This is a genomic window from Mesorhizobium sp. P2_F5 (assembly GCF_056403715.1).
In genome coordinates this window covers 56,481-280,127 of sequence record NZ_JBFUEY010000004.1, presented here as the reverse complement: position 1 = coordinate 280,127, position 223,647 = coordinate 56,481, and the positions used below count along the sequence as shown (strand labels likewise).

At 63.2% G+C, this 223,647-nt stretch carries 206 protein-coding genes, 2 other RNA genes and 5 pseudogenes (2 of these 213 running past the window's edge); 139 read left to right on the top strand and 74 right to left on the bottom strand.

Features of this window, described 5'->3' with window-relative positions; all coding sequences use genetic code 11:
- From AC1DYO_RS07890 to AC1DYO_RS07860, 7 genes are all read right to left on the bottom strand, one after another.
- Positions 1-1,003 carry the 5' portion of a sulfate/molybdate ABC transporter ATP-binding protein gene (locus AC1DYO_RS07890; RefSeq protein WP_477261942.1) on the bottom strand. 41 nt of this gene lie to the left of the window's left edge, so 1,003 of the gene's 1,044 nt are visible here — the first part of the coding sequence; it begins with the start codon at positions 1,001-1,003; its stop codon lies off the left edge, out of view.
- Positions 1,004-1,015: 12 nt separating this feature from the next.
- Positions 1,016-1,900, bottom strand: a complete 885-nt coding sequence (gene cysW / locus AC1DYO_RS07885; protein WP_477261940.1) for a sulfate ABC transporter permease subunit CysW — start codon at positions 1,898-1,900, stop codon at positions 1,016-1,018.
- The gene (cysT, locus tag AC1DYO_RS07880; protein WP_477261939.1) at positions 1,893-2,744 is read right to left on the bottom strand and encodes a sulfate ABC transporter permease subunit CysT; all 852 of its coding nucleotides are present in this window, start codon (positions 2,742-2,744) and stop codon (positions 1,893-1,895) included. The genes cysW and cysT overlap by 8 nt, the downstream gene beginning before the upstream one ends.
- Positions 2,745-2,767: 23 nt before the next feature.
- Positions 2,768-3,796 (bottom strand): sulfate ABC transporter substrate-binding protein, encoded by a 1,029-nt coding sequence (locus tag AC1DYO_RS07875; protein WP_477231602.1) that lies wholly within the window; start codon positions 3,794-3,796, stop codon positions 2,768-2,770.
- Positions 3,797-4,025: 229 nt separating this feature from the next.
- The gene (locus AC1DYO_RS07870) at positions 4,026-4,772 is read right to left on the bottom strand and encodes a M15 family metallopeptidase (protein WP_477261937.1); all 747 of its coding nucleotides are present in this window, start codon (positions 4,770-4,772) and stop codon (positions 4,026-4,028) included.
- Positions 4,773-4,953: 181 nt separating this feature from the next.
- Positions 4,954-7,044 carry a penicillin-binding protein 1C gene (gene pbpC / locus AC1DYO_RS07865; RefSeq protein WP_477261935.1) on the bottom strand — a complete coding sequence of 697 codons (2,091 nt, stop codon included), beginning with the start codon at positions 7,042-7,044 and terminating at the stop codon, positions 4,954-4,956.
- Between the two features lie 206 nt (positions 7,045-7,250).
- Positions 7,251-12,734 carry an alpha-2-macroglobulin family protein gene (locus AC1DYO_RS07860; protein WP_477261933.1) on the bottom strand — a complete coding sequence of 1,828 codons (5,484 nt, stop codon included), beginning with the start codon at positions 12,732-12,734 and terminating at the stop codon, positions 7,251-7,253.
- A gap of 279 nt (positions 12,735-13,013) precedes the next feature.
- Here AC1DYO_RS07860 and AC1DYO_RS07855 point away from each other — a divergent pair, with 279 nt between their 5' ends.
- The 6 genes from AC1DYO_RS07855 to AC1DYO_RS07830 all read left to right on the top strand — a co-directional run bounded on the left by AC1DYO_RS07855 (position 13,014) and on the right by AC1DYO_RS07830 (position 27,831).
- Positions 13,014-14,942 (top strand): autotransporter assembly complex protein TamA, encoded by a 1,929-nt coding sequence (locus tag AC1DYO_RS07855; RefSeq protein WP_477261931.1) that lies wholly within the window; start codon positions 13,014-13,016, stop codon positions 14,940-14,942.
- Between the two features lie 2 nt (positions 14,943-14,944).
- On the top strand, positions 14,945-20,989 hold the full coding sequence (locus AC1DYO_RS07850) for a translocation/assembly module TamB domain-containing protein (RefSeq protein ID WP_477261929.1): 6,045 nt from the start codon (positions 14,945-14,947) through the stop codon (positions 20,987-20,989).
- A gap of 379 nt (positions 20,990-21,368) precedes the next feature.
- On the top strand, positions 21,369-23,021 hold the full coding sequence (locus tag AC1DYO_RS07845) for an ABC transporter substrate-binding protein (protein WP_477261927.1): 1,653 nt from the start codon (positions 21,369-21,371) through the stop codon (positions 23,019-23,021).
- A gap of 225 nt (positions 23,022-23,246) precedes the next feature.
- Positions 23,247-24,281: an ABC transporter permease gene (locus tag AC1DYO_RS07840; protein ID WP_477261925.1), complete on the top strand. Its 1,035-nt coding sequence runs from the start codon at positions 23,247-23,249 to the stop codon at positions 24,279-24,281.
- Between the two features lie 12 nt (positions 24,282-24,293).
- Positions 24,294-25,451, top strand: coding sequence for an ABC transporter permease (locus AC1DYO_RS07835; RefSeq protein ID WP_477261923.1), 1,158 nt, complete (start codon positions 24,294-24,296; stop codon positions 25,449-25,451).
- A 46-nt stretch (positions 25,452-25,497) separates the two neighbouring features.
- Positions 25,498-27,831: a dipeptide ABC transporter ATP-binding protein gene (locus tag AC1DYO_RS07830; RefSeq protein WP_477261921.1), complete on the top strand. Its 2,334-nt coding sequence runs from the start codon at positions 25,498-25,500 to the stop codon at positions 27,829-27,831.
- Between the two features lie 13 nt (positions 27,832-27,844).
- On the opposite strand, the gene AC1DYO_RS07825 is transcribed toward AC1DYO_RS07830, so the two are convergent.
- On the bottom strand, positions 27,845-28,435 hold the full coding sequence (locus AC1DYO_RS07825; protein WP_477261919.1) for a transglycosylase SLT domain-containing protein: 591 nt from the start codon (positions 28,433-28,435) through the stop codon (positions 27,845-27,847).
- Positions 28,436-28,651: 216 nt separating this feature from the next.
- Between AC1DYO_RS07825 and AC1DYO_RS07820 the strand changes: the two genes are divergently transcribed.
- On the top strand, positions 28,652-30,190 hold the full coding sequence (locus AC1DYO_RS07820; RefSeq protein ID WP_477261917.1) for a trimethylamine methyltransferase family protein: 1,539 nt from the start codon (positions 28,652-28,654) through the stop codon (positions 30,188-30,190).
- A gap of 240 nt (positions 30,191-30,430) precedes the next feature.
- The gene (locus AC1DYO_RS07815) at positions 30,431-32,857 is read left to right on the top strand and encodes a GcvT family protein (RefSeq protein WP_477261915.1); all 2,427 of its coding nucleotides are present in this window, start codon (positions 30,431-30,433) and stop codon (positions 32,855-32,857) included.
- Between the two features lie 30 nt (positions 32,858-32,887).
- Here AC1DYO_RS07815 and AC1DYO_RS07810 read toward each other — a convergent pair whose 3' ends face one another.
- Positions 32,888-33,280 carry a DoxX family protein gene (locus AC1DYO_RS07810; RefSeq protein WP_477261913.1) on the bottom strand — a complete coding sequence of 131 codons (393 nt, stop codon included), beginning with the start codon at positions 33,278-33,280 and terminating at the stop codon, positions 32,888-32,890.
- Between the two features lie 263 nt (positions 33,281-33,543).
- Here AC1DYO_RS07810 and AC1DYO_RS07805 point away from each other — a divergent pair, with 263 nt between their 5' ends.
- A complete protein-coding gene (locus tag AC1DYO_RS07805; RefSeq protein ID WP_477261911.1) occupies positions 33,544-33,978 on the top strand; it encodes a hypothetical protein in 435 nt (144 codons plus the stop codon).
- A 73-nt stretch (positions 33,979-34,051) separates the two neighbouring features.
- Here AC1DYO_RS07805 and AC1DYO_RS07800 read toward each other — a convergent pair whose 3' ends face one another.
- Positions 34,052-34,828, bottom strand: coding sequence for a VOC family protein (locus tag AC1DYO_RS07800; RefSeq protein ID WP_477261909.1), 777 nt, complete (start codon positions 34,826-34,828; stop codon positions 34,052-34,054).
- A gap of 196 nt (positions 34,829-35,024) precedes the next feature.
- On the opposite strand from AC1DYO_RS07800, the gene AC1DYO_RS07795 reads away from it, so the two are divergent.
- The 7 genes from AC1DYO_RS07795 to AC1DYO_RS07765 all read left to right on the top strand — a co-directional run bounded on the left by AC1DYO_RS07795 (position 35,025) and on the right by AC1DYO_RS07765 (position 40,969).
- Positions 35,025-35,741 (top strand): gamma-glutamylcyclotransferase, encoded by a 717-nt coding sequence (locus AC1DYO_RS07795; RefSeq protein WP_477261907.1) that lies wholly within the window; start codon positions 35,025-35,027, stop codon positions 35,739-35,741.
- 129 nt (positions 35,742-35,870) lie between these two features.
- Positions 35,871-37,226, top strand: coding sequence for an NAD(P)-dependent oxidoreductase (locus tag AC1DYO_RS07790; RefSeq protein WP_477261905.1), 1,356 nt, complete (start codon positions 35,871-35,873; stop codon positions 37,224-37,226).
- A 5-nt stretch (positions 37,227-37,231) separates the two neighbouring features.
- The gene (locus AC1DYO_RS07785; RefSeq protein ID WP_477261903.1) at positions 37,232-38,074 is read left to right on the top strand and encodes a class I SAM-dependent methyltransferase; all 843 of its coding nucleotides are present in this window, start codon (positions 37,232-37,234) and stop codon (positions 38,072-38,074) included.
- Positions 38,075-38,086: 12 nt separating this feature from the next.
- On the top strand, positions 38,087-39,400 hold the full coding sequence (preA, locus tag AC1DYO_RS07780; RefSeq protein ID WP_477261901.1) for an NAD-dependent dihydropyrimidine dehydrogenase subunit PreA: 1,314 nt from the start codon (positions 38,087-38,089) through the stop codon (positions 39,398-39,400).
- A gap of 109 nt (positions 39,401-39,509) precedes the next feature.
- Entirely contained in the window at positions 39,510-40,028 is a 519-nt protein-coding gene (locus AC1DYO_RS07775) for an RrF2 family transcriptional regulator (RefSeq protein WP_477261899.1), read from the top strand.
- 32 nt (positions 40,029-40,060) lie between these two features.
- A complete protein-coding gene (locus AC1DYO_RS07770) occupies positions 40,061-40,519 on the top strand; it encodes a carboxymuconolactone decarboxylase family protein (protein ID WP_477261897.1) in 459 nt (152 codons plus the stop codon).
- Between the two features lie 72 nt (positions 40,520-40,591).
- Entirely contained in the window at positions 40,592-40,969 is a 378-nt protein-coding gene (locus tag AC1DYO_RS07765; RefSeq protein WP_477261895.1) for a DoxX family protein, read from the top strand.
- Between the two features lie 3 nt (positions 40,970-40,972).
- Here the strand turns inward: AC1DYO_RS07765 and AC1DYO_RS07760 are convergent, their stop codons facing one another.
- Complete coding sequence (locus AC1DYO_RS07760) at positions 40,973-41,692, bottom strand: SDR family oxidoreductase (protein WP_477261893.1); 720 nt, start codon at positions 41,690-41,692, stop codon at positions 40,973-40,975.
- A pseudogene (locus AC1DYO_RS07755) lies at positions 41,689-42,527 on the bottom strand (SDR family oxidoreductase). Before AC1DYO_RS07755 ends, AC1DYO_RS07760 begins: the two are co-directional and overlap by 4 nt.
- 103 nt (positions 42,528-42,630) lie before the next feature.
- On the opposite strand from AC1DYO_RS07755, the gene AC1DYO_RS07750 reads away from it, so the two are divergent.
- Positions 42,631-43,503, top strand: a complete 873-nt coding sequence (locus AC1DYO_RS07750; RefSeq protein WP_477262443.1) for a helix-turn-helix transcriptional regulator — start codon at positions 42,631-42,633, stop codon at positions 43,501-43,503.
- A 9-nt stretch (positions 43,504-43,512) separates the two neighbouring features.
- On the opposite strand, the gene AC1DYO_RS07745 is transcribed toward AC1DYO_RS07750, so the two are convergent.
- On the bottom strand, positions 43,513-44,142 hold the full coding sequence (locus AC1DYO_RS07745; protein WP_454574943.1) for a TetR family transcriptional regulator C-terminal domain-containing protein: 630 nt from the start codon (positions 44,140-44,142) through the stop codon (positions 43,513-43,515).
- A 254-nt stretch (positions 44,143-44,396) separates the two neighbouring features.
- Here AC1DYO_RS07745 and aptA point away from each other — a divergent pair, with 254 nt between their 5' ends.
- From aptA to AC1DYO_RS07710, 7 genes are all read left to right on the top strand, one after another.
- Positions 44,397-45,725 (top strand): omega-aminotransferase AptA, encoded by a 1,329-nt coding sequence (gene aptA, locus AC1DYO_RS07740; protein WP_352583821.1) that lies wholly within the window; start codon positions 44,397-44,399, stop codon positions 45,723-45,725.
- Between the two features lie 139 nt (positions 45,726-45,864).
- A complete protein-coding gene (locus AC1DYO_RS07735; protein ID WP_477261891.1) occupies positions 45,865-46,284 on the top strand; it encodes an endonuclease domain-containing protein in 420 nt (139 codons plus the stop codon).
- 3 nt (positions 46,285-46,287) lie between these two features.
- Complete coding sequence (locus AC1DYO_RS07730; protein ID WP_477261889.1) at positions 46,288-47,538, top strand: Zn-dependent hydrolase; 1,251 nt, start codon at positions 46,288-46,290, stop codon at positions 47,536-47,538.
- On the top strand, positions 47,535-47,975 hold the full coding sequence (locus AC1DYO_RS07725; protein ID WP_477261887.1) for a contact-dependent growth inhibition system immunity protein: 441 nt from the start codon (positions 47,535-47,537) through the stop codon (positions 47,973-47,975). The genes AC1DYO_RS07730 and AC1DYO_RS07725 overlap by 4 nt, the downstream gene beginning before the upstream one ends.
- A gap of 34 nt (positions 47,976-48,009) precedes the next feature.
- Complete coding sequence (gene hydA, locus AC1DYO_RS07720) at positions 48,010-49,461, top strand: dihydropyrimidinase (RefSeq protein WP_477261885.1); 1,452 nt, start codon at positions 48,010-48,012, stop codon at positions 49,459-49,461.
- A gap of 2 nt (positions 49,462-49,463) precedes the next feature.
- Complete coding sequence (locus AC1DYO_RS07715; protein WP_477261883.1) at positions 49,464-49,835, top strand: hypothetical protein; 372 nt, start codon at positions 49,464-49,466, stop codon at positions 49,833-49,835.
- Entirely contained in the window at positions 49,832-50,227 is a 396-nt protein-coding gene (locus AC1DYO_RS07710) for a hypothetical protein (RefSeq protein WP_477262441.1), read from the top strand. The genes AC1DYO_RS07715 and AC1DYO_RS07710 overlap by 4 nt, the downstream gene beginning before the upstream one ends.
- Positions 50,228-50,244: 17 nt before the next feature.
- Here AC1DYO_RS07710 and AC1DYO_RS07705 read toward each other — a convergent pair whose 3' ends face one another.
- On the bottom strand, positions 50,245-50,649 hold the full coding sequence (locus AC1DYO_RS07705) for a cupin domain-containing protein (RefSeq protein WP_477261881.1): 405 nt from the start codon (positions 50,647-50,649) through the stop codon (positions 50,245-50,247).
- A 116-nt stretch (positions 50,650-50,765) separates the two neighbouring features.
- Here AC1DYO_RS07705 and AC1DYO_RS07700 point away from each other — a divergent pair, with 116 nt between their 5' ends.
- From AC1DYO_RS07700 to AC1DYO_RS07680, 5 genes are read left to right on the top strand one after another with little or no spacing between them, the layout of a single operon-like run.
- Entirely contained in the window at positions 50,766-51,557 is a 792-nt protein-coding gene (locus AC1DYO_RS07700; protein WP_477262439.1) for an ABC transporter ATP-binding protein, read from the top strand.
- A complete protein-coding gene (locus tag AC1DYO_RS07695; protein WP_477261879.1) occupies positions 51,547-52,071 on the top strand; it encodes an endonuclease domain-containing protein in 525 nt (174 codons plus the stop codon). The genes AC1DYO_RS07700 and AC1DYO_RS07695 overlap by 11 nt, the downstream gene beginning before the upstream one ends.
- Entirely contained in the window at positions 52,072-52,950 is an 879-nt protein-coding gene (locus tag AC1DYO_RS07690) for an ABC transporter permease (RefSeq protein WP_477261877.1), read from the top strand.
- On the top strand, positions 52,947-54,101 hold the full coding sequence (locus AC1DYO_RS07685; RefSeq protein ID WP_477261876.1) for an ABC transporter permease: 1,155 nt from the start codon (positions 52,947-52,949) through the stop codon (positions 54,099-54,101). Before AC1DYO_RS07690 ends, AC1DYO_RS07685 begins: the two co-directional genes overlap by 4 nt.
- 39 nt (positions 54,102-54,140) lie before the next feature.
- Positions 54,141-55,112 (top strand): ABC transporter substrate-binding protein, encoded by a 972-nt coding sequence (locus AC1DYO_RS07680; protein WP_477261874.1) that lies wholly within the window; start codon positions 54,141-54,143, stop codon positions 55,110-55,112.
- A gap of 47 nt (positions 55,113-55,159) precedes the next feature.
- Here AC1DYO_RS07680 and AC1DYO_RS07675 read toward each other — a convergent pair whose 3' ends face one another.
- Positions 55,160-55,618 (bottom strand): Lrp/AsnC family transcriptional regulator, encoded by a 459-nt coding sequence (locus AC1DYO_RS07675; protein WP_181055704.1) that lies wholly within the window; start codon positions 55,616-55,618, stop codon positions 55,160-55,162.
- 123 nt (positions 55,619-55,741) lie between these two features.
- Here AC1DYO_RS07675 and AC1DYO_RS07670 point away from each other — a divergent pair, with 123 nt between their 5' ends.
- Positions 55,742-57,025: a cystathionine gamma-synthase family protein gene (locus tag AC1DYO_RS07670; protein ID WP_477261871.1), complete on the top strand. Its 1,284-nt coding sequence runs from the start codon at positions 55,742-55,744 to the stop codon at positions 57,023-57,025.
- A 166-nt stretch (positions 57,026-57,191) separates the two neighbouring features.
- Positions 57,192-57,635, top strand: coding sequence for a CHRD domain-containing protein (locus tag AC1DYO_RS07665; RefSeq protein ID WP_477261869.1), 444 nt, complete (start codon positions 57,192-57,194; stop codon positions 57,633-57,635).
- 224 nt (positions 57,636-57,859) lie between these two features.
- Here AC1DYO_RS07665 and AC1DYO_RS07660 read toward each other — a convergent pair whose 3' ends face one another.
- The 3 genes from AC1DYO_RS07660 to AC1DYO_RS07650 form a co-directional block, all read right to left on the bottom strand.
- Complete coding sequence (locus AC1DYO_RS07660) at positions 57,860-59,509, bottom strand: thiamine pyrophosphate-binding protein (RefSeq protein ID WP_477261867.1); 1,650 nt, start codon at positions 59,507-59,509, stop codon at positions 57,860-57,862.
- Entirely contained in the window at positions 59,506-60,681 is a 1,176-nt protein-coding gene (locus AC1DYO_RS07655; protein WP_477261865.1) for a CaiB/BaiF CoA transferase family protein, read from the bottom strand. The genes AC1DYO_RS07660 and AC1DYO_RS07655 overlap by 4 nt, the downstream gene beginning before the upstream one ends.
- Positions 60,682-60,761: 80 nt before the next feature.
- Entirely contained in the window at positions 60,762-61,694 is a 933-nt protein-coding gene (locus AC1DYO_RS07650; RefSeq protein WP_477261863.1) for an alpha/beta fold hydrolase, read from the bottom strand.
- A gap of 170 nt (positions 61,695-61,864) precedes the next feature.
- On the opposite strand from AC1DYO_RS07650, the gene AC1DYO_RS07645 reads away from it, so the two are divergent.
- The gene (locus tag AC1DYO_RS07645) at positions 61,865-62,872 is read left to right on the top strand and encodes a ribonuclease T2 family protein (protein ID WP_477261861.1); all 1,008 of its coding nucleotides are present in this window, start codon (positions 61,865-61,867) and stop codon (positions 62,870-62,872) included.
- A gap of 69 nt (positions 62,873-62,941) precedes the next feature.
- Positions 62,942-63,556: a hypothetical protein gene (locus tag AC1DYO_RS07640; RefSeq protein ID WP_477261859.1), complete on the top strand. Its 615-nt coding sequence runs from the start codon at positions 62,942-62,944 to the stop codon at positions 63,554-63,556.
- Positions 63,557-63,568: 12 nt separating this feature from the next.
- On the opposite strand, the gene AC1DYO_RS07635 is transcribed toward AC1DYO_RS07640, so the two are convergent.
- On the bottom strand, positions 63,569-64,852 hold the full coding sequence (locus AC1DYO_RS07635) for a GGDEF domain-containing protein (RefSeq protein ID WP_477261857.1): 1,284 nt from the start codon (positions 64,850-64,852) through the stop codon (positions 63,569-63,571).
- Positions 64,853-65,094: 242 nt separating this feature from the next.
- Between AC1DYO_RS07635 and ettA the strand changes: the two genes are divergently transcribed.
- The 5 genes from ettA (at position 65,095) to AC1DYO_RS07610 (ending at position 69,355) form a co-directional block, all read left to right on the top strand.
- The gene (gene ettA / locus AC1DYO_RS07630) at positions 65,095-66,744 is read left to right on the top strand and encodes an energy-dependent translational throttle protein EttA (protein WP_477261855.1); all 1,650 of its coding nucleotides are present in this window, start codon (positions 65,095-65,097) and stop codon (positions 66,742-66,744) included.
- Between the two features lie 63 nt (positions 66,745-66,807).
- A complete protein-coding gene (locus AC1DYO_RS07625; protein WP_477261853.1) occupies positions 66,808-67,056 on the top strand; it encodes a DUF6290 family protein in 249 nt (82 codons plus the stop codon).
- Positions 67,053-67,319, top strand: a complete 267-nt coding sequence (locus AC1DYO_RS07620) for a type II toxin-antitoxin system RelE family toxin (RefSeq protein ID WP_477261851.1) — start codon at positions 67,053-67,055, stop codon at positions 67,317-67,319. Before AC1DYO_RS07625 ends, AC1DYO_RS07620 begins: the two co-directional genes overlap by 4 nt.
- Positions 67,316-68,104, top strand: coding sequence for a trans-aconitate 2-methyltransferase (gene tam, locus AC1DYO_RS07615; RefSeq protein WP_477261849.1), 789 nt, complete (start codon positions 67,316-67,318; stop codon positions 68,102-68,104). Before AC1DYO_RS07620 ends, tam begins: the two co-directional genes overlap by 4 nt.
- Before the next feature lie 129 nt (positions 68,105-68,233).
- A complete protein-coding gene (locus AC1DYO_RS07610; RefSeq protein ID WP_352803789.1) occupies positions 68,234-69,355 on the top strand; it encodes a beta-ketoacyl-ACP synthase III in 1,122 nt (373 codons plus the stop codon).
- A gap of 10 nt (positions 69,356-69,365) precedes the next feature.
- Here AC1DYO_RS07610 and AC1DYO_RS07605 read toward each other — a convergent pair whose 3' ends face one another.
- The 3 genes from AC1DYO_RS07605 to AC1DYO_RS07595 all read right to left on the bottom strand — a co-directional run bounded on the left by AC1DYO_RS07605 (position 69,366) and on the right by AC1DYO_RS07595 (position 70,875).
- Positions 69,366-69,932: a methyltransferase family protein gene (locus tag AC1DYO_RS07605; RefSeq protein WP_477261847.1), complete on the bottom strand. Its 567-nt coding sequence runs from the start codon at positions 69,930-69,932 to the stop codon at positions 69,366-69,368.
- Positions 69,933-70,040: 108 nt separating this feature from the next.
- Positions 70,041-70,433 carry a VOC family protein gene (locus AC1DYO_RS07600; protein ID WP_477261845.1) on the bottom strand — a complete coding sequence of 131 codons (393 nt, stop codon included), beginning with the start codon at positions 70,431-70,433 and terminating at the stop codon, positions 70,041-70,043.
- A gap of 19 nt (positions 70,434-70,452) precedes the next feature.
- On the bottom strand, positions 70,453-70,875 hold the full coding sequence (locus AC1DYO_RS07595; RefSeq protein WP_477261843.1) for a hypothetical protein: 423 nt from the start codon (positions 70,873-70,875) through the stop codon (positions 70,453-70,455).
- Positions 70,876-71,054: 179 nt separating this feature from the next.
- Here AC1DYO_RS07595 and AC1DYO_RS07590 point away from each other — a divergent pair, with 179 nt between their 5' ends.
- Both AC1DYO_RS07590 and AC1DYO_RS07585 read left to right on the top strand, forming a co-directional pair.
- Complete coding sequence (locus tag AC1DYO_RS07590) at positions 71,055-71,654, top strand: TetR/AcrR family transcriptional regulator (protein ID WP_477261841.1); 600 nt, start codon at positions 71,055-71,057, stop codon at positions 71,652-71,654.
- Positions 71,608-72,246: an MOSC domain-containing protein gene (locus AC1DYO_RS07585; protein ID WP_477261839.1), complete on the top strand. Its 639-nt coding sequence runs from the start codon at positions 71,608-71,610 to the stop codon at positions 72,244-72,246. The genes AC1DYO_RS07590 and AC1DYO_RS07585 overlap by 47 nt, the downstream gene beginning before the upstream one ends.
- Before the next feature lie 58 nt (positions 72,247-72,304).
- Here AC1DYO_RS07585 and AC1DYO_RS07580 read toward each other — a convergent pair whose 3' ends face one another.
- Both AC1DYO_RS07580 and AC1DYO_RS07575 read right to left on the bottom strand, forming a co-directional pair.
- Complete coding sequence (locus AC1DYO_RS07580) at positions 72,305-73,147, bottom strand: SDR family oxidoreductase (RefSeq protein WP_477261837.1); 843 nt, start codon at positions 73,145-73,147, stop codon at positions 72,305-72,307.
- 144 nt (positions 73,148-73,291) lie between these two features.
- Positions 73,292-74,254 carry an aminotransferase class IV gene (locus AC1DYO_RS07575; RefSeq protein ID WP_477261835.1) on the bottom strand — a complete coding sequence of 321 codons (963 nt, stop codon included), beginning with the start codon at positions 74,252-74,254 and terminating at the stop codon, positions 73,292-73,294.
- 152 nt (positions 74,255-74,406) lie between these two features.
- On the opposite strand from AC1DYO_RS07575, the gene AC1DYO_RS07570 reads away from it, so the two are divergent.
- Positions 74,407-74,709, top strand: a complete 303-nt coding sequence (locus AC1DYO_RS07570; protein ID WP_477261833.1) for a hypothetical protein — start codon at positions 74,407-74,409, stop codon at positions 74,707-74,709.
- A gap of 210 nt (positions 74,710-74,919) precedes the next feature.
- Here the strand turns inward: AC1DYO_RS07570 and AC1DYO_RS07565 are convergent, their stop codons facing one another.
- Positions 74,920-75,234: a DUF2293 domain-containing protein gene (locus AC1DYO_RS07565; RefSeq protein WP_477261831.1), complete on the bottom strand. Its 315-nt coding sequence runs from the start codon at positions 75,232-75,234 to the stop codon at positions 74,920-74,922.
- The gene (tsaA, locus tag AC1DYO_RS07560; RefSeq protein ID WP_477261829.1) at positions 75,231-75,737 is read right to left on the bottom strand and encodes a tRNA (N6-threonylcarbamoyladenosine(37)-N6)-methyltransferase TrmO; all 507 of its coding nucleotides are present in this window, start codon (positions 75,735-75,737) and stop codon (positions 75,231-75,233) included. The genes AC1DYO_RS07565 and tsaA overlap by 4 nt, the downstream gene beginning before the upstream one ends.
- Before the next feature lie 164 nt (positions 75,738-75,901).
- Here tsaA and AC1DYO_RS07555 point away from each other — a divergent pair, with 164 nt between their 5' ends.
- Positions 75,902-76,924 carry an ArsR/SmtB family transcription factor gene (locus tag AC1DYO_RS07555; RefSeq protein ID WP_477261827.1) on the top strand — a complete coding sequence of 341 codons (1,023 nt, stop codon included), beginning with the start codon at positions 75,902-75,904 and terminating at the stop codon, positions 76,922-76,924.
- Entirely contained in the window at positions 76,924-77,841 is a 918-nt protein-coding gene (gene metF, locus AC1DYO_RS07550) for a methylenetetrahydrofolate reductase [NAD(P)H] (RefSeq protein WP_477261825.1), read from the top strand. The genes AC1DYO_RS07555 and metF overlap by 1 nt, the downstream gene beginning before the upstream one ends.
- Positions 77,842-78,487: 646 nt before the next feature.
- Here metF and AC1DYO_RS07545 read toward each other — a convergent pair.
- Positions 78,488-79,405 carry a DMT family transporter gene (locus tag AC1DYO_RS07545; RefSeq protein ID WP_477261823.1) on the bottom strand — a complete coding sequence of 306 codons (918 nt, stop codon included), beginning with the start codon at positions 79,403-79,405 and terminating at the stop codon, positions 78,488-78,490.
- A 210-nt stretch (positions 79,406-79,615) separates the two neighbouring features.
- Here AC1DYO_RS07545 and AC1DYO_RS07540 point away from each other — a divergent pair, with 210 nt between their 5' ends.
- On the top strand, positions 79,616-80,836 hold the full coding sequence (locus AC1DYO_RS07540) for an alanine racemase (protein ID WP_477261821.1): 1,221 nt from the start codon (positions 79,616-79,618) through the stop codon (positions 80,834-80,836).
- On the opposite strand, the gene AC1DYO_RS07535 is transcribed toward AC1DYO_RS07540, so the two are convergent.
- Positions 80,833-81,564, bottom strand: coding sequence for an SDR family oxidoreductase (locus tag AC1DYO_RS07535; RefSeq protein WP_477261819.1), 732 nt, complete (start codon positions 81,562-81,564; stop codon positions 80,833-80,835). The genes AC1DYO_RS07540 and AC1DYO_RS07535 overlap by 4 nt on opposite strands.
- A 131-nt stretch (positions 81,565-81,695) precedes the next feature.
- Here AC1DYO_RS07535 and AC1DYO_RS07530 point away from each other — a divergent pair, with 131 nt between their 5' ends.
- On the top strand, positions 81,696-82,595 hold the full coding sequence (locus AC1DYO_RS07530) for a LysR family transcriptional regulator (protein WP_477261817.1): 900 nt from the start codon (positions 81,696-81,698) through the stop codon (positions 82,593-82,595).
- 55 nt (positions 82,596-82,650) lie between these two features.
- On the opposite strand, the gene AC1DYO_RS07525 is transcribed toward AC1DYO_RS07530, so the two are convergent.
- Both AC1DYO_RS07525 and AC1DYO_RS07520 read right to left on the bottom strand, forming a co-directional pair.
- On the bottom strand, positions 82,651-83,880 hold the full coding sequence (locus tag AC1DYO_RS07525; RefSeq protein ID WP_477261815.1) for a lytic murein transglycosylase: 1,230 nt from the start codon (positions 83,878-83,880) through the stop codon (positions 82,651-82,653).
- A gap of 152 nt (positions 83,881-84,032) precedes the next feature.
- Positions 84,033-84,830, bottom strand: a complete 798-nt coding sequence (locus AC1DYO_RS07520; RefSeq protein ID WP_477261813.1) for a glycoside hydrolase family 25 protein — start codon at positions 84,828-84,830, stop codon at positions 84,033-84,035.
- Between the two features lie 294 nt (positions 84,831-85,124).
- On the opposite strand from AC1DYO_RS07520, the gene AC1DYO_RS07515 reads away from it, so the two are divergent.
- On the top strand, positions 85,125-86,504 hold the full coding sequence (locus AC1DYO_RS07515; protein WP_477261811.1) for a serine hydrolase domain-containing protein: 1,380 nt from the start codon (positions 85,125-85,127) through the stop codon (positions 86,502-86,504).
- A gap of 56 nt (positions 86,505-86,560) precedes the next feature.
- Here AC1DYO_RS07515 and AC1DYO_RS07510 read toward each other — a convergent pair whose 3' ends face one another.
- The 3 genes from AC1DYO_RS07510 to AC1DYO_RS07500 form a co-directional block, all read right to left on the bottom strand.
- On the bottom strand, positions 86,561-87,283 hold the full coding sequence (locus AC1DYO_RS07510; RefSeq protein WP_477261809.1) for a class I SAM-dependent methyltransferase: 723 nt from the start codon (positions 87,281-87,283) through the stop codon (positions 86,561-86,563).
- On the bottom strand, positions 87,280-88,527 hold the full coding sequence (locus tag AC1DYO_RS07505; protein ID WP_477261807.1) for a BtaA family protein: 1,248 nt from the start codon (positions 88,525-88,527) through the stop codon (positions 87,280-87,282). The genes AC1DYO_RS07510 and AC1DYO_RS07505 overlap by 4 nt, the downstream gene beginning before the upstream one ends.
- A gap of 143 nt (positions 88,528-88,670) precedes the next feature.
- Positions 88,671-92,498, bottom strand: coding sequence for a hydantoinase B/oxoprolinase family protein (locus AC1DYO_RS07500; protein ID WP_477261805.1), 3,828 nt, complete (start codon positions 92,496-92,498; stop codon positions 88,671-88,673).
- Between the two features lie 176 nt (positions 92,499-92,674).
- Here AC1DYO_RS07500 and AC1DYO_RS07495 point away from each other — a divergent pair, with 176 nt between their 5' ends.
- The 7 genes from AC1DYO_RS07495 to AC1DYO_RS07465 all read left to right on the top strand — a co-directional run bounded on the left by AC1DYO_RS07495 (position 92,675) and on the right by AC1DYO_RS07465 (position 96,699).
- The gene (locus AC1DYO_RS07495) at positions 92,675-92,878 is read left to right on the top strand and encodes a hypothetical protein (RefSeq protein WP_181055739.1); all 204 of its coding nucleotides are present in this window, start codon (positions 92,675-92,677) and stop codon (positions 92,876-92,878) included.
- Positions 92,879-93,089: 211 nt separating this feature from the next.
- On the top strand, positions 93,090-93,809 hold the full coding sequence (locus tag AC1DYO_RS07490; protein WP_477261803.1) for a TerB family tellurite resistance protein: 720 nt from the start codon (positions 93,090-93,092) through the stop codon (positions 93,807-93,809).
- Positions 93,806-94,573: a peptidoglycan recognition protein family protein gene (locus AC1DYO_RS07485; protein WP_477261801.1), complete on the top strand. Its 768-nt coding sequence runs from the start codon at positions 93,806-93,808 to the stop codon at positions 94,571-94,573. Before AC1DYO_RS07490 ends, AC1DYO_RS07485 begins: the two co-directional genes overlap by 4 nt.
- 186 nt (positions 94,574-94,759) lie before the next feature.
- The gene (locus tag AC1DYO_RS07480; protein ID WP_477261799.1) at positions 94,760-95,494 is read left to right on the top strand and encodes a lytic transglycosylase domain-containing protein; all 735 of its coding nucleotides are present in this window, start codon (positions 94,760-94,762) and stop codon (positions 95,492-95,494) included.
- A 50-nt stretch (positions 95,495-95,544) separates the two neighbouring features.
- An RNA gene (gene rnpB / locus AC1DYO_RS07475) (RNase P RNA component class A) lies at positions 95,545-95,942 on the top strand.
- A 182-nt stretch (positions 95,943-96,124) separates the two neighbouring features.
- Entirely contained in the window at positions 96,125-96,400 is a 276-nt protein-coding gene (locus AC1DYO_RS07470) for a type II toxin-antitoxin system ParD family antitoxin (protein ID WP_477231952.1), read from the top strand.
- Positions 96,397-96,699, top strand: coding sequence for a type II toxin-antitoxin system RelE/ParE family toxin (locus AC1DYO_RS07465; protein ID WP_477261797.1), 303 nt, complete (start codon positions 96,397-96,399; stop codon positions 96,697-96,699). The genes AC1DYO_RS07470 and AC1DYO_RS07465 overlap by 4 nt, the downstream gene beginning before the upstream one ends.
- Positions 96,700-96,708: 9 nt before the next feature.
- On the opposite strand, the gene AC1DYO_RS07460 is transcribed toward AC1DYO_RS07465, so the two are convergent.
- Entirely contained in the window at positions 96,709-97,824 is a 1,116-nt protein-coding gene (locus AC1DYO_RS07460) for a cystathionine gamma-lyase (protein ID WP_477261795.1), read from the bottom strand.
- A 408-nt stretch (positions 97,825-98,232) separates the two neighbouring features.
- Here AC1DYO_RS07460 and mraZ point away from each other — a divergent pair, with 408 nt between their 5' ends.
- From mraZ to AC1DYO_RS07355, 21 genes are all read left to right on the top strand, one after another.
- Entirely contained in the window at positions 98,233-98,691 is a 459-nt protein-coding gene (gene mraZ, locus AC1DYO_RS07455) for a division/cell wall cluster transcriptional repressor MraZ (RefSeq protein ID WP_477261793.1), read from the top strand.
- The gene (gene rsmH, locus AC1DYO_RS07450) at positions 98,688-99,704 is read left to right on the top strand and encodes a 16S rRNA (cytosine(1402)-N(4))-methyltransferase RsmH (protein WP_477261792.1); all 1,017 of its coding nucleotides are present in this window, start codon (positions 98,688-98,690) and stop codon (positions 99,702-99,704) included. The genes mraZ and rsmH overlap by 4 nt, the downstream gene beginning before the upstream one ends.
- A 4-nt stretch (positions 99,705-99,708) precedes the next feature.
- Positions 99,709-100,104 carry a cell division protein FtsL gene (ftsL, locus tag AC1DYO_RS07445; RefSeq protein WP_477261790.1) on the top strand — a complete coding sequence of 132 codons (396 nt, stop codon included), beginning with the start codon at positions 99,709-99,711 and terminating at the stop codon, positions 100,102-100,104.
- Positions 100,101-101,825, top strand: coding sequence for a peptidoglycan D,D-transpeptidase FtsI family protein (locus AC1DYO_RS07440; RefSeq protein WP_477261788.1), 1,725 nt, complete (start codon positions 100,101-100,103; stop codon positions 101,823-101,825). Before ftsL ends, AC1DYO_RS07440 begins: the two co-directional genes overlap by 4 nt.
- Before the next feature lie 54 nt (positions 101,826-101,879).
- Positions 101,880-103,334 (top strand): UDP-N-acetylmuramoyl-L-alanyl-D-glutamate--2,6-diaminopimelate ligase, encoded by a 1,455-nt coding sequence (locus AC1DYO_RS07435; RefSeq protein ID WP_477261786.1) that lies wholly within the window; start codon positions 101,880-101,882, stop codon positions 103,332-103,334.
- On the top strand, positions 103,331-104,764 hold the full coding sequence (locus AC1DYO_RS07430) for a UDP-N-acetylmuramoylalanyl-D-glutamyl-2,6-diaminopimelate--D-alanyl-D-alanine ligase (RefSeq protein ID WP_477261784.1): 1,434 nt from the start codon (positions 103,331-103,333) through the stop codon (positions 104,762-104,764). The genes AC1DYO_RS07435 and AC1DYO_RS07430 overlap by 4 nt, the downstream gene beginning before the upstream one ends.
- A 19-nt stretch (positions 104,765-104,783) precedes the next feature.
- The gene (gene mraY, locus AC1DYO_RS07425) at positions 104,784-105,866 is read left to right on the top strand and encodes a phospho-N-acetylmuramoyl-pentapeptide-transferase (protein ID WP_477261782.1); all 1,083 of its coding nucleotides are present in this window, start codon (positions 104,784-104,786) and stop codon (positions 105,864-105,866) included.
- 8 nt (positions 105,867-105,874) lie between these two features.
- Positions 105,875-107,275 carry a UDP-N-acetylmuramoyl-L-alanine--D-glutamate ligase gene (gene murD, locus AC1DYO_RS07420; RefSeq protein WP_477261780.1) on the top strand — a complete coding sequence of 467 codons (1,401 nt, stop codon included), beginning with the start codon at positions 105,875-105,877 and terminating at the stop codon, positions 107,273-107,275.
- Entirely contained in the window at positions 107,275-108,426 is a 1,152-nt protein-coding gene (gene ftsW / locus AC1DYO_RS07415) for a putative lipid II flippase FtsW (protein WP_181055754.1), read from the top strand. Before murD ends, ftsW begins: the two co-directional genes overlap by 1 nt.
- Before the next feature lies 1 nt (position 108,427).
- Positions 108,428-109,552 (top strand): undecaprenyldiphospho-muramoylpentapeptide beta-N-acetylglucosaminyltransferase, encoded by a 1,125-nt coding sequence (gene murG / locus AC1DYO_RS07410; RefSeq protein ID WP_477261778.1) that lies wholly within the window; start codon positions 108,428-108,430, stop codon positions 109,550-109,552.
- Positions 109,552-110,958: a UDP-N-acetylmuramate--L-alanine ligase gene (murC, locus tag AC1DYO_RS07405; protein WP_477261776.1), complete on the top strand. Its 1,407-nt coding sequence runs from the start codon at positions 109,552-109,554 to the stop codon at positions 110,956-110,958. The genes murG and murC overlap by 1 nt, the downstream gene beginning before the upstream one ends.
- Positions 110,955-111,920, top strand: a complete 966-nt coding sequence (gene murB, locus AC1DYO_RS07400) for a UDP-N-acetylmuramate dehydrogenase (protein WP_477261774.1) — start codon at positions 110,955-110,957, stop codon at positions 111,918-111,920. The genes murC and murB overlap by 4 nt, the downstream gene beginning before the upstream one ends.
- A 312-nt stretch (positions 111,921-112,232) precedes the next feature.
- On the top strand, positions 112,233-113,159 hold the full coding sequence (locus AC1DYO_RS07395) for a D-alanine--D-alanine ligase (RefSeq protein ID WP_181055758.1): 927 nt from the start codon (positions 112,233-112,235) through the stop codon (positions 113,157-113,159).
- The gene (locus AC1DYO_RS07390) at positions 113,147-114,088 is read left to right on the top strand and encodes a cell division protein FtsQ/DivIB (RefSeq protein WP_477261772.1); all 942 of its coding nucleotides are present in this window, start codon (positions 113,147-113,149) and stop codon (positions 114,086-114,088) included. The genes AC1DYO_RS07395 and AC1DYO_RS07390 overlap by 13 nt, the downstream gene beginning before the upstream one ends.
- Positions 114,085-115,392, top strand: a complete 1,308-nt coding sequence (gene ftsA, locus AC1DYO_RS07385; protein WP_477261770.1) for a cell division protein FtsA — start codon at positions 114,085-114,087, stop codon at positions 115,390-115,392. The genes AC1DYO_RS07390 and ftsA overlap by 4 nt, the downstream gene beginning before the upstream one ends.
- Positions 115,393-115,458: 66 nt before the next feature.
- The gene (gene ftsZ / locus AC1DYO_RS07380) at positions 115,459-117,117 is read left to right on the top strand and encodes a cell division protein FtsZ (RefSeq protein WP_477261768.1); all 1,659 of its coding nucleotides are present in this window, start codon (positions 115,459-115,461) and stop codon (positions 117,115-117,117) included.
- Between the two features lie 274 nt (positions 117,118-117,391).
- Positions 117,392-118,339 carry a UDP-3-O-acyl-N-acetylglucosamine deacetylase gene (lpxC, locus tag AC1DYO_RS07375; RefSeq protein WP_477261767.1) on the top strand — a complete coding sequence of 316 codons (948 nt, stop codon included), beginning with the start codon at positions 117,392-117,394 and terminating at the stop codon, positions 118,337-118,339.
- A 263-nt stretch (positions 118,340-118,602) separates the two neighbouring features.
- A complete protein-coding gene (locus AC1DYO_RS07370; protein ID WP_181055762.1) occupies positions 118,603-119,472 on the top strand; it encodes an outer membrane protein assembly factor BamD in 870 nt (289 codons plus the stop codon).
- 189 nt (positions 119,473-119,661) lie between these two features.
- Entirely contained in the window at positions 119,662-121,335 is a 1,674-nt protein-coding gene (gene recN / locus AC1DYO_RS07365; RefSeq protein WP_477261765.1) for a DNA repair protein RecN, read from the top strand.
- Between the two features lie 111 nt (positions 121,336-121,446).
- Positions 121,447-123,651, top strand: a complete 2,205-nt coding sequence (gene ligA, locus AC1DYO_RS07360) for an NAD-dependent DNA ligase LigA (protein WP_477261763.1) — start codon at positions 121,447-121,449, stop codon at positions 123,649-123,651.
- A complete protein-coding gene (locus AC1DYO_RS07355) occupies positions 123,624-124,343 on the top strand; it encodes a DUF2461 domain-containing protein (RefSeq protein WP_477261761.1) in 720 nt (239 codons plus the stop codon). Before ligA ends, AC1DYO_RS07355 begins: the two co-directional genes overlap by 28 nt.
- A gap of 12 nt (positions 124,344-124,355) precedes the next feature.
- Here AC1DYO_RS07355 and AC1DYO_RS07350 read toward each other — a convergent pair whose 3' ends face one another.
- Positions 124,356-125,114, bottom strand: coding sequence for an SDR family NAD(P)-dependent oxidoreductase (locus AC1DYO_RS07350; protein ID WP_477261759.1), 759 nt, complete (start codon positions 125,112-125,114; stop codon positions 124,356-124,358).
- Positions 125,115-125,236: 122 nt separating this feature from the next.
- Between AC1DYO_RS07350 and AC1DYO_RS07345 the strand changes: the two genes are divergently transcribed.
- The 3 genes from AC1DYO_RS07345 to AC1DYO_RS07335 all read left to right on the top strand — a co-directional run bounded on the left by AC1DYO_RS07345 (position 125,237) and on the right by AC1DYO_RS07335 (position 127,511).
- A complete protein-coding gene (locus tag AC1DYO_RS07345; protein WP_477261757.1) occupies positions 125,237-125,965 on the top strand; it encodes an AzlC family ABC transporter permease in 729 nt (242 codons plus the stop codon).
- Positions 125,962-126,258: an AzlD family protein gene (locus AC1DYO_RS07340; protein ID WP_477261755.1), complete on the top strand. Its 297-nt coding sequence runs from the start codon at positions 125,962-125,964 to the stop codon at positions 126,256-126,258. The genes AC1DYO_RS07345 and AC1DYO_RS07340 overlap by 4 nt, the downstream gene beginning before the upstream one ends.
- Before the next feature lie 356 nt (positions 126,259-126,614).
- Positions 126,615-127,511, top strand: a complete 897-nt coding sequence (locus AC1DYO_RS07335; RefSeq protein WP_181055770.1) for a LysR family transcriptional regulator — start codon at positions 126,615-126,617, stop codon at positions 127,509-127,511.
- On the opposite strand, the gene AC1DYO_RS07330 is transcribed toward AC1DYO_RS07335, so the two are convergent.
- The 3 genes from AC1DYO_RS07330 to AC1DYO_RS07320 form a co-directional block, all read right to left on the bottom strand.
- Positions 127,501-129,345: an aminopeptidase P family protein gene (locus AC1DYO_RS07330; RefSeq protein ID WP_477261753.1), complete on the bottom strand. Its 1,845-nt coding sequence runs from the start codon at positions 129,343-129,345 to the stop codon at positions 127,501-127,503. The two genes, AC1DYO_RS07335 and AC1DYO_RS07330, sit on opposite strands and share 11 nt — an antisense overlap.
- An 83-nt stretch (positions 129,346-129,428) precedes the next feature.
- Positions 129,429-130,301 carry a 50S ribosomal protein L11 methyltransferase gene (locus tag AC1DYO_RS07325; protein WP_477261751.1) on the bottom strand — a complete coding sequence of 291 codons (873 nt, stop codon included), beginning with the start codon at positions 130,299-130,301 and terminating at the stop codon, positions 129,429-129,431.
- A 64-nt stretch (positions 130,302-130,365) separates the two neighbouring features.
- The gene (locus tag AC1DYO_RS07320; protein ID WP_477261749.1) at positions 130,366-130,944 is read right to left on the bottom strand and encodes an SCO family protein; all 579 of its coding nucleotides are present in this window, start codon (positions 130,942-130,944) and stop codon (positions 130,366-130,368) included.
- Between the two features lie 212 nt (positions 130,945-131,156).
- Here AC1DYO_RS07320 and AC1DYO_RS07315 point away from each other — a divergent pair, with 212 nt between their 5' ends.
- The 4 genes from AC1DYO_RS07315 (at position 131,157) to AC1DYO_RS07300 (ending at position 133,772) form a co-directional block, all read left to right on the top strand.
- Complete coding sequence (locus tag AC1DYO_RS07315) at positions 131,157-131,663, top strand: cytochrome b (protein ID WP_477261747.1); 507 nt, start codon at positions 131,157-131,159, stop codon at positions 131,661-131,663.
- 63 nt (positions 131,664-131,726) lie between these two features.
- Positions 131,727-132,230: a CreA family protein gene (locus tag AC1DYO_RS07310; protein WP_477261746.1), complete on the top strand. Its 504-nt coding sequence runs from the start codon at positions 131,727-131,729 to the stop codon at positions 132,228-132,230.
- Between the two features lie 69 nt (positions 132,231-132,299).
- Positions 132,300-132,941, top strand: a complete 642-nt coding sequence (locus tag AC1DYO_RS07305; protein WP_477261744.1) for a DapH/DapD/GlmU-related protein — start codon at positions 132,300-132,302, stop codon at positions 132,939-132,941.
- A gap of 405 nt (positions 132,942-133,346) precedes the next feature.
- Positions 133,347-133,772, top strand: coding sequence for a low affinity iron permease family protein (locus AC1DYO_RS07300; protein WP_477262437.1), 426 nt, complete (start codon positions 133,347-133,349; stop codon positions 133,770-133,772).
- An 8-nt stretch (positions 133,773-133,780) separates the two neighbouring features.
- On the opposite strand, the gene AC1DYO_RS07295 is transcribed toward AC1DYO_RS07300, so the two are convergent.
- Positions 133,781-134,647: an SDR family NAD(P)-dependent oxidoreductase gene (locus tag AC1DYO_RS07295; protein ID WP_477261742.1), complete on the bottom strand. Its 867-nt coding sequence runs from the start codon at positions 134,645-134,647 to the stop codon at positions 133,781-133,783.
- A gap of 131 nt (positions 134,648-134,778) precedes the next feature.
- On the opposite strand from AC1DYO_RS07295, the gene AC1DYO_RS07290 reads away from it, so the two are divergent.
- On the top strand, positions 134,779-135,060 hold the full coding sequence (locus AC1DYO_RS07290; RefSeq protein WP_095773965.1) for a hypothetical protein: 282 nt from the start codon (positions 134,779-134,781) through the stop codon (positions 135,058-135,060).
- Between the two features lie 9 nt (positions 135,061-135,069).
- Here the strand turns inward: AC1DYO_RS07290 and AC1DYO_RS07285 are convergent, their stop codons facing one another.
- The gene (locus tag AC1DYO_RS07285; protein ID WP_477261740.1) at positions 135,070-135,645 is read right to left on the bottom strand and encodes a TMEM175 family protein; all 576 of its coding nucleotides are present in this window, start codon (positions 135,643-135,645) and stop codon (positions 135,070-135,072) included.
- A gap of 154 nt (positions 135,646-135,799) precedes the next feature.
- Between AC1DYO_RS07285 and AC1DYO_RS07280 the strand changes: the two are divergent.
- A pseudogene (locus AC1DYO_RS07280) lies at positions 135,800-137,000 on the top strand (MFS transporter).
- Positions 137,001-137,003: 3 nt separating this feature from the next.
- On the opposite strand, the gene AC1DYO_RS07275 reads toward AC1DYO_RS07280, so the two are convergent.
- The 3 genes from AC1DYO_RS07275 to AC1DYO_RS07265 are packed head-to-tail and all read right to left on the bottom strand — an operon-like array spanning position 137,004 to position 138,521.
- Entirely contained in the window at positions 137,004-137,330 is a 327-nt protein-coding gene (locus tag AC1DYO_RS07275; protein ID WP_477261738.1) for a nuclear transport factor 2 family protein, read from the bottom strand.
- Positions 137,331-137,362: 32 nt separating this feature from the next.
- Entirely contained in the window at positions 137,363-137,761 is a 399-nt protein-coding gene (locus AC1DYO_RS07270; protein ID WP_477261736.1) for a VOC family protein, read from the bottom strand.
- A gap of 16 nt (positions 137,762-137,777) precedes the next feature.
- Positions 137,778-138,521 (bottom strand): SDR family NAD(P)-dependent oxidoreductase, encoded by a 744-nt coding sequence (locus AC1DYO_RS07265; protein WP_477261734.1) that lies wholly within the window; start codon positions 138,519-138,521, stop codon positions 137,778-137,780.
- A 136-nt stretch (positions 138,522-138,657) separates the two neighbouring features.
- Between AC1DYO_RS07265 and AC1DYO_RS07260 the strand changes: the two genes are divergently transcribed.
- Entirely contained in the window at positions 138,658-139,575 is a 918-nt protein-coding gene (locus tag AC1DYO_RS07260) for an AraC family transcriptional regulator (RefSeq protein WP_477261732.1), read from the top strand.
- Between the two features lie 5 nt (positions 139,576-139,580).
- Here AC1DYO_RS07260 and AC1DYO_RS07255 read toward each other — a convergent pair whose 3' ends face one another.
- Entirely contained in the window at positions 139,581-141,053 is a 1,473-nt protein-coding gene (locus AC1DYO_RS07255; RefSeq protein ID WP_477261730.1) for an MATE family efflux transporter, read from the bottom strand.
- A 171-nt stretch (positions 141,054-141,224) separates the two neighbouring features.
- On the opposite strand from AC1DYO_RS07255, the gene AC1DYO_RS07250 reads away from it, so the two are divergent.
- Positions 141,225-142,019: a L,D-transpeptidase gene (locus AC1DYO_RS07250; RefSeq protein ID WP_477261728.1), complete on the top strand. Its 795-nt coding sequence runs from the start codon at positions 141,225-141,227 to the stop codon at positions 142,017-142,019.
- 79 nt (positions 142,020-142,098) lie between these two features.
- Here AC1DYO_RS07250 and AC1DYO_RS07245 read toward each other — a convergent pair.
- Both AC1DYO_RS07245 and AC1DYO_RS07240 read right to left on the bottom strand, forming a co-directional pair.
- Positions 142,099-143,579, bottom strand: a pseudogene (locus AC1DYO_RS07245) (esterase-like activity of phytase family protein).
- A 289-nt stretch (positions 143,580-143,868) separates the two neighbouring features.
- Positions 143,869-144,894, bottom strand: a complete 1,026-nt coding sequence (locus tag AC1DYO_RS07240; protein ID WP_477261726.1) for a LacI family DNA-binding transcriptional regulator — start codon at positions 144,892-144,894, stop codon at positions 143,869-143,871.
- 295 nt (positions 144,895-145,189) lie between these two features.
- Here AC1DYO_RS07240 and AC1DYO_RS07235 point away from each other — a divergent pair, with 295 nt between their 5' ends.
- The 6 genes from AC1DYO_RS07235 to AC1DYO_RS07210 all read left to right on the top strand — a co-directional run bounded on the left by AC1DYO_RS07235 (position 145,190) and on the right by AC1DYO_RS07210 (position 151,239).
- Positions 145,190-146,221 (top strand): Gfo/Idh/MocA family protein, encoded by a 1,032-nt coding sequence (locus tag AC1DYO_RS07235; protein WP_477261724.1) that lies wholly within the window; start codon positions 145,190-145,192, stop codon positions 146,219-146,221.
- On the top strand, positions 146,218-147,126 hold the full coding sequence (locus AC1DYO_RS07230) for a sugar phosphate isomerase/epimerase family protein (RefSeq protein WP_477261722.1): 909 nt from the start codon (positions 146,218-146,220) through the stop codon (positions 147,124-147,126). The genes AC1DYO_RS07235 and AC1DYO_RS07230 overlap by 4 nt, the downstream gene beginning before the upstream one ends.
- A gap of 103 nt (positions 147,127-147,229) precedes the next feature.
- Positions 147,230-148,243: a substrate-binding domain-containing protein gene (locus tag AC1DYO_RS07225; RefSeq protein ID WP_477261720.1), complete on the top strand. Its 1,014-nt coding sequence runs from the start codon at positions 147,230-147,232 to the stop codon at positions 148,241-148,243.
- Positions 148,244-148,328: 85 nt separating this feature from the next.
- Entirely contained in the window at positions 148,329-149,120 is a 792-nt protein-coding gene (locus AC1DYO_RS07220) for an ATP-binding cassette domain-containing protein (RefSeq protein ID WP_477261718.1), read from the top strand.
- Positions 149,117-150,160 (top strand): ABC transporter permease, encoded by a 1,044-nt coding sequence (locus AC1DYO_RS07215; protein WP_477261716.1) that lies wholly within the window; start codon positions 149,117-149,119, stop codon positions 150,158-150,160. Before AC1DYO_RS07220 ends, AC1DYO_RS07215 begins: the two co-directional genes overlap by 4 nt.
- Positions 150,161-150,537: 377 nt before the next feature.
- Positions 150,538-151,239 (top strand): hypothetical protein, encoded by a 702-nt coding sequence (locus tag AC1DYO_RS07210; protein WP_477261714.1) that lies wholly within the window; start codon positions 150,538-150,540, stop codon positions 151,237-151,239.
- Positions 151,240-151,525: 286 nt separating this feature from the next.
- Here AC1DYO_RS07210 and AC1DYO_RS07205 read toward each other — a convergent pair whose 3' ends face one another.
- On the bottom strand, positions 151,526-154,267 hold the full coding sequence (locus AC1DYO_RS07205) for an ATP-dependent helicase (RefSeq protein ID WP_477261712.1): 2,742 nt from the start codon (positions 154,265-154,267) through the stop codon (positions 151,526-151,528).
- Positions 154,268-154,310: 43 nt separating this feature from the next.
- A complete protein-coding gene (locus AC1DYO_RS07200) occupies positions 154,311-154,598 on the bottom strand; it encodes a hypothetical protein (RefSeq protein WP_477261710.1) in 288 nt (95 codons plus the stop codon).
- A 183-nt stretch (positions 154,599-154,781) separates the two neighbouring features.
- On the opposite strand from AC1DYO_RS07200, the gene AC1DYO_RS07195 reads away from it, so the two are divergent.
- Positions 154,782-157,094 carry a glucose/quinate/shikimate family membrane-bound PQQ-dependent dehydrogenase gene (locus AC1DYO_RS07195; protein ID WP_477261708.1) on the top strand — a complete coding sequence of 771 codons (2,313 nt, stop codon included), beginning with the start codon at positions 154,782-154,784 and terminating at the stop codon, positions 157,092-157,094.
- 19 nt (positions 157,095-157,113) lie between these two features.
- Here the strand turns inward: AC1DYO_RS07195 and AC1DYO_RS07190 are convergent, their stop codons facing one another.
- From AC1DYO_RS07190 to AC1DYO_RS07180, 3 genes are all read right to left on the bottom strand, one after another.
- Positions 157,114-159,186: a putative bifunctional diguanylate cyclase/phosphodiesterase gene (locus AC1DYO_RS07190; protein ID WP_477261706.1), complete on the bottom strand. Its 2,073-nt coding sequence runs from the start codon at positions 159,184-159,186 to the stop codon at positions 157,114-157,116.
- 389 nt (positions 159,187-159,575) lie between these two features.
- On the bottom strand, positions 159,576-160,007 hold the full coding sequence (locus AC1DYO_RS07185; protein WP_477261704.1) for a hypothetical protein: 432 nt from the start codon (positions 160,005-160,007) through the stop codon (positions 159,576-159,578).
- Positions 160,008-160,034: 27 nt separating this feature from the next.
- Positions 160,035-160,175 carry a hypothetical protein gene (locus tag AC1DYO_RS07180; RefSeq protein WP_477261702.1) on the bottom strand — a complete coding sequence of 47 codons (141 nt, stop codon included), beginning with the start codon at positions 160,173-160,175 and terminating at the stop codon, positions 160,035-160,037.
- 312 nt (positions 160,176-160,487) lie between these two features.
- On the opposite strand from AC1DYO_RS07180, the gene AC1DYO_RS07175 reads away from it, so the two are divergent.
- On the top strand, positions 160,488-161,393 hold the full coding sequence (locus AC1DYO_RS07175; protein ID WP_477261700.1) for a dienelactone hydrolase family protein: 906 nt from the start codon (positions 160,488-160,490) through the stop codon (positions 161,391-161,393).
- 70 nt (positions 161,394-161,463) lie between these two features.
- On the opposite strand, the gene AC1DYO_RS07170 is transcribed toward AC1DYO_RS07175, so the two are convergent.
- Both AC1DYO_RS07170 and AC1DYO_RS07165 read right to left on the bottom strand, forming a co-directional pair.
- Positions 161,464-161,661 (bottom strand): hypothetical protein, encoded by a 198-nt coding sequence (locus tag AC1DYO_RS07170; protein WP_013531006.1) that lies wholly within the window; start codon positions 161,659-161,661, stop codon positions 161,464-161,466.
- Between the two features lie 145 nt (positions 161,662-161,806).
- Positions 161,807-162,292, bottom strand: coding sequence for a thioesterase family protein (locus AC1DYO_RS07165; RefSeq protein WP_181055797.1), 486 nt, complete (start codon positions 162,290-162,292; stop codon positions 161,807-161,809).
- A 118-nt stretch (positions 162,293-162,410) separates the two neighbouring features.
- Here AC1DYO_RS07165 and AC1DYO_RS07160 point away from each other — a divergent pair, with 118 nt between their 5' ends.
- The 5 genes from AC1DYO_RS07160 (at position 162,411) to AC1DYO_RS07140 (ending at position 169,586) form a co-directional block, all read left to right on the top strand.
- The gene (locus AC1DYO_RS07160) at positions 162,411-163,820 is read left to right on the top strand and encodes an FAD-binding oxidoreductase (RefSeq protein WP_477261696.1); all 1,410 of its coding nucleotides are present in this window, start codon (positions 162,411-162,413) and stop codon (positions 163,818-163,820) included.
- Between the two features lie 41 nt (positions 163,821-163,861).
- Positions 163,862-164,341 carry a hypothetical protein gene (locus AC1DYO_RS07155; RefSeq protein ID WP_477261694.1) on the top strand — a complete coding sequence of 160 codons (480 nt, stop codon included), beginning with the start codon at positions 163,862-163,864 and terminating at the stop codon, positions 164,339-164,341.
- Between the two features lie 47 nt (positions 164,342-164,388).
- Positions 164,389-164,895 (top strand): hypothetical protein, encoded by a 507-nt coding sequence (locus tag AC1DYO_RS07150; RefSeq protein ID WP_477261692.1) that lies wholly within the window; start codon positions 164,389-164,391, stop codon positions 164,893-164,895.
- 79 nt (positions 164,896-164,974) lie between these two features.
- Positions 164,975-165,496: a hypothetical protein gene (locus AC1DYO_RS07145; protein ID WP_477261690.1), complete on the top strand. Its 522-nt coding sequence runs from the start codon at positions 164,975-164,977 to the stop codon at positions 165,494-165,496.
- A gap of 127 nt (positions 165,497-165,623) precedes the next feature.
- Entirely contained in the window at positions 165,624-169,586 is a 3,963-nt protein-coding gene (locus AC1DYO_RS07140) for an AsmA family protein (protein WP_477261688.1), read from the top strand.
- Here AC1DYO_RS07140 and AC1DYO_RS07135 read toward each other — a convergent pair.
- The 4 genes from AC1DYO_RS07135 to AC1DYO_RS07120 form a co-directional block, all read right to left on the bottom strand.
- Positions 169,583-169,810, bottom strand: a complete 228-nt coding sequence (locus AC1DYO_RS07135) for a ribbon-helix-helix domain-containing protein (protein ID WP_477261686.1) — start codon at positions 169,808-169,810, stop codon at positions 169,583-169,585. The two genes, AC1DYO_RS07140 and AC1DYO_RS07135, sit on opposite strands and share 4 nt — an antisense overlap.
- A 13-nt stretch (positions 169,811-169,823) precedes the next feature.
- Positions 169,824-170,018 (bottom strand): DUF4169 family protein, encoded by a 195-nt coding sequence (locus AC1DYO_RS07130; protein ID WP_477261684.1) that lies wholly within the window; start codon positions 170,016-170,018, stop codon positions 169,824-169,826.
- Between the two features lie 16 nt (positions 170,019-170,034).
- Entirely contained in the window at positions 170,035-170,580 is a 546-nt protein-coding gene (locus AC1DYO_RS07125) for an SspB family protein (protein ID WP_477261682.1), read from the bottom strand.
- 127 nt (positions 170,581-170,707) lie between these two features.
- Positions 170,708-171,397 (bottom strand): TetR/AcrR family transcriptional regulator, encoded by a 690-nt coding sequence (locus AC1DYO_RS07120; protein WP_477261680.1) that lies wholly within the window; start codon positions 171,395-171,397, stop codon positions 170,708-170,710.
- A 185-nt stretch (positions 171,398-171,582) separates the two neighbouring features.
- On the opposite strand from AC1DYO_RS07120, the gene AC1DYO_RS07115 reads away from it, so the two are divergent.
- A complete protein-coding gene (locus AC1DYO_RS07115) occupies positions 171,583-172,788 on the top strand; it encodes a multidrug effflux MFS transporter (protein WP_477261678.1) in 1,206 nt (401 codons plus the stop codon).
- Between the two features lie 44 nt (positions 172,789-172,832).
- Here AC1DYO_RS07115 and AC1DYO_RS07110 read toward each other — a convergent pair.
- Together AC1DYO_RS07110 and ssrA are read right to left on the bottom strand one after the other, a co-directional pair.
- A pseudogene (locus AC1DYO_RS07110) lies at positions 172,833-173,379 on the bottom strand (AAA family ATPase).
- Positions 173,380-173,493: 114 nt separating this feature from the next.
- Positions 173,494-173,852, bottom strand: a transfer-messenger RNA (tmRNA) gene (gene ssrA, locus AC1DYO_RS07105).
- A gap of 165 nt (positions 173,853-174,017) precedes the next feature.
- Here ssrA and AC1DYO_RS07100 point away from each other — a divergent pair.
- The 4 genes from AC1DYO_RS07100 to AC1DYO_RS07085 all read left to right on the top strand — a co-directional run bounded on the left by AC1DYO_RS07100 (position 174,018) and on the right by AC1DYO_RS07085 (position 176,255).
- A complete protein-coding gene (locus AC1DYO_RS07100) occupies positions 174,018-174,329 on the top strand; it encodes a DUF2853 family protein (protein WP_181055808.1) in 312 nt (103 codons plus the stop codon).
- 341 nt (positions 174,330-174,670) lie between these two features.
- Entirely contained in the window at positions 174,671-175,465 is a 795-nt protein-coding gene (locus AC1DYO_RS07095; RefSeq protein WP_477261676.1) for a thymidylate synthase, read from the top strand.
- The gene (locus tag AC1DYO_RS07090; RefSeq protein ID WP_477261674.1) at positions 175,462-175,881 is read left to right on the top strand and encodes a hypothetical protein; all 420 of its coding nucleotides are present in this window, start codon (positions 175,462-175,464) and stop codon (positions 175,879-175,881) included. The genes AC1DYO_RS07095 and AC1DYO_RS07090 overlap by 4 nt, the downstream gene beginning before the upstream one ends.
- Positions 175,878-176,255: a hypothetical protein gene (locus AC1DYO_RS07085; RefSeq protein ID WP_477261672.1), complete on the top strand. Its 378-nt coding sequence runs from the start codon at positions 175,878-175,880 to the stop codon at positions 176,253-176,255. Before AC1DYO_RS07090 ends, AC1DYO_RS07085 begins: the two co-directional genes overlap by 4 nt.
- A gap of 22 nt (positions 176,256-176,277) precedes the next feature.
- Here the strand turns inward: AC1DYO_RS07085 and AC1DYO_RS07080 are convergent, their stop codons facing one another.
- Positions 176,278-176,484 carry a TOBE domain-containing protein gene (locus tag AC1DYO_RS07080; RefSeq protein ID WP_477261670.1) on the bottom strand — a complete coding sequence of 69 codons (207 nt, stop codon included), beginning with the start codon at positions 176,482-176,484 and terminating at the stop codon, positions 176,278-176,280.
- A gap of 160 nt (positions 176,485-176,644) precedes the next feature.
- Here AC1DYO_RS07080 and modA point away from each other — a divergent pair, with 160 nt between their 5' ends.
- From modA to AC1DYO_RS07060, 4 genes are all read left to right on the top strand, one after another.
- A complete protein-coding gene (gene modA, locus AC1DYO_RS07075) occupies positions 176,645-177,442 on the top strand; it encodes a molybdate ABC transporter substrate-binding protein (RefSeq protein ID WP_477261668.1) in 798 nt (265 codons plus the stop codon).
- 15 nt (positions 177,443-177,457) lie between these two features.
- On the top strand, positions 177,458-178,162 hold the full coding sequence (modB, locus tag AC1DYO_RS07070; protein ID WP_477261666.1) for a molybdate ABC transporter permease subunit: 705 nt from the start codon (positions 177,458-177,460) through the stop codon (positions 178,160-178,162).
- Positions 178,159-179,271: a molybdenum ABC transporter ATP-binding protein gene (gene modC / locus AC1DYO_RS07065; RefSeq protein WP_477261664.1), complete on the top strand. Its 1,113-nt coding sequence runs from the start codon at positions 178,159-178,161 to the stop codon at positions 179,269-179,271. Before modB ends, modC begins: the two co-directional genes overlap by 4 nt.
- Before the next feature lie 69 nt (positions 179,272-179,340).
- A complete protein-coding gene (locus AC1DYO_RS07060) occupies positions 179,341-179,682 on the top strand; it encodes a winged helix-turn-helix domain-containing protein (RefSeq protein WP_112560439.1) in 342 nt (113 codons plus the stop codon).
- A 10-nt stretch (positions 179,683-179,692) separates the two neighbouring features.
- Here AC1DYO_RS07060 and cobF read toward each other — a convergent pair whose 3' ends face one another.
- Positions 179,693-180,463 carry a precorrin-6A synthase (deacetylating) gene (gene cobF / locus AC1DYO_RS07055; RefSeq protein WP_477261662.1) on the bottom strand — a complete coding sequence of 257 codons (771 nt, stop codon included), beginning with the start codon at positions 180,461-180,463 and terminating at the stop codon, positions 179,693-179,695.
- Between the two features lie 148 nt (positions 180,464-180,611).
- Between cobF and AC1DYO_RS07050 the strand changes: the two genes are divergently transcribed.
- The 7 genes from AC1DYO_RS07050 (at position 180,612) to AC1DYO_RS07020 (ending at position 186,848) form a co-directional block, all read left to right on the top strand.
- Positions 180,612-181,628: a DUF4424 domain-containing protein gene (locus AC1DYO_RS07050; protein ID WP_477261660.1), complete on the top strand. Its 1,017-nt coding sequence runs from the start codon at positions 180,612-180,614 to the stop codon at positions 181,626-181,628.
- The gene (locus AC1DYO_RS07045) at positions 181,628-182,158 is read left to right on the top strand and encodes a dihydrofolate reductase (protein ID WP_477261658.1); all 531 of its coding nucleotides are present in this window, start codon (positions 181,628-181,630) and stop codon (positions 182,156-182,158) included. Before AC1DYO_RS07050 ends, AC1DYO_RS07045 begins: the two co-directional genes overlap by 1 nt.
- A complete protein-coding gene (locus AC1DYO_RS07040; protein ID WP_477261656.1) occupies positions 182,155-182,769 on the top strand; it encodes a dimethylsulfonioproprionate lyase family protein in 615 nt (204 codons plus the stop codon). Before AC1DYO_RS07045 ends, AC1DYO_RS07040 begins: the two co-directional genes overlap by 4 nt.
- A 154-nt stretch (positions 182,770-182,923) precedes the next feature.
- The gene (hflK, locus tag AC1DYO_RS07035) at positions 182,924-184,042 is read left to right on the top strand and encodes an FtsH protease activity modulator HflK (protein WP_477261654.1); all 1,119 of its coding nucleotides are present in this window, start codon (positions 182,924-182,926) and stop codon (positions 184,040-184,042) included.
- Positions 184,042-184,998 carry a protease modulator HflC gene (gene hflC, locus AC1DYO_RS07030; RefSeq protein WP_477261652.1) on the top strand — a complete coding sequence of 319 codons (957 nt, stop codon included), beginning with the start codon at positions 184,042-184,044 and terminating at the stop codon, positions 184,996-184,998. The genes hflK and hflC overlap by 1 nt, the downstream gene beginning before the upstream one ends.
- Positions 184,999-185,002: 4 nt before the next feature.
- Positions 185,003-185,188 (top strand): DUF2065 domain-containing protein, encoded by a 186-nt coding sequence (locus AC1DYO_RS07025; RefSeq protein WP_477261650.1) that lies wholly within the window; start codon positions 185,003-185,005, stop codon positions 185,186-185,188.
- 142 nt (positions 185,189-185,330) lie between these two features.
- Positions 185,331-186,848, top strand: a complete 1,518-nt coding sequence (locus tag AC1DYO_RS07020; protein ID WP_477261648.1) for a DegQ family serine endoprotease — start codon at positions 185,331-185,333, stop codon at positions 186,846-186,848.
- 46 nt (positions 186,849-186,894) lie between these two features.
- Here AC1DYO_RS07020 and AC1DYO_RS07015 read toward each other — a convergent pair whose 3' ends face one another.
- Positions 186,895-187,467 carry a GNAT family N-acetyltransferase gene (locus tag AC1DYO_RS07015; RefSeq protein ID WP_477261646.1) on the bottom strand — a complete coding sequence of 191 codons (573 nt, stop codon included), beginning with the start codon at positions 187,465-187,467 and terminating at the stop codon, positions 186,895-186,897.
- Positions 187,464-188,351: a phosphoserine phosphatase SerB gene (gene serB / locus AC1DYO_RS07010; RefSeq protein WP_477261644.1), complete on the bottom strand. Its 888-nt coding sequence runs from the start codon at positions 188,349-188,351 to the stop codon at positions 187,464-187,466. Before serB ends, AC1DYO_RS07015 begins: the two co-directional genes overlap by 4 nt.
- On the opposite strand from serB, the gene miaA reads away from it, so the two are divergent.
- Together miaA and AC1DYO_RS07000 are read left to right on the top strand one after the other, a co-directional pair.
- Entirely contained in the window at positions 188,341-189,309 is a 969-nt protein-coding gene (gene miaA / locus AC1DYO_RS07005; protein ID WP_477261643.1) for a tRNA (adenosine(37)-N6)-dimethylallyltransferase MiaA, read from the top strand. The two genes, serB and miaA, sit on opposite strands and share 11 nt — an antisense overlap.
- A 131-nt stretch (positions 189,310-189,440) precedes the next feature.
- Complete coding sequence (locus AC1DYO_RS07000) at positions 189,441-190,232, top strand: GGDEF domain-containing protein (RefSeq protein WP_454589648.1); 792 nt, start codon at positions 189,441-189,443, stop codon at positions 190,230-190,232.
- 221 nt (positions 190,233-190,453) lie between these two features.
- On the opposite strand, the gene AC1DYO_RS06995 is transcribed toward AC1DYO_RS07000, so the two are convergent.
- On the bottom strand, positions 190,454-192,286 hold the full coding sequence (locus tag AC1DYO_RS06995) for an ATP-binding protein (protein ID WP_477261640.1): 1,833 nt from the start codon (positions 192,284-192,286) through the stop codon (positions 190,454-190,456).
- Between the two features lie 151 nt (positions 192,287-192,437).
- On the opposite strand from AC1DYO_RS06995, the gene AC1DYO_RS06990 reads away from it, so the two are divergent.
- The 3 genes from AC1DYO_RS06990 to AC1DYO_RS06980 are packed head-to-tail and all read left to right on the top strand — an operon-like array spanning position 192,438 to position 193,873.
- The gene (locus AC1DYO_RS06990; protein WP_477261638.1) at positions 192,438-193,004 is read left to right on the top strand and encodes a helix-turn-helix domain-containing protein; all 567 of its coding nucleotides are present in this window, start codon (positions 192,438-192,440) and stop codon (positions 193,002-193,004) included.
- A gap of 4 nt (positions 193,005-193,008) precedes the next feature.
- Positions 193,009-193,317 carry a hypothetical protein gene (locus AC1DYO_RS06985; RefSeq protein ID WP_477261636.1) on the top strand — a complete coding sequence of 103 codons (309 nt, stop codon included), beginning with the start codon at positions 193,009-193,011 and terminating at the stop codon, positions 193,315-193,317.
- Between the two features lie 22 nt (positions 193,318-193,339).
- The gene (locus AC1DYO_RS06980; protein ID WP_477261634.1) at positions 193,340-193,873 is read left to right on the top strand and encodes an N-acetyltransferase family protein; all 534 of its coding nucleotides are present in this window, start codon (positions 193,340-193,342) and stop codon (positions 193,871-193,873) included.
- Here the strand turns inward: AC1DYO_RS06980 and AC1DYO_RS06975 are convergent.
- The gene (locus tag AC1DYO_RS06975; RefSeq protein ID WP_477261633.1) at positions 193,870-195,672 is read right to left on the bottom strand and encodes an NAD(P)-binding domain-containing protein; all 1,803 of its coding nucleotides are present in this window, start codon (positions 195,670-195,672) and stop codon (positions 193,870-193,872) included. The genes AC1DYO_RS06980 and AC1DYO_RS06975 overlap by 4 nt on opposite strands.
- 173 nt (positions 195,673-195,845) lie before the next feature.
- Positions 195,846-196,742 carry a LysR family transcriptional regulator gene (locus AC1DYO_RS06970; RefSeq protein ID WP_477261631.1) on the bottom strand — a complete coding sequence of 299 codons (897 nt, stop codon included), beginning with the start codon at positions 196,740-196,742 and terminating at the stop codon, positions 195,846-195,848.
- Between the two features lie 114 nt (positions 196,743-196,856).
- Between AC1DYO_RS06970 and tmpA the strand changes: the two genes are divergently transcribed.
- The 4 genes from tmpA (at position 196,857) to ilvN (ending at position 201,463) form a co-directional block, all read left to right on the top strand.
- Positions 196,857-198,008, top strand: coding sequence for a 2-trimethylaminoethylphosphonate dioxygenase (tmpA, locus tag AC1DYO_RS06965; RefSeq protein WP_477261629.1), 1,152 nt, complete (start codon positions 196,857-196,859; stop codon positions 198,006-198,008).
- The gene (tmpB, locus tag AC1DYO_RS06960) at positions 198,005-198,589 is read left to right on the top strand and encodes a (R)-1-hydroxy-2-trimethylaminoethylphosphonate oxygenase (RefSeq protein WP_477261628.1); all 585 of its coding nucleotides are present in this window, start codon (positions 198,005-198,007) and stop codon (positions 198,587-198,589) included. Before tmpA ends, tmpB begins: the two co-directional genes overlap by 4 nt.
- 428 nt (positions 198,590-199,017) lie before the next feature.
- Positions 199,018-200,814, top strand: coding sequence for an acetolactate synthase 3 large subunit (locus AC1DYO_RS06955; protein WP_477261626.1), 1,797 nt, complete (start codon positions 199,018-199,020; stop codon positions 200,812-200,814).
- A gap of 76 nt (positions 200,815-200,890) precedes the next feature.
- Positions 200,891-201,463, top strand: coding sequence for an acetolactate synthase small subunit (gene ilvN / locus AC1DYO_RS06950; protein WP_023668352.1), 573 nt, complete (start codon positions 200,891-200,893; stop codon positions 201,461-201,463).
- Positions 201,464-201,812: 349 nt separating this feature from the next.
- On the opposite strand, the gene AC1DYO_RS06945 is transcribed toward ilvN, so the two are convergent.
- The gene (locus AC1DYO_RS06945) at positions 201,813-202,256 is read right to left on the bottom strand and encodes a metalloregulator ArsR/SmtB family transcription factor (RefSeq protein ID WP_477261624.1); all 444 of its coding nucleotides are present in this window, start codon (positions 202,254-202,256) and stop codon (positions 201,813-201,815) included.
- Positions 202,257-202,380: 124 nt separating this feature from the next.
- Between AC1DYO_RS06945 and AC1DYO_RS06940 the strand changes: the two genes are divergently transcribed.
- The 8 genes from AC1DYO_RS06940 to AC1DYO_RS06905 all read left to right on the top strand — a co-directional run bounded on the left by AC1DYO_RS06940 (position 202,381) and on the right by AC1DYO_RS06905 (position 211,668).
- Positions 202,381-203,337: an acyl-CoA desaturase gene (locus AC1DYO_RS06940; RefSeq protein ID WP_477261622.1), complete on the top strand. Its 957-nt coding sequence runs from the start codon at positions 202,381-202,383 to the stop codon at positions 203,335-203,337.
- 128 nt (positions 203,338-203,465) lie between these two features.
- Positions 203,466-204,062, top strand: a complete 597-nt coding sequence (locus AC1DYO_RS06935; RefSeq protein WP_477261620.1) for a LysE family translocator — start codon at positions 203,466-203,468, stop codon at positions 204,060-204,062.
- A gap of 227 nt (positions 204,063-204,289) precedes the next feature.
- Positions 204,290-205,582, top strand: a complete 1,293-nt coding sequence (locus AC1DYO_RS06930) for an efflux RND transporter periplasmic adaptor subunit (RefSeq protein ID WP_477261618.1) — start codon at positions 204,290-204,292, stop codon at positions 205,580-205,582.
- Positions 205,579-208,740, top strand: coding sequence for an efflux RND transporter permease subunit (locus AC1DYO_RS06925; protein WP_477261616.1), 3,162 nt, complete (start codon positions 205,579-205,581; stop codon positions 208,738-208,740). Before AC1DYO_RS06930 ends, AC1DYO_RS06925 begins: the two co-directional genes overlap by 4 nt.
- Before the next feature lie 64 nt (positions 208,741-208,804).
- Positions 208,805-209,410: a nitrile hydratase subunit alpha gene (gene nthA, locus AC1DYO_RS06920; RefSeq protein WP_477261614.1), complete on the top strand. Its 606-nt coding sequence runs from the start codon at positions 208,805-208,807 to the stop codon at positions 209,408-209,410.
- A complete protein-coding gene (nthB, locus tag AC1DYO_RS06915) occupies positions 209,407-210,066 on the top strand; it encodes a nitrile hydratase subunit beta (RefSeq protein ID WP_477261612.1) in 660 nt (219 codons plus the stop codon). Before nthA ends, nthB begins: the two co-directional genes overlap by 4 nt.
- Positions 210,035-210,397 carry a nitrile hydratase accessory protein gene (locus AC1DYO_RS06910; protein WP_477261610.1) on the top strand — a complete coding sequence of 121 codons (363 nt, stop codon included), beginning with the start codon at positions 210,035-210,037 and terminating at the stop codon, positions 210,395-210,397. The genes nthB and AC1DYO_RS06910 overlap by 32 nt, the downstream gene beginning before the upstream one ends.
- Positions 210,398-210,540: 143 nt before the next feature.
- Positions 210,541-211,668, top strand: a complete 1,128-nt coding sequence (locus tag AC1DYO_RS06905; protein WP_477261608.1) for an ATP-dependent DNA helicase — start codon at positions 210,541-210,543, stop codon at positions 211,666-211,668.
- 6 nt (positions 211,669-211,674) lie between these two features.
- On the opposite strand, the gene AC1DYO_RS06900 is transcribed toward AC1DYO_RS06905, so the two are convergent.
- The gene (locus AC1DYO_RS06900) at positions 211,675-212,094 is read right to left on the bottom strand and encodes a SpoIIAA family protein (protein WP_477261606.1); all 420 of its coding nucleotides are present in this window, start codon (positions 212,092-212,094) and stop codon (positions 211,675-211,677) included.
- Between the two features lie 245 nt (positions 212,095-212,339).
- Here AC1DYO_RS06900 and AC1DYO_RS06895 point away from each other — a divergent pair, with 245 nt between their 5' ends.
- Positions 212,340-213,080 carry a pyridoxine 5'-phosphate synthase gene (locus tag AC1DYO_RS06895; RefSeq protein ID WP_477261604.1) on the top strand — a complete coding sequence of 247 codons (741 nt, stop codon included), beginning with the start codon at positions 212,340-212,342 and terminating at the stop codon, positions 213,078-213,080.
- A 103-nt stretch (positions 213,081-213,183) separates the two neighbouring features.
- Positions 213,184-215,103: a potassium transporter Kup gene (locus AC1DYO_RS06890; protein ID WP_477261602.1), complete on the top strand. Its 1,920-nt coding sequence runs from the start codon at positions 213,184-213,186 to the stop codon at positions 215,101-215,103.
- 57 nt (positions 215,104-215,160) lie between these two features.
- Here the strand turns inward: AC1DYO_RS06890 and AC1DYO_RS06885 are convergent, their stop codons facing one another.
- Positions 215,161-216,054 carry an SDR family oxidoreductase gene (locus AC1DYO_RS06885; RefSeq protein WP_477261600.1) on the bottom strand — a complete coding sequence of 298 codons (894 nt, stop codon included), beginning with the start codon at positions 216,052-216,054 and terminating at the stop codon, positions 215,161-215,163.
- Positions 216,055-216,190: 136 nt separating this feature from the next.
- Here AC1DYO_RS06885 and AC1DYO_RS06880 point away from each other — a divergent pair, with 136 nt between their 5' ends.
- Positions 216,191-216,598: a winged helix-turn-helix transcriptional regulator gene (locus AC1DYO_RS06880; RefSeq protein WP_477261598.1), complete on the top strand. Its 408-nt coding sequence runs from the start codon at positions 216,191-216,193 to the stop codon at positions 216,596-216,598.
- 74 nt (positions 216,599-216,672) lie between these two features.
- The gene (locus tag AC1DYO_RS06875) at positions 216,673-217,986 is read left to right on the top strand and encodes an FAD-dependent oxidoreductase (protein ID WP_477261596.1); all 1,314 of its coding nucleotides are present in this window, start codon (positions 216,673-216,675) and stop codon (positions 217,984-217,986) included.
- Here AC1DYO_RS06875 and AC1DYO_RS06870 read toward each other — a convergent pair.
- Positions 217,883-218,578, bottom strand: a pseudogene (locus AC1DYO_RS06870) (glutathione S-transferase family protein); the annotation flags it as partial. The gene AC1DYO_RS06875 and the pseudogene AC1DYO_RS06870 overlap by 104 nt on opposite strands.
- A gap of 1 nt (position 218,579) precedes the next feature.
- Positions 218,580-218,885 carry a Rieske (2Fe-2S) protein gene (locus AC1DYO_RS06865; protein ID WP_477261594.1) on the bottom strand — a complete coding sequence of 102 codons (306 nt, stop codon included), beginning with the start codon at positions 218,883-218,885 and terminating at the stop codon, positions 218,580-218,582.
- Between the two features lie 95 nt (positions 218,886-218,980).
- Between AC1DYO_RS06865 and AC1DYO_RS06860 the strand changes: the two genes are divergently transcribed.
- Entirely contained in the window at positions 218,981-219,439 is a 459-nt protein-coding gene (locus tag AC1DYO_RS06860) for a MarR family winged helix-turn-helix transcriptional regulator (RefSeq protein ID WP_477261592.1), read from the top strand.
- 39 nt (positions 219,440-219,478) lie between these two features.
- Here the strand turns inward: AC1DYO_RS06860 and AC1DYO_RS06855 are convergent, their stop codons facing one another.
- On the bottom strand, positions 219,479-219,913 hold the full coding sequence (locus tag AC1DYO_RS06855; RefSeq protein WP_477261590.1) for an anthrone oxygenase family protein: 435 nt from the start codon (positions 219,911-219,913) through the stop codon (positions 219,479-219,481).
- Positions 219,914-220,066: 153 nt separating this feature from the next.
- On the opposite strand from AC1DYO_RS06855, the gene AC1DYO_RS06850 reads away from it, so the two are divergent.
- Complete coding sequence (locus tag AC1DYO_RS06850; RefSeq protein ID WP_477261588.1) at positions 220,067-220,720, top strand: TetR/AcrR family transcriptional regulator; 654 nt, start codon at positions 220,067-220,069, stop codon at positions 220,718-220,720.
- Positions 220,721-220,746: 26 nt separating this feature from the next.
- Entirely contained in the window at positions 220,747-221,766 is a 1,020-nt protein-coding gene (gene ilvC, locus AC1DYO_RS06845; protein WP_112394672.1) for a ketol-acid reductoisomerase, read from the top strand.
- Positions 221,767-221,850: 84 nt separating this feature from the next.
- Here the strand turns inward: ilvC and AC1DYO_RS06840 are convergent, their stop codons facing one another.
- Both AC1DYO_RS06840 and AC1DYO_RS06835 read right to left on the bottom strand, forming a co-directional pair.
- Positions 221,851-222,132: a PilZ domain-containing protein gene (locus AC1DYO_RS06840; RefSeq protein ID WP_477261586.1), complete on the bottom strand. Its 282-nt coding sequence runs from the start codon at positions 222,130-222,132 to the stop codon at positions 221,851-221,853.
- A gap of 168 nt (positions 222,133-222,300) precedes the next feature.
- Entirely contained in the window at positions 222,301-222,888 is a 588-nt protein-coding gene (locus AC1DYO_RS06835; RefSeq protein WP_477261584.1) for a BA14K family protein, read from the bottom strand.
- Between the two features lie 167 nt (positions 222,889-223,055).
- Between AC1DYO_RS06835 and AC1DYO_RS06830 the strand changes: the two genes are divergently transcribed.
- A protein-coding gene (locus AC1DYO_RS06830; protein ID WP_477261582.1) for an endonuclease/exonuclease/phosphatase family protein crosses the window boundary here: on the top strand, positions 223,056-223,647 show its 5' portion. It continues 521 nt past the right edge of the window; only the first 592 of its 1,113 coding nucleotides appear in the window; it begins with the start codon at positions 223,056-223,058; its stop codon lies off the right edge, out of view.

Sequence of the window (223,647 nt, the reverse complement as noted above, 5' to 3'; positions counted from 1 at the left end):
ACGCAACCCGGCTCTTCTGCGCCGCCGGATGGTCGACGGGCAATTCGATCTCGACCCGCTGGCGCTCGCCGCCGATTTCCAGTTCGACACGCCTGGTGCCGGCGACGCGACGGCTGGCGGCGACGGTGCCGGCGATGCAGCCGCTGCAGCCGTCGAGCAATTCGACATCGTGCGGGCGGAAGTAGAGCACGGCCTCGCCGCTCGGCGCATGCGGGGCCGACAGCCCGATCGGCCGGTCGGCGATCCAGACCTGGCCGTCCTCGACCTTGACCGGAAGCGTGCTCGATTCACCGATGAAGGAGTAGACGAAGGGCGAGTTCGGCGTGTCGTAGATCTCGTCGGCGGAGCCGACCTGCTCGATGCGGCCCTGGCTCATCACCACGACGCGGTCGGCAAGCTCCAGCGCCTCTTCCTGGTCGTGGGTGACGAAGACTGTGGTGTGGCCGGTGCGGTCATGGATCTCGCGCAGCCAGCGGCGCAACTCGCGGCGCACCTGGGCGTCGAGCGCGCCGAACGGCTCGTCGAGCAACAGCACCTTGGGCTCGATCGCCATGGCGCGCGCCAGCGCGACACGCTGGCGCTGGCCGCCGGAAAGCTGCGCGGGGTAGCGCTTCTCCAGCCCGGAAAGCTGGACGAGGTCGAGCAGTTCTGAGGCGCGGCGGCGGATTTCGGCCGCCGGCGGGCGCGACGGTCCGTGCCGTACCTTGAGGCCAAAGCCGATATTGTCGGCGACCGTCATGTGCCGGAACAGCGCATAATGCTGGAAGACGAAGCCGACATTGCGCTCCTGGATCGACCTCTGCGAGGCATCCTCGTCGCCGAAGAAGATCTTGCCGCGCGTTGGCCGCTCCAGACCGGCAATCAGCCTGAGCAGCGTCGTCTTGCCGGAACCGGACGGCCCCAGCAGCGCGATCAGCTCACCCGACTTGATGTCAAGCGATACGTCGTGGAGGGCCGGGAACCGGTCAAACTCCTTGCGCACGTTGGCAACGCGAACTTCCATTTACAGAACCCTCTAATGTCCGCGCGTCGCGGCGATCTCGGCGCCGTAGCGCATCTCGAGAAGTGTTTTCAAGACCAGTGTCACCAGCGCCAGGCCGGCAAGCAGCGAAGCGACGGCAAAAGCGCCAACGGCGTTGTACTCGTTGTAGAGGATTTCGACATGCAACGGCATGGTGTTGGTCAGCCCGCGTATATGGCCGGACACGACCGAGACCGCGCCGAATTCGCCCATCGAGCGGGCGTTGCACAGAAGCACGCCGTAGAGCAATCCCCATTTGACGTTGGGCAGCGTCACGTACCAGAAGGTCTGCCAGCCATTGGCGCCGAGCGAGAGCGCGGCCTCTTCATCGCCATTGCCCTGTTCCTGCATTAGCGGGATCAGTTCGCGGGCAACGAAGGGGAAGGTGACGAAGACGGTGGCCAGCACGATGCCGGGCACCGCGAACAAGATCTGGATGCCGTGCTCCTTCAGCCAGCCGCCAAGCAGCCCCTGCGCGCCGAACAGCAGGACATAGACAAGGCCTGATATGACCGGCGAGACCGAGAAAGGCAGGTCGATCAGCGTGGTCAGGAACGCCTTGCCCTTGAACTCGAACTTGGCGATTGCCCAGGCAGCGGAGATGCCGAAGACGACGTTGAGTGGCACGGCGATCGCCGCCACCAGCAACGTCAGCCGGATCGCCGAGCGCGTATCGGGATTGGAGAGTGCCTCCGTGTAGGCACTGAGGCCTTTGGCCAGCGCCTCGTGAAAGACGATGATCAGCGGCAGGAGCACAAAGATAGCGAGGAAGGCGAAGGCCACCGCCATCAGCAGCAACCGCACCGGCAGGCTTTCGGTCACCGCCGCCGACCGGCTCTCGTGATGCGGCTCGTAGGATTTGATCTCGGGATCAGCCATAGCGTTTGCGACTCCACGACTGCGCCAGGTTGACAACCAGCAGCATCACAAAAGACAGCAAAAGCATGATCGCCGCGATCGCGGTCGCCGCCGGATAATTATACTCCTCCAGCCGGATGACGATCAAAAGCGGCGCGATCTCCGACTTGTAGGGCAGATTGCCGGCTATGAAGATGACCGAGCCGTATTCGCCGACACCGCGCGCAAAGGCCAGAGAGAAACCGGTGATAATGGCCGGCGACAGGCCTGGAAACAGGATGCGGGTGATGATCTGGAAGCGGTTGGCGCCGAGCGTCGCGGCTGCCTCTTCGACCTCCTTGTCGATCTCCTCCATGATCGGCTGCACCGTGCGCACGACGAAGGGCAGGCCGATGAAGACGAGCGCCACGACGATGCCGAGCGGCGTATAGGCTACCTTGATGCCGAGCGGCGCCAGAAGGTGGCCGATCCAGCCATTGGGCGCGTAGAGCGTGGTCAGCGCGATACCGGCAACCGCGGTCGGCAGCGCGAAGGGCAGGTCGACCATGGCATCGACGATGCGGCGGCCGGGGAAGCGATAGCGCACCAGCACCCAGGCGACGAGCGTGCCGAAGACGACATTGACGGCCGCGGCGAGGAAGGCGGCGCCGAAGCTGATCTCAAGCGCGTTGATGGTCCGGCGATCGGTGGCGATCGCCCAGAAATCGGTCCAGCCGAGCGCTGCCGAACGCCAAACGAGGCCCGACAAGGGGATGAGGATGATGAGCGTGAGGTAGGCAAGCGAGAAGCCGAGCGTCAATCCGAAACCCGGAATGACACTCGGCTGTCTGAACCGCCACCCCGCCTTGGCGGGTGCTATGGTCATGTCGTCCTGATCTAGATTTTAGCTCACTGGGCCGGCTTGTAGATCTGGTCGAATATACCACCGTCACCGAAATGATAAGGCTGTGCCTTCTTCCAGCCGCCAAAAAGCGGATCGTCGATGGAGATCAGCTTGATTTCAGGCGTCTTCGGAATATCCGCCGGATCCACCAATTCCGGCTTGGCCGGACGATAGTGGTTCTTGGCGATGATCGTCTGGGCTTCCTTGGAATAGAGCCAGCCGAGATAGGCTTCGGCCACTTTGCGGGTGCCCTTGGCATCGACATTGGCGTCGACGATGGCCACCGGCGGCTCGGCCAGGATCGAGGTCGGCGGGTAGACGATCTCGAAATTGTCGGCGCCGAATTCATTGAGCGCCAGATAGGCATCGTTTTCCCAGCCGATCAGCACGTCGCCGATGCCCTTTTGCGCGAAGGTGACGGTCGAGCCGCGCGCGCCGGTGTCGAGCACCGGAGCATTGGCGTAGAGCTTGCCGACGAATTCCTTGTTCTTGGCTTCGTCGCCACCATCATTGGCGTTGGCATAGGCCCAGGCGGCGAGGTAGTTCCAGCGCGCACCGCCCGACGTCTTCGGGTTCGGCGTGATCACCTGGACGCCGTCCTTGACCAGATCGCTCCAGTCATGGATGCCCTTCGGGTTGCCCTTGCGGACCAGGAAGATGATGGTCGAGGTGTAAGGCGCCGAATTGTTCTCGAACTTTTTGCGCCAGTCCGGATTGATCTTCTTCGACTTGGTGACGATGGCGTTGATGTCGCCTTCTAGCGCCAGCGTCACCACATCGGCATCGAGACCGTCGATCACGGCGCGGGCCTGGGCGCCGGAGCCGCCATGCGATTGCTGAATGGTGACCGTCTCGCCGGTCTCGGCCTTCCAGTGCGCGGCGAAGGCCTCGTCATAGGCCTTGTAGAGTTCGCGTGTCGGATCGTAGGACACGTTGAGAATGGTGGTATCGGCAAACGCGAAACCGAGCGTGCCGAACTGGATCGATGTGGCGACCAGTGCGCCGAGCAGTTTCCTGAAATGAGGTTTGGTCATTTCCGCCTCCGTTGATGACGGCTGAACTCTATCGAATTGATAGAAATTAGATGCATTCAACGTTGCCTTTTTTGCCCCCTTGAAGCAATTTTTCGCTGTTATTGCGCGCTGAGAGGAAACATTTTCCTCATATTAGCCTAACCCGAATCCGGGCCTGTTTGACGCTATCTAGAAGCTGACGGCGCTGAGGCAAGGCTGAGGCGGCAGAGGACTGCCCTCGCCGGGCGGTTCAGTTCGCAGTGATGGGAAAGTCGAAGCGCTGCCTTGGAAACGGCTCATCCCGAAGCGTGTAGTGCCACCACTCGCGCGCATAATTCTTGAAGCCGCCGGCGAGCATGGCGTCGAGCAGTTTCTTGCGGTTTGCCGCCGCCTCTATCGCCAATGGGCGGTGGGCTGTTTCGCTCGCCGGGTCGAAACAGTCGAAACTGGTGCCGAAATCGAGCGTGCCGGCGTCGGTCGCGCCGCAGGCGGCGGATGAATTGTTCTTGCCGTCGCTGCGAGCGATGGCGACATCGACGGTCGAGCCGCGTGAATGGGTGGACAATTCGCCGATATAGCCCTTGGCGATCAGATCGGCGCGCTTCACCAGCGGATACCATTGCGGATCGGGCGGCCCGCCCTCTCTGGTCCATTTGCCCATGTCGGCGACGGCGCGGGCCGGGCGGTAGCAGTCGAAGACAACCAACGTCAGGCCGTCGGTGGCGAGCGCTTTCTGCACACCGGACAGCGCTTGCGCCGCCTGCTTTGTGAGGATGCAGACCGGGGCGTCATAGCCATCGGCCTTGCGATGCAGGAAATTTTCCAGGCCGGCATAGCGGATGTCCTGGCGGATGGAAGGATCGACATCGGCAAGCCGAACAAAGCCGGCGGGCAGGGGATCGGCGGAGGCCGGGAGGGTTATCAGCAAGGTGGCGAAAAGGGTGGCAAAGGTGCGCAGGATACAGCGCGGCGCACCCCCCTCTGCCCTGCCGGGCATCTCCCCCTGAAGGGGGGAGATTGGCAGCTTTGGCGTCGTGCGCCACTGTTTGTCGTTGGCGAAAGCCGTGGAGACATCTGATCTCCCCCCTTGAGGGGGAGATGGCCGGCAGGCCAGAGGGGGGTGCCGCGCGCCGGGTTTCAGGCGAAGAAGCCCAATCCCCTGAATCGTCTGGCGCAGTCTATTCAACGAACACCTTCACGCTGGCAGCGCGGCCCACGGCGTCAATGACGGTGAGCGTCGAATAGCCGGCGCCGTCGGGCAACCACGTGGCGGTGCGGCGGCGGTCGATGCCGACGAGCGGCTTGCCGTTGGCGAGCCAGCGGAACGGTGCACGGCCGCCTTGCAGTTTCAGCACCAGCGGCGAGGCTTCGGCGGAATTGGTGGCGAGATCGACGCGGGCGCCGTTCGGCGGGAAGATGATGGTCGGCGCCGGCTCGGTCGGACCTGCCTGCACCAGCCCGTCGGCGCCGGCGCCGAAACGCGCCAGGGTCACAGGCAGGTCTTCGCGCTTGGCCTTGACGACGCCGGCAGGTTGGCTGGGCAGCGGCACCGCGACGAGGCCGGAGCGGACAAAGCCTTCGAACAGGATGGGGGCCGCCGAGACATAGCCGGAGAGGCCGGGCACGGCGCCGGCATCGGCACGGCCGACCCAGACGCCCAGCACGTAGCGGCCATCGAAGCCGACCGACCAGGCGTCGCGGTAGCCGTAGGAGGTCCCGGTCTTGTAGGCGATGCCGCGCTGCAAGGCGCCCTCCGGCGGCTTCACGCCCGACAAGATGTCGGTGATCTGCCAGTTCGCCTGGGCGTCGAGGATGGTGGCGGTCGTGCGCTCGGCATTGGCCGGCTCGGTGCCGTCGTGCAGCGTGTTCGCCTTGCCGCCATTGGCGAGGCCGGTATAGAGCTGGACGAGATCGCGCAACGTCACGCCGACGCCGCCAAGGCCGATGGCGAGGCCCGGCGCCTCGTTGACCGGCAGCACCGGGCTGACGCCGGCCTGGCGGAAGCGTGCCATCAGCCGTGCCGGGCCGACAGAGTCAAGCACACGGATCGCCGGCACGTTGAGCGACAGCTGCAGTGCCTGGCGGATCGAGACATCGCCCTGATAGCCCATGTCGAAATTCTTCGGCCGGTAGCCGCCGAAATCGACCGGACTGTCCTCGATCAGCATTTCCTGCGCCACCAGCCCCTGCTCGAAGGCGAGGCCATAGATAAACGGCTTCAGCGTCGAACCGGGCGAGCGCACGATCTTGGTCATGTCGATCCAGCCGGAGCGGCTGGCGTCGAAGAAATCGGCCGAGCCGACTTCGCCGAGAATGTCGCCGGTGCGGGCATCGGCCATCACCATGGCGACGGAGAGGCGCGGGCCGAGCTTGGTCGCGGCATCGCGTGCCACCTGTTCCAGCCCTTGCTGGACGCTTTTGCGGATTGTCAGCTGGAGCGGCTTGCCGGGCACGGCCTTGGGCAGCATGGCATAGGCGGCGTGTGGCGCCAGCGCCGGCAGTTTGCGGCGCAGGCCCGAAACATCGTCAAGGGCAGCGCGCGCGGCCTCGCGCTCGCCAAGCAGGCCGGATGAAACCATGCGGGTCAGCACGCGGTCGCGGGCGGCATGGGCAATGTCGAGATTGCGGTCGGGCCGGCGCTTTTCCGGCAATTGCGGTAGCGCCACGAGCAGGGCGGCTTCCGAGACGGTCAGCCGCTTCGGCTCCTTGCCGAAATAGGCGAGTGAGGCCGCGCGCACGCCTTCGAGATTGCCGCCATAGGGCGCCAGCGTTAGGTAGCGTTCGAGGATTTCCTGTTTGGACAGCCGCCGTTCGATCTGGATGGCGCGCAGCATCTGCTTGAGCTTGGAGCCGAGGCTGCGGCTTTCGCGCGGCTCGATCAGGCGGGCAAGCTGCATCGACAGCGTCGAGCCGCCGGAGACGATGTGGCCGCTGGTGGCGAACTGACCGGCGGCGCGCGCCAACGCAAGCACATCGACGCCGTTATGGTCCCAGAAGCGCTTGTCCTCATAGGTGACCAGCATGTCGACGAACTGCTTGTCGACCTGGTCGAGGTGTGTGTCGAGCCGCCAGTAGCCGTCCGGCGTGGCGAAGGCGCGCAACAGCTGGCCGTCGCGGTCCTGGACTTCGGTCGAGACGGTGAGCGCCGCCGGAAGAGGGGGCGGGAAGGCGAGGTCGAGTTCCAAGAGGGTGACTGCGGCGATCGCGAGAATTCCGGCGCAGGTAGCAGCGGTTATGGCGGTGCGGCGAAGGAATTTCCTGGAAAGCATGGCGCCGCCCCTCATTGCCCTACCGGGCATTTCTCCCCGTATAGAGACGGGGAGAAAGATGCTGTTGCCGATGGTTTCGCCAATCGCCAACGTTGCAGAACAAGCGGTGAAATTCGCGATAGCTCCCTTCTCCCCGTCACTATACGGGGAGAAGGTGCCGGCAGGCGGATGAGGGGCAGCGCCATCGCTACGTCTATCAAGGCGCCTTATGGCGCCTTGATCTCCATTATGCCGGTGGCGGTGCGGGCCGAATATTGCGGCCGGTACATGTCTTCCACCGTGGCTGCCGGATGAGCATAGGTGCCCGGCGTCACCGCGCGCACGACATAGGCCAGCATGATGTTGCGGTCGCCGTCGCCGTCATTGGGGTTGAATGCCGCGACGAAACGGTCATCGCGGAATTCGAGATGGGCGGCGTCGGTTTGCGCCAACCAGGTGAAGTTCGACAATTGGGCGCTGGAAACCAGGCCGGGGTTGTCGATCTCGAAGCCGGCCGGCAACAGGTCGGTGATCAGCAGGCGCGACGGCCAGCGGTTCTGCTCGTAGACCTTGAGCACGACCACATAGCGTTCGTTCTGCGTCGCCTCGGTGACATTGGCTTCGGTGCCATCGAGCTTGTAGTAGGTGCGGTCGATGGTGAAGCCGTCACCGCCGGCCGGCAAGGGTTCGACCGGCGAGGCGACCGTGGTGACGACCGCCTGCAGCGGCGTGGTGCCGGTGTTGGCGATGGTCAGCGGGCTGTCGGCGATATCGGTGCCGCTTACTTGGGTGGAATAACCACCGGCATGCGGCGCGCCATTGACCGACAGCTTGATCGAGTCGTTGCCCGACTTCAGCGCACGAGCCGCCAGAAGCATCCAGGACTCATCCTGCGTGCTCGTCCAGCGGGCGTCGGCGCGTTCCCTTGCCACCAGCCGGATCAACTCCGGCACGATGGTCGGCACCGGTTTCGATTCGGCGGCGAGCGCCAGGATCGCGGCGCCGTCACGCAGCCGCGAGCCATAGTCGGATCGGTAGTAGTCGTAGTCGGTGGTCGATTTGGCCAGCTGCAGCGCTGTCTGGAAGGTCGCTTCCGAACGCTGTGCGTCGCCGTAGAGCGCCAGGCTCGCCGCCAGTTGGGCAACGGCCATCGGGCTCGAGAAGGCTTCGAGCTTGGTGTCGGCGTAGTAGCGCAGATCGCCGACCGAGGCCTTCTTGTTGCGAGCCAGAACGTAGAGCGCGTAGGCGATTTCGCTGCCGCGGTCCTGGACGTCCTGGTCGTAGCCGACCGAGTTCTGCAGGTTGCTCAGCGCCTGGCTCATCGCCAGGGCCGGGACATCGTAGTTCTGCTCGCGCGCCCTGGTCAGGAAGTCCGTGACATAGGAATCGAGCCACAGATCGCCGGAGCCCGGACCCCACAGGCCGAAGCTGCCGGCCGAAGCCTGGTAGCTCAGCACCTTGTAGATGGCGGCCTGGACGCGGCCGTGCAGTTCGGGATCGCTTTCCATACCGATGCCGGACGCCAGATCGTTGACGTAGAGCAGCGGCATGGCGCGGCTGGTGGTCTGCTCGGCGCAACCATAGGGGTAGCGGTCGAGCGTCATCAGCAGCGACGGCACGTCGAAGGCGGCGGTCTGCGAAACGCCGACGCTGACCGAGGCGCCGTCGAGCAGGCTTGCCGCGAGCAACTCCTTGTCGACGCGCAGTGCGCCGCCATTGCCCTTGAGGTCGACGACCAGGCGGGTGGTGACCGGCAATTGCGCCGGACGCACCGGAACGTAGAGCGTCTGTTCGACGGAAGTGCCATCGCCATGGGCGAGCTTGATGGTCAGTGACGCATTGCCGGCCGTCTGTGCAATCAGCGGTACAGTCAGCGTCTGGCGCTTGCCCTTAGCGAGAGTCACCTTTTCGGGCAAGGGCTTGTCGCCGGTGGAGAGGTCGCCCGTGGTGTCGATCGACAGGGCATAGTCTCCCTCCGGACCGTCCGTGTCGGCGATGTCGAGCCGCATGATGGCGGCATCTCCCGGCGCCAGGAAGCGCGGCAGGCCGGCGGTGATCACCACCGGATCGCGGACAATCACATCGATCGAGGCGTGGCCGACGGCATCCTTGGTCCAGGCAACGGTCATGACGCGCACGGTGCCGTTGAACTGCGGGATGTCGAAGTCGATCCTTGCCTTGCCGTCGGCGTCGAGCTGGACTGGGCCTGAAAAGAAGGCGACCAGCTTTTCGGTCGGCGGACTGCCTTGCGGCTGCATCGCTGCGCCGTCGCCGCCGGTCCTGAGCTTGCCGGTGGTGCCGAGCGAGCCGTCGATCAGGCGGCCGTAGATGTCACGCACTTCAAGACCCAGCATGCGCTGGCCGAAATACCAGTCCTCCGGATCCGGCGCCTTGTAGTTGGTGAGGTTCAGGATGCCGACATCGACGGCAGCGACCGTGACATAGGCATTGCTGCCCGGTGCAACGCCGGCCACCGCGACCGGGATCGACAGCTGCTGGCGCGGCATGGTCTTGTCCGGCGGCGTCAGGGTGACGGCGAGCTTTTTCGAGCCTGGATCGACCGTCAGCCATTTCACGCCGATGGCACGGGCCGGCATGCGCGTCTCCTGCGCATCGCCGGGCCGGAACAGGGTTGCGGTGATGTAGGCGCCGGCGCCCCAGTCGTCGCCGACCGGGATGTCGACCGTGCTGCCGCCGGCCGGCACGGTCGCCGTGACGGTCTTGAGCAGCTTGTCGGCGCCGATGGTGACCAGCAGTTCGCCGGCAAAATGCGGCGACACTTTCAGCTTGGCGACTTCGCCGGCGGCGTAGCTGTCCTTGTCGAGGGCTATTTCGAGGCCATCGGGCGTTTCGGTGGAGGTCGAGGAGACATACCAGCCGGCATCGAACTCATAGCTGGTCGCCGGTCCCTCCGGATCGGCGGTCTCGATCTCAAGCCGGTACTGGCCCCAGTCGACCGGCATCGTCACGGTCGCCTCGGCATCGGCGCTGAGATCGACCTGGCCATTGGCAATCGACTTGGTGAAGGTGACCGGCTCGTAGTTCCAGGAGTTGTTGTTGCGGTACCACTGATAATTGCGTTCGACCTTGACCAGCGACCACTGTGCGCCTTTCAGCGTTTCGCGCTTGCCTTCGGGGTCGACCGCGATGAGGCTGAATTTGGCGGTGCCGCCCTGCGGCACTTCATTGTCGGCGAAGTCCGGACGGATGCCGATCATATGGCCCTGCGGGCGGATGCCGATGTTGAGCGAGCGCTCGATGGCGCGGCCACCGGTTTCGCGCATGCGCACCGTGACCTTGGCGTCGACCAGTTTGGTGGTCGATGGCAACTGGTCGACCGTGACCGGGAAGGTCGCCTTGCCGTCGTCGCCGACCACGGGAAGACCGGTGAACGGGGTGACCGAAGGCTCGGCCGACTGCTCGTCGGCGAGACCGAACGAATAGGCGGGGAAACGGTCCCAGTCGCGCGCCGTCGACAGCGTCAGTTCGCCTTCCAGCGCAAGGCCCGCAGCCGGCGCGCCATAAAGGAAGCGGCCGTCAATGTTGATGTTTGCGGTTTCGCCCTGGGCGATCTCCTGCTTGTCGGACTTCATGTCGAACTCGATGCGATCCGGCACGAAGTCTTCGACCAGGAACATCTGGCTGGAGACGGCGGCTTGCTTGGGATCGGTGTAGATCGACACCGTCCAGGTGCCGCGCATGGCGTTGGCTTCGAGCGGCAGGTCGACGGCGTAGCCGCCGGCCGAGACGCCGTCGGCAACGATGCGGCGGTTCTCGACGCCGTCGGGACGGGTGAAGATGAAGGTCAGCGGCAGGTTCTCGACCGCCTTGGAGGCGCCGTCGCGGGCAAGGGCGGCAACATGCACATCCTCGCCGGCGCGGTAGATGCCGCGTTCGGTCCAGGCATAGACATCGAGCGCGCCGGGTGCGGCACGTCCGGAGACGCCGCGATCGGAGAGGTCGAAGCCGGCGCGACCCATGTCGAGGAAGACGAAATCATTGTCGCCCTGCTTGGCCATCAGCACGGCCGGCACCATGCCGCCGTCGCCGCGGGTCAGGCCGGGGTTGAAGACGGCGTGGCCTTCTGCGTCGCTAGTCGCGGTGCCGAGGATCTCATTGTTCCTGGCCAGCAGCGTCAGTTCGGCGCCGGCGATCGGCTTGGCGGTGCCGAGCGAGCGGGCAAAGACATTCAGCCCGTCCTGGCCGGTATAGGTCGACAGGCCGATGTCGGAGACGACGAACCACTGCGTGGCGATGGAATTGTAGCTGTCCTCGCCGTTCGTGGTGACCGGCTGCGCGGTCAACACGTAGACGCCGGGCTTGCGCTGCGGCAAGGCCTCGTCGACCGGGAAGGACGTGGTGACGTCCTTGTTGAGGTCGTTGGCGATGTCGAGCTGACCTTCCCAGACCGGCTCGCCCATCTGGTCGGAAATGCTTGATATGTCGTAGCCGTCGAGCTGCTTGAGGAACTGGTAGCCGGACAGAAGCTGCGCCAGCGAACGATCGCCGATGCGGTAGAGCTTCATCTGCGCGGCGGTCATGTTGACGGTGACGACCGGGATGCCGCGGCGCGCACCAGCCGGCAGCACGAAGCTGTCGCCGGTGAAGCGTGCCGACTGTGCGCGATCCTGGACATAGATCGACAGAACGACCGGGGCGGCGGTGACTTCGCCGATGGCCGCCGGCAGGCCGGCGCGGAAGGTCACTTCGTAATGCTGGCCGTGTTCGAGGCCTTCGACGCAGATCTGCTTGTCCTTGGCTTCAACGCCCTTGGGCGGCTGGTTGTCGACGGTGACGAACTGGGCGTAATCGACGCCGGTCTTGACCAATTCCTCGGAGAACTGCGCGCAGATGCGCGGTGCGCTGGTGTCGGCGTCGACCGAATGATCGATGACGCGGAAGCCCTTGCGGGCCTTGAGGTCCTCATATTCGGCCTTGACCGCCGGCGAACTGACCAGCGCGAGGCTCGCTTCATAGGCCTGCAGGGCCGGGCGGTAGAGATCGCGGCGGTCGAGGCCTGCGCCGAGCAGCGCCAGCACCTCGGCGCGGGTCCTGGTGGTGCGCAGCAATTTGTAGGCGTTGATGGCGGCGGAGGTGCCCTTGACCGGCAGATTGTAGGATTCGGAGCTGCCACTAGCCGGCTGTATGGCAAGCGTTTCGCGCGCCAGACCGAGCCAGAGCTGGCCGTCGTCGGGCAGGACCGAAACCGCGGCCTCGTATTTCTGCATGGCCTGGCCATGGTCGCCGGTCAGCGCCGCCTGTTCAGCCGCTGCCCGCAGCGCTTCCAGCCCGTCCGTCGGCTTGTCATAGGCCGGATCGGTCAGCTTGTTGCGGTATTGCTGGGCCTGGTCTGCCATCCAGTTGGGGAAAAATGCAAGTTCCGGCGGGGCGCCGATATCGGGGTCGCCATCGACATTGACGACCTTGCCGGCAACGGCGCCATTGAATGTTTTCAACTGGTTATAGTCGGATTTGAGGAAGCACCATTTAGCCTTGGTGTTGTAGGTGAAGGCGCGGCACATGGGGTCGCCGAGGCATGTCGTCTTGCACTGATCGAGGCTGACATTCTGGTCGGATCTCAGATCGAAACCGAAATAATCGGAGTTGTTTGAGGTCACCACCCGGCGCGCTTCGGCCGCTTGCGCGACAGCTCCCCAGGCGAAAAAGAGAAGGATCAGGATAGACAGACCACGAGCCGCGCGCATTGCCATAACACCCTCCAGACACTGCTGACGTCCAAGGCTTGTTCAAGCTTCAGTCAAGCTTGTCAACACGAGGACGGGCCGGTTTCCGCCTGCCAATGGTTCCCAAACCGGCAAATGGCCGGTATGCCGATAGTTCATCCACAGGGAAAGGGATCACGCTTTCTTGCGGCGACGCAAAAGGTGTGAATTCCAAGCCCTGCCTATTTCAGACAATTGGATTGTGGCCCCTTTACGAGCGCTTCAAAACTTCATTCCAATTTTAGTTTTGTAACCTAGGTTGTCTTAATGCCGGCGTGTGAAGCGCAGATGTCGAAAGGAACCGCGCCACGGCGTGCGCTTTCGCGCGCGCTGATTTTGGCGTTGGCGTGCTCGACCGTGCTCGTCGCTGAATCAGGGTCGGCGGCCGCCTTCGAGATTTTCGGCATCAAATTGTGGGGCTCGTCGAACGACGAGGACGCCGATATCGTCGACCCGCTGCGCTATGCCGTGACAATCGAGGCGCCCGCTGCCGACAAGGATTTGCTCAAAAAGCTCGAAAACGCCTCGTCGCTGAAATCCGACGAGGAGCGCCCGGTCTCCGGTTCGTTGGGCCTTTTGGCCAAGGCGCGCAGCGACCGCGAGCAGCTGGTCGCCGCCCTTTATGCGGATGCCCGCTATGAAGGCGTCGTCACCATCACCATCCAGGGCAAGGCGCTCGACGATTTGCCGCCCGATGCCGAATTTACAGGCCCGCAGCCGATCCCGGTGGTGGTCAGCATCGCCAGCGGGCCCAAATTCACACTCGGCAACATCAGGCTGGAAGGCGATGCCGCTGGGCTTGCGAGCGCCGATTTCGGCCTGATTGCCGGCGGCGATGCCGGCTCGGGCGCCGTGCTCAAGGCCGAGGCGCTGATCGTGCGGGCGCTGAAGCAGGAGGGGCGGCCGCTGGCCCGAATCACCGATCGGCAGATCGTCGCCGAGCATAACACCTCGACGCTCGACGTAATGCTGACTGTGGCCGCAGGTCCGGTAGCCGGCTATGGCGACACCACCGTCGAGGGGACCGAGAAGGTCGATCGCGAGTTCACCGAATACATGACCGGCCTGAAACGCGGCCGGCAATATTCGCCTGACGAGATCGACGATGCCCGCGACCGGCTGCTCGGGCTCGAAGTGTTCAACAGCGTCACGCTGAAGGAAGCTGACAGTCTCGACGCCGATGGTAACATTCCGATCGGCGTCCAGGTCAGCGAGCGCAAGCCACGCTATTTCGGCGTCGGCGGCACCTTCTCCAACACTGAAGGGCTCGGCCTCGAAGGCTATTGGGGCCATCGCAATCTGTTCGGCCGGGCCGAAAAGCTGCGCATCGACGGCAAGATCAGCGGCATCGGCAGCAACGATCTCAGCGAGCTCAACTACAATGCCGGCATCATGTTCGAGAAGCCGGGCGTGGTCGGGCCAGCGTCGAAATTCATCGCCAGCGTCAAGACCGTGCTCGAACATCCCGACGCCTACGACCATTTCTCGATCAAGGGCAGCACCGGCCTGTCCTATGAGATCGACAAGAAGCAGACGGTTTCGGCTGAAATCGCGCTCGACTATTCCAGGATCACCGACGCCTTCGGCAAGCACAAATACCTGATCGCCAGCATCCCGCTGCAATATGTCTATGACAACCGTGACAATCGGCTCAACCCGACCAGCGGCTTCCGGGTGCTGGCCTATGCCGAGCCGAGCTATGACATTATGAGCGGCGCCGCCTTCCTCAAGCTGAAGGGCGAGGGGTCGGCCTATCAATCGCTCGACACGGCCTCGAAATTCGTGCTTGCCGAACGCGTTGCGCTGGGTTCGATCGTCGGCACCAGCCTCGAACATGTTCCGGCCGACCGGCGCTTCTATTCCGGCGGCGGTGGCTCGGTGCGCGGTTATGCCTATCAGGGCATCGGTCCCAAGGACATCGACAATCAGCCGATCGGTGGGTTGTCCTTCTTCGAGACATCGGTCGAGATGCGCATTGCGCTCACCGACACGATCGGCATCGTGCCATTCGTCGATGCCGGCACCGTGTCGACCAAATCGACGCCCGACTTTTCCGACGTCAAGGTCGGCGCCGGCGTCGGGCTGCGCTACATCACCCCGTTCGGGCCGCTGCGCATCGACGCCGCCCTGCCGCTCAACCGCGACCATGGCGACCCGCGTTTCGGCATCTATGCCGGCATCGGACAGGCGTTCTGACGATGAAGATTTTCAAACGCATCCTTCGCCTCTTTTTCTACACACTGCTCATCGTGTTGGCGGCGGCCATAGGCGCGCTCGTCGTGCTGACCAAGACCGAGCGCGGCCGCGAAAACCTCGCCGGTATCATTTCGTCGATGGCCTCATCAGCCGACAGCAAGGTCACGGTCAGCGGCATTGACGGCATCTGGTCGGGTGCGCTGACGGTCGACCATGTCGTGCTGGAAGACCGTAACGGCGCCTGGCTGGTGGCGCGAAAGGTGGCCGTCGACTGGTCGCCGCTGGCGCTGCTGTCGAAGAATTTCAGCGCCGATCGGATCGCCGCCGAGCGCATCGAACTGGCGCGGCTGCCAGTGGCGGGCACGGAGCCGAGCAAGAGCGGGTCGACCGGCCTGCCGGTTTCGCTCGACATCAAAGCGATCGATCTGCCGCAGATTGCGCTCGGCCAGCAACTTGCCGGCAGCGGCATTGCCGAACTTGCCGCCAAGGGATCGGCCAAGGTCGATGCATCGCCGCTGGCGATCGAGACGGTGCTCAACGTTACCCGCCATGACGGCAAGCAGGGCAATGTCGACGCCAACATCCATTTCGCGCCCGCCGACAACAAGCTCGACCTCGATCTCAAAGCATCCGAACCGGCGGATGGTATCATCGCCAACCTGCTCAAGCTGCCGGGTGCGCCGCCGGTCAACATCGTTGTTTCCGGCACCGGGCCGCTGGCCAACTGGAGCGGCGTCGGCACCTTCATGGTCGACGGCCAGATCGTCACCCAGCTCACCGGCCGTCATCAGCAGACTGACAAGGGCAACCGGATAGAGGCCAAGGGCGACGGCTCGTTCGAAGGTTTTCTGCCGGAACGCTTCAAGTCGCTGTTTGCCGGCAAGACGAGTTTTGATCTCGCCGGCACCGCGACCGCGGCCGGCGGCGTCGACGTCGAGCGCGCCACGATCGAGAGTGACGCCGTGCACGGCACCGCCGCTGGCATGGTCGACCCGAAGGGCGCCAGCGACCTGTCGGTGGAACTAGCGGCCAAAGCCGAGCCCGTGGTGATCAATGTCGGCAACGCCGCGCAGCCGATCATGGTGGCCATCAACAATGTCACCGCCCGCGCGTTTGGTGATGGCAAGGCGCCGATGATCGATGCCGGCGCTTCGCTCGTCTCGGTGGTGGCGGGCGGCTCTCAGGTGAACAATCTGGATGCGCAGATCCATTCCGACGGCTTCGACATCGAGAACCGCAGCGGCCCGGTCAGCGTGTCGCTGGCGGCAGCCGGCCTGAAGACCGACGTGGCGACGCTGGCGCCGCTGATCACCGGCAAACTGACGGCCTCTCTTGCCGGTTCGATCAGCAAGGATGAGATATCGCTCGATGAAGGCACGCTGCGCAGCGACGCGCTCAACGCCGGCCTGACGGCCAAGGTCTCGCTGGCTGACCTCGCCATGACGCTCAAGATGAACGCCGATGCGGTGTCGACGGCACTGCCGCCGCAGATCAGTTCGCTGCTTGGCGAGCGGGTCAAGTTCTCGGCGACCGCGACCCGCGATCCGCAGGGCTCGTTTGCCGCCAATTCGATCGAGCTGACCTCCGGTTCGCTCAGCGCCAGCGGCACCGCCAGTGCGCAGGGCAGCGACATCCAGGCCGACATCAAGGGCAAGCTCGGCGATGTCTCGGTGTTGTCGCCGCTGGTTGGCGTGCCGGTCGCAGGCGGCGTCGATTTCGCGCTGACGGCAAGCGGCGCGCGCAACGCGCCGGACTTTTCGGTTTCGGCCGACAGCGCCAGCCTGACGGCGTCGGGTCGTACGGTCAAAGACATCAAGCTGACCGCTTCGGGCAAGGCCGACATTCTGAGCCCTGCCGCCAATGTCTCGCTGACCGGCTCGGTCGACGACCAGGCGCTCGCCATCAAGGCGGCGCTGGTGACCAGCGACGGCAAGCGCTCTATCAACGGGCTCAGCGTTGCGCTGGGTGACAATAAGGTGTCGGGCGATCTTGCGCTGGACGATCATTTTCTGCCGCTGGGCACACTGACGATCTCCGCACCCGATATTGCGCCGCTGGCGTCGCTGGCCGGACAGACGGCGGCCGGCGATATCGGCGGCACCGTCGTCTTCGCCAAAGACGGCGAAGCGCCCATCGTCACCGTCAACGCAGCCAGCGTGTCGATTGCGCGCGGCGATGTGGCGGCCAAGGCAATCACCGTCAGCGCGCTGATCGCCAACTATCTCAACAGCCCGGCGATCTCCGGCACGATCAAGGCCGACAGCGTGACCTCGGGGACGACGGTGGTCAGCGGCATCGGTGTCGACCTTAAGCGTGACGGCGACTGGACCAACTTTACCGGCGGCGCGACCATATCAGGAATCCCGGCGACGGCCGCGGGGCGGGCGAAGATCGCCGGCGGCACGACCAGCGTCGAGATCGCCTCAGGCGAGGCGACGGTGCGCGGCATCGCGGCGATCACCGAACCGTCGAGCCTGTCGATCGCCGATGGCGTCACCACCATTCAAAGGCTGGTGGTCGATCTCGGCGGCGGCTCGGTGACGCTCTCCGGCACGGCAGGCCAGACGCTCGATCTGGCGGCAAATTTCTCCGCCTTGCCGGCGGCGCTTGCCAATGATTTTTCGCCCGGCCTCGATGCTGCGGGCACGCTCGACGGCACGGCGCAAATCACCGGACCATCGGCAAATCCAGACGTCCGCTTCAATGCAAAACTGGCTGGCGCCGAGACCAACCAGACCCGCCAGGCCGGGCTCGGGCCGCTCGACCTCGATGCGGCCGGCAGTTATTCCACGGCCGGCGGCGTGGTTCTCGACCAGGCGACGCTTTCCGGCGAAAAAATCTCCGGCAAGGCGGCCGGCACAATCAACCCGAACGGAGCCAGCGATTTTGCACTCGACCTGACATCGTCCGGTCCGAGCCTGCCGGTGACGCTGGGCAGCACCGAGAGTCCGATCAAGCTCGAATTGCAGGCGCTATCGGTAAAGGCAGCAGGGCAGGCCGCGCAAGCGAAGCTCGACATCTCGGCGGTGCTGCCATCGGTGGCGACGAATTTCACCAAGGTCGAAGGCATCGCGCTGGCGCTGCATTCCGATGCGTTCGATGTGAAAAGCCGGACCGGTCCGATCTCCGGCACGGTGACAGCGGAAAAGATCGGTCTCGACAATCCAACCATCGCGCCGCTGATTGCCGGCAAGATCACGGCCAAGGTCGCCGGCAGCCTGGCGGCGGATGCAATCACCATCGACAGCGGCTCGGTGCAGGGCGCGGCACTCGACAGCGCCTTCAATGGCCGCGTCTCCTTCGCCGATGGAGCAATCGACCTCAACCTCAACGCCGATGCGCTGTCGGCGGCATTGCCGGCAGCGGCGCGTGGCGTGCTGGCCGAGCGGACGCAGCTTAGCGCCGCGCTGAAGCGCGATACGCAAGGCAATGTCAGCGCCAATCCGGTCAAGCTGGTATCGGGCGCGCTGACTGCCGACGGCCAGGCCAGCCTTGCCGACAATAAGCTCAGCGCCGACATCAAGGGCGCTCTATCGGACATCTCGCTGCTGTCGAAGGACGCCAAGGGCGCGGTTCGCTTCGCGCTCAATGCGCAGGGGCCTGTCATGGCGCCGGACCTGTCGCTGACGGTCAACAGCGACAGGCTGTTGGTGGCGGAACGCGAAATCACCGGGCTGAAGCTGATGGCCACCGGCAAGGCCGATGCCGCCAATCCGGCGGCCAATGTGCAATTGACCGGCAATGTCGCAGGGCAGGCGCTGCAAGGCAGCGCGGTGCTGGCGACGGCGGACGGCAAGAGCGCCATCAACGGGCTGCTGCTGTCATTGGGCAAGAACAAGATTTCTGGCGACCTCGCGCTCGACGAGGCTTTCGTCCCGGTCGGCACCATCGCGCTCGACCTGCCCGATATCGGACCGCTGGCTGCGCTGGCGCTGGAAAAGGCCGAAGGCGACGTGCGCGGCACCATCGCCTTCTCCAAGACCGCGGACGGCCCCAACGTCGCCGTCAAGGCTGCGACGGCTTCGATCACGCGTGGCGACTTGCAGGCAAAGACGGTGTCGATCGATGCGCTGATCGCCAATTATCTCGCCGCGCCGGTCATCTCCGGGAAAATCCGTGCCGACAGCGTCATCTCCGGCGGCACCGCTATCAGCGGTATCGATGTCGATCTGAAGCGCGACGGCGACTGGACCGGCTTTTCCGGCGGTGCCACCGTCAAGGGCATTCCGGCAAAGGCTGCGGGCCGGGTGAAGGTGGCCGGCGGCACGACTACCATCGAACTCGCTTCCGGCCAGGCCACGGTGCAGGGCATCAAGGCTGCCATCGCGCAGGCCTCGACCGTCAGCATTGCCAATGGCACGACGACGCTGGACAGGCTGGTGCTCAATCTCGGCGGTGGTACGGCGACGGTGACCGGCAAGGTCGGGCAGGCGCTCGACATCAATGCTGCTCTGTCGAAGGTGCCGGCCTCGCTCGCCAATAGTTTTTCGCCCGGCCTCGATGCCGCCGGGTCGATTTCCGGGACCGTGAAGGTGAGTGGCGCACCGGCCAATCCGGCGGTTGCCTTCAACATCGACGCCGGCGGAGTGCAGACCTCGCAGACCCGCGGCGCCGGCCTCGGCGGCATGAACATCTCTTCGTCGGGAACGTTCGCCGGCAAGAAGCTCACCTTCAACGCCGATATCAGCGATGGTGCCGGGCTTGGCCTCAAGGGCGGTGGCAGCGTCACCACAGCGGGCACGCCGGCGCTGGTGCTGGACTTCAACGGCAAGGTGCCGTTTTCCTTCCTCGCCGCCAAGCTTGCCGCGCAAGGCCTGTCGCTTAGCGGCACGGCCAACGTCAATGTCCAGGTGCGCGGTCCGGCGACATCGCCGGTAATCGGCGGCACGGTCAGCACGTCGGGCGCCCGCCTGGTCGACGCGCGCTCAGGCCTCGCCGTCAACGACATCGCCGCCGACGTTTCGATCGGCAATGGCGTCGCACGGATAAACCGCCTGACCGGCACGCTGTCGACACGCGGCAGCCTGTCGGCCAGCGGCACGGTCGGCATCAACCCGGCGCAAGGTTTTCCCGCCGACCTGTCGATCAAGCTGGTCGATGGCCGCTATACTGACGGGCGGGTGGTGACCGCCAATCTCGGCGGCGACCTGACCATCAAGGGCCCGCTCACCTCGGCGCCGGTGATTTCGGGCACCGTCAAGCTGGCCAAGACCGTCATCACCGTTCCTGAGAAACTGCCGGGCTCGCTCACGGCACTTGGTGTCAAACACAAGAACGCACCCGCCAGCGTGCGGGCGCAAGACAAGGCCTTGCGCCCGGCCTCGGCCAGCGGCGGTGGCGGCAGCGGCCTCAATCTCGATGTCACGGTGAACGCACCGAACCAGATATTCATCCAGGGCAGGGGTGTCGATGCCGAGCTCGGCGGTTCGCTCAGGCTGACCGGCCCGGCATCGTCGCCGCAAGCGGTCGGCACCTTCACCTTGCAGCGCGGGCGGCTGTCGATCCTCGGCAAGCGGCTGACCTTCACCGAAGGCACGGTCGGCTTTTCCGGCTCGCTGGTGCCCTACCTCAATTTGACCGCGACATCGACCACGACCAGCACCACCGTGACCATCGTCGTCTCGGGCGAGGCGACCAATCCGAAATTCACCTTCTCCTCGGTGCCGGCGCTGCCGGAGGACGAGGTGCTGGCACAATTGATCTTCGGCCGTTCGATGTCGAACCTGTCGCCACTGCAGATCGCCCAGCTGGCCGAGGCCGCCGGGCAACTGGCCGGTGTCGGCGGCTCGACCTCGCTGCTTGAAAATTTGCGCAGCGCTATCGGCGTCGACGATCTGGATGTGACCACGGACGATCAGGGCGGCACAGCCGTGTCAGCCGGCAAATACCTCAACGACCGCACCTATGTGACGATCCAGAAAGGCGACAAGCCGGGATCAGGCAAGGCAACGATCGACCTCAATGTCGGGCGCGGCGTCAAGCTGCGTGGCGAGGCCAATGATGGCGGCGAGGCCAAGGGCGGCATTTTCTACGAAAAGGAATACTAGAGCCTGTTCCATCCCGATGGAATCGGGATGGGACTCCAGTCTTTTTTGTTTGAGCATGATCTCCGGACAAAACGGTTTCCCGTTTGTCCGAGAAAACCGGATTCGACTTTTCGGAATCATGTTCTAGCCGCTGGCCCTTGCCGGCGTCCGGAACTGGCGCTGTCTTAACCGGCCAAAATGTATCAATTTAATCGCCTAAGCAGATTTTGGCGGAATCTGGGCGCAGTAGCAAATTTGCGCCAAGACTGTCGTTATCGCGCGAACCGCTCCCTTTTCAAAGTTGCACATTCGCTAACATGTTCCCACTCCATGCCGCTTTGACATCGTGGCCTGGATGCGGAATGTTAAAAGGCGGAAAGCCAACAATGGGAGTTAAGTCATGACAATTTACAAGAGTAATGGCGATCGCGTTCCGGATCACATCCTGGCCATGGCCGAAGAAGCCAAGGCAGGCAAGGTCGATCGCCGCGAATTCCTCGCCATGGCCAGCGTCTTCGGCGCGTCCACGGCGATGGCCTACGGCATGCTCGGCCTAGTAGATCCGACGCCAGCCAAGGCCGAAGAAGTGAAGGGCAAGAAGGGCGGCATCCTCAAGGTCGCCCAATGGATCAAGGATCCCAAGGACCCGCGCAAGTCCGACTGGTCGGAAATCGCCAATGCCGAGCGCCAGGCGCTGGAGCCGCTGGTCAAGTACACGACCGAATACACGTTCCGCCCCTACCTGCTGGAGAGCTGGGACGTGAATGACGACGCCACGGAGTACACTCTGCATGTGCGCAAGGGCGTGACCTGGAACAATGGCGACGCCTTCACCGCCGAAGACGTCATCTTCAACATTCGCCGCTGGGCCGACAAGAAGGCCGAGGGCAATTCGATGCCGGGCCGCCTCGGCACGCTGGTCAAGGACGACAAGCTCGACGAGAGTGCCGTGACCAAGGTCGACGACATGACCGTCAAGCTGAAGCTCGGCAAGCCGGACATCGCGCTGATCCCGAACATGTGCGACTATCCCGGCCTCATCGTTCACAAGAGCTTCGACGAGAAGGGCGGTGATTTCAAAGCCTGCCCGATCGGCACCGGTCCGTTCGAACTGGTGTCCTACGATGTCGGCCAGAAAGTGGTCTACAAGCGCCGCGAAGACAACAAGTGGTGGGACGGTGAAGTCTTCCTCGACGGCATCGAATTCGTCGACTACGGCACCGATCCGGCGGCCATGGTCAGCGCTTTCGAAGCTGGCGAAGTCCATACCAATTTCGAAACGTCGGCCGACTATGTGTCGATCCTCGACGGCATGGATCTGGTGAAGTCGGAAGTTGTGACCGCAGCCACCATCGTGTGCCGCACCAACATCAACAACAAGCCTTATGACAACCAGAAGGTTCGTCAGGCCTTGCAGCTCGGCGTCGACAACGCCGTGGTCCTCCAACTCGGTTACGGCAATGCCGGCACCGTCGCCGAGAACCACCATGTGTGCGCGATCCACCCGGAATATTACGAACTTCCGAAGATCGCCCGCGATCCCGCCAAGGCCAAGGCTTTGATGGCCGAAGCCGGCCAGGCCGATTTCGAACATGAGCTGATCACGGTTGACGAGGATTGGCACAAGAATACCGGTGACGCCATCGCCGCGCAGCTGCGCGACGCGGGCATCAAGGTGAAGCGCACGGTGCTGCCGGGTTCGACGTTCTGGAACGACTGGACGAAGTACCCGCTGTCGATGACCAACTGGAACATGCGCCCGCTGGGTGTCCAGGTGCTGGCCATCGCATACCGCACCGGCGAAGCCTGGAACGAGGCCGCCTACTCGAATCCGGAGTGGGATGCCAAGCTCAACGCGGCGCTGTCGGTCGCCGACGCTACCAAGCGCAAGGAAATGATGAAGGATATCGAGCAGACGCTGCAGGATTCCGGCATCATCATTCAGCCCTACTGGCGCAAGCTCTACAGCCATTCGGTCAAGGCGGTGCAGAACTACAAGATGCACCCGACCTACGAGCGCGACTACGGCAAGATCTGGCTCGAACAGGCCTGATCGACCTGATCGGGGGAGAGGCGCTTCGCCTCTTCCCCGTCACGCCTCGCATGATCCAGAACCGGAAGCCGGCGCAGCACAGATCTGCGGACTTCTCGGGAAGGGCCAAGCAACAAACAGGGTTGATCGCATTCGAGGGCCGGTTTGAGGGCCAACTCTGCCGGCAACGGCAAAGCTGGTTTTCCAAGCTGGCTCCAACCCCAACCAGACCGGCAGGGGACCGCCATGCTTTCTTTCGTAATCCGGCGTCTCGGCACCATGGCATTGACGATGCTGTGCCTGACGATGATCGTCTTCTTCCTGATCAACCTCGAGCCGAATCTGAAGAAGCTGGCGATCAGCCAGACCGAAATGCACACCTCCGCCGAGCAGCTCGAAAGCTGGCTGGTCAACCATGGCTACCGGCAGAACTTCTTCGTGCGCTACGGCCAGTGGCTGGGCGTCCTGCCCAAGCAGCCGGTGACAGATCCCGTGACCGGCAAGCCGACGCAGCGTTTTTCCTTCTGCAATGATCCGCTGGAGCCCAAATTCTCCGGCGTCCTGGAAGGCGATTTCGGCTGCTCGACCAAGTTCAAGACCAACGTTGCGTCAAAGCTCTTCCCCGCACTCGGCGCCACCGGCATTCTGATGCTTTGCGTGCTGGCCGTGATGGTGCCGATATCGCTGCTGATCGGCATTTTGGCCGGCATGCGCGAGGGGTCACGAACAGATCGAACGCTGTCCGTCGCCTCGATCGCCTCGACGGCGACGCCCGAATATGTGTCGGGCGTCATCTTCACCGTCATCTTCGCCTCCTGGCTCGGCTGGCTGAACGGTTCGGCCGCTTCGGCCAGCCAGGGCATCACCTTCTACAATTTCACCCTGCCGGTGATGACGCTGGCGATCTACGGCATCGGCTATATCGCCCGCATGACGCGCGCTTCAATGGTCGAGGTGATGACGCAGCAATATATCCGCACCGCCCGCCTCAAAGGCCTCTCCTTCGGCAGCGTCGTGGTGAAGCACGCGCTGCGCAATGCGCTGATCGCGCCGTTCACCGTCATCATGCTGCAATTCCCCTGGCTGCTCACCGGCGTCGTCATCGTCGAGGTGATGTTCCGCTATCAGGGCTTTGGCTACACGCTGGTCGAGGCTGCCGGGAATAACGACATCGACCTGCTGCTCGGCTGCTCGCTGGTTTCGGTGTTCATCGTGTTGATCACGCAGCTCATCTCGGATGTCGGCTACGCGTTCCTCAATCCGCGTATCAGAGTTCAATAGGGGGCCGGGCAGATGCAGGTCGAATATATCGGCGCCTTCAACATTGTGCTCGGCGTGATTGCGCGTTTCTGGCCGGTCTGGCTTGGGCTTGCCTTGGTGATGGGGGCGAGCTTCTCCTACAAGAAAAGGCTCGGCCTTTACGGCCAGCTGTTCGACAGCGGCGTCGGCATTGTCGGTGTCGGCATCTGCCTGTTCTGGCTGTTCACCGCGATCTTTGCGGCAACCGTCGCGCCCTTCGATCCGCTTTCCCAGGTGCCGATCATGAAGGACGCGCTGCCGGGCGGGATCGAGCCGGTATCCAAGCTCATCTACTATTTCGGCGGCGACAAGCTCGCCCGCGATGTATTCTCGCGCATGGTCTATGGCAGCCAGATCGTGCTGATCATCGCACCGGCGGCGACAGGGTTCGCACTGATGGTCGGCATCACGCTCGGCCTGCCCGCCGGCTATTACGGCGGCAGGATCGACACCGTGCTGTCCTTCCTGGCCAATCTGGTGCTGGCCTTCCCGGTGATCCTGCTGTTCTACCTTCTGGTGACGCCAGGCATCATGGACACGCCCATCCCCTATGCGATGGCCGGCCTGTTCTTCCTTTTCCCGATCATTTTCTTTTCCGTGCTGTTCTGGACCCGCTACAAGAACCGGCCGGACCGGCTCTACATATTGCTCGGGCTGACGCTGGTCATCGGCGGCTGGGTCTATGCCGGCCTGGTCTTCGATGCCGATCCGTTCAAAGTCATCCACATCGATCCTAACCAGCTCAACATCTTCGTGGCGGTGGTGTTCGCCTCCAGTCCCGGCGTGTTCCGTATCGTGCGAGGCCTTGTGATGGACATCAAGACACGCGACTATGTGGCGGCGGCGCAGACACGCGGTGAATCGCCCTGGTACATCATGCTGTGGGAGATCCTGCCCAATGCGCGCGGACCGCTGATCGTCGATGCCTGCCTGCGCATCGGCTACACCACGATCCTGCTCGGCACGCTGGGGTACTTCGGTCTCGGCCTGGCGCCGGAGAGCCCGGACTGGGGCACCGCGATCAAGGATGCCAGCCGCCTGCTGCGCTCCTTCATCCACCCGGCGCTGCCGCCGACGATCGCGCTGATGTCGTTCGTGCTGGGGTTGAACCTGCTCGCCGACTCGCTGCGCGAACAATCGATGAAAGACTGATCTGCGGGTTTTGGCCCGACGCATGAAAATAGGATTGGAGCGACCCATGAATGAGGCAGTTCGAAATCCCCCAAAGCCGACCAATGGGCCGATCATCGAGATCGAGAACCTGTCGATCTCCTTCTTCACCCGCAAGGGCGAGATCCCTGCCGTCATGGACTTTTCCTGCACGGTGATGCCCGGCGAAGCCATGGGCATCGTCGGCGAATCCGGCTGCGGCAAGTCGACCGTTTCGCTCGGCATCATGCGCGACCTTTCCAACATCGGAAAGATCGTCGGCGGCAAGATCAAATTCCAGGGCAAGGACATGGGCGAGCTGTCCGACGAGGAGCTGCGCTCCATTCGCGGCAACAAGATCGCCATGATCTACCAGGAGCCGATGGCGAGCCTCAATCCGGCGATGAAGGTCGGCCAGCAATTGATGGAAGTGCCGCTGATCCACGACAAGGTGTCGAAGGAAGAGGCCTACAAAAGGGCGCTGGAAATGGTGCGGGCGGTGAAGCTGCCCGACCCCGAGCGCATGATGCGTTCCTATCCGCACCAGCTTTCCGGCGGCCAGCAGCAGCGCATCGTCATCGCCATGGCGCTGCTGTCGAAGCCGGCGCTGCTTCTGCTCGACGAGCCGACGACGGCGCTCGACGTGACCGTGGAAGCCGGCATCGTCGAACTGGTCCGGGGGTTGGGCGAAAAGTTCGGCACGTCGATGATCTTCGTGTCGCACAATCTCGGCCTGATCCTGGAGACGTGTGACCGGATCACGGTGATGTATTCGGGCGAAGCGGTCGAGACCGGCAAGATCAAGGACGTGTTCGACCGGATGCGTCATCCCTATACGCAAGGGCTGTTCCGCTCGATCCCGCTGCCGGGCGCCGACAAGAATTCGCGGCCGCTGATCTCGATCCCCGGTCAGCTGCCGCTACCGCATGAGAGGCCCAAGGGCTGCAATTTCGGCCCGCGCTGCCACCACTTCGTCGAGGGCGTCTGCAACGCGGCCGAGATCCCGATGATCGAAGTCGCCGGCCATGAGGGGCATTTCTCGCGCTGCGTGCGCTTCAACGAGATCGACTGGGAAGCGCTGCCGCCCGGCGCCAAGAAGGTCAATGAGCGTGTCGTGCCCGGGGCCCCGGTGCTCAAGATCGAGGATCTGAGAAAATACTACAAGGTCGGCGGCAGCGAAGTATTCGGCTCCAGCGAGGGCCGCGTCGTCAAGGCCAATGAGACGATCTCGTTCATGGCGCGCGAATCCGAGACCGTCGCCATCGTCGGCGAGTCCGGCTGCGGAAAGTCGACGCTGGCCAAGGTGCTGCTCGGGCTGGAGACGGCAAGTTCAGGCACCGTGACGCTCGGAAACAAACAGATCCAGTCGACCGGCATCGAGAAGCGCAGCGTCGATACGGTGTCATCGATCCAGATGGTGTTCCAGAACCCGTTCGACACGCTCAATCCCAGCCACTCGGTCGGTTCGCAGATCATCCGCACGCTGGAGAAATTCAATGTCGGCAACAATGTCGCCGAGCGGCGCAAGCGCATGCTGGAACTGCTCGACCTGGTGAAGCTGCCGCGCGCCTTCGAGACGCGCAAGCCGCGCCAGCTGTCAGGCGGCCAGAAGCAGCGCATCGGCGTGGCGCGCGCCTTCGCCGGCGACGCCAAGGTGGTGGTGGCCGACGAGCCGGTCTCGGCACTGGACGTGTCGGTGCAGGCGGCGGTGACCGAACTGTTGATGGACATCCAGCGGAAGAACAAGACGACGATGCTGTTCATCAGCCACGACCTGTCCGTCGTGCGCTACATCGCCGACCGCGTCGTGGTCATGTATCTCGGCTACATCGTCGAGCAGGGCACGACCGACCAGATCTTCGCGCCGCCCTACCACCCCTATACAGAGGCGCTGCTGTCGGCGATCCCGATTGCCGACACCAGCGTGGTCAAGAAACACATCGTGCTGGAGGGCGATATCCCGTCGGCGATGAACCCGCCGAGCGGCTGCCCGTTCCAGACGCGGTGCGGCTACAAGAAGCTGGTGCCCGACAATCTGTGCGAGACCAAGGTGCCGCCGGTCAAGCATCTCGGCGACGGCCATATGAGCCTGTGCTGGCTGTCGGACGATGTGCTGGCGACGATGGAGCCGGTAATCAAGTTCGACAAGGAACACGCGGCGCATGAGGGCGTGCCGGAAGATGCGCCGCATGGCAGCGGCCCGGGTTCGACAGGAACAGCGCCCAACCGGCCGCGTGGCAAAGCGTCGACCGCGGAAGCGGACGAGATCGGCGAGGCCGTGGAGCAGGGCCAGGCTGGGATGCGAGCCCGTCGCAACAAAGTAGTCGACGAGGCTTCCGAAACCGGTGTTAAAAAGCCGAAAGATACGACAAGGCGGCACTAAACCGGGAAGGGTGTTAGTTTTCGCATTGCCGTAACTGCGCATCATAGTCGCGGGCCATCTTTTCGGTCGCCCGCGCATAGCCTTGCACGCCGGCATCGCCGCGGTTGCCGCGGCCATAGGCGGTCCAGCCGAGATAGTAGGCGAGGTAGAGGTTGTAGGTGTCGTTGCGGGCGACGCCGAACGTGTCGGCGGTCTTGGAATGATACCAGCCGACGAAATCGACGGCATCGGCAAATTTTGTCCGCCGCGCCCCCCAGCTGCCGGTTTCGCTCTGGTATTGCGACCAGGTGCCGTCGAGCGCTTGCGAGAAACCGGTGGCCGAGGAGACGTGCTTCCACGGAATGAAGCCGAGCAGCTTGGTGCGCGGTGGCCTGGCGTTGCTCTTGAATCCGGACTCCTTGCGCACCGTCGCCATCAGCACGGGAACCGGGACGTCATATTTTTGCGAGGCGCGTTCGGCCGCCGCCTGCCAGTTGTCGAACCAGCCGTCATTCTGGTCGAAGACGGCACAGACATTGTTGATATGGTTTGGCGGCGTCGCGCAGGCTGACAGAGCCAGCAGCACACCAACCGCTACAATTTTACTAAAACTCGACCTACGCATTGGAAGACGAATAGGCGCAAAACATAAAAGGAGTCTTGCTTCGTCCGTTAACGCTTCGTCAGACGTCAATAATCGGAAAAGTGCGATGTCGATAATTCGACATATGTGTCGGTTTTTCTAAACGGGAATTGCAGATATGCCGTCGTGGGTAAAATCACGCCCGCGGATGGCGTATTTCTGACAGCTTGCGTGGTTTGCCGGGGCTTTGATGCCGGCATGAATGAACCAAGACGTAAGCGCGGCGCCGAGCGAACCAGCAACAGGGGGCCGTCGGCCATCCCGCAACTGCCGCTCAGGCGGGTGACCAATCCCTATCCACCGATGGCAATGCTGTCGGCCGACCAGATCGAGGCCATTCATCAGGCGTCGATGCATATTCTGGAGAATTTCGGCATCGAGGTGATGAGCCCTCGGGCCCTGTCACTGTTCGAGAAATCGGGCGCCACGGTCGACCATGCGACGGCGAATGTCCGCGTCGACAGGGGCCTGGTTGCCGAGGCGCTGAAGACCACGCAGTCCAGCTACCGGCTGACGCCGCGCAATTCGGCCAACACCATCCATCTCGGCGGCAACACGATCAATTTCACCCTCGTCGCCGGGCCGCCCAATGTGCATGACATGGAGCGCGGCCGCCGCGCCGGAAACTTGCGCGACTATGCCGATCTCACCCGGCTGGCGCAGCATTTCAACTGTATCCACATGCTGGGCAACCAGGTCTGCGCGCCGGTGGAGCTGCCGGCCAACACCAGGCATATGGACACCTATTTCACCAATCTGACGCTGACCGACAAATCCTTCCATGTCTCGGCGATCGGCCGCGGCAGGGCGCTGGACGGCATCGAGATGATGGCAATCGCGCGCGGGTTGACGCTGGACGAGATGCGCGACGACCCCGGCATCGCCACCATCATCTCGGTCAACTCGCCGCGCCGCTTCGACGAGATGATGGCCGAAGGGCTGATGACCATGGCCGAGTTCGGCCAGTCGGTGGCGGTGACGCCGTTCACGCTGATGGGCGCGATGAGCCCGGTGACGCTCGCCGGCGCGTTGGCGCAGCAGAATGCCGAGGCGCTGTTCGGCGTCGTGCTGACGCAGCTGGTACGACCCGGCGCGCCGGTGATGTACGGCGCCTTCACCTCCAATGTCGACATGAAGTCGGGCGCGCCGGCCTTTGGCACACCGGAGAACACCAAAGCCAACATCGCCTCGGGGCAACTGGCGCGGCGCTACAATCTGCCTTACCGCACGACGCCGGGTTCGGCCTCCAACGCCGCCGACGCGCAGGGCGCCTATGAGACGTTGATGGCGCTGTGGGGCACGGTGCTCGGCCACGGCAATCTCGTCTACCACGCCGCCGGCTGGCAGGAGGGCGGCCTGACGGCGTCGTTCGAAAAGCTCATCATCGATGTCGAGATGATCCAGCACATGATGGAGTTTCTGCGCCCGATCGTCGTCGACGAGGCGGAGCTGGCGGTCGAGGCGCTGGGCGCGGTGCCGACCGGCGGCCACTTCTTCGGCGAGCCGCACACGCTGGAGCGTTATGCCACCGCCTTCTACCAGCCGATGCTGTCCAACTGGCAGAACTATGAGGCGTGGCAGGAGGCCGGCGGCCTCGATACGACGGCGCGCGCGACGCGGCTGTGGAAGAAGGCGCTGGAAGACTATGTCGAGCCGGTGATGGACATCGCCGTGCGCGAGGCGCTGGAGGCGTACATGGCCAGGCGCAAGGAAGCGATCGGGCAAGGCGAGCCGTGACTTTTTTAGCGTCGGCGCGCGGCACCCCCCTCTGTCCTGCCGGACATCTCCCCCTCAAGGGGGGAGATTGGCTGTCACATCTTCCTTCGCCAATCACCTACGTTGAAAAGAGATCGGCGGCGCTGCAGCTGCTAATCTCCCCCTTGAGGGGGAGATGGCCGGCAGGCCAGAGGGGGGTGCTTGGCGCTGCCTCTCTGATTCAGCTTGTCTCCCCAACTCATTGATATCAGAGAAAAATCCATGAAATCGCATGCAAAGGTGGTGGTCATTGGCGGTGGCGTCGTCGGATGCTCGGTGCTGTTCCATCTGGCCCGTCATGGCTGGACCGATGTCGTGCTGCTGGAGCGCGATGAGCTGACTTCCGGCTCGACCTGGCACGCGGCCGGCGGAATGCACACGATCAATGGCGATCCCAACGTCGCCAAGCTGCAGAAATACACGATCTCGCTCTACAAGGAGATCGAGGAGCTGTCTGGTCAAGCGACCGGCGTGCATCTGACCGGCGGCGTGCTTCTGGCGGCGACCGAGGCGCGGCTCGACTGGCTGCGCGGCGTCGTTGCCAAGGGGCGCTATCTCGGCATCGACCTCGAAGAAATCTCGGCCAATGAAGCGGCCGAACTGATGCCGCTGCTCGACCCGAAACAATTCGTCGGCGCCGTCCGCAACAAGGAAGACGGCCATCTCGATCCCTCGGGGGTGACGCACGCCTATGCCAAGGCGGCGCGCAAGCTCGGCGCCGAGGTCGAGCGTTTCACCAAGGTGGAAGACATTGTGCGGCGGCCCGACGGGATGTGGCGTGTCATCACCAACAAGGGCGAGGTGGTGACCGAGCATGTCGTCAATGCCGGCGGGTTGTGGGCGCGCGAGGTCGGTCGCATGGTTGGGCTGGAGCTGCCGGTGCTGGCGATGGAGCACATGTACCTGATCACCGAGGATATGCCCGAGGTCGCGGCCTGGAACGCCAAGACCGGCACCGAGATCATCCATGCCGTCGATTTCGACGGCGAGCTCTACCTGCGCCAGGAGCGCGGCGGCATGCTGATGGGCACTTACGAGAAGGCCAACAAGGTCTGGTCCGAGTTCTCCACACCGTGGAATTTCGGCCATGAACTGCTGGAACCGGATATCGACCGCATCGCGCCGTCGCTCGAGGTCGGCTTCCGCCATTTCCCGGCCTTCGAGAGGACCGGCATCAAGCAGATCATCAATGGCCCGTTCACCTTCGCGCCGGACGGCAACCCGCTGGTCGGGCCAGTGCGCGGGCTGCCGGGTTTCTGGGTCGCCTGCGGCGTCATGGCGGGCTTTTCACAGGGCGGCGGCGTCGGTCTGGCGCTGTCCAACTGGATGATCGAACGCGACCCCGGCGCCGACATCTGGGCCATGGATGTCGCGCGCTATGGCGACTGGGCGACGATGGCCTACACCAACTCCAAGGTGCGCGAGAATTACTCGCGCCGCTTCTCCATCCGCTTCCCCAATGAGGAACTGCCCGCCGGGCGGCAGCTGAAGACGACGCCGATCTACGACTTGTTGTCGGCCAAGGGCGCGCAATGGGGCGTCTCCTATGGGCTGGAAGTGCCGCTGTGGTATGCGCCTGCGGGCGTCAAGGACGAGTTCTCGTGGCGGCGTTCGAGCGATTTCACCTACGTTGCGAAGGAAGTCGCGACGGTTCGCGAAGGCGTCGGCCTGGCGGAGATTTCGAACTTCGCTAAATACAAGGTGACAGGCGAGGGGGCAGCCGCCTGGCTCGACCGGATCTTTGCCTGCAAGCTGCCGAAGCCCGGCCGTATGACGCTGGCGCCGATGCTGAAAGACGACGGCAGACTGATCGGCGATTTCACGCTGGCCAACGTCGGCGACGGCGAGTGGTTCATCGCCGGCTCCGGTATCGCCGAGCAGTATCATATGCGCTGGTTCGAGGCGCATTTGCCTCGGGATGGTTCAGTGCGCATCGAGGCTTTGGGGCAAAAGCTCTGCGGTCTCGCCATCGCCGGACCGAAGGCGAGGGACGTGTTGGCGAAAGTCAGCCGCGCAGATGTCGCCAATACGGCGTTTCCGTTCATGGCCGTCGCGAAAATGGATGTCGGCATGGCGCCGTGCCTGGTCGGCCGCGTCAGCTACACCGGCGATCTCGGTTACGAGATCTGGGTGGCGCCGGAATATCAGCGCGCCGCCTTCCAGGCACTGATGGCGGCGGGCGCGGAATTCGGCATCGGCTTTTTCGGCTCGCGCGCGCTCAATGCACTGCGGCTGGAAAAGAATTACGGCTCATGGGCGCGCGAATACCGGCCGATCTACGGGCCGCTGGAAGCCGGGCTCGACCGTTTCGTCGCCTATGGCAAGGACGCCGATTTCATCGGCAAGGCCGGCGCTCTTGTCGAGCGCAAACAAGGCGGCAAGCTCAGGCTGCGCACCTTCATCCTGGATGCCGACGACGCCGATGTCATCGGCGACGAGCCGATCTGGTATGATGGCGCGGTGCGCGGCTGGGTGACGTCAGGCGGCTATGCGCACCATCCGAAAAAGTCCGTCGCTCTCGGCTATGTGCCGAAGGAGATCGCCGACGAGAGCGACGGCTTCGAGATCGAACTTTTGGGCAAACGCCACACGGCGCGCATACAGGCGGCGCCGCTGTTCGATGCCAATTTCGAGCGCATGAGGGGGTGAGGGCTCACCCCCCCCTTTGTCCCGCCCTTGTCAGGCGTTGCGACGGGTGTCGAGCGCGAAGGCGCCGGCGCCGGCAAACACCAGATAGAGGAAGATGAAGCAGAAGGAGATGGCGGTGTCGCCGTTGTTGTTGATCGGGAAAAAGTCGCGCGGGAAATGCGCCATGAAATAGGCGATGGCCATCTCGCCGGCCAGCAGGAAGGCCACAGGTCGGGTGAACAGCCCCAGCGCCAGCAGGATGCCGCCGGCGAATTCGAGAATGCCTGCCGTCGTCGTCAGGCCGGTAAGAGCGTGAGGCTCGGCGCTGACCGGGAAATTGAACAGTTTCTGCGAGCCATGCTCGATGAACTGCAGGGCCGTGACGATGCGCAGGATGCCGAGCATCTGCGGCTGAAATCTGCTGAGACCGTCAAAAAGCTTCATCTAAAACTCCATTTTTCCAACCCTTCGGCCCGGCCATAGATTATCGCCTGGCCTTGGACCATTCACTTCCCATGGCCTGCCATCAACAATCGGTGATTGCAGTTGTTTCCCAGTCTGGACTTCGATATTTGTTCTCGTTATGGTTGCATATGTATCTCTATGGTTGTATATCTGCGTAGACACTCCAAACCAGATGGGTTCCCTCAGCCATGAAAAAAGTCGCCATCAGCCTGTTCGCAATCCTTGCAGGCACCAGCGTTGCCATGGCCGCCGACAGCGGCTGCGATGCCTTCAAATGGCCGGTGACACGCGAGCAGGAACTATTTCCGGCAGCGCCAGCCGCGCAGTCCGGCACGTCGCTGACAGTCGGGCAGGCGGTGGATTTCACGCTCGCAGCGGCTGACACGATCAGCTTTGCCGTGCCGCCGGAACGCGCGCCGGCAGCCGGCACGTTTGGCGCAACGGCGGTTGTGGCCGTGCCTCCGGAGGGCGAGCTCCAGATCAGCCTGTCCGACGAGGCGTGGGTCGACATCATTCAGAATGGTCAAGCCTCGAAGTCCGTGGCTTTCAGCGGCGTGAAGACCTGTCCCGGCATTCGCAAGAGCGTGCGCTTCAAACTTGCGGCCGGGGCGGCCACGATCCAGCTCAGTGGCGCCAAGAAAGAGAACCTCAAGGTCGCTGTGTTGGCGCCGGAATGACTTTGCGTCCCGATGCGTTTCTCATCGCACCGGGCAGTGCGATGAGAGCAGTCCGTGACGATGTAATACCGGATCAGCGTCCCGGCGCGATCAGCGCGAAATAGGCGCCTTGCGGATCGGTGAACTGGGCGATCCATTGGCCGGTCGGCACCGGCATCGGACCCATGACGATCTTGCCGCCATTGTCGGTGACGCGCTTGGCGGCTGCGTCGATGGCGTCGACATTGAAATAGAACAGCCAGACCGGCACCGGCAGCTGCTGCGGCTTGTTCATGATGCCGCCGCCGGATTCAGGGCCAGCCCCGAAGGTCTGGTAGATGCCCATCTCGCCGATGTCCATGCTGCCGGCATCGGTCCAGCCGAACTGGCTTGAGTAGAAGTCGAAGGCCGCCTGCCGGTCCGCTGCATAGAGCTCATGCCAGCCGACATGGCCGGGCGTCGTGGCCGGAAGGACGGGCTGGTCGGGGCCATTGGGCTGCAGAAACATGAAGGCGGCGCCCTGTGGATCGGCGACGACTGAGAAGCGGCCGACGCCGGGAATGTCGTCTGGTTCGCGATAGACAGCCCCGCCGGCGGCCTTCAAGGCCTTGGTCGAGGCATCCGTGTCCCTGGTGTGGATGTAGCCGAGCCAGGCCGGCTTCATACCCATTTTGGCGGCGTCCTCGGGCATGGTCATCAGCCCACCGACGCCACGCTCGGTGGAGTTCACCACGATGTAACGCGGCATGCCTGGCGCCTTGTCGAACGGCTCGGCCCGCCAGCCGACCACGGTGGTGTAGAACGCCTCCGCGGCATCGAGGTCGTTGGTCATCAGCTCGTACCAGAAGAAGGGCATTGGGGTTTTCGGCATTTTTCGGTCTCCTCACCTTCATGCTTCGATCGTTGTCCGATCCATCAAAGGACGATTTCAGCGACGCGAATCCGACAGCGAACCGGAGAAAATTCAACGGCTGCGTTGACACATCGTTCCGCACTTCGCCCCATTCGGTGGCTTGCACGTGCGGCGGTTTTCGACTTTCCTTGGGCGAACGAGGGGTAGTCGTTTCATGCGCCGGATGTCGCTCACGCCTGAGCTTGTTTCGCTGTGTCATCGGCAGGAGGTCGATCCCGGACCCGACGGCAGCTGGACGCACCTGACCGACGAGGACTTCCGCACGCTTGCCGGGCAGCTGTCCGATGAAGCCGATGCAGGGCCGCTCTGGGTGTTCGCCTATGGCTCGCTGATCTGGAAGCCAGCCTTCGAATCCGTCGAGCGACAGCGTGCCACTGCTTTCGGCTGGCATCGCTCGTTTTGCCTCGACATGGTGCGCTGGCGCGGCACCGCAGCGCAGCCGGGCCTGATGATGGCGCTCGAACGCGGCGGGCGATGCGACGGCGTCATCTACCGTTTGCCCGACGGCGACAAGCCGCAGCAGATCGAAAGACTGCTGCGGCGCGAGATCGACGACCATGAGAGTTTCAGCTCGGTCCGGTGGGTTCCGGTGCGCACGGCTCAAGGACCGATGCGGGCGCTCGGGTTCTGGGTCGGGGTGACGGGCAGGGGGACTTCGCTCAGGCAGCCGCTGGACACGGTGGCGCGGGTGTTGGCCCGGGCCTGCGGCCATGTCGGCTCAGGCGCGGAGTATCTCTACAACACCGTCAGCCACCTCGAGGAATTCGGCATCCGCGACCGCAATCTGTGGCGGCTGCAGCAACTGGTCGCCGATGAGATCCGGTCAATCCATAGTAGCGCCCCAGGCTCTGGCTTTTCGGCCGCGCCATAGAGGCATAACATGAGTAAAAAAATCATGTTATTGTCGAAGGTTTTCAGAGGCTTGCACCGAAAATTGACCAATTGATAAAAAAATAAAACGTGCTAGCCTTCCCCAAAACGAAAACATGGGGAACTGACGATGCCAGAAGGCCAGTTCAAGGACGGTATTGCCGGCGGACGGCTCCCGGCCGACCAGTACGCCGAGAATTTTTCCGACCTGCATCCGCCGCTCGATCACCACGAAGCGCTGGTCGAATCCGACCGCTGCTATTTCTGCTATGACGCGCCGTGCATGAACGCATGCCCGACTTCGATCGACATTCCGCTGTTCATCCGCCAGATTTCGACCGGCAATCCGATCGGTTCGGCCAAGACGATCTTCGACCAGAACATTCTGGGCGGCATGTGCGCCCGCGTCTGCCCGACCGAGACGCTGTGCGAAGAGGTCTGCGTGCGTGAGGTGGCCGAAGGCAAGCCGGTGCAGATCGGTCGCCTGCAGCGCTACGCCACCGATGTCGCCATGACCGAGCACAAGCAGTTTTATCCGCGCGCTGAAACAACCGGCAAGTCGGTCGCCGTCGTCGGCGCCGGGCCGGCCGGTCTTGCCGCTGCCCACCGGCTCGCTCGCCATGGCCATGAGGTGACCATTCTCGAAGCCCGCCCGAAGGCCGGCGGCCTCAATGAATATGGCATCGCCGCCTATAAGAGCATCGACAATTTCGCCCAGACGGAGGTCGACTATGTCACCGCCGTCGGTGGCATCGACATCCAGAACGGCAAGGCGCTCGGCCGCGACTATCAGCTGTCGGACCTGACCCGGAACTACGATGCCGTCTTCCTCGGCATGGGGCTTGGCGGCGTCAATGCGCTGCGCGCCGATGGCGAGGACGCCGACGGCGTCACCAATGCGGTCGAGTTCATTGCCGAACTGCGCCAGGCCAGCGATCTCGCGAGCCTGCCGGTCGGCCGGCGCGTGGTCGTAATCGGCGGCGGCATGACGGCGATCGACGCGGCGGTTCAGTCGAAGCTGCTCGGCGCCGAGGAAGTGACGATCTGCTACCGGCGCGGCCAGGAGCACATGAACGCCTCCGAGTTCGAGCAGGATCTGGCCGCCGCCAATGGCGTCACCATCCGCCACTGGCTGCAGCCGAAGCGGGTCATTGCCGACGGTGGCAAAGTGTCAGGCATCGAACTCGAATACACCGCCATGAACGGCGACAAGCTTGCCGGCACCGGCGAGCGGCTGACGCTCGTCGCCGACCAGGTGTTCAAGGCGATCGGCCAGAGCTTTGTGCCGGCAGCGCTCAACGGCAGTGGTGCTGCGATCGAACTCGAAGCCGGCCGCATCAAGGTCGATGCGGAAGGGCGCACCTCGCTCGCCAATGTCTGGGCCGGTGGAGACTGCATCTTCGGCGGCGACGACCTGACGGTCTCGGCCGTGGCACAAGGCCGCGATGCGGCTGAGAGCATCAACAGGAGTCTGACGCAGGGATAGAGATCATGGCCTCGGTGGAATCGGGCATCGCCCGTCACTACGATGTATCGGGTCTTGAGCAGCACATTCTTGCCGTGCTCGCCGATACCGGCGTGGACATTGCCCATCTGCGCGCCGGCGATCTCGAAACGGTCGACGAGTTCCACATTGGCGGTATCGCCGCCACCGGGGAACTCATCGGCCAGATGGGTTTGAAGCCGGGGGCCAGGCTGCTCGACATTGGTTCCGGCGTGGGTGGTCCAGCCCGCTTTGCCGCCAACAATGCCGGCGCCGATGTCACCGGCATTGATCTGACGCAAAGCTATGTCGACATCGCGACCAGCCTGTCGAAGCGGGTGGGAATGGCCGACAAAGTCCGGTTCGTGCAGGGCAGCGCGCTGGACATGCCGTTCAGCAACAAAAGCTTTGATACGGCCATGATCCTGCATGTCGGCATGAACCTTCCCGACAAGAAAAAGCTGATGAGCGAGGCGGCGCGTGTGCTCAAGCCGGGCGGCGTCTTTGCCGTCTACGATGTGATGCGGCTCAAGGCAGGTGCGCTGACCTATCCGCTGCCATGGGCATCCGACGAGAGCATGTCCTTCGTCGCCACGCCCGACGAGTATCGTTCGGCTGCGGCGGCTGCAGGGTTCTCTGTAACCGCCGAGCGCCCACGCGGCGCCTTCGCCATCGAATTTTTCGCCGCGATACGCGCCCGGATGGCTGCGGCGCAAGCGGAAGGCAAGAAACCGCCGCCCGGCGTTAATCTTATCATGGGCGAGAACGCCCTCACCAAGATCGCCAATCTCACCGCCGCGCTTGAAGGCGGCATTCTCGCACCCGTCGAACTGCTTCTTCGTCTCGGCTGAAAGGGACCTGTCATGGCTGACATCCGCAACAATTTCGTCGGCATCAAATCGCCCAACCCCTTCTGGCTGGCCTCGGCGCCGCCGACCGACAAGGCCTACAACGTCATCCGCGCCTTCAAGGCGGGCTGGGGCGGCGTCGTCTGGAAGACGCTGGGCGAAGAAGGCCCGCCGGTGGTCAACGTCAACGGCCCGCGCTATGGCGCGATCTGGGGCGCCGATCGTCGCCTGCTCGGCCTCAACAACATCGAGCTGATCACCGACCGCGATCTGCAGGTCAATCTGCGCGAGATCAAGCAGGTCAAGAAGGACTGGCCCGACCGCGCCATCGTCGTCTCGCTGATGGTGCCGTGCGTCGAGGACGCCTGGAAGGCGATCCTGCCGGTGGTCGAGGAGACCGAAGCCGATGGCATCGAGCTCAATTTCGGTTGCCCACACGGCATGTCGGAACGCGGCATGGGCGCGGCGGTCGGCCAGGTGCCGGAATACATCGAAATGGTGGTGCGCTGGTGCAAGGCCAACACCCGGATGCCGGTCATCACCAAGCTGACGCCCAACATCACCGATGTGCGCAAGCCCGCGCGTGCGGCACTTGCCGGCGGCACCGATGCGGTGTCGCTGATCAACACCATCAATTCGATCACCGGCGTCGATCTCGATAGCTTCGCGCCGCAGCCGACCATCGACGGCAAGGGCTCGCATGGCGGCTATTGCGGCCCGGCGGTGAAGCCGATCGCCATGAACATGGTGGCCGAGATCGCGCGCGACCCCGAAACCCACGGCCTGCCGATCTCCGGCATTGGCGGCATCACCACCTGGCGCGACGCGGCCGAGTTCATGGCGCTCGGCGCCGGCAATGTGCAGGTGTGCACGGCGGCGATGACCTACGGCTTCAAGATCGTGCAGGAGATGATCGCCGGTCTGGAAAACTGGATGGACGAGAAGGGCCATGCCTCGCTCGACGATATTATCGGCCGCGCTACGCCCAACGTGACCGACTGGCAGTATCTCAACCTCAATTACATCGCCAAGGCGCGTATCGACCAGGACGCCTGCATCAAATGCGGCCGCTGCCACATCGCCTGCGAAGACACCTCGCACCAGGCGATCACCAACATGGTCGACGGAGTCAGGCACTTCGAGGTGATCGAGGCCGAATGCGTCGGCTGCAACCTGTGCGTCAATGTCTGCCCGGTGGAAAACTGCATCACCATGGAGCCGCTGGCCGCCGGCGTGATGGACCAGCGCACCGGCAAGCCGGTCTCGCCGGTCTACGCCAACTGGACGACGCACCCGAACAACCCGATGGCCAAGGTGGCCGCGGAGTAGGGAACGGACCTACAGAAAAAGCGGCGCCTTCGGGCGCCGTTTTTCATTTTCCTATTGCGGATAAAAACTATCCACGATAAACGATATCCATGAATTGGAGATCGACCCCATGAAGTTGGGCGAAGGCGTAGAAGCGGCCATCCATTGCGCAGCCACGCTGGCCAGCGTGGAGGGCAACAGCACCATGCCGGGCGCTGCCCTGGCGGAGTCGTTCGGCCTGTCGCCGAGTTATCTCTTGAAGCACCTCAATATGCTGACCGCAGAGCGCATCCTGGAATCGGTGCCGGGCCCGGCGGGCGGCTACCGGCTGGCGCGGCCGGCCGAGCGCATCACGCTGCTCGACATCGTTCTGGCGATCGAAGGGCGTGAGCCTGCTTTCCGCTGCGGCGAGATCCGCCAGCGCGGCCCGGTCAAGATCGATGCTTCGGCCTATGTGAAGCCCTGCGGCATCAATGCCGCAATGCTCAAGGCCGAGCGCGCCTATCGCGCGGCTCTCGCCGAAACCCGGTTGTCCGACATCGTGGCTGATTACGCAGCAGAAGGCGATCCGCGATCGTTTGCCGCCAGCTGCGCCTTCGTTGCGCGCCACCAGCGGCCGCAGAAATCCGCTGCGGCCAAGCAAATTTAACCCCCCGCCAAACAGATGTGAAAGGAAAGACGATGAAACAGAGAGTGCAATTCTACGCCAAGACGCCGGAACTCATGAAGGCCGTGTCGGCGCTCAACAAGGCGGTCGACGAATGCGGGCTTGAAGTGGGCCTGCTGCATTTGATCAAGCTCAGGGCGTCGCAGATCAATGGCTGTTCCTACTGTGTCGAGATGCACAGCCGCGAGGCACGGCGCGACGGCGAGACCGAGACACGGCTCTATCTGGTTTCGGCCTGGAAGGAATCGCCACTGTTTTCCGAGCGGGAACGTGCGGCCTTTGCCTGGACCGAGGCCACGACCCTGATCGCCAACAACGGCGTTTCGGACGAACTCTATGCCAGCACGCTTCGACATTTCTCGGAAGAGGAACTGGTCAAGCTGTCGGTCGCGATCGGTATGATCAACACCTGGAACCGGCTTTGCATCCCGTTCCATGCCATTCATCCGATGCCGGCTGCCAAAGCGGCCTGACCGTCCGGTTTTGCAACGGAGCGCCGTCCGAGAGGGCGGCGCTCCAACTGTTTTTTAAAAGGGGAGAGTTTCATGCCTGTCGATTTGCCTTCGAGCCTGTTGTTTCTCGGCCGGCTGTTGGTCGGCGGCGCCTTCGTTGTCGCCGGCCTGCGCAACGTCCAGAACGAGGCCCTCCTGACTGGGCTGATGACCGCGCGCGGCGTGCCGCAGGCGAAGCTGGCGCTGTGGGCCGGCATCGTCCTGCAAACCATTGCCGGCGCGCTGGTGATGGCGGGTCTGTGGACCGCGATAGCCTGCGCGGTGCTGGTGCTGTTTCTCATCGTCGCCACACCGATGTTCCACAATTTCTGGGACCATCAGGGCGCAGACCGGGCATCGCGCATCAACGGCTTCGTCGGCAATGTCGCGCTGGCCGGCGGATTCCTGACGCTGATCGCGCAGTCGCTCTGACGGCTAAGCCGCAAAGCGCAGGCCGCCGTCGCAGGTCAGCACCTGGCCGGTCATGAAGCCGTTGGAGACGAGGAAGGCGATTGCCGAGGCCACATCTTCGGCGTGGCCGATCCTGCCGACAGGGGTCTTGCCGGCATACTCGCTGAACATCGCCTGTCGCTGGTCGTCGGGTAGAAAATCCCACCACGGCGTGTCGATGACGCCGGGCGCCACGACATTGACGCGCAACGGTTTCAGCTCAACCGCGAGGATCGGTACGACGGTCAACAGCATGCCGTTGACGGCGGCGATTCCGGCAACGCCGGGCGCGGTCAGCTGTGCCGATACCGCCGATATGAAGGTCACCGATCCAGATTTGTTGAGCGTCGGCAGGGCTGCCTGCAGGCATGACAATTGCGGCCGCACCTTTTCGTCGACGCCGCCGGCGATGTCGGCAAGGTCAAGGGTTTCGAACGGCCCAAGTCCCTTGCCGCCGCTGGCGGCCAGAACGAGGTGATCGAAGGGTCCGAGTTGCTTAAAGAACTGGCGTACTTCGTCCGGCTTGGAAGCATCGAAGGCGGCCTTGTCGGCGGCGCCGCCAAGGCTTTTCCAGGCGCTCGTCAGCTTGTCCTCGTTGCGTCCGGTGATGGTCACCTTCATGCCCGGTCCAAGCAGTTTTCGCGCCGTCGCCAGGCCGATGCCGGACGAGCCGCCGATGATCACTGTGTGTTCGATCTTGCTCATGAATGCTGTTCCTTCGATTTGGCGGAAGCCTGGCCAACGAGGTCGAGGCTCAAATTTCGCAATTGTTGTCTGGCCTTGGCGTCATAGGCTTGCGCATCGGCGCGGGCCTCCTTTTGGCCGTCGAAATAGAGGCCGCTGCGGCCCTCCAGTGCGGGCGAGGTCGCGAGGTTCAGGATGGCGTCGGCGCCCGTTTCCACCGAGCTCCATGGCGTGACGCCGGCCTGGCGGACCATGGTGGTGTTCATGTAGCTCGCCGGATGCAGGGCGTTGACGGTAACGCCGCTTCCTTTCAGCTCTCCGGCCAGGTCGATGGTGAACAGGATCTGCGCCAGCTTGCTCTGGCAGTAGGCGCGCACGCCGCCATAGCCATGGTCAGCATGACATCGCCGAAATCGATCGCCTGCTGGCCGGCCGAGGCAACATTGACGATGCGCGATGGCGAACTCGCCTTGAGCAGCGGCAGCAGTTGCGACGTCAGCAGGAAACCGGCGAGATAATTGACGGCAAAGCGCAGTTCGAAGCCGTCGGCGCTGAGCTGTCGCTTGGCGCCGGCGGTGCCGATGCCGGCATTGTTGATGAGGATATCGAGCCGATCGGTGCTGGCGCGCACGGCCTCAGTGAGGCGGCGAACCTCGGCTAGCGAAGCGAGGTCGGCAGCGAGAAACTCGGCTTTGCCGCCAGCGGATTCGATTTCGGCGACGGTCGCCTTGCCGCGCGCGGCATTGCGGCCATGCACCAGGATACGGGCGCCGCCGGCGCCAAGCCGTTGCGCGATGACACGGCCGACGCCGTCGGTCGAGCCGGTGATGAGGATTGTCTTGTCTTTCAGGTCCATATTGTGAGCCTCCATATTCGCTCTGGATGACAAGATGGGGCGATCGGCACGCCGCAAACAGTTCAAACTTTATCCTGGTATCGATACTGCTATATTGAGCGCCATGGATGTTTCCTCGCCATCACCAGAAGACAGCCGCCGGCGCGAACTCGGCGCCTTCCTGCGCTCACGTCGCGAGCGGCTTTCGCCGTCTGCCACCGGCATCGCCGCCGGCGCCAGGCGGCGCACACCCGGGCTGAGGCGCGAAGAGGTGGCTATGATCGCCGGCGTCGGCACCACCTGGTACACCTGGCTGGAGCAGGGCAGGGACGTGCGGCCGTCCGTGGAGGTGCTGACGGCACTCTGCGAGGCTTTACGCCTCGACGCCGCCGAGAAGCGGCATTTATTCACGCTGGCCGGTCGCCAGCAGCCCGAGCGGCGGCGCATCACCCCGGTCAAGGTCGAAGGCCCTTTGCTGCACATGCTGCAGAGCCTGGTCCTGCAGCCGGCCTATATTGTCGGCCCGCGCTGGGATGTGCTGGCCTGGAACGCCGGAGCCGTTGCCATCTTTGGCGATTACGGCCTGCTGGAGGGTGACGCCTGCAACATCATCCATGGCGTGTTCACCGATCCGCACCGGCGCCATTTGCTGGTCGACTGGGAACAGCTGGCACGCGCAACCCTTGCCGCGTTTCGCGCCGAAAGTGCGAAATACACCGGCGATCCGGATTTCGAGCGGCTGATCGCGCTGATGATGCGCTCGAGCCCGGAATTCCGGGAATGGTGGCCGCAGCGCGACGTGGTGCATCGTCTGTCGGGCAAGAAGTATCTGCGCCATCCGACCGCAGGCTCCATGGCGTTCGAGCATATGAGCCTGTCGATCGATGACGGCTCGGACATGAAGCTGATCGTCTACACGCCGCTGGCCGAGCAGAATTCGATCGCAAAGCTGGAAGAACTGCTGAAGGCGCAGCCACAGGAGTTGCGCAGCGCCTGATGCCCAAAGTCAGCCTTTCGGCTTTAGCCCGTCGATGAACAGCTGCTCGAGAAACCGGGCGGCGTCCTCGAAGCGGCCGTCGCCGCCGCGGTCGGGCCCAAGCACGGCGCGGACCTGGACGTCGAAATCGGCATAGTGCTGCGTCGTCGCCCAGATCGAAAAGATCAGATGCCAGGGATCGGTGCGGGCAATCTTGCCGGCGCGCATCCAGCCCTTGATGACATTGGCTTTCTCGTCAACCAGCGTTTTCAGTTCGCCTTCCAGGAGCGGCATGATGCGTGGCGCGCCTTGCAGGATTTCGTTGGCGAACAGCCGGCTCTCCCTGGGAAAATCGCGCGCCATTTCGAGCTTGCGCCTGATGTAGCTCCGGAGCTCGGTCAGCGGATCGCCGATGTCGTCGAGTTCACGCAGCGGCGCCAGCCATGTCGCCAGTAGCCGCTCCATCAGCGTTTCGTGGATGTCTTCCTTGCGGCGGAAATAATAGAGCAGGTTCGGCTTCGACATCCCGGCGGCTTCGGCGATCTGGTCGATGGTCGAGCCGCGAAAGCCGTTGGTGGAGAAGACTTCGAGCGCTGCTTCCAGGATCAGTTCGCGCTTTTCCTGCTGGATGCGGGTGCGGCGAGGGGCGGAGCCTTCCATGGCGTCGGTCATACGGCCAAGCCTTGGCCGCGCGGGTCATCTGGACCAATTCTCTGGACCAGTTTTTCTCTTACCCGTGGAGCGCACTTCGGAGGCCGCATTTCCGCTAGTAATCCCTTGACCGCCGACAGGGCGGTGCTAACGTTTGTCCAATCGGTCAAAATTTGCGTAGCATGAAAACGCAGCAAAGGCCAAGCGTTGGAAAGACCAAGCGTTAGCCGCACCGAAACAGGTTACAAGGGGAAGTCTTGGTCATGTCCAACCGGCTGAAAGTCACGCCGAACGATCTCAGCGCATTCTGGATGCCGTTCACGGCAAACCGGCAGTTCAAACAGGCGCCACGCATGTTCGTGTCCGCCAAGGACATGCATTACACCACCAGCGATGGCCGCAAGGTGCTGGACGGCACTGCGGGCCTCTGGTGCGTCAATGCCGGCCATTGCCGTCCCAAGATCACCGAGGCGATCCAGCATCAGGCCGCCGAACTCGACTATGCGCCGGCCTTCCAGATGGGCCACCCCATCGTGTTCGAACTGGCAAACCGTCTGGTCGACCTCGCGCCCAAGGGCATGGACCATGTCTTCTTCACCAATTCCGGGTCGGAATCGGTCGATACGGCGCTGAAGATGGCGATCGCCTATCACCGCGTGAAGGGCGAGGGCGCGCGCACTCGCCTGATCGGTCGTGAGCGCGGCTATCACGGCGTCAATTTCGGCGGCATCTCGGTCGGCGGCATCGTTTCCAACCGCAAGATGTTCGGCACGCTGCTCGGCGGCGTCGACCACATGCCGCACACGCATCTGCCGGAGAAGAACGCCTTCTCCAAGGGCGTGCCGGAATATGGCGCGGAGCTCGCCAACGAGCTGGAGCGCATCGTGACGCTGCATGACGCCTCGACSATTGCSGCCGTCATCGTCGAGCCGGTCGCCGGTTCCACCGGCGTCATCCTGCCGCCCAAGGGCTATCTGCAGAAGCTTCGCGAAATCTGCACCAAGCACGGCATCCTGCTGATCTTCGACGAGGTCATCACCGGYTTCGGCCGTCTCGGCGCACCGTTTGCCGCCGACTATTTCGGCGTCACGCCCGACATCATGACGACGGCCAAGGGCGTCTCCAACGGCGTCATCCCGATGGGCGCGGTGTTCGTGAAGAAGGAAATCCACGACGCCTTCATGACCGGCCCCGAGCACATGATCGAGTTCTTCCACGGCTACACCTATTCGGGCAATCCGATCGCCTGCGCTGCCGCGCTCGGCACGCTCGACACCTACAAGGAAGAGGGCCTGCTCACCCGGGGCGAGGAACTGGCGCCTTACTGGGAGGACGCGCTGCATTCGCTGAAGGGCGAGCCGCATGTCATCGACATCAGGAATATCGGCCTGATCGGCGCGATCGAACTGGCGCCGATCGCAGGCCAGCCGACCAAGCGTGCCTTCTCGGCCTTCGTCAAGGCGTTCGAGCGCGGCGCGCTGATCCGCACCACCGGCGACATCATCGCGCTGTCGCCGCCGCTGATCATCACCAAGGGCCAGATCAACGAATTGATCGACCATGTGCGTGAAGTGCTGAGGGCGATCGATTGAAGAACTGGGCGCGGATATCCCTCCCCCTCGAGGGGAGGGTGGCCGCGAAGCGGTCGGGTGGGGTCGGTGCGACCGGGCGCCGACCTGATCTTTTGCTCCGAGGCTGCCGCTGATGCCCCGCACTCGCGTGAGCTTCGAAATGCGCCAGAAGGCGCGCGCGCTTCGAGTTCACGCGACCAAGGGCGAATCCCTGCTTTGGTATGAACTGCGGGACTTGAAATCGGCCAGCATCAAGTTTCGCCGCCAATGCCCGATTGGTCCCTATATCGTCGACTTCGCTTGCCTCGCGGTGAAGCTGATCGTTGAGGTCGATGGTGATCTGCACGAACACGAAAAGGGCAAACGCCACGACGCCGTGCGCGATGCCTATCTGCGTTCACTCGGATTCGATATCTTTCGTGTCGACGAGCCCGATGTCATAAACAGCGCGTGGCATGTCGCGCAGGTGGTCAAAGGGAAGGTCGAGTCTATGTCAGGCGACCCCACCCGACCGCTTCGCGGCCACCCTCCCCTCGAGGGGGAGGGGGACGTTGGCGCCCCGCAATCGATAAGGTTTTAGAGCATGGCCGCACCCGGCGAGAATCTGCGAATCAATTCAGACCGTTTGTGGGATTCCATCATGGAGATGGCGAAGATCGGCCCAGGCATTGCCGGCGGCAACAATCGCCAGACCGTGACCGACGAGGACGGCGAAGGCCGGCATCTGTTCAAGCGCTGGTGCGAGGCGGCCGGGCTCGAAATGGGCCTCGACGAGATGGGCACCATGTTTGCCCGCCGGGAAGGCGCCGATCCCAGCCTGCCGCCTGTCTATGTCGGCAGCCATCTCGACACGCAGCCGACGGGCGGCAAGTATGACGGTGTGCTCGGCGTGCTCGGCGGGCTGGAGATCATCCGCTCGCTCAACGATCTCGGCATCACGACCCGGCATCCGATCGTCGTCACCAACTGGACCAACGAGGAAGGCTCGCGCTTTGCCCCGGCGATGATGGCGTCCGGCGTCTTCGCCGGCGTGCTGGAGCAGGCGGACGTGTATCAGCACACCGATAAACAGGGAAAAAAATTCGGCGAGGAGCTGGAGCGCATCGGCTGGAAGGGCACCGAGAAGGTCGGCGATCGCAAGATCCACGCCTTCTTCGAATTGCATATCGAACAGGGGCCGATCCTCGAGGATGAAGGCATCGACATCGGCGTCGTCACCCACGGCCAGGGCCTGAAATGGCTGCAGGTGACGCTGACCGGCAAGGAGGCGCATACCGGCTCGACGCCGATGCCCAAGCGCCGCAATGCTGGGCTCGGCATGGCCCGCGTGATCGAACTGGTGCACGAGATCGCCATGGACTACCAGCCGGACGCCGTCGGCGCCGTCGGCCACATGGAAGTGTTTCCGAACTCGCGCAACATCATCGCCGGGCGTACCGTCTTCACCATCGACATCCGCTCGCCCGAGAAGGAAGTGCTGGACGCGATGGACGGCCGCATCCGCGAGGGCATCGACACGATCTGCGATGCGCTCGACATCCAGTACAAGGTCGAACAGGTCGGCGCTTTCGATCCGGTGACCTTTGACGCCGGCTGCGTCAAGGCGATCCGCGACGCCGCCGATCGGCTCGGCTACTCCCACCGCAACATCGTTTCCGGCGCCGGTCACGATGCCTGCTGGATCAACCGCGTCGCGCCGACCGCCATGGTGATGTGCCCCTGCGTTGACGGGTTGTCACACAACGAAGCCGAGGAAATTTCGAAGGAATGGGCCGGCGCCGGCGCTGACGTGCTGTTCCATGCGGTGGTGGAGACAGCGGGGATCGTGGCGTGAAGCCGCGACGCAATCTCGACGAGGATCGGACGCTCAACGTCCTGTTGGGCTGGAAGGCGGATCCGCCTCCATACCCAACATCTCTTGTCGAACGGGGCAGCATTGCCCTGGCAACGCCGTTGCGGGATCTCACCAAGGAGCAGGTGAGGCTCCTGGTCAGCCAGGGGTTCGGACTGGAGTACGTGGTTCCGAAAGCGATCTCCATCCTGGTTGAAAACCCGCTTGTAGGGGTCACGTTCTACGACGGCGATCTGCTCATGAGCTGTCTCAAGATTCCGCAGCAATTCTGGATGGAGAACCAGCATCTGTGGGTGGAGCTTGACGGGATCTTGCGGTCGCTGGATCAAACCGTTTCGGACATTGGCAAGCACCGGCCACAATTCGAGTCCGCTTGGGAGGCTTGGAACAGTCAGGACGCGAGGTCGAAGAAAGCCTAGACCTGCCAGCGCAAACTTACAGGGGAACAAGAGAATGACCAAAGTCATCCGAAACGGTACCATCGTCACCGCCGACCGCACGTGGAAGGCCGATGTGCTGATGCAGCACGGCAAGATCGTCGCCATCGGCTCGAACCTGCACGGCGACCATGAGTTCGACGCCACCGGCTGCTACATCATGCCGGGCGGCATCGATCCGCACACCCATCTCGAAATGCCGTTCATGGGCACCTATTCGGCCGACGATTTCGAATCCGGCACCCGCGCGGCCCTCTCCGGCGGCACGACGATGGTGGTCGATTTCTGCCTGCCGGCGCCGCAGCAGTCGCTGCTGGAAGCCTTGCAGATGTGGGACAACAAGACCTCGAAGGCGTCTTGCGACTATTCCTTCCACATGGCGATCACCTGGTGGGGCAAGCAGGTGTTCGACGAGATGGCCACCGTGGTCGACAAGGGGATCACCTCGTTCAAGCACTTCATGGCCTACAAGGGCGCGCTGATGGTCGACGACGACGAGATGTATGCATCGTTCCAGCGTTGCGCCGATCTCGGCGCGCTGCCGCTGGTGCATGCCGAAAACGGCGATGTGGTTGCGGCACTGTCGCAAAAGCTGCTCGCTGCCGGCAACAACGGCCCAGAGGGTCATGCCTATTCGCGGCCGCCGGAAGTGGAAGGCGAGGCGACCAACCGCGCCATCATGATCGCCGACATGGCCGGCGTGCCGCTCTATGTCGTGCATGTCTCCTGCGAGCAGAGCCATGAAGCCATCCGCCGGGCGCGGCAGAAAGGTATGCGCGTGTTCGGCGAGCCGCTGATCCAGCATCTGACGCTGGACGAGAGCGAGTATTTCGATAAGGACTGGGACCATGCGGCGCGCCGCGTCATGAGCCCACCCTTCCGCAACAAGCTGCACCAGGATTCGCTGTGGGCCGGACTGCAGGCCGGATCGCTGCAAGTGGTGGCGACCGATCACTGCGCCTTCACCACCAAGCAGAAGCGCAATGGCGTCGGCGATTTCACCAAGATCCCGAACGGCACCGGCGGACTCGAGGACCGGATGCCGGTGCTGTGGACCGCCGGCGTCAACACCGGCCGGCTGACGATGAACGAGTTCGTCGCGGTGACCTCGACCAACATTGCCAAGATCCTCAACATGTATCCGAAGAAGGGCGCCATCGTCGAAGGGGCGGATGCCGACATCGTGGTGTGGGACCCGAAGCGCAAGAAGAAGATCACGTCGAAGAAGCAGCAGTCGGTGATCGACTACAACGTCTTCGAAGGTTTCGAGGTGACCGGCCTGCCGCGCTTCGTGTTTTCGCGCGGCGAATTGTCGATCGAGGAAGCCGAGGTCAAGGCCAAGCCTGGCCATGGCGAGTTTGTCGCCCGCGAACCGAATGCGGCCGTCAACCGGGCGCTGTCGACCTGGAAGGACATCACCGCGCCGCGCAAGGTGGAACGCACCGGCATTCCGGCGACCGGGGTCTGAGGTTGCGGAGCTCCGCAGCGCTCATCTCACTGGTCGTGGCGATCGTCGTCGTTGCTCCGGCAAATGCAGCCAGCGTGCTGGTTGGCTCCTGGGGCAACGATGCCGGTTGCGTCGTCGCAAAGGCCGGTTACCAGGACGGCGACGACTATATCGTCCTGACTGCGGAAGGCATCGAGACCTATGGCAGTGGCTGCCGGTTTGCGCAGCAATTGACCTCGGCGCCGGGTACGCAGTCGCTTGATGCGACCTGTTCCGCCGAGGGCGAGGCTGGGACGACGGCTGAAACCGTCGTGGTCACCAACAAGGGCGAGGGTGGTTTCTTCGTGACCATTCCGGGCCTCGAGGAAATGGGACCGCTGCAGCCTTGTTCATGATTTTGGGGGGAATGAGCATGCGTGGTTTTAGTCTGTCTGTTGCGATGCTTGTCGTTCTGGCCGGTCATGCTTCGGCGGCGGGCATCGACCTGTCCAAGCCTTATGGTGACAAATATGGCTGCATCAACCGCAACGGCCAGGACGTCGCTGCCGATCAGATGCTGCTTTTGACCGACAAGGAATTGGTCACCGCCGCCAGCGCTTGCACGTTCACGGACAAGCAGGCGCAGGCGGATGGTTCCCTGGTGGTGACAGCAACCTGTGAGGCGGAAGGCGAAGAGGGACCGGAGCCTACCAAGTTCACCATCAAGCGCAGCGCGAAAAACCCCAAAAAGCTGACGATTGCCGACGAAGACGGCAACGTCATGGGGGAAGTCTCGCGGTGCAAATGACGGCGATCCCGCCAGTGTCAGGCGACCAGCGCATCCAGTTCCGGCAGCAGGACGACGCTTTCCTGTTCGTTGGGATCGGTGCGGGCGATGACGGCCGAGGATGGAGCGTTGCTCAGATTGGCCGGCAGATGCGGCACGCCGGCGGGGATGTAGAAGAGGTCGCCGGCCTTGACGACGATGTGGTGCTCGAGCCGGTCGCCATACCAGGTGTGGACTTCGCCGGAGAGCACATAGATCGCGGTTTCATGGCTTTGATGCAGGTGCGCCTTGGCGCGGGCGCCGGGCGGCAGGGTGAGCAGATGCATGCAGATGCCGGACGAGCCGACCGTTTCGGCGGCAATGCCGGCGAAATAGGTCAATCCCTGCTTGCCTTCATAAGTGCTTTCAGGGCGGATAAGGTGACAGGTGGGTTTCGGCGACATCGGCAAGGCTCCGGGCGTCGGTTGAGTGGGATTGGACGAGTGGAAAACAACATCAACGCAAATGCAACGGCATTTCATCCTGCGCAGCGGCGGCTACGAGAGGCGGCATGCGGCCAATGACGGGAACCTCGCCAGCCGTCGTTTCGGCAAGCAAACTTGACCTTACCTTTCAGACCAATGACGGTCCGGTACAGGCGCTCTCCAATGTCGACCTGACCATCGGCAAGGGCGAGTTCGTCTCCTTCATCGGCCCATCGGGCTGCGGCAAGACCACCTTGCTGCGCGTCATCGCCGATCTGGAGAAGCCGACATCGGGCACCATCTCCGTCAACGGCATGACGCCGGAGCAGGCGCGCGAGAAACGCGCCTATGGCTACGTCTTCCAGGCGGCCGCGCTTTTCCCGTGGCGCACCATCGAGCGCAATGTCGGGCTGCCGCTGGAGATCATCGGCCTCTCCAGGGCCGAGCAGGCCGAGCGCATCAAGCGCACAATGGAGCTCGTCAACCTGTCTGGCTTCGAGAAGAAATACCCCTGGCAGCTTTCCGGCGGCATGCAGCAACGCGCCTCGATCGCCCGCGCGCTGGCCTTCGACGCCGACCTGCTGTTGATGGACGAGCCATTCGGGGCACTGGACGAGATCGTGCGCGACCATCTCAACGAACAGCTTCTGGAGCTTTGGGGCCGTACCAACAAGACAATCTGCTTCGTCACCCATTCCATTCCCGAGGCGGTGTATCTGTCGACGCGCATCGTCGTCATGTCGCCGCGCCCAGGCCGGGTTACCGACATCATCGAATCGACGCTGCCGAAGGAGCGGCCGCTGGATATCCGCGAGACGCCGGAGTTTTTGGCGATCGCGGCCAGGGTACGCGATGGGCTAAGGGCAGGGCATAGCTATGATGATTGAGGGGGGGCAAGACGGGCTCCCTCCTCTCCCCAACGGGGAGAGGGTGGCCGGAGCGAAGCGGAGGTCGGGTGAGGGGGCGGCGCCGACGCATCCAACCAAGAGGAAGGCCGGGGCAACCGCTCGTGCCCGAGAGCTGCGGTTTGACGAGACAAAGGCCGAATATCGGCTTTGGGGTGAGTTACGGGGCCGTCACCTCAACGGCTACAAGTTCGTAAGGCAAGTGCCACTCGGGCCGTTCTTCGCCGACTTTCTCTGCCGCGAGAAGAGCTTGATCGTCGAAATCGATGGCAGCCAACATGCCGAGTTCCTGACTGATGAAAGCAGAACAACTTGGCTGAACAGCCATGGTTATTCTGTTCTTCGCTTCTGGAATCACGAGGTTCTGGCGGAACGGCGGGCGGTTCTGGATACGATCTTAGCCGTGCTTGAAGGTCAGATACACTCCCCCTCACCCGGCCTTCGCTTCGCTCCGGCCACCCTCTCCCCGGTGGGGAGAGGAGAAGGGGAGCGCTAGATGGACACCTTCCGCGACAAGCTCGTCCCAGTTACCTCCATCCTCCTGGGCGTGGTGGTGCTCTGGTACATCTTCGCCGTCATCCTCAACGCGCCGTTCCAGCGTGATCTCGACCGCCGCGCCAACGAAACCCACGGCACCGTCGAGTTCATCGGCAAGACGCTGTCGCAGCCGAAGCCGACGCTGCCGGCGCCGCATCAGGTGGCGGTGAATTTCTTCGAGAACACCTTTCTGCGGCCCATCACCTCGACCCGCAGCCTCGTCTACAACGCCTGGGTGACGCTGTCGTCGACGCTGCTCGGCTTTGCCTTCGGCACTGCACTCGGCATCATCATTGCCGTCGGCATCGTGCATGTGGCGACGCTCGACCGCAGCCTGATGCCGTGGATCATCGCCTCGCAGACCATTCCGATCCTGGCGGTGGCGCCGATGATCATCGTCGTGCTGGCGGCGATCGGCGTCACCGGGCTGATCCCGAAGGCGATGATCTCGACCTACCTGTCGTTCTTCCCGGTGACGGTGGGCATGGTGAAGGGCCTGCGCTCGCCCGAGCTCATGCATCTCGACCTGATGCACACATACAATGCCAGTGCCTCGCAGACCTTCTGGAAATTGCGCGTGCCAGCCTCGGTGCCGTTCCTGTTCACCTCCATGAAGGTCGCGGTGGCTGCGAGCCTGGTCGGCGCCATTGTCGGCGAACTACCGACCGGCGCGGTCGCCGGCATCGGCGCGAAACTGCTCGCCGGCGCTTATTACAGCCAGTCCATCGATATCTGGTCGGCGCTGGTCGCGGGCTCGGTGGTGGCGGCACTTCTGGTCATGGTGGTCGGCATCGCCGGGCGCCTCGTCGATCGCGCCATGGGCGGGAGGCCGGCATGAACTGGCTGAAGCCATCCTGGCAAGCGGTGCTGGCAATCGTGCTTTGCCTGATTGCGGCCGTGCTCGGCGCGATGTTAAAGCCCGAAGCAGGGGCGGTCGCGCAACCGACTGCGACCATTCATTTCCCCTATCTAGGGGCAAGAGTGTTGATTTTGGGCCGGTTGCTGATCGCGGCGCTGATCTCCATGGTCGCGATCCCTCCAATCGTCGAAGCCGTGGTGTTGTTTATCGGCGCCCATCTGGCCGCTTGGCTATTGATCCGCGGCATAGCCGGTTTCGAAGGCACAGCGCTGGCGCCGTTTTATCTCTTGCTCATCGCCGCTTGGCTGCTCGCATGGCGTTGCGTGACGGTGCTCTCCTCGCTTCATCCCCGGTCGCGCCAAGCAGCCGTGGCGCTGCGCCTCATCATTCCCGCCATCTTCGGCGCCTGGATCCTGATCATCTGGGAAGCAGTGACGCGGGGCGCCGGCATTCCCTTCATCCTGCTGCCGCCGCCCAGCGCTATCGGCGCGCGTATCGCCAGCTCCCTGCCGGTGCTCGGCGCCGATGTCCGCCAGACCATCTTCAAGGCGGTGATCTTCGGTTACGTCGTCGGCAGCGGCGCCGGATTCCTCGTGGCCATCGCGGCCGATCGGGTGCCGTTCCTGCGCCGTGGCCTGCTGCCAATCGGCAACATGGTCTCGGCGCTGCCGATCATCGGTGTAGCGCCGATCATGGTCATGTGGTTCGGTTTCGACTGGCCATCCAAGGCGGCTGTGGTCATCATCATGACCTTCTTCCCGATGCTGGTGAACACGGTCGCAGGCCTTGCCGCCTCCGGCCATATGGAGCGCGACCTGATGCGCACCTACGCGTCGGGCTACTGGCCAACGCTGTTGAAGCTCCGGCTGCCGGCCGCCGCGCCCTTCATCTTCAACGCGCTGAAGATCAACTCGACGCTGGCGCTGATCGGCGCCATCGTCGCCGAATTCTTCGGCACGCCGGTCGTGGGCATGGGCTTCCGCATCTCGACCGAGGTCGGGCGGATGAACATCGACATGGTCTGGGCCGAAATCGCAGTTGCAGCACTGGCGGGTTCGGTCTTTTATGGCGTGGTCGCTCTTATCGAGAGAGCTGTCACGTTTTGGCATCCCTCTGTCCGTGGTGGATAGGGCGGTGGGTTTTGGGTGTTAACTTCAGAGGGTAAAAGCATGAAAAGACTGATTATTCCAGTTCTGGCCGGCGCAATGTCGCTGGCGGCGTTCCAGGCAATGGCCGCCGACAAGGTGACCTTGCAGCTGAAATGGGTCACGCAAGCCCAGTTTGCCGGCTACTACGTCGCCAAGGCCAAGGGTTTCTATGAGGCCGAGGGTCTCGACGTCGACATCAAGCCGGGCGGTCCCGATATCGCGCCGGAGCAGGTGATTGCCGGCGGTGGCGCCGACGTCATCGTCGACTGGATGGGCGGCGCGCTGGCCGCCCGCGAAAAGGGCGTGCCGCTGGTCAACATCGCCCAGCCGTTCAAGAAGGCCGGCATGGAGCTGGTGTGCCCGGCCGACGGCCCGATCAAGACGGAAGCCGATTTCAAGGGCCATACGCTGGGTGTCTGGTTCTTCGGCAACGAGTATCCGTTCTACGCCTGGATGAACAAGCTCGGCCTGAAGACCGAAGGCGGCCCGGACGGCGTCACGGTTCTCAAGCAGAGCTTCGACGTGCAGCCGCTGATCCAGAAGCAGGCGGATTGCATTTCGGTCATGACCTATAACGAGTACTGGCAGCTGATCGACGCCGGCTACAAGCCGGAGCAGCTGACCGTGTTCAACTACTCGGCGATGGGCAACGACCTGCTCGAGGACGGGCTCTATGCCTCGGAAGACAAGCTCAAGGATCCGGCCTTCGAAGATAAGATGGTGCGTTTCGTGCGCGCCTCGATGAAGGGCTGGAAATACGCCATCGACAACAATGACGAAGCCGCAGGCATTGTCATGGACGGCGGTGGCCAGGACGAGAACCACCAGAAGCGCATGATGAGCGAAGTCGCCAAGCTGATCGACAATGCCGACGGCAAGCTCGACCCGGCGACCTACGAGCGTACCGCCAAGGCGTTGCTCGACCAGAAGATCATCACCAAGGCGCCGACCGGCGCCTACACCACGGCCATCACCGACAAGGCGATCAAATAAGCCTGGCCAGCTGTATCTGATCTGTAGAACGGCGCCTCTGGCAAATGTCAGAGGCGCCGTTCCTTTATGGTGTTCATGACGAAGCTGGTCTCGATCGAGGCGACGCATTTCAGCCGTGCGATTTTTTCCTTGATGAAGCGCTCGTACTGGTCGAGGCTGCCGGTCACCACCTTCAGCACATAGTCGCGCGACCCGGTGACGAGGTGACATTCCAGCACCTCTTCCCAGCCGCGGATCGCCTCTTCGAACATGACGATCTCGTCCTCGTTCTGGCGGCTGAGCCTGACAGTGGCGATGGCGACCATGCTCCAACCGAAGGCGGCCGGATCGACCAGCGTGGTATAGCCTCTGATGATGCCGGCTTCCTCAAGCCGCCGCACGCGCCGCAGGCAAGGCGACGGCGACAGGCCGATGCGTTCGGCCAGCTCGTTGTTGGTGATGCGGGCGTCGGCCCGCAATTCACGCAGGATTTTAAGGTCGAAATCGTCGGCTATCTTCTGCTGCAATTTTGGCCACTCCAGGCAATTTGTTGCCGAGATGCAGACATGCGAGGCCGAAAATAGCAAGGACTGCGCGATGGGGATCGCATAAATTGCCGCGCAGCATCCCTCAAAAAGGCAGGAAAAACCATGACCGCGCCCCGCCCGTCGAAAACCCACATCGGCAACCACAAGCTCCATCCGGAGACGCTGATGCTGAGCTATGGCTTCGATCCGCAGCTGTCGGAGGGCGCCGTCAAGCCGCCGGTGTTCTTGACCTCGACCTTCGTGTTCAAGTCGGCGGAAGAGGGACGCGACTTCTTCGATTACACGTCCGGACGCAAGGAACCACCGAGCGGCACGGCTTCCGGCCTGGTCTATTCGCGCTTCAACCATCCCAACTCAGAGATCGTCGAGGACCGGCTGGCGATCTATGAGGGGACGGATGCCTGCATCCTGTTCTCGTCGGGTATGTCGGCGATCGCCACGACCTTGCTCGCCTATGCCCGGCCGGGCGATGTCATCCTGCATTCGCAGCCGCTTTACGGCGGCACCGAGACGCTGCTGACACGCACGCTGTCCGGCTTCGGCATTGGCGCTGTCGGCTTTGCCGACGGCGTCGACGAGAAGGCGGTGCGCGCGGCTGCTGACGCTGCCGTGGCGAAAGGGCGCGTGTCGGTGATCCTGATCGAGACGCCGTCGAACCCGACCAACAGCCTGGTCGATATCGCGCTGATCAGAAAGATTGCCGACGAGATCGGCAGCAAGCAAGGATCGACGCCGATCGTCGTCTGCGACAACACGCTGCTCGGCCCGGTGTTCCAGCGGCCGATCGAACATGGCGCCAATGTCTCGGTCTATTCGCTGACCAAATATGTCGGCGGCCATTCCGACCTGATCGCCGGTGCCGCCATGGGCAGCAAGGCGGTGACCAAGCCGATCAAGGCGCTGCGCGGCGCCATCGGCACGCAACTCGACCCGCATTCCTGCTGGATGCTCGGCCGCTCGCTGGAAACGCTGTCGATCCGCATGGAGCGCGCCAACGACAATGCGCGGCTCGTGGCCGAATTCCTGCGCGACCACGCCAAGGTCGAGAAGGTGCATTATCTGCCGTTCCTCGGCGAGGATACGGCTGCGGGCCGCGCCTACAAGGCGCAGTGCAGCGGCGCCGGCTCGACCTTCTCCTTCGACATCAAAGGCGGCGAGAAGGCCGCCTTCGCCTTTCTCAACGGGCTGCAGATCTTCAAGCTGGCGGTGAGCCTCGGCGGCACGGAATCACTCGCCAGCCACCCGGCGGCCATGACCCATTCCGGCATTCCCTTCGATGTACGTCAGCGCATCGGCGTGCTGGAGACCACGGTCAGGCTGTCTATTGGCGTCGAGCATCCGGACGATCTGATCGCCGACCTGACGCAGGCGCTGGCAGGGGTCTGACGGCTGTTCTTTTGGCGACCGGAAGGGGCGAGAGATCGCCCCTTTTTGGTGCTCCCGGTCACAAAACCGTGTGCGGGGAAACATTGCGCCGCCCAGTCGTTTCAGTAGAGGCATGCGCGCGCCCGGGGGAGCCGCGACGCATGTGACATGCAATCGGAGGTTCTTCATGCGCGCACAATCTTTCCTGCCAGTGCTTTCGGCGCTGGCCATTTCGACCGCTTTCCTGTTCGCATCCCCGGCCATGGCCGAGGTGGTGAAATACAAGGCAACGCTTGATGGCAGCCAGCAAAGCCCACCCGTCACCACAAAGAGCAAGGGAACCGCCACTCTCACATTCGACACCACCAAGAAGAAGCTCAGCTGGAACGTCAAATATTCCGGCCTCAGCGGACCGGCAACGGCGGCGCACATTCATGGCCCGGCGGCGATGGGTGCGAACGCAGCTCCCGCTATCCCGTTCAAAGGCAAGCTCAAGAGCCCGATCAAGGGATCGGCGGAACTGACCGACGCGCAGGCCGCCGACCTGGCTGCCGGCAACTATTACGTCAATGTCCACACTGCGGCGAACAAGGATGGCGAGATCCGCGGCCAGATCGAGGCGGCTAAGTAGGGGCGGATAGAATTGCGATTGTCGGCGGGACAGCGCCCCCCTCTGTCCTGCCGGACATCTCCCCCACTTGGGGGGAGATTGGCCTTCACCGGTGCCGGCTCTCTGTTTTGCAGCGCTGAAAATTTGGCGAAACAGTCGCGAAGTCCGATCTCCCCCCTCGTGGGGGAGATGTCCGGCAGGACAGAGGGGGGCGCGAAGGAACTCGGCTTTCGCTCTTAGAGCACTCAGCTCTTGTCGCGGATTTGCGTCATTGTCCGGGTCGGGGTGATCGCTTCGGGATCGAGCCTGATCTCGACGATCGCCGGCTTACCGCTGGCCCGCGCACGCTCGAAGGCGGGCGCGAAGTCGGCCGTCTTCTCGACCGTCTCGCCGTGACCGCCATAGGCACGTGCAAGGGCGGCGAAGTCCGGGTTCTTCAGGTCGGTGGCGACGACGCGGCCGGGATAATCACGCTCCTGGTGCATGCGGATGGTGCCGTAAATGCCGTTGTTGACGACGATGACGATGATCGGCAAGCCATACTGGACGGCGGTGGCAAATTCCTGGCCGTTCATCAGGAAGCAGCCGTCGCCGGCAAAGGCGATCACGGTGCGGTCCGGATAGAGCGCCTTGGCGGCCACCGCGGCCGGGGTGCCGTAGCCCATCGAGCCGGAGGTGGGCGCGCCTTGCGTGGCAAAGCGGCGGAAGCGGTGGAAGCGATGCACCCAGGTGGCGTAGTTGCCGGCGCCGTTGGTCAGGATGGCGTCGTCGGGCAGAACCTTTTCGAGATAGTTCATGATCGGTCCCATCTGGACCGGGCCGGGGCCGCTTTCCGGCGGCGTCGACCAGTCGAGATAGGCAGCATGTGCTTTCGCTGTCTCGTCCGCCCAAACCGGCGATCCCGAAGGTTTGCGTTTGGCAAAAGCCTCGACGAAAGCCGAGGGCGAGGCGTTGATGGCCAGGGTCGGCCGGTAGACGCGGCCGAGTTCGCCGGCATCGGCATGGACATGCACCAGCGTCTGGTCGGGATAGGGGCTCTTCAGCAACGTATAGTCGGAGGACGGCATCTCGCCCATGCGGCCGCCGATCAGCAGCACCAGGTCGGCCTGCTTGATGGCGGTGGCCAGCTTCGGATTGATGCCGATGCCGACATCGCCGGCATAGTTCGGGTGCAAATGATCGAACAGCATCTGGCGGCGGAAGGAGCAGCCGACCGGCAGCGACCAGGTCTCGGCGATGGTGCGCATTTGTGCCACCGCTTCCTCGTCCCAGCGTGTGCCGCCGAGGATGACGAAGGGACGCTTGGCCTTGCCGAGCAGTTTCTCCAGCGCGTCGAGTTCGGCTTCGCCGGGGCGCGTTTCGACCGGCGTGTGCGGCAAGGCCGCGGGCGCCTCGACCAGGCTGGTCAGCATGTCTTCCGGGAGCGAGATGACGACGGGACCGGGGCGGCCGGATGTCGCGACCGCAAAGGCGCGGGTGACGAATTCGGGGATGCGGGCGGCATCATCGATCTCGACCACCCATTTGGCGATGTCGCCGAAGAAGCGCTTGTAATCCACTTCCTGGAAGGCCTCGCGCTCCTTGGCGTGGCTGGCGACCTGGCCGATGAACAGGATGACGGGTATCGAATCCTGCATGGCAATGTGAATGCCGGCGGACGCATTGGTGGCGCCGGGGCCGCGGGTGACGAAGCAGATGCCGGGTTGGCCGGTCAGCCGCCCCTGGCAGTCGGCCATCATGGCGGCGCCGCCTTCCTGGCGGCAGACAATGGTGCGGATCTTGGAATCGTGCAGCGCGTCGAGCACCGCGAGATAGGATTCGCCCGGCACGCAGAAGATGCGGTCGGTGCCGTTCGCTTCCAGCGCGTCGACGATCAGTTGTCCGCCGGTCTTCATTTTCCAGACTTCTCCAGTTCGGCAAGGATTTCTTCGGTGTGTTCGCCCAGGCGCGGCGAGGGACGCTCATAGACCAGCGGTGTGCCGGACATCACCATCGGCGCGCGCACCGAGGGCAGACGGTTGCCATGGCCGTCATCGAGGTCGAGTCGCATGCCGCGCGCAATGGTCTGCGGGTCGGCGAACATCTGGCCGATATTGTTGATCGGGCTTGCCGGCACGCTTGCCGCTTCGAGCTTGGCCAGCAGCGGGTCGCGGTCCCAATTCTTCAGCGTCTCGATCATGTGCTCGCGCAGTTTCGCCCGGTTGGCGACGCGTGCGGGATTGGTGGCGAAATCGGGATTCGCTGAGAGATGGTCGAGCCCGACGGCAGCGCAGAATTTGGCGAACTGGCCGTCATTGCCGACCGCCAGGATGATGTGGCCGTCCCTGACCGGCACAACCTCATAGGGGGCGATGTTCATATGCGCGTTGCCCATCTGCACCGGCGATTTGCCGGAGACGAGATAGTTGAGGTTTTGGTTGCCGAGTGCCGAGATCTGGGTGTCGAACAGCGCCATGTCGATGTGCTGGCCGTCGCCGGTCTTTTCCGCATAACGAAGGGCTGCCTGAATGGCGATGACTGAATAGAGGCCGGTGAAAATGTCCGAGATGGCGACGCCGGCCTTTTGCGGCTCGCGACCGGCCTCGCCGGTGATCGACATCATGCCGGCCATCGCCTGGATGATGAAGTCGTAGCCAGCACGTGGGGCGTACGGCCCGTCCTGGCCGAAGCCGGTGATCGAACAGTAGACAAGCTTTGGGTTGATCGCCTTCAGGCTCTCGTAATCGAGACCGTATTTTTTGAGCCCGCCCAGCTTGAAGTTCTCGATCAGCACATCGGCCGTGGCGACAAGCCGGCGCACTGTCGCCGCCCCCTCGGGCGTCGAGAAATCGACCGCGATGGAACGCTTGCCGCGGTTGCAGGAATGGTAATAGGCGGCCGACAGGTTCTCGCCGTCATGGCTCATGACGAAGGGCGGGCCCCATTTGCGGGTGTCGTCGCCGCCATCTGGGCTCTCGACCTTGATAACATCGGCGCCGAGATCGGCCAGCAGCTGCCCGGCCCATGGCCCGGCCAGGATGCGGGCCAGTTCGATAATTCGGACGCCCTTCAGCGGAGGTTCAGCCATAAATCACCAGATGGGTCGGAAGTGCAGCCTCTATCAACACCCGATGCGGCTGTCACGAGGCTTGCGCTGGGCCAGCGACGTCACCGTTTCAGCACGCTGTCGGCCCACGCGACGAAATCGTCCATGACGATGTCGCGGTTCACCTCGTTCAGGCTTTCGTGGCGGGTGTCGGCGTAAACCTTTGAAACCAGATGCGAAAAGCCCATCCCGCGCATGCGTTTGGCGAGATGATCGATGCCCTTGCCATAGTCGGAAGCCGGATCTTTTTCGCCGCCGACGATGCTGACGGGGAGGTCGCGCCTTATGCCGGCAAAGCCGGAATCCTTGCCGCCGTTCTGCGCCATCTCTACGACGTCGCGCCACATCGAGATAGAGGCGTCCCAGCCGCAGAGCGGATCGGCGATGTATTTGGCCACTTCCGCCTCGTCGCGCGACAACCAGTCGAACAGCGTCTTGTGGTTGGGCACCGCCTTGCCCCAGGCCTGGAAGGTCAGCTTGGGCAAGATGCGTGACGGAACGTCGGAGCCGAGCCTGAAGCGCTCGTAAGCGAGGATGGCGAGCGCCAGCTGACCAAGCAGGCCAGCTGAGAAATTGCCGTTCCAGATCGCGGCGGCGTGGACGCGTGGCGAGTGCGCCAGGAGGTAGTTGAGCGCCACCGACGCGCCCATCGAATGGCCGAACAGGATGACCGGCAGGCCGGGCTGTTCCTTCGCGATCAGGTCGTGGACGGCGTCGACATCGGCGATGACCTTGGCGCGTCCGTCCGTGCCGGCGAACCTGCCGAGCGGGGCATCGGGCGCCTTGGTCGCGCCGTGGCCGCGATGGTCGTGGACGTAGACATGGATGCCGCGCGGCGCGAGGTAGTCGGCGAAGCGGGCATAGCGTGCGGCATGCTCGGCCAAGCCGTGATTGATCTGGACGACCGCGCTCGGAGAGCCGCTCGCGTGCTTCACATAAAGGTTGAGCGTGGCCCCGGTCGGTGAGGCCAGCGTCGTCTGCCTGTCAAATGCCATGTCTCGCTCCCGTCGGCGACTGTTGGGCGACGGCGCGACCGACGTCAAGGGGAGGTCGGGAAGCGCCAGCCGCACCTTGTGGAGATTGTTTTTACGGCGGACGAAAGAAATCGTAATTCTGACATGTCGTACGTTTCTAGCTTGCGGCATTAAACGCTAGGAGTGCTGGAATGCGGATATCGGCGATATGGGCTGCGGTGTTGGTGGCGCTGGCCGGCGCAGGCATGGCGCAAGCCGATGTGAAGATGAGCGGCTCGTTCGTGGCCGATGCCGCATGTCCGGCGACACAGGCGATCAAGAGCGGCAAGAACCCGGGCAATATCTCGACTGCGGCCGGACAGAGCTACGATCTCCTGGCCGGCAACAAGGATGCGCCGACGCATTACCTCATCCGCGTGCCCGGCGCCGATCCGGAGCGTCGCTGGGTCAAGATCAGCTGTGGCCATGTCTCAGGCGGTAGCGCCTCCACCCAGCCGGCCGCACCCGCCGATCAGGGCAAGCCTGCAGCTTCGGGAAAGCCTGAATATGTCTTTGCGCTGAGCTGGCAGCCGGCCTTCTGCGAAACCAGGTCGAGCAAGCCCGAATGCCAGGCGCAGACGGCGGGCGGTTTCGACGCGTCGCATTTCACCTTGCACGGCCTGTGGCCGCAGCCGAACGGCAATTTCTATTGCCAGGTGCCGGCGAGTGACAAGGCCAATGATAATCCGGCCCATTGGGCCGATCTGCCGCCGGTCGATCTCGATGCCAACACGCGCGCCGAGCTCGATCAGGTGATGCCGGGCACCGCCTCCAAGCTCGAGCGGCATGAGTGGATCAAGCACGGCACCTGCTACGGCAAGAGCCAGCAGGAGTATTTTGCCGAAGCGTTGAACCTGATGCGGGCGGTGAATGCCTCGCCGGTGCGTGAGCTCTTCACCAAGAATGTCGGCAAGCAGCTGACTTCGGACCAGATCCGGAGCGCCTTCGACAGCGCCTTCGGCAATGGAGCCGGCGCGCGGGTGCGCGTCTCTTGTCTGGTCGATCCGTCGAGCGGCAGACGGCTGATCGGCGAGCTGACGCTCGGCTTGACTGGTCCGATCAGCCCGGACAGTTCGCTGGGCAGTCTGATGCTCGCCTCGGCGCCGACGACCAAGGCCGGCTGCCCGAAGGGCTCGGTCGATGCGGCCGGGTTCCAGTAGGATATCCGTCTGTCGCTTGGCGGCGGCGCGGTGATAGGGTCAGGACGCATTTCATTCGGCGGGGTGGCGATGAGTGGCATGACATCGGGCGCGCTGGCGCGGCTGGCTTTCTGGGCCAGGGGGATGACCGCAATCCAGGACGGCCGCGTGGAGTGGCCGGGCTTTTCCTATACGGACGCCGAATGGGCGCGCATGCGCGTGCTTGCCGCGCCGATCGGGGCCGGCCGCTACCAGCTGTTCACGATGGTCAACGCCGCGATCTTCATTGCCATCGCCGCGCTTGGCATCGTCTGTGTCTTCCTGCCGCTGGCAACCCTGTTGTTTCCGGTGCCGGCCGAGACCAGCGCGCTCAAATTCTCGGCTCTGCTAGCGGCTTGCGCCTTCCTCATCATAGGCCTCGGCCTGCCGATCTCGCTGCGTCTGTCCAGTGCGCTCATGACCTCCAGCGAGATGCGCGCCGGTCTTGTCGCGGAAGCTGGCGACGAGGCACTGGCGGCAAAAGTGTCCTGGCAGATCAACCGTATCATGCTCATTATGTGCGGCCTGCTGGTGCCGGGCATCCTGCTGTTCATCGCCTATGATATCGATGCCGGTCCGATCATCACCACGCTGAAATGGCTGGCGATCGCACTGATGGGCGTTTCGGTCGCGGTCGGCGCCCTGCAACGGCGCAAACGGAGCTGACAGGATTAGGCTTTAGCCGCCGATGCCGCGTGTGAGTGTCCGCGCGCCGAAATCTTCGGCATCGTCCCGCGCCTCGCCGATGACACGGTCGCGGCCGGTGGACTTGGCCTTGTAGAGACGTTCGTCGGCAAGGGCGAAGAGATCGGCGAGCGAACCGACGGTGTCGTTGACGGTGGCAATGCCGGCGCTGACGCTGATGTCGAAGCGGTTTGCGGACGCCTTGACCGCATGGCGGATGTTTTCGCCAAGCAATCTGGCGACCGGATGCGGTTGCGGGCAGAGGATGGCGAATTCCTCGCCGCCGATCCTGAAGACCTGGTCCTGCGCGCCGGCTGCCTGGGTCAGCACCTGGGCGATCGATCTCAGCACCCTGTCACCCTCGGCATGGCCGAAGCGATCGTTGATCGATTTGAAATGATCGACGTCGACGATCACCAGGCTGAGCGGCTGGGCCGTGCGCAGGCTGACGGCAACCGACTTTTCGCCATCGCTGTCAAAGCGTCCCCTGTGCAACAGGCCGGTGAGGCCATCGCGGCCGACATGTTCGACCAGGGCTTCGTAGCGCTCGCGATAGGTCAAGGTGTCGAAGACGTCGGACAACCCACGCGCTGCCACGACCTGCCGCGTCTCAAACCATCTGAGGTAGGCGACAAGCATGGCGCTGTAGGCAAAAGCGGCACCCATCTTGGCGAACCAGCCGCCGAAGAAGACCATGATCGGCGCGCCGGCAACGAAATGCAGGGCGGTGAAAAATCCGGCCTGGTCGAAGGTGAGCACGCAGGCGACCGAAATCAGGATGCGGGAGAATGGCGCCTTGCGCAGATAACGCCCGAGCTTTTCGTAAAGCAGTATGATCAGGATGGCGTCGATGAAGAGCAGTGTCGTGCCCCACACCATCAGCCAGCCCATCTGGTCGATGAAGCCGATATCGGGAAGCTTGCCGCCGGAAAGAGCCGAAATGTCATGCAGGCGCAGGATCAGCACCAGCCCGATCATCAAGGCGTTGCCCAGCAGCAAGCCATAGATGGGCTGTCGTACCTTTGCCGCGTCTTCCTTCATGTAGAGCAGAAGCAGCATCACCAGCTTGCCGGAAAACAGCACCGCCGAACCCGGCGAGACCATGCCGAAGGGCAAAGCGACGTAGAAGACGCTGGCGAGGTAGGTTTCCAGGAAATGCATGGCGCCGAGCGCGCAGACGAAGACGCCGAGGCCGATGCGATCCCTGAGGCGGAACAGCGTGACCATGACACTGAAGTAGACCACCGCTTCGGCAAGGAGCAGGAAACTGTTCAGCACTGCCGTCGGTCCGATCTCTATTCTCTCGATCGCGGAAGGCCAGCGATCCCATCCGATCCTGTTTTGACTCTGAAGGGTTAAAAGGAGATTTCAGCACGCCTGCGACCGGCGGAAAACTTGGGAGACAGCGCACATCGGGCTTGAAATGGCGAAAGCGATTGCCGTTCGGCCCGGCATCGCCTACATAGCGCGCAACCTCCATCCAATCCGACATTTTCGGTCAACTGTCAGGGAAAGCGCGCGTGGCACGCCAGTTCATCTATCACATGGCCGGCCTCAACAAGGCCTATGGCACCAAGAAGGTGCTCGAAAACATTCATCTGTCCTTCTACCCGGACGCCAAGATCGGCATCCTCGGCCCCAACGGTTCGGGCAAGTCGACGATCCTCAAGATCATGGCCGGGCTCGACAAGGAGTGGAACGGCGAAGCCTGGCTCGCCGAAGGCGCCACCGTCGGCTATCTGGCGCAGGAGCCGGCGCTCGATGCGAACAAGACGGTGTTCGAGAACATCATGGAAGGCGTCGCCGCCAAGACCGCCATCATCGAGCGCTACAACGAATTGATGATGAACTACTCCGACGAGACGGCGGACGAGTCCGCCAAGCTCCAGGACGAGATGGACCGGCTCAACCTGTGGGATCTCGAACAGCAGGTCGAGATGGCGATGGAAGCGCTGGGCTGTCCGCCCAAGGATTCCGAAGTCACCAAGCTGTCGGGCGGCGAGCGCCGCCGCGTCGCGCTCTGCCAGCTCTTGCTGCGCCAGCCCGACCTGCTGTTGCTCGACGAACCGACCAACCATCTCGACGCCGAGACGACGGCGTGGCTGGAAAAGCATCTGCGCGCCTATCCAGGTGCTGTGATGATCATCACCCACGACCGCTACTTCCTCGACAATGTCACCGGATGGATCCTCGAGCTCGATCGCGGCCGCGGCATTCCCTATGAGGGCAACTACACCAAATACCTCGAAGCCAAGGCCAAGCGCCTCAAGCAGGAAGGCCGCGAAGACGACGCCCGCCAGCGCGCCATCGGCCGCGAGCGCGAGTGGATCCAGTCCTCGCCCAAGGCTCGCCAGACCAAGTCGAAGGCGCGTATCCAGGCCTTCCAGGATCTGCTGGATGCAGCCGACAAGCGGCGTCCGACAGACACCCAGATCGTCATCCCGCATGGCGAGCGGCTCGGCAATGTGGTGATCGAGGTCGACGGCCTGTCGAAAGGCTTTGGCGACACGCTTTTGATCGAAGGGCTGGAATTCAAGCTGCCGCCGGGCGGCATTGTCGGCGTCATCGGTCCGAACGGCGCCGGCAAGACGACGCTGTTTCGCATGATCACCGGCCAGGAAAAGCCGGATGCCGGCTCTGTCCGGGTCGGCGAGACGGTCAAGCTCGGCTATGTCGACCAGAGTCGCGATGCACTCGATCCGTCAAAGACCGTCTGGGAAGAAATCTCGGGCGGCGCCGAAGTGGTCAAGCTCGGCAAGTTCGAGGCCAACACGCGCGCCTATTGCGCGTCGTTCAACTTCCGTGGCGGCGACCAGCAGCAGAAGGTCGGCAACCTCTCCGGCGGCCAGCGCAACCGCGTGCATCTGGCCAAGATGCTGAAGACCGGCGGCAATGTGCTGCTGCTCGACGAACCGACCAACGATCTCGACACGGAAACGCTGGCGGCGCTTGAAGACGCGCTGGAAAACTTCGGCGGCTGCGCCGTCATCATCTCGCACGATCGTATGTTCCTCGACCGTTTGGCGACGCACATCCTCGCCTTCGAGGGTGACAGCCATGTCGAATGGTTCGAGGGCAATTTCGAGGACTACGAGCAGGACAAGATCCGCCGGCTCGGCCCCGAGGCCGTCAACCCGCACCGCATGACCTACAAGAGGCTGACGCGGTAAGGCTGGCAGCGATCCGTTGCAGGCGATGTTCGTTTGACCTAAATTGATCAGGTGGAGTCGTCCATGATCACAGTCAAACTGCCGCAAAAAGCCGAGAAGCTGCTGGCCGATATGGCAAAGGCCAGCGGCCGCACTGTCGATCAGGTCGCAACCGAAGCGATCCTTGAGGCGATCGAGGATTGGTATGATGCCGCGATCGCGGATGAACGCCTGAGAGACGATGACGGTGTGCGCATCCCGCTGGATGACGTGATGCGGAAGCTCGAACGTCGTGAAATCGAGGAGCGTCGCAAGAAGCCTGCCGCTGAATGACTTGGCGTGTCGAGTTCACGCCTCGCGCCGAGAAAGACATCGAACGGCTTTCCACGAAAGATCAACGGCGCATCTTGGAGTTCCTGAACCAGAGAGTTTCGGCGCACCCCAATCCGAGGGCCCTGGCCAAACGCCTGACGGGCACCAAGGAAGAGGCTTGGCGGTTTCGCGTCGGGGACTACAGGATCATCACTCAGTTCCAGGACAGCCGGCTTGTCGTGCTGGTCGTGGAGGTCGGCAATCGTCGTGAGGTCTATCGATGAGCAGCACAACAAAAAAACCCGATTGGTCGGCCGCCCAATATCTGAAGTTCGAGGATGAGCGCACGCGGCCGGCGCGTGATCTCGTCGCGCAGGTGCCGGTCGACTTTCCGCGCCGGGTCGTCGACATCGGTTGCGGGCCGGGCAATTCGACCGAGCTGTTGGTCGAGCGCTGGCCGGATGCGCAGGTTAGCGGTTTCGACACCTCGCCCGACATGATCGAAAAGGCGAGGGCGCGCCTGCCCAGCGTCAATTTCGACCTTGGCGATGCCTCGACTTGGCAGCCGGCCGAGCCGGTCAATGTCATCTTCGCCAACGCGGTGTTCCAGTGGTTGCCCACGCATCCGGCTGTGTTCCAGCGGCTGATGGGCTTTCTCGCGCCCGGCGGTGCGCTCGCCGTCCAGATGCCCGACAATCTGATTGAACCCTCGCATCAGCTGATGCGCGAGACCGCGGCCGAAATGCCGTTCACCGCCAAGATGGCGGGGGCCGCGCGCGGGCCGTTGCCGCCGGTGTCGTTCTACTACGACCTGTTGTCGCCGCTCTCCGACCGGGTGGATATCTGGCATACGGCCTACAATCATCCGCTCGCCGACGCCGAAGCGATCGTCGAGTGGGTGAAGTCGACGGGGCTGAAGCCCTTTCTCGATCCGCTGGACGCTGGCGAGCGCGAGATGTTCCTCGACAGCTACACGGCCAAGATTGCCAAGGCCTATCCGAAGACCGCGAACGGCAAGGTGCTGCTGCGCTTCCCGCGCATCTTCATCGTCGCCAAGCGGGCCGGTTAGTGCTCTGGCGAACGCCGCCAATGCCCTCGGCTTAAGCCGGCGTAAACCGGCCGGGTGAGAAAAGTGTTGCGCCGAGCCTCTTCGTCGCCCACATGAGAACGACAACGCCTGCGCATGAACGGACTGGATATGCATCGCGTCATCATCAGCGGCATCGGCGTTGAAATCCCTGAAGCCAAGATCACCAATGAAGAACTGGTCGCCAGCTTCAATGCGTGGGTCGACACGGAAAATGCACGCCGGCAAGGCACGGACGAGACGCTGCTGCAGAAATCCGACAGCGCCTTCATCGTTCATGCCTCCGGCGTCCAGACGCGCCATGTCATCGAGCGGGAAGGCATTCTCGACCCCACCCGCATGGCGCCGCGCATTCCGGCGCGGCCTGACGATGCGCTGTCGCTGCAGGCCGAGTTCGGCGTTGCCTCGGCAAAAAAAGCGCTCGACCATGCCGGCCTGAAGCCGTCCGACATCGACCTGGTGATCTGCTCGTCCTCGCACCAGCAGCGGCCCTATCCGGCGATCGCCATCGAAATGCAGGAGGCGCTGGGCACCAAAGGCGCCGGTTTCGACATGGGGCTTGGTTGCTCGTCGGCGGCCGCCGCTCTGCACATCGCGGTCAATCTGGTGCGGACGGGCGCGCACAAACGCGTGCTGGTGGTTACCCCGGAGATCATCACCGGCCATCTCAATTTCCGCGACCGGCAGACGCATTTCATCTTCGGCGACGCGTCGGTGGCGATGGTGGTCGAGGGGCTGGCCAAGGGTGAAAAGCGGCCGGGGCGTTTCGAGGTGCTGGACACGCGCACCTGGACGCAGATGTCGAACAACATCCGCACCAATCTGGGCTACCACACCCGCACCGCCCAGGACGATCCCTACATGATCAACCTTGAGGGCAATCTGATCAAACAGGTCGGCAACAAGGTGTTCAAGGAAGTGACCGTCGCCGGCCACAAATTCATCGTCGAGTTTCTGGCCGAGCATGGGCTGACGCCGCAAGCCGTCCGGCGCTTCTGGCTGCATCAGGCCAATGCGCGGATGAACGCCATGATCCTGAAGCTGGCCTTCGGCCACGAGGTCGACCATGACCGCGCGCCGATGGTGCTGGAGCGGCTCGGCAACACCGCCGGCGCCGGCGCCATCATTGCGCTTTCGGAAAACCACGCCGACATGAAGCCCGGCGATTTCGGCGTGCTGTGCGCCTTCGGCGCAGGCTATTCGATTGGCGGCGCGCTGTTGCGAATGCTCTGAAGCGGCCTTGTCAGGCTGGCGTGAACGGCACCAGCATCGGCACCCGTCCGGCATAGTCGTCATACGCGCTACCCAGTTCGCCGCGCAGAAAACGCTCTTCCAACCTTGCCTTCACGACGATGCCGACGGTGAGGAAGACCGCGCCGGCGATGCCCCAGACCGTGCCCTTGGCCGCCATAGTGGCCAGGATCGCCAAGAGCAGTCCGGTGTAGATCGGATGGCGGACCAGCCCGTAGGGACCGGTGTCGACAACACGGTGCTCGGCCTTGGCCGTCACCGAAGCCGACCAGAGACGGCCGAGATGCAGCCGCGCCCACCAGGCGAATATCAGGCCAATGGCGATGAGCCCGACGCAGATCCACGCCTCGGCAAGGGTCGGAAACCAGAGCCTCAGCCGGCCGGCATAGCCATGCGCGGGAATGAACAGCAGCACCGCACCGATCATCCACAAAGCGCGATACCGAAGCTCCGCCTGGATGCCGGCGCGCTTTTTTGCCGGATCGGACCAGAATGCGGCTAGAAACCAGGACACGACCCAGATCAGCCAGAGCAATGTGATTGCCGTCACCGGTCGCATGGGAGGCCTCCACAGACTGTCTCACAATGAAGCCGGTGGAGCACGGCGGCAATGCGGCGCAATACGGAACCCGGTGCCGCTTTCCGGTAAGAAGATCGTGATCCGCGCTCACGGGCCGGAAAACATCCACTGCACGCCAAAGGCATCGACCAGCATGCCGAAACTGGTTCCCCAATGTTGCCGAGCCAGAGGCACGGTGATCCGGCCGCCTGCGGCCATGCGGTCGAAGAGCTCGCGCATTGCGGCCAACTCATCGAACTCCAGCATCATGGCTGAGCCTTTCATCGGCTCCGCATCGTCATTGTCGGAAGCATGAAACAGCACGCCCGGACCTTCGAAACGTGCATGCAGCACCTTTCCGCGCATGGCTTCGGTCCGCACCGGCATGCCGTTGTCGCCCCAGCGCAGCAGGATCGTTCCCCGGCCAAGCCCACACTGCTCGTAGAAGGCCAGCGCCGGCTCGCAATTGGTGGTGAAGAACAGCGAAGGGGAGAGCCGCATCATATCGTTCCTTGTCAGATCAATGCGCGGCGGCGGTTGCGGCCGCCATGAGCGCGTCGCCGGTATACTGCCTGTCGCCAATGCCCCAGCCGCCATCGAGCGCGTTGACGATGTTGATCCAGGTGTTTTCGGGCCTGTGATCGGGTACGCAAAGCTCGGCGACAATCGCTGCAGCAGCGGCGATGAAGGACTTTCGGGCCTCGATCGATGCTAGGCCGACATTGGGCAGTTTCAGTTCGACCATGACGACAGGCCGATTGGCGCCGCCGGCATAGATGTGGTGCGGCGGCAGGATATGGACCGTGCCACCGACGATCGCGGTGAAGAACGAATTGCCGGTGGCGCCGGAAGCTTCGATCAGGGCCGCACTGAGACGCGGAAGGATCTCGCGTTCTCCGGCTGGGGTCAGTACGCCTTGCGGTGCGGTTACGGTGATGGGCATTTTTCTATCCTCTCCTCGCATGGCCTTGCAGTTGCTGCTTGCCATGTTTCGTATCGATTGTTACGTTACGTGGAGAAGGTGAGTCAACAGGTTTCGTATCGATCGCTATGGATAGTTTGGAAAAGCCGCGTGGCGGCCGGCCGCGTGCGTTCGATGCCGACCGAGCGCTGGATGCGGCAATGCACCTGTTCTGGGAGCACGGCTATGAGGCGACGTCGCTGGCCATGCTGCGCGAAGCGATGGGGCTGACGCCGCCGCAGATCTACAATGCCTTCACCGACAAGGAGACCTTGTTCCGCAAAGCGCTTGAGCGTTACCACCAGACCGAGATCGGCTTTGCGCTGGAAGCACTGAGCGCGCCGGTGCCGACCGGGGAGGCGATCCGGCGGTTGCTGCTGGGGGCAGCGGAGGCCTATTCGAGGCCTGGCAAGCCCGGCGGCTGCCTGTTCGTCAGCGGTGCGCTGGCGACCTCGCCGCAGGCACAGGCCATTGCCGATGAGCTCAAGACCTATCGCAAGGCGAGTGAGGCGGCGATCGCGGGGCGGCTGGCGCAAGGCAAGGCAAGAGGCGACCTGCCGGAAGGTTTCTCGGTCGAAGGGTTCGCCAAATACCTGGCCGGGACCATGAACGGCATGTCGATCCAGGCGCGGGACGGCGCTTCGGTGGAAGAGCTGCGCGCTCTGGCTGAAACCGCTCTTGCGGCTCTGCCGAGCGGAGGGCAAAAACGAGCGCATGAATCAAAAACAGAACGCCACGCTGGACCTCTTCCCAGAGTCTGAGAAGCCGGTCGAAATCATCCCTGCCAGGAAGCTGTCCGCCAAAGTCGCGGCGCTCTACGTCGCGCCGTCAGATCATTTCCAGACGCGCCCGGTGGAAGCATTGCAGCTCGGTTTCGATGGCATATCAGGCGATTTCCACGCCGGCGCGACGCGGCGCTCCGGCGGGCGGGAGCCGTGGTATCCGCGCGGCACTGAAATGCGCAACGAACGGCAAATATCGATCGTGGCGGCGGATGAACTCGCCGTCGTCGCCGCGCGCATGGGCCTTGCAGAAATCAAGCCGGGATGGATCGGCGCCAATCTGGTGATCGAAGGCCTGCCGCATCTGTCGATGCTGCCGTCAGGCACGCTGCTGTTCTTCAAAGGCGGGGTGACCATCAAGGTCGACGCACAGAACGGGCCGTGCCGGCTCGCCGGGCGTTCAGTCGCCGAGAATGCCGGCATGGCCGATCACGAGGCCGGCGCGCTGGCCTTCCCGAAGGCGGCGAAGCGGTTGCGCGGCCTGGTTGCCTGGGTCGAGAAACCGGGCCGCATCACGGTCGGCGAAGAGATTTCCGTTCGCTTGCCGGAGCAGTGGATCTATCAAGCCTAGTTCCGGGCAGAGATACGGCTGCGTCGCCGGAGCGACGCAGCCGGATACCTCAACGCGTTCAAGCCGCCTTGCGGTTCTTCTTGGCGCCCTGCGCCTCGACGGAAACGTGGTCCCACTTTTCCCAGAGCGCGATGCGGTTGGCGTATTCCTGCTTGATCATCGGCAGGCCGCCATCGCCGAAGAACACGCGCAGCGGCGGCTCTGCGGCATCGACGATGGCCAGCATCGCCGGTCCGGTGGCCTCGGGGTCGCCGGCAACGGCGCGGCTGCGGCGCTCGGCCATGGCGGCGCGGGCAGGCGCGTAAGCCTCGATCGGCTTGGAAACCTTGGCCGAAGCGCCGGACCAATCGGTGGAGAAGCCGCCCGGCTCGACCAGCGTGACATGGATGCCGAACTCGGCGACCTCGATGTTGAGCGACTGGCTGAAGGCTTCCAGCGCCCATTTCGAGGCGTGGTAGAGGCCGAGCGAGGCAAACGCGTTGACGCCGCCGATCGACGAGATCTGGATGATGTGGCCGGAACGCTGCGCCCGCATGATCGGCAAAGCGGCCTGGGTGACCCAGAGCGCGCCGAAGACATTGGTCTCGATCTGGTCGCGGGCTTCCTGTTCGCTGACCTCCTCGATGGCGCCGAAATGGCCATAGCCGGCATTGTTGATGACGACGTCGAGCCGGCCAAAGCGCTTGTGCGCCTCCGCTATCGCCGTATCGACGGCCTTCTTGTCGGTGACGTCGAGTTTTATCGCGGCGATGTTGTCGCCATATTTCGCGACGAGATCGGCGAGCGTGCCGGCATCGCGCGCGGTTGCGGCGACCCGATCGCCACGAGCGAGCGCTGCCTCGGCCCAGACGCGGCCAAAACCTTTCGACGATCCGGTGATGAACCAAACCTTTGATGTCATGATGTGGAATCCTTGCCCGTGCGGGCCGTGAATTGGGACGGAAACGGAGGCTTCTCCGTTTCTGCCATATACGGTGCATCCCGCGATTTTCCAGAGGCGAGGGGAAATCTTTTTGAGCCTGCCGGTTGAGCAACGCTCGGCTGGTCAGGGATAGCGCACCGGGCTCGCCCAGGCCGGGTCGTCATGCTTTTGCCAGTAGAGCGCCATCAACCGGCTGGTGATTGCGCCTATCTTGCCGTCGGCGACAGGAACGCCGTCGATCACCGTCACCGGCATGATGCCGCCGGCGGTCGAGGTGATGAAGACTTCGTCGGCAGCCTTCAGCGCGGCAACGCTGACATCGGCCGGGGCGGCGGCAAGGCCGGCTTCGGCGCAAAGATCGAACACGGTGCGTCTGGTGATGCCGGGCAGTACACCGACAGCGGGCGTAATCAGGCTGCCGTCCTTGACGCAGAACACGTTGAAGCCGGGCCCTTCTGCAACATTGCCGTTGAAGTCGAGGATCAGCGCGGTCTCGGCGCCACGGTCATAGGCATCGTAGAGGCCGCGCACCAGATCAAGCCAGTGGTAGTTCTTGATCGCCGGGTCGATCGAAGCCGGCGGGATGCGCACCTTGTCGCTGATGGCGACATGCAGGCCGCGCCGCAACTGCTCGGCATTGGCAACCGAGCCGAAGGGAACGGCGAAGGCCATGAAGCGGTTGACCGCCTGGCGCGGGTCGCGGCTGAAGGTTGGCGAGGCGCCGCGCGTGCACAGCATCTCGACATAGGCGGCACGGTGGCCGGACAGCGCCACGCAATTGTGCAGGATCTCGGCCACGCCATCGCAGTCGAACGGGATCGTCATGCGCAGCTTCTCCAGCCCGCCGAAGAAGCGGTCGAGATGCAGGTCGAGCCGGAAGAAGCTTCCGTCCCAGACATGGACGGTGTCGTAGGTGGCGTCGGAATGCAGAAAGCCCCAGTCCAGCACCGAGATTTTTGCCTGCGACATCGGCAAATACTGGCCGTCGAGGAAGGCGATGCCGTCGGGATAGGAATGCGGGTCGATGTGGCAGTCTGACAGAGTTGGCAGTGGCACAATACTACCGGCAGCGGCGCTTCGGTTCATGGTGATTGGTCCCTTCGGCTCAATGCGGCATGGTCAGGCTAGCAACCTTCGGCCGATGCCATAGAGCCACCCGGGCAACGCCGTTTGTCCTAGGTCGGATATTGGATATGCCTTAGGGTCTGCCTTGAAAATATCCGGCCGGGAGGGGCAAAATGGGCAGATTTTTTCAGACGATCATCTTTGCAATTTTCCTCGTCTTCGTCACTGGCGAAGCCTTTGCGCAATGCGCTCGCGAGGGCGAGGAGCTGTGCCAGAACGGCCAGACCTATCGCTGTGAGAAGACGGGCAGCGAATTGACGCCGATCTTCCAGAACGTGCCTTGCGTGGTCAACGCGACGGGGCTGAACGGTATCTGGACCGGCAGCGGTCATCAAAGTCCTGCCGGGGCTGCCGGCGCGGACTGGGCAATCGCCATGACCATTGGCGACGGCGCTGCGTCGATCGACTATCCTTAGCTTGGTTGCGGAGGATCGCTGACCCAGATTTCTCGCGACGACAGCTCGGCGGAATACAGGGAGAACATCACCTACGGTCAGGATAAGTGCATCGACGGCGGCGGCATCACCGTTCGGTTTTTCAAGGGGAACCTGTCCTGGACCTGGGTCGGGCAGGCCGACGGCCAGCCCTACAACGCCGTTGCCGTGCTCAGCCGGCAATAGCTGAGGTCATTCTTCTTCATCGTCGGCGTCGAGCAGGCGCGTGGCGCGCCAACGGGTCAGCACCTTGTTGGTCTGCTCGATGACGAAGAACCGCGCCGAGTCGCGGTCATAGCCTTCCGCCAGCAGCTTCTCATAGTCGGTATGGCCGTGCCTGATATGGGCGATCGTCGCCAGCCACACGGCAATGCTCGGCGGCAATGTCTTCATATGCACCGCACCGGCCTCGGTGCGGATTTTTTCCATATCGGCATAGGGCGCCAGCGGCAGCAGCGCGGTCAGCGCCTTGGCAATGGCGCGGCGGCGGCCGGTGGGGGCGCTCATTTCTCGTCGCGTCCGGCAATGGTTGCCTCGGCAAAGGCATCGGTCGAGGCGAAATAGGGCTTGATGTCGATCACCGGCGTGCCGTCGAGCACATCGATGGCGTCGATGTCGATGCGGCCGGTATCGATGTCGACGGCGATCAGCTTGGCTATGTGCAGCCCGATCGGATTCGGCCGGGCAGGGGAGCGCAGTGAGAAAACGCCTTTCGGTTCAGCTGCATGGCGGGGTTTTTGCACAATCAGTCGCCGCGGCGCGTGATGCAGCCAGGACAGGATGACGATGTGGCTGGCGCGCTCCAGGGCAAGCAGGCCATCGCGATAGGGTGGGTCGATGAAAACCGTCGCCGCCTGTCCCGTCTCGCGGGCCGCGCGCATGTTCTTCGGGCAGCTTTCCCGCGTGGTCCATGGCGAGCCGATGCGGCCGATGAACACGACATGGCCATCCGGCGGCATGTCAGCCGGGTCGGTCTGCAGGAGCTTTTCGCCGTCGCGCGTCTCGAACATGCTTTCGCCTAGCACAGGTTTCCACTCGATCGTGACGGAAAAGCGCTTCCCGCCCATGGGGGCCATGCGTGCGGCATTTTCTTGTCAGGAAGCGACATAGGTCTTGCTATGTCGCTAAAGCTGACATAAACATATGTTTATATCTTTTCAATGAGAATACGCCAATGCATGTCTCACTCGATACGATGGTGGATACGTTGAAGGCGGCCGCCGAATCCAGCCGCTTGCGCATCCTGGCGCTGCTGTCGCGTGGCGACCTTACCGTGTCCGATCTCACCGAGATTCTCAGCCAGTCGCAACCGCGGGTGTCGCGCCATTTGAAGCTGCTGATGGAAGCCGGGCTGATCGGCCGCTACCAGGAGGGCTCCTGGGCCTTTTTCCGGCTGTCCGATACCGATTCTGCTCGCGGCTTCGTCATGGGGCTGGTCTCCGGCATTCGCGGCGCCGATCCGCAGGTCGAGCGCGATCTCGAGCGGCTGGCTGCCGTCAAGCGCAAGCGGCAGGACCGCGCCGCCGAATATTTCTCCGAAAACGCCGCCAGCTGGGATCACATCCGCTCGCTGCACGTGCCTGACCGCGCGGTCGAGGCAGCACTGCTGAAGCTCGTCGGCAAGCGGCCGTTCCAGTCGATGCTCGACCTCGGCACCGGCACCGGACGGCTGTTGGAGATATTCTCGCCGCTCTACCGGCGCGGCGTCGGCATCGATATGTCGCGCGAAATGCTGACGGTGGCGCGCGCCAATCTCGACAAGGCCGGCATTGCCAATGCGCAGGTCCGCCAGGGCGACATTTTTTCGCCGCCGGTCGAGCGCGACGCCTTCGATCTCGTCACCATCCATCAGGTGCTGCACTATCTCGACGATCCGGCGCGGGCCATCCGCGAGGCGGCGAGGCTGTTGCGTCCGGCGGGCCGGCTGGTGATCGTCGACTTCGCGCCGCATGCGCTGGAATTCCTGCGCGACCAGCATGCGCATGTCAGGCTGGGCTTTTCCGATCGGCAGATATCAGAATGGTTTGCCGAGGCCGGGCTCGACCTCGAGGATGCCCAGGAATTCGAGCCGCGCGGCGGCAATGAAGCCAGGCTCACCGTCAAGCTGTGGCTCGGCCGCGACCGCCGCATGCTGATCGCCGAACCTTCGAACGACACTCTGCCGGCCAAAGCATACCAAATTGGGGAAACCGCCTGATGAACCAGTTCCGCTTTTCCCGCCGTCCCGACATTGGCGACAAGGTCCGCGTCTCGTTCGAGTTCTTCCCGCCGAAGACCGACGAGATGGAGGCGAGGTTGTGGGACACCGTCACCAGGCTGGAGCCGCTGAAGCCGAAATTCGTTTCGGTGACCTATGGCGCCGGCGGCTCGACGCGCGAACGCACCGCCCGCACCGTCAAGCGCATCCTCAACGAGACGACGCTGACGCCGGCGGCGCACATGACCTGCGTCGACGCTGCCCGCCATGAGGTCGACGCCGTGGTCCGCGAATTCGCCGAGATGGGCGTGAAGCGCTTCGTCGCCTTGCGCGGCGATCCGGCGGCGGGTGTCGGTACCGCCTACCGACCGCATCCCGATGGCTATGCCAACGGCGCCGAACTGGTCGGGGCGTTGAAGGACGCCGGCGATTTCGACATTTCGGTCTCGGCCTATCCGGAAAAGCATCCGGAAAGCCCTGACTTCGCCACTGATTTCGACATGCTGAAGCGCAAGGCCGAGAATGGCGCGACACGGGCGATCACCCAATTCTTCTTCGACAACGATCTCTACGAGCGTTACGTCGAGAAGGCACGGCGCGCCGGCATCTACATCCCGATCGTGCCCGGCATCCTGCCGGTGCACAATTTCACCCAGGTCGCCAATTTCTCGGCACGCTGCGGTGCGCTGGTGCCGGCCTGGCTGGCCGAGCGTTTCGAAGGGCTGCACAACGACCCACAGACCCATGCGCTGGTTGCGTCGGCGGTGGCGGCCGAGCAGGTGCTGGATCTGGTCGAGCGCGGCGTCAGCGACTTCCACTTCTACACTATGAACCGGGCCGACCTGGTGTTTGCCATCTGCCACATGATCGGCATCCGCTCGCATGAGGCGGAGGCGGCGGGATCGGCCGCAGCCTGAGAGACCGTTTGGAAATTCTACTCCGGCGGCCATCTGATGGCGTTTTCTGCGCTTCCGGTGCTCACGGACCCAAATGTCCGCTGCGCTCCGGTTCTCGAAACCACCATCATATGACTCGCCAGAGCGAATTTCGAAACAGTCTCTGAGTCAATGCGACCTGAAATGCAAAAGGCCGGGCGAAAAACCCGGCCTTTCGAATAGCTTAGACTATTTTGGTGCTGTCTTCTTCCGCTCTGGCGGTTACGGAAGAACGCCTATGATAAGGGCGCCAATGAATGCGAATGCAGCACAGATCATCAATGCGTTGATTGGCCTCGTAAGTCCCATGTCATAGCCTCCTCTATGAAAGAGCTATGGGTGGAGTCTAGGGTCATTTGTGCCACAGGCAAGCGGAAAATATGCTGCAATGCGACGTAATTGTGGAATTTGCGACCTGCCATTTGGCGTTAGGCATTGAAACTCTTCGGCAAATTCCCGCTTGCAGGCTGTGAATAAATTGTGACGGGGCTGTGGCGGAAGCGTGGCATGGCAGCGCTACCAGACCTAAAGCGAGTCGCGTTTGAGCGGATTCACGCGACGCGCTTTAGGTCTTTGTTTTTGTGCATGTCGTTCTCACAAAACCGGGGCCGCTTTTGAGCGACATGCATTAGCGCCGGCCAAACAACCGCCCGTCGATCGTCACCAGGCCGAAGGCGATCAGCGCCATGCCGCAGAACTCAAAGAGGGCTAGCCGCTCGCCGAGGAACAGCAAGCCGAGCAGGATGGCGCTGGCCGGCACAATGAGCGTGACCAGCGAGGCGTTGGTGGCGCCGGCCGAGGCGACAAGGTTGAAATAGAGGATGTAGGCGAAGGCGGTGGAGAGCAGCGCCAGCGCAAACACCGCCGCCCAGACCGGTGGCGAGGCCGAGAACAGGCCGGCCGGGCCATAGGTGAACAGCACGACCGGAATCATGATGATGGTCGACGCCGTCAATTGTCCGGTGGCGATGACCGGCGAGGGCACGCCCTTGAAGCGGCGGGCGATCATCAGCGCAACGGCGTAGGACAGCGAGGCGCCGATCAGCGCGAACTTCGCCCAGACCGGACCGCCGAGACCGGCAAGCAGGCCGGGGCCGATCATGACAGCGGTACCGGCAATGCCGAGCCCGATGCCGGCAAGCTTGTTCCAGGACAGTTTCTCGTCCGATGTCAGCACGTTGGCAAGGATCAGCGTCCAGAACGGCGTCGTTGCATTCAACACCGAGGCGACGCCGGCGCCGAGCGCGGTCTGGCCGGCGAAGATCAGCGAGAACGGCACGACATTGTTGGCGAACGCCAGCAGGAAGAACAGGCCGGCATGCGGCAGAGCGAGGCGGAAGGATGGGCCGCGAATGGCGAGATAGAGCTGCAGCGCAATGGCCGCGATGGCGACGCGAAACAGCACCAGCACCAGCGGGTGCATCTCGGCAACGGCGATGCGGGCAAAGAAGAACGAGCCGCCCCAGATGGCGCCAAGCAGCAGAAGCTGGCCCCAGTCCCTGAGCGTCATCGGTCCGCGCGGCACGGCCGTTGTGGCTATTGCCATTGTGAAATGTCCTCCCCAAGACGGCATGAATGCCAGCCGCTCAGGCAGAAGGCATATCGCGTTCGGCGACAAGGGCCACCCGAAACCTGATCGTTGGCAAACGCGATCCGACGCTAGCCGAAGCGTCAGTGCCCGCCAGACACAGAATTGTTTTCTTTAGCCGCTAGCTTGGATTAATTGTGCGCAGGCGAGAAGTTAGGGGATTCGTCCATGCAGCGATTCGAGAATGCCCGCGAGGCAGCGCTGACGCTTCGTCCGGACGACCCGGTCTACTGCTTTCGCCCGCAGGTGCTGAAGGCGGATGCCAAACAGTTCATGGGCATGTTTCCCGGCAAGACCGCCTATGCGGTCAAGACCAATGGCGAGCAGATCGTGCTGAAGGCGCTGGTCGAAGCCGGCGTCACCGCCTTCGACGTCGCTTCGCCGGGCGAGTTCGCCGCCGTGCGCGCGGTCTCACCCGACGCCGAGATGCTTTACATGCATCCGGTCAAGGCGCAGTCGGACATCAAGCTGGCGCTGGAGAAATACGCCATCCGCGTCATCTCGCTCGACCACGAGGACGAGATCACCAAGCTGACGCGGGTGGTGCGAGCGCTCGACATCGATCCGGGCGCCATCAGCGTCTTCGTGCGCATCCAGACCAAGGGGTCGGCGGCCTACGAACTGTCGAAGAAATTCGGCGCCGGTCCGGCCTATGCGGTCGAACTTGCCGAGCGGCTCAACCGCACCGGCTACAAGGTTGGGCTTTGCTTCCATGTCGGCAGCCAGATCGAGGATCCCGACACCTATGAGCGGGCGCTGGCCTCGGCCGACTGGGTGCGCAACCGGCTGACCTTCGACGTTGCCGGTCTCGATGTCGGCGGTGGTTTCCCCGCCGAATATGGCCATGATCCCAACCGCAAGCAGATCGAGATGCCGTCGCTCGGCCAGATCATGTCGCGGCTGTCGGGCGACCTTAGGGAATACCAGTTCGACCAGATACCGCTGGTGGCCGAGCCCGGCCGGGTGATCGTGGCGCGCTGCCTGTCGCTGATCGTGCGGGTGCTGTTGCGCAAGGGCAAGCGGCTCTACATCAATGACGGCATCTGGGCGTCACTGTCGGATTCATGGACCGGCAAGATCACGCTGCCGGCGCGTTTCATCCCCGATCCGGCGATCCGCTCGCGCAATGGCGAGGAGAAGAACATCGTGCCGTTCAAGGTCTGCGGTGCGACCTGCGATTCCGTCGACATCCTGTCCCGGCCGTTCTGGCTGCCGGAAACTGTCGACACCGGCGACTGGATCGAGATCGGCCATATCGGCGCCTATTCGCTGTCGCTGCGGACCCGCTTCAACGGCTTCTACCCCGACACGTTCGTCGAGGTGACGACGCCCTTCGACGAAGGCGATGCGCCGCAGGGGTTTGCGAGCCTGGAGACGATGGCGGATTAGGCCACCCCGCCACCGGCCTGGATATTCTCGCCGGTCAGCCAGCGGGCCTCGTCGCTGGCCAGGAAGACCGCGACATCGGCAACGTCGCGCGTGGCGCCAATCCTGCCGAAGGGCGACATGCCGGCGGCCACGACGCGGTCGCGATCGGGAAGCAGGTCGGTGTCGGTATAGCCAGGCGACAGCGCGTTGACGGTGACGCCGCGCGGTCCGAGTTCGCGCGAAAGCACCCGAACGAACTGTTCGACGGCGCCCTTGCTGCCGAGATAGAGCGCCGTCTGCGTGAAGAACATCTTGGTGCCGCCGGTGGAGACCGCGATGATGCGGCCCCCGTCTCGCACACGGCGCGCAGCTTCCTGAAGTACGAAGAAGGTGCCCTTGGCATTGGTGCCGAAGACATGGTCGAAATCGGCTTCGGTTGCCTCGGCCAGAGGTTTGATGACGGCGACGCCGACATTGGCAACCACGATATCGATCGCGCCGAATTCACTCTCGGTCTCGTCAAACAGGCGGCGGATATCCGAAACGCTGGCCATGTCGGCCTGGATGGCGATCGCCTTTCCTCCCTTGCCGGCGATGGCGGCCACGACCTCGTCAGCGGCTTTGTGGTTGCCGACATAGTTGACGACGACGGCAGCGCCCTTGGCCGCGAGCCCTTCGGCGACGGCTCGCCCGATGCCGCGCGAACTGCCGGTGACGAGTGCGGTTTTGCCTTGCAAGGACTTGGACATGATACATTTCCTTCAATCATCCAGGCCCGCGCCGGTTTCATCTGTCGGGGCCGATAGTCGAGAAATAGGGCCATGCAACTGATCAGATAATGGCCTATTATCTGACTGGCTTGTTAATCCATGGATACATAATGCGCGGCTCCGAATTCACCGAGCTCAAGGCATTCGCGGCAATCGTGGAAGAGCGTAGCTTCGTCCGCGCCGCCGCCCGGCTGCGTCTGTCCCCGCCGGCGCTCAGCCAGTCGATCCGCCAATTGGAGGCGCGCATCGGCGTCAGGTTGCTGAACCGCACGACGCGCAGTGTTTCACCCACTGCTGCCGGCGAGAAGCTGTTTGCGCGCCTTGCCGTTGCGTTCGAAGAGCTGGAGGGCGCCGTGGCGGACATTCATGCCGCGCGTGATCGGCCGGCGGGTTCGCTGCGCATCAATGTGTCGCGTGTCGCGGCGATGCGTTTCATCGCGCCTATCCTGGGAGACTTCCAGCGCGCCTATCCCGATATCGAGCTGACGGTGATCGTCGACGACATGCTGACCGATATCGTCGAGGGGCGGTTCGATGCCGGGATTCGGCTCGGCGAGCGGTTGCAGAAGGACATGGTGGCGGTCAAGCTCAGCGATGATCTGCAAATGGCGGCAGTCGCTGCTCCGGCCTATCTCGAAGGCCGCGTGATTCCCCGTCATCCCCAGGATCTGCACCAGCACCAATGCATCAATTTTCAATGGCCGGGTGGCGGCAACATCTACCGGTGGGAGTTTTCGCGCGGCAAACGGGTTCTGGAAATTACAGTTCAGGGCAGCCTGACCGTCAACGACACCGACCTGATTCTGAATGCGGCGCTGGGTGGAGCAGGTGTCGCCTACATGATCGACTATCAGGTCCGGTCCTGGATCGAGGCGGGCAGGCTGATCAGATTTCTTGAGCCCTGGTCGCCCAGCTTTCCCGGCTTCTTCCTGTATCACCCAAGTTCGCGACACGTCCCGCCGGCTTTGCGGGTATTTATCGATTTCGTCCGGGCAACGAGTAGGGAATAGGGAATGCAGCTTGGGGAGATTCTACTGCCTACGCCCTACTGCCTACTCGCTCTCTTCACAGCTTCCCCAACAGCTCCGGCGTCGGCCAGCCGTCGACCGCCAGCCCGAGCCGTATCTGTTCCTTGCGGATGGCTTCGCGGGTGTTGGTGCCCAGAATGCCGTCGACGGTACCGACGTCATAGCCCCTGGCTTCGAGCTTGGTCTGCAATTCCTTCATCTGGTCGCCATTGAGCCCGGTTTCGGGGTTGCGCGGGTCGAACTGCTTTGCGCCGGCAAGCCGGGTGGCGAAGTTGGCGGCGGTCAAAGCGTAGGTGAAGGACTGGTTCCATTCGAGATAGACGTCGAAATTGTCATAGGCGAGGAAGGCAGGCCCCTTGCGGCCCATCGGCAGCGCCAGGCCGGCCTTCAGGCCGTTGTCGATCAGCGGCGTGCCGTCGGGGTTGGTGACGCCCCATTGAGCCCATTGCGACAGCGGCAGCTTGTTGGTGCGGCCGGTCTGCTCCCACGGCATGTCCTCGGGCACGCGCACTTCCTCGATCCAGGGCTGGTCGCGTTTCCAGCCACGCGACAGCACCTTGCTGGCCGTGGTCATGATCACGTCGGGCACGCTGCGCCGGAGGTCGACAATGCCGTCGCCGTCGCCGTCGACGCCGCGCGCCAGATAGTCGGAGGGCAGGATCTGCGTCTGGCCAATCTCGCCGGCCCAGGCGCCGGTGACCTCGGCCGGCACGACGCCGCGATCGATCAGCATCAACAGCGGCACCAGTTGCGGCCGGAACAGCTGCGGGCGGCGGCAGTCATGCGACAGCGTCACCAAGGCGCTCAGCGTGTGGAAATCGCCCTGCACGGCGCCGAAATCGGTCTCCAGCCCCCAGAAGGCGGTGATGATCGGCGCCTGGACGCCAAACTGCTGATCTGCGCGGGCGAAGACGTCGGCGTATTTCTTCAGATTGGCCGCGCCCTGCTTCAGCCGGTAGGCCGAGATCATGCGGTTGGAGAACTGGATGAAGGTCTGGGCGAAGACGCCCTGGGCGCGGTCGCGCGCCAGCACCTTGTCGTCGATGTTGGCGTCTTCCAGTGCGTCGAGGCCGATAGCACCGACACCGGCCGCCTTGGCTTCCGCCGCCACGCCTTGCTTCCAGGCTTCGAAGTCGCCGCCGCATTCCTGCGCCGCCGCCGGCATGGCCGCGGCGCTGAGCAGCAGGGCCGCGAGCAGCCCGGGGCGCAGTCGGCTCGTTGACTGTTTCCGGCGTGGATATCCCAGTGGTTGCAGGTAAGTGCGCATGCGACGTCGAAAAGCAGGCGGCAGAGCCGGTGTCAACGGGTGTTCTGCCGCAGCCACTTGTTTCGGACGGCTTCGCTGCCGTTGCACCGGCGACAACGGGCGTTCTGCTGTAGCATCTGTTTCCGGGCGACTTCGCTGCCGTTGCGCTGGTGTCAACGGGTGTTCTGCCGCAGCCACTTTTTCCAGGCGGCCTCGGAGCCGTTGAAGACGTTGATGTCGCTCTTGCCGGTCATGCCGGGAACGATGCCGGTTCCGGTATATTGCCAGAAGGTGAAGGGGTGGCTGCCGTATTTCTGGCGGGGGTGGCCGGCGACCGAGCGCAGCCAGTAGGGATAGCCGCGGAAAGTCGAAAGGTTGTTGTCGTCGAAGAAGTCGACCGAGGTGTAGATGATCGGCTTCTTGCCGTAGTGCCGCTCGACGATTTCGAGAAAGGTGGTCATCTCCGCGCGCACCGTCGCCGAATCCGGGCGCAGCCGGCAGGTCGGCGATTTCGGGTTCCATTCCATGTCGAGCACCGGCGGCATGGCCGAGCGGTCGACCGGCACGTTCTCGATGAACCAGCGCGCCTGGGTGGCGGCCGGCGTGCAGAAATAGAAGAAATGGTAGGCCGCGCGCGGAATGCCACTGGCTTTGGTGCGGGCCCAATGCTCGTTGAAATACTCGTCGAAACGATCGCCGCCCTCGGTCGCCTTGATGAAGGCGAAGGAGATGCCGCTGGCCTTGGCTGTCGGCCAGTCGACCGACGTCTGGTACTTTGAGACATCGGTGCCGTGAACAGCGTAATTCCAGGGCGCGCCGCTGTCCCATTCATGCGGCTTGGAGTCTTCGAAGCGCGGTGCGCGCACCGCAACCGTCGGGCTGCTCGAAGGCGACATCGACGGCATGAGATCGCCTGCGGTCGAGCAGGCGGCCAGCAGCGTCAACGTGATGAGGGCCGCGAAACGGCGCATCGCATTTCCCGAGCCGGAATCAGCCGGTCGCTGTTGGGTTTTGTTGTTGCGGGTGGCCCCACCAGACCAGACGATCGCCCCACAGCATCGCCTGATTCTCTATTCTCGTGCATGTCGTTGTCCCAAAACCGCCGTGCACTTTTGGGCGACATGCACCAGTGATCGCCGATCATGGTTGATAACAGGTTGATGGCGCTCGACAAGAACACCGATTTTGCGGAAGCAATGGCGGCAAATCGATGACATTAATCGAGCCGGGAAGCTACCGGGCAGCGGAAAAGCAGGGACGAAAAGATGCGGATCGTCGTGAAGATCATCAAATGGCTGCTCGGTCTGGTCGTGCTGGCGGTTGCCGCCCTGTTTGCCTGGCTCTACATCGCGCCGCCCGAACTGATCCGCGTCGGCTCGGGCTATTCGGCCAAGATCGTCTGCTCGAATGTTTTTGTCGCTGGACGCGACGCCAATGAGGTGCTCGCCGTCGACGTGCAGGCGCCCGGCCATCCACTGCTCAGGCTGATGAAAGTGTCGGTCGACAAGAACAGGGGGACTGTCTCGGCCGGGCTGCTTGGCTTCCTCGGCAAGAGCGTTGCCGTCGCGCGCGACGGGCTGGGTTGCGCCTCGGTTCCCGATGGCGATGTCGGCAAGGTACGGCGCACGACAATCCCTGCCGAAGCGTCGGTGGCCACCAAGGGCGATCTGTGGCCGGAGGGAGATCGGGTCGATGCCTCGCAGAATCCCGAGATCGGCAAGATCCTCGACGATGCAGGGATGACCGGAACCGGCATGCGGGCGGTGGTGGTGGTGAAGAATGGCCGCATCGTCGCCGAGCGTTATGGCGACGGTTTTTCGGCGAAGACGCCGCTGCTCGGCTGGTCGATGACCAAGACGGTCAATGCCGCGCTCGTCGGCACGCTGGTCAAGGACGGCAAGATGGCGGTGACCAACCAGGGCCTGTTCGGTCCCTGGAAGGCGGACGGCCGTGCCGCCATCAGCCTTGCCGATATGATGGCTATGTCGAGCGGGCTGGAATTCAACGAGGATTATGGCGACGTCGCGGATGTAACGCGCATGCTCTATCTCGAGCCCGACATGGCGGGCTTCGCCGAATCCAAGCCGCTGACCGGCGAAGTCGGCAAGGTCTTCTCCTATTCGAGCGGCACGGCGGTGATGCTGTCGCGGCTGTGGCAGGACGCCATCGGCGACAAAGCCAAGGCGCTGGCGTGGCCGCGCACCGCGTTGTTCGCGCCGCTCGGTATGCAGAGCGCGGTGCTCGAAACCGACGAAGAGGGTACCTTCGTCGGCTCATCCTATCTCTACGCCACCGGCCATGACTGGGCGCGCTTCGGGCAGTTCCTGCTGCAAGGCGGGGTGTGGAACGGCAACCAGATCCTGCCGGCCGGTTTCGTCGACTGGATGCGCGAGCCGGCGCCCGCCTCGAAAGTCTATGGCAAGGGGCAGCTGTGGATCGAGGCTCCCGGAGACGAAGGAAACCCCGGCGCCGGCGTCGCCGCCGGCCTGCCCAAGGATACCTACTGGATGGAGGGCCATGACGGCCAGACGGTCGCCATCATCCCGTCGGAGCAGTTGGTGGTGGTGCGGCTGGGGCTGACCCCGGCCAAACTCGGCTATCGGCCGCAGGTGATGCTTGGAGCGCTGGTGAAGGCGCTGCATTAGCTCCTTTACCCTCCCCTTGATGGGGAGGGTCGGCGCGCAGCGCCGGGGTGGGGTGCCTAGCGCTTCACCCCCACCCGCGCCTTCGGCGCGACCTCCCCCATCGAGGGGGAGGTGAGGTTGCGCGGCCCTATCACCGCCAGCCAGGCGTAGCCACGATAAAGCGTGCGGAAACGGAAGGTTGCGCCGGTTCGCCGAGATTCCGATTCCAGGACTTCGCGCAACGATTCACGCGGCGCGACATGGAATTTTTTGAGCCAGCCGCGCAGCAATGTCCGGAACCAGTTAGGCAAGCCTTCCTGCTGGCCGAAATCGACGACGTGCAGCGAGCCGCCGGGTGCGAGTGCCGCGAGAGCTGCTGAAACCGTCTTTTCCCAACCGGGGATCATCGACAGCGAGTAGGACACGAAGATGCGGTCGAAGCGCTCGACGCCGAACAGGGTTTTGGCATCGAAATCGGTGGCGTCGCCGCGCGCCAGCACGACGCGGCCGGAGAGGCCCTCGCGGGCGACGGCAGCGCTGGCCGTCTCCAGCATCTCGGCCGAAATGTCGAGGCCGTAGAAGCGGGCATCCGGGTAGCGGCGGGCGGCAAGCGCAATGTTGCGTCCGGTGCCGCAGCCGAGTTCGAGCACTGTGCCGTTCGCCGGCACATCCAGCCCCGCTATCATCTGGTCGCGGCCGAGCAGGTAGTACTTGCGGGTCAGGTCGTAGATGTGGCGCTGCCAGCGATAGACGCCGTCCATCAGTTCGGCATGGTCGGCCGGCAGTTCGCTCGTGCTCATGCCGCGCGCTTCAGATAGAGGTGGAAGCCGCCATAGATTGCCGAGCGGTCGCGGGCCGAATAGTCTCGCGAAGCTTCGTCCTCGTAGGTCCACTGGTCGAGCAGCGAGGTTGAGACGCGGCCTGGCAGCAGGCTGGGTTCGGCGGCGGTGCGGAAGATGACGCGGGCGCCGACCGAGGCGGTGCGGGTGATCTCAGACCACAGCGCGTTGAGTTGGTCATCCGTCATCCAGTCCTGTGCGTCGAGCAGGATGAAGCGGTCGACCGTCCCGGCATCCTTGCCGGCCAGGAATTCGATCAGATTGGCATGGTGGATGCCAACGCGACCGACATTGTTGCGGATCGCCTTGTAATTGCGTTCTTCGAGATAGGCGGGAAGGGCGGCCTCACCCGGATTGGGATAGCGGCGAGCAAAAGCCTGCCAGGCGAAGTAATTGTTCTTCAAAGGAAAATCGCAAGCGAGCTTTTCCAGCCGGGCCTTCAGCACGCTGGCCATTGAGCCGTCGCCCGAGGTGATCAGCGAATCGTACTGCGCCGGCGGAATGCCGAGACCGAACAGCGAGGCCTTGCGAGATGTCGCCCAGCGCAACAGCTTCTTGTCGAAGACCGGCGCCAGCTCTTCGTTGAAGAAGCGGCGCTGGTCGCCGATGCTCTTCGACGCCATGATGCCGGCGGGGTCGACACCGAAGAATTTGGCGGTGCGATGGCCCATGGCGATAAACAGGCCGAGCAGGCCGGTCTGGTAGAAATTGCGGTCGAAGACGGTGATGCGACGGCGGCCGCGCCAGTTGCGGCGCTCCCAGTAGTGGCGGCTGACCGGATCGAGATGCGGCGCGATGAAGCGGTCATAGGCTTCCGAATTGTGGCTGGTGTCGGCGGCGCCAAAGAAACGGAACAGGTCGCCCTGCGAAGGTAGGTGGCGCACCGCCTCCAGCTTCATCCGGTTCAAGGCGATGTGGGCGGCGTTGAGATCGACCGCGTCGATGCGTTCAGGCGAACGGGTCAGGTAAGCGAGGATGTTGCAGCCGCCGGAGGCGATGGTGACGACGCGGTGGCCCTGCCCAAGCTGCATGGCCTCCATGTCGACTTCGGGGTCTTCCCAGATCTGCGGATAGACGAGGCCGGAAAACAGGAGCGCAAACAGCCGCTCGGAAAGGCCGGCCTTGGACAGCGGGCGGTTCTGGTAGACGGCTTTTCCAACTTCCTTGCCACGGCGAAAGACCAGATCTGCCGAAACGTCCGTCATGGCTAATGATTCCCCATTTGCTTTGGCGCAAGCGGGTAGCGCAGCGTCATGACAGGCCAGTGACAGGCTGTTGACGCTTCAGGTTGTTGTTTTGATGCAAGTCGTTTTCCCAAAACGAATGAACAATTTTTGGGCGACGTGCTTTAATCTTGACCAAATCCGCCCGGCGTCGGTGTCGTCAGGATGACGGCGTCACCGGCGTCGAGCACGGTCTGGTCGCAAGCCTTCAGCATCTCGACGCTGCCGTCGTTGCGGCGGATCTTGGTCGAACCGACCTCGCCATCACCGCCGCCATCCAGGCCTTGTGGCGGACGGTTGCGATGCGAGGATAGGATCGCACATTCCATCTTTTCGAGGAAACGGATGGTGCGTTTGGTGCCGTCGCCGGCGCTCCATTTGCCTTTGCCGCCGGATCCCAGGCGGATGTGAAAATCCTCGAGCAAAACGGGAAAGCGCAGTTCCAGCACTTCCGGATCGGTGAGGCGCGAATTGGTCATGTGGGTGTGGACGCCGGAGGTGCCGGCAAAGCCACGGCCGGAATTCATCTGCCCGGCCGGCGAGCCCGAGCAGATCGTCTCGTAATACTGGTATTGCTTGTTGCCGAAGGTCAGGTTGTTCATCGTGCCTTGCGCATTGGCCATCGCGCCCATGGCACCGAACAGCGCGTTGGTGACATGCTGCGAGGTCTCGACATTGCCGGCGACGACGGCGGCGGGGTAGGCGGGCTTCAGCATCGAGCCGTCGGGGATGATGATGTTGATGGGCCGCAGGCAGCCGGCATTCATCGGGATCATGTCCTCGACCATGACGCGGAAGGCATAGAGCACAGCCGCGCGGGCGACGGGTTCGGGCGCATTGAAATTGTTCTTCATCACCGGCGACGTGCCGGTAAAGTCGACGGTCGCCTCGCGCTTTTGTCGGTCGACGGTGATCTTCACCTTGATGACCTGGCCAGTGTCGGTCGGGTATTCATATTCGGACGTGTCGGGCAGCCGCTCCAGCACGCGGCGCACGCTTTCGGCGGCGTTGTCCTGGACATGGCCCATATAGGCTTCGACGACATCGAGGCCGAAATGGGCGACCATCTTGCGCAGTTCCGCCACGCCCTTTTCATTGGCGGCGATCTGCGCCTTGAGGTCGGCGATGTTCTGGTGCGGGTTGCGGGCGGGGTAGGGGTGGTCGGTGAGCAGCGTTTGCAGTTCCGCCTCGCGGAATTTTCCGCGATCGACGACGCGGAAATTGTCGAACAGCACGCCTTCCTCGTCGACCGTTGTGGCAAGCGGGGTCATCGAGCCAGGGGCCGTACCACCAATATCGGCATGATGGCCGCGCGAGGCGACGTAGAACAGGATCTTGGGTGATTGGCCAATCTCCCCCCTTGTGGGGGAGATGCCCGGCAGGGCAGAGGGGGGCGCGACAGAACGAGAGGCTGGCGGGACAGCGCCCCCCTCTGTCGGCTTCGCCGACATCTCCCCCACAAGGGGGGAGATTGGGCGCGCTTCCTCGAACACCGGCGTCACCACGGTGATGTCAGGCAGATGCGTGCCGCCATTGTAGGGTGCGTTCAGCGCAAAGACGTCGCCGGGGTGGATGTCGCCGGAGTTCAGCCGGATGATGGTTTCGACCGAGCGGTCCATCGAGCCCAGATGCACCGGCATGTGCGGCGCATTGGCGACCAGCGCGCCGTGACGGTCGAAGACGGCGCAGGAAAAGTCCAGCCTTTCCTTGATGTTGACGGAATAGGCGGTGTTCTGCAGCGTGACGCCCATCTGCTCGGCGATCGACATGAAGAGGTTGTTGAAGACCTCCAGCATCACCGGATCGGCTTCGGTGCCGAGGGCAGCCGTGCGCACTTTCCGTTCCGTGCGGCGAATGACGACGTGATTGACGTCAGTGATTTCGGCGCGCCAGCCCGGTTCGACGACGATGGTCTGGTTCGGCTCGATGATCAGGGCAGGACCTGGAACCAGATTGGAGGGGCGCAGATTTTCGCGACGATGAATGCCGGCCTCGTGCCATCGGCCTTCGGTGTAGATGCGCCGCGTTCCGGAAGCGCCGGCTTCAACCCTTGCCGGTCCGGCAGGCGCATAGGCCTCGGCCCTGGCCTCGGTAATTTCGCTGCCTTCGACGCCGACGGTCTCGACGATCATCGGCTTGTCGTCATAGACGAAACCGAACTGCGCCTTGTGGGCGACTTCGAAATCGCGCCTGGCCTGGAAGATGGAGTCCTGCTCGAAATTCACCGGCAGCGTCGTATCGGTGCCGTCATAGCGGATGTGCAGCACCGGCTTTGCGGCAACCTTGTCCTGCGCGATGCCTTGCGCCGCGAGTTCGGCGATGACGGCCTTTTTCAACGAGGCAATGAGGCTGCCGATCTCGGTCCTGGACTCTTCGGCAAGCGGCTTGAGCAGCGCTTGCTGGCGCGACGCGAAAACGGACGACAGGCCGATGCCATAGGCCGACAGCAGGCCAGAGAAGGGATGGATCAGCACCGCCTCCATGCCGAGCGCGTCGGCAACCAGGCAGGCATGCTGGCCACCGGCGCCGCCAAAGCAATTCAGGAGATATTCGGTGACGTCATAGCCGCGCTGGACGGAGATTTTTTTGATGGCATTGGCCATGTTCTCGACGGCAATAGTGACAAAGCCTTCGGCGACGGCCTCTGGCGTGCGGCCGTCGCCGATTTCGGTGGCGAGTGCGGCGAATTTTTCGCGCACGGCGGCGACGTCCAGCGGCTGGTCCTGGCCGGGTCCGAAAATCGCCGGGAAGAAATCGGGCTGCAGCTTGCCCAGCATCACATTGGCGTCGGTGACGGCGAGCGGGCCACCGCGTCTATAGGCGGCAGGTCCGGGATTGGCGCCGGCGGAATCCGGCCCGGCGCGGAAGCGGCCGGCTTCGTAATGCAGGATCGAGCCGCCGCCGGCGGCGACGGTATGGATGCGCATCATCGGCGCGCGGATGCGCACGCCGGCAACCTCGGTGTCGAAGGCGCGCTCATACTCGCCGTCATAATGGGCGACGTCGGTGGACGTGCCGCCCATGTCGAAACCGATGACTTTCTCGAAGCCGGCGAGCTTTGCTGTCTCGACCATGCCGACGACGCCGCCGGCTGGACCGGACAACAGCGCATCCTTGCCTTGGAACATGTCGGCTGCGGTAAGCCCGCCGGACGACATCATGAACATCAGGCGAGGGGATTGGCCAATCTCCCCCCTCGTGGGGGAGATGCCCGGCAGGGCAGAGGGGGGCGTGACGGAGTGAGGCGCTGGTGGGACAGCGCCCAGTTCTCCCGCCACCCTTTGCACATAGCGCGACAGGATCGGCGACAGATAGGCATCGACCACGGTGGTGTCGCCGCGGCCGACCAGCTTGATCAGCGGCGAGACCTCATGGCTGACCGAAATCTGCGAAAAGCCGATCTTGCGGCAGACTTTCGCCACAGCCTTTTCGTGGTCGGGGTATTTCCAGGCATGCATGAAGACGATCGCCACCGCATCGATGCCGTCGGCGCGAGCCTGTTCGATGGCAGGGCGGCAGGCTGCGATGTCGAGCAGGCGTTCGACATCGCCATTGGCGCGCACGCGCTCGTTGATCTCGATGACCCGCTCATAGAGCTGTTCGGGAAGGATGATCTCCTTGGCGAAGATGTCGGGCCGCGCCTGATAGGCGATCTTCAGCGCATCGCGAAAGCCCTTGGTGATGAGCAACAGCACGCGGTCGCCCTTGCGCTCCAACAGCGCGTTGGTGGCGACGGTGGTGCCCATCTTGATGTCGCCGATCAGACCGGACGGAATGGCGACGCCGGATTTCAGGCCGAGCAACTCGCGGATTCCGGCTATGGCCGCGTCGGGGTAGGCCTCGGGGTTTTCCGACAGGAGTTTCCTGGGATGCAACCCGCCGTCCGGGTCGCGTCCGATCACGTCGGTGAAGGTGCCGCCGCGATCGATCCAAAAATCCCATTTCTTGTCCACGGCTCGGCTCCGGCATTGCATTTGGTTTCAGACTGTTAGTGCGCCATCGCCCGAGCTGCAATCGCCGCTTGGGATGTTACATATGGAAACGCAACGTTACGAAACTCATGGCCGTCTGATGCATTTCCTCTTTGACCGTTCACCGCAATGTGAGCGCGTGTTGAAGGAGAGATGTCATGAAAAAGCTCATTCTTGCTTCCGTTTCCGCCCTGGCCCTGCTCGGCGTTGCCGCCTGCAGCGACAGCGGCACGGATAACACCACCACCCAGAGCACCAATCCGCCGGCCGCCGAACAGCCGATGCAGCCGGCAAATCCCGATACCCCGAAGCCCGCTGAACCGGCTCCGGCAACACCTGCTCCTGCCGCCCCCGCGCAGTAGCAGCAGTCTCGGTCACTTTGATGTGACGGGAGAGGAGGCCGGCTTCGCGCCGGCCTTCCTGCGTTTAGGGCCACGCCGGGCGGTTTCGTGGGCTATAATCGGCTAATTCCTATGATTTGCGATCTGGCGTGTCGGCTGTTTGCGTAAATCGATCCACCCTGCGGCACTGTCTCAGCTTGATAGCGGTGGCCGGCCGCCCTAATAAGCGCTCATGTCGATTTGGGATCGCCTCGGCGAGTTCATCACCCGCGTTTCTTCTTCAGCCACTTCCGGCGTTGCCGAAGTGGTCGAAGCCGTGCGCACGGTTTTCTCCGGCGACCCGGATCTACGCCGGCGCGTTGCCTTCTCGGTGGCGATGATTGCGCTGTCGGCCAAGATGGCCAAGGCCGATGGTATCGTCACCCAGGACGAGGTGCGCGCCTTCCAGGAAATATTCGAGGTGCCGAGAGAGCAGACCCGCAACGTGGCGCGGCTCTACGATCTGGCCAAGCGCGACGTGGCCGGGTTCGAGACCTATGCCGAGCAGATGGCGCGGATGTGCGGTTCTGGCCATTCGAACTGCGCCATGCTGGAAGACATACTCGACGGGCTGTTCCACATCGCCAAGGCCGATGGGCTGGTGCATGAACGCGAAGGCATTTTCCTGCACCGTATTGCCGAGATTTTCCGCATCGACGAGACGCATTACGAAGCGATCATGGCCAGGCACGTCAATCTCGGCGCCGGCGATCCCTATGTCGTGCTCGGCATCGAGCGCGGCAAGCCGTTCGACGAGGTCAAGAAGCGATATCGCAAGCTGGTCTCCGACAATCATCCCGACCGGCTGATCGCGCGCGGCCTGCCGCAGGAGTTCATCAAGATCGCGACGACCAGGGTCGCGGCGATCAATGCGGCCTACGAGATGATCGAGCGGGGCCTCAGGCACGCATGAGCGGCTTCCTGCCCGACGAGCCAGGCGCCGAGGTCAGGGTATCGCCGAATTTCGGCCAGCGGCGCGAGACGCTCAGGCCCGACATGATCGTGCTGCACTATACCGGCATGGCGACGGGGGCCGGGGCGGAAGCCTGGCTGTGCGATCCGGCGAGCGAGGTTTCCTCGCACTACCTGGTCCACGAAGATGGCCGCATCGTCCAGATGGTGCGCGAAAGCGACCGCGCCTGGCATGCCGGCGCAAGTTCATGGTTCGGGCGCACCGACATCAACTCCTGCTCGGTCGGCATCGAAATCGTCAATCCCGGCCATGCGCTCGGCTATTCGACCTTTCCCAAGAGGCAGATCGAGGCGGTGATTTGCCTCTGCAAAGGGATAATCGGGCGGCATTCCATCGCGGCTCAACGCGTGCTCGCCCATTCCGACATCGCGCCGGGGCGCAAGATCGACCCAGGCGAAAAATTCCCCTGGAAGGCGCTGTTTGCGGCCGGGGTCGGCCATCTCGTGCCTGCGTCGTCGATCCGGCGCGGCCCGGTGCTGAAAGCCGGCGATACCGGCGCCGAGGTCGAGGCGCTGCAGTCGATGCTGGCGCTCTACGGCTATGGCGTGGAGATATCCGGTGTCTTCGACCGCCAAACCGAAATCGTCGTCGAAGCGTTTCAGCGGCATTTCCGGCCACGGCTGGTGGATGGCATCGCTGACGGTTCGACGATCCGCACGCTGCAAAGCCTGCTGACTTCCCATAGGGCAGTCTCGTCCAAATAGTCTATCCCAGGTTCTTTAAGTTACAGCCTGTCACTCAAAGTGAATTGCCTCGCCTTGTTCGACACCAATTCCGCCCTCAAAGGCAGTTCGTGCAAGTTATCAGGCCTTCATCCCCCCGGAAGTCCCGATATTGATTAGGCGTTGCTGCGTGAAGATCTTCGCGCGGCCCAGACAGAACAGGACCACATGCAGAAATTGACCGTTGTAACGGCAGCTATTGCTGCCGGCGTGATGACTTTTGCCTTCAGCGCGGCCGATGCCGCACCACTGAGCCAGAGGGCAGACCAGGGCTTCTTCACCGCACCCGCCAAAACCGCCCCCGCCAAAACCGCCCCCGCCAAAACCGCCATGACGAAAGCGAACCCAAAAGCAAAAAGGGCAACCACCGCAAAAGTGCAGAAAGCAGCGGTGGTGAAGGCCAGAAAAGCGACGGCCAAAAGGCATTTGAAGCGCGGCAGGAAAAGCGTCGACCTGACGACGACCGCGTCGATCGGTCCAAGCACCGCAGCGGAATCGACGGCGGCAGCCGCCCTCGGCGGCCAATATTCGGCGATCATTGCCCGCTATGCGGCGGCCGAAGGCGTGCCGGTGTCGCTGGCCAAGGCAGTCATCAAGATCGAGAGCAACTACCGGCCGAATATCGTCGGCAGCGCGGGCGAAATCGGCCTGATGCAGATCAAGCCGGCCACGGCGCGGATGATGGGCTATAGCGGCTCGACCAAGGGTCTGTTCAATCCCGACACCAACATCAAATACGGCATGAAGTATCTCGCCATGGCGCGCAACCTCGGCGGCGGCACGACCTGCGGCACCATCCTGAAATACAATGCCGGCCATGCCGCGACGCGGATGAACCCGGTGTCGGCCGCCTATTGCGGCAAGGTCAAGGTGCAGATGGCAGCCCTTGGATCTCCGGCATAAGTCTGCTTTTTCATTTGCGTTTTCGCACGTGAACCCCTTTATACGCTCTGCCAGCTGGCCGGGCGGCCGCACCCGCAAAGCCGAAAGGCTGCGGGTGAGGAAAGTCCGGGCTCCATGGGAACACGGTGCCGGTTAATGGCCGGCGGGGGCGACCCCAGGGAAAGTGCCACAGAAAGCAAACCGCCACGATTTATCGGGGCAAGGGTGAAAGGGTGGGGTAAGAGCCCACCGCGCGACTGGCAACAGGAGCGGCACGGTAAACCCCACCGGGAGCAAGACCGAATAGGGACGGTGCGAGGGGAAACCTTCGAGGGCTGTTTCCGGCCCACCGTCCGGGTAGGTTGCGTGAGGCGCATGGCAACATGCGCCCAAGATGAATGGCCGCCACGTTCTCGTCCCGCAAGGGGCGAGGGCCATACAAAACCCGGCTTACAGGCCAGCTGGCAATTCTCCACAATATCGCGATTAATCCTTTGAGATCAGCAGGCTGCGCCTTCGGGCACAGCTGTCGATTCATGTGCTTCAGCAATTGAACCAACCGCGCGGGTGGGCTGAGAGCCATGGCGTTCTTGAAGCTGGTGCGATTAAATCGTACCATACCATCGTGATGGATGGATCAAGGAGCACGTCATGGGTCATGTCGACAAACGCAGCATCACGCTTTCGCCGGAACTGGCGGCGGCGGTCGACGATGTGGTGGCTGCCGGCGAATATGCCTCGGCCAGCGAAGTCATTCGTGACGCGCTCCGGCAATGGAAAGACCGCCGCGACCTGCTCGGCTACACGGTCGAGGAGTTGCGCAAACTGGTGCAGGAAGGGATCGACAGCGGGCCGGGACGGTTTGCGTCGATGGATGAAATCAAGGCAGAAGCACGTAGACGATTGAGAGGCGACGACGCAGCATGAGTTTGCTGCCCATCGTCCGCAATGCGCGCGCAGAAGACGACCTGATCGCGATCTGGCTTCATGTTGCACGCAACAGCGATGCTGCGGCCGATCGGTTGCTCGACCGTATCGACGCCCGCTGGCAGCAACTGGCAACGTATCCACACTCAGGCGCTCCGCGCGACGATATCGCACCTGGCATTCGTCATCTGATCGTCGGCGAATATCTCATTTTGTACCGTGTCGGCGGAGACGCGATCGAGATCGTTCGCGTCTTGCACGGCAGGCGCGATATTGGCGCCGACGACCTGGTCACCTAAACCGCCCGTTCAAGCGCCGATCTTGTCAAGCGATGCCTCGATCGCCAGCCAGAGTTCTTCCACCGGCTCGCAACCCACCGACAGGCGCACGAAGCCTGGCGGAACGGCGTCGCCGCGTTTGGCACGACGTTCGGCGGAGGTGTGGACGCCGCCGAAGGACGTTGCCGCCTGCATCAGTGTGCAATTGTTGATGAAATCCTCGGCCTTGTCCTCGGCGGCGAGTTCGAAGGAGACGAGGAAGCCGAAGCGCTCCATCTGGGCACGGGCGAGATTGTGCGACGGGTCTCCTTCCAGCCCGGGATAGCGCAGGCCGCTCACGGCGCGATGGTTTTTGAGGCGCTTGGCGATCTCCTCAGCGGAACTGCACATGCGGTCGAACCGCACATCCAGCGTCTCCAGGCCGCGATGCACCAGCCAGGCTTCGAACGGGCCGGGAATGCCGCCCGCGGTCTCGCGCCAGCCAGTGACGGCGGCGATGATGTCGGGGTTGCGGCTCGCGACATGGCCGAACAGCACATCGGAATGGCCATTGGCCGCCTTGGTGTCGGCGGCAACGACAATGTCGGCGCCAAGATCGAGCGGCCGCTGGCCGAATGGCGTCATCGTCGTGTTGTCGACGACGACGGTCGCACCCGCCCTGTGGGCAGCCTCGGCGACGGCTGTGATGTCGCAGATGTCCAATCGCGGATTTGACGGGGTCTCCACATAGACAAGGCGATAGCCGTCGAAGCCGCCGTCGAGGAAGGTCGGTGTCGGCCTGAGGTCATAGGCGATGCCGAACGGCTTGAGGAAGCGCTCGGCCAGCGCTCGTGTGGCGTGATAGCCATCGGAGGGCAAAAGGACGCGGTCGCCCGATTTCAGCAGCCCGAAAAACACCGCTGAGATGGCCGCCATTCCTGAGGGGAAGCCGACGCAGGGCGCGTCTTCCAGATGCGCCAGCATGTGCTCGACCGCATCCCAGGTGGCGTTGCTGTAACGGCCATACTGACTGTAGCCGGCGCCATCGCCCGGGTTGTGGAAAATGGCGGCCATGGTCAGAGGCAACGGGATCGGGTCGCCTTTGGCAAGCCCGTCGCGACGCAGATGGGCAAGGGACGCCGCGCGTGACCTGGCTGTTTCGGACATGGATTTTCAAACCTTGTTGCTGAGCGGAAAGACGGGCTGACGCTATGCGCGGCCGCGATGCACGGCAAGCCGCCTCCGGTTGGGCCAAGGCCGCTCTAAACGGTTCGTTAGGCTTAATGGACGATAAAGACGGGAGCGTTGTCAAAGCTGCTCTCACCGGTTGTAGCGCGCGCGTTTGTGAAGCCTGATCCCGTTGACGCCCATAGTGCCCCATGATATCCCATTTCGACACCAAAGCCTTCGTTCCGCGTCAGGGTAAAGCGTACGCCAATCGGGCAGCCGCGGCGGCTGTGCGTTTGCGGGGTTTTGCTGTTGGGACCGAAGCAGATTTTCGGCAGGGGACGCGCCTCTCTGGCGCGGACGAAAACATGGAGAGGGGTGCGGCGGCGGAAGCGGCTGTAGCGTGTCATGGACCGGTTTCTGTCAAGCGCGGTGAACAGGATCGATGCGAAGGGGCGGGTCTCCGTTCCGGCGCATTTCCGCGCGGTCGTGCAGAAGCGCGGCTATTCGGAGCTCTACGCGCTGCGCGGGCTGGATGTCCCGGCGATGGATGTCGGCGGCCTCGATTTGCTCGACCGCTACGAGCAGCGCATCGCGCTGGAGGACCCCTTTTTGCAGGCGGCGGACGACATGTCGTTCTTCTGCCATGGCGACGGGACGTTCCTGAAACTCGACCAGGACGGCCGCATCACGATGAGCGATTTCATTCGCGAGCATACGGGCATCACGAGCGAAGTGGCCTTTGTCGGCCGCGGCAATTTCTTTCAAGTTTGGGAACCGGGGCGGCTTGCCGCCTATGGAGCGCAGGCGCGCGCCCGGCTTTTGCAGCTTCGGCAGGGGACGAAGCCTGGGGAGCGACCGGAATGATGGCGGATCACGGCGATGATATCAGCGCCGTTGGCGGATCGGTCCGCCACATTCCGGTCCTCCTTGCCGAAGTGCTGGAAGCGCTCTCGCCCAAAGCCGGCGATGTGATCGTCGACGGCACGTTCGGCGCGGGTGGCTACACCAAAGCGATCCTGGCAAGCGGCGCCTCGGTGGTGGCGATCGATCGCGATCCGGACGCCATTGCCGCTGGACGCAGCCTGGAACAGCAATCCGCCGGCAGGCTGAGGCTGGTGCAGGCGCCGTTCTCGACGCTGGACGAGCACGTCGAAAGCGCAGACGGCGTTGTGCTCGATATCGGTATTTCCTCCATGCAGGTCGACCAGGCCGAGCGCGGTTTCTCGTTCCGCGCCGATGGGCCGCTCGACATGCGCATGGCACAGGCCGGCTTGAGCGCCGCCGATGTCGTCAATTCGTTCAAGATTGGCGATCTCGCCCGCATCTTCGGCTTCCTTGGCGAGGAGCGCAACGCCGGTCGCATCGCCCGCATGATCGAGAGCCGTCGCGAAAAACGTCCGTTCGAGCGCACGCTCGACCTCGCCGACGCCATCGAGACACATATCGGCCGCGCACCGAAGGACAAGATTCACCCGGCTACCCGCGTCTTCCAGGCGCTGCGCATCTTCGTCAATGACGAGCTGGGCGAACTGGCCAAGGCCCTGGTGGCGTCCGAGCGCGTGCTGAAACCCGGCGGGCGGCTTGCCGTGGTGACGTTCCATTCGCTGGAAGACCGCATCGTCAAGCGCTTCATCGCCGATCGCGCCGACGCGGTGACCGGCTCGCGCCATATGCCCGAGGCGCATGCACGTACAGCAACCTTCCGCAAGGCCGGTGGCGGCGCCACGCCCGGCGACGCCGAAATATCAGCCAATCCACGCGCACGCTCGGCCAGACTGCGCGCTGCGATCCGCACCGAGGCGCCGGCGCGCGCCGGCGATCTTTCGATTTTCGGCCTTCCAAAACTTCCCGGCATCCAGGCGCCGCGAGAGAGGTGAACAATTGTTTCGAACCAGCGACATAGTCCTGATCGCCGTCATGGTCTCGGCCGCGGCCCTGACCTACAAGGCCAAGCGCGAGGCCGAGGAACAATTGGCTTCGGTGCAGAAGATCGAGGCGCAGATCCGCTATGAGGAGGACACGATCGACCTGCTCAAGGCCGACTGGAGCCTGCTGACCCAGCCGTCGCGCCTGCAAAAGCTGGCTGAAACCTACAAATCGCAGCTCGCACTCGAGCCGGTCAACGCGCGACAGATCGTCGGTCTCGACGATCTTCCGGCAAAACCGCTCAACATCGAGGACCTGTCGTCGCAGCGGCTTGGCGGCATGGCCGACAATTCCAGCAAAGGACCAGCCGACGGCAAGGATCCCGTGGTGACCGGAGCCATCGTCCAATGATCGCCAAACTTCCATCGATCGGCAAATTGCTGAAGCGCCGCGCAAGGACCGGTGAGGACGGCTCGATCGTCGTCGAAGGCGCGCGCAAGGCGACCGGCGGCAAGGCCAAGACCCGCATCATCATGACGATGGCGGTGTTCTTCGGCATCTATTCGACCATCGCCGGGCGGCTGGTTTATCTCGGTTTCCAGTCCCCCGACATGTCGGGCGGGCCGCAAAGCCGGGTGACGGCGTCGCGTCCCGACATCGTCGACCGCAACGGCGAAGTGCTGGCGACCGACATCAAGACGGCATCGCTGTTTGCCGAGCCGCGCCGCATCGTCGATGCCGACGAGGCGATCGAAAAGCTGTCGACCATTCTGCCTGACATCGACCCCGAGCAGACCTACCACAAGCTCAAGAGCGGCGCCGGCTTCGTCTGGCTGCAGCGGCAGCTGACGCCCAAGCAGCAGGCCGACATCATGCAGCTCGGCATTCCCGGTATCGGCTTTCGCACCGAAAAGCGCCGCTTCTATCCGGCCGGCGTGACCTCGTCCTACATTGTCGGCCTCACCAACATCGACAATCAGGGCATCTCCGGCATGGAGAAATATATCGACGAGCAGGGGCTGAGCGACCTCCAGGCCTCGGGCCTGGCGGTGGCAAAGGACCTGAAGCCGGTGCAGCTCTCGATCGATCTGCGCGTCCAGCATGTGGTGCGCGACGAGATTGCCGCCGGCCTGGAGCGCTATCGCGCCATGGGCGCCGGCGCCGTCGTGCTCAACATCAAGACCGGCGAAGTGGTGGCGATGGCCTCGGTGCCGGATTTCGATCCGAACAATCCCTTTAATGCACAGGACAAGGACCGCCTGAACCGGATGTCGGCCGGCCTCTATGAGATGGGCTCTACGTTCAAGAGCTTTACCTCGGCAATGGCGCTCGATTCCGGCAAGGCTAACATGAACAGCCGTTTCGACGCGTCACACCCGATCCGTGTCGGCCATCAGGCCATCCACGATTTCCATGGCAAGAACCGCGTGTTGTCATTGCCGGAGGTGTTCCTTTACTCCTCCAACATCGGATCGGCCCGTGAGGCCGAAATGGTCGGCATCGAGGGGCACCGCGAATTCCTGCATCGCCTTGGCCTTTTGGACAGGATGCAGACCGAACTGCCTGAAGTCGCGCGCCCGACCGAACCGAAGGTCTGGAAACAGGTCAACTCCTTCACCATCGCGTTCGGCCATGGCGTGTCGACGACGCCGCTGCAGGCCGCTGTCGGCTGCGCGGCGCTGATGCAGGGCTACCTGATCCCGCCGACTTTCCTGGTCCGCAGCCAGCAGGATGCCATGGCGGTGGCCAAGAGAGTGGTCAGCGAAAAGACGGTGGAGGGCATGCGCTACCTCTACACGCTCAATGCCGAGAAAGGCTCGGCTAGAAACGCCAGGGCCCCCGGCTACCGCGTTGGCGGAAAGACCGGAACGGCCGAGAAGGTCATCAATGGCCGCTACTCGAAGGAATTGAATTTCAACACCTTCGTCGCCGCCTTCCCGATGGACGATCCGCAATATCTGGTGTTTACGATTGCCGACGCGCCGCATCCGGAAAAGCCGGGGATGACCGACGTCGCCGCCAACAATGCGGGGGTTATGGCTGGCAACATCATCAGGCGGGCAGCCGCCATGCTTGGCGTGAAGCCAGATTTCAGCCATGAAAATGGTGCAACGCTGGTTTCCTATCAGTGATTCTTGGGGCGCGCCGGCAACTGCGCGCTATTTTGTTGAGATAAACGGGGTTCGATGCACCTGAGAGATTTAGCCGGTATCCTGCCTGTCGAGGGAACAACATCCCGCGATGTGGAGGTAACCGGGATTTCGTCGGATTCCCGCCAGGTGAGGCCGGGCGTCGTCTTCTTCGCGCTCGCCGGCAGCAAGGCGGATGGTGCTGCCTATGCCGCCGATGCGGCTAAGCGCGGCGCGGCGGCGATCGTTGTGGGCAAAGCCAGTTCCGTTACCGGCCTGTCCGTCCCGCTTCTCACAGTCGAGGACCCGCGCCTGGCGCTGGCGCTGAGTGCAGCACGCTTCTTCGGCAAGCAGCCTGAGACCATGGTCGCGGTGACCGGCACCGCGGGCAAGACTTCGGTCGCCGCCTTCACCAGACAGATCTGGGAGCAGGCCGGCTTTGCCGCCGCTTCGATCGGCACCACCGGCGTGGTGGCGCCGGGCCGCAATGATTATGGCTCGCTGACCACGCCCGATCCTGTGGCTTTGCATCAGTTGCTCAAGGAGTTGGCTGAGGCCGGCGTCACCCACGCCTCGATGGAAGCCTCCAGCCACGGTCTCGACCAGCGTCGCCTCGATGGCGTGAAGCTCGCTGCCGGCGGTTTCACCAATCTCGGCCGCGATCATATGGATTACCATCCGACGGTCGAGGACTACCACCGCGCCAAATTGCGCCTGTTCGATGCGTTGCTGCCGAAAGGCGCGCCGGCCGTCATTTTTGCCGATGATCCTTGGTCAGCGCCGACGATCAAGGCAGCGCAGGCTGCCGGGCTCAAGGTGCTGACGGTCGGCCGCCATGGCGATTTTCTCCGCCTGAAGCGGGTCGAGCACGAGCGCCATCGCCAGCGCGCCGAGGTCGAAGCCGACGGCGTGCTCTACGAGATCGACCTGCCGCTGGCTGGCGACTTCCAGATCGCCAATGCCCTGGTTTCGGCGGGTCTGGCGATTTCCACTGGAACACCAGTCGCCAAGGCTTTGATGGCATTGGAGAAACTCCGGGGGGCTCCGGGCCGGCTCGATCTTGTCGGCGCGACCGCCAATGGCGCGCCGGTCTATGTCGACTATGCCCACAAGCCGGATGCGCTGGAAAATGTGCTGGCCGCCGTGCGCCCATTCACCACCGGCCGCGTCATCGTCGTGTTCGGCTGCGGCGGCGACCGCGACCGTGGAAAAAGGCCGATCATGGGCGAGATTGCCACGCGGCTTGCCGATGTCGTCATCGTCACCGACGACAATCCGCGCTCGGAAGTGCCGGAAACCATCCGTGCCGCGATTTTGGCGGCCGCGCCCGGCGCCATCGAGATCGGCGACCGCCGCAAGGCGATCCACGAAGCGGTCGCCGTGTTGAAGGCCGGCGACACGCTGATCGTTGCCGGCAAGGGCCATGAAGAAGGCCAGACCATCGGCGCCGAGACCTTTCCTTTCTCAGATCATGAGGAAGTCCGCTCTGCGCTGCGGGAGCGGGCCGCATGAGCGTGCTGTGGACCGCCGATGCGCTGGTCGACGCCATGGGCGGACGGCCGCTCGGGCCGATGCCGGAGGGCATATCGGGGATCTCGATCGACAGCCGCAGCCTGCAGCCGGGCGATGCTTTCTTCGCCATCAAGGGCGAGGCGATGGATGGCCATGATTTTGCGACCGCGGCGATCAAGGCCGGCGCCGGCGTGCTGGTTGTCGCCGAAGGCAAACTGCCGTCGCTCGGCCGGCTCACAGCGCCGATGATCGTGGTGCAGGATGTGCTGGCAGCACTGGAAAAACTTGGTGTTGCCGCCCGCGCCCGTTCCAAGGCGAAGATCATCGCGGTGACCGGCTCGGCCGGCAAGACCACCACCAAGGAAGCGTTGCGCCATGTGCTGTCGGCCGTCGGCAAGGTGCATGCCTCGGCGCAGTCGTTCAACAACCATTGGGGCGTGCCGCTGACGCTGGCGCGCATGCCGGACGATTGCGACTATGCCGTGTTCGAGATCGGCATGAACCATCCCGGCGAGATCCGGCCGCTGGTCAAGATGGTCCGGCCGCATGTCGCAATCGTCACGCTGATCGCCGCCGCACATCTCGGCTTCTTCAAAAATCTCGACGAGATCGCCAAGGCCAAGGCCGAGATTTTTGAAGGCATCGAGCCCGGCGGCGCGGCATTGCTCAACCGCGACGATGGGCGCTGGAAGCTGCTCGACAAGATGGCACGCGCGGCCGGCGTCGAACATGTCTTCGGCTTCGGCGAAAACGCCCGCTCGACCTACAAGCTCACCAAATGCGAGCTGCATGCCGATCATTCCGACATCACCGCCAGGATCGGCGGGCAGGATGTGACCGCTCGCATCGGGGCGCCCGGCCGCCACATGGTGCAGAATGTGCTGGCGGTTCTGGGCGCGGCGCATCTGGTTGAAGCCGATATCGGCAAGGCGGCGGAGGCGCTGGCCGATCTGTCGGCCGAACGCGGCCGCGGCAAGCGCCATGTGCTGCGCCACCCCAAGGGCTTAATCACGCTGATCGACGAGAGCTACAACGCCAATCCGGCATCGATGGCTGCTGCCATGGCACTGCTCAATGCGACGCCCGTATCGGGCGAGGGGCGGCGGATTGCCGTGCTCGGCGACATGCTCGAGCTCGGCGACCATTCGGCCAAGCTGCATGCCGCCCTAGCCGAATTGATCGTCGGCACCGGGACGCAGACGGTCTTTCTCGGCGGTCCGGAAATGCAGGCGCTGGCCGATGTGTTGCCCGTCGAGATTGCGACGGAATACCGCCCAGGCGCCGAAGAGTTGAAGCCGCTGCTGTTGTCGGCGCTGAAGGCCGGCGACGTGGTGATGATCAAATCGTCGAAAGGCATCGGCTTTTCAAAACTGGTCGAGGCCTTGCTCGGCAAATATCCGGCGGAAGCCGCAGGCACGAAACAGAACTAGTCCCGGGGGACGGAATCGCATGTTTACATTGCTCGTCGATTTTGCGGACAAGGTCTCGGTCTTCAATGTCTTCCGCTACATAACCTTCCGCACCGGCGGCGCGCTGATCACCTCGGCGCTGATCGTCTTCATCTTCGGGCCGACCATCATCAATTCGCTCAGGCTCAGGCAAGGCAAGGGCCAGCCGATCCGCGCCGACGGGCCGCAGACGCATTTCAAGAAGGCCGGCACGCCGACCATGGGCGGGCTGATGATCCTGTGCGGCATCGTCGGCTCGTCGCTTCTATGGGCGAACCTCTCCTCGATCTATGTCTGGGTGGTGCTGCTGGTGACGCTGGGCTTCGGCTCGATCGGCCTTTACGACGATTATCTCAAGGTGACGAAGCAGTCGCATCTCGGCTTTTCCGGCAAGGCGCGGCTGGCGCTGGAATTCGTTATCGCCGGCATTGCCGCCTGGGTGATCATGCACAATGGCCAGGCGCCGTTCTCGTCGTCGCTGACTTTCCCCTTCGCCAAGGAATTCATCATCAATCTCGGCTGGTTCTTCGTGCCGTTCTCCTGCTTCGTCATTGTCGGCGCCGGCAATGCGGTGAATTTGACCGATGGCCTTGACGGGCTGGCGATCGTGCCGATCATGATCGCGGCGGCGTCCTTCGGCGTCATCGCCTATCTCTCCGGCAATGCGGTCTTCGCCGAATATCTGCAGATCCATTTCGTACCCGGCACCGGCGAGCTGGCTGTCGTGCTCGGCGCTGTCATCGGCGCCGGTCTTGGCTTCCTCTGGTTCAACGCGCCGCCGGCGGCAATCTTCATGGGCGACACCGGTTCGCTGGCCATGGGCGGCCTGATCGGGACCGTCGCGGTCGCCACCAAGCACGAGATCGTGCTGGTCATCGTCGGCGGATTGTTTGTCGTGGAAATCCTGTCGGTCATCATCCAGGTTGGCTACTTCAAGATGACCGGCAAGCGCGTCTTCCTGATGGCGCCGATCCACCATCATTTCGAAAAGCTCGGCTGGACCGAAAGCCAGGTGGTGATCCGCTTCTGGATCATCGCCGTCATCCTGGCGCTGGTCGGCCTGTCGACCCTCAAGCTGAGATAGGAGCCCGCTTGATCCCCGCCATATCCTTTTCGGGCAAACGCGTTTCGCTCTTCGGGCTCGGTGGCTCGGGGATCGCCACGGCGCGCGCGCTGATCGAAGGCGGGGCCGACGTGCTGGCCTGGGACGACAATCCCGATAGCGTCGCCAAGGCCGCGGGCCAGGGCATTGCGACCGCCGATCTGCGTGGCGCCGACTGGGCGAAGTTTTCGGCTTTCGTGCTGTCGCCCGGCGTGCCGCTGACGCATCCGAAACCACACTGGACGGTGGAGCTGGCGCGTGGCGCCGGCGTCGAGGTGATCGGCGACATCGAACTGTTCTGCCGTGAGCGGATCGCGCGCGCGCCGACATCGCCGTTCGTCGCCATCACCGGCACCAACGGCAAGTCGACGACCACGGCGCTGACCGCGCATATCCTGAAATCGGCAGGCCGCGACATGCAGATGGGCGGCAATATCGGCCGCGCCATCATGACGCTCGATCCGCCGCAGGCAGACCGGCACTATGTCGTCGAATGCTCGTCCTATCAGATCGATCTCGCGCCCTCGATCAATCCGACGGCCGGCATCCTGCTCAACTTGACGCCCGACCATCTCGACCGCCACGGTACCATGCAGCATTACGCCGCGATCAAGGAGCGGCTGGTGGCCGGCAGCGAGACGGCGATCGTCGGCGTCGACGATAGCTGGTGCGCGCAGATCGCCGACCGGCTGGAGCGGGCGGGCAGGCAGGTGATCCGCATCTCGAAGCGACTGCCGCTGACCGATGGTTATTTCGCCGACGGCACCGATCTGATGGAAGCCGTGCATGGCCGCTATAGCCGCGTCGCCTTCCTCGAAGGCATCGGTTCGTTGCGTGGCCAGCACAATGCGCAGAACGCGCTTGCGGCTGTCGCCGCCTGCCTCAAGGTGGGCTTAAGCCTCGGCGAGATACAGGCCGGGCTCGAGAGCTTTCCCGGTCTCGCGCATCGCATGGAGCAGGTCGGGCGCAAGGACCACGTGCTGTTTGTCAACGATTCCAAGGCGACCAATGCCGATGCGGCGGCACCCGCTCTGTCGAGCTTCCCGCGCATTTACTGGATCGCCGGCGGGCTGCCCAAGGAAGGCGGCATTGAGCCGCTGCGCGGGTTCTTCCCGCGCATCGCCAAGGCCTATCTGATCGGCGAGGCGGCGCCTGCTTTTTCGGCGACGCTGGGCGAAGCCGTGCCCTATGAAATCTCGGGCACGCTGGCCGCCGCGGTCGACCATGCCGCGAACGACGCCGCCAAGGATGACAGCGGCGAGGCGGTGGTGCTGTTGTCGCCGGCCTGCGCCAGTTTCGACCAGTTCAAGAATTTCGAAGTTCGCGGCGAAGCCTTCAGGCAAGCTGCGAATGCTATAGATGGCGTTAAACCCATCGGAGGGGCACGATAATGCAAAGCCGTCTCGACAAAAGCCCGGTTGCGACCTGGTGGTGGACGATCGATCGCTGGTTTCTGGCGGCGTTCCTGTCGCTGATGGGACTTGGCATCGTCTTGTCCTTCGCGGCAAGCCCGGCGGTGGCCGAACGCATCGGCCTCGACAGTTTCCACTTTGCCACCCGGCAGATCATCTTCACCGTGCCGGCGCTCGGCGTGATGCTGGCCGTGTCCTTCCTGGAGTCGCGGCAGATCCGACGCATGGCGCTGATCATCTTGGGCATCATGCTGGTGCTGATGGTGGCCGTGCTCTACATCGGCGTCGAGGTGAAAGGCGCGCGGCGCTGGGTGTCGTTTGTCGGCATGTCGATCCAGCCGTCGGAATTCCTGAAACCCGCCTTCGTCATCGTCTGCGCCTGGCTGTTCGCCGAACACAAGCGCCAGCCTGACATTCCCGGCAATCTGTTCGCGCTGCTTTTGCTGATCCTGGTCATCTCGCTTTTGGTGGCGCAGCCTGATCTCGGCCAGACCATGCTGGTGACCGGCACCTGGGGCGTCATGTTCTTCATGGCCGGCCTGCCATGGCTGTGGATCATCGCGCTTGGCGCCACTGGCGCCAGCGGCCTGTTTGCCGCGTACACGGTGTTCCCGCACGTCGCCGCCCGCATCGACAAGTTCCTGACCGGCGAAGGCGACACGTTCCAGGTCGATATGGGCCGTGAGGCGCTGATCAACGGCCACTGGTTCGGCGTCGGCCCGGGCGAGGGCACGGTCAAACGCGTCATCCCCGACGCGCATGCCGACTTCGTCTTTTCGGTTGCCGGCGAGGAGTTCGGACTGATCATGTGCTTCTTCATCATGTCGATCTTCGCCTTCATCGTGCTGCGCGGCCTCAATACGGCGCTGAAGGAGCATGACGATTTCACCCGCTATGCCGTCGGCGGGCTGGTCACGGTGTTCGGCCTGCAGTCGGTCATCAACATGTGCGTCAACCTGCAGCTGATGCCGGCTAAGGGCATGACGCTGCCTTTCATCTCCTATGGCGGCTCCTCGCAGATCGCCATTGCCATCTCGATGGGCATGGTGCTGGCGCTGACGCGCAAGCGACCGGAAAAACGCAAGCAGATGGGCTTTGCCCTGTCGCAGCGCGCTTTGCCGGCGGAGTGATATGGCGCGGGGTGTCATTCTTCTCGCGGCGGGCGGAACCGGTGGACATCTGTTTCCGGCCGAGGCGCTGGCGCATGAGCTGATCGAGCGCGGCTGGAGCGTGCATCTGGCGACGGATGACCGCGCCGAGCGCTTTGCCGGCCATTTCCCGGCCGCCGCCATCCATCCGATCCAGTCGGCGACGATGGGCTCGAAAAACCCTGTCGCCTTGGTTGGCGCGTTCTGGAAGATCTGGCGCGGTGTGCGGCAGGCTTCCGCCGTGATCGCCAGGATCAAGCCGGATGCGGTTGTCGGCTTCGGCGGCTATCCGACCTTGCCGCCGCTTTATGCCGCGACACGGCGCAAGGTGCCGACGCTGATCCATGAGCAGAATGCGGTGATGGGCCGCGCCAACCGGGCGCTGTCCGGCCGCGTCGACGCCATTGCCGGCGGCTTCCTGCCGCAAGATGAAAGTGCCGTCGGCGCCAAGACGGTGACAACAGGCAATCCGGTCAGGCCGCCGATCCTGGAGGCGGCAAAGACGCCCTATGTGGCATCGCAAGGCGAGGAGCCGTTCAGGCTGCTGGTGTTCGGCGGCAGCCAGGGTGCACAGTTCTTTTCCGATGCCATGCCGGCGGCGATCGGCTTGCTGCCGGAGGCGCAACGCAAGCGGCTGGTGATCACCCAGCAGGCCCGTGCCGACGACGTGGCGCGGGTGAAGGCTGGCTATGCGGCACTTGGCGTCCATGTCGAGGTCTCGCCCTTCTTCACCGACATGGCGCAGCGCATGGCGACGGCGCATCTGGTGATCTCGCGCTCCGGCGCCTCGACGGTCTCCGAAATCGCCGTCATCGGCCGGCCGGCGCTGCTGGTGCCTTATCCCTATGCGCTGGACCACGACCAGGCGGCGAACGCGGCGGCCCTTGCCGCCGCCGGCGGGGGCGAGGTGCATCCGCAATCGTCGCTGTCGCCGGAGCGCATCGCAGCCCTCATTGGCGGTCTGATGGACAATCCCGAGCGGCTGGCGGCCATGGCTGCCGGCGCAAAGTCAGCCGGCCGGCCGGACGCTGCACGGTTGCTCGCCGATCTCACAGAGGCTATTGCGTCCAGAAAAACCGTTTCGGATTTCAGGAAAGGGACGCATTGATGAAGATGCCGGAGACCATCGGCCTGGTGCATTTCATTGGCATTGGCGGCATCGGCATGAGCGGCATCGCCGAGGTGCTACACAATCTCGGCTATAAGGTGCAGGGTTCAGACCAGGCTGATAGCGCCAATGTGCAGCGGCTGCGCGACAAGGGCATCGAATGCTTCGTCGGCCACAAAGCCGAGAATATCGGCGCTGCCGAAGTGGTGGTCGTGTCGACTGCGATCAAGAAGACCAATCCGGAGCTGAAGGCGGCGCGCGAAAAGCTGCTGCCGATCGTGCGCCGCGCCGAGATGCTGGCCGAATTGATGCGCTTCCGTCAGGCCGTCGCCATCGGCGGCACCCATGGCAAGACGACGACAACTTCGATGGTAGCGACGCTGCTCGATGCCGGCGGGCTCGACCCGACCGTGATCAATGGCGGCATCATCAATGCCTATGGCACCAATGCGCGCATGGGCGACGGCGAATGGATGGTCGTCGAGGCCGACGAAAGCGACGGCACCTTTCTCAAGCTGCCGGCCGAAATCGCCGTCGTCACCAACATCGATCCGGAGCATCTCGACCATTACGGGAGCTTCGACAAGGTGCGCGAGGCTTTTCGCCAGTTCGTCGAGAACGTGCCGTTCTACGGCTTTGGCGTGATGTGCACCGACCATCCGGAGGTGCAGGCGCTGGTCAGCCGCATCGAGGACCGCCGCGTCATCACCTATGGCGAGAATGCCCAGGCCGATGTGCGCTTCACCAACCATCGCATGGCCGGTGCGGCAAGCGAATTCGACGTGGTGATCCGCGACCGCAAGACCGGCAGCCAGACGACGATATCGGATCTGCGTCTGCCGATGCCCGGCCGCCACAACGTCTCCAACGCGACCGCGGCGATCGCGGTCGCGCATGAACTCGGCCTGTCGGCTGAGGCGATCAAGAAGGGACTGTCGTCCTTTGCCGGCGTCAAGCGGCGCTTCACCCACACCGGCTCGTGGAATGGTGTCGAAATCTTCGACGATTACGGCCATCACCCGGTCGAGATCACAGCGGTGCTGAAGGCGGCGCGCAGCGCCACCAAGGGCCGCGTCATTGCCATCGCGCAACCGCACCGCTTTAGCCGACTGCACGATCTGTTCGACGAATTCTCGGTCTGCTTCAACGATGCCGACACGGTGATGCTGGCGCCGGTCTATGCGGCGGGCGAGGAGCCGATCGATGGTGTGACCTCGGAGGCGCTGGTGTCGCGCATCCGCTCCGGCGGTCACCGCGATGCGCGTTATATCGACGGTGCGGTGGCCATCGCCCCCGCCATTCGCGAGTTGGCCAAGCCGGGCGACTTCGTCATCTTCCTCGGCGCCGGCAACATCACCCAATGGGCCTATGCGCTGCCCAAAGAACTCAGCGGTGCGGTCTCGTGATGCGCGGCCAGGACCTGCTCGACAAACTTGGCGACCGGCTTGCCGGCCTGCGCGGACGGCTGACGCCCAACGCCGAGATGGACAAGATCACCTGGTTCCGCGCCGGAGGGTTGGCCGAGGTGCTGTTCCAGCCCGCCGACGAGGAGGATTTGGCGGCGTTCCTGCGCGCGGTGCCGGAAGAGATCCCGCTGACTATCGTCGGGGTCGGCTCCAACCTTCTGGTGCGCGACGGCGGTATTCCGGGTTTCGTCATCAGGCTTTCGGCCAAGGGCTTTGGCGAGGCCGAGGTGGTTTCGCCGATCCGCGTCAAGGCGGGTGCGGCGACGCCAGACAAGCGCGTTGCTGCCGTTGCCTATGAGGCCGGCATTGGCGGCTTTCATTTCTATCACGGCATTCCCGGCGCCATCGGTGGGGCGCTCAGGATGAATGCCGGCGCCAATGGCGTCGAGACGCGCGAGCGCGTCGTCGAGGTGCGGGCGCTCGACCGCAAGGGCAATCTCCATACACTCAGTAGTCAAGACATGGGCTATGCCTATCGCCATTCGGCCGCACCTGCCGGGTTGATCTTCACCTCCGCCATTTTCGAAGGTGCTTTGGAAGACAAGGCGGCGATCAAGGCGGCCATGGACGCCGTCCAGACGCATCGCGAGACGGTGCAGCCGATCCGCGAGAAGACGGGTGGCTCGACCTTCAAGAATCCGGAAGGCACCTCGGCCTGGAAAGAGATCGACAAGGCAGGCTGCCGCGGGTTGATGATCGGCGGCGCGCAGATGTCGCCGATGCACTGCAACTTTATGATCAACACCGGAACCGCGACCGGCTACGATCTCGAATATCTCGGCGAGACGGTGCGCGCCCGTGTGCTTGAAAATTCCGGCATCCGGCTGCAGTGGGAAATCAAGCGCCTCGGCAATTTCCGCCCCGGCCATGCCGTGCAGGAATTCCTCGGGCAGCTGCTCTAGGCATCTTGGCGCATGCTGAAGTTAATGTGATGCTTGAACTTCAAACGGTCTGAAACAACAGCGCGACCGTTGCTCGAAAGACTCACAGCGTGCTTTTTGCCGCCGTTTTCGCGGAAAGTGAATCTGTCGGAATCATAAGCACTTGCCAGCGAATCAACTCTCTGATTCTCTGCCCTAAAGCGTTTCCTGATTTGAGTCGTTCGACGCGTCGACCGCGTTTTCCGTCTGGGGGGCAACCTGCCGGGAGACTCGGACTCAATCTGGCCGCTGAATGCGTGGTTGCGGGCCCGCCGTGAGAGGGGATGACGGGAAATGAAGAACAAGCATGTGGCTGTCCTCCTGGGCGGATTCTCGTCGGAGCGGCCCGTGTCTCTGTCTTCGGGAAAGGCGTGTGCGGATGCGCTTGAGAATGAAGGCTACCAGGTTACCCGCGTCGATGTTGCGCGTGATGTCGGCGCCGTGCTCGCGGAACTCAAGCCCGATGTCGTCTTCAACGCGCTGCACGGCCCGTTCGGTGAAGACGGCACTATCCAGGGCATCCTCGAATATCTCGCCATTCCCTACACCCATTCGGGCGTGCTCGCCTCGGCGCTCGCCATGAACAAGGAGCAGGCCAAGAAGGTTGCCAAGGCTGCCGGCATTGCGGTGGCGGAATCGAAGGTTGCCAGCCGCTTCGCCATCCAGAACAAGCACCCGATGAAGCCACCCTATGTGGTCAAGCCGGTCAATGAAGGCTCGAGCTTYGGCGTCGTCATTGTGCATGAAGGTCAGTCGCATCCGCCGCAGGTCATCGGTTCGTCCGAGTGGAAATACGGCGAGACCGTCATGGTCGAGCGCTACATCCATGGCCGCGAGCTGACCTGCGCCGTCATGGGTGATGTGGCCCTTGGCGTCTGCGAGATCATTCCGACCGGCCATTCCTTCTACGACTACGATTCAAAATACGTCGCCGGCGGATCAAAACACGAAATCCCTGCTAAAATTTCACCGAATATTTACCAAAAAATACAGACACTGGCGCTCAAGGCACATCTGGCCATCGGCTGTCGGGGCGTTTCCCGGTCGGACTTCCGCTATGACGATCGTCACTCCGAAAACGGCGAAATTGTCTGGCTCGAGATCAACACTCAGCCCGGCATGACGCCGACGTCCTTGGTGCCTGAAATCGCCGCCCAAGCGGGGCATTCATTCGGCGATCTGTTGAGTTGGATGGTGGAGGACGCTTCGTGTCTGCGTTGAAATGGGGACAGGACAAGGGCAGGGGCGGCGCCGGGCCGGTGCTGTTCGGCATGCCGTTGTCATTCGACCATTTCGTGCTGCCGCGCGTGCTGCGCCGGCCGGTGCGCGTGCTGGCGCGCCTGGGTGGCGGCGACTTCGTCGCGCCGCGCTTTTCCGCGGCCATCCTGTCCGCTTCGCTCATTGCATCGAGCAGCCTCTATGGCGCCATTCTCGGCGGCCATGCCGACGACATCGTCCAGGGCATCACCGCCCGCACCGGCTTTGCCGTTGACCAGATCAAGGTGGTCGGCAACCGCCAGACCTCGGAGATCGACATACTGGACCGGCTTGAGCTCGATGGCTGGACGTCGCTGATCGGCTTCGATGCCGAGGCAGCGCGTGAACGTATCGACACGCTGCCCTGGGTCGAAGTGGCGGCGGTGCGCAAGGTCTATCCGCATACGCTGGAAGTTCGCGTCGAGGAGCGCGAGCCGTTCGCGCTCTGGCAGCAGGGTTCGGAGCTTTCGGTCATCGAGCGCTCCGGCGCGGTGATCGCGCCGTTCTCGGGCGGCAAGCAGGCCTTGCTGCCGCTGATCATAGGCACCGGCGCGCCGGCCAAGGCGCCCGACTTCGTGGCCAAGATCAAGAAATTTCCCGAGCTCGCGGCGCGGGTCAAAGGCTATATCCGCATCGGCGAACGGCGTTGGGACCTGAAGCTGGAAAACGGCATCACGGTGAAGCTGCCGGAGGACGGCGAAGATCAGGCGATTGCCGATCTGGTCCGCATGGATCATGACAACGGTCTTCTGACACGCGATATCGCTGCCGTCGACATGCGCATCTCCGACCGTCTTGTCGTGCAGCTGACGCCGGAAGCGGCGACGCAGCGCCAGGCCGCGCTCAATGAAAAGCCGCAAAATCTGAAGCGCAAGTCGGGGACGAAGATATGAGCTGGCTTGGCGGCAACAGCGATGCCTCTTCGCGCCGTTCCGGCACGCTCACCGTGCTGGATGTCGGGTCGAGCAAAGTCTGCTGCGTGGTGGCGAAACTGAAGCCGCGCGAGGACGGCAAGCTGTTGCGTGGCCGTTCGCATCGCATCCAGGTGATCGGCATCGGCCATCAGAAGTCGCAGGGCGTGAAGTCGGGCGTGGTCGTCGATCTCGACCGCGCCGAGCACGCCATACGCCTGTCCGTCGACGCCGCCGAGCGCATGGCGGGACTGACGGTGGACTCGTTGATCGTCAACATGACGGCCGGCCGGCTGAAGAGCGAAACCTACTCGGCCACCATCAACCTCGGTGGCCATCAGGCCGACGAGGCCGACATCAAGCGCGTGCTTGCCGCCGGCGCCAAGCAAGCGCTCAAGGCCGAGCGCGACGTGATCCATTCCCTACCGGTTGGCTTTTCGCTCGACGCCGAACGCGGCGTGCGCGATCCGCGCGGCATGGTCGGCGACCAACTCGGCGTCGACATGCACGTGCTGACCGGTGACGCCGCACCGCTGCGCAATCTCGAACTCTGCATCAACCGCTCGCATCTGTCGGTCGAGCGCATGGTGGCGACGCCCTATGCCAGCGGGCTTGCAGCGCTTGTCGACGACGAGCTCGAAATGGGTGCGGCCTGCATCGACATGGGCGGCGGCACGACGACGATCTCGGTGTTTTCGGAAGGCAAGTTCGTCCATGGCGACGCCATCGCCATCGGCGGCAATCACGTGACGCTGGATATGGCCAAGGGCCTGTCGACGTCGCTCGACGCCGCCGAACGGCTGAAGGTCATGCATGGTTCGGCGCTGCCCGGCAGTGCCGACGATCGCGACCTGGTCTCGATCCAGCCGATCGGTGAGGACGGCGAGATGCCGCTGCAGATCCCGCGCTCGGTGATGACGCGCATCATCCGTGCCCGCATCGATGAGACGCTGGAGCTTCTGCGCGACCGGCTGAACAAGTCCGGCTACGGCAATGCCGTGGGAAAACGCGTCGTTCTGACCGGCGGCGCCAGCCAGCTTGCCGGCCTGCCGGAAGCGGCGCGCCGGATTCTGGGACGCAATGTGCGCATCGGCCGTCCGCTCGGCGTGGCCGGCCTGCCGGAAGCCGCCAAGGGGCCGGCTTTCTCGACGGCGGTCGGACTGCTGATCTATCCGCAGATGGCGAGCTTCGAGAGCCATCCGGCGAAAGGAATTTCCGGTCTCAGGATGACCGGAACGGGCGGAAAACTGCATCGCATGAGTCAGTGGTTGAGAGACAGTTTCTAATTGACGGGGACAGCCCCATAGGCGGCCGCGGCGGCGAAGCGGCGGGAAAGGCAAAGGACGGAGACAATGACCATCAATCTGCAAAAGCCGGACATCACCGAGCTCAAGCCGCGGATCACCGTGTTCGGTGTCGGCGGCGGCGGCGGCAATGCCGTCAACAACATGATCACCGCCGGCTTGCGCGGCGTTGAGTTCGTGGTGGCCAACACCGACGCGCAGGCGCTGACCATGTCGAAGGCCGACAGGCTGATCCAGCTCGGCGCGCATGTCACCGAAGGCCTCGGCGCGGGCTCGCAGCCGGAGGTTGGGCGCGCGGCGGCGGAGGAGTGCATCGATGAGATTATCGATCACCTCTCCAACACCCATATGTGCTTCGTCACCGCCGGCATGGGCGGCGGCACCGGCACCGGTGCTGCCCCGGTCGTTGCCCGCGCGGCACGCGAAAAGGGCATCCTCACCGTCGGCGTCGTCACCAAGCCGTTCCATTTCGAAGGCCAGCGCCGCATGAAGACGGCGGATATGGGCATCGAGGAATTGCAGAAATGCGTCGATACCCTCATCGTCATCCCCAACCAGAACCTGTTCCGGCTGGCCAATGACAAGACCACCTTCGCCGATGCCTTCGCCATGGCCGACCAGGTGCTCTACTCCGGTGTCGCCTGCATCACCGACCTGATGGTCAAGGAAGGCCTGATCAACCTCGACTTCGCCGACGTGCGTTCGGTGATGCGCGAGATGGGCAAGGCGATGATGGGCACCGGCGAAGCTTCGGGCGAAGGCCGTGCAATGGCCGCCGCCGAGGCTGCGATCGCCAACCCGCTGCTCGACGAAACGACAATGCGCGGCGCCAAGGGCCTGCTGATCTCGATCACCGGCGGGCGCGACCTGACGCTGTTCGAAGTCGACGAAGCGGCGACCCGTATCCGCGAAGAAGTCGACCAGGATGCCAACATCATCCTGGGCGCTACCTTCGACGAGGAACTCGAAGGCGTCATCCGCGTCTCCGTGGTCGCCACCGGCATCGACAAGACGGCGGCCGAAATCGCCGCGGCGCCGATCTCGATCCGCGCCATGCCGCCGCAGCAAAAGCCGGTCAGCCGTCCGGCTCCGGTCGCGGAAGGCCGGCCAGCGCCGGTCCAGCAGACCTATGAGCAGCGCGCGGCCGATCCGGTCGCCGAGGCGATCCAGCTTGCCGAAGCCAACGCCGCTGCCATGGCGCAGGCTCGTCCGGTGCCTATGGCCCAGGCGGACGATTTCCGTCCGCAGAGCAAGATCTTCCAGGCCCCGCCTGCCCAGCCGCAGCCTGTCGTGCAGCAGGTGATGCAGCCGGCGCCGCTCCGGGAAATGCCACAGCCGGTGGCTGCCGCACCGCAGCGCATGCCGAGGGTGGAGGACTTTCCGCCGGTGGTGAAGGCCGAGGTGGAAGCCAAGGGCCGTCCGACCGACCATGAAAACAGCGGGCCGATGGGGCTGCTCAAGCGGCTGACCAACGGTCTGACGCGCCGCGAGGAAGAGCCGGCCCGGCTGCAGCCGGCGCAGCCGCGCGAACCGAAACTGCGCCAGGCGGCACCGGAAATGCGCCGCCTTGCCAGCCAGGATCCGCAGCTTTACGCACCGCGCCGCGGCCAGCTCGACGATCAGGGCCGGTTGACGCCGCAGACCAGGTCAACCCAGGAAGACGACCAGCTGGAGATCCCGGCTTTCCTGCGCCGTCAGGCCAACTGAGCCGTTAACGGTATGTAACACTTGTTAACAGGCAGGCGAGAGATCGTTTGCCTGTTAACACTTAAAGTTATTTAATAACAAGGCGTTACGATGTGACGCTCACAGCCTGTCGCGGTTACACAGAGTAAGAAACCGTGATTTGGAGTCTCCCTGACGGACCACTATCTTTGCCGCAGCACTTTCGGTGTGCTGGGATTCGGGGAGTTGGCCCTGCCTGCCGATATCAAGAGCCGCGCCCTTTGGGGCTATTGAGCGGACACTGGCGTTATGGGCTATGGGGTTTGTCTTGCAGGACTACCAGACGACACTTCGATCGCGTGCGACGCTGACGGGTACCGGCGTTCATAGCGGCAAACCGGTCACTGTCAATTTCCTCCCCGCGGACGCCGACACCGGCGTTGTGTTTCACCTCTCCAATGGAAGCGAGAGCCGCGAATTCCGCGCGCTGGTTGCCGAAGTCGGCGCGACCGACCTCTGCACCATGCTCGGCGACCCGGCAGGCGAACATATTGCCACCGTCGAACATCTGATGGCGACGCTTTTCGGGCTCGGCATCGACAACATCGTCATCGAGATCGACGGCCACGAGGTTCCGATCCTCGACGGCAGTGCCGTGGCGTTCGTGGAAGCCATCGACCAGGCCGGCATCGAGACGCTGGCGGTCAAGCGCCGCTATATCAGGGTGGTCAAGCCGGTCCGCATCGAGAACGGCGCCTCCTGGGCGGAATTCAGGCCCTATAGTGGTACCCGCTTCGAGGTCGAGATCGATTTCGAAAGCCCGGCAATCGGCCGTCAGCTGTTTGCCTCCGACATCAACCCCGACGTGTTCCGCCAGGACATTGCACGCGCCCGCACCTTCGGTTTCATGAAGGATGTCGAGCGGCTGTGGGCGGCCGGCTATGCGCTGGGTTCCTCGCTGGAGAACTCGCTGGTGATCGGCGACGACAACCGGGTGATCAATATGGGCGGCCTGCGCTATCCCAATGAATTCGCCCGCCACAAGACGATGGACGCGATGGGCGATCTGGCGCTGGCCGGAGCCCGTTTCATCGGCTGCTTCCGCTCCTATCGCGGTGGTCACCGGATGAACGCCGCGGCGTTGCGGCGCCTGCTGTCCGACCGTTCGGCCTTCGAGGTTGTCGAGACGACGCGCCGCGAGCGCGGCCGCACCGCCGAGATGAGCGCCGTCACCGGGCCTGTCTTTGCGCCCTGGGTGATCTGATTCTTAACGATTTTCTGGCTTTCTGAGCGCTGGCTGGTGTTGCATGGATGCATCACTGGCCGGTGAAAGCGCATAGCTTTCGGGGCAACGCGAAGCCGCCACAAAAATGTGCGATTGCCTAGACATAGCGTTGCTGGGCAAGGCAGTTATGGTTTATGGCTGCTGCCGTCTGTTAGGTGCATGTCGCTCAAAAGTGGGGACCAGTTTTGAGGGAACGCCATGCGAAAGGCATTGAAATAACGCCGAAAGGGCGGAATCCAATCATGTTCTTCAAGCGAGTTGGTCAATCGAAAGCGCCGTATCGGGCTGTTTTCCTGGCGCTTTCGGTGGTTGTGCCATCGCTGTTCCTCTCGGCCTGCATGTCGTCAGAGAAAGACGTCGATTTGTCGACCTATGTCGACCAGACCGAACCGGCCGACGTCCTTTACAATCAAGGCCTTGCCAATCTCAATGCCGGCCGCCTGGATGAGGCGAGCAAGAAATTCGACGCCGTCGACCGCCAACATCCGTATTCAGAATTCGCCCGCAAATCGATGGTGATGGGTGCCTTCGCCGACTACCGCGCCGGCCACTATGACGAGGCAATCGGCTCGGCCAAGCGCTATCTCACGCTCTATCCGTCGACCGACGACGCCGCTTACGCGCAGTACATCATTGGCCTGAGCTACTACCGCCAGATCAAGGACGTGACCCAGGACCAGAAGGAAGCACGCCAGACCGTGCAGACGATGCAGGATCTGGTGACGCGCTGGCCGACTTCGGAATATGTCGACGACGCCAAGGAAAAGATCCGCTTCGCCAACGACCAGCTGGCCGGCAAGGAGATGCAGATCGGCCGCTACTATCTTGAGCGGCGCGAATACATCGCCGCCGTCAAGCGCTTCCGCAACGTGGTCGAGAACTATTCCAACACCCGCCACGTCGAAGAGGCGCTGGCGCGCCTGACCGAAAGCTACTACGCGATGGGCCTGACCTCGGAAGCGCAGACCGCCGCGGCCGTGCTCGGCACCAACTATCCTGACAGCCAGTGGTACAAGGATTCCTACAAGCTGTTGCAGAGCAACGGGCTTGAGCCGCGCGAGAATGCCGGATCGTGGATATCCAAGGCCGGAAAGCTGATCACCGGCGCCTGACGCCTCGACTGAAGCGATCACAGCGCTTTTCGGATTGATCCGACGCTCAAACAAAAAGATAGTGCGGCGCTGCGACTCCACCGGTCGCATGCCGCATTGAAGCGCGTCGCGCCTTAGTCTCTTGTTTTGTGCATGCCGTTGTCCCAAACCGGTCCGCTTTGGGGCGACATGCGATAGGTTCGGGTTCTGATGCTTTCCAGACTGTCGATCCGCGATATCGTCCTGATCGAGAAGCTGGATATCGACTTCCAGCCCGGCCTTTCCGTGCTGACCGGTGAAACCGGCGCTGGCAAATCCATCCTGCTCGACGCACTGTCGCTGGCGCTTGGCGCGCGCGGCGACGCCTCGCTGGTGCGCCATGGCGCGGCGCAGGGCCAGGTCATCGCCGTGTTCGACGTGCCGCGCAACCATCCGGTGCGCGCTCTGCTGGCCGAAAACGCCATCGAGGACGACGGCGACATCATCCTGCGCCGGCTGCAGACGGCGGATGGCCGCACCCGTGTCTTCGTCAACGACCAGCCGTCGAGCGTCACCCTGATGCGCGACATCGGCCATGCGCTGGTCGAGATCCACGGCCAGCACGATGAGCGCGCTCTGGTCGATCCTGGCGCGCATCGCGAATTGCTGGACAGTTTTGGCGGCCATCTCGGTGCTGCCCGCGCGACCGGCGAGGCGTGGCGCTACTGGCGTGGCTGCGAGCAGGACTTTGCCCGGCACCGCGCCAAGGTCGAGGCGGCGGCGCGCGAGGCCGACTATCTCAGGGCATCGGTCGCTGAACTGGCCAAGCTCGATCCGCAGCCCGGCGAGGAAACGCAACTGGCGGAGCTGCGCGCCACGATGATGCGGGCGGAAAAAATCGCCTCGGAAATACACGATGCGCAGGATGTGTTGTCGGGCCCGTCCTCGCCGCTGCCGCAACTGGCCAGCCTGCTGAGAAGGCTGCAGCGCAAGGCGAGCGAAGCGCCTGGATTGCTCGAGGATGTGGTGAAGTCGCTCGATGAGGCGATGCTGTCGCTGGATGCCGCGCAATCGGGCGTCGAGGCCGCGCTACGCGCCACCGAATACGATCCGCAGCGGCTGGAGAAGGCGGAGGAGCGGTTGTTTTCGCTGCGCGCCGCGTCACGCAAGCACAGCGTCGCTGTCGACGATCTGGCGCAGCTGCGCGACACCATGTCGGCCGACCTCGCCGATCTCGATGCCGGCGAGGGGCGCCTGCATGTCCTGGAGAAACAGGCGGCTGCCGCGCGCGAGGCCTATGACATCTCCGCGGCCCAGCTGTCTTCGCTTCGCCATGCGGCGGCGGTCGGGCTGACCAAGGCTGTCATGGCCGAACTGCCGGCGCTGAAGCTCGAGCGGGCCGAGTTCATTGTCGGGCTGACCAGCGATGGCGAAAACCGCATGGAAGAGGGCATCGACCAGGTCGAGTTCTGGGTGCGCACCAATCCCGGCACCAGGCCCGGCCCGATGATGAAGGTCGCGTCCGGTGGCGAGCTGTCGCGCTTCTTGCTGGCGCTCAAGGTGGCGCTGGCCGATCGCGGCTCGGCGCCGACATTGGTCTTCGACGAGATCGACACCGGGGTGGGTGGCGCCGTGGCCGACGCAATCGGCCAGCGGTTAGCCAGGCTGTCGAAGCGGGTGCAGGTGCTGTCGGTCACCCATGCGCCGCAAGTGGCGGCGCGCGCGGCCACGCATTTCCTGATTTCCAAATCCGGCGGCTCGGACAAGGTCGCCACCGGCATTGCCGAGATGGACAGGGCGGCGCGCCAGGAAGAGATCGCGCGCATGCTGGCCGGCGCCACCATCACCGACGAAGCGCGCGCAGCCGCCGAACGGCTGCTGCGCGAAAACATCGCCGCAGCCTAGTCGTCGCCAGGCTTTCGGACAGAGTCAGGATATGGCTCCATCCCGCTGTTCAGGAATGATTTTTCCGAAATCCTGATTTATGGTGTCGCGCCACCATCCGGGGACCGCCGCATGTCTGAAAAACCAGTCGAATCGTTGAGCGAAGGCGAAGCTGCGGACGAGCTCCAGCGGTTGGCCGAGGAGATCGCCGGCCATGACCGGCGCTACCATGCCGAGGATGCGCCGACGATCACGGACGCCGAATACGATGCACTGCGGCGGCGCAACCTTGCCATCGAGGAGCGCTTTCCCGGTCTGGTGCGTGAGGATTCGCCCTCGCTGCGGGTCGGTGCCGCGCCGGCGGAAGGCTTTGCCAAGGTCCGCCATGCGGTGCCGATGCTCAGCCTCGCCAAGGCCTATACCGACGAGGACGTCACCGATTTCATCGACCGTGGCCGCCGCTTCTTCGACCGCGATAAGGATCTCGATATCGCGTTTACGGCCGAGCCGAAGATCGACGGGCTGTCGGCGTCGCTGCGCTATGAACGCGGCGTGTTCGTGCAGGGTGCTACGCGCGGCGATGGCGCTGTCGGCGAAGACATCACCGCCAACCTCAGGACCATCGCCGACATCCCCGCCAAGCTGAAGGGCTCGGGCTGGCCCGAGACCATCGAGATTCGTGGCGAGGTCTATATGACCTACGCCGAGTTCGAGGCGCTGAAGGCGCGCTCGGCGGCGGTCGGCGGCCAGGACTATGTCAATCCGCGCAACACGGCGGCCGGATCGCTGCGCCAGAAGGATGCCTCGGTCACCGCCAGCCGCAACCTCAAGTTTTTTGCCTATGCCTGGGGCTATACAACGGAGGACCCGGCGCCGACGCAGTACGGTTCGGTGCAGAAATTCGCCGAGTGGGGGTTCAAGGTCAGCCCGCTGATGGTGCGGGCGAAGTCGGTCGAGGAATTGATCGCGCAGTATCACAAGATCGAGGAGCTGCGCTCGTCGCTCGGCTATGACATCGATGGCGTCGTCTACAAGGTCGACCAGCTGGAATTGCAGCGTCGCTGGGGGTTCGTCACCGGCGAACCTCGCTGGGCGGTCGCCCACAAATTCCCGGCCGAACAGGCGATGACGACGGTGCAGAAGATCGACATCCAGGTCGGCCGCACCGGCACGCTGGCACCGGTGGCGCGGCTGGCGCCGGTCACGGTCGGCGGCGTGGTGGTCGAAAACGTCACGCTGCACAATGAGGATTACATCAAGGGCTTCGACAGCAACGGCCTGCCGATCCGCGACGGCATCGATGTGCGCATCGGTGACACGGTTGTCATACAACGGGCGGGCGACGTCATTCCGCAGATCGTCAGCGTCGTCATCGACAAGCGACCGGGCGATGCCGTGCCCTACGAATTCCCGCACATTTGTCCGGTCTGCGGCTCGCCGGCGACGCGCGAGGTCAACGAGAAAACCGGCAAGGAAGATTCCCGCCGGCGCTGCACCGGCGAGCTGATCTGCGCGGCGCAGGCTGTAGAACGGCTACGCCATTTCGTCTCGCGCGGCGCGCTCGACATTGAGGGCCTGGGCGCCGAAAACATCGACCTGTTCTTCAATTCGGGACTGGTCAAGACCGCCGCCGATATCTTTACCCTCAGGGATCGCCGGCCGGCTGTCACCAGGGCGCTGGCCGAGCGGCGCGAGGAGCAGGCCAGGCAGCGCGAGGCGGCATCCGGCAAGGCGCGCAAGAATGTGCGCGGTGTCGAGGACCGCAATTATGAAGGCCTCGACAAGCTGTTCGCCGCAATCGATTCGCGCCGCGAGCCGGAACTCGACCGCTTCATCTTCGCGCTCGGCATCCGCCACATCGGCGAAACGACGGCCGCCGTGCTTGCCAAGACGTTCTCGACCATCGAGGAGGTGATCCGTATCGGCAAGGAGACGGCGAGGGCGGAAGATCCGCACAGCGTCTTCCCCTCGATCAACGGCATCGGCGACACGGTGATCGATGCACTGCGCGATTTCTTCGGCAATGAGCGCAATGACGACGTGCTCGACAAGTTGCTCGAGCAGGTGAAGCCGAAGCCCTATATCGTCACCGTTTCGGCCGACAGCGAGGTTGCCGGCAAGACCATCGTCTTCACCGGCACGCTGGAAAAGATGACACGCTCCGAAGCCAAGGCGATGGCCGAACGGCTCGGCGCTAAGGTGGCGGGTTCGGTGTCGGCGAAAACCGATCTGTTGGTGGCCGGGCCGGGTGCGGGCTCCAAACTGAAGCTTGCCAGTGAACTCGGCGTCGAAGTCATCGACGAGGACACATGGCTGCAACGGGTCGGCAAGGCGTGACCGGCGGCGCGTTCAAAGGGTTTGGGCAAAAAGCCATCCCGTTCCTGAAAGCGCTGGATTTCCACCAGAGCCGCGAGTGGTTTCAGGAAAACCGCGCGCTTTACGACAGCGAACTGCACGAGCCGTTCTGCGATCTGGTCGAGACGCTGACCGAGCGCTTTGCGGCGGCGGGTCTGGGCTTGCGCGGCGACCGCAAGAAATCGCTGTTTCGCATCAACCGCGACGTGCGCTTCGCCAAGGACAAGCGGCCCTATAACCAGCATTTGTCGGCAATGCTGTCGCCGGACGGCACCAAGATGGAGCAGGGCGTGTTCTTCGTCTATGTCGGGGTCGACCGCTGCTTTGCCGATGTCGCCTGGTGGAACCCGGAGCCGCCGCTGCTGCTGGCAATGCGCAAGGCCATCACCACCCGGCCAGCCGAGTTCCGAAAACTGCTTTCAACGCTGAAGAAAAACGGCCTCGAACTCGAAACGGAAGGGCGCATGAAGCGCACGCCGCGCGGTTTCGAGCAGGTCAACGAACCCGATCTTGTCGACGCCATCCGCAACCGGCACTTCTATGTCCAGCACATGATCGATCCGGCCGGCATCCACGCGCCGGCGCTGGTCGACGAACTCGTCGACTTCACATTGCGCGCCAAGCCGTTGCTCGACTGGGGCAGGGCGATCCAAAGCACGGCGCCGCGGAGCTAGCGCGCTGCACGGCTACATGCGCATCAAAAGGCCGCCGTCGACGGCCAGTTCAATCCCGGTGATATAACTTGCTGCGTCGGAGAGCAGGAAGAGCGCGGCGTTGGCCATGTCCTGCGGCGTGCCGATGCGGCCGAGCGGCGCATAATTGGCAACGGCAGCGCGCTTCTCCTCGGTGTCCCAGCGCGCCTGCAGCGGCGTCAGCGCCATGCCCGGGCAGATCGAGTTGGAGCGGATGCCGTCGCTCGCCAACTGCATGGCCAGCGACTTCGAAAGCGCGCAGACGCCAGCCTTGGAGGCCTGGTAGGCATCCTGCGGGGTCGGGTCGCCGCGATACCACTGGATGGTCGAGAAATGCACCATGGCGCCGCCGCGTCCGCCTGCGCGCATATGCGGAACCACCGCCCGCGCCGTGTGCACGAAGGACTTCAGATTGATGTTGAAGACCTGGTCCCAGACATCGAGATCCATCTCGAGGGCCGACTTGTCGCGGCCGAACCAGAGCACGCCTGCGACATTGGCGAGATAGTCGATGCCGCCGCGCTCGCGGCCCGCAGCGTTGATGGTCTGCTCAACAAAGGCGGCGTCGGTGAGGTCGCCCTGGGCGAAGGTGAGCCGGTCGTCATAGGCGGCAAGCGATGCCGGACGCGGCTTGACGTCGATGGCGGTGACCGAGCCGCCGGCATCAAGCAACGCCAAGGTGATGGCTTCACCCATGCCGCCACCAGCGCCGGTGACGACCGCATGCCTGCCGGTGAAATCATAAGCGATCATCTGAACCCCCTCGTTTGCTTCACGACCTGTGACATCAGTTTCGCTGATCTGTTGGCTCAAGCGAATTCGTCTGACTTTTTAGCCGCTCGAACCTACATATCAGCGCGATTTGGGAATGCGAGATGTCAGCTGAGACCTTAAGCGAAAATTCTGCAGCCAGCGATTTCTGGGACGGCGTGCGGCTGTCGATGCCGGTGGTCGTCGCCGCGGCGCCGTTTGGGCTGCTGTTCGGCGCCATTGCTGTCGACAATGGCTTCTCCGTTCTCGAAGCTTCTTTGATGAGCGCGCTGATCTTCGGCGGCGCCAGCCAGATGGTCGGCATCGAATTGTTCGGCCAGCATGTCGCGCCATGGCTGATCGTGCTGTCCATCTTCGCGGTCAATTTCCGTCACGTGCTCTACTCCGCCAGCATCGGCCGACGCATCGCGCATTGGCCGGTTATCCAGCAGGCACTGGGCTATTTCGTGCTCACCGATCCGCAGTTCGCCGTGGCCGAGGCCAGGGCAGAGTCCGGCCGTCCAGTTGGCTTCGTCTGGTATATGGGGCTTGGACTGCCGGTCTATGTGTTCTGGGTGATCGAGAGCGGCCTGGGCGCCGTGTTCGGCAAGCTCATCCCGGACACGCATGCGCTCGGCATCGATTTCCTGCTGCCTATCTATTTTCTCGGCTTGGTCATGGGTTTTCGCAAACGGCCCTTGTGGCTGCCGGTGGTGATTGCCAGTGCCGCCGCGTCGATCATCGCCTACAAGACGGTCGGCTCGCCTTGGCACGTCTCCATCGGCGCCGTTGCCGGCGTGCTTCTGGCCGTCATCCTGCCGCCCCACCATAGCGGCGTGGAGGCAAAGCGATGAGTGCCACCTTCTGGATCATCATTGCCGGTGCGATCGCCACCTATCTCACGCGCGTTGGCGGCCACCTGGTGATCTCGCGCTTCGACCACATCCATCCGCGCGTCGAGGCGGGCCTGAACGCCGTGCCGGCGGCGGTGCTGACGACGCTGGTGGCTCCCGCCGCGCTCAGCGCCGGGCCGGCGGAGTGGGCGGCGCTGGCGGTAGCCGCTGTTGTGTCGCTGCGCGGCGGCCTGATGGCGATGTTTTTGGCCGGTGCGGCGGTGCTGATCCTGGCGCGGCAGTTCGCCGGCTGACTTTTTGTCTTAGTCAGTCCACGTATGCTCACTAACGCAGCGCCGACACATGTAGTGATCGAGGCAATAATTCCTGTCAGGCGCTTCTTGAAAATCGAAGCGATCCACACCGCGCTCAGCCGATTTGCCTCCGATCTCTCCTGATGGGCGTGACGCACAAGGTTGGTGTAAAGGGCCTCGCGCTGCATCGGAGTCAATGCGCCAAGATCGATCGGCCAGTGGCCGAGAGGTTCAGGTGACATTTCCATCTCCCGTGGTTGACCGCCCGAATCGGCGTCAATAACAGGCGATTTACGCGCCGTTGATCATCAGATAAAATGAATTATTAAGATCATTTTATTCTCCGGGAGAGATATATGGATTTGGCCGACCTCCGCATCTTTCGCATGGTGGTGCGCGAGGGCGGTATCACCAAGGCAGCGGAAAAGCTGTTTCGTGTGCAGTCCAACGTGACCACTCGCATCCGGCAGCTTGAAGAGGATCTGGGCGTACGGCTGTTTATCCGCGAAGGCAAGCGGCTGCAGGTGTCGGCAGCCGGCCGAAGGTTGGTTGTCTATGCGGACCGGTTGCTGGCGCTTGCCGAGGAAGCGCGAACGGCGGTCCTCGATCCGCGCCCACGCGGTAAGCTGCGACTTGGCGCCATGGAGAGCACCGCCGCAGCTCGGCTTCCTGGCCTGCTCGCCGAGTACCACGCACGCTATCCCGAGGTGGAGATCCAACTGCGCACCGGCAACCCGCAGGTTCTCGCGGCCGCCATGCTCGCCGGCGAACTCGACGCTGCGCTCGCGGCCGAGCCGCTCGCAGACGCTCCGTTCGAGAAGCAGGCTGCATTTTGCGAGGAGTTGGTCATTGTGTCGGCGGCATCGCGCGGTTCGATTGAGGACCGCAGCGACATGCCCAAAACCATGATAGCCTTCGAGCATGGTTGTCCACATCGCAGGCGGCTGGAAGAATGGTATGCGCGCCGAGGCTTCATGGCCGAGCAAATCGTCGAGCTCGGTTCATATCATGCGATGCTCGGTTGCGTGGCGGCTGGCATGGGCATAGCGCTGATGCCCAAAAGCGTGCTCAAGGGCTTCCCTGAAAGTGGCAGGCTGCAGGTGCATGAACTGCCTTCGGACGAGGACAGTGCCCTGACGGTATTGTTTTGGCGCAAGGGAGCTGGCTCTCCCAACGTCCAGGCTTTGCGGGAGCTGCTTGCGGAGCAAGGCTCCCCAATACCAAGCAAGGTTGCCGCCGCGACTACTGCTTGAGATCGTGCGGCAATGGCGCGGTGGCCTTTCCTAGCCAGGCCAGCGTCTCGCCGTCGAGCATCGGGCCGATCTCGGCCAGCACCCAGGCGTGGTAAGTATCCAGCCAGTGCAACTCCTCGCGCGTCAACAGGTCGGTGCGTATCAGCCTGACGTCGATCGGCGCCAGCGTCAGCGTCTCGAAGCTGTGCATGGCGATGTCGCCGCCTTCGACCGGTTCGGCCGATGTCACCAGGATCAGGTTCTCGATGCGGATGCCGTAAGAGCCTTCCTTGTAATAGCCGGGCTCGTTGGACAGCATCATGCCGGCGAGCAGTTTTTCGGTGCCGGTGCGGGCAATGCGCTGCGGCCCTTCATGGACGGCCAGATAGGAGCCAACGCCGTGGCCGGTGCCATGGGCGAAGTCGCAGCCATGCTTCCACAGCGCCATGCGCGCCACCGCGTCGATTTCGGAACCGCGTGTGCCGGCGGGGAAGCGCAGCGTCGAAATGCCGATCATGCCCTTCAGCACCAGGGTGAAGCGCTCGCGCATCTCTTCGGTCGGCTGGCCGATCGGCACGGTGCGGGTGATGTCGGTGGTGCCGTCCTGATACTGGGCGCCGGAATCGAGCAGGAACAACTCGCCCTTTGCCAGCTTGCGGTTGGTGGCGCGCGACACACGGTAGTGCATGATGGCGCCGTTCGGTCCGGCGCCGGAAATGGTGTCGAAGGAGACGTCGCGCAGCGGCATCTGCGTTTCCTCGCCGGTCTGCCGGCGCATCTCTTCCAGTTTGGTGACGACGGTTATTTCGTCGAGCGAGCCGGGCTTCTGCCGTTCCAGCCAGCACAAGAGCTTTGCCACCGCCGCCCCGTCGCGGCGATGCGCGGCGCGGCTGCCGGCGATCTCGGCCTGGTTCTTGGTGGCACGCGGAATGCGGGCGGGATCGGGGGCGGCGACAACGGTGCCGCCATTGTCCTCGACCAGCATTCTGAGCTTTTCCGCCGCCAGCACCGGGTCAAGCGCGATCCTCGCGCCGCCCTTGGCAAGGGCAACGACCGCCGCCTCGAATTCGCCGGGCTCGTGCAGGTCGGCAAGCTGGGTGAGATAGGCGGCGACCGTGCGCGAGAATTTTCGGCTGTCCATGAACAGCTGGTGCTTGCCGTCGGCTGCGAGGATCGCAAAGCCGAGCGCCAGCGGCGTGTGCGGCACGTCGCCGCCACGGATGTTGAAGGCCCAGGCGATCGAGGAGGGGTCGGTGAGCACGGCATGCGTCGCGCCGTCCTTGCCGATTGCCGCCGCCAGCCGCGCTAGCTTGTCCTTGGCTAGTTCGCCGGCAAAGCCGATGGGGTGGATCTCGACCGGCGCCACCGGCGGTGCCGGCTGATCCTTCCAGATGATGTCGATCGGGTTTTTCTCGAGCGGCACCAGCGTCGCGCCGGATTGTTCGGCCGAGGCTTTCAGCGCCTTGACATCAGCGATCGTGTGCAGCCAGGGGTCGAAGCCAAGCCTGGCGCCCTTGCCGAGATTGTCCTTGATCCAGGCAGGCGGCGGGTTTTCAACGAGGCTTTCGATCGCGAAAATATCGAGATCGACTTCGTGGCGCACCTGCAAGGTATAGCGGCCATCGACGAACATGAAGGCGCGGTCGCGCAGCACCAGCGCGACGCCGGCCGAACCGCTGAAGCCGGTCAGCCATTTCAGCCGCGCCGAGCGGTCAGCGACATATTCGCCCTGGTGCTCGTCGGCGCGGGGCACCAGGAAACCGTCGAGGCCATTGTCCGCCAGCCATCGCCGCAGCAGCTTCACGCGCGGCTTGCCGACGCTGGGATCGCCGGCGGAATCGAAGGTCTGGAACATGGCTGGTCCTCCTGTATTGCGAGCGACCGTAGCGCATGACCCGAAAAACCGGAATCGATTTTCGAGAGCGCGAATTGGTCCAGTTAGTGCTTGAGGTGGATCGTCACCCAGCCTTCGCGGTGCAAGGTCCTGACATGCCGAAAATTCTGGCCGACATACGCCGAGATCACCGCGTTGCACTGGCGATCGAGGATGCCGGACAGCACGATCGAGCCGCCGAGGCTGATGTGCCTGGCCATTTCCGGCGCCAGCCGCATCAGCGGCCGCGCCAAGATGTTGGCGACGATGAGGTCGAAAGGCGCGCGCTTGCCGAAGATCGGGTGGTGGAAGCCGGGGGCCGTCACCGTTTCGACCAGCGCCTTGACGTGGTTGAGGCGAGCATTGGCGGCGGCGACCCTGACAGCGATCGGATCGATGTCGGTCGCCAGCACCGGAATATGCGCCAGCTTGGCAACGGCGATTGCCAGCACCGCGCTGCCGGTGCCGAGGTCGAGAGCATTTCTGGGATGCTCGCGCCGCACGACTTTTTCCAGCATTTCGAGGCAGCCGGCGGTGGTGCCGTGGTGGCCAGTGCCGAAGGCAAGGCCGGCCTCGATCTCGATGGCGAGTTCGCCGCTATGGCGCTTCCGGCGGTCATGCGCGCCATGGACGAAGAAGCGCCCGGCGCGCACCGGCTTCAGCCCTTCCAGCGAACGCGCCACCCAGTCGATGTCGGGCAAGACCTCACGTTCGATCGGCTTCGACAGGGAAAGTCCGGCAAGGCTGTCTTTCAGCCTTGCCTCGACCGCGTCGACATCGCCGTCGGCGTAGAGCGAAACCTCGTAGATGTCGCGGTCCTCATCGACTTCGAGCACGGCGAAGGGCAGGCCTTCATCCTCGAAAGCGACTTCGAACGCGGCAAAGATGCTGTCGGCCTCAACCTTCCCGGCCGTGAAATAGAGTCTGGTCTGCACCATCAGCTGGTCACTTGTTTGAGCATGATCTTTTCCGAAAACCGGTTTCCACTTTTCGGGATCATGCTTAGCCTGCCGCCAGCCGCTTTAGCTTGGCGATCGCCGTATCGGCGCTTTCGCCATAGGCAATGGTGCCCGAAAACTCGCCCTTGGCATTCAGCAGCAGCACCGAGGCTGTGTGGTCCATCGTGTAGTCGCCGTCACCGGTGTCGACCTTCTTCCAGTAGATGCTGAAGGACTTCGCCATCGCGTGCACCTTGTCGGGATCGCCCGATATGCCGACGATGCGGTCGGAAAAATTACCGACATAGGTTTTCATCACCTCGGGCGTGTCGCGCTCGGGGTCGACAGTAACGAAATAGGCGTTGAGGTTCTTGCCGTCGTCGCCCAGGGTCTTCAGCCAACCGGCGAGTTCAAACAGCGTGGTCGGACAGACTTCCGGACAATGGGTGAAGCCGAAGAAGACGACGCTGGGATGGCCGCTCCTTAAGGCGGCTTCGGTGATCGGTTCGCCTTTCTGGTCGACCAGCGCGAAGGCGCCGCCATACGGCTCGCCACCATAATGGCCCTTGTACCAGTCGAAGGTGAGCCAGCCGATGCCGGCCGCCATCAGGACGAGAATGCCGACCAGGATTGAACGCATCATCAGGAAGTGTCCGTCTTGATTTGATGGGCGCCGGATCAGCGCCGTTTGGCGAACAGTCTTAACGGGTTGATCCCGTGCGCGCAAAGATGTCGCGTTGCCGCAACTGGCTTTCGATGCTGCCTCAGCTGTGGTCGGAATTACCAAACCGTAATTTGACCGGTTCGGACCTCTACCTATCTTGACGGTCTGCTCTCTTGCGATGGAACCAGCCCATGTCGGACACGCCTGTAGCCTCCTACTCAAAAACCCAAGTCTGGCTGCATTGGAGCATCGCGGCGCTGATCCTGGTCCAGTTTGTCGCTCCTGACGGCATGCAGCATGTCTGGCGCGCGTTTCGCAGGGGGCAGGAGGTGTCACCCAGCGACGTGCCGCTGGCCTATATGCATGTCGTGATCGGCCTCACGGTTCTGACTTTGGCCGCATGGCGGCTCTGGCTCAGGATCGCACGCGGCGTTCCGCCGGTTTCGGGCATGGAGCGTCCGGCCCTGAGACTGCTGGCGAGAGCGACGCATTTCGTCATCTACGCGCTTATCTTCATCGTTCCGCTTGCCGGCGCGGTCGCCTGGTTCCTGGGTGTATCGGCGGCGGCCCAGGTGCATGTACTGGGCCAGAATGTCCTGCTCTATATTGTGCTCCTGCACACTGCTGGCGCGCTCTTTCAGCATTTTGTCTTCAAGACCGATGTGCTGCGGCGGATGCTGGCATTCCGGCAGGCCTAGCTTGCAAAGCCAGGCTGCTCGTCCCACCTGTGATCGGCAAAACCAGAACCTGAGGAGGCTGCGTTGCAAAGACGGATTGGGCAAAAACTGATCGGCGGCGCATTGGCCGCATGCATTGTCCTTGGCGCCGGTGCTGCCGCGGCAGAGGAGGTCGGCAAGGTCGGCGTCGACTGGGTCGGCAACGACATCATCGTCGAGGCGATCAAGGACCCCAAGGTCGAGGGCGTGACCTGCCATGTCTCCTATTTCGACCGCAGCGTCGTTGACCGCCTGCAGAAAGGCAACTGGTTCGAGGATCCGTCCGATTCCTCGATCTCCTGCCGCCAGACCGGGCCGATCACCATCGGCGACATCGACATGGGCGAGGGCGGCGAAGAGGTGTTCAAGCAAGGCATCAGCCTGATCTGGAAGAAGCAGGTGGTGAACCGCATCTACGACAGGAAGAACGAGACGCTGATCTACCTCTCGCATTCGCGCCAGGTGCAGGACGGCTCGGCGAAAATGTCGGTGACCACGGTGCCGCTGTTCGGCCAGAGCGTGGTGTGGACCAACGGCCAGCCGAAATAGACTCCGGCAGGAGTTGACCGACGATCGACCCCGCTTGCGGGGCCGATCGCTCGGAGGTAAAGCCGCCATATGGACCGTACCGAGAACCTTGTCCTCAAAGACCCTGAGCCGCGTATCCACCCGACCGCGGAGCTGAAGGCGTGCAAGCTTGGCCGCTATGCCTCGATCGGCGAGCGGGTGGTGCTGCGCGAGGTCAATGTCGGCGATTTCTCCTATTTCGAGCGCCATGCCGAGGCGATCTACACGACGATCGGAAAATTCTGCTCGATCGCCGCCAACAGCCGCATCAATGCGCTGGAGCATCCGATCGAGCGGATCACCCAGCACAAGCTCAGCTACCGGCCGAACGAGTATTTCCGCTGGCTGGGCGTCGATGCGGCGTTCCGCGAGCGGCGGCAGGCCAAGGCTGTCAATATCGGACACGATGTCTGGATCGGCCATGGCGCTGTCATCATGCCCGGCATCAGCATCGGCAATGGCGCCATTGTCGGCGCCAATGCGGTGGTGACGAAGGATGTGCCGGCCTACACGATTGTCACCGGCGTGCCGGCGAAGCCATTGCGCCGGCGTTTTCCCGCCGAGATCGCAGCCCGGATCGAAAGGCTCGCCTGGTGGGACTGGTCGCCGGAGAAGCTGGCGAAAGCCGTTCCCGACATGCAGGCCTTGCCGATCGAGGCTTTTCTCGATCGCTGGGAACAAGAGCGTTCCTGAGCGCAGCGGTCAGATTAGCATGCCGCCAGCTCTCGCCGCGCGTGCGCGTCTTCATCGACTGGCTGGTCGAAATCCTCGCACCGAAATTTTGAAGGCGCGCGTGTCGGGGAGAGCTTCCGCCGGTCTCCGGTAACCCCTTCCGCTATGCGGGGGTGGCGCAGCGGAAGGGGCTTTGGAGATAAACCGCCGTGAAGCGGAAGGAGCAGGCTTTCTGGCCTGCACAGGGACTATGGCAACAAACCCATAAGGCGGCTTTTCCCGGCGCTGCGCCTTTGGCGTGTGGTCAATTGCATCAGCGATTGTGAGGCGGACAGGGAACCCGAAGCGGCTGCCGATTGTTTCTTGCTGAGCTACGAACGCGGCGCCGTCCGGCTCACCGCGCTTTGGGACATTGAGGGATTTGAATTGGAAAAGCTGTTTACCAGGATCGCCAACACAGTTGCTCATCTGGCCGGCCTGCCGCTGACCTTTATTGGCTGCTGCGCGATCGTGATCGTCTGGGCAGTCAGCGGGCCATTCTTCGGCTTTTCCGACACGTGGCAGCTGGTCATCAACACCGGAACGACGATCATCACCTTCCTGATGGTGTTCCTGATCCAGAACACGCAGAATCGCGATGGCGCCGCGGTCCAGGCCAAGCTCGACGAACTGATCCGGGTCGGCAAGGGCCACAACCATTTCATCGGCATCGAGCACCTGACGGAATCCGAGGTTGAGGAAATCCGGGACAAATGCGAGCGCGCGGCAAAACGGCATGATCGCGAAATCGCCGAGCTGGCCGCCAAGAAGGCGGTGACGCAGAAGCGCACCTCGAAAAAGCGCGCGGCCTGAGTTCGCTGTCAGCGCTCCATGAAGGCGGCGAAGGCGTCCTTGTGATCGGGGTGCCAGCGCGAGAGGGCAGGGCGGTTCTCGATGATGTCGCCGATCGCCCAGGCCATTCGCTTTTCATCCGTCGGACGCTTCACCTCATTGTCGGGACACAGGATGTAGAAATCGCTGCTGATGAGCGAAGCCAGCATGAAGTCGATCACCTGCTCGCCGGTCCAGGCGGCGGCCGGTTTTTCGGTCGCGCCCTCGGTGATGCCGGTGAAGGTGAAGCCGGGAATGAGAAGATGCGCAGCGACMTTTGCGCCCGGCTCGTTGCGCAGCGCGTGCGCAAGGCCTTCGGTGAAGGTCTTTAGTGCCGATTTGGAAACGTTGTAGGCCAGATTGCCGGGCGGCGTGGTGATGCCTTGCTTGGAACCTGTGTTGATGATCAGGCCAGGCTTTCCCGATGCCAGCATGGCCGGCGCAAAGGCCTCGACGCCATGCACGACACCCCAGAAATTGATGTCGATCAGCCGCTTCCAGGCGTCGCCGTTTTCCCACGGTTTTCCCGGATTGTTGCCGACGCCGGCATTGTTCATCAGCAGCGAGACGGCGCCGAAGGCACTGTGCGTTTTTTCCGCCAGCCGGACGAGCTCGTCAGCTTTCGAGACGTCGGTGGCGACGGCGAGAACGGCATCCTCGCCGGCGATCGCGGCGACCACTTGGCGGGCCGCATCGAGGCGCGCGCCGCCTATATCGGCCAGCACAATCTTCATGCCCATCGCCGCCAGCCTTTTGGCCGCGGCAAGGCCGATGCCGCTGGCGCCGCCGGTGATGACGGCGACATTGCCTGGGCTGAGGGCGGGCAAAGCGGACTGGATTTCGGCGTCGGAGGTCATGATCTTTTCCTTGGGTTCGGGTCGCGCCGAACTTAGCGCGGCAAGCGCTTCGTGCAAGGCCGTCCAGCGTGTTCGGGTTGACCGCATCGGCGGCGGCTGCGCATGTTGCGGCCGAAAAGGGAGACTGCCGATTGACCGACTGGATCGCAATCCTCAAGGAACAGACCGCTACCGGCGACCAGATGGGCCGTGAGGTGCCGCAGATGCTCGCCAATCCCGACATCAGCGAAGCACAGGTGAAGACGCTGTTTTCGGCGCTGGAAAAACAGGCCGAGTTCGTAGAGAAATTGCGCATGGCGCTGGAAAAATTCGGTCATGATTTTTCGATCATCAAGGCGGCCGAAAGGCTGGAAGAGCGCTATGCCGATCTCGCCGCGTCGGTCGCCGAAAAGCTGAAGGCGATGCGCAAGTAGCGCCGGCCGCTACTTTTCGATCACCCGCGAAAAACGCGTATCCGGCACGAACCAGATCGCGGCCACCAACACGTAGATCGCGACGCCGATCCACTGGTTGACGAAAGTCAGCAGCACCGCCGTTGTGTAAAGCGCGACCGAAATCTTGCCCTTTCGGTCACTGCCCAACGCCTTGGCGAAGGCGGTCTCGTTGCCATGCAGATGGTGCAGCTTGGTCACAAGAAACCTGTAGGCGACTCCACACAGCGCCAGGTCGACACCATAGACGGCGACAGGGATCGGCGCGAAATGATTCTCGCCCATGAAGGCTGTCGTTGCCGGGATCAGCGACAGCCAGAATAGAAGGTTGAGGTTGGCCCATAGCACGCGGCCGTCGACGCGCTGCACGGTGTGGAACATGTTGTGCAGATTGTTCCAGTAGATGCCGACATTGATGAAGGACAAGACATAGCTGAAGAAGATCGGCCACAGCGGCGCCAGCGCGGAAAGATCCTCGCCATGCGGCACTTTCAGCTCCAGCACCATGATGGTGATGATGATGGCGACGACGCCATCGGTGAATGCCTCAACCCTGCCTTTGCCCATGATTCCTCCCTCTCGATGGACAGACGTTAAGGGAGGATTTCGGGCAAGGCCATCCTGACAAGATTGTCAGGAGCGGGTTGGGCAAGTGGAACGGCCGTCCTTACATGGACGTTGGGTTTCGATTGGGGCGTTGGGCAACTGGCCGGAGGTTGCCATGACCAGCTATGCCGAGACCATGACGACGCGCGACAATGTGCTCGGCGGCCGTGCAGGGATGGCCGCCGTTGCCGCCATGATCGCAGCTCTGTTCGCCGGCAGCACGGCGCTGACGCCGCTCTATATCATCTACAAGCAGGCGTTCGGCTTCTCGCAGATCACACTGACACTGGTCTACGCCGTCTATGTCGTCGGCAACCTCGGCGCGCTGCTGATGTTCGGACGCTTGTCCGACGGCGTTGGCCGCCGGCCGGCAGCACTGGCAGCGATGGCGGTGGCGGTGGCCAGCGCGCTGGTGTTCCTGCTGGCCGAGAATGTCGCCTGGCTCGATGTCGCCCGCATTCTGAGCGGACTTGGCATTGGCGTCGGTGCGGGAACCGGAACTGCCTGGCTTGCGGAGTTGATCGAGGGCGAAGACAAGTCGCGCGCGGCCGTCATCGCCACCAGCACCAATTTCGTCGGGCGCGCTGGTGTCCGGGCTTCTTGCCGAATACGCGCCTTGGCCGCTCAGGCTGACATTCGCCGTCTATCTGGCGATGCTTGTCGTGGTCACGCTGCTGATCTGGCGCACCCGCGAAGCGGTCTCGCGGCCGGGGAGGTTGGCCGATGTTTCGCTGCAGCCGCGGCTGTCGGTTCCGGCTGACATCCGCGCCGCTTTCGTAGCGCCGGCCGTCACCGGTTTCGGCGCCATGGCGCTGGTCGGCTTTTATGCGGCACTGGCGCCGAGCATCCTGGCGCAGCAGCTGCATGTGGCCAACCATGCCGAGGCCGGCGGGCTGTTCTTCGAACTGTCGATCGTTGCGGCCGTGACCATCCTAGGCACGACCAGACTGTCCAGCCGCGCCGGCATGCTGGCGGCGCTGGCGCTGATGATCCCGGCGGTAGTGCTGGTGGTTGCGGCGCAGATCTTTGCCTCGATGTCGCTGATGATTGCCGCCACCACCCTGTGCGGCGTGGCGGCGGCGCTCGGCTATCGCGGCGGCCTGCAAGTGGTGAGCCAGATCGCGCCCGCCGACCGCCGCGCCGAAGTGGTGTCGGCGTTCTTCATCTGCTGCTTCTGCGGCAATGCGCTGCCGGTGATCGGCATCGGCCTGCTGTCGAGTTGGACCAGCGCCGCCACCGCAAGCCTGGCCTTTGCCGGCATGATCACGGTCTTTTCGGTAATAGCACTGGGATTTGGCGCCAAATATGCGCGCTGAGCTTCAGTCGAGGTCCGCATCGGCTCGCTCAATCAGGCCATCGGCATTGAGGACGATCTTCAGAATACCGGTCTCGTGACCGAAATCTCCGGTGAAATCGAGACGGACATCCGCATGGACCTTATCTGTCGTTTCGATGGACAGAAGTTTACTCACCGTATGGTAGCCAACGAAAAACCGCTCGAGGTAAAGGCGTACGCCGTCCGTGCCGACGAACGCGTCTCCAACCGAGACGTCGTCGATAATGGCGTCGGGTGCAAACAGGGTGAGCGCACCGTCGATATTGCCGGCGTTGGTTGTCTCGATGAAAGTTTCGATCAGTTGCTGCATGGGACTGCCTCGCAAATTGCCTGACCTTAGGGTTACGGATGCTGCCAGCTCTTGTAGACGCCCTCGAGGCTGTAGCCGTCCGGGTCGAAGACGTTGGCGGCGTAGTAGCGGGGGTCGTAGTAGAGGCGCGCGGCCGGCTTGCCGTTGTCGCTGGCTCCCGCCTTCATGGCGGCGACGTAGAATTCATTCACCTCCGCCTCGCTTTTGGCGACAAAGCCGATGTGCGCCGATCGTGGATCGGCAGCCCCTTGCCGAAGCCAGAAAAAGATCCGGCCGTTCGCCCCGAACCCCTTGAGGTCGGGATGGCCTTCAGGCCCGTCCTTGCCGTCATAGTTGTGCACATGAGCGATGCCGAGCGGTGCGAGCGCTGCCTCGTAGAACGCTATCGAGCGGTCGATGTCGCTGACTGTGATGAAGATGTGGTCCAGCATTGCGCAGTCCTCCAGTTCAGATGATGTAGCCGCCGGCGACTTCGATGTTCTGTGCGTTGATCCAGCGGCTGTCCTCGGAAAGCAAGCCGGCAATGACGCCGCCGATCTCTTCGGGTTCGCCGACGCGGCCAAGCGCGGTCTGCCCGGCGAGCAGGGCCTCAAATTCGTCGTTCAGCCCACCGCCGAGCTCGGTCCTGATTGCACCGGGCGCGATGGAATTCGCCCTGATACCACGCTCGCCAAATTTCTTGGCCATGTAGCGCGTCAGAACTTCCAGGCCGCCCTTGAACGCGGCGTAGGGGGCGACACCGGCCGTTGCGACGCGGCTCGTGGCGCTCGTCATGTTGATGATATGGCCGCCATCTTCCATCAGGGGAAGCAAGATCTGGGTGAGGAAGAACGGCCCCTTGAGGTGAACATTGAACAGGCCGTCGAACTGCGCTTCCGTGACCGTCGAAATCGGATTGTAAAGACCGTATCCCGCATTGTTGACGAGGTAGTCGAAGGTCTGGCGGCCCCAGACTGCCTGGAGCAGTGCGGTGACTGCGTCCCTGAATTTGGGAAACGAGCTGATATCACCGACATCGAGCTTCAGCGCCATGGCCTTCCCGCCACGTGACGCGATCGCCGCCACGACCTCATCGGCCTTTGCCCGATTGTTGTTGTAGGTGACGATGACGCCCATGCCGCGCTCCGCGCATTTGAGTGCGGTGCTGGCTCCGAGGCCACGGCTGCCGCCGGTGACGATGACGATCTTCATATTGTTTTTCCTCATGTGTTCGGTGTGACCTGAAACTAGGTCGATCGTGGGTCGCGCACTCACCCGATCCTCTTCAAAGATTGCCTATTTCTGCTTTTAGCTTGTGCTGAAGCCGGGCATCCGTCAGAGTCGGACCATGGAACAGCAATTGCGGGAATTACGGGCTCGGGCCTCCAGGGCGGAAAACAGGCGCACGGAAACCGGTATTCCGCGTGTCGCCATGGTTCAGGGCGAGATTCCCGAACACCGGCTTGCCGCTGTCTACGATCCGATGGTCAACCTGATCCTGACGGGTAGCAAAACCATGACCGTCGGAGACCGGACGTTCCACTACGACCCGGCGACCTATTTCGTCATGTCGGTCGACCTTCCCGCGGTCGGTTCCGTACACCCCTCGGCCAAAGGAGAGCCGTATCTGGCCATCAGCCTGACGCTCGATCCCACAATCGTCGCCAGCCTCCTGGCCGATATCTCGAAGCCGTCCGGTGGGGGGCTTTATGCCCACGGTTTCTCGGTCGCTCCGGTGACGCCAGAGCTACTCGATGCCTGGCTGCGGATGATGCGTCTGCTCGATCACGCGGACGAGATCGCTGCGCTGGCTCCCGCCTATGAGCGGGAAATCCTGTTTCGTGTCCTTCGGGGACCACATGGCTGGATGCTGAGGGACATCGCGACCCCGGACACGGCGCTGTCGCGGATCAGCGTTGCGATCGACTGGATCAGACGGAATTTTGCGCAGGAGATCCGGGTGGAGGCGCTGGCGGAGATGGCGGCGCTCAGTGTTTCGGCGTTTCATCGTCACTTCAAGGCGGTGACGGCGCTCAGCCCGCTCCAGTATCAGAAGCGCATTCGTCTTCTCTACGCCCGGTCCCAGCTGATCGCAGGGCAGGGAAGTGCGACATCAATCGCTTTCAGTGTCGGTTATGAAAGCCCAAACCAGTTCAGCCGTGAGTATGCCCGGCTGTTCGGGCTGCCGCCTTCCCGAGACCTGGTGAAGGTGACTCAGAGCTTGCGGCGGCCTGGAAGTCAGTCAAATCACGCCGGCGCGCTGTAGCAGCTTCACCCGTTCGGCGTCTCGGGAGCCATGTTGGCGCGCTGGCGCGGGATGCCGAGGCCGGTGTCGGGCGGCTCGCCGGCTGCCGGCCGGTCCTCCATCATGTGCATGGTGCGCCAGTGGCCGAAACGATAGTAGGCGGCGGCCAGCAGCAGCGAGGTGATCGTGCCGGCCGGAAAGCTCCACCACAGCGCTTCCTGGCCGATGTAGCTCCTGAAGAAATAGGCAAAGCCGGTGCGTACCACGAGCACCGAGATCACCAGGATGATCAGCGGCGGCATGACCGCGCCGGTGGAGCGCACGGTGGCGAACAGCACGATGGTGACGCCGAACAGGATGAACGACCAGGAGGCGATCTTGTTGATGTGGGCGGCGATATCGATCGCGGTGCTGTCGCTGCTGAGGAACAGGCTGAGTATCGAGCGATCGAAGAACCACAGCAGCACCACCAAAGCGCCGGTGAGCACAAGGTTGAAGCCGACGCCGGAGGCGGCGATGCGGTCGATGCGATCCCAGCGCCCGGCGCCGACATTCTGCGCCGCCATGGAAGAGACCGCGGCGCCGATGGCGAGCGCCGGCATCTGGATATAGGTCCACAGCTGCGCGGCGATGCCGTAGGCGGCGGCGACTTGCGAGCCGTAGGAATTGACGATGCCCATCACCGTGAGAGCGGCCGCCGAAATCACGATCATCTGCAGGCCCATCGGCACGCCCTTGAAGACGACGATCCTGAGCAGCGCCGGGTCCGGCCGCAGCAAAGCGAGGTCGGCGCCGGCGATCCGCAGCGGATGCTTGCGTGCGTACAGCACGATGAGGATGGCGATCACGCTGATCGTCTGGCCGATCAGCGTCGAGGCGGCGGAGCCGGCAATGCCGAGCTCGGGGAAGGGGCCGATGCCGCGAATGAGCAGCGGGTTGAGCACGATGTCGAGCACGACGGCGAGCGCCATGAAGAAGAACGGCGTGCGCGAATCGCCGGCGCCGCGCAGCACCGTCATGACGAAGGACAGGAGGTTCATCATCGGCACGGCGACGAAGATGATGCGCAGATAGGAGCGCGCCAGCGGCAGCGCGTCGGCCGGCGTGCCGAGCGTGCTGAGGATGGCGTCGACCCAGATCCAGCCGCAGACCGCAAAGACGACCGAGACGAGGAAGAAGAAGGTGGCGCTGGTGCCGACAATGCGCCGCGCCTCGGGCAGGTCGCGGGCGCCGACCGATTGCGCCACCAGGATAGTCGCCGCCATGCCGATGCCGAACACCGTGCCGAGGATGAGGAACAGCACCAGATTGGCGTTGGACGTCGCGGTCAGCGCCGATTCGCCGAGGAAGCGGCCGACCCAGACGGCATTGATCGACCCGTTGAGCGACTGTAGCACGTTGGAGCCGAGCACCGGCAGCGCGAACAACAGCAGCGTGCGCGGGATCGGGCCGCTGGTGAGGTCGCCGGTGCGCCGGCGCGGTGGCATTTTTTCGTCCATGGCGGGCACCCGGCGCTGTCTCAGTCCGGTCGCAATGATCGCCGATCTGACCGACAAGGTCGATGCGGCATCGGAACATTCCGCTTTGCGTGCCTCGCGCCAATCAGGTTCTCAAAGCATCCGGAATGGGATATGGATCGTCGCCGCGTGGGGCCGCGAACCGGGGGGATCATGTCCGACAATCCGCTTTTCTCTGAGCGCCTGAACAGACGCGCGTTTCTGGGTGCATCCGCTTTGGGCGCGGCATCCATGGCGCTTTCGGCATGCACGACCACTGATGTGGTGGTCCCGCCAACACCGGCGCCGGCGCCCCCATCCGAGCCGGCTGTCGGCGATGCCGAAACCATGTATTCGGCGCGCGTCGACAAGGGGTTTTCATTGCCGGCAATCCCGATATCCAAGCTCGATCCGAAGTTCGTGCGCCAGATCGTGGACGATCCGACCGGAGAAAAGCCCGGCACCATCGTCGTCGATACGTCGGAGCACTTCCTCTATCTGGTGCGCGATGGCGGCAAGGCGATCCGTTACGGCGTCAGCCTTGGCAAGGCAGGTTTTGGCTGGACCGGCAGCGCCGTGGTCCAGGCGCGCAAGAAGTGGCCGGTGTGGACGCCGCCGCCGGAAATGATCCAGCGCCGGCCGGAACTGGCGAAATACAAGGATGGCATGCCGCCGGGACCGCAGAGCCCGCTCGGCGCTCGCGCGCTCTATCTGTTCCGCGACGGCAAGGACACAATGTACCGGCTGCACGGTACGCCGGAATGGGATTCCATCGGCAAGAACGCATCGTCGGGCTGCGTGCGCTTCATGAACCAGGACATCATCGACCTCTACAGCCGGGTCAACGGCGTCGCCCAGGTCTATGTGCGGCCGAACCTGTCGGCGGCCGGCAAGATCACCGCGGTGTCGAACAGGACCGCCGAGCCGATCGATGCCGGCGTGCCGAAGGACGCCGAGATCTTGAAGTAAGGCGTCAGCGATGCGCTGAGCGCCGACAAAAAAGGCGGACGCGCCAGCGCGTCCGCTTTTTTCTGTCTGTTGTCTTCGATTACTTCTTGGCGAGGCCCGGCAGCGTGACCTGATAGACCAGGAACATGGTGTCGACATCGGCGCCGTCCTCGGCCTTGTAGGGCGCGCCGACCTGAAAACCGTCCTGGGCGAGGAAGTCGTTGTCGTTGCCGACGAACAGGAAATAGTCATCGGGCAGCGCCGGATCGAGCACGCTGACCACCGACATCGCCTCCCACTTCTCCGACAGGTTGTTCTTGTCGTTCGGCTTGCCGTCATGCAGGCCGAAGCGGCCGAGTTCCTTGTTGTCGTTGATGTCGATGAACGGCGTCAGCTTGGCCGGGGCCACCGAGGGGTCGAGGACGCCCTTGGGCGCCAGCGGCTTGTCGGCGGCATCGAAGGCGCCGCCGGCGATGTCGGTCGCGGCCGAGACATCGACGACGAAGATCTGGCGCACCAGCGAGGTGTCGCCCTTCACGCCCTGGCCGTTGCCGCTGTCGCGCGCCAGCATCAGGAAGGTCTTGTCGGACAGTGCCACGATCTCGCTCTGTGCCGCGATCTTGGTCTTGCCCTTGTCGTCCTTGAACACCGGCAGCGGCACGACATATTCGTGCGCCAGCTTGAGGTGCGCCGGGTCGGAGGCGTCATAGACCAGCGCGCGGGTGTTCTGGCGCGTGGCGCCAGAATCGCCACCATCCTGGCGGGGGGCGGACTGCAGCACCGCGATCAGCGACTTGCCGTCTGGCGTCAGCGCCATGCCTTCGAGGCCCTGATTGTTCTGGCGGCCGGTCTCGGGATCCTTCGGATCGGGTTCGGCGGCACCGGGGCCTGGATTGTCGGAGGCGAAGTTCGGCGTGCCCTTGCGCATCGGCACCAAAGCGGCCGGCGGCTGCGTCGCCGACATCAGATGGCCGTCGGCCGAGAAGCGATAGATGTTGGGGCCGTATTCGTCGGAGATGAACATGGTGCCGTCGGGCAACCGCGCGATCGCCTCATTGTCGAGCGCCAGCTTGCCGTTGGCCTCGGGCAGGATCGGCATGTCGCCGCTTGCCGCGCGCACGCCGTTGAGCGGGTCGAGGCCGGTGGCGTCAGCGCCCTTGTCGTCGGTGAGCAGCAGGGAATCGGCAAGCGTTGCCTTGACGCCGGTCTGTTCCTGGCCGGCGGCGGGAGCAGCGCCCAATGCTGTCGGCGTGAACTCGATGCCGATGGTGTTGATGCGCGGCCGATAGTCGGTGGTGCCGACGACATTGTAGCCGCGATCCGGCAGCAGCCAGAGCGAACCCTTGTAGCCGTCGGCGCCACGCGTCCAGCCGGCGGTGTCGATCGACATGCCGGAGCCGGAGCCGAAGGTCTCGCCAAACTTGTCCTTCAGGTCGGCCGGGATGCGGCCGACGCCGACAAGGCCCTGTTGACAAAGCTGACACCGCCAACGGTGGCGGTGCTGTCGGCAAGGGCAGGGGTCAAAGCGGTAAACAGCGCCAATGCGGTGCCGAGCGACACGGTTCGGTGCGAGATTTTCATGGAGATCCTCTTTGTGACAAAGCCTTGAGCGGCGCAAAGGGCCCCGCATCGCATCGACGATGTCGCAAGCGCCCTCCCGCAAAGCGGTCTAGGACTCCAACATGATACTTGCGTGACAGGCGGGGCCTCTTCCTTCTCCCCTTGTGGGAGAAGGTGGATCGGCGCGTAGCGCCGAGACGGATGAGGGTGTTGGACGGAGTGCCGCCGTTGCCAAGCTGGAGCACCCCTCATCCGACCTCGCTTCGCGAGGCCACCTTCTCCCACAGGGGGGAGAAGGGAAGGGCGCACATCAATCGCTGTCGCGGGCGATCAGCTCCAGCGGCCAGACTTCGCGGATGATGCGCGGACCGTCCGGACCGGCAAAGGCCGGGATCGTCGCCAGCAGCATTTCGGCCAGCCGCCTTCCCATCGGTTCCAGCGCCGGGCGGAAGGCAGTCAGCGCCGGCGAGAAATAGCGGCAGAGCGGGGTGTCGACGATGACGGTCACGGCGATGTCGTGGCCCGGCCGGATGCCCATCTCAACCAGCGCCTTGCAACCGCCGAGCGCCATGGCGTCATTGTTGAAGATGATGGCCGTCGGCCTATCCTTTGCCAGCATCACGCGCGGCGTCACCTGGTAGCCACCGGCCTCGTTGATGAAGCCGTCGGCGATCAGCGCCGGATCGACCTCGATGCCGTGCCGTTTGAGCGCCTTGCGGTAGCCATCGAGGAACAGATAGCCAAAATTCAGATTGAGCGACGGGCGGATAGCGGCGATGCGGCGATGGCCGCGCGCCACCAGCCTGTCGACGGCATCGCTGCCGGCCTTTTCGAAATCGAGGTCGAGCGAGGGATAGGCCTTGCCGCCGCTGCGGCTGCGTCCGAGCGTGGCGAAGGGGAAGCCGGCCTCGAGCAGATAGTCGATGCGCTCGTCCTCGCGCCGCGTCCAAGCCAGCACCACGGCATCGGCGCGGCGGGTCTCGACGACGCGGCGCAGGCGCTCCTGCTGATAGTCGCCGGGCGCGCCCATCACCACGGTGAGGTCAAGCCCGCTTTCGGCAAGCCGGCCCTGCAGGCCGATAAGGAACGGGATGAAGAACGGTTCGCCATATTGCTGGTCGCCCGGATGCGGCTGCAGCATGAAGGCGATCGAATGGGTGGCGCCTTGCCGCAGACTGCGGCCGGACTGGTTGGGCGAGTAGTTCAGCTGCTTGGCTGCGGCCAGCACGCGCTGGCGGGTGTCGGCATTGACGTCGGCGCGGCCGTTCAGCGCCCGCGACACGGTGCCGATCGAAATGTTCAGGTGACGCGCAAGGTCGTGGATGCTGGACGCCAAAGGATAGTCTCCCCCTGCCTTGGCCGGAGCAATTCCAGGAAAAGTGCGAAGCGGTTTTCCGCCCGGAATTGCGTCAAAAACAAAGAGTTAGAGCGGCTCGCCGTTTTCGAAACGGCGAACTGCTCTAGCACCGGCTGCCGCTCAGGCCAAGGCTTCGGGATGATTTTTGCTGGCAGCCGATTGACATTCTACGCCATCGGGTGTGTTCTCGTAAACGTTTACGGGAAAACGTTTACGGTGACGCCGTGGATGCCGTGACATTCGGTCTGGAGGGACCGGACGGGAGGAATGCCGGATGATGAATGCCGTCCTCGTCGGCTGTGGAGCGATGAGCAAGGCCTGGCTCGAAGCCGCGAGGCAGATCGACGGGCTCGCCATTGTCGGCCTTGTCGATCTCGACGCCGAGCGGGCGAAGGCGAGGGCGCGCGAATACGGGCTCGACGGCGCCGTCATCGGAACTAATCTTGACGCTGTCCTCGACCAGACCAAACCGCAAACAGTGTTTGATGTCGTGGTTCCCGCCGCCCGGCGCGATGTCGCCTTTGCCGCCTTTGCCCACAATTGCCATCTGCTCACCGAAAAGCCGCTGGCCGACACCCCTGAAAATGCGCGCGCCATTGTTGAAGCGGCCCGCCGGGCAGGGCGCGTTCATGCCGTGGTCCAGAACCGCCGCTATGTCGCCAATGTCCGGCGCATCAGGCGGTTTCTCGACTCCGGCGCTATCGGCAAACCGACCAGCATTCACGCGGATTTCTTCGTCGCGCCGCATTTCGGCGGCTTTCGCGAAGAGATGGCGCATGTGCTGTTGCTCGACATGGCGATCCACACATTCGACGCCGCCCGCTACATGGTCGGCGGGGAGCCCGCCGGGGTCTTTTGCCAGGAATGGGAGCCGGCCAATTCCTGGTACAGGCAGGGCTCATCGGCCAGCGCCGTCTTCGATCTCGGCGGCGGCAAGGTCTTCACCTATGCCGGTTCCTGGTGTGCCGACGGCTTCCGCACCAGCTGGGAAGGCAGCTGGCGCATCGTCGCCGAGCGCGGCAGCGTGACCTGGGACGGCAGTGACGCGTTGAAGGCGGAGGCCGTAGTGCCGGGCCGCGATGGGATTTTCGACAAGACGCAAGCGATCGAAGTGCCGGCGCTCGATCCGGCTGACCGCGTCGGCGGCCATGTCGGCATCATCAGGGATTTCATCCACGCCATCGAGACCGGCAGCGAGCCGGAGACGCATGGCGCCGACAACATCAAAAGCCTGGCCATGGTTTTCGGTGCCATCGAAAGCGCCGAGACCGGCCGGCGCGTCGCCATCACAGAGGATGCACAATGACGCCGAACCCGCTTCTCGACATCCGCATCGGCACCATGGTGCGGGCCAATCTCGACGACCCTGCGGCTTACATCAAGCAGATCCTGCCGCTCGGCTTCGAGAGCATCCAGCCCTTCTTCTGGCAGACGCTGGGCGGCAAGGATTTGCCGCGGCTGGCCGGTGAGATTCGCGAGGCGATCGGCGATGCCGATGTCGCCGTGTCCTCGATCGGCGTGTTCGGCAATCCGCTCGAGGATGGCGAGGTCGATCGCGGCGTGCTCGCGGCCTGGGAAACAGTGATCGACAACGCGCATTTGTTCGGCGCCTCGATGGTCAGCGGCTTCACCGGCCGCCTACGCGGCAAGAAGCTGACCGACAGCCTGCCGCGCTTCCGCGAGGTGTGGGGGCCGCTGGCCAAACGCGCCGCCGACAAGGGCGTGCGCATCGCTTTCGAGAATTGCGCCATGGACGGCAACTGGGCCGCCGGCGACTGGAACATCGCCCACAATCCCGATGCCTGGGAACTGATGTTCAACGAATTGCCCGACGACAATCTCGGGCTGGAATGGGAGCCCTGCCATCAGCTGGTCTATCTCATCGATCCGCTGCCGCAGATCCGCAAATGGGCGCCGCGCATCTTCCACGTGCATGGCAAGGACGCGACGGTGCGCTGGGACGTGATCCGCGAGCATGGCGTCTTCGGCCGGCTGCCCTTCGTGCAGATGCGCACGCCGGGCTTTGGCGACAGCGACTGGACGCGGGTGATCGGCGAATTGCGGCTGGCCGGTTTCAAGGGCGCCATCGACATCGAAGGCTGGCACGACCCGGTCTATCGCGGCGACCTCGAAATCACAGGTCAGGTGCGCGGGCTGGAATACCTCAAGCAATGCCGGGGAGGAGCGACCTACCTGCCGAACCCGGCGTGAGAAGCGGCCGGCGGGAGGAGCCGGCCTGAACAGATTGCCAAGCACTGCTGAAAGCGAATGACGAAGCCCCTCGGCTCACCGAGGACAAAAGGGAGGAACGTGCATGAGCATCGCAATGAGAACGACACTTCTGCGCTCGACCGTCGTGGCCGCCGCCACCGCGCTCTGCGCCGCCATCTCCACTCTGCCGGCCCACGCGCTCGACGCCCAGTGGTGCAAGGATGTCCACATCCGCTTCTTCGTCGGTGGCGCCGAGGGCGACGCTTTCGGCACCATCGTCTATAATGGCGCCAAGCAGGCCGCGGCCGATCTAGGGCCGAAGGTCGACTACATCTTCTCCCAGTGGGACGTCGAGAAGATGGTGCAGCAATTGCGCGAAGCCGTCGCCGTGAAGCCCAATGGCATTGCCATGATGGGCCATCCCGGCGACGCCGCGATCATGCCGCTGGCCGAACAGGCGCATAAGGACGGCATCAAGATGATGTACCAGAACGTGCCGGTGCCGAAAGTGGTGGAAGCGTTCGGCGGCGGCTATGTCGGCGCCCAGCAGGAGCAGCAGGGCCGTGCGCTCGGCGCCGAGGCGTTCAAGCTCGGCAAGCTCAAGGCCGGCGACAAGGCGATCATGATCGGACCGTTCGAGAACGAGGCCCGCGGCGCGCGCGAGCGCGGCACGGTCGCAGCATTGAAGGAGGCCGGCGTCGAGGTGATCCAGCTGTCGTCACCGCCGAGCGGCGAATGGGCGTCCGACCCCAATCTTGCGATCCCGGTGATCACCGCGGCACTGCTCAACAATCCTGAAGTCAAGGCGGTCGGCTATCCCGGCGGCCAGATGCTCGGCAATGTCGCCACCTACATGCAGGCGGCGGGCAGGAAGCCCGGCGACATCTTCAATTTCGGCTTCGACACCAGCCCGCAGATCGTCGAGGCGTTCAAGGGCGGCTGGGTGCAGCTGACGGCCGACCAGCAGCCGTTCCTGCAGGGCTATCTGCCGATCCTCAGCCTTTGCCAGCAGGTGGTGCTGGGCCTGGCGCCGATGAATGTCGACACCGGCGCGGGCTTCGTCACGCCGCAGAATTACGAGATCGTCGCCGAGCTCGCCAAGCAGGCGCTGCGCTAACCTCCCAAGCTGTCGGCTGGGCTCAAGCCCGGCCGGCAGGACCGCTGGCGAGAATGCCGGCAAGCGACAATCAAGCGAGGATCGCATGGCCGAACGCATCATCGAACTGCGCGACATCAGCAAATCCTACGGCCAGGTCTATGCGCTGGGCGGGGTCAATCTCTCGGTCGATCGCGGCGAGGTGGTCGGCCTGATTGGCGACAATGGCGCCGGCAAGTCGACGCTGATCAAGATTCTGTCCGGCGTGGTCAAGCCGACCAGCGGCGAGATCCTGGTGCGCGGCAAGCCGGTGACCGGCTGGAGTGCAGCGCGCTCGCGCGACGCCGGCATCGAGACGGTGTTCCAGGACCGGGCGCTGGCGGTACAGCAGACCATCGTGCGCAACATCTTCATGGGCCGCGAACTCACCGGCTTCATGGGCTTTCTGAAGGTCAACAAGGAGATCGAGGAGGCGAGCCGGCTGATGCGCGAGATCGGCTTCACCTCGAAAGTGTTCACGCCGCATTCGATCGTCGGCCAACTCTCGGGCGGTGAACGCCAGGGCGTGGCGATCGCGCGCGCCATCTACAAGCAGGCCGAGCTGATTATCCTCGACGAGCCGACGACGGCGCTGTCGCTGACCGAGACCGCCAAGGTGTTTCATTTCGTGCGCCAGGTGCGGGCGAGCGGCCGCTCGATCCTGTTCATCGGCCACAACATCCACCACGTCTTCGACATTGCCGACCGCTTCGTGGTGATTGACCGCGGCAAGGTGGCGCTGACCGCCGACCGCAGTCAGGTCAAGTCGGCCGAAGAGCTGATCAACTTCATGGAAGACGTCGCGCATCCCGGCGGATTGCCCGGACTGCACGAGGCCGATGAGAGGGCAGCGCGATGAGCAAGACCATGGAACCCGATCTGCAGACCCCTCTCAGCAGCGGCGAGGCAGCCCGCACCGAGTGGAAGCATCCGTCCGACCACTGGCTGCGCGGCTTCGTCCTCGACAACCGCGCCGCGCTCGGCACGCTGGCCGTGTTCATCGTCATGATGGCGGCGTTCATGATTGCCAACCCGAAGGTGTTCACCACCTGGTATCTCTACAGTTCGGTGCTGACGACGCTTCCCGTTGCGCTGTTCGTGGTGGTGCCGCTGGTCTTCGTCGTCACCTGTGGCGAGATCGACCTGTCGTTTCCGGCAACGATGGGCTTTGCCTCCTGGGTCTTCGCGCTGGTGGTGCAGGCCGGCTACGATCCGTTCCTCGGCATTGCCGCGGCAATCGTCACCGGCACGCTGCTCGGCTTCCTTGTCGGGTCGCTGGTCGTCTATGGCGGGCTGTCGTCGCTGATCGCCACGCTCGGCATGAATTTCCTCCTGCGCGGCCTGATCCAGATCATCAACGAAGGCAAGTCGACGGCGCTGAGCGGTCTCAGCGACAGCTGGGCCTATGCCATCTTCTCCAGCCAGGTGTGGGGCATCCCGGTGCAGATCTTCTGGGCACTCGCCTTCGTCGTTTTGTCGGCAATGCTCTACAACCGTCACCGCTTCGGCGCGCAGGTCAGGGTGGTCGGCGACAATCCCGACAGCGCCCAGCAGATGGGCATCGACGTCAAGCGCGTGCGGGTGAAAGTGTTCGTCTTCGTCGGCATTGGTGCTGCGATCGCCGGCACGTTTTCGGTGATGATCAACTTCACCTGGTGGCCGACGGCCGGCGACGGCTATCTCTTGCCGGTGCTGGCCTCGGTGTTCGTCGGCGGCACGCCGACCTGGGGCGGCATCGGCACCGTGGCCGGTGGCGCCATCGGCGCGGTCACCGTGTCCTTCATCCAGACCGGCGTTGTGGCGGCGGGCTTGAGCGGCTTCTATGTGCAGTTCTTCAACGGCCTGATCATCATCCTGTCGCTGCTGGGGCACAAGTGGAACCAGGCAAGGTATCGGTGAGGGACTGTTCGGCTGTGCGGCAGGCAGGATCAAAACCTTCACCGAAGGGGTTAGCGATCGAGAGATTCTGGAAACGATGGTTGAGGCTCTTTGCCCAGTCGAAGGATCACTTAGGATGGATTTGGCTCCTATGACGTGCGCACCACTTTTTGATGAACACCACACCACGTTTTCGCGGGAGCGGTATGGAGCCGTCTGAAATCAGGGAGACATCTGGAAGCGGTTGAGGCAGCACGTCGCCAACGATGTGTGAAACCCGCCTGATCAGTGGCCACACAATATTATACATAATCTGCCATAAAAAATTGACCCCAATTCCATAATGGTGCATACCACGCCTGCTGCACCTGATGCGGCGGCAGATGAGGGAATGAATTATGGAAATACGGGCAGACATCGGCCCGATTGAAGCTGTTCGCAGGTTCATCACGGCCAATCCTACGGGAACGAAAGCGCAGCTGATCGAACAGCTCGGCGAAACTTACAACCACGGCACTCTCAGCACGCAATTTGCAAAGCAATCGCGGGAGATCGCGGCCAAGCTTGCACCGGCTCAGCCTGTCGACAAGATCAGCCGTACAAGATGGTTTGATACGATCACCGACGCGCTCAACGATACGCCTGTGCCTCACGGCTGGCGTATCGAGGCCAACGAAATCAACATTTCATCAAACAAGGTGCGGATCGAATTCGTCCTGGCCAAACAGCACAAGGAAGACGACGACATGGATATTCGAGATATAGACTTCGACGCGATCAAGGCCAATTTCACGCCCGCCACCGAAACAGCAGATGCCATCGGTGCTTTCGATGCCTGTGATGCCTTCAATTTCAGAGTAAAAGACATGTCAATTGGTCGCCGCATTCAGACAATCGTGTCTCGTATCGGTGTCAAGGAACACACCGCAAGATGCCAGACCATTCGATATTATATGGCGACGGTTGTGCGCGGCATGACTGGCGATGGCATCAAGACGGAAATGACGCGGAGTGGCAAATACTCTTCGCATGTTGGCGTCGATACCAAAGGCGTTGACGGACCCGCCGAGAGCATCCCTAATCTCAATATTGTGTTCTGATCGACCACAGCGACTGTACGTCATCGGTCAGCGCGTACACCTTGACGGCGTGCCAGTTATAGTGAAGCCAACAAAGCAAAACGCCGTTTTATGAATGCCCTTCAAGTTATGGATGGACGGTTTACAGAGGAATTGGGGATCGACCGTCGGACGCTTCATTACGTGTTCAGAGAAATGATGCCACTAGTCGATATGATAGAAGTTGATGACGGTGATCGTGCCGACAAAAATCAAAGAAAACGAGTTACCGGCATTACCGATGTCGAGATCGAGTAGCGTCAAGCTCTCACACCACCGCGACAAACCCGTCCAGCACGCGTTTCTGGCCGGCCTTATCGAAGTCGATGGTCAGCTTGTTGCCTTCGATGTTGGAAATGTTGCCGTTGCCGAATTTCTGGTGGAAGACGCGGTCGCCGACGCTGAAGGGTGACGGTGTGTCGGCAACGGATTTGGCGACCAGTTCGCCGTCGATGGTGCGGCCTTTGACCGAGGTGCGGCCGGCGCCGTATCCGGAGTCGGTCTCGCCATAGCCAATGCGCTCGACCTGGTGGCCGGAGCGCGAACCCCAGTTGCGGTCGGTTGCCTCGGTGCGATTGGCCTGGGCGCGCTGCCAGCCGGGCGTGGCATAGGTGTTGGAGAAGGCGCCGGATTTTTCCGCGCCGACATTGTCGAAGCGAGAGGCGCCATAGGGGTTCTGCCGTCCTGCCCCCTGGCCGCCACGGCCGGAGGCGAACGAGCCGCCGCCATAGGAATTGCCGTAGCCGCCGTAGGAGTTGCCGCTTTCGGCAATCTCGACATGGGCGTTCGGCAACTCTTCGAGGAACCGCGACGGGATGGTCGACTGCCACAGGCCATGGATGCGGCGGTTGGAGACGAACCACAAATGCAGGTTCTTCTTGGCGCGGGTCAGGCCGACATAGGCGAGGCGCCGCTCCTCCTCCAGGCCGGAGCGGCCGCCTTCATCCAGCGCGCGCTGATGCGGGAACAGGCCTTCCTCCCAGCCCGGCAGAAAAACCGTCTCGAATTCGAGGCCCTTGGCCGAATGCAGCGTCATGATGTTGACGGCGTCGAGCTCGGCGTTCTGCTCGGCGTCCATGACCAGCGCGACATGTTCGAGGAAAGAGCGCAGCGATTCATACTCCTCCATGGAGCGGATCAGTTCTTTCAGGTTCTCCAGCCGGCCCGGCGCTTCGACCGAGCGGTCGTTCTTCCACATGTCGGTGTAGCCGCTCTCCTCCAGAATGGTCTCGGCGAGTTCGGTGTGCGGCGTGGTTTCCAGCGCCTTCTGCCAGCGCTCGAAATTGGCCGCGACTTCGCGCAAGGCGGCGCGCGGTTTCGGCTTCAGCTCGTCGCTTTCGGCGAGCTTGGCGGCGGCTTCCAGCATCGGGATGCGCAGCGCTCGCGCCGTGTCGTGGATCTGGCGGATGGTGGCTTCGCCCAGGCCGCGCTTCGGCACATTGACGATGCGCTCGAAGGCGAGGTCGTCGGCACCTTGCGCGACGACGCGGAAGAAGGCCAGCGCGTCGCGAATTTCCATGCGCTCATAGAAGCGCGGGCCACCGATGACGCGGTAGTTGAGGCCAAGCGTGACGAAGCGGTCTTCGAATTCGCGCATCTGGAAGGACGCGCGGACCAGAATGGCCATGTCGTTGAGCTTGTGCTTGGCGCGCTGATAGGTCTCGATGGTTTCGCCGACGGCGCGCGCCTCCTCCTCGGAATCCCAGGCGGCGTGGACATGCACCTTCTCGTCGTCCTCGGCGACCTTCTCGGTGAACAGCGTCTTGCCGAAACGGCCCTCATTGTGGGCGATAAGGTGCGAGGCGGTGCCGAGGATGTGCGCGGTCGAGCGATAGTTGCGCTCCAGCCGGATGATGGTGGCGCCGGGGAAATCCTTGTCGAAGCGCAGGATGTTGTCGACCTCGGCGCCACGCCAGCCATAGATCGATTGGTCGTCGTCGCCGACGCAGCAGATGTTTACGGGGGCGCGGGTTTCGGCCGAAGAGCGCCCAATCTCCCCCCTTGTGGGGGAGATGTCGGCGGAGCCGACAGAGGGGGGCGCTGTCCCGCCGGCATTTGCATTTTGATTATCAGAGACGCCGCGATCCTTCGCGCCCCCCTCTGTCCTGCCGGACATCTCCCCCACTTGGGGGGAGATCGGCTTGCCGCCGGCGTTCGCGCTTTTTCCCACACCTTCAGGCCGTTGCGCCAGCAAGCGCAGCCACATGTATTGCGCGGTGTTGGTGTCCTGGTATTCGTCGACGAGGATGTATTTGAAGCGCTTGTGGTATTCCTTGAGCACGTCCGGGTTGGCGCGGAAGATGCGGATCGGGTGGCAGAGCAGATCGCCGAAGTCGCAGGCGTTCAGCGTCTGCAGCCGTTCCTGATAGGCCTTGTAGAGCTCGCGGCCCTTGCCGTTGGCGAAGCTGCGCGCGTCACCCTCGGGAATGTCGGCAGGGCCGAGGCCCTTGTTCTTCCAGCCGTCGATCATCTGGGCAAATTGCTTGGCCGGCCAGCGCTTGTCGTCGAGGCCTTCGGCCTGGATCAGCTGCTTGATCAGCCGCACGACATCGTCGGTGTCGAGGATGGTGAAATCGGATTTCAGCCCGGCCAGCTCGGCATGGCGGCGCAACAGTTTTACGCCGATCGAGTGGAAGGTGCCGAGCCACGGCATGCCCTCGACGGCCTCGCCGACGAGATGGCCGATGCGCTGCTTCATCTCGCGCGCGGCCTTGTTGGTGAAGGTCACGGCCAGGATCTGCGACGGGAAGGCCCTGCCGGTGGCGAGGATGTGAGCGATGCGGGTGGTCAGCACGCGCGTCTTGCCGGTGCCGGCGCCGGCCAGCACCAGGACCGGACCTTCGGTGGTTTCGACCGCCAGCCGCTGCTCGGGGTTGAGGCCGCTGAGATAATCGGGCGCGCTGTTGTGGCCGCTGCGGGCGGCCATGGCGCGCGCAGCTATGCCCGACGGGGCCGCGGGCCGCGCATTGGGTTCGTCAAAAAAAGGCATGTCTTCCGAAAAGCCGGACATCGCCCCCGAATGTAGTGATTCGGTGGCGAAAGACCAGAAGTGTCTACGTTTTGTTCCGGTTTGGAAGCCAGATTCCCGGGCGCTGTGCGAATATTATCGCCCCGGCGCCCGGTGGCCTGTGCAAAACCTCTCGGCCTGCCTGCTTGGCTGCAGCCCGCATCCGCTCGCCGATCTTGTCGGCGACATGGAAGGCATCTCGCGCCGCGCCATGGATCATGGTGGACGAGGTCGAGTGCTGGAAATGCAGGCCGCAGACATAGAGGCCGATCGCCCAGGTGCCGACCGAGATGGTGGTTGCGCATGTCCAGCGCGCGACCGGCCAGAATCTCATGGATGTGCTGCAGCGCTGAGCCGGCGCGAAAGGATCAGAAGCACCATTGTTCTCAACCTGCGCGGTCAGCCTTGCTTGACAGGCACGGCGGGCGGGAGAAAGTTGTACCCTCGGGGGCAGGGACGGGATGCCGGCTACCCATGGCCGCGTCGCGGAACGCGCATCAGTCGAAGGAGTATCGTCTTGGCTGTCGTCCTCACCTCCCTCATCCTGTTCCTCATCGGCCTGGCACTTGGCGGCGGCGGCATCCGGCTCGTGATGCTGGGCGGCAGCTGGTACTATGTCATCACCGGTCTCGCCTTCCTGATCACCGCCTGGCTGCTCTTCCGGCGCAAGTCGACGGCGCTGTGGCTTTACGCGGCGATCGTGATCGGCACGCTGGCCTGGGCGGTGTGGGAAATCGGCTTCGACTGGTGGGAACTGGGCCCGCGCGGCGGCGTCATCGTGCTGCTGGCGCTGTGGCTGCTGACGCCATGGGCAAGGCGAGGACTGACCGGCCCCGATGCGCGCGCGCCGCTCATCCTGGCGGTGCTCGCCTCACTCGCGGTGGCCGGCTATTCGATGACCGCCGACCCCAAGGACATTGCCGGCGACCTCAGCGCCGACAAGGTAACGCCTACCGCCGATCTCGGCGGCAATGTGCCTCCCGGCGAATGGCACTTCTACGGCCGCACGCCGTACGGCCAGCGCTATTCGGCGCTCGATCAGATCACGCCTGACAACGTTGCCAAATTGCAGCCGGCCTGGACCTACCAGACCGGTGACGTGAAGGGTCCGGATGACATCGGCGAGACCACCTATCAGGTGACGCCGCTGAAGATCGGCGACGCGCTGTACATCTGCACGCCGCATAATTTGGCCATCGCCGTCGATGCCGCGACCGGCAAGGAGAAATGGCGCTTCGACCCCAAGATCAAGCTCGACAAGGACCGCCAGCATCAGACCTGCCGCGGCGTGTCTTACTATGCCGATGCCAACGCCGCCGGCCAGCCTTGCGCGGCGCGCGTCTATCTGCCGACCTCGGATGCGCGCCTGATCGCGCTTGATGCCGCCAACGGCCAGGTCTGCCCGTCCTTCGCCGAAGCCGGCACGCTGAACCTTCTGACCGGTATGCCATACCCGAAGTCGGGCTATTATTATTCGACCTCGGCGCCGCTGATCGTTGCTGGCAAAATCATCGTCGGCGGCGCGGTCAACGACAATTATTCGACGCAGGAACCGTCCGGCGTCATCCGCGCCTTCGATGTCGACACCGGCGCCCTGGTGTGGAACTGGGATTCCGGCAATCCGGAGCAGACGACGCCCTTGGCGGCGGGCCAGACCTACACCGCCAACTCGCCCAATATGTGGTCGACGCCGAGCGCGGACGAGAAGCTCGGCCTGCTCTATGTGCCGCTCGGCAACCAGACGCCGGACCAGCTCGGCGCCGGGCGCAGCGCCAATGTCGAGAAGTTTTCCTCGTCGATCACCGCGCTCGATCTTGCCACCGGGCAATTGCGCTGGGTGCGGCAGACCGTGCATCACGACCTCTGGGACATGGACGTGCCGGCGCAGCCGACGCTGGTCGACATCACCACCGCTGCCGGCGTTGTGCCGGGACTGGTCGGGCCGACCAAGCAGGGCGACCTCTATGTGCTCGACCGGCGCAGCGGCGAGCCGATCATTCCGGTCAAGGAAGTGCCGGCGCCGGGTGGCGCCATCGAGGGCGACCATGCCTCGCCGACGCAGCCGTCTTCGGATCTCTCCTTCAATCCGCAACCGCTGACTGGCGCCGACATGTGGGGCATCACCATGTTCGACCAGCTGGCCTGCCGTATCGCGCTGAAGAAGCTGCGCTATGAGGGCCGCTACACCCCGCCTTCGGTGCAGGGATCGCTGATCTATCCCGGCAATTTCGGCGTCTTCAACTGGGGCGGCGTCGCCGTCGATCCAGTCCGCCAGGTGATGTTCGGCATGCCGACCTATCTCGCCTTTACCTCCAGGCTTGTGCCGCGCGCGGATGTGCCGGCGCCGAGCGACAACACCAAGGGCAGCGAGCAAGGGCTGAACCGCAATGAGGGCGCGCCCTATGCGGTGGTGATGGGGCCGTTCCTGTCGCCGCTAGGCATTCCCTGCCAGGCGCCGCCATGGGGCTACGTCGCGGGAGCGGATCTGCGGACCGGCAAGATCGCCTACAAGCATCGCAACGGCACCATCTACGACATGACGCCGTTGCCGCTGCCGCTGAAAGTCGGCGTGCCGGGCATTGGCGGACCGATGATCACCGCCGGCGGCGTCGCCTTCTTGGGTGCGGCGGTCGACGACTATCTGCGCGCCTATGACGTGACATCTGGCAAGCAGCTTTGGCAGGCGAGGCTGCCGGCCGGCGGGCAATCGACGCCGATGACCTACACGGTCGCAGACGGCCGCCAGTTCGTGGTCATCGTCGCCGGCGGCCACGGCTCGGTCGGCACCAAGCCGGGCGACTATGTGATGGCGTATACGCTGCCGAAGTAAGGGCGGAGGTGCGGGTTTCTCAGGCGACTGCCCGTGCGGGCAGCGCCGGCAACACCTTGATCGCAAAGACGGTTTCGCCACCTTGCGCCAGCGCGAAGATCTCGCCGAAGGGCGCCGGCCGGCCGAGAAGAAAACCTTGCGCCTCGTTGCAGCCTTCGGCGCGCAGGATCGACAACTGGCTTTGCGTCTCGACGCCTTCGGCCAGCACTGGGATATCGAGGCTCTGGCCGAGCGCCAGCACGGCGCGGATGATGGCCTTGGCCTGCGGGCTGGTCTCGACCTCGGACATGAACGAGCGATCGAGCTTGATCTTGTCGAAGGGGAAGGCGCGCAGCGTTTCCAGGGACGAATAGCCGGTGCCGAAATCGTCGATGGCGATGGTGACGCCCAGCGCCTTGATGCGCCGCAATATGGTCAAGGTGCGGTTCTTGTCGGCGATGATGGTGGATTCGGTGATTTCCAGCTCAAGCCGGCTTGGCCGCAGGCCCGTCTCGATCAGGATTTCATGAATGAGTTTCGGCAGGTCCGCATGCGCGAACTGGACCGGGGAGAGATTGACCGCCACCTTGTATGGATGCTCCCATGAGGCGGCCTCCCTGCATGCGGTGCGCAGAACCCATTCGCCGACCGGCAGAATGAGACCGTTCTCCTCGGCCAGCGGAATGAAGTCGAGTGGTGGAATATTGCCGCGCGTCGGGTGCTTCCAGCGCAGCAGCGCTTCATAGCCCCTGATGTCGCCGGTCAGGACCGAGGTTTGCACCTGATAATGCAGGTCGAGTTGTCCGTTTTCCACCGCGTCGCGCAGATCGTTGGCCAGCGTGCGGTTGGCACGGACGGCCTCGTCCATGGCTTGCTCGTAGAAGCAGACAGTCTGGGTCACATTCGCCTTGGCGCGATACATTGCCAGATCGGCGTTGTTGACCAGCGCTTCCCTGAGCGCGTCATTGGGATAGATCGCCACCCCGAGGCTGGCGCCGGTTGCTGTCTCGAAGTCGGCGATCCTGAGCGGCGCAGACAGCGCTGCCTCAAGCCGCGACACGAAGTCCACGAGGTCCGACTGGCCCTTCATGCGTTTTATGCCGGCAAACTCATCGCCCCCGAGACGCGCGACGAATTCGCCCTCCTGCAGCAACGCACTCATGCGTTCCGCCAGGGTCTTCAGGGCCACGTCGCCGGCGCCGTGGCCCCAGAGGTCGTTGATTTCCTTGAAACGGTCGAGATCGATGCCGACTACCGCCACCTTGCAACCGAGCTCCTTTGCGCGGTCGATCTCGCGGTCGAGATAGTCGTTGAAGTTCGCCCGGTTCGGCAGCCCGGTGAGCGTGTCGTTCATCGCCAGATGGTGCAGGCGGCGAAAGGCTTCGGAGCGCGTGCGGTCATCGATCAGGTAGCTGGCAAGGCCGGTGCCGATAATGATCAATCCGGCCACGGCAACGCCAAGCGCCATGGCTCGCAAGGCAGCAGGATCGGTGTAGTCGCCCCGCATGGCCATCGGCGTCACCTGCAACGCCGCCATGGCGGTGAAATGCAGGCTGACGATGGCCACCACTAGGATCGTCGCGGCCCAGTATTTGTGGCCGGATAAGCGCTCGTTCAATGCGACGTTGATCGCCAGGCAGGCAAAGACCGCCGACAGCACGATCGAGACGACGAGATAGGTCATGTCCCATTCGACCAGGCCGTCGACATGGTAGGCGGCCATGCCGGTGTAGTGCATGCCGGAGATGGCCAGCCCGACGATGATGCCGCCGACGGAGGGGGCAATGCCTGGAGCACGGGCCGTTGCTGCGATGAAGCCGGCGGCGGTGCCCGCCATGGCGATGAACAGCGAGGCGATCGTCAACACCGGATCGAAGGCGACGGGCGCACCTGGATCGTAGGCCAGCATGGCGACGAAATGCGTGCACCAGATCGATGATCCCGCACAGACCGAGGTCAGGAAATGCCAGCCGATCTGTTGCAGGCCGGAGGCTTCGTTGGCACGCAGGAAGAGCCTGATCGTCGCCCATGAGCCGGCGCTGCAGACCAGCGCCGCGACAAGCACCAGCCAAAGGTTGTGCTCCATTGTCACACAGGAGATGACGCGCATCATGATCGTGACGCCTTCTTCGCTTTTGGCGGAGGTGCCGCGCCTTCCGCCTCGATCAATCCGCCGCCCGGTGCCGTCCGTGAACGGCTGACATGCCCAGTTCGAGCGGGGGGTGACAAAGGCGAGAAGGCAGCCGCCCCCAAAACGCGGTTGCCGATAAACCCAACCCTGGGGTTCAACTTCTAATAGGTGGTTAATTGCATTCGCCGGCGCTTGCGCGTCTCGATGCATGGTTTCCAGAAAGTGTATAATAATTTCGAAAGCACAATAATATCGATATTTCTGGTGCTTTGAGGCGCCCGCGGGACTGTATCGGCCGGGTAGCCTTGACACCGACCGATCGGTCAAAGCGCCACGCTGCGCTGGATCATGTCTGCGGAGGTAAGGCGCGATCAGAGCCCGAGATGGCCTTTAAGGCTGGGCACCGAGCCCAGCACTTCGTTGGTCAGCTGCGGTCCCGCCGCGGCTTCTGCCTGCTGGACCAGCGTTGCGCCGGCCTTCTGGATCTGCGCCATGTCGAGGCCGGAGGCTTTCAACGCGGCGACGCCGTTGATCAGCGCGCCTGTCTTTTCGCCGAGCACGCCGCCAAGCGCACCCTGCAGCGATGACAGGAAGCCACCGCCACCAGCCGGCGCTGCCGCCATGACATCATATTTCTGCGCCAGCGCATCGGCGCCCGGTATCTTGGCGAAGAATGACGAGGCTGCGGTGCCTTCGGCTTCATGCTCGAGAACCGAGAAGATAGTGCCGACGACCTTTTCGGTGACGGCCTGATCGAGGCCGGCTTTCTCGGCGACGGTGTTCACGATGCTCTGGGCGTTCATGGTATTTCCCCTCGGTGTTGCTGTCGGTTATCGGGTTTCCGAACGGCGCCGGTCGACCCGGACCTTCACCATCCGCCTGGCAGCTTCCGACGCGGCGGAGCGCAGGGCCAGCAAGGCCGCGCCGGCAAGGACGAGTGCGCTTAAAAGGATCGGAGTGGACAAGGTCATGGCGTCGTTCCTTTTCGTCAGGCCCGCCGCGACAGGCGAACCCACAGTCAGCTTCCCTTCATGAACCCACAGTCAGCTTCCCTTCATATTGTGGCGGCACCATCAACATTCTCTGAAATGACCAAAATGTGATGACAGTCTGGCGATTTGCTCAGGGCCAGCCGCGCGATATTACCTCGCGGAGGGAGCGTCACTCACCCGTGACTGGACCGTGCGAGCTTGCACCCTATCTTGATCCGCGAGGTCATCTCTGAGTGACCGTGAGGTCATCTCGGAGAGACCGTGAGGTCATCTCCTAGCGAGGAGCATGCCATGACGAAACCCACCGCCGAATCCGCCAAGCCTGCCAGCCCCGCCATCACCCAGGCGATGATCGACGCCTATGACGAGTACACGCATCTGACGCTCGACCGCCGCCGCTTCATGGAGCAGCTGACCAGGCTTGCCGGGTCGGGCGCCGCAGCGGCCACGATCGCGCCTCTCTTGGCCGCCAACTCCGCGCAGGCGGCTGTTGTCGCCGGCGACGATCCGCGCGTGAAGGCCGAAGACATTACCTATCCCGGCAGCAGCGGTGAGATGAAAGGCTATCTGGTCAAGCCGGCGAACCAGGCGGGCAAGCTCGGCACCGTCATCGTGGTACACGAGAACAGGGGCCTCAACCCGCATATAAGGGATATCGCGCGGCGCGTGGCGCTGGAAGGTTTCGTGGCGCTGGCGCCGGATTTCCTGTCGCCGCTTGGCGGCACGCCCGCTGACGAAGACAAGGCGCGCGACATATTCACCAAGCTCGACGCCAGCCAGGTTACCGCCGACGGCCTGGCGACCATCGCCTATCTCAAGGGCGAGAAGGACGGCAATGGCAAGGTCGGCGCGGTAGGCTTCTGCTGGGGTGGCGGCACCGTCAACACGCTGGCCGTCAACGCGCCTGATCTTGCGGCCGGCGTCGCCTATTACGGCATGCAGCCGAAGGCCGAGGATGCGGCGAAGATCAAGGCGGCGCTTTTGCTGCACTATGCCGGGCTCGACGAGCGCATCGACGCCGGCATCGATGCCTACAAAAAGGCGCTCGACGCCGCCCATGTCGAATACACGGTCTATGTCTATGACGGCGTCAATCACGCCTTCAACAACGACACGTCAGCCGCGCGCTACGACAAGAAGGCCGCCGATCTGGCGTGGGGCAGGACGATCGCTTTCCTCAAGGAAAAGCTGGCTTAGAGCCCCGCTCGTCAGGGCGACCGACAGCGCCACATGGTCGCTGGCTGCGGTTGTCAAAAACTGGTGAACGTCAGGCGTGGCCGCGTTTCATGCGCGCCTGCTTCAGGATGGCGCGCCAGCGGATCATGTCGAAGGGGATCGGCTCGTTGTTGTTGGCGATGTGGAAGATCTCGTTGTTGACGTTCTTCAACGAGCGCCAGAAATCATAGTCGGTGATACGCGGATCGGCAGCCAGCCTGTCCACTTCGACCTTGATGTCGGTTTTCATGCACGTTCCTCGAACCGCCTGTGCCCGCCGCCTGCATCGCAACTCGGATCAACCCGTTCTCAAACGGTCTGCTGAGTCGTTCAATGGCTCAAATGGCTTGTTCACGTTAAAACCTTGGTAAGGTTAACGCGGGCGTCGGAGGGCTTCAAGCGGTCTTGCGGCGAATACCGATCGAACGGCCGGCGCGTTCGGGCATCGGCAGTGCGGAGTGGGCGGCGCGCATGGCTTCCACCTTGGCCTGCACGTCGGCGGGGAAGGGCGCGACCTTCGGCCCGGACATGTCGACATGCAGCGACAGGGTTTCCGAGGTGGCGGCGAGCCAGCCGTCGACATGGCGGATTTCCTGGTAGGCCCTGAGCCGCTTGTCGTCGTGATCGATCAGCTGGAACGAGACGACGACCTTGTGTTCGAGATGCAGCTCCTGGACGTAGCAGACATGGACCTCGGCCGTGTAGATGGTCAGGCGCCGCTCTTTGACATAGTCCAGCCCCATGCCCATCGCCTCGAACGCTTCGTCCGAGCAGCGGTCGAACAGCACGTTGTAATAGGCCATGTTGAGGTGGCCGTTATAGTCGATCCAGTCTTTTTCGATGTCCATCGGTTTGGAAACGAAGGGGGCGGGGATGGGCATGGAAACTTCCTTGTTCTGGTGCTGGACCGAGTTGGTGCTGGACAGGGCGTGGCGGGCAAGACTACGCATCCATAATCGCATAACAAGCATGGACGCTGGTCCATTCGCGGAGGAATTCATGGCTCTGAGCGACCTCAATCCGGTCGAACGCAACGAGGAGGGCATCGCCGCCGTGCTCGGTATCCTCAAACAGCAGTTCGGCGAGCGCTTCCAGACCGGTGAGGCGATCCGTTCTCAGCATGCGCACACCACCACCTATATCCCGACGCAGGCGCCCGATGGCGTCGCTTTCCCGGAGACGACGGTCGAGGTGCAGGAGATCGTGCGCGCCTGCGCCACGCATCGCGTGCCTGTGATCGCCTTTGGTGTCGGCTCCTCGCTGGAAGGCCACACCAATGCGCCGGGTGGCGGCATCTCGGTCGATACCTCACGCATGAACCGCATCCTGTCGGTCAACCCTTGGGATCTCGACTGTACCGTCGAGCCCGGCGTGACGCGCGAGGACCTCAACCGGCATTTGCGCGACACCGGCCTGTTCTTCCCCATCGACCCCGGCGCCAATGCCTCGCTGGGCGGCATGGCGGCGACGCGAGCCTCCGGTACCAACGCGGTGCGCTACGGCACAATGCGCGAGAACGTGCTGTCGCTGACGGCGGTGATGGCCGATGGCGAGACGGTAACGACCGGCAAGCGCGCCAAGAAGAGCTCGGCCGGCTACGACCTGACGCGGCTGCTGGTCGGCTCGGAAGGCACGCTCGGCATCATCACGTCGCTGACCTTGAAGTTGCAAGGCATTCCGCAGGCGATTTCGGGCGGCGTCTGCCCGTTTCCGAGCCTGGAGGCGGCTTGCAATGCGGTGATCGCCACGATCCAGATGGGCATTCCTGTCGCGCGTATCGAATTGGTCAACGCGCTGCAGATGCGGGCGATGAAGAATTATTCCAAGCTCGATTATCCCGAGAGCCCGTGCCTGTTCGTCGAGTTCCACGGCAGCGATGCCGGCGTTGCCGAACAGGCCGAAACCTTCGGCGCCATCGCCGAGGACAATGGCGGCGGACCGTTCCTGTGGACCAGCGTCGCCGAGGAGCGGACGAAATTGTGGAAGGCGAGGCACGACGCCTACTGGGCATCGCTGACGCTGCGGCCGGGCACCAAGGGCCTGTCGACCGATGTCTGCGTTCCGATCTCGCGGCTGGCCGAATGCGTTGCCGAAACCGAGGCCGACATTACCGAGATGGGCCTGGTCGCGCCGATCGTCGGCCACGCCGGCGACGGCAATTTCCATGTGCTGGTGCTGATGGATGTGAATGATCCCAAGGAGATCGCGCTGGCAGAGAAATTCGTCGCGCGGCTGAACATGCGGGCGATCGCCATGGACGGCACCTGCACCGGCGAACACGGCATCGGCCAGGGCAAGATCGGGTTCCTGCGCCATGAACTCGGCCATGGCGTCGACATCATGCGCTCCATCAAAAAAGCGCTCGACCCGCAAGACATCATGAACCCGGGCAAGATATTACCTGCATAGCCGAAATGTGAGGAGCGGCAATGCGATATGGGACCGAGACTATGGAGCCCCTGGTTATAAGCGCATCGCGCGGCAAGACACTGTTGTTTTTGTCGGCCAGCCTCTTCTTTGTCCTGGCCTGCGCTTTCCTGATCTATGTCTCCGAGGACGGCGACACCGCCGGCCTTTGGTGGTGCGTGGCCTTTTTCGGGCTGGGCGCGTTGGTGTTTGCCTGGCAGCTTGTGCGCCCGCAGATTCTGGTGCTGAACGGACAAGGTTTCAGTCTCGGCGGCGGTCTTGTTCGATCGCCCAAGCTGGTCCCCTGGAAGGATATCGAGGGCTTCTTCGTCGTCCATCGTCGGCGCAGGATCGGCGATATGATCGGGTACAATTTCGCACCGGGGGTCAAGAAAAGCTCCGTCATGCGCAGCGTCACCAAAAGCCTGGGGGCCGAAGCTGCATTGCCCAGGGTTTGGACATTGTCGCCCGAGGAGATGGTCGTGCTGCTGAACGAATACCGCCAAAGGGCCATTGCGGGATAGGACCGCGGAGCGCGAGAATTGCCTTTATACCGAGGGAGGGCCAATAGATGCCGACATCAGAGGCGTTGTTGCCGATCGACGTGCCGTTATCGTCCGCCGGCGCGCCCTTGCCGCATGTCTTTGCCGATGAGGAAAGGCTGCTCGTTGCCTACATCGTCAACACTCCGGATCCGTCATTCGACGGCACCAGTCCGCGCTCGATCTCGCCGGCGACTGCCGACCAGTCGATCGCCATCCTGACGGCTGATCCTTATCGGGTATTTCAATTTGGCCCGCCAAATGACGAGGCCATTCGCGGGCACCGCTTGTATGGGCTGGGGCTGCAGCCCTATTCCGCGTTCGAAGTCCTCAATTCGTCCTGGATCGCCTCCTTCGAGAAGGCAAATCGGGTTCATTCGTCCCACACGCCGGCGCTGTTTTCCGACTATCGGCACTTGATCCTGACGTTCCATGATTCGACGCTGGAATTCATTGCCCGAAGCTTTTCGATCAACCTTCACCAGGGAACGGTTCTGACGGCCTTGATGGAGAGCGTCGGCGATCCCACGCCTTGATCGGATCGCCGTTTGGACGCAGACTTCCGTGCGGGAAGACCGGGAAGACGCGGGCTTCACCAAAGGGAGAAACGATGCCATGGCGATGTCACGCAAGGAAGAGGCGCGGGCGCTGAGCGCCGATGAACAGGGTCTGGTCGAGAAGTCGCATCACCCGGCAGTGCAGGACCTTGCCGATACCGAACTTGGCAATCTGGTCAAGCTGCTGCGGGAGCGGCGCAACAAGGCGCAGACCGAGGCGCATCGGCGCCGCCGCGAAATACGCGGCAAAGGCGCGCCAAAGGGCGCCACGCCTTCAAAGGCCGATGGCGGCTCACAGCTCAAGCTCGAGGTTCTGGCGATGGCCATGCGGCGACTGAACGGCGAGGCCGAACGCCGCCGGCAACTGGCAGCGCGGGTCTCGTTGGTCACGAATGCCCGCAACGCACTGGCCAGGAAGCAAGAGGCCGCCGCGAACGGGCCGGATTTCAACGCGCGCACCGCACACAAGGGCATGCGGTCGGTGGCCAATCAGCGGCCCCCGGATCTGGTTCGGCCGGCGGAGCGCGGCCGGCAGCGGCAGGCGGCCAAGGTGGCGCAGGCAAAGCGCGACGCGCGCTGACCTTTGGTGTGGACGGCCTGGATGAAGATTGCAGCCTAAGGCGCGCCGCGCCAAGGAAATTGCCTCTTTATCGACACGCTGATGCGGGTAGAGTGCGGCTGACTTTCAATCAACCCGTTCGGAGCTGATGCTCGCACGCCTGTTCGTGATCTTCGGTGGCTTGTTCGTGCTGGTGCTGCTTGCGGCGCTGGTGGTGCCGTATTTTATCGACTGGACCGGCTACCGCGCTGAGTTCGAGCGCGAGGCGAGCGCCATTCTCGGCCGCAAGGTGACGGTGCAGGGCGACGCCACGGCAAGGCTGTTGCCGTTCCCGTCGGTCACCTTCTCCAACGTCACCGTCGCCGGCGGCCCCGGCGGCCAACCGGCAATGACCGTCGAGACGTTTTCGATGGACGCGGAGCTGGCGCCGTTCCTGCGCGGCGAAGTGCTGATCTTCGACATGCGGCTGGTGCACCCGAAGGCGACGATCGACATCGCCGATGACGGTACGGTCGACTGGGCGATGCGGCCGTCCTCGCCTTTCGATGTCAACCAGATCTCGATCGAGAAGCTGACGGTGACGGACGGCGAGATTGCGCTCAGCCATGCCGCGGGCGGGCGCAGCCATCTCATTTCAGAGATCAATTCGACAATCTCGGCCAAGTCGCTGGCCGGGCCGTGGCGCATGGACGGCACGTTGCGGCTCGACGGCCTGCGCTCGACTGTTGCCGCCTCGACCGGCAAGGCCGAGGGCAATGGCCAGATGCGGCTCCGGCTCAAGGTCGATCCCGATGCCTATCCGCTGGTCATCGAGACCGACGGCAATGCCGGTATCGTCAACGGGGCTGCCGTCTACTCCGGCCAGTTCAAGATTTCCGGAAATGACAAGAACGACAAAGGTTCGGTCGCGCTGCGCGGCACCGATGGCGAGGTTGTCGAGGTCAATACGGGCAAGGTCAGTGCCGGCAAGCCCGATCCGGGGTTTCGGCTGAACGGCAAGTTCTCGCTCGACCACCAGAAGCTCGGTGTCGACGAATTCCGCTTCGAGACCGGGCCGCTCGACAATCCCTACACCGCCGACGGCAAGGCTTCGGTCGATCTCGGCCTGAAGCCGAGCTTCGCCATCGAAGCCAATGGCGCGCAGGTGCAACTGGACGAGGCGGTGGGTGCGGAGAAGGGCGCCGGCCTGACACTGGATCAGCGTATTGCCGGAATCGAGCAGGCGCTGCTCGACCTGCCGAACCCGACCATACCCGGCACCGTCGAGGTCAAGCTGCCGGCGGTCGTAGCCGGCGACACCACCGTGCGCGACGTGCATCTCTCCGCCGAGCCGGTCGAGGGCGGCTGGTCGGTGAAGTCGATGGCCGCGACCTTGCCCGGGCGCACCACGCTGGAAGCCAGCGGCATGCTAAGCGTCGAGGATCATTTCGGCTTCAGCGGCTCGCTGCTTTTGGCGGTGGCGCAGCCTTCCGGCTTTGCCGCCTGGCTATCGAAAGATGTCGACGAGGCGATCCGTCGCCTGCCGGCCGCCGGCTTCAAGGCCAAGGTCGATCTTTCCGAGAACCGCCAGGCGTTCAGCGACCTCGAACTGATCCTTGGCAAGGCAAAGTTTTCCGGCCGCATCGATTCCAGCCAGCCGGACGGCGCCAGGCCGTCGGTGCTGATGCGGCTCACGGGCGGCGAACTCGACGTCGACGGGCTGACGGCCTTCGCCTCGATCTTCGTCAGCGACAAGGGCGCCAACCGCTTTTCCGACCGCGACCTCGATTTCCAGATCAAGGCCGGGCCTGTCAGCGCCGGTGGGCTGACCGCCGACACGGTCGATACCGCGCTCAGGCTGCGCGATGGCCTGCTCGAAATCGACCGGCTGTCGATTGGCGGCCTTGCTGGCGCCTCGATCAGCGCCACCGGCCGGATCAAGGATTTCCCGGCAAGCCCGACCGGCAAGCTCGACGCCTCGGTGGTCGCCGTCGATCTGAAGCCGCTGATCGACATTGCCGCGCAACACTATCCCGACAGTGATTTGCTGAAGGGGCTGGCAAGCCGCACTGCTGCCTATCCCGAACTGTTCCAGGACGCCCGTGTCGATCTGGTGGCAAGTGCCGCCGATAATGGCGACGGCACGACAGGGCTGGCGGTGAGCGGGCAGGGCAAGGCCGGCGGCTCGTCCTTTTCGGCGTCGCTGTCGGGCAAAGGGGCCGTCGGCCAGCTGCTCGAGGCGCCGGTGACGCTGACCTTCAACGCCAAAAACCCCGACGCCACGGCGCTGCTGGCGCTCTATGGTTTGCCGGCGCTGCCGCTCGGCATGCTCGGCCAAGCAAGCACCGACATCTCGGCGAAAGGCACGCTTGGCGGCGGCCTGGCGACGAGCTTCAATCTCGCCGCCGATGATTTCAAGGCAACGTTCGACGGCACCGTCGCCGAAAGCCCGCAAGGCGCCACCGTCAAAGGCAAGATCGGCCTCGACGCCTCCGACATCGAGCCTTGGCTGATGACGACCGGCGTCGGCCTGCCGGGCATGGGGACGGGCACCTCGACCTCGCTCAGTGCGGATGCCGATTTCGGCAATGGCCTGCTGGTGCTAAGCGGCCTCAGCGGATCCATCAACGAAGCGGCGGTGTCGGGCGACGTCAACATCGATGCGAAGCAGGGCCTGCCGCATCTCTCGGGTGCGCTGGTGCTGGACGAGCTCGATCTCGATCCGATAGCGGTGGCGCTGTTTGGCGACCAATCGTTCCTTACCAGCAATGGGAGCTGGCCGACGGAGCCATTCAGCCAGAAATCCCGCCTGCCGTTCAGCGCCGACCTCGATTTGACGACGGCCACCCTTGCCGCCGGGCCAATGGCAACGGCCTATGACGCGACGCTATCGCTGAAGCTCGACGAGGAAGGCATCCGCGTTTCGGATCTGAAGGCTAAGCTGCTCGGCGGCGCGCTCACCGGGCTGTTCGAGTTGAAGAACACCGACGGCACCGGGCTGTTCTCGGGTCAGATGAGACTTGCCGGCGCCGATCTGGCGACCGTGCTGCCTAGTGCCGGTCTAAGCGGCAGCGGCGATTTCTCGACGGGACTGTCGACCAGCGGCAAATCGGTCGATGCGATGATTGCGGCACTCTCCGGCTCCGGCACTGCGGCGCTGAAGGGGCTGACCATTGCCGGCGTCAATCCCGATGCCTTCGGCGCCTTGATTGCCAAGGCCGACGCGATCGGGCGCGACATCGACGTGGCCAAGACCGCGGGCTTTGCGCCTGACATTGCCGGTGACGGCAGTTTCGCGGCCGGCGATACCGACATCGCCTTTACAGTCGCCGGCGGCACGCTCAGGGCGCCGCCGGTCAAGCTGGAAAATGCCGGCGCGGCGCTGTCCGCCGACATCACGGCGGACCTGAACACCAGCACTGTCGCTGCTAAGGGCACAATCACCTACAAGCCCGGCGACGAGGCGCTGGTCGGATCGGATCCCTCAGTCAATTTCAGTGTCGACGGGCCGTTCGGCGCGATGAAGAAGCAGTTCGACAGCGAGCCGCTGGCACAGTTCCTGACCCAGCGCGCGCTGGAAAAAGAGCAGCAGCGGGTCGAGGCGATGCAGGCAGCACTGCTCGAGAAGCAGCGGCTGCGGCGCGAAGTGCGCTATTACGCCGCCCTGCAGACCGAGCGCGAGAATGCCGCCGAGGAATTGCGCAAGCAGGAGGAAGCGGCGCGGCTGAAAGCCGAGGCCGACGCCAAGGCGAAAGCGGAAGCCGATGCGAAGGCGCAAGCCGAAGCGGAGGCGAAGGCCAAGGCGGATGCTGAAGCAAAGGCAGACGCCGATGCGAAAGCGCAGGCGGAGGCAGACGCCAAGGCCAAGGCAGATGCCGACGCGAAGGCGCAGGCCGAAGAGCAGGCTGCCGAAGACGCCGCAAAGGCCGAAGACGAACGCAAGAAGGCTGAGCAGGCGATGCGGATTGCTTCGCAGGAAAAGGCCAAGCTGGAGGCCGAACGCAAGGCTCAGGAGGCGCCGAAGGTCGACCGCTCATTGCCTGGCGTCAATGACGGTTCGGCCCCTGCGCCACCGAAGCCCAAGACAAATCCGTTCTCGGTCGACAATCTGCTGAAGTCGCTGGGCAATTAGGACGGGTTCATTCCACGCTTCGCCCAGTCCAGTACGTAGAGCCGGAGCGCCGAGGAGAGATTGGCATCGCGGGGCCGGGTCTCGTCGATTTCGGCGACAAGGGCCGCGAGCGTCAGCTTTCGTGCCGCAGCAATGGTGACGAGATCGTCGTAAAAGGGTTTTTCGAGCGAATAGCTGGTGCGGTGGCCGCGGATCGTCACCGAGCGTTTTTCGACCGGGCTCACCGCAGGCTGCCCATCAATCGCCCTGGTCTTCGGGGCGTTCGCGGCGGTGGCCGGCAACGAAGTTTTCAGCCTTGTCGGAAATCAGCCGGTCGCGGGTTTTTTCGGCTTTGGAACGGCCATGCAGAGCGCGGTTCTCGCCGGCGAGCTTTTCCTTTTCGGTGCGCGCCTTTTGCTTACGGACCTGGCGAAGGTTGACGACATCGCCCATGCCGCCGTCCGTCCCGCTACTTCTTGCGGAAGGCGTCGAGCGAAACGACGTCGGCGCCCTTGCCGGCGGCGACATCGGCCACGGCCGGCTTCTTCTCGGCTTCGGCCGCAGCCGCCTTCTTTTCGGCCTTCGGTTTTTTCTCGGAGACGATGGCCAAGGGCTCGGGAGCCGGCTGTGCCGGTGCGTCGTCTTCCGCAGGGACGTCTGTCTTGACGTCGAATTCGAGTTCGAAATTGACCGACGGGTCGTAGAAGCCGCGCACGGCCGAGAACGGGATTTCCAGTTTCTCCGGCACATCGGAGAAGGACAGCCCGACCTCGAAGCCGGTATCGGTCACCTTCAGGTCCCAGTACTGGAACTGGATGACGATGGTCATCTGTTCGGGATAGCGCTCGCGTAGCCTGGACGACACGCGCACGCCCGGCGCGCCGGTCAGGAAGGTGATGAAGAAATGATGATTGCCGGGAAGGCCGGTGCGCGCGACTTCGGCCAGGACCTTGCGCATGACGCCGCGCAACGCCTCCTGGGCCAGAATGTCGTAGCGGATGTGGTCGTCGGCCATGTGCTGGTCGGGTTCCGTTGAATCGTCCGCATAGCTGTAATCAAGCTTGAGGGCGGCGTAAACCGGATATAGATCGCAGGCACGCCGAAGCGAAGCCTATCTCTGACGATTTGATCGCTCGGTTCGATCAGGCGCTGGCCAGCAGGGCCTGCTTTTCCACCGCTGCCGCGGACCTGCGCTTGCCGAAGGCGCGCAGGAAGGTGCGCACACCGTGGGTGGCAGATTGCAGCACTTCATCCTCCGACGGCATGCCGCCGAGCATGAAGGTGGTCTGCAGTTCGGCGTTGGCCAGGGCGAGGAACTGGCGGGCAGCGACGTCGGGGTCATCGATCGCGAGGTGGCCGGCATGGGCGAGGCGGGCAAAACGAGCGGCAAGTGCCGGCCAGGTCCGACCCGGACCCTGGTCGCGCCATTCGGCAAACAGTTCGGGATAACGCTCGCCCTCGGTCTGGATCAGCTTGCGCAGGAAGCGTCCATCGCGATTGCAGATGCAGTTCTGGTTCATGCGCACGGCAAAGCCGATCAAATCGGCTTCGAGTTCCCTGGGCTGGTCGGGGAAGCTGGCAAAGGTGGCAAAGATGCCGGCATTGCAGCGCTCGGTCAGATCGCGCACCACGGCCATGAAGAGCTTCTCCTTGTCGCGGTGGTGATTGTAGATGGTCTGGCGCGAGACGCCGGCTTCCATCGCGATCAGGTCGATATTGGCGCCGGCGAAGCCTTCGCGGCAAAAGACCGAGGCCGCCGCGTCGATGATCGACATACGCTTGGCCTCGTGGCCGCGTGGCGGAAAAATGTCAGGAGAGACGGCGAGCTTCATTAAAATCTATATAGAGGTGATTGACGAATTAGACAAGAGTGTCTAATTTTGTGGACATAACAAAGAGAGATTTCTTTCCGGAGAGGCGGTTTAATTCGCTCTGGAGTCGGAATTTCAAGGGATGGAACGTCCTAGGGTTAGACGTCGCTCGCCGGCGGCAACCAGATTCGAAAGAAGCCTTTATCATGAGTCCCAAATTCCTCCGCATCGCGGTCGTGCTCGGCTTGTTGTCCGCCATCGGCCCCTTCGCCATCGATATGTATCTGCCCGCGCTGCCGTCGATCGGTCAGGATCTGCATGCCGGCACCGCTGCCGTGCAGATGAGCCTGCTGATCTTCTTCCTGTCGATGGGCTTCGGCCAGATCGTCGTCGGGCCGATCTCGGACATGGTCGGTCGCAAGCTGCCGCTCTATGGCGGGCTTGCGCTGTTTATGGTCGGCGGCATCGGTTCGGCCATGGCGCCGACCATCGAATGGCTGATCGCCTTCCGCTTCCTGCAAGGCCTCGGCGCCAGCGCCGGCATGGCGGTGCCGCGCGCCATCGTGCGCGACCTGCACACTGGCACGGAAGCCGCCAAGCTGATGTCCTTGCTGATGCTGGTGTTTTCGGTGTCGCCGATCCTGGCGCCGCTGACCGGCAGCCAGATTATCGAGAACTTTGGTTGGCGCGCCGTGTTCTGGACGGTAACGGGCGCGGCTCTGCTGGCGACCATTCTTTTGGCGACCTCGCTCAAGGAGACGCGGCCGGCGGAAGAACGCGTCGGTTCCTCCTTCGGAACCGCACTCGCCGGCTATCGCTTCCTGATGGGTGACCGCAATTTCCTCGGCCTGGTGGCGATCGCCGGCTTCGGCATTGCCAGCTTCTTCGTCTATCTGTCGAGCTCGTCCTTCATCCTGATCGACCATTACGGGCTGTCGCCATCGGTCTACAGCGTGTTCTTCTCGATCAATGCGGTGGCCTTCATCGGCATGTCGCAGTTGACCGGACTCCTGTCGGAGCGCTTTGGCCTGAAGCGCGTCGTCTGGGTGGCGGTGACCGGCTACGCCACGACCATGGTTGTGCTGTTCGCGGTCATGGCGACCGGCGTCGACAGGCTCGACGTGATGGCGGCGCTGCTCTTCGTCGGCTACGGCTTCCTCGGCCTGGTCATCCCGACGACGTCGGTGCTGGCCATGGAAGAGCATGGCGAGATCGCCGGCACCGCCTCGGCGCTGATGGGCACGCTGCATTTCGCCATCGGCGCGCTGGCCATGGGCGTCGCCGGCATCTTCTTCGACGGCACGCCGCTGCCGATGGTGGCCGGCATCACGCTGTGCGCCGTGATCTCGTTCACGCTGGCCAAGCTGACGCTCGGCCGCTCGCGCGAAGCGATCGAAGCGCCGGCGGAGTAGACAGCCACAGACAAATGAAAAAGGCCGGGTTTTCCCGGCCTTTTTCATTTAAATCCGGTTTCCGCCAGAATGAAGCGTATCCGCTCTTCGACCGGTGCGCGGGGCAGCGGCACCAACTCATAGTTCAACTCGCTGTAGACGCCGACCAGGGCGTTATAGGTGCGCTCGGCCTCGTCGAGCGTCTGCTTTCGCTCTTCGTCCTGGGTGAAGATGTCCGGCCAAAGCGGGGCAATGAAGACGCGGCTGTTGTAGCGGAATTTTGCCGCGGCGTTTGTGACGTGGGCAGGCGTCGGCAGTCCGATCAGCCTGTAATAGCCCAGCGTGTCCGGCACGCCGCGATCGAAGAAGACGGGGCCAGTCAGGTCGCCAGCGGCCTGCCATGAGCGCAGCTCCCAGGACAGCATCAGTTCGGAAAACAGCGCCCTGCCAGGGCAGGGCATTTCCACCGATTGCCAGCTGGTCGCGGATGATGCCGCGCCCGGCTTCGGGCGAGGTGGAGAAGCCGGCGACGCTGAGCGCTTCGATGAGTGTGGTCTTGCCGGAACCGGGACCGCCGGTCAGTACGAAGAAGCGATCGCAGTCGTTTTTCATCTCTTGTTCCATGGAGAAGGGCGCACGCGGCTCGACGGCTTCGCGGCCCATGGCCATGCGAAGTCTGGCCAACGCCAGCCGACGTTGCACGTAGGATATTAAGGGAAGGGGAGAAGTGGAGGTTTCTGTTGCCAGGTACCTCCGAACCCCGCCTAGAAGTGCGAACCTCTAGGGCTTGATTTGAAGCTATCGCACCGCTTACGCGGCGAGACGTGCTTCCGCATAGTTGTCATTTGCAACTACAGGTTTAGCCCGATGACGGTGGTACCATGCCGGGCAAAAGTACGATCTTTACACCTTCGTCGATCCTATTTCGCCCCCAGCAAGAACCGCTTTGTCGTGAAAGCGGCTTTTGGTGGAGGCGCCGGGTACCGCCCCCGGGTCCGAACGGCTTATTACATCGCCCATTTATCGCCATAGTCGGTCAAGCCGACAAAACGAATATAGGGGGCTGGTGCTGAAAATGAAAGGCCGCATTGGCACTTCTTAGCCGTACCAAACTGTGATGCCGAGGGTTGACTTGAGCGCGGTCTCAACCGAAGCTTTGCGGCGGTGAGGAGTAACGACCTAACGCACAGGTTGCGTAGCGCGCCACAGCCCTCATCGATCGGATCCGTGGCGCCGACAGGGGAAGTCTGATGGCCGACTATCTTGCGGACGTGAAGAAATACGACGCCGCGGCAAATGCCGATGTGGTTGCCAAGATTGTGAAGCATCTGGGCATTGCGCTGCGCAACCGCGATTCCTCGCTGGTGTCCTGCACCGACCCCAAGGAGTTGGAGCGCGTCAAGACCAACTGGGTCGCCAAGAAGCTCGGCGTCGCCGACGGCGCCAAGGCGGATGCGTCGATCGAGAAGACCTGCAAGGCGATGGCTGCCGACAACACCAAAAGCCGGGTGACCTTCTACTATCTGGTCGCCAAGGATCTCGGCAAGCTCGGCTCGCTGTAGAGATTATCACTGATAGGCAGAGCGCGCGTTTGATTTGCTCCTGACGGGACGTCAGTGCTGCCCCTCATTGCCCTGCCGGGCATTTCTCCCCGTATAGTGACGGGGAGAAAGGGCTGACCGCAGCCTTGGCACTCGTTCTTCGACATTTGTTATTGGCGAAACCATCGGCGACAGCGCCCCTCTCCCCGTCACTAGACGGGGAGAGGATGCCGGCAGGCAGGTGAGGGGCGGCGCCAACGCTCGAAAAGAGTGGTGGGACAAGCAGCGCTGACGACCTTTGCTGTGTTCGGCCGGTGGCCAGTCAGCTATGATGCTGGCAACCCCGAATCGAGGCGAAGCCGATGCGCCAATATCTCGACCTTTTGCAGCATGTGCTGGACAACGGCGCCGATCGCGGCGACCGCACCGGTACTGGTACGCGTGGGGTGTTCGGCTACCAGATGCGCTTTGATCTCAGCCGCGGCTTTCCGGTCACCACGACCAAGAAGCTGCATCTGAAGTCGATCATCCATGAGCTTTTATGGTTCCTGGCCGGCGACACCAACATCAAATACCTTAGGGATCATGGCGTTTCGATCTGGGACGAGTGGGCCGACGAGAATGGCGACCTCGGCCCGGTCTACGGCAAACAGTGGCGCTCCTGGCCGGATGGTCATGGCGGGTCGATCGACCAGATTGCCAATCTTCTCAAGGAGATACGCAAGAATCCGAATTCGCGGCGTCTGATCGTTTCGGCGTGGAACCCAGCCGAAGTCGAGGCCATGGCGTTGCCGCCCTGCCACTGCCTGTTCCAGTTCTACGTCTCGGAAGGCAAGCTCTCCTGCCAGCTCTATCAGCGCTCGGCCGACATCTTCCTCGGCGTGCCCTTCAACATCGCGTCCTACGCGCTGCTGACCCTGATGGTGGCGCAGGTCACCGGGCTGAAACCCGGCGATTTCATCCATACGCTGGGCGATGCGCATCTCTACTCCAACCATTTCGAGCAGGCGCGCGAGCAATTGCGCCGCACGCCCAAGGCGCTGCCGACGCTGTGGATCAACCCGGAGGTGAAGGACCTGTTCGCCTTCCGCTTCGAGGATTTCCGGCTGGAAAACTATTTTGCTGACGCGTCGATCAAGGCGCCGATTGCGGTATGACGCTAGAAAGGGCCGCGCTCCAGGCGATAGCCAACGCGAAGCTGCACGACGCCGAACTCCTATTTCAAAACGAACGCTATTCGAATGCTTACTACCTATTCGGATATGCGGCAGAAATTGCCATAAAGTCACGAATTTCGAGGCTTTTTCAGTCCGATACCATTCCTGACAAGAAATTCGTTCAAGACATTTACAGCCATGACCTCAACAGGCTTATCGCGTTGGCCGGCTTATCTGCAGACCTTACCGAAAGCCGGACGGCGTCGCCTGTATTCGATGGCCATTGGTCGGCGGTCTCAGATTGGAATGAGGCTTCGCGTTACGATATGATAGATGTGTTTGAGGCGACGGCCATGCGAAACGCCATGGTCGACGAGGAGCAAGGAATATTCAGATGGCTTCAGGAACGTTGGTGAGGACCGACATTGATGCCGGTATCAACTTAATTCGTGCTCTTGATGGAAAGGGATTCGGAGTCGCGGCTGCGCTGTGGTTGTACAACAGCGATGTCGACAATTGGCGTATGATCATCGCCTATCGCGGTCCGCGAAAGGATCTTGAGAAAAAATATCTCGATGCGGCAACCATAGCCGCCGACTGGCGTAAGGCACGTCCGCAAGAACCTATCTTGGATCTCAGCAAGGTGAAGATCACGTCGGCGGACGACCGGCTCATCGCCGGCCTAGGTATCGCCATGCGGGTTGATGGTCTCGGTGAGGTGCGATTTTCTCACAACACCATCAATGGCATCTATGTCGAAGATGCGCTGATCCATAGGCTTGCCGCCTGAACTTTGTAAATTAGGAAACCGCTCAGTCGATGCCGACCATGACGTCCGAGGCCTTGATCACGGCATAGGCCTGCTTGCCCTTTTCGAGCTTGAGATCGGCGACGGCCTCGTTGGTGATCGATGCGGTGACGATCGAGCCGCCGACCTCTATGCGCACATGCGAGGTGGTGGCGCCTTTGACGATCTCAACGATCGTCCCCTTGAGGATGTTGCGGGCGCTGATTTTCATGAGGACTTCCTTTCCAGGGTTTCAGCGCCCGTCATAACCAGAACAATCGATACCGAACAGGCGCTTTCGCAAGGTGGCGGCCTTCCCTTGTTATATTCATCCGGATATATCGATCGACAGGCGTCGAGCCGAGCGGATTTCAAACCCAGGGAGAGTTTTCATGTTGAGGCACACAGGTTTTGGATTGAGGGCGATCGCGATTGGCGGCTTTGCTGCAGCGTTGATGGCCGCGGTGCCGGCGGCTCACGCAGACGACAAGGTGATCGTATTTGCCGCCGCCAGCCTCAAGGACGGGCTCGATGCGGTCAACAAGGCCTGCGAAGCCGATATCGGCGAGGCCGCGACCGTGTCCTACGCCGCGAGCTCGGCACTGGCCAAGCAGATCGAGGGTGGCGCTCCCGCCGACGTCTTCATCTCCGCCGATCTCGACTGGATGAAATATCTCTCCGACAAGAAGCTGACCAAGCCGGACACTGAGGTGAAATTGCTCGGCAACCAGATCGTGCTGGTGGCGCTGAAGGATTCCAAGGTCGAGACCAAGATCGAGAAAGGTTTCGACCTCGCCAAGCTGGTCGGCGACGGCAAGCTCGCCATGGGCGACTTCAAGGCGGTGCCGGCCGGCAAATACGGCAAGGCCGCGCTGGAATCGCTTGGCGTCTGGTCGTCGGTCGAAGGCAAGGTGGCGCAGGCCGAAAATGTGCGCGCGGCACTGAAGCTGGTTTCGACTGGTGAAGCGGCGCTCGGCATCGTCTATGCCACCGACGCGCACGCCGACAAGAACGTCAAGGTGGTCGGCACCTTCCCGGAGGATTCGCACCCGCCGATCATCTACCCCGTTGCCCAGACCGCCGATTCGAAGGACAAGGATACGGCGGCTTTCCTGAAGTGCCTGCAGTCCGCCAAGGCGGCGGAATTGTTCAAGGATCAGGGTTTCACTGTGCTCGCGCCGAGCAATTAAGGTAACGCCTGTCGCATGAACTGGCTGCTGGACCTCACTCCCGACGAATGGAATGCGGTCCGGCTGTCGATCAAGGTGGCGACGGTGGCAATGCTTTTCAGCCTGCCACCGGGCATCCTGATCGCGCTGCTGCTGGCCCGCGGAAAATTCTGGGGCAAGACGCTGCTTAATGGCGTGGTGCATCTGCCGCTGATCCTGCCGCCGGTAGTCACCGGCTATTTGCTGCTGCTCACCTTCGGTAGGCGCGGGCCGGCTGGTGCATTCCTCGCTGAGCATTTCGGCATCGTTTTCTCGTTTCGCTGGACGGGCGCCGCACTCGCCTGCGGCATCATGGGCTTTCCTCTTATGGTGCGGGCGATCCGGCTGTCGATCGAGGCGGTCGACCGCAAGATGGAGGCTGCGGCGGGAACACTCGGCGCCAATCCGCTCTGGGTCTTCGCTACCATCACGTTGCCGCTGATCCTGCCCGGCCTGATCGCCGGCTCCATCCTGTCCTTCGCCAAGGCAATGGGTGAGTTCGGCGCGACCATCACCTTCGTCTCCAACATTCCCAACGAGACGCAGACGCTGCCGTCGGCGATCTACACCTTTACGCAGGTGCCGGGCGGCGACGAGGGCGCATTGCGGCTGACGCTGATCTCGATCGTCATCTCGATGGCCGCGCTGGTCGCCTCGGAGGTGCTGGCGCGGCGTGTCGGCCGGCGGATGGACATCGAATGAGCGTGCTGGTCGACATCAGCCATCGGCTCGGCGATTTCGCCATCGACGCGCGTTTCGAAAGCGCTGGACGGCTGACGGCGCTGTTCGGCCCCTCGGGCTCCGGCAAGACGACGCTGATCAACCTGATTGCCGGCCTGATCCGGCCGGACAAGGGGCGTATCGCGGCAGACGGCCGCGTGCTCGTCGATACCGATGCCGGCATTTTCGTGCCAAAGCACAAGCGCCGGATCGGCATGGTGTTCCAGGATGCGCGGTTGTTTCCGCATATGAGCGTGGCCGGCAATCTGCGCTATGGCCGCTGGTTCACGCCGCCGGCGGAGCGTTACGCTGACATGGCGGCCGTTGTCGAACTGCTCGGCATCGGTCCACTGCTTGACCGGCGGCCAGCAAAGCTGTCGGGCGGCGAGAAGCAGCGCGTGGCGATCGGCCGGGCGCTGCTCGCCAGCCCGAAACTGCTGTTGATGGACGAGCCGCTGGCCTCGCTCGACGATGCGCGCAAGGCCGAGATCCTGCCCTACATCGAAAGGCTTCGCGACGAGACCAAGCTGCCCATCGTCTATGTCAGCCACTCCGTCGCCGAAGTGGCACGGCTGGCCAGCGACGTGGTGGTGATGGCGCAAGGCAAGGTCGCTGCTTCAGGTCCGACCGGCACGATCATGCAGCGGCTCGACCTGTTGCCGGCGGAAGAACGCGGCGAGGGGGGTGCTGTGCTCGACACCAAGGTTCTGCGCCATGACGAGGCTTTTGGTATGACCGTGCTCGGCTCGGCGGCGGGCGAAATCCGGGTGCCGCGGCTGGCTGTCGCGACCGGCGCGCCGGTGCGCATCCGCATCCGCGCCCGCGACGTGATGATCGCCACCGAACGGCCGGCGGGGCTCAGCGCGCTCAACATCCTGCCTGGCATCATCGTCGCGATCAGCCCGGGCGAGGGGCCAACGGTCGAGATCGGCATCGACTGCAATGGCGCAACCGTGCTTGCCCGCATCACTGAACAGTCCAGGCAGGCGCTGAAACTTCATCTCGGCGGCAAGGTGTTCGCGGTGATCAAGACGGTGAGTTTCGACCGCGCCAACACCGGCGCCGGGCTGCCGGCCGAAGCGGATGGCTGATAGCCGCTATATCGTTTTGGAATAGCGCTGTGGGTCGAGAGGGGCTAGTGTGACCGTGGAGGACAAGAGATGCCGTCGCTGAGCCTGCGGATAAATCTCGATCCGGACGGGCGCATAGGTCCGGGCAAGATCGAATTGCTCGAACAGATCGCCACCTTCGGCTCGATCTCGGCCGCCGCGCGCGGCATGGAGATGTCCTACAAGCACGCCTGGGATTTGGTCGAGGACATGAACCGGGTGTTCGGCAAGCCGCTGGTCGCGGCGCAGACCGGCGGCCGCAAAGGTGGCGGTGCGCAACTGACCTCGGTCGGACTGGCGGTGGTCAGCCGTTTTCGCGCCATCGAGCGGGCTGCGGCTGCGGCGGCGGCAACGCATATGGAGGCACTGCAGGCCGAGATTGATGCGGGGTAGGGAGTAGGGACTAGTCGTCTTCTCCTGCCTTGCGCAGCAGATAGGTGTCCATGATCCAGCCCTTTCTCTTGCGGGCTTCTTCGCTCGTCCTCTCAATCTCCTCGCCGACATCGCCTAGGCGGCCTGAAACAATGATTTCGTCCGGCGTGCCGAGATAGGCGCCCCAGTGGATGATCAGATCCTTGTCGGCCAGCGTGTTGAAGGCGCATTTGCCGTCGAGCATGACCACCGCGCTGCCGGCATTTTGCGGCATGCCTTGCTCGGTCAGGCGGCGGCCGGTGGTGATGAGCACGGGGTCGCCGATACGGTTCAGCGCCATTTTGTGGCTGGCGGCGAGCGCCTGGACTGCGGTGATGCCGGGGACGACCTCCAGCTCGAACCCGACATTGCCCCGTAGGCGCACACGCTCAAGAATGCGCAGCGCGCTATCGTAAAGAGAAGGATCGCCCCAGATCAGGAAGGCGCCGCAGCCATTTTCGGCAAGTTCGTCGCGGATCAGGCCTTCATAGATTTCGGCGATGGCCTCGTGCCAGTCGTCGACGGTCGAGCGGTAGGACGGCGCCGGCTCGGCGCGCACCGGGACGTCGAACTCGACGCGGCGCGACTTCGGATTGCTGACGAAGCGGTCGCAGATCTGGCGGCGGAGTTCGGCAAGGTCGTTCTTCTTCGCCCCCTTGTCTGGAATAAACAGGACGTCCGCCCGGTTCAGGCCTTCTATGGCCTGCACGGTCATATGATCGGGATTGCCGGCGCCGATGCCGATGACGAGAAGCTTGCGCATGACGCGAACTCCTGCCCGATCGAAACCTGTTAGTCCAGACCGCCGATTGGCGTGTCCAGACACTGTGGCGTCCCGCCGGGAGACGGAAGGGCTTTGAAACGCCACATTGAAACGGCTAGGGTCGCGGCATTCCTGGCGAGGGGCTTCGATGTTGCGATATGTTCTGACTGTAGCGCTGGCGCTTTCAGCCACGCCCGCACTGGCCAACGATTCGACTGCCGAACTAGGCACCGGTGGCCTGATCCTGTCACGCAGCGATGCGGTGGCGATGCAAAGCGAGGACCTCACCATCTCGCCGGAAAAGGTCACGGTCGACTACGTCTTCCACAACAACACCGACAAGGACGTCGATGCCATCGTCGCCTTCCCGTTGCCTGATATCGAAGGTGACCCGGAGGAAATGCCGGCGATCCCGGAAAACCAGAGCGACAATTTCCTCGGCTTCGAGGTAACGATCGATGGCGCGCCGGTAAAGCCGCAGCTCGAGCAGAAGGTGTTCGCTGTCGGCATCGATATCGGCGCCGATCTGAAGGCGCAGAACGTGCCGTTCAATCCATTCGGCGACGCGGCCAAGGCGGCCCTGGCGAAATTGCCGAAGGCGGTCGCCGAGGATTGGGAGAACCGCGGCATCATCATCGAGGATACGGGCAGCGACGGTACTGAGGCGAACAAGGTCTATACGCCGTGGTGGCAGTTGCGCTCGACCTATTGGTGGCGCTCGACATTTCCGGCCAACAAGGATGTCCATGTCTCGCACCGCTACAAGCCCAGCGTCGGCGGCACGTCATCGGTCAGCTTCTTCTATGACGGCAAGTTCTCCGAGAGCAGCCAATATACAAGCTACAAGACCCGGTTCTGCATGGACGACGCGTTCGAGAATGCCGTGCGCCAGGCCGCCAAGGCCGACGGCTATCCGCATTTTTATGAGAACCGCATTCAATATATCCTGACCACCGGCGGCAATTGGGCGAACGGCAGCATCGGCAAGTTCAAGCTGACCGTCGACAAGGGCAATCCGAAAGCGCTGATTTCGTTCTGCGGCTACAATGTCAAAAAGGTCGGGCCGACGACCTTCGAGACGACGGCGAAGGATTTCTATCCCGAGCACAACATCGACATATTGCTGCTGGTGCCGTCGGATGACAGCGCCGGGGAGGCCAATTGATGGACGTCGCGATCTATGTCGCCATCGCCGAGAACGGCGTCATCGGACGCGAGGGCGGCCTGCCGTGGCGGCTGCCCACCGATCTCAAGCGCTTCAAGGCCGACACGATGGGCAAGCCCGTCATCATGGGCCGCAAGACCTATGAAGGCATCGGCCGGCCGCTGCCGGGCAGATTGAACATTGTGGTGACCCGCGACAAGGCCTGGCGCGCCGAGGGCGTTGAAACAGCAAATTCGCTGGAAGCCGCGATCCAGCTGGCCACGGTGCGCGGGCGTTGCATGAGCGGCGTCGATGAAATCTGCGTCATCGGTGGCGGCGAGATCTATGCGCAGGCGCTGCCGCTCGCCGACCGCCTGCACGTCACCCATGTGCTGGCCAAGGTCGACGGCGATGCGCATTTCCCTGACATCGATCCGGCCAGCTGGCGAATTGTGCGTTCGCAGGATTTTCCAGCTGGTGAAAAGGACAGCCACGCAACGCGCTATACGGTTTACGAGCGCAGCCGGCCCATGACACAGATATCTCCATGACGGCCAACAAGCATCCGCCGCTCGGCACTTTCATGGATTTGCTCGGCACAGAAATACGCTCGCGTATGGGAAATGACCCGGCGCGCGCGGCCGCGCACCGGCGGATTTTCGGTAACGCCGCGATTGAGGCGCCGCAGGGGAGCGGTGAGCAACCCCAGCGTCAGCCGGCTTGTCGTCACCTCGCGGAATGCTTTGCCGAGCTTGAAAAGGTCGGCGGCAATCTCGGCAAGCTCGCGGCCGCGCTGCGCGAGATCGAGCCGCATCTCAGCTGGAACAATCAAAGCGAGCGTCGCAAGTCCGCGGTGCTGGCCGAGAATTACGCCGATTCCTTTATTGTCGGTCCCGACGGCTTCGTCCCGAGCAGCACTATCGAGATCGGAGTCTCGGTCATGGCGCCGCACACGACGTATCCAGATCATCGGCATCCGCCGGAAGAGCTCTACCTTGTCCTGTCTCAAGGGGAATGGCGGCAGAATGCCGAGGCGTGGCATGAGCCCGGGGTCGGCGGCGTCGTCTACAATCCACCTGACATCGTTCATGCCATGCGCGCGGATGCCAGGCCGCTTTTTGCCATTTGGTGCCTTCCCCTCGACAATACGCCGCATTCATAAGGCGACTTATTGGAATTTGCTGCTTGCAGCGGTCCAAATCGGACGGTGCAGTGTCGGATCGCGTTGAAAGCGCATCGCGGCGTCCCTATAGAAGAACAACTGGATTTTGCGCCGCAAGGCCGGCGCTGAGGGAATTCCAAGCGAAAGGACATTCATGCCCTGGAACGACAAGAGCGGTGGCGGCGGCGGCCCATGGGGCGGCGGCGGCAACAATCAGGGGCCCTGGGGGCAGGGACCGAAGGGGCCTAGCGGCCCGCAAGGGTCACCTCCCGATCTCGAGGACATCATCCGCCGCGGCCAGGACCGGCTGCGGCGCGCGTTGCCCGGTGGCGGCGGCGCCAGCCCGGCCGTGTTTGCGCTGATTGCGGCGGTACTGATCGTGCTGTGGGCATTCAAGGCGGTCTACACCGTGCAGCCGGACGAGGTTGCGGTAGAGTTGCGCTTCGGCAAGCCGAAGGCGGAGCTGTCGCAGCCGGGTCTGCATTTCCATTGGTGGCCCGTTGAAACCGTCGAGACGGCCAACATCGCCGAGCAGCTCGTCGATATCGGTGGTGGCGGCGCGACGAGTGGCAACACTTCCGGGCTGATGCTTACCGGCGACCAGAATATCGTCAACGTCCAGTTCTCGGTGGCCTACCAGGTCTCCGATCCAAGAGCCTACCTGTTCGACGTCTCCGATCCCGAAGGCATGCTGCAGCAGGTCGCTGAAAGCGCCATGCGTGAAGCCGTCGGCCGGCGACCGGCCCAGGACATTTTCCGCGACGATCGCCAAGGCATCGCCGCGTCGGTGCGTGAAATCATCCAGACGACGCTGGACGGCTACAAGGCCGGCCTGAACGTCAATGCGGTTTCGATCGAGGACGCGGCGCCGCCGCGTGAAGTGGCGGACGCGTTTGACGAAGTGCAGCGCGCCGAACAGGACGAGGACAAGTTCGTCGAACAGGCCAACCAGTATTCCAACCAGAAGCTCGGCCAGGCGCGCGGTGAGGCCGCACAGGTCCGTGAAGACGCGGCGGCCTACAAGAACCGTGTCGTGCAGGAGGCCGAAGGCGAGGCGCAGCGCTTCATCTCGGTCTATGACGAATACGCCAAGGCCCCCGATGTGACGCGCAAGCGCCTCTATCTGGAAACGATGGAGAAGGTCCTGAAAGACTCCAGCAAGGTCATCGTCGAACAGGGCAATGGGCAAGGGGTCGTCCCCTATTTGCCGCTGCCGGCACTACAGCCGAAGGCGCCGGCGCCCCTTGGCGCCACGACCGGAGGAGCCCAGTGATGGCCAATCGTCTTCCCATCCTCGCCGTCATCGCGGCCGTGCTTCTGTTCCTGCTCTACTCCTCGGTCTTCGTGGTCAACGCGCGCCAGCAGGCGCTCGTGCTGCGGTTCGGCGAGATCGTCGATGTCAAGAATGAACCCGGCATCTATTTCAAGGCGCCTTTCGCCTTCTTCGATGCCGACAGCGTGCAATTGATCGAAAACAGGGTGCTGCGCTTCGATCTCGACAACATCCGCGTCCAGGTTTCGGGCGGCAAGTTCTACGAGGTCGACGCTTTCATCGCTTACCGTATCTCGGATCCGCGCGTGTTCCGCTCCGCCGTGTCCGGTCAGATCACACTGGCCGAAGCCCGGCTGAGGACGCGTCTCGATGCAGCGCTCCGCCGTGTCTACGGTCTGCGCGACTTCGAAGCGGCGCTCTCGGAAGAGCGGGCCGTGATGATGCGCGAAGTGCGCGATCAACTTCGGCCGGACGCGACGTCGCTCGGTCTGCAGATCGAGGATGTGCGCATCCGCCGGACCGACCTGACGGCTGAGGTTTCGCAGCAGACTTTTGACCGCATGAAGGCCGAACGCCTGGCTGAGGCCGAACGGCTGAGAGCGCGCGGCAAAGAGGCCGCGCAGCGCATCACCGCACGCGCCGACCGCGAAGTGGTGGAAATCGTCGCCGAAGCGCGCAAGGAATCGGAAATCCTGCGCGGCGAGGGCGAGGCCCAGCGCAGCGCGACCTTCGCCGATGCCTACAAACGCGATCCGGCCTTCTTCGACTTCTACCGGTCGATGAATGCCTATGGCACGGCGCTGGACAACTCGGGGACGACGATGGTGCTATCGCCGAACTCGGAGTTCTTCCGCTTCTTCCGCAACCCCGACGGCACGGACGCGAAGCCGGCGGCACCTGCGGCTCCGGCGACGGCACCTGCCGCCCCGGCGGCACAACCTGCACCCGCCCAGTAGGGCGGTGCAGGATTTCCTTGCGGCCATAGGCCTGGTCCTCGTCATAGAGGGCCTGGTCTATGGTGGTTTTCCCGGTCTCGCCAAGAAGCTTGCCGGCGAAGTGCTGTCGATGCCGGAGAATGCGCTGAGAGTAGGCGGCCTGGCGGCGATCGCCATCGGTGTCGGCATTGTCTGGCTGGTGCGTGGCTGAGGACCGGTGGTATCAGGTGTAACGGAGGATTTATCCTCCTGATGTGGCCATAGCCGCAAACGTGCCGTATTTCTTGCCAACATGACGCGACGCGGCGTTTGCCGAAGCGCTTTTTCTTTTTAGCAATTCCGGGAGGCTCTCGATGACATCCAACACCCTTCTGCGCGCGGCGCGGCGGACGTTCATCGCAGGTGCCGCGGCACTTATGGTCGGCGCGCTTGCCGTTCCGGCTTTCGTGACGCCGACGGTGGCCGCGGACGGACCGGCTTCGGTCGCTGACCTCGCCGAAGGCCTGCTCGGTGCGGTGGTCAACATCTCGACCTCGCAGACCGTGAAGGGCACGGAAGGTCCAGGCGCGGTGCCGATGCCGCAACTGCCGGAGGGCTCGCCGTTCCAGGACTTCTTCGACGATTTCTTCAAGAACCGTGGCGGCGACAAGGATGGTGGCGCGCAAAAGGTGCAGTCGCTGGGATCGGGCTTCGTGGTCGATGCCGAGCAAGGCATTGTCGTCACCAACAACCACGTGATCGCGGATGCCGACGACATCGAGGTGAATTTCTCCGACGGCGTGACGCTCAAGGCGACGCTGGTGGGCACCGACACCAAGACCGATGTCGCGGTGCTCAAGGTCGACCCGAAGGGCCACAAGCTGACCGCGGTAAAGTTCGGCGATTCCAACAAGATGCGCGTCGGCGACTGGGTGATGGCCATCGGCAATCCGTTCGGCCTCGGCGGTACGGTGACGGTCGGCATCGTCTCGGCGCGCAACCGCGACATCAATTCCGGCCCCTATGACGACTTCATCCAGACCGACGCCGCCATCAACCGCGGCAATTCCGGTGGGCCGCTGTTCAACAGCCTGGGCGAGGTCATCGGCATCAATACCGCGATCATCTCGCCGTCGGGCGGCTCGATCGGCATCGGCTTCTCCATCCCCTCGCAGCTCGCCTCGGGCGTCGTCGACCAGCTGCGCCAGTTCGGCGAAACCCGCCGCGGCTGGCTCGGCGTGCGCATCCAGCCGGTGACTGACGACATTGCCGAAAGCCTCGGCATGGCGACCGCCAAGGGCGCGCTGGTGGCCGGCGTCATCAAGGGCGGACCGGTCGACAACGGCACAATTCTCGCCGGTGACGTCATCATCAAGTTCGACGGCAAGGACATCCATGAAATGCGCGACCTCCCGCGCGTCGTGGCGGAAAGCCCGGTCGGCAAGGCGGTCGACGTGATCATCGTGCGCAAGGGCGTCGAGCAGACGGTGAAGGTGACGCTTGGCCGGCTCGAAGACGGCGAGAAGCTCTCCAGCGGCGAAGACGGCACGACCGACGAGGACAAGGGCGGCGACAAGGAGCCCGCGGTTTCGACGGCTTCGGTGCTCGGCATGACCGTCGGCGAACTCAATGACGAGACGCGGACCAAGTTCGGCATCGCGGCCGATGTTTCGGGCGTGGTCATTACCGACGTCACCAAGGACTCAGCTGCCGCCGAGCGGGGCATCCAGGCCGGCGAGGTGATCACCGAGATTGCCCAGGAATCGGTCGCGACCCCGAAGGACGTGATGGACCGGATCGGCGCGCTGAAGGAACAGGGGCGCAAGAATGCGCTGCTGATGCTGGCGTCCAAGACCGGCGAGTTGCGGTTTGTCACGATCCGGATGGATTGAGTCCGGTCAGGCCTGCAACGATCTGATTTTGAAATGAAAAGGGCGGCTAGTGAGCCGCCCTTTTTCGTGTCTGCCAGTCCTTGCGCGATAGGGCGTACAGGACATGTCGCTTGAGATGCGGGTGGCTGTCAGGGATGGATGGGTGGTCGAAATCGCGAGCCGGGTCGGAGCTCATGCCGAGGCGTTCCATGACCGCGGTCGAGCGGCGGTTGGCGGCGACGGCGAAGGATACGATCTCTTCGCGGTCAAGCGTTTCGAAGCCAAAGGCGAGCCAGGCTTCGGAGGCCTCGGTGACATAGCCCTTGCCCCAGAATTCCGGCGCCAGCCGCCAGCCGATCTCGATCGTATCGGATGGCATGGACGGCACGTGATCGGTCTCTAAGAGGCCGACAAAGCCAATGCATTCGCCCGTCGCGGCAATCTCGGCGGCGGCAAAACCAAAGCCGTCCTCGGCGATCCAGCCCCGAAATTCGTCCATCTTGGCATCCGTCTCGGCGCGGTCGCGGCGAAACGGAAAGAATTCCATCACCTGCTCGTCGGAATTGATGCGATGGAAGAGCTCGCGGTCGCGCTCTTCCCAATTGCGCAGGATCAGGCGTTCGGTGCGCATCGGTTTCATACGACGAATTCCTCCTGCCGGTAGCCTTGCACGTAAAGCAGCGCGGTGAGGTCGCCATGGTCGATGCGGACCTTGGCTTCGGCAGCGACGGTGGGCTTGGCGTGGAGCGCAACACCGGTGCCGGCAAGCCGGATCATGTCGAGGTCGTTGGCGCCGTCGCCGACGGCAATGGCGTCGGCCGGAGTCAGGCCGAGACGGGTCGAAATCTCGTTCAGCGCATCGGCTTTGGCGGCGCGGCCGAGGATCGGTTCGGCGACCAGGCCGGCAAAGCGCCCGTTTTCCTCGATCAGGCGGTTGGCGCGGTTTTCCTGAAAACCGAGCATGTCCGCTATGCGGCTGGTAAACACGTCGAAGCCGCCGGAGACGAGTGCCGTCCAGGCGCCATTGGCCCGCATCGTCTGCACCAGGGCGCGGCCGCCCGACGCCAGCGTTAGGCGGTTGGCGATAATGCGGTCGACAACCGCGGTATCGAGGCCTTTCAGCAATGCCACGCGTTCGCGCAGCGCTGGCTCGAAGGCGATCTCGCCATTCATCGAGCGCGCCGTGATGGCGGCAACGCGATCCTTGACGCCGATCTCGTCGGCGAGTTCGTCGATGCATTCCTGGTCGATCATGGTCGAATCCATGTCGGCGAGCAGGATTGTCTTGCGGCGCGTTTCAGCCTGCTGAACGATCACGTCGACTGGTTCGGAGGCAAGCACGGCGCGCAAAGCGGCACTTGCCTCAGCGGCTGCCGCCCCTTCAGCTAGCACCAGATCGCAGGCGACGCCTTCGCCCAGCCAGTGAACAGCGCTTGCGCCGACCGACCGTGAGGCCATATTCGCAAGCGAGGCCGAGACAGCGCGGCTGACGGGGTGGGACACAAGCGTGGCAATGAGCGGCATCGAGACTTCCGGCGGGCAGGCGGGCGAGGGCCGCGTGAAGAACGCGATCCTGATAGCCGGGCCAACCGCCAGCGGCAAGTCGGCGCTGGCGCTCGATCTCGCCGAGCGCAAGGGCGGTGTCATCGTCAACACCGATTCCATGCAGGGCTATTCGGTGCTCGATGTGCTGACGGCACGGCCGAGTGCAGCCGATCTCACCCGCGCGCCGCACTTTCTCTACGGCCACGTGCATCCCTCCACCGCCTATTCCACAGGCGCCTGGCTGCGCGACGTAATGAAGCTGATCGACGACGGTACGCTTGCCCGGCGGCCCGATGGCGCTGGCTTCGAACGGCCGGTGATTTTCGTCGGCGGCACCGGGCTCTATTTTCGCGCGCTTGCCGAGGGCATTTCGGAAATGCCCGACATTCCGCAGCAGGTGCGCGACCGCTGGCGCTGCGAACTCAAGGAGCAAGGCGCGGCCAAGCTGCACCGCATCCTGATGCACGAGGATTCCGCGGTTGCCATGCAGCTGAAGCCGACCGACGGCCAGCGCATCGTGCGCGCGCTCGAGGTGCTTGACGCATCCGGCCGCTCCATTCTCGAATGGCAAGCGGCGCGCGGCCGGCCGCTGATCGACCGCGACAGTGCGCGTTTCTTCGTCATCGAACCGGACCGCGCGGCCCTTGTCGAGCGGATCGAGCGCCGGTTCGATCGTATGCTCGATCTTGGCGCTCTCGATGAAGTCAAACGGCTTGTGGCGCTTGGCCTCGATCCTGATTTGCCGGCGATGAAGGCGATCGGCGTTCGCGAACTCTCGGCCGCGATGGCTGATGACATCAGCTTTCCCGAGGCCATCGAGCGCTGCAAGGCGGCGACGCGGCAATATGCCAAACGGCAAACGACGTGGTTTCGCCATCAACTGGGCCCAGAATGGCTGAGATTGCAGCCCGGCGACGACCCGAACAAAGCGTTTTGATTTTCCTGTTGCTAATGCAATTACAGAAACAGGAGCTGAAATGAACATTCCCGTTCCGGTTGTCTGGATTAACAGTCCGTAAGGCGCCGGCATGCCATAAATCAGGCGGGTACTTTTCCAACGGGGAGCAGATGCGTTTCCACAAGGCGGAATCCGCATTTTTCGTCTTTATTTTCGTGATCCTCGCCGCAGGCCTGGTGACGCTTCACGCCTATGGTCTTTTGCAGGGCATTGCCGCCGACATGGATACGGCTTCCCGCATCGAGAGGATCGTCTACCTTAACAGGCTGCTGTTCATCACCGGCGTGCTTCTGGCGACGGCGCTTTTCTTCGGCGTATTCTTCATCTACCCGCTGATCCGCAGCCAGGCGACGGAAGAGGGCAAGCTGCGGGCGATGACGGTGTCGCTCAGTGCCCGTTCGGAAACATTGCAGCATGCGGCGCTGACCGATGGTCTCACCGGCATGCAGAACCGGCGCTATTTCGACGATGCGCTGAAGGAATATCTCGAGGAATTCCGCCGCATCGAAAAGCCTGTCGGGCTGATGATCCTCGACCTCGATCATTTCAAGCAGGTCAACGACACACATGGCCACGATGTCGGCGACGAGGTGCTGCGGGCGGTCGCCAATTGCCTCAAAGGCATGACGCGCTATCATGACGTGGTGGCGCGGCTCGGCGGCGAGGAGTTTGCCGTGGTCACGCCCAACATGGACGCCGAGCTGCTGGGGAAATTCGCCGAACGCATCCGTAAGGCAATTGCCAACATGTCGGTGCTGTCGGGCAATGTCCGCCTCAAGATCACCACCAGCGTCGGCCTGGCTGTATGGGACCGCAAGGAAACGGCCGAGGAATTTTACCGCCGCGCCGACCGCCAGCTTTATGAGGCGAAGAGGCAGGGCCGCAACCGCGTCTGCGCCTGAAATCCCGACATTAAATTCGTGAGGCTGGCCGCCTGGCGCCGTTTTCCGCGCTTCCGGTGCTCACGGACTAATGTCCGCTCCGCTCCGGTTCTCGAAAACGACGCCATCCGACTCAGCCTGACGAATTTTCTGACGGGATTTGGCCAAAGGGGCCAACGCCGCCCAGGCTTCGACGCCGGCGCGGCTTTTCAATCGGCGGTAGAAGGACGTTACGCTGAAGCTCAGTCGCTTTGCGAGCGCATGCCGAAGGTGGCTGGCTTGAGGCCGTAGCGCATGTCGAAATCGTCGTCGGGCTGGACGCGCGGTGCGGTGGCCGGCTTGCGGTAATCGGGATCGCCGGCCTGGCGGCCGGAATCCACCGCCTCGGCGAAGGCCATCTGCTGCTGCGTTTTCGGCACGTTGCGCAGCCGTTCGACGATGGCCGCGAGATCGACGTCGTTGCCGTCCAGCGAGAACTCATCCTGCTCTCGCTTGGCGGTGCCGGGGATCAGGTTCTCCGCCAGTTTTTCGAATTTCAGCCGCATGGTCGTCGCCACGCCTTCACCGAAGGCGATGGCTTCGCGCTGGCCCATGGACGACAGGAAGGCCAGCGTCGAGGCCGAGGAATCGGCGATCGCCGAGCGGATGATTGCCTGGTCCTGCTCGTTGGCCAGCCGCATGGCGAAGAAGGTCGAGCACTGCGACAGGATGGTTGGATCGAGCTCGCCCGGGCGCTGGGTGACGACGCCGAGATAGCAGCCATATTTGCGGCCTTCCTTGGCGATGCGCGACAAAGCATGCCTGGTCGGCGCGAAGCCGAGGCGTGGATCGGCCGGCATGTATCGGTGCGCTTCCTCGCACAGCAGCAAAAGTTTCAGCCGGCCGTCGCTCCACAGAGCAAGGTCGAAGGCGAGCCGTGCCAGCACCGAGCAGACGGAGTTGACCACTTCGGACGGCATGCCGGCCATCTCGAAGCAGGTCACCGGGCGGCCATGATGCGGCACCCGGAAAATGTTGCCGATCGTCTCGTGGATCGTGTCCTCGATCAATCGCGAATTGAACATGAAGCGATAGCGCGGGTCGGACGCAGCAGACTCGATGCGCGTCTTCAGCGATTTCAGCGTCGGACGGTCGTTCTTGCTTTCCAGGAGGCCCATGCGCTCGTCTATCTGCTTGATGAGATCGACCATGCGGTAGGGCACCGGCGTGTCGGCGGTCAGCGCATCGCTGCCGCGCCGCACATAGCTGCCGGAATTCGGGTTGCGATAGAGGTTCTTGGCAGCGGGGATCAGGTCACGCAGGACATCGACTTCTTCCGGCACGACCTCGCGGCCGCGAAACAGCACTTCTGCGAACTCCTCCAGCCTGAACATCCAGAACGGCAGATCAAGCGTCTTGGAATCGACCCGGACGCAGAATTCCGGCAGCGACGCCGCGAATTCATTGTGCGGATCGAGGATCAGGATGCGCAGATCCGGCCGGGCGGCGATCGATTTGCGCAAGAGCAGCGAGACGGCGGTGGATTTACCGACGCCGGTCGTGCCGACAATGGCGAAGTGACGCGCCAGCGTGTCGTCGATGGCGATGTTGGCGTCGATCGCCTCATCCTGCGACAGCGTGCCGATGGTGATCGAGTGACGCCCGGCAAGGTCGTAGACCGCCCGCAGGTCGCGGCTGCGGATGCGGTGGGCAATGGCGCCGATATGCGGATAGGTCGTGATGCCGCGGTCGAAGATCGGGCGGTCGCCGGGCTCGGCGCCGTCGCGCACCTCGCCGATCAGTTCGACGCTGACCTCGATCGGATTCTGCCCCTCATTGCTCCAGGCGCGATCCGACTTGCCGATCTCATAGACCAGGCCAACGGTGCGCGATGTCCCGAGGTTGATGGAAATCATCTTGCCGACCGTCCACAGGCCGGTGACCGCGCCTTCGATGTCGTCGGCATAGGCGCTGATGGTGGCGCGTGCGCCGTCGCACTGCACGACATTGCCCAGAATACGCTTGTCGTTCTGCTCGGCGCGGCGACGCTCCTGCGAGGTCGGTTCTCCAACGGAGGCTTCGCGCTCGACAAACATACAGTTCGATCCCCATTCCCGTGGAGCGTCGACCCTACACAAACGGGGTTAAGGTGGCGTGTGGCGGGATGGTGTAGCAGGCGTTAACCCGTCAGCGAAAATTGACTCTACCGGCTCTTCCCTGAATTCAGAATTTCGATATATTAGACGAATGACTGATATAGCGAATGATATTTCCACCACGATCGGCAAAAGAATCCACGCCGAAAGAACCTTGCGGAACTGGTCGCTGGCGGAGCTGGCGGATCGCTCCGGCGTCTCCAAAGCCATGCTCAGCACCATTGAGCGCGGCATGACCAGCCCAACCGCGGCGCTCTTGGTGCGCATCGCCGCCGCCTTCGGCATGACGCTGTCGACGCTGATTGCACGCGCCGAGCAGCAAGGTGGCGGTCTGTTGCGCGCAAGCGAGCAGCCGGTGTGGCGCGATCCCGGCACGGGCTATGTCAGGCGGCATCTGTCGCCGGTCTCCGACATGCCGCTCGAACTTATCCGGGTGCAGCTGCCGGCCGGCGCCAAGGTCAGCTTTCCGGCGGCGTCCTATGCCTTCATCAAGCAGCAGATGTGGCTGATCTCCGGGCGGCTCGAATTCACCGAAGGCGACGTCGTGCACAGTCTCGAGCCCGGCGACTGCCTGGCGCTCGGCGCGCCGTCGGACTGCATATTCCACGCGGTGGGGCCGCAGCCGGCCGACTATCTGGTCGCGCTGGTCAGAGGCTGAGGTCGTGGCAAGACGTCCCAAGCGCTCCGACAATGGCGGACCGCCGCTCGACGATTACAAGGGTCCGCCATGGGGCAAGGGCGATCCATACATCTTCCTCGCCTGGCAGGCGGCGCATGCCAAGGCGTGGAAGGCGCCGAGCCGTGAGGTGATGCTGATGCGCATGGAAAAGGCCGAGCAGCTCGGCCTGACCTATGAGGAATACACGCTCGAAATCCTCGAACGCGGGCTGCATCTGCAGCCGAAAGATGCCGATCGCATTGCCGCGATCAAGGCAGGACGAAAACGGCGCCGCGTCGCGCGGCTGGATTGATGGCAGCAAGGATAGTGCAAGCATGAGTTCCATCGAAATCAGGGCGCTGACTGCGGAAACACGCGACATGCTGGCCGACCTGCTGATCGAGACGGTCGCGGCCGGCGGATCCGTCAGCTTCATGCATCCATTATCTAGGCAAGTGGCGGAAACCTTCTGGGACAATTCGCTGATGGCGGCAAAGAGGGGTGAAAGAGCGGTGCTGGGCGCCTGGCAGGGAGACGCTCTCGTCGGCACCGTGACCTTGCTGCTCGACTTCCCCGTCAACCAGCCGCACCGGGCCGAGATCGCCAAGCTGATGACCCGGCTCGCGCATCGCGGCAAGGGCATAGCGAGCCGGCTGATGCGCGCAGCCGAAACCCTCGCCGTCGAGAAAGGCCGCACGCTGCTGGTGCTGGACACGGCGACCGAGGAGGGCGCTTCCGGCCTTTATGAGAAACTCGGCTTCACGCTTACCGGCGAGATACCGGATTTTGCCTTGAAGCCGCATGGCGGGCTGACCGGCACGCTCATCTACTGGAAGCGCATCGGCCAATCCTCTGATGGTGCTGCCTAACCCTTGTGATGAACCTGCTGCAGCGCGTAGACCGGCGTCGCGATGCCTGCCATGCGCGCCTTCAGCTGCAGCGACAGGAACTGCGAGTAATGGCGCGACTGGTGCAGATTGCCGCCATGGAACCACAGCGCCTCCTGCTGCGTCGGCTTCCACATGTTGCGTAGCTCGCCTTCCCAGGGACCTGGGTCCTTGGTGGTGTTCGAGCCGAGGCCCCAGCATTTGCCGACCTTGTCGGCGACGTCCCGTGAGATCAAATCGGCTGCCCAGCCGTTCATCGAACCGTAGCCGGTGGCGTAGACGATAAGATCGGCCGGCAGTTCGGATCCGTCGGAGAGCAGTACTGAATGCGCCTTGATCTCCTTCGCCTCGACACTGCTCTTCAATTTGATCGAACCGTCGATGATCAGGTCGGAGGCGCCGACATCGATGTAATAGCCCGAGCCGCGCCTCAGATACTTCATGAACAGGCCGGAGTCGTCGTCGCCCCAATCGAGCATGAAGCCGGCCTTCTCCAGGCCTTTGTAGAAGCTGGCGTCGCGCTTCTTCATCTCGGCATAGGCGGGGATCTGGAACTCGTGCAGGATCTTGTAGGGCAGGGAGGCGAAGACGAGGTCGGCCTTGGCGGTGGTCATGCCGCTCTCGACCGCCTTTTCCGAATAGAGCGAGCCCAGCCCGATCTCCATCAGCGTGTCCGACTTGACGATATGCGTGGTCGAGCGCTGCACCATGGTGACGTCGGCGCCGGCTTCCCAAAGCGCGGCCGCGATGTCATGGGCGGAGTTGTTGGAACCAATGATGACCGCCTTCTTGCCGGCATAAGCGTCGGGGCCGGGGTGCTTCGAGGAGTGATGCTGGTCGCCCTTGAATGTGTCCATGCCCTTGAAGCTCGGCATGTTGGCCTTGCCGGATTGGCCGGTGGCCAGCACCAGCTGCTTCGGCTTCAGCATGATGTCCTTGCCGTCGCGGCGCACGACAACCGTCCATTCTTTTTTCTTGTCGTCATAGACAGCGCTTTTGGCCTCGGTTGAGGACCAATAGTTCAGCTCCATCACCTTGGCGTACATTTCCAGCCAGTCGCCGATCTTGTCCTTGGGCGCGAAGACCGGCCAGTTCCTGGGGAAGTCGATATAGGGCAGATGGTCGTACCAGACCGGGTCGTGCAGGCAGAGCGACTTGTAGCGCTTGCGCCAGCTGTCGCCGGCACGTTCGTTCTTCTCGACGATGATGGTCGGCACGCCGAGTTGCCTGAGCCGCGCGCCGAGCGCGATGCCGCCCTGGCCGCCGCCGATGATGAGCGTATAGGGCTGCGTCTTGAAGCCGAGTTCGGCGGCCTCCTTCTCGCGCTCCTCCTTCCAGGTCGGGCGGTTCTTGCCATGGCCATGCTTGGCGCCGAGCGGGCGGTCGAAGCCGGCCGGCTCCTCATGGCCCTTCAACTCGACCATGGTGGTCAGCAGCGTCCAGATCTTGCCGTCCTTCAGCCTGATGTGACCGAAGCCACGCGCCACCGCCGTCTCGAAGCTGATCCAGCCGTCGAGCACGCCGTCGTTTTCCGTGGCGTCCTCGCCCTTAGCGATCGCCCAGTTCGACGGTTTGGTCTTGGCCAATTGGCTGACCAGCATGTCGCGCACCTGATCGCGGCCCTCCATCGTCTTGATGTTCCAGGTGAAGGTGACGAGATCGCGCCAGTAACAATCCTCCTGGAAGCAGGCGACAGCCTTGTCGATATCGCCGGCGGTGAGTGCCGCGCCGAAGCGATCGAGCAGGTCGGAAAGCTTCTTGTTGGGGGCCTTGTCGAGCATTGAATTTCCTCCGCGATTTTTTCCTGGCCGCCTGTAGCGAGCGGAACCCTGCCGAAGCTTGACGTCCGGCCTTGCGCAGTATCGCGGCAAATTATGCGCCGCGTCACGTCGTCCAATAGTTTGGCGCGTTTTCAGCGGCTTATCGAAAATTGCCGATGCGGACGGCGCCCGGCTCAAATGCTACGGCGGTCTGCCATGCGCTGGCCGAAGACGGTTGCGAACCAGTGACGGACATCGTCCTCGGCGCGGCTGAGATGGGCGCCGGAAGGGGCGGTCAGGTAGTGGCCGGCGCCGCCTGACAGCGCAAATTCGGAAAGCGTAACCAGAGATCCGTCGTGCAGTGCCGCATCGGCCAGGGGGCGCGATCCCAGCACCATGCCGGCGCCGTGCCTTGCCGCCTCGAGTGCGGCGACGAAACTGTCGAATTTGTGCGCCGGCCCGATGGTGGGCTTCATGCGTGCGGCGGCGAACCATTCGCCCCACATTTCGCGCGCGCCGACAACGGTGAGTTTCGGCAATTCGGTCCAATCCGCCACTTTGGCGAGACCGGGCGCGGCCATCGGCGTCAATGTTTCCCGGGTGAGCCGATCGGCCTGACGCCCGGCAAAGGAGCCATTGCCGAAACGGATGTCGAGCATGCCGGAGCGCTCGCCATAGTCGGCTGGCGTATGGATGGTCTCGATCTGCAGTTGGACATGCGGCAGGCTGCTTGCCATTTCGGGCAGGACCGGCGCGATCATCAGCACGGCAAAGGAGATCGGCGAGCGTATCGTCACGCTCTGGATCGTTCTCGGTTCGAACAGCTCACGCGTGCTATTGCCGATCACGGCGAAGGCCGATTGCAGATGCGGCAGATAGGCCGCTGCCTCCGGCGTCAATTCGACGCCGCGCGCTAGGCGGATGAACAAGGGATGCTTCAGCCGCTGTTCAAGCGAGCGGATGTGCTGGCTTACGGCCGCCTGGGTCAGGCCGAGCTCGGCAGCGGCGGCGGTGAAATTCGACAGCCGCGCGGCGGCCTCGAAACTGCGCAGCCAGTCGAGTGGGGGCAAGGGCAGGGCTGTTTGAGCCATTAGAAATTTATGGCCATTGACCGGAAAATCATAATTTGAGTTATGCCTCTTCCCTGGTCAATATGCAATCGAAGCCCCACGGAACTGGAGTACAGCGGACAGGAACGGATCTCCATGCTTACCCACGCGCTGATCGGCGACGAAGGCAGAACAATCGAACTTGGTTGGAAAGATGGGACGCGCACCCGCTTTCACGCCATGTGGCTGCGCGACAATGCGCTCGACGACAAGACACGCAGCGCCGGCAATGGTCAGCGGCTGATCACCATTCTCGACATTCCGGCGCAAACACGGATCGACGCTGCCGCGATCAAGGGCGATGCCCTCGAAATCAGCTTCGTGCCCGAACAGAAGACCGTCAGCTTCCCCGCGGCCTGGCTGAGCGCCAATGCCTATGACCGCGATGCCGCCCGCCAGCCCGGCTGGACAGGCGAGGGCACGGTGCGGTGGACCAAGGCCTCGATGCAGAATTCGGTGCCGCGCGCCGGCTATGTCGCGGCCAGCCGCGACCGCGCCGTGCTAGCGCAATGGCTGTCGGCGGTGAAAACCTATGGCTTTGCCGTAATGGACGATCTGCCGGCCGAATCCGGGGCGCTGGTCAAAGTGTCCGATCTGTTCGGTTATATCAGGGAGACCAACTACGGCCGCTGGTTCGAAGTCCGCGCCGAGGTCAATCCGACCAATCTGGCCTACACCAATCTTGGCCTGCAGGCGCACACCGACAACCCCTATCGCGATCCGGTGCCGACGCTGCAGATCCTGTCCTGCATCGAAAATACGGTCGAGGGCGGTGAATCCAGCGTCGTCGACGGCTTTGCCGTCGCGGCCGCGCTGCAAGCCGAAAATCCCGAAGGCTTCCGCCTGTTGAGTTCATACCCGGCGCGCTTCGAATATGCCGGTTCGGCTGGTGTGCGGCTGCAGGCCAAGCGGCCGATGATCGAGCTCGGCCCGGATGGCGAGCTCATCTCCATCCGCTTCAACAACCGCTCGCTGGCGCCGACCGTCGATGTGCCGTTCGCCGACATGGAGGCCTATTACGCCGCCTATCGCCGGTTTGCCGAACTGATCGAGGATACTTCCTTCGAAGTGACCTTCAAGCTCGAGGCCGGGCAGGCCTTCATCGTCGACAACACCCGCGTCATGCATGCCCGCAAGCAATTTTCCGGTACCGGCAAGCGCTGGCTGCAGGGATGCTACGCCGACAAGGATGGCCTGTTGTCGACGCTTTCGGCTATCGAACATGCGTTCAAGGAGGCGGCGGAATGAGCGGCCAGGATCTGAACGCGGACAATATCGTCGAGTTCATCGCCGATATTTTCGAGCGCCGAGGGGCGGAATCCTATCTCGGCGAACCCGTCACCATGTCGGAGCATATGCTGCAGGCCGCCTGGTTCGCCGAGAAGGACGGCGCCCCTGACGTGCTGGTGGCGGCAGCGCTGCTGCACGATATCGGCCACTACACCAGCGAGTTCGGCACCTATTCGCCCGGCGATGTCGAGGACAAGCATCACGACGAAGCCGGCGGCGAGGTGCTGGCGCCGTTCTTCCCGCCTGTCATCGTCGAGTGTGTGCGGCTGCATGTCTCGGCCAAGCGCTACCTCTGCGCCACCGACCCCACTTATTTCGGCAGGCTCTCGCAGGCCTCGGTCCACACCCTGTCGCTGCAGGGCGGGCCGATGAATGCCGAAGAGGTGGCCGAGTTCCGCAAGAACCCGTTCCACGAGGAAGCGGTGCGGGTTCGCATCTGGGACGAAGCCGGCAAGATCGCCAACATGAAGACCCGGAAATTTCGCGACTACGTGCCGCTGCTGAAGCGCGTCGTTCGCGACTTCGCCAATCACACCTGATCGCAAATCCATACTCGAGAGGGAACGGCCATGTGCTTCCGCTTCGATAGTCAATGCGCGGTGATGGCTCACAGGCCGGATAAATGCCGGGAGCACGCGCTCCCGGCCAGTTCCTCCGAGCCATCGCCAATTGCTTCTCGCGGGAAATTGAACGAAGCGCATACTGCGGGCGGATCTGAGCCCGATGCGGCTGCCCACATTGCCCGTTGACAGCGGCGCAAAAGCAATTCTATTGTCCGCCACGATGAAAAAGGCACTCATTCTCGTAGGAAAGCGCGTGGGCAAGGCGGTGTAACCGCCGGGCGAAAACCTCCCATGCGCAACACACAGGCTCCCTCGGGGGCCTTTTTTATTGCCCAAAACACGACTAAACGACCAATAACACCCAAATGGCAACGCCCATGGGGCGACAGTACGGGACCAGACCGATGAGCAACGGACAGAACGAACGGCGTGAGATGCCAAGCAGGGAAATGACTGGCGCCGAAATGGTGGTGCAGGCGCTGAAGGACAATGGCGTCAAGCATGTCTTCGGTTATCCCGGCGGCGCGGTGCTTCCGATCTATGACGAAATCTTCCAGCAGGACGAGGTCGAGCACATTCTGGTCCGCCACGAGCAGGGCGCAGGGCACGCGGCGGAAGGCTATGCGCGCTCGACCGGCAAGGCCGGCGTCATGCTGGTGACCTCGGGGCCGGGCGCCACCAATGCGGTGACGCCGCTGCAGGACGCGCTGATGGATTCGATCCCGCTGGTCTGTCTGACCGGGCAGGTGCCGACCTCACTGATCGGCTCGGACGCCTTCCAGGAGTGCGACACGGTCGGCATTACACGACCCTGCACCAAGCACAATTGGCTGGTGAAGGACGTCAACGAACTCGCCGCCACCATCCACGAGGCTTTTCATGTCGCCACGACCGGCCGTCCCGGTCCGGTGGTGGTCGATATTCCGAAGGACGTGCAGTTCGCCAAAGGCATCTATGTGCCGCCGCAGACGGCGCCGCGCACCAGCTACCAGCCGAAGGTCCAGGGCGATCTGGAGAAGATCAAGGCAGCGGTCGAACTGATGGCCGGCGCCAAAAAGCCGATCATCTATTCGGGCGGCGGCGTCATCAATTCCGGCCCGGAGGCGAGCCATCTGCTGCGCGAACTGGTCGATCTCACCGGCTTCCCCATCACCTCGACGCTGATGGGGCTCGGCGCCTATCCGGCCTCGGGCAAGAACTGGATGGGCATGCTGGGCATGCACGGCACCTACGAAGCCAATATGGCGATGCACGATTGCGACGTGATGATCTGCATCGGCGCGCGCTTCGACGACCGCATCACCGGCCGGCTGACCGCGTTCTCGCCGAACTCGAAGAAGATCCACATCGACATCGATCCGTCGTCGATCAACAAGAACGTCCACACCGACGTGCCGATCATCGGCGATGTCGGCCGTGTGCTGGAAGACATGGTGCGGCTGTGGCGGGCGTCCACCAAGACCGACAAGAAGGCGCTCTACCCCTGGTGGGAGCAGATCGCCAAATGGCGCGCGCGCGATTCACTCGCCTACAAGATGAACAATGACGTGATCATGCCGCAATATGCGGTCCAGCGGCTCTACGAACTGACCAAGGACATGGACACCTACATCACCACGGAGGTCGGCCAGCACCAGATGTGGGCGGCGCAGCACTATCATTTCGAGAAGCCGAACCGCTGGATGACATCGGGCGGGCTGGGCACGATGGGCTACGGCCTGCCGGCCGCACTTGGTGTGCAGATCGCGCACCCCGATGCACTGGTCATCGACATCGCCGGCGACGCCTCGGTGCAGATGACCATGCAGGAGATGAGTGCTGCCGTGCAGCACAATGCGCCGATCAAGATCTTCATCCTCAACAACCAGTATATGGGCATGGTGCGGCAGTGGCAGCAGCTGCTGCACGGCAACCGGCTGTCGCATTCCTACACCGAGGCGATGCCGGACTTCGTCAAGCTGGCCGACGCCTATGGCGGCCACGGCATTCGCTGCGAGAAGCCGGACGAACTGGATGACGCGATCAAGGAGATGATCGCGGTCAACAAGCCTGTGCTGTTCGATTGCCGCGTGGCGACGCTCGCCAACTGCTTCCCGATGATCCCGTCGGGCAAGGCGCATAATGAAATGCTCCTGCCGGACGAGGCGACCGACGAAGCCGTGGCCAACGCCATCGACGCCAAGGGCAGGGAACTGGTCTAGGACAAGCCAAGGCAGGGCTTGGAAGCCGTGCGCAAACAGAGAATTAGCTCAAAAGTCTGAAATCGAGATTCATGTCATGAACGCACAGCTTCAACCGACCGGCTCCGCCTATTTCATCGCCAAGGAAACCGAGAAGCCGGAGAACCACACGCTCTCCGTGCTGGTCGACAACGAGCCGGGCGTGCTAGCCCGGGTCATCGGCCTGTTTTCCGGCCGCGGCTACAACATCGAGAGCCTGACGGTCTCCGAGACCGAGCACGAAAAGCACCTGTCGCGCATCACCATTGTGACGCGCGGCACGCCGCACGTGCTGGAGCAGATCAAGCACCAGCTCGAGCGCATCGTGCCGGTGCACCGCGTCGTCGACCTCACCGTGCGCTCGCACGAATTCGGTCAGGAACGGCCGCTGGAGCGCGAACTGGCGCTGGTCAAGGTTGCCGGCACCGGCGAAGCCCGTGTCGAGGCGCTGCGGCTGGCGGACGCCTTTCGCGCGTCGGTCATCGACGCCAACACCGAGCATTTCATCTTCGAGATCACCGGCAAGGGCTCCAAGCTCGACCAGTTCATCGCCATCATGAAGCCGCTCGGCCTGGTCGAGATCTGCCGCACCGGCGTGGCGGCGATGAACCGCGGCCCGCAAGGCATGTAGGCATTCATGCGAAATTAAAGTTCCGCAATCAGGGTCGGCCAGACAGTCGGACAGCCGGCTTGAGAATTGGTGACGCATGACTCCGCGCAAAGAGCTGATCATACATGTGATGATGTACGCTCTGATCGCGTACTCGATCTGGGTGCTTGCCCATGCCTGGGTAACGATGACGGTCCCTGTCGGGCGAACCTATAGCCTGGTTGCGTATGCGGACAATCCGACCAGATTCTGGGATGGGATCCTGTTCCACGCCGGATCCATCGTCGTCTTCAGTTGGTTTCTCTGGGCACTGAAGTATCGCCGTCGGAATTGATGCGGCGGGGGCTTCCTCGCAGATGCAATCGGGATATCAGCCGGCGGATTTTGTCAGCTTGGCATCGACCTTGCCGCTCGCCAGTTCCTTGCTCTCCCGTTTGATCGGGCGCGAGACCGGGCAGACGTCCTGGACGAAGCCGTTCAGCGTGTTGACCAGATTATTCTGGACCAGCGAGTAGTGGATGAACTGTCCCTGCCGCTCCCTGGCGATGAGCCCGGCCGTTTCCAGAATGCTTAAGTGCTGCGAGATCGACGGCTTCGACATGTCGAAGCGCGCCGCGATCTCGCCCGCGGTCAGCGACGAGTGTGCGAGATAGGCGAGGATCTTGCGCCGAGGCTGCGACGACAGCGCCTCGAACACACGCTGTATGGCGCCGCTGCCGGCGGCCGTTTCGCCATCCGAGATGTCGTCTTCGATCACAATTCCTGCCTCGTAGGTCGCGAAGGCGTTCGCCTCCGGTCTGTATTTCTCTGGCATTTAGACTATTGCCTAAATACCTAATTCGATATAGTAGATAATTAGCTTACTGCCTAAATAAGCGCCGGCTTGGCGAAAGGCAAGGCTCTGGTTCGGAAATGTTTCCTGCAGAGGAGGGGTACCGATGAAGACCATATCCACAGGCAGAATGATATCGCAGCCGTTGAGCGACGCCGAGGACGGCGAGGTCGTCTGGATGCCTGCCAAGTCGATCTGGGTCGGCACGAWGACGCTGATGGCCCTGGTGTTCGGGCCGCTGACCTTCAGCTGGAGCGCTTTCGCCCTGTTCGTCGGGACAACGGCGGTGACGATCTGCGCGGGACATTCGGTCGGCATGCATCGGCTGCTCATCCATCGCTCGTTCAAGGTGCATATCTTCATCGAGCATGCGCTGGTCTATCTCGGCACGCTGGTCGGCATGGCCGGCCCTTTCGGCATGATCTATGCGCATGACATCAGAGACTGGGCGCAGCGCCAGACGGCGTGCCACGATCTCCATGCCCACCGCCGGCCCTTCTTCACCGACGCCTTCTGGCAGATGCATTGCGCGGTCGCGTTGCGCAATCCGCCCGACTTCGTCATCGAGCCATCGATCCGCAACGACCGCTTCTACAAATTCGTCGAGCGTACCTGGATGCTGCAGCAACTGCCGTGGGCGATCCTTTTCTTTCTGCTCGGCGGCTGGAGCTGGGTGGTCTGGGGCATCGCCGTGCGCGTCTCGGTTTCGCTCACCGGGCACTGGCTGGTCGGGCATTTCGCCCATCGCAGCGGGCAGCAGGGCTGGCGCGTCGATGGCGTCGCCGTGCAAGGCTACAATCTGCCGCGTTTCGGGTTGGTGACCTTCGGCGAGAGTTTTCACGGCAATCACCATGCGTTTCCCGAATCCGCTAGGCTCGGCCTGGAACGCGGGCAGATCGACCTCGGCTGGGTCTTCATCCGCATTCTTGCGGCTCTTGGCCTCGCGCATGGCGTAAAGCTTCCGGACAACATCCCGAAGCGCAAAGGTCTGCGGCGTATGGCTAGCCATCAAGAGACGGCCGCCGCTCCCGGCCTGTTGTCGGCACGGCCCCACGGCAGGTAGACTATGCCGGCCGTGACAAGGCTGGCGACAGGGGCAGACGACGACAGGGCGTATTGGACCAATCGAATGAAGTTGCGTCCGGACGCCCGGTCGATTTAAGTCAGTATTCCTGACCTTTATGAGCCGTCATGTCCCTCGACGCCTTCCTTGCCCTTTTGGTCTATGCCTTCGTGACCTCGATCACACCGGGGCCGAACAACCTTATGCTTCTGGCGTCGGGCGTAAATTTCGGCATCGTCAGGACCATTCCGCATATGCTCGGCATCAGCATTGGCTTTTTCGTGCTGCTGCTGGCCGTCGGCTTCGGCCTCGGCGCGGTGCTGACGGCGTTTCCGGCAATGCACACGGGATTGAAGGTCGCCGGCGCAGCCTATCTGCTTTACCTCGCCTGGAAGATCGCCATGTCGCGCTCGCTGAGCGCAAAGGGCGAGGTTGAGGCAAAGCCGATGCGCTTCATCGATGCTGCCGCATTCCAGTGGGTCAATCCCAAGGCCTGGGTGATGGCGATCACCGCCATGGCTGTCTACACCAACGCCGACCACCCATTCCTGTCGGTGGCGCTGATCTCGCTCGCCTTCGCCATCGTCAACCTACCGAGCGTGTCGGTGTGGGCCGGTTTCGGCACCGCGCTGCGCGGCTTCCTGTCGGATCCGGTGCGGCTGAAATGGTTCAACATCGCCATGGGCGTGCTGCTCGCGGCGACGCTATGGCCGATGCTGAAATAGACGCATCTGGCCTGAAATCTCAGCCACATCCTGGCTGGTTTTCCGACCCTTGAGCCGGCTGCATAGTCATTGTGCAGTGCACATTAAATCTTCGTAATGCCGCGTTTTGGCCCTTTTCCGACAAAGGCGTGTCCTATCTACTTCGGCAAAATCGCGGCAAGGCGCCGTGATTTGCGGTTGAATGAGACCACCGGGTTCGGCGTGTCGGATCATAGGGCTCGTAGTCGATGCGCGGAAAAGTCGTTCTGGCGGTGGTGGTGGCAGCGGCCTGTGTCGCCGCCGCATGGGTCTATTTTTCGCCGGCGGCTATGGGCAGTCTGCAGCAGATGCTGCCAGGCGCCAGGCAGACGGCGGCGGACAAGCCGGCTGGATCGGACAAGGCTTCGGCTGACAAGGCTGGGGGCAAATCCGGCGCCGGCGGAAATGCCGCCCGCTCGGCCTCGATCGTTTCGGCCACCGCAACGACAGCCGATTTTCCGATCCGCCGCTACGCCATCGGCTTCGTCTCTTCGCCGGCCGTGGTCAACATCAATGCGCGCGTGTCGAGCCAGATCGTGTCGATCGACGTCAAGGACGGCCAGATGGTGAAGGTCGGCGACCTTTTGTTCTCGCTCGACGACCGGGCGCTGAAGGCGCAGCTTGCCAAGGACCAGGCGACGCTCGCCAAGGACCAGGCAATGCTGGCGAGCTCGGTGTCAGATCTCGAGCGCGCCAAGGATCTCGTCGCCAAGCAGGCCGGCACGCAGCAGACCTATGACCAGGCGGTGGCGGCGCAAAAGGCGGCCGCGGCGACCGTCGATGCCGACAAGGCGACGATCGACGCCGACAATGTCCAGCTCGGCTTTGCCACGATCACGGCGCCGATTTCCGGCAGGCTGGGCGCGGTCAGCGTCGCGGTCGGTGATCTCGTCACCGTCAGTAACGGCAATAGCACTACGGCGACGCCGCTGGTGACGATCACCCAGATCGATCCGCTGCAGGTCAACTTCAATCTGCCGGAGAGCAATCTGGCCCTGCTGCACAAGGCGCTGGCCAACCCGCAGCAAGGCGCGGTCACGCTGACCAAGGACGGCGCCCCGACGCCGATCGGCAAGGGCACGCTCGACTTCGTCGATTCCAGCGTCGACACTGCTTCCGGCACCATCGCGACGCGTGCAAGCATACCCAATGCCGATCTGTCGCTGTGGCCCGGGCAATACGTGAATGTCGTGCTCGACGCCGGCATCATGCCGCAGATGACGTCCGTTCCGACGGTGGCGGTGCAGCCCAGCCAGAAGGGGCCGTTCGTCTATGTGGTCAAGCCGGACAACACGGTCGAGATGCGGCCGGTGCAGGTGGCGCTGACCGAAGGCGAAAGCAGCGCCATCAGCGAAGGCGTCAAGTCAGGCGAGAAGGTGGTCGTCGAGGGCCAGACCAGGCTGAAGGACGGCGCCGCCGTGCATGAGGGCAAGGCGGCCGGCGGTGATCAGGCCGCGCCAAAGGTCGCGCAAGCCGACAAGGCGGGCGGGACACAGCCATGATTTCCGAATTCTGCATACGCAGGCCCGTTGCAACGCTGCTGATGTCGTTCGCCCTCGTGCTGGGTGGGCTGTTTGCCTACAAATTCCTGCCGGTTGCAGCACTGCCAAGTGCTGAATTTCCGGTCGTCAACGTCTCGGCCTCGCTGCCCGGCGCTTCGCCCGAAACCATGGCGACCTCGGTGGCAACGCCGCTGATCAAGCAGTTCGCCACCATTGCCGGCATCGATTCGATCTCGACCACCAACTCGCTCGGCCAGACCTCGATCGCCATCCAGTTCGTGCTCAACCGCGACATCGACGCCGCCGCCGCCGACGTGCAGGCGGCGATCGCGCGTACGCAGAAATCGCTGCCGCTGGAAATGACGTCGCCGCCGAGCTATCGCAAGGTCAATCCGGCCGACGCGCCGATCCTGCTGATGTCGCTGGTCAGCGACACGGTTCCGTTGACCGATCTCGATGCCTTCGCAGAAAACGTCATCTCGCCGTCGCTGTCGACCATCGACGGGGTGGCGCAGGTCTCGATCTTCGGCCAGCAGAAATATGCGGTGCGCATCCAGATCGATCCGACCGCGCTTGCCGCGCGCGGCATCTCGATCGACCAGCTGCAGACGGCGATCGCTTCGGCCAACAGCAACACGCCGCTCGGCGTGCTGCAGAATGACAAGCAACAGCTGACCATCACCGCCAATACGCAGCTCACCAACGCCGCCGGCTTCTCCAACCTCATCATCGCCACCAAGGATGGCCACCCGGTGCGGTTGGGCGAGGTGACCCGCGTCGTCGATTCGGTGCAGACCACCACGACCGCTAGTTGGTACGATGGTACCCGCGCGATCATCATGGCCGTGCAGCGCCAGCCCGACGCCAATACGGTCGACGTCGTCGACAAGGTCAAGGCGATGCTGCCGTCCTTCCAGGACCAGATGCCGGCCGCCGCCCAGATCAAGCTGCTCAACGACCGTTCGACCTCGATCCGCCAGGCCGTCGACGATGTGCAGTTCACGCTGCTCTTGACCATCGCTTTGGTGGTGATGGTGATCTTCGTCTTCCTGCGCCGCGTCACCGCAACCATCATTCCGGCCGTGGCGGTGCCGATCTCGCTGATCGCCACGCTGGGCGCGATGTTCCTGTTCGGATTTTCCATCGACAATATTTCGCTGATGGGGCTGACGCTTGCCGTCGGCCTCGTCGTCGACGACGCCATCGTCATGCTGGAAAACATCTTCCGCCACATGGAGGAGGATGGGTTGTCGGCCTTCGACGCATCGCTGAAAGGCGCGCGCGAAATCGGCTTCACCATTATCTCGATCTCGATCTCGCTGGTGGCGGTGTTCATCCCGGTGCTTTTGATGGGTGGCGTCATCGGCCGCATCTTCAACGAGTTTGCCGTGGTGGTGACGGTCGCCATCCTGGCGTCGATGTTCGTGTCGCTGACGCTGACGCCGATGCTGTGCTCGCGGCTGCTGTCCGTGACCAAGGCCGACCGCGACAAGCATGGCCCTGGCCACAAGCAGGACTTCGTCACACGCGGCTATGACCGGCTTCTAACCTTCTGCCTGCGCCACACTTTCCTGGTGTTCCTCGTCTTCCTCGGAACCGCGGCAGGGTCGGTGTGGCTGATCGAGGTGTCGCCGAAGGGCTTCTTCCCGCAGGAGGATATCGGCCAGATATCGGTGACGACAATCGCCCGCCAAGACATCTCGTTCGACGCCATGTCGAGGCTGCAGGGGCAGGTCGCCAGCGTCTTCTCGCATTCACCCTATGTCGATCATGTGGCGTGGTCGGCGGGCAGCGGCAGCAATGCGCTCAACCAGGGGCAGCTTTTCGTCCAGCTCAAGGGCAAGGACCAGCGCCCCGATATCGAGAAAGTGCTTTCGGATCTAAGGCGACAACTGGCCGGTGTGGCGGGTATCGAAACCTACATGCAGCCGGTGCAGAACCTGCGGCTCGGTTCGCGCTCGTCAGCCAGCGCCTACCAGCTGGTCGTGCAGGGCCTGGATACCGGCCAGACCGACATCTGGGCGCAGAAGCTGAATGACGCGATGGCGGCCGACCATACGAATTTCACCGACGTCACCAGCGACTTGCAGAACAATGCCCTGCAGGCATCCCTGGTGGTCGACCGCGACAAGGCCGCCCAACTGGGCATCGACACCGACACGCTGCGCTCCGCCCTCTATGGCGGGTTCGGCACCGACCAGGTTTCGACAATCTTCGGTTCGGCCGACAGCTATGAAGTTATCACCGAGCTCGATCCCAACATCGAATGGTCCCCCGAGCGCATGCTCGCCATCCAGATGAGGACGGCGAGCGGCAGCCTGGTGCCGCTTGGCGCCTTTGCCCGCGTCGACCGCACCGCCGGCGCCTTGACGGTCAACCAGCTCGGCCAGCTTCCGGCGGTGACCATCTCCTACAATCTGCCGCAAGGCGTGGCGCTCGGCGACAGTACGGCCCGCATCGACGCGCTGAAGGAGCAGATCGGCATGCCGACGGCGATCTCGACCAGCTTCGCCGGCACGGCTAAAACCTTCCAGGATTCGCTTGCCAATCAGGGCCTGCTGATCGGCGGCGCCATCCTGACGATCTATATCGTGCTTGGCATCCTCTATGAGAGTTTTATCCATCCGCTGACCATCTTGACCGGCCTGCCTTCGGCGGTGCTGGGTGCGGTGGTGGCGCTGCGCTTTGCCGGCATGGACCTGTCCGTCATCGCGGTGATCGGCATCCTGATGCTGATCGGCATCGTCAAGAAGAACGGCATCATGATGGTCGACGTCGCGCTCGAACTGCGACGAGAAGGCATGTCGGCGACCGAGTCCATCCACAAGGCCTGCCTGATGCGGTTCAGGCCGATCATGATGACGACGCTGGCGGCACTGATGGGCACGTTCCCGATCGCGCTCGGCACCGGCGCCAGCGCAGAACTCCGCCAGCCGCTCGGCGTCGCCGTCGTCGGCGGTCTCTTGGCCTCGCAGGCGCTCACACTGTTCGTCACGCCGGTGATCTACGTCTATTTCGAGAATTTTTCTGGCTGGCTGATGAGCTTTTTCACCTCGAAGAAGCGGCCGGCGTTGCATGCCGTCGAGAGCGACGAGCAGGCTTCGCTGTTCGGCCCCGAAGATCGACTCATCGAACCGCAAAAGGCTGCCGCCGAATAGGCGGCGGCGTCTGGCCCAAGGCGTGGTGCTTGCGGCGGCAGACCGGTGATCCTAATTTGCGGTCATGTCCCATGATCATGACCACGACAACGAGCTTGACCCTTTTGCTGCGCGGGTGCGCGCGCTGGAAACCATCCTCACCGAAAAAGGCCTGATCGATCCGGCGGCGATCGACGTCATCGTCGACACGTACGAGACGAAGATCGGGCCGCGCAACGGCGCCAGGGTCGTCGCAAAAGCCTGGAGCGATCCGGCCTATGCCGACTGGCTGAGGCGCGATGCGACGGCGGCGATCGAATCGCTGAGCTATACCGGCCGCCAGGGCGAGCACATGCAGGCGGTGTTCAACACGGAGGAGACGCACAACCTCGTCGTCTGCACGCTGTGCTCCTGCTATCCGTGGTCCGTGCTTGGCCTGCCGCCGGTCTGGTACAAGGCGCCGCCTTACCGCTCACGCGCGGTGATCGACCCTCGTGGCGTGCTCGAGGAATTCGGGCTGAGACTGCCGGCGGACAAAAAAATCCGCGTCTGGGATTCGACGGCTGAATTGCGCTACCTCGTGGTGCCGATGCGGCCGCAAAACACCGAAGGCTGGAGCGAGGAGCAACTGGCCGAACTGGTCAGCCGCGATGCGATGATCGGCACGGCCGTGGCGGGACAGCGGGCATGAACGGGCCGCAGGATCTCGGCGGGCAGATGGGGTTCGGGCCGGTCGCGCCCGAAAGGGACGAGCCTTATTTCCATGCCGACTGGGAGAGGCGGGCGCTGGGCGTGACGCTGACCGCCGGCGCCATGGGCGCCTGGAACATTGACGAGGGCAGGCACGCGCGGGAATCGCTGCATCCGGCCGTCTACTATTCGTCGAGCTACTACCAGATCTGGATCAAGGCGCTGGAGGTGCTGCTCAAACGCCACGGCTTTGTCAGTGAACGCGACTTGGCCGAGGGCCGGCCCGTCGATCCGGCGGCGACCCCGAAAAGGGTGTTGAAGGCCGAAAACGTGCCGTCGGTGCTGGCCAAGGGCGGGCCTTGCGATCGGCCGGTTGCGACACCGGCACGGTTCAAGGCCGGCCAGCCCGTGCGGACGAAGAATTTCAACCCCACCGGCCACACCAGGCTGCCGCGCTATGCGCGCGATAAGCAGGGTGTGATCGAGGCTGTGCGTGACGGTTTTGTCTTCCCCGACACCAACGCGCATGGAAAGGGCGAAAACCCGCAATGGGTCTACACGGTGGTCTTCGATGGCGCCGAAATCTGGGGCGAGGGCGCAGACCCTACGCTCAGCGTCTCGATCGATGCCTGGGAGAGCTATCTTGAGCCGGCATGAAGGCGCATTGCCTAGAGATTTGGACGAGCCGGTGTTTTCCGAGCCATGGCAGGCGGAAGCCTTCGCCATGACGGTGGCGCTGCACGACAAGGGCCTGTTCTCCTGGGGCGAATGGGCAGATGCGCTGTCCGCCGAAGTGAAGAAGCCGGGCGCCGCAAGCGATGGCCACGATTACTACGAGCATTGGCTGGCGGCGCTGGAAAGCCTGCTGGCGGCCAAGGGCGTCGCCGGCAAGAATGATGTCGATTCACTCGCCGCCGCCTGGGAGCGCGCCGCTCATGCGACGCCGCACGGCAAGCCGATCCTGCTGGAGAACGATCCCGGGCTGTAGGTCGTTGCTCCGGGTTCGTTTGTTCCCTTTACGTTCCGATGTGCGCCTGATAGTTTGCGCCTCTGGAGGCGGGCGGCGGCGCCATCTTCGGCATTGATGGTGACGGCCTTGTCTTTCCCTTGCGAATCCGGTCTCTCGCGCTGATGGAATTCTCTCCCCAACAGGATGAGGCGTTGAAGGCGGTGGCGCGCTGGCTTAGGGAAGGCCGGCCGCAGATTTTCCGGCTGTTCGGCTATGCGGGCACCGGCAAGACGACACTGGCGCGCTATTTTGCCGAGCATGTCGACGGACAGGTGCAGTTCGCGGCCTTCACCGGCAAGGCAGCGCAGGTGCTGCGTTCGAAGGGCGCGGTCAATGCACGCACCATCCATTCGCTGATCTACCGGCCGAAGGGCGAGGAATCGGTGGCCGACGAGGTGACCGGCAAGACGTCGATGTCGCCGACGTTCTCGCTCAACCGGCAAAGCCCGATCTCGCGCGCCAAGCTGGTCGTCATCGACGAGTGCTCGATGGTCGACGAGCAGCTCGGCCGCGACCTCCTGAGTTTTGGCACGCCGATCCTGGTGCTCGGCGATCCGGCGCAGCTGCCGCCGATATCGGGCGGCGGCTTCTTCACCGAGCACGAGCCGGACGTGCTCTTGACCGAAATCCACCGCCAGGCGCGCGACAATCCGATCATCCAGCTGGCGCTCGACGTGCGCGAGGGCCGCGAGTTCATGCGGGGCGACTACGGGACCGCGCAGGTGATCGGCAAGGAGGACGTCACCCAGGAGCTGGTGCTGAAGGCGGACCAGGTGTTGGTCGGCACCAACCGCACGCGCCGCCGTTACAATCAGCGCCTGCGCGAGCTGAAAGGCTTTAATGCCGATTACCCGCAGGCCGGCGACAAGCTGGTCTGCCTGCGCAACGACCCCGCCAAGGGTCTGCTCAACGGTTCGCTGTGGAAGGTGATGACCTCGTCGCGCGAGACGATAAAACCCGGCATTAATCTGCTGGTCTCGCCGGAGGAGGACGATCCCGACCGCGGCGTCGCCAAGATCAAGCTGCTGAAGTCGGCGTTTGAGGATCCGGACGCAGATATTCCCTGGCAGCAGAAGAAGCGCTTTGACGATTTCGACTATGGCTACGCGTTGACCGTGCACAAGGCGCAGGGTTCGCAATGGAACGACGTCGTGCTGTTCGACGAGAGCTGGGCGTTCAAGGAAACCCGCCAGCGCTGGCTTTACACCGCCATCACCCGTGCGGCAGAGCGGCTGACCATCGTCAGATAGGTGGCGTCAGGTTGCAGCTGACGTAGCAGGGCTGAGCTGCGTCGCGCCCAGCCATTGCCAGGCGTCCGCTTCATCCTCGACCTTGAAGTGCCTGAACTCGATGGGTGATGACGCCGGCAGGAAGCTTTGCGCATCCGCTATCCAGTCCGGCTCGCCGATCGTCGCGCAACGGGCGACATGCTCCAGGGCGTGAACCGTGCCCTGTTTCAGCGTCTCGTCGGCAACATCCGTCCAGTCGACGCCCTCATGATCGACCAGCCGCACCAACACGTCGATCCTTGGGTGAAGCGCATAGGCAGCCTCCAGCAATCCGAACAGATTTTCGCCGTCTGCCGCCGAGACATGGCCGACGACATCAATGGCGAAAAGGTCATCACGGTCGGTTTCGATACGGCGGATCGCGGGCACGGATTGGAGAAAATTCATCGGCTGGTCCTCCGCTAGAGCGTTTCGCCGTTTCGCGGAAACGGCGACCAACTCTAGCTCTTTGATTTGACGCAGTTCCCAAGGGAAAGCGCTACGCGGTTTTCCCGGGAAAACCGTGTGACACTTTTCCTGGAACTGCTCTCGCAGGGCACATACCTGACTGGAACACCCGAAACCCCTGTCTGTTCCCATCAAAGGCAGTATAGATGCGCTGCCAAAACGCCTCCTGACCGGACTCAAAAACCATGCCAGCCAAGCTTTCCGTCAACCTCAACGCCATCGCCATGCTGCGCAATCGCCGCGACCTGCCGTGGCCGAGCGTCACCGGGCTCGGGCGTCTGGCGCTGGCCGCCGGCGCGCACGGGCTGACAGTGCATCCGCGGCCCGACGAGCGCCACACCAGGCATTCCGACCTGCCGGAGATCCGGGCGCTGATCGACGATGAATTCCCCAAGGCGGAATTCAACATCGAGGGCTACCCTACGGAAGATTTTCTGGTGCTTGTGGAAAAGCACCAGCCCGAACAGGTGACCCTGGTGCCCGACGATCCTGCGCAGGCGACCTCCGACCATGGCTGGAACTTTGCCGCCGAGGCGGCGTTCCTTAACCCGATCGTCAAGCGCCTGAAAAAAGGGGGCTTTCGCGTGTCGCTGTTTTCCGATCCGGATCCCGCCGGCGTCAATGCTGCGCGCGACACCGGTGCCGACCGGATCGAACTCTATACCGGGCCCTATGGCAGCTTCCATTCCGATTCCGCCAAGGCGCAGAAGGAATTGGAAAGATTGGGAAAAACCGCCGATGCCGCACTCGCGGCCGGGCTTCAGGTCAATGCCGGGCACGATCTGGTGGTGAACAATCTGCCGGCGCTGGCAAAGCGCATCCCGGCATTGGCCGAAGTGTCAATCGGACATGGGTTGACAGCCGATGCGTTGGAGTATGGCATGGCCGGCACGGTGGTGCGGTTCCTTAAGGCATGCGGATGGTAGAGGGCAGATGGCTGGCATTACCGCATATCAGCCATTACGTGAGGGCACTTGATATTGCATCGCAGCAAGCGTAGAGCACCGCGCGCTTATCGGAGTGTCGTCCATGGCCCTTACCAATACTGGTAGTGAGGCAGAACCCGTCGAACAATCGAGCCATCCCGAAATCGAACAGCATAGCACCAAGGTGCTGATGCTGGGCGCGCTCGGCGTGGTCTATGGCGACATCGGCACCAGCCCGATCTACGCGTTTCGCGAAGCGCTGGTGGCGTCGTCCGGCGGCGAGGTCGCCGACCGCGGCGATATTCTGGGCGTGCTGTCGCTGATCATCTGGTCGCTGACGATCATCGTCACCATCAAATACATCATGTTCGTGCTGAGGGCCGACAACCGCGGCGAGGGTGGCGTGCTGTCGCTGATGGCGCTGGCACGCGGCAGTTTCCCGACGCGTTCGGCGCTGATCCTGGCCATCGGCATTGTCGGTGCGTCGCTGTTCTTCGGCGATGCCGTCATCACGCCGGCGATCTCGGTGCTTTCGGCGGTCGAAGGCATGAATGTCGTTACCCCGGCGTTCCAGCCCTATGTCGTGCCGCTGACGCTGGTGATCCTGGCGATCCTGTTTTCGGTACAGCGTTTCGGTACCGGCGGCGTCGCGCTGATCTTCGGGCCGATCACCGCGGTCTGGTTCCTGGCCATCGGCCTTTCGGGCCTGAACCACATCATCGCCGATCCGGAAATTCTGTGGGCGGTCAGCCCGCACTACATCGTCGCCTTTCTGATCAATTCGCCCGATGTCGCCTTCGTCACCATCGGCGCCATCTTCCTCGCCGTCACCGGCGCCGAAGCGCTTTACGCCGATCTCGGCCATTTCGGCCGCAAGCCGATCGTGCTCGCCTGGCTGGCGATCGTGTTTCCCTGCCTGCTGCTCAACTATGCCGGGCAGGGCGCTTTCGTGCTGGCCAAGAACGGCGTGGTCGGCCATCCGTTCTTCGAAATGAACGAAGGCTGGACGCTGATACCCATGGTGGTGCTGGCGACGGCGGCGACGGTTATCGCCAGCCAGGCGGTCATATCAGGCGCCTTTTCGCTGACCAGACAGGCGGTGCAGCTCAACATGCTGCCGCGCCTCGAAATCCTGCATACGTCGGAACGGCAGTCCGGCCAGATCTACATGCCGCGCGTCAACCTTTTGCTGGCGCTGGTGGTGATGTTGCTGGTGGTCGGCTTCGGCGAATCGAGCAAGCTCGCCTCCGCCTACGGCATCTCGGTAACCGGCAACATGCTGGTGACGACCGTGCTGCTGTTCGTTGTCATGACGCGCATCTGGAAATGGCGGCTGTGGGTGGCGGTGGCGATGACAGCGGTGTTCATGTTCATCGACATCGGCTTCTTTGCCTCCAACATCGTCAAGGTGTTCGAGGGTGGCTGGGCCTCGCTGGCGGTGGCTTTCACCATCGTCTTGGCGATGTGGACCTGGGTGCGCGGCAGCCGCTATCTCTTCGACAAGACCCGCCGCAACGAAATCCCGCTCGATTTCCTCGCCGGCAATCTGTTGAAGAAGAAACCGCAGCTGGTGTCCGGCACCGCCGTGTTCCTGACCAGCGATCCGCAAAGCGCGCCGACCGCGCTGATGCACAGCCTGAAGCACTACAAGGTGCTGCACGAGCAGAACGTCATCCTCTCGGTGGTGACTGCGCCGCAGCCGCTGGTGCCCGACAGCGAGCGCGTCAAGATGGAGACGGTCAACGAGCTGTTCATGCGGGTGACGCTGACCTTCGGCTATATGGAACAGCCCAACATTCCGCGCGCGCTGGCAATCTGCCGCAAGCAGGGTTGGAAGTTCGACATCATGACGACCTCGTTCTTCCTGTCCCGGCGCTCGCTCAAGGCCTCGCCCAATTCCGGCATGCCGGTGTGGCAGGACAAGCTGTTCATCGGGCTCGCCCGCACGGCGGCCGACGCGACGGAATATTTCCAGATTCCCACGGGGCGCGTGGTCGAGATCGGCACGCAGGTGGCGATCTAGAGGGCAAAGGCCGCGTCCCACGGCACGGCCTTTGCCGTTTCGCACTACGGCGTGGTTCTACCCGGCCAGCGCGGCCTTGTTCGTCTCCAAGAACTGCTTCAACGTTTGCGGCTTGCGGCCTGACAGCGTCTCAACCGCATCGGTCGCCATCGCAATGCGGCCGGAGCGCGTGTTGGCGTCGAAGGAGACGATGATGCGGGCGATGTCCTCCGGAAAGCCCGCCGCCTTCACGCCTTCGGTCAGGGCCTCGTCGGGCAGCTGAACAACCTGGAGCGGTTTGCCTGTGACTTCGCTGACCAAAGCGGCGATTTCGGCCGTCGTATAGGCCTGCGGGCCGGTCAGCGTGTAGACCTTGCTGTCGGTCGAGCCGGAAGCGAGGCCGGCAGCGATTGCGGCCGCCATATCGTCGCGCGCGCCGTGGGCGATGCGGCCGTCACCGGCTGCGCTATACCATTGTCCCGATGCAATGGCGTGCGGTAGCGCGATCAGCAGGTTCTCCTGGTACCAGCCGTTGCGGAAGATGGTGTAGCGGATGCCGCTGGCCTCGATCGCCCGCTCGGTGCCGTAGTGGTCGCTGGCAAACAGAACCGGCGAGCCAGGCTCGGGATTGGGCATCGAGGTGTAAAGCAGGTGCGAGACGCCGGCTGCCCTGGCTGCGGCCACCGCAGTCTGATGCTGCTTCAGCCGACGGTCGCTCTTGAGGTCGAGGTCGCCAGTCGAGATGATCAGCACCCGGTCAGCGCCTGCAAACGCCTTCTCCAGGGAAACCGGATCGTTGAAGTCGGCAGCCCTGACAGTGATGCCAAGCGTTGCCAGATCGGCGAGATTTTCGGGGTCGCGCGTGGTGGCGATGATGTCTGCCGGCGCGACTCTCTGTGCGTCCAGCAGATGACGGATGACACTGCGGCCAAGCTGGCCGGAAGCGCCGGTGACGAGAAGGGTTTTGGGCATGGGAGATCCTGATTTTTGCGCCGATTTGGCGGGTGCTTTGGCAGTCTCAAAAAGAGACCAGCACTAAAATAGGAATTGACCTGATGCCGTAAAGAAGGCAGTTTTCCGGGACGTAGGCACACGCAGGGAACCAGCGATGGACGGCAAGATCGTCAATCTGAAATCGAAGCTCGAGGTCTACAGAGCCATGACGGACGGCGCCAATTTCGCCGATTGCCCGGTTCGTGACGTGATCAAGGGCATCAACGGCAAATGGAGCCCCTTGCTGGCGATGGCGCTGGCGGAAAAGCCTTATCGCTTCGGTGAACTTCGGCGGCTCGTTCCTGATATCTCGCAGCGCATGCTCACCCAGACGCTGCTTGAGCTGCAGCGCGACGGCTATGTGCATCGCGAAGTGTTCCCGACCAAGCCGCCGAGCGTCGAATACAGCCTGACCGACCTCGGGCGCTCGATGTTCGGCGCCCTGCATCAATTGATCCTGTGGGCCGAACTCAACCACGATGCGGTGCGCGACGCGCGAGCCGCCTTCGACGCCGGTGGCTGATATTTTGGCGCATGCCGCAATGGCTTGATTTGGCAGGGTCGCTGAAGGATTGTCCGCCATTGGTTGGGCGGGCAATGGAAAAATCTCTCGACATCGCGATTGCCGGCGCCGGACCGGCGGGGCTGGCCACGGCGCTCTATCTCAAGCGCGCCGGGCACAACGTCACCGTCTTCGAACGTTTCGATGAACCAAAGCCGGTCGGCTCCGGCCTGATCCTGCAGCCGACCGGGTTGAGCGTGCTTGCCGATCTCGGCCTGCTCGACGACATTCTGGTGCTGGGCAGCCGCATCGAGCGTTTGCATGGCGCGGACGCGAGCACTGGCCGCACCGTGCTCGCTGTGCGCTACGATGCACAGCCTGGCGGTCGCTTTGGCCTGGCGGTGCACCGGGCGGCGCTGTTCAACGTGTTGTTCCGCGCCGCGCAGCGCCAAGGCATCGCCATCGAAACCGGTGTCGAGATCGAGACGCTGGACGTCGGCGACCGGGCCCACCTGGTCTTCGATACTGGCAGATGGGCAGGGCCGTTCGACCTTGTCGTCGACGCCAGTGGCTCGCGCTCGAAACTGCGCCGGTGCCTCAACGATCCGGCCGAGCCACGGCCGCTCATCTATGGCGCGTTCTGGGCGTCGCTCGGCTGGCGCGAAGGGTTCGACGAAAATGCGCTGCTGCAGCGCTACGACAAGGCCAGTGTGATGATCGGCGTGCTGCCGATCGGCCGGCCGCAGCCAGGCGCGGAAAAGATGGCGGCGTTCTTCTGGAGCCTGAAGCCGGCGGATGTCGACAGCGTGCGCGCGGCGGGGCTCGACGCCTGGAAGGCGAGGCTGGTCTCGCTGTGGCCGGAGTGCGAGGCGTTCACCAGCCAGATCGACAGTTTCGACCAGCTGTCGCTGGCCCGCTACGGCCACCACACGATGAAGGTGCCGGCGGGACGGAGGCTGGCGGTGATCGGTGACGCCGCGCATTCGACCAGCCCGCAGCTCGGGCAGGGCGCGAACATGGCGCTGCTCGACGCGGCCGCGCTCAGCCATGCCTTGGCACAGACGGGCGACGTCGAGCTGGCGCTGGAAACGTATGCCCGGGCGCGGCGATGGCACGTCCGGATCTTCCAGCTGCTGTCGTTGGCGCTGACGCCGTTCTACCAGTCCGACGGCACGATGCTGCCGTTCTTCCGCGACAGGCTGGTGGCAACCATCGCAAAGGTGCCGCCACTGCCAGGCGTGCTCGCCTCGATGGTGGCCGGCACGGTGATCGATCCGTTCAGGCGGATCGGGCTAGAGGAGGCAGACTGGCGAGATCATCCCGCGGGATTAAGGTCGAGAGAAACGAATTTTTCGCACGCAGGAATTGACGCAGCCGCTGCGGATAGTCAGCCGCCACGGCGGCCTTGATCGAGGCGCGTTCGCTTAACGCCTTGCGCCAGGCCTGGACCAGCGGCTTGCCGTCCAGAATGCCGAAATTGCTGATCCGGTCGAAGGCGTCGAGATAGCGGAAGACCGGGCCGTAGACGGCATCGACGAGGCAAAAGTGCTCGCCGTTGAACCACGGCCCGGCCTGGTCGGCCAATTCGTCCTCCAGGCGATCGAACATGGCTGATAGTGCTGCGGACTCAGCCAGGAAGGCTGCCTCCGTCGACGCGGAGTAGAAACGCCCGATGGCATTCAATGTCGCCGAGCCGAACTCGATCCAGGCGCGGTGCCGGGCGCGGGCGTGAGCGTCGGCCGGGTGGAGGGGATTGGCTTGCGTCTCCTCCAGGAATTCGAGGATGACGGCGGATTCGAAGATCACCGTCTCCTCGCCATTTGCCTGAGTGATGAGCAGCGGCACTTTGCCGAGCGGCGAGATCGCCTTGAACCAGTCCGGCTTGTCGGCGAGGTCGATGGTGACGCGCTCGAACGGCACACCCTTTTCAGCCAGCGAAATCGCCGCGCGCTGGACGTACGGGCACAGATGATGGCTGACGAGAATGAGCTTGTCGGTCATGTCACTCTCCCCAAACATAGTTCAACGCGCCGTCCTCGATGCGCGTCGACAGGAACATCAGGCGGGAGGCTTTTGGCGCCGGACCTTCGAGCCGGTCGCCTGATGTCATGTCGAAAGCAGCGCCGTGCCATTGGCAGACCAGCCTGCCATCCTTGCAGTCTAGCGGCCCGCCGAAATGCAGACAGACATTGGCGGCAGCGCGGATGCGATCGCCGCTGCGCCAGACATGGACCTCGCGGCCGAAGAACGGCGCGATCAGGCTGCCCGTCTGCGGGACGTCGGCGACTTTGCAAATTTCGTGTCTCATGGATTTTTCCCGGATTGATGCGATTGCATGTATATAGATGCAGATGCATTGACCGCAAGCTTGATGCAGTTGCATCTATCATCTAGGATGCGGGCATGACCGTGAAAGCCACGCCTTCGCCCGAAGCCATCAAGGCCTGGGCGCGCCTGATGCGCGTTTCGCGCCAGCTCATCGAACAGGCCGAACAGGCTTTGAAGGACAGCGGCTTGCCGCCGCTCGACTGGTACGACGTGCTGCACGAGCTGGCCGAAGCGGGCGAGGGCGGCCTGCGGCCGTTCCAGCTGATCGAGCGCACCCTGTTTGCGCAGTACAACATCTCACGGCTGCTGGCGCGGCTCGAGGCCGACGGCCTGGTCGAGAAGCTGAAGGTCGCCGATGACGGTCGTGGGCAGACCATCCGTATTTCCGCCAAGGGCCGCGAGACGCGCCGACGGATGTGGGCGGTCTACGGGCGCTCGATCATGGAGCTGGTTGGTGCAAAGCTCTCGGTGGATGAGTTGAGCACGGTGTCGGCGTTGCTCGGCCGTCTGCGCCTGCCGCCTGCAACGGACTGAGAGAGCCGCGCTGCCGGCCTGACCATATCCGGCCGGCTGTCAGGCCGGATGGCTGCCCCAGAGAAAGGCCAGCGTCGCCAGCACACCCAGTCCGGCGCGCACCAGGTGCAGGCTGCCCCATTTGACGATCAGGGCTCTGGCTTGCGGATTGTCGGCGCTGGCGTCCATCGCCTCCAACAACTTGTTGGTCGGCATCATAACCATCAGCGTCCACGGCCAGGGCAGGATGATCAGGATCGCGCCGAGCAGGAAGGCGAAGCCATCAGTCTGCCACCAGGCGATCAGGCCGAGAAGGCAGGCGATGACGGCAATCGACGCCTGCATGGCCGCGCCGCGCCTATAGGAAGGCTGCCATTCCCTGAGCAGCGACTTTTCATCGAGGCCAAGCCGCGCCGGTTGTTCGGCGACGCTGAGATAGATCGCGGCGCCGGAGAACACGGCGGCGACCGTCAAGGCGAGCAATCCGGTCAGCATCTTCTTTCCCCGCGGTAGACGGTCCAGCGGCGAACCGTCCAGGATGAGATAGGGCTTGCAAGGCTGAGAGCAATACGGCATAGAAGCGGCGAACCGTAACGTACGGTACGGCTTGCCGCTTCTGCTGGCTAGCCCTGCCGCCGAGGAACGACCGTGTTGCAGACAAACGCCGACATCGACACAAGCGCGACGCTGACGGAGCGGCAGAAGGCCGTTCTGGATGCTGCCTTGCGCCTGCTGGTCGAGGAGGGCGACAATCTGACCATGACCGCGGTTGCGCGCCGCGCCAGTTGCTCTAAGGAAACGCTCTATAAATGGTTCGGCGACCGCGACGGGCTGCTGACGGCGACGGTGCAATGGCAGGCATCCAAGGTGCGCGTGGTGCCGGTCGACGGCGAGAGGCTCGATCTCACTTCGCTGACGGCAAGCCTCGAAGGTTTCGCTTCCGACTGGCTGAAGGTGATTTCGAGCGACACGTCGATTGCGCTGAACCGCGTGGCGGTCGGCCACGCCGGATCCGGAAAGGACGATCTCGGCGCCATCGTGCTGGAGAATGGCCGGTTCGCGCTGGCCAGGCGGCTGAAGCCGGTGCTGCTTGCCGGCAAACAGGCCGGGTTGCTCGATTTCGCGGATGCCGAAACGGCATTCCGCAGCTTTTTCGGGCTGGTCGCCCGCGACGTGCAGATCCGCCTCTTGCTCGGCGACCGGCTGGAATTGACTGAAGCGGCGATCGGCGGCGATGCCGTCCGGGCGACGCAACAGTTTCTCGCTCTTTTCGGAGCAAAAACCAGGCCGCAGGGCCTCTGATCTATAAAAACGGGAAGGAAGACAAAATGCGTGTCTATTACGATCGCGACGCCGATCTCAACCTGATCAAGGGCAAGAAGGTCGCCATTATCGGCTATGGCAGCCAGGGCCGGGCACATGCGCTCAACCTCAAGGATTCCGGCGCCAAGGAGATCGCCATCGGTCTCAAGGCCGGCTCGGCGACCGCCAAGAAGGTCGAGGCCGACGGGCTCAAGGTGATGAGCGTGGCGGACGCCGCCAAATGGGCCGACCTGATGATGATGGCGACGCCCGACGAATTGCAGGCCGACATCTACAAAAACGAAATCGCCCCGAACATTCGCGACGGCGCGGCTATCGCCTTCGCGCACGGCCTCAACGTGCATTTCGGCCTGATCGAGCCGAAGGCTTCGGTTGACGTCGTCATGATCGCCCCGAAGGGCCCCGGCCACACGGTGCGCGGCGAATACCAGAAGGGCGGCGGCGTGCCGTGCCTGGTCGCCGTCAACCAGGACGCTTCGGGCAATGCGCTCGATCTCGCTCTGTCCTACGCCTGCGGCGTCGGCGGCGGTCGTTCGGGCATCATCGAGACCAATTTCCGCGAGGAATGCGAGACCGATCTATTCGGCGAGCAGGTGGTTCTGTGCGGCGGCCTGGTCGAGCTGATCCGAGCCGGTTTCGAGACGCTGGTGGAAGCCGGCTACGCACCGGAAATGGCCTATTTCGAGTGCCTGCACGAGGTGAAGCTGATCGTCGACCTGATCTATGAAGGCGGCATCGCCAACATGAACTACTCGATCTCGAACACCGCCGAATGGGGCGAATATGTCTCGGGCCCGCGCATCATCACCGCCGAGACCAAGGCCGAGATGAAGCGCGTGCTGAAGGACATCCAGACCGGCAAGTTCACCTCGGAATGGATGCAGGAATACCGCGCCGGCATGTCGCGCTTCAAGGGCATCCGCCGCAACAATGACAGCCACCAGATCGAGGAAGTCGGCGCCAAGCTGCGTGCGATGATGCCGTGGATTTCCAAGAACAAGCTGGTCGACAAGGCGAAAAATTGATCTGCGATTTCATCGCTGAATAGGAAGGCCGGCGGAGCGATCCGCCGGCTTTTTCATGCCTGTTGTCGATCAGGGTAAGAACGGTCAGCCATAGTGCCAGTGCGGCTTCGGCTCGGTGCCGGTGAACTCGACGCCGATGCGGTCGTCGCGGCGCCAGCGCACGATGGCCTTGTAGCCGATGCCGTCGACCGGCACATACAGCAGGAACTCGTCCGGCACGCGCGCGTCTATCGGCACTTTCAATTCGGCGCCACCGGCATGCATGTTGCGCACCGTGCACGTGACCTCGGAATTGGTGAGGCCGGTCAGGATCGTCGCGCCTTTCAGCACGCGCGCCCGGTGTTTGTTTCTCAATTCGTCGGCCATGACGGCACGTCCTTCGCGACCGGATCGGCGCGATCGTCAGATGGGGAACCGTATCATGGATAGACCGAGCCGATAAACATATGGTTAGCGGCGATCGTGTCCAGCCCTCGCTCCCAAATGGAAACGGCGCCGCGGGGGGCGGCGCCGTCATGCGTTGTCGCTTATAGTTCAGCTATAGGGCGACCAGCATTGCTGGCGCGGGCCATTATAGGGCTGGAACGTGTTGTCCCAGGACCGGTAAGACCGGTAGCGGTCGTAGCACCACTGGACATGGGCGCTGGAAAGATGCTGCGTGCGATAATAGCGGCGGGGCGCGTAGTAGCCGTTATTGTAGTAGCCGTTGTTATAATAACCGTTGTTGTAGATGCTGCCGAGGCCGAGACCCAGGCCCAAGCCGAGAACCGCGGCGGCGCCGCTATCAAAATCGCTGCCGTGGTGATGGCGATGATGGCGCCAGCGCCAGTTGTCGCCGCCATCCCAGTTGCCGCCATTGTTCCAGTTGCCGTTGTTCCAGTTGCCTGACCGGGAAAAGCGACGGCCGTCGTGGCGGCGCCACTGCCAATCGTTAAAGGAGCGGCGGTCATTGCCGCCCGCCCAGTCGTCGCGAACCGGCGTGACCGTCGGGGCTGCTGTGCTTGTCGGCACAGACAGGTTTGGCTGCAGGATCGGGCCGGCGGCGGACGGCGCCGTGAGACCCGAGACGAGACCGAGCGCTATCAGCCCGGATTTGACCGTGGAAGAAAAGAGCGAGTTCATTGCACTCTCCAAGAGATACAGGCCCCACGCCCAGAATACCCCAGGGAAGAGGCCTATTGATGGACCTTTCCATCTGAACGGAGGATGAACAGAAAGGTTCCATCAACCCTGGCGAGCAAGGGCGAAGCCCTTGTTTTCGACACCGCTTGCAGGCAAAGGTCACGGCCATGTCGCTGCGCCTCGCTACCTTCAATGTCGAAAACCTGATGAACAGGTTCGATTTCTCCGGCTACCGCAATCAGCTCAACGAAGACCGCACGCTGGCGCTTTTCGATATCCAGAGCGAGGCCGAATACAAGATGCTTGAGCAGGCGCGCGCCATTGCCCAGTCCGACGATACGCGCCAGTTGACGGCGCTGGCGATAGCCGCCACCCGTGCCGACATCATCTGCATGCAGGAGGTCGATAATATCGAGGCGCTGAAGGCCTTCGAATATGGCTATCTCTTCAAGATGGTGGGCGAGGGCTACCGGCAGAAATACACCACGGCCGGCAATGATTCGCGCGGCATCGACGTTGCCGTGATGATGCGCAACGAGACGGCGCAGGGCCAGCCGATCGAATTCGTGCGCATGACCAGCCACGCCTATGTCACCTTCGAACAGTTCGGCCTGTTCACGCCGGAGCTGGAGGCACTCGGAAACCAGGCCAATGAGCGGATATTCCGGCGCGACTGCCTGGAGATCGACCTCAAGGTCGGCGGTGTGCCGCTGACGCTCTATCTCGTGCATTTCAAATCGATGGGCTCGCCGCGCAACG

What these genes read in the sequence shown, in the direction of transcription:
- AC1DYO_RS07040 (WP_477261656.1), top strand. Translation starts at nt 182,155, where the DNA reads ATGACGGCCAACAAGCATCCGCCGCTCGGCACTTTCATGGATTTGCTC.
- AC1DYO_RS07810 (WP_477261913.1), bottom strand. Translation starts at nt 33,280, where the DNA reads ATGAAGCTTTTTGACGGTCTCAGCAGATTTCAGCCGCAGATGCTCGGC.
- AC1DYO_RS07830 (WP_477261921.1), top strand. Translation starts at nt 25,498, where the DNA reads ATGAATGAGGCAGTTCGAAATCCCCCAAAGCCGACCAATGGGCCGATC.
- AC1DYO_RS07355 (WP_477261761.1), top strand. Translation starts at nt 123,624, where the DNA reads ATGGCTGCAACGGGTCGGCAAGGCGTGACCGGCGGCGCGTTCAAAGGG.
- rsmH (WP_477261792.1), top strand. Translation starts at nt 98,688, where the DNA reads ATGATGGCGGATCACGGCGATGATATCAGCGCCGTTGGCGGATCGGTC.
- AC1DYO_RS07080 (WP_477261670.1), bottom strand. Translation starts at nt 176,484, where the DNA reads ATGAAAATCAGCGCCCGCAACATCCTCAAGGGGACGATCGTTGAGATC.
- AC1DYO_RS07570 (WP_477261833.1), top strand. Translation starts at nt 74,407, where the DNA reads ATGGGCAGATTTTTTCAGACGATCATCTTTGCAATTTTCCTCGTCTTC.
- AC1DYO_RS07760 (WP_477261893.1), bottom strand. Translation starts at nt 41,692, where the DNA reads ATGAGCAAGATCGAACACACAGTGATCATCGGCGGCTCGTCCGGCATC.
- AC1DYO_RS07205 (WP_477261712.1), bottom strand. Translation starts at nt 154,267, where the DNA reads ATGTCCGGCTTTTCGGAAGACATGCCTTTTTTTGACGAACCCAATGCG.
- tam (WP_477261849.1), top strand. Translation starts at nt 67,316, where the DNA reads ATGAGCAGCACAACAAAAAAACCCGATTGGTCGGCCGCCCAATATCTG.
- AC1DYO_RS07815 (WP_477261915.1), top strand. Translation starts at nt 30,431, where the DNA reads ATGAAATCGCATGCAAAGGTGGTGGTCATTGGCGGTGGCGTCGTCGGA.
- AC1DYO_RS07845 (WP_477261927.1), top strand. Translation starts at nt 21,369, where the DNA reads ATGACAATTTACAAGAGTAATGGCGATCGCGTTCCGGATCACATCCTG.
- AC1DYO_RS07850 (WP_477261929.1), top strand. Translation starts at nt 14,945, where the DNA reads ATGAAGATTTTCAAACGCATCCTTCGCCTCTTTTTCTACACACTGCTC.
- AC1DYO_RS06890 (WP_477261602.1), top strand. Translation starts at nt 213,184, where the DNA reads ATGGCCCTTACCAATACTGGTAGTGAGGCAGAACCCGTCGAACAATCG.
- AC1DYO_RS07525 (WP_477261815.1), bottom strand. Translation starts at nt 83,880, where the DNA reads ATGCGCACTTACCTGCAACCACTGGGATATCCACGCCGGAAACAGTCA.
- AC1DYO_RS07595 (WP_477261843.1), bottom strand. Translation starts at nt 70,875, where the DNA reads ATGCCCATCACCGTAACCGCACCGCAAGGCGTACTGACCCCAGCCGGA.
- AC1DYO_RS07345 (WP_477261757.1), top strand. Translation starts at nt 125,237, where the DNA reads ATGTCAGCTGAGACCTTAAGCGAAAATTCTGCAGCCAGCGATTTCTGG.
- metF (WP_477261825.1), top strand. Translation starts at nt 76,924, where the DNA reads ATGAACCAGTTCCGCTTTTCCCGCCGTCCCGACATTGGCGACAAGGTC.
- AC1DYO_RS07350 (WP_477261759.1), bottom strand. Translation starts at nt 125,114, where the DNA reads ATGATCGCTTATGATTTCACCGGCAGGCATGCGGTCGTCACCGGCGCT.
- AC1DYO_RS07190 (WP_477261706.1), bottom strand. Translation starts at nt 159,186, where the DNA reads ATGATGCGCGTCATCTCCTGTGTGACAATGGAGCACAACCTTTGGCTG.
- AC1DYO_RS07655 (WP_477261865.1), bottom strand. Translation starts at nt 60,681, where the DNA reads ATGGCTGAACCTCCGCTGAAGGGCGTCCGAATTATCGAACTGGCCCGC.
- AC1DYO_RS07555 (WP_477261827.1), top strand. Translation starts at nt 75,902, where the DNA reads ATGCATGTCTCACTCGATACGATGGTGGATACGTTGAAGGCGGCCGCC.
- AC1DYO_RS07200 (WP_477261710.1), bottom strand. Translation starts at nt 154,598, where the DNA reads ATGAGATTCTGGCCGGTCGCGCGCTGGACATGCGCAACCACCATCTCG.
- AC1DYO_RS07000 (WP_454589648.1), top strand. Translation starts at nt 189,441, where the DNA reads ATGCGTTTCCACAAGGCGGAATCCGCATTTTTCGTCTTTATTTTCGTG.
- AC1DYO_RS07495 (WP_181055739.1), top strand. Translation starts at nt 92,675, where the DNA reads ATGAAAAAGCTCATTCTTGCTTCCGTTTCCGCCCTGGCCCTGCTCGGC.
- AC1DYO_RS06860 (WP_477261592.1), top strand. Translation starts at nt 218,981, where the DNA reads ATGACCGTGAAAGCCACGCCTTCGCCCGAAGCCATCAAGGCCTGGGCG.
- AC1DYO_RS07545 (WP_477261823.1), bottom strand. Translation starts at nt 79,405, where the DNA reads ATGGCAATAGCCACAACGGCCGTGCCGCGCGGACCGATGACGCTCAGG.
- AC1DYO_RS07130 (WP_477261684.1), bottom strand. Translation starts at nt 170,018, where the DNA reads ATGGGCGATGTCGTCAACCTTCGCCAGGTCCGTAAGCAAAAGGCGCGC.
- ftsW (WP_181055754.1), top strand. Translation starts at nt 107,275, where the DNA reads ATGCAAAGCCGTCTCGACAAAAGCCCGGTTGCGACCTGGTGGTGGACG.
- AC1DYO_RS07125 (WP_477261682.1), bottom strand. Translation starts at nt 170,580, where the DNA reads ATGGCCGACGACCACATCCGCTACGACATTCTGGCCCAGGAGGCGTTG.
- AC1DYO_RS07430 (WP_477261784.1), top strand. Translation starts at nt 103,331, where the DNA reads ATGAGCGTGCTGTGGACCGCCGATGCGCTGGTCGACGCCATGGGCGGA.
- AC1DYO_RS07640 (WP_477261859.1), top strand. Translation starts at nt 62,942, where the DNA reads ATGAGTGGCATGACATCGGGCGCGCTGGCGCGGCTGGCTTTCTGGGCC.
- AC1DYO_RS07745 (WP_454574943.1), bottom strand. Translation starts at nt 44,142, where the DNA reads ATGGAAGGCTCCGCCCCTCGCCGCACCCGCATCCAGCAGGAAAAGCGC.
- AC1DYO_RS07045 (WP_477261658.1), top strand. Translation starts at nt 181,628, where the DNA reads ATGGACGTCGCGATCTATGTCGCCATCGCCGAGAACGGCGTCATCGGA.
- AC1DYO_RS07285 (WP_477261740.1), bottom strand. Translation starts at nt 135,645, where the DNA reads ATGGGCAAAGGCAGGGTTGAGGCATTCACCGATGGCGTCGTCGCCATC.
- AC1DYO_RS07825 (WP_477261919.1), bottom strand. Translation starts at nt 28,435, where the DNA reads ATGCGTAGGTCGAGTTTTAGTAAAATTGTAGCGGTTGGTGTGCTGCTG.
- AC1DYO_RS07250 (WP_477261728.1), top strand. Translation starts at nt 141,225, where the DNA reads ATGTCCGACAATCCGCTTTTCTCTGAGCGCCTGAACAGACGCGCGTTT.
- AC1DYO_RS07155 (WP_477261694.1), top strand. Translation starts at nt 163,862, where the DNA reads ATGGAGCCCCTGGTTATAAGCGCATCGCGCGGCAAGACACTGTTGTTT.
- AC1DYO_RS07680 (WP_477261874.1), top strand. Translation starts at nt 54,141, where the DNA reads ATGAAAAGACTGATTATTCCAGTTCTGGCCGGCGCAATGTCGCTGGCG.
- nthA (WP_477261614.1), top strand. Translation starts at nt 208,805, where the DNA reads ATGTCCCATGATCATGACCACGACAACGAGCTTGACCCTTTTGCTGCG.
- AC1DYO_RS07665 (WP_477261869.1), top strand. Translation starts at nt 57,192, where the DNA reads ATGCGCGCACAATCTTTCCTGCCAGTGCTTTCGGCGCTGGCCATTTCG.
- AC1DYO_RS07790 (WP_477261905.1), top strand. Translation starts at nt 35,871, where the DNA reads ATGCCAGAAGGCCAGTTCAAGGACGGTATTGCCGGCGGACGGCTCCCG.
- AC1DYO_RS07120 (WP_477261680.1), bottom strand. Translation starts at nt 171,397, where the DNA reads ATGAAGCTCGCCGTCTCTCCTGACATTTTTCCGCCACGCGGCCACGAG.
- AC1DYO_RS07100 (WP_181055808.1), top strand. Translation starts at nt 174,018, where the DNA reads ATGGCCGACTATCTTGCGGACGTGAAGAAATACGACGCCGCGGCAAAT.
- AC1DYO_RS06840 (WP_477261586.1), bottom strand. Translation starts at nt 222,132, where the DNA reads ATGGCCGACGAATTGAGAAACAAACACCGGGCGCGCGTGCTGAAAGGC.
- AC1DYO_RS07115 (WP_477261678.1), top strand. Translation starts at nt 171,583, where the DNA reads ATGAGTCCCAAATTCCTCCGCATCGCGGTCGTGCTCGGCTTGTTGTCC.
- AC1DYO_RS06905 (WP_477261608.1), top strand. Translation starts at nt 210,541, where the DNA reads ATGGAATTCTCTCCCCAACAGGATGAGGCGTTGAAGGCGGTGGCGCGC.
- AC1DYO_RS07600 (WP_477261845.1), bottom strand. Translation starts at nt 70,433, where the DNA reads ATGCGGCTCTCCCCTTCGCTGTTCTTCACCACCAATTGCGAGCCGGCG.
- AC1DYO_RS07540 (WP_477261821.1), top strand. Translation starts at nt 79,616, where the DNA reads ATGCAGCGATTCGAGAATGCCCGCGAGGCAGCGCTGACGCTTCGTCCG.
- AC1DYO_RS06910 (WP_477261610.1), top strand. Translation starts at nt 210,035, where the DNA reads ATGCCTGGGAGAGCTATCTTGAGCCGGCATGAAGGCGCATTGCCTAGA.
- AC1DYO_RS07330 (WP_477261753.1), bottom strand. Translation starts at nt 129,345, where the DNA reads ATGTTCCAGACCTTCGATTCCGCCGGCGATCCCAGCGTCGGCAAGCCG.
- AC1DYO_RS07510 (WP_477261809.1), bottom strand. Translation starts at nt 87,283, where the DNA reads ATGAGCACGAGCGAACTGCCGGCCGACCATGCCGAACTGATGGACGGC.
- mraZ (WP_477261793.1), top strand. Translation starts at nt 98,233, where the DNA reads ATGGACCGGTTTCTGTCAAGCGCGGTGAACAGGATCGATGCGAAGGGG.
- AC1DYO_RS07710 (WP_477262441.1), top strand. Translation starts at nt 49,832, where the DNA reads ATGATTTTGGGGGGAATGAGCATGCGTGGTTTTAGTCTGTCTGTTGCG.
- AC1DYO_RS07145 (WP_477261690.1), top strand. Translation starts at nt 164,975, where the DNA reads ATGGCGATGTCACGCAAGGAAGAGGCGCGGGCGCTGAGCGCCGATGAA.
- AC1DYO_RS07020 (WP_477261648.1), top strand. Translation starts at nt 185,331, where the DNA reads ATGACATCCAACACCCTTCTGCGCGCGGCGCGGCGGACGTTCATCGCA.
- AC1DYO_RS07320 (WP_477261749.1), bottom strand. Translation starts at nt 130,944, where the DNA reads ATGATGCGTTCAATCCTGGTCGGCATTCTCGTCCTGATGGCGGCCGGC.
- AC1DYO_RS07170 (WP_013531006.1), bottom strand. Translation starts at nt 161,661, where the DNA reads ATGAAAACCGACATCAAGGTCGAAGTGGACAGGCTGGCTGCCGATCCG.
- AC1DYO_RS06995 (WP_477261640.1), bottom strand. Translation starts at nt 192,286, where the DNA reads ATGTTTGTCGAGCGCGAAGCCTCCGTTGGAGAACCGACCTCGCAGGAG.
- AC1DYO_RS07875 (WP_477231602.1), bottom strand. Translation starts at nt 3,796, where the DNA reads ATGACCAAACCTCATTTCAGGAAACTGCTCGGCGCACTGGTCGCCACA.
- AC1DYO_RS06945 (WP_477261624.1), bottom strand. Translation starts at nt 202,256, where the DNA reads ATGCCAGAGAAATACAGACCGGAGGCGAACGCCTTCGCGACCTACGAG.
- AC1DYO_RS07465 (WP_477261797.1), top strand. Translation starts at nt 96,397, where the DNA reads ATGAGTTTGCTGCCCATCGTCCGCAATGCGCGCGCAGAAGACGACCTG.
- AC1DYO_RS07175 (WP_477261700.1), top strand. Translation starts at nt 160,488, where the DNA reads ATGACGAAACCCACCGCCGAATCCGCCAAGCCTGCCAGCCCCGCCATC.
- AC1DYO_RS07860 (WP_477261933.1), bottom strand. Translation starts at nt 12,734, where the DNA reads ATGGCAATGCGCGCGGCTCGTGGTCTGTCTATCCTGATCCTTCTCTTT.
- AC1DYO_RS07515 (WP_477261811.1), top strand. Translation starts at nt 85,125, where the DNA reads ATGCGGATCGTCGTGAAGATCATCAAATGGCTGCTCGGTCTGGTCGTG.
- tsaA (WP_477261829.1), bottom strand. Translation starts at nt 75,737, where the DNA reads ATGTTCGAGACGCGCGACGGCGAAAAGCTCCTGCAGACCGACCCGGCT.
- AC1DYO_RS07185 (WP_477261704.1), bottom strand. Translation starts at nt 160,007, where the DNA reads ATGAACGCCCAGAGCATCGTGAACACCGTCGCCGAGAAAGCCGGCCTC.
- ilvC (WP_112394672.1), top strand. Translation starts at nt 220,747, where the DNA reads ATGCGTGTCTATTACGATCGCGACGCCGATCTCAACCTGATCAAGGGC.
- AC1DYO_RS07580 (WP_477261837.1), bottom strand. Translation starts at nt 73,147, where the DNA reads ATGACATCAAAGGTTTGGTTCATCACCGGATCGTCGAAAGGTTTTGGC.
- AC1DYO_RS07255 (WP_477261730.1), bottom strand. Translation starts at nt 141,053, where the DNA reads ATGGACGAAAAAATGCCACCGCGCCGGCGCACCGGCGACCTCACCAGC.
- cysT (WP_477261939.1), bottom strand. Translation starts at nt 2,744, where the DNA reads ATGACCATAGCACCCGCCAAGGCGGGGTGGCGGTTCAGACAGCCGAGT.
- modB (WP_477261666.1), top strand. Translation starts at nt 177,458, where the DNA reads ATGAACTGGCTGCTGGACCTCACTCCCGACGAATGGAATGCGGTCCGG.
- AC1DYO_RS07260 (WP_477261732.1), top strand. Translation starts at nt 138,658, where the DNA reads ATGGAACAGCAATTGCGGGAATTACGGGCTCGGGCCTCCAGGGCGGAA.
- AC1DYO_RS06955 (WP_477261626.1), top strand. Translation starts at nt 199,018, where the DNA reads ATGAGCAACGGACAGAACGAACGGCGTGAGATGCCAAGCAGGGAAATG.
- AC1DYO_RS07160 (WP_477261696.1), top strand. Translation starts at nt 162,411, where the DNA reads ATGGCTCTGAGCGACCTCAATCCGGTCGAACGCAACGAGGAGGGCATC.
- AC1DYO_RS07695 (WP_477261879.1), top strand. Translation starts at nt 51,547, where the DNA reads ATGATGATTGAGGGGGGGCAAGACGGGCTCCCTCCTCTCCCCAACGGG.
- AC1DYO_RS07505 (WP_477261807.1), bottom strand. Translation starts at nt 88,527, where the DNA reads ATGACGGACGTTTCGGCAGATCTGGTCTTTCGCCGTGGCAAGGAAGTT.
- AC1DYO_RS07460 (WP_477261795.1), bottom strand. Translation starts at nt 97,824, where the DNA reads ATGTCCGAAACAGCCAGGTCACGCGCGGCGTCCCTTGCCCATCTGCGT.
- AC1DYO_RS07305 (WP_477261744.1), top strand. Translation starts at nt 132,300, where the DNA reads ATGGACCGTACCGAGAACCTTGTCCTCAAAGACCCTGAGCCGCGTATC.
- AC1DYO_RS06980 (WP_477261634.1), top strand. Translation starts at nt 193,340, where the DNA reads ATGAGTTCCATCGAAATCAGGGCGCTGACTGCGGAAACACGCGACATG.
- AC1DYO_RS07650 (WP_477261863.1), bottom strand. Translation starts at nt 61,694, where the DNA reads ATGGCATTTGACAGGCAGACGACGCTGGCCTCACCGACCGGGGCCACG.
- mraY (WP_477261782.1), top strand. Translation starts at nt 104,784, where the DNA reads ATGTTTACATTGCTCGTCGATTTTGCGGACAAGGTCTCGGTCTTCAAT.
- nthB (WP_477261612.1), top strand. Translation starts at nt 209,407, where the DNA reads ATGAACGGGCCGCAGGATCTCGGCGGGCAGATGGGGTTCGGGCCGGTC.
- AC1DYO_RS07775 (WP_477261899.1), top strand. Translation starts at nt 39,510, where the DNA reads ATGAAGTTGGGCGAAGGCGTAGAAGCGGCCATCCATTGCGCAGCCACG.
- AC1DYO_RS07660 (WP_477261867.1), bottom strand. Translation starts at nt 59,509, where the DNA reads ATGAAGACCGGCGGACAACTGATCGTCGACGCGCTGGAAGCGAACGGC.
- AC1DYO_RS07645 (WP_477261861.1), top strand. Translation starts at nt 61,865, where the DNA reads ATGCGGATATCGGCGATATGGGCTGCGGTGTTGGTGGCGCTGGCCGGC.
- AC1DYO_RS07490 (WP_477261803.1), top strand. Translation starts at nt 93,090, where the DNA reads ATGTCGATTTGGGATCGCCTCGGCGAGTTCATCACCCGCGTTTCTTCT.
- AC1DYO_RS07270 (WP_477261736.1), bottom strand. Translation starts at nt 137,761, where the DNA reads ATGCTGGACCACATCTTCATCACAGTCAGCGACATCGACCGCTCGATA.
- ligA (WP_477261763.1), top strand. Translation starts at nt 121,447, where the DNA reads ATGTCTGAAAAACCAGTCGAATCGTTGAGCGAAGGCGAAGCTGCGGAC.
- AC1DYO_RS06900 (WP_477261606.1), bottom strand. Translation starts at nt 212,094, where the DNA reads ATGAATTTTCTCCAATCCGTGCCCGCGATCCGCCGTATCGAAACCGAC.
- AC1DYO_RS07315 (WP_477261747.1), top strand. Translation starts at nt 131,157, where the DNA reads ATGTCGGACACGCCTGTAGCCTCCTACTCAAAAACCCAAGTCTGGCTG.
- AC1DYO_RS06880 (WP_477261598.1), top strand. Translation starts at nt 216,191, where the DNA reads ATGGACGGCAAGATCGTCAATCTGAAATCGAAGCTCGAGGTCTACAGA.
- AC1DYO_RS06975 (WP_477261633.1), bottom strand. Translation starts at nt 195,672, where the DNA reads ATGCTCGACAAGGCCCCCAACAAGAAGCTTTCCGACCTGCTCGATCGC.
- AC1DYO_RS07165 (WP_181055797.1), bottom strand. Translation starts at nt 162,292, where the DNA reads ATGCCCATCCCCGCCCCCTTCGTTTCCAAACCGATGGACATCGAAAAA.
- AC1DYO_RS07605 (WP_477261847.1), bottom strand. Translation starts at nt 69,932, where the DNA reads ATGCGACCGGTGACGGCAATCACATTGCTCTGGCTGATCTGGGTCGTG.
- AC1DYO_RS06875 (WP_477261596.1), top strand. Translation starts at nt 216,673, where the DNA reads ATGGAAAAATCTCTCGACATCGCGATTGCCGGCGCCGGACCGGCGGGG.
- AC1DYO_RS06855 (WP_477261590.1), bottom strand. Translation starts at nt 219,913, where the DNA reads ATGCTGACCGGATTGCTCGCCTTGACGGTCGCCGCCGTGTTCTCCGGC.
- recN (WP_477261765.1), top strand. Translation starts at nt 119,662, where the DNA reads ATGCTTTCCAGACTGTCGATCCGCGATATCGTCCTGATCGAGAAGCTG.
- AC1DYO_RS07150 (WP_477261692.1), top strand. Translation starts at nt 164,389, where the DNA reads ATGCCGACATCAGAGGCGTTGTTGCCGATCGACGTGCCGTTATCGTCC.
- AC1DYO_RS07225 (WP_477261720.1), top strand. Translation starts at nt 147,230, where the DNA reads ATGAGCATCGCAATGAGAACGACACTTCTGCGCTCGACCGTCGTGGCC.
- AC1DYO_RS07705 (WP_477261881.1), bottom strand. Translation starts at nt 50,649, where the DNA reads ATGTCGCCGAAACCCACCTGTCACCTTATCCGCCCTGAAAGCACTTAT.
- AC1DYO_RS07535 (WP_477261819.1), bottom strand. Translation starts at nt 81,564, where the DNA reads ATGTCCAAGTCCTTGCAAGGCAAAACCGCACTCGTCACCGGCAGTTCG.
- AC1DYO_RS06865 (WP_477261594.1), bottom strand. Translation starts at nt 218,885, where the DNA reads ATGAGACACGAAATTTGCAAAGTCGCCGACGTCCCGCAGACGGGCAGC.
- AC1DYO_RS07835 (WP_477261923.1), top strand. Translation starts at nt 24,294, where the DNA reads ATGCAGGTCGAATATATCGGCGCCTTCAACATTGTGCTCGGCGTGATT.
- AC1DYO_RS07765 (WP_477261895.1), top strand. Translation starts at nt 40,592, where the DNA reads ATGCCTGTCGATTTGCCTTCGAGCCTGTTGTTTCTCGGCCGGCTGTTG.
- AC1DYO_RS07520 (WP_477261813.1), bottom strand. Translation starts at nt 84,830, where the DNA reads ATGCGCCGTTTCGCGGCCCTCATCACGTTGACGCTGCTGGCCGCCTGC.
- AC1DYO_RS07235 (WP_477261724.1), top strand. Translation starts at nt 145,190, where the DNA reads ATGATGAATGCCGTCCTCGTCGGCTGTGGAGCGATGAGCAAGGCCTGG.
- AC1DYO_RS06990 (WP_477261638.1), top strand. Translation starts at nt 192,438, where the DNA reads ATGACTGATATAGCGAATGATATTTCCACCACGATCGGCAAAAGAATC.
- AC1DYO_RS07140 (WP_477261688.1), top strand. Translation starts at nt 165,624, where the DNA reads ATGCTCGCACGCCTGTTCGTGATCTTCGGTGGCTTGTTCGTGCTGGTG.
- tmpB (WP_477261628.1), top strand. Translation starts at nt 198,005, where the DNA reads ATGAGCGGCCAGGATCTGAACGCGGACAATATCGTCGAGTTCATCGCC.
- preA (WP_477261901.1), top strand. Translation starts at nt 38,087, where the DNA reads ATGGCTGACATCCGCAACAATTTCGTCGGCATCAAATCGCCCAACCCC.
- AC1DYO_RS07820 (WP_477261917.1), top strand. Translation starts at nt 28,652, where the DNA reads ATGAATGAACCAAGACGTAAGCGCGGCGCCGAGCGAACCAGCAACAGG.
- AC1DYO_RS06925 (WP_477261616.1), top strand. Translation starts at nt 205,579, where the DNA reads ATGATTTCCGAATTCTGCATACGCAGGCCCGTTGCAACGCTGCTGATG.
- AC1DYO_RS06895 (WP_477261604.1), top strand. Translation starts at nt 212,340, where the DNA reads ATGCCAGCCAAGCTTTCCGTCAACCTCAACGCCATCGCCATGCTGCGC.
- AC1DYO_RS07840 (WP_477261925.1), top strand. Translation starts at nt 23,247, where the DNA reads ATGCTTTCTTTCGTAATCCGGCGTCTCGGCACCATGGCATTGACGATG.
- AC1DYO_RS07265 (WP_477261734.1), bottom strand. Translation starts at nt 138,521, where the DNA reads ATGAAGATCGTCATCGTCACCGGCGGCAGCCGTGGCCTCGGAGCCAGC.
- AC1DYO_RS07870 (WP_477261937.1), bottom strand. Translation starts at nt 4,772, where the DNA reads ATGCCCGGCAGGGCAGAGGGGGGTGCGCCGCGCTGTATCCTGCGCACC.
- AC1DYO_RS07575 (WP_477261835.1), bottom strand. Translation starts at nt 74,254, where the DNA reads ATGAACCGAAGCGCCGCTGCCGGTAGTATTGTGCCACTGCCAACTCTG.
- AC1DYO_RS07050 (WP_477261660.1), top strand. Translation starts at nt 180,612, where the DNA reads ATGTTGCGATATGTTCTGACTGTAGCGCTGGCGCTTTCAGCCACGCCC.
- AC1DYO_RS07565 (WP_477261831.1), bottom strand. Translation starts at nt 75,234, where the DNA reads ATGAGCGCCCCCACCGGCCGCCGCCGCGCCATTGCCAAGGCGCTGACC.
- AC1DYO_RS07325 (WP_477261751.1), bottom strand. Translation starts at nt 130,301, where the DNA reads ATGGTGCAGACCAGACTCTATTTCACGGCCGGGAAGGTTGAGGCCGAC.
- ftsA (WP_477261770.1), top strand. Translation starts at nt 114,085, where the DNA reads ATGAGCTGGCTTGGCGGCAACAGCGATGCCTCTTCGCGCCGTTCCGGC.
- AC1DYO_RS07730 (WP_477261889.1), top strand. Translation starts at nt 46,288, where the DNA reads ATGGCCGCACCCGGCGAGAATCTGCGAATCAATTCAGACCGTTTGTGG.
- hflC (WP_477261652.1), top strand. Translation starts at nt 184,042, where the DNA reads ATGGCCAATCGTCTTCCCATCCTCGCCGTCATCGCGGCCGTGCTTCTG.
- AC1DYO_RS07625 (WP_477261853.1), top strand. Translation starts at nt 66,808, where the DNA reads ATGATCACAGTCAAACTGCCGCAAAAAGCCGAGAAGCTGCTGGCCGAT.
- AC1DYO_RS07700 (WP_477262439.1), top strand. Translation starts at nt 50,766, where the DNA reads ATGACGGGAACCTCGCCAGCCGTCGTTTCGGCAAGCAAACTTGACCTT.
- cobF (WP_477261662.1), bottom strand. Translation starts at nt 180,463, where the DNA reads ATGCGCAAGCTTCTCGTCATCGGCATCGGCGCCGGCAATCCCGATCAT.
- AC1DYO_RS07855 (WP_477261931.1), top strand. Translation starts at nt 13,014, where the DNA reads ATGCCGGCGTGTGAAGCGCAGATGTCGAAAGGAACCGCGCCACGGCGT.
- AC1DYO_RS06970 (WP_477261631.1), bottom strand. Translation starts at nt 196,742, where the DNA reads ATGGCTCAAACAGCCCTGCCCTTGCCCCCACTCGACTGGCTGCGCAGT.
- hydA (WP_477261885.1), top strand. Translation starts at nt 48,010, where the DNA reads ATGACCAAAGTCATCCGAAACGGTACCATCGTCACCGCCGACCGCACG.
- AC1DYO_RS07735 (WP_477261891.1), top strand. Translation starts at nt 45,865, where the DNA reads ATGCGCCAGAAGGCGCGCGCGCTTCGAGTTCACGCGACCAAGGGCGAA.
- AC1DYO_RS06885 (WP_477261600.1), bottom strand. Translation starts at nt 216,054, where the DNA reads ATGCCCAAAACCCTTCTCGTCACCGGCGCTTCCGGCCAGCTTGGCCGC.
- modA (WP_477261668.1), top strand. Translation starts at nt 176,645, where the DNA reads ATGTTGAGGCACACAGGTTTTGGATTGAGGGCGATCGCGATTGGCGGC.
- AC1DYO_RS07275 (WP_477261738.1), bottom strand. Translation starts at nt 137,330, where the DNA reads ATGCAGCAACTGATCGAAACTTTCATCGAGACAACCAACGCCGGCAAT.
- AC1DYO_RS07795 (WP_477261907.1), top strand. Translation starts at nt 35,025, where the DNA reads ATGCGCCGGATGTCGCTCACGCCTGAGCTTGTTTCGCTGTGTCATCGG.
- AC1DYO_RS07480 (WP_477261799.1), top strand. Translation starts at nt 94,760, where the DNA reads ATGCAGAAATTGACCGTTGTAACGGCAGCTATTGCTGCCGGCGTGATG.
- tmpA (WP_477261629.1), top strand. Translation starts at nt 196,857, where the DNA reads ATGCTTACCCACGCGCTGATCGGCGACGAAGGCAGAACAATCGAACTT.
- ftsZ (WP_477261768.1), top strand. Translation starts at nt 115,459, where the DNA reads ATGACCATCAATCTGCAAAAGCCGGACATCACCGAGCTCAAGCCGCGG.
- AC1DYO_RS07210 (WP_477261714.1), top strand. Translation starts at nt 150,538, where the DNA reads ATGGAAATACGGGCAGACATCGGCCCGATTGAAGCTGTTCGCAGGTTC.
- hflK (WP_477261654.1), top strand. Translation starts at nt 182,924, where the DNA reads ATGCCCTGGAACGACAAGAGCGGTGGCGGCGGCGGCCCATGGGGCGGC.
- cysW (WP_477261940.1), bottom strand. Translation starts at nt 1,900, where the DNA reads ATGGCTGATCCCGAGATCAAATCCTACGAGCCGCATCACGAGAGCCGG.
- AC1DYO_RS07690 (WP_477261877.1), top strand. Translation starts at nt 52,072, where the DNA reads ATGGACACCTTCCGCGACAAGCTCGTCCCAGTTACCTCCATCCTCCTG.
- AC1DYO_RS07785 (WP_477261903.1), top strand. Translation starts at nt 37,232, where the DNA reads ATGGCCTCGGTGGAATCGGGCATCGCCCGTCACTACGATGTATCGGGT.
- AC1DYO_RS07095 (WP_477261676.1), top strand. Translation starts at nt 174,671, where the DNA reads ATGCGCCAATATCTCGACCTTTTGCAGCATGTGCTGGACAACGGCGCC.
- AC1DYO_RS07090 (WP_477261674.1), top strand. Translation starts at nt 175,462, where the DNA reads ATGACGCTAGAAAGGGCCGCGCTCCAGGCGATAGCCAACGCGAAGCTG.
- AC1DYO_RS07685 (WP_477261876.1), top strand. Translation starts at nt 52,947, where the DNA reads ATGAACTGGCTGAAGCCATCCTGGCAAGCGGTGCTGGCAATCGTGCTT.
- AC1DYO_RS07800 (WP_477261909.1), bottom strand. Translation starts at nt 34,828, where the DNA reads ATGCCGAAAACCCCAATGCCCTTCTTCTGGTACGAGCTGATGACCAAC.
- AC1DYO_RS07610 (WP_352803789.1), top strand. Translation starts at nt 68,234, where the DNA reads ATGCATCGCGTCATCATCAGCGGCATCGGCGTTGAAATCCCTGAAGCC.
- lpxC (WP_477261767.1), top strand. Translation starts at nt 117,392, where the DNA reads ATGGGGTTTGTCTTGCAGGACTACCAGACGACACTTCGATCGCGTGCG.
- AC1DYO_RS07220 (WP_477261718.1), top strand. Translation starts at nt 148,329, where the DNA reads ATGGCCGAACGCATCATCGAACTGCGCGACATCAGCAAATCCTACGGC.
- AC1DYO_RS07335 (WP_181055770.1), top strand. Translation starts at nt 126,615, where the DNA reads ATGGATTTGGCCGACCTCCGCATCTTTCGCATGGTGGTGCGCGAGGGC.
- AC1DYO_RS07590 (WP_477261841.1), top strand. Translation starts at nt 71,055, where the DNA reads ATGCACCTGTTCTGGGAGCACGGCTATGAGGCGACGTCGCTGGCCATG.
- AC1DYO_RS06835 (WP_477261584.1), bottom strand. Translation starts at nt 222,888, where the DNA reads ATGAACTCGCTCTTTTCTTCCACGGTCAAATCCGGGCTGATAGCGCTC.
- modC (WP_477261664.1), top strand. Translation starts at nt 178,159, where the DNA reads ATGAGCGTGCTGGTCGACATCAGCCATCGGCTCGGCGATTTCGCCATC.
- murG (WP_477261778.1), top strand. Translation starts at nt 108,428, where the DNA reads ATGGCGCGGGGTGTCATTCTTCTCGCGGCGGGCGGAACCGGTGGACAT.
- AC1DYO_RS07015 (WP_477261646.1), bottom strand. Translation starts at nt 187,467, where the DNA reads ATGAAACCGATGCGCACCGAACGCCTGATCCTGCGCAATTGGGAAGAG.
- AC1DYO_RS07770 (WP_477261897.1), top strand. Translation starts at nt 40,061, where the DNA reads ATGAAACAGAGAGTGCAATTCTACGCCAAGACGCCGGAACTCATGAAG.
- AC1DYO_RS07470 (WP_477231952.1), top strand. Translation starts at nt 96,125, where the DNA reads ATGGGTCATGTCGACAAACGCAGCATCACGCTTTCGCCGGAACTGGCG.
- AC1DYO_RS06930 (WP_477261618.1), top strand. Translation starts at nt 204,290, where the DNA reads ATGCGCGGAAAAGTCGTTCTGGCGGTGGTGGTGGCAGCGGCCTGTGTC.
- serB (WP_477261644.1), bottom strand. Translation starts at nt 188,351, where the DNA reads ATGCCGCTCATTGCCACGCTTGTGTCCCACCCCGTCAGCCGCGCTGTC.
- AC1DYO_RS07370 (WP_181055762.1), top strand. Translation starts at nt 118,603, where the DNA reads ATGTTCTTCAAGCGAGTTGGTCAATCGAAAGCGCCGTATCGGGCTGTT.
- AC1DYO_RS06935 (WP_477261620.1), top strand. Translation starts at nt 203,466, where the DNA reads ATGTCCCTCGACGCCTTCCTTGCCCTTTTGGTCTATGCCTTCGTGACC.
- AC1DYO_RS07750 (WP_477262443.1), top strand. Translation starts at nt 42,631, where the DNA reads ATGGATGTTTCCTCGCCATCACCAGAAGACAGCCGCCGGCGCGAACTC.
- AC1DYO_RS07670 (WP_477261871.1), top strand. Translation starts at nt 55,742, where the DNA reads ATGACCGCGCCCCGCCCGTCGAAAACCCACATCGGCAACCACAAGCTC.
- murC (WP_477261776.1), top strand. Translation starts at nt 109,552, where the DNA reads ATGAAGATGCCGGAGACCATCGGCCTGGTGCATTTCATTGGCATTGGC.
- AC1DYO_RS07060 (WP_112560439.1), top strand. Translation starts at nt 179,341, where the DNA reads ATGCCGTCGCTGAGCCTGCGGATAAATCTCGATCCGGACGGGCGCATA.
- AC1DYO_RS07585 (WP_477261839.1), top strand. Translation starts at nt 71,608, where the DNA reads ATGAATCAAAAACAGAACGCCACGCTGGACCTCTTCCCAGAGTCTGAG.
- AC1DYO_RS07485 (WP_477261801.1), top strand. Translation starts at nt 93,806, where the DNA reads ATGAGCGGCTTCCTGCCCGACGAGCCAGGCGCCGAGGTCAGGGTATCG.
- AC1DYO_RS07440 (WP_477261788.1), top strand. Translation starts at nt 100,101, where the DNA reads ATGATCGCCAAACTTCCATCGATCGGCAAATTGCTGAAGCGCCGCGCA.
- AC1DYO_RS07530 (WP_477261817.1), top strand. Translation starts at nt 81,696, where the DNA reads ATGCGCGGCTCCGAATTCACCGAGCTCAAGGCATTCGCGGCAATCGTG.
- ilvN (WP_023668352.1), top strand. Translation starts at nt 200,891, where the DNA reads ATGAACGCACAGCTTCAACCGACCGGCTCCGCCTATTTCATCGCCAAG.
- pbpC (WP_477261935.1), bottom strand. Translation starts at nt 7,044, where the DNA reads ATGCTTTCCAGGAAATTCCTTCGCCGCACCGCCATAACCGCTGCTACC.
- AC1DYO_RS07805 (WP_477261911.1), top strand. Translation starts at nt 33,544, where the DNA reads ATGGCCGCCGACAGCGGCTGCGATGCCTTCAAATGGCCGGTGACACGC.
- AC1DYO_RS07340 (WP_477261755.1), top strand. Translation starts at nt 125,962, where the DNA reads ATGAGTGCCACCTTCTGGATCATCATTGCCGGTGCGATCGCCACCTAT.
- AC1DYO_RS07620 (WP_477261851.1), top strand. Translation starts at nt 67,053, where the DNA reads ATGACTTGGCGTGTCGAGTTCACGCCTCGCGCCGAGAAAGACATCGAA.
- AC1DYO_RS07215 (WP_477261716.1), top strand. Translation starts at nt 149,117, where the DNA reads ATGAGCAAGACCATGGAACCCGATCTGCAGACCCCTCTCAGCAGCGGC.
- AC1DYO_RS07230 (WP_477261722.1), top strand. Translation starts at nt 146,218, where the DNA reads ATGACGCCGAACCCGCTTCTCGACATCCGCATCGGCACCATGGTGCGG.
- miaA (WP_477261643.1), top strand. Translation starts at nt 188,341, where the DNA reads ATGAGCGGCATCGAGACTTCCGGCGGGCAGGCGGGCGAGGGCCGCGTG.
- AC1DYO_RS07180 (WP_477261702.1), bottom strand. Translation starts at nt 160,175, where the DNA reads ATGACCTTGTCCACTCCGATCCTTTTAAGCGCACTCGTCCTTGCCGGC.
- AC1DYO_RS07435 (WP_477261786.1), top strand. Translation starts at nt 101,880, where the DNA reads ATGCACCTGAGAGATTTAGCCGGTATCCTGCCTGTCGAGGGAACAACA.